The following is a 224180-nucleotide window of genomic DNA, read 5'->3' on the forward strand; positions in this document are numbered from 1 at the left end:
CCCTCGAAGAGCCCGGGATGCTCGTCGGCGAGGAAACCGGAGCCGTCCACGGCGCTGGCCTCCTCGTCTGCGGTGAACGCGACGACGATGTCGCGCCGGGGCCGTACCCCTTCGCGCGCCCAGGACCGGACGATCGCCAGGATCATCGCGTCCATGTTCTTCATGTCGACCGCGCCCCGGCCCCAGACGACCCCGTCACGGATCTCCCCGGAGAACGGATGCACGCTCCAGTCCCGGGCCTCGGCGGGCACCACGTCCAGGTGACCGTGGACGAGCAGCGCGTCCGCTGAGGGGTCGGTGCCCTCGATACGCGCCACGACATTGGTGCGGCCCTTGGTCCGTTCCAGCAGCACCGGCTCCAGGCCTGCCTCGGCCAGCCGCGCGGCCGCGTACTCGGCGGCCGGCCGCTCCTGGCAGTCGCCGCCGCCCCGGTTGGTGGTGTCGATACGGATGAGGTCGGAGGTGAACGTCACGACCTCGTCCATTGCCTGTCCGTCAGCCATACTGCTCCTCCACCGCGGCCGAGACGATCGTGGTGACCGCCTTGAAGGTGCGAATTCCCTCGTACATGGTGGCGCTCGTGTACCCCACCTTCCGCTCACCGATCCGGTCGACACCCGGAACGACGGTCGCGGCCAGGGCGAGGTGCTCGGCGTCGAACTCCACGGCGACGGTGAACGGCCCCGCCTGCACGGGTTGGTGACGCACTGCCAGCGCGGCCGCCTCCTTGGCCGCCGCGCGGATGTCGGCGGCGGTCCTGGCCGGTGTCCTGCACACCGCCGCGTATCGCGACACATGGTCCTTGACCGCGACCTTCAGCGCCTCGGGCGCGTAGCCGAGGGCGTCCTCGCAGGCCACGTCGTCGCCGGTGACGAGGACGACCGGCACGCCGTACTCGGCGACCACGTGCGCGTTGAGCAGGCCCTCGCTCGCGCGTACGTCGTTCAGCCACACCCCGGTGATGGAGTTGGCGAGGTAGGTGTGGGCGAGGACGCCCTCCGCTCCGGCGCCCGCGTGGTAGCCGACGAAGGCGATGCCGTCCACGTCGCCGTGCTGCACGCCCTCCACCATGGACAGGGACTTGTGCCGTCCGGTGAGCATCTCCGCCCGGTCGTCGAGCCGCTCCAGGAGCAGGTTGCGCATGGTCCAGTGCGCCTCGTTGATCAGCACGTCGTCGGCGCCGCCGTCGAAGAAGCCCTGCACCGCCGCGTTCACGTCCGAGGTGAACATCGCGCGGCACCGCTCCCACTGCGGCGTCCCCGGCAGCACGTCGGCCGGCCAGGTGACGCCCGTGGCGCCCTCCATGTCGGCGCTGATGAGGATCTTCATGCCGACTCACGCTACGCGTTCATGCCGTGTCCCGTCAGGCCTGTGGACAACCGTCACCGGCTCGGACCAGTTCGGGGATCCCTCAGGCCGTACGCCCCACCACCAGCCACTTCGACGGCAGCTCGATCCGGGCCCCGTCGGGGGTGTACTCCGTGGTCACCAGTGGCAGTTCGCCGCTCGCCAGGACGGTGAGCCCGGCCGCGCCCAGGTACTGGGGCACCGCGTCGTCGGAGACCTCGCCGGGCGCGATGCCGTGCCGGAAGATCGGCGCCAGCTTGGGCGGCGGGCCGGAGGGCTGCTGGGCCAGGGCCATCAGGATCGGCTTGGCGGCCTCGGACAGCTCGACGAGGAAGCCCCGGCCGTGCTCGCCGAGCAGCGCGGCGAGCCCGTCGACCAGCGGTTGCCGGTCGTCGGGCTCGCACTGGTGGAGCACGCCCCGCATATAGACGTTGGCGTCGCCCAGCTCCGCGTGCAGCGACTCCGCCCCGCCCTTCTCCACGGCGTCCAGCACCCGGTAGGTGGCCTGGCCGGCCGGATCGGCGTCCCGGGCGCGGTCGACGGCGGCCTCGGACAGGTCGACGCCGAGGACGTGCCGGAAGCGGTCGGCGAGGAAACGTGTCTGGGTGCCGTTGCCACAGCCCAGGTCGACCAGTGGCAGGGCGGGGGCGGTCACATGCGGTTCGAACAGGGCGAGGTGGAGGCCGGCCGTCACCGCGGGCTCCGCGTCCCAGAACACCGCCCCCTGTCCGTCGGGAGCCTCGCTCCAGAAGCTCTCCCAGGACCCCCGGTACCGACTGGTCACGCTCATGCCCAACTCCCCAGGACGCGGCAATGGCCCGCCGCAAGTGACGGGCCAGTACGGTCTATCGCGCCCCGGTCACGGCTACAAGCGCGCGGCGCAATCCTTCACGCCGTGTGCGACATGCGTACGCCCTTACGCCCCGTGCGCCCCTGGGGCGCCTCATCGTCGCGGCAACGTCAGTTCGAACCAGACGGTCTTGCCGGCCTTCGTCCGGCTCGTGCCCCACTCCCGGGCCAGGGTGGAGACGATGCGCAGACCGCGCCCGAACTCGTCCTCGGGGCCGACGCTCAGCAGGGTCGGCAGGTCGTGGTCGTCGTCGTCCACCTCGCACAGCAGCGTGTCACCGCGGACGAGGCGCAGCTGGAGGGGACGGCTGCGGGAGTGCCGTACGGCGTTGGTGACGAGCTCGCTGACCAGCAGCTCGGCCGCGTCGGCGAGCCTGGCCAGTCCCCAGTCGTGGAGCTGTTCCCGCACCACGGAGCGCGCCCGGCCGACCTCGGCCGGGTCCGGGGTGAGCCGCCACTCGGCGACGTCGTCCGGCTCGATGCCGTTGAGGCGGCTCATCAGGAGGGCGACGTCGTCCTTGCGGCCGCCGCGGCCGTCTTCCGAAAATGTCGCGGCGAGGGCGCGGATGATGGTGTCGCAGGCGTCGTCCATGGAGGCGGCCGGGTGGGCGGCGGACTCGCACAGGGTCGCGAGGCCCACGCCGATGTCCTCGCCACGCACCTCGACCAGGCCGTCGGTGCACATCACGAGCCGGTCGCCGGGCTGCACGCGCACGCGTACCGACTCGAAGGCCACCCCGCCGACGCCGATGGGCGCCCCCGTGGGCAGGTCGAGGAGTTCACTGCGGCCGTCCTCGGCGTGCACGATCACCGGCGGGATGTGGCCGGCGTTGGCGATGTGCAGCTCGCTCGCGATCGGGTCGTACACGGCGTAGAGACAGGTCGCGAGGTAGGTGTCGCCGAGCCGCTGGGCGAGGTCGTCGAGGTTGCGCAGCAGCTGGGCGGGCGGCAGGTCGAGGGCGGCCATGGTCTGTACGGCCGTACGCAACTGGCCCATCATGGCGGCCGAGTTGAGGCCGTGGCCCATGACGTCGCCGACGACGAGGGCGGTGCGGGCGCCGGGCAGTTTCACCGAGTCGAACCAGTCGCCGCCGACCCGGCCGAGCAGGGTGCCCGGCAGATAGCGGGTGGCGATGTCGCAGCCCGCCATGCGCGGCGGGATGTGCGGCAGCATGCTGTCCTGGAGGGTCTCGGCGACGGACTCCTGGTAGGTGTACATGCGCGCGTTGTCGAGCACGAGGCCCGCGCGGGCGGCGAGTTCGGCGCCGGTGACCCGGTCCATGTCGTTGAACTCGACACGCTCCGGGTGCCGCAGCAGGATCATGAAGCCGAGGACCACATTGCGGGCCTTGAGCGGTACGACCAGCATCGAACGGCCCGTGATCAGCGGCCGGATGTCGCGCTTCTCGAACTGCGAGGCGATGGCGTGACCCATCTGCTCGCTGATGCGCGGCACGAGGACGGGCTCACCGGTGGTCATGCACTGGAAGAACGGGGTGTGGGCCGGGAACGGCATGGCCTCGCCGACCGGCACGACGTCGTCCCAGCGGCCGGGTTCGTCGGTGTGCTCGAGGGCGACCCGGTGCCACATGGTGGTGGTGTCCGGCACCCCCTCGGGGAACCCCTCGCCCGCGACGACCTGTTCCCGCAGATAGGTGCCGGCGACGTCGGTGAAGCGGGGCACGACGGCCCGGCTGACCTCGATGATGGTCTTGGACAGGTCGAGGGAGGTGCCGATACGGCCGCTGACCTCGGTGAGGAACTCGAGGCGCTCGCGTACGGCGGTGTACTCCAGATCCTCGCCCTCGTCGGTGAGTTCCTGCGGGACGGGCAGCCCCTCGGCCACCGCCCGCGCGGCCCGCTCACGGCGCGCCCTGCGTTCGATACGGCGGGGCACGCCCCAGTCGGGGGTGACGGGCACCCGGTCGTTCTGGCTGAACTCCAGGACGGGGTAGCCCAGTTCGAGGATCTGCGCGACGATGCGGGCGCCTTCCTCGACGCTCATGCTGGGCAGGATCTCGGGCAGCCGCCGGGCCAGCTCCTCGGCGCCCGGGAAGTCGGTGTGCAGCGCGAAGGCGGGCGCGATGCGCTCACCGGCGATCTCGTCGTCCGGGTCCTCCGCACGCAGGGCGCCGGCGTCGGCGGCGAGCACCAGCAGCCGCTCCCGTCCGGGGCCCACCAGGGGGTAGGCCCACCACAGGACGTCGAGGCGGTCGGGTTCGGACACCGTGAGGCGGGCGCGTCCCGCGGCCGGGTAGGAGAGCCTGCCGTCGAGGGAGGACTCGAGATCGGGTCCCAGCCCGTCGTAGGCCGCGTACACGCCGTACGGCATGGGGTCGTCCAGGTCGGGCAGGGCGCCGGCGACGGGCAGCAGGTCGGCCGCCGGGCGGCCGAGCGCCTGTTCCTTGGTGGCGCCGAACAGCCGTCGCGCGCCCCTGCTCCAGTGGGACACCAGGCCGTCGCGGTCCACCACGACGACGGCCAGCGGGATACGGCCGGCCGCGGCGTGCTCCACCGCGCCGTCCCCGGCTCCGTGGCCGGGAGCTGCGTCCCTCTCGGTGCCATGGTCCATGGCCCAGGCCCTCTCTCCCCACGGCTCCGCAAGATCTGTGCCGCCTAATCCACCGTACGGCCGTGGACGGTTGTGATGTGGGGCAATGCGGGAATTGGCCGGGGTCGGATCACCCCGGCGTGCGCCCCTGCGCCCCCGGGCCGGGCAGAACCTGCCGGTTGGAGGCGTGTCGGGGTTACTGACGGGTTTTCAGTCCTCGTGCCCGAGTTGGAGATCCCGTTCCGTACGGCCGCCGCCGGCGACCTGGAGGACGGTGGCGACGGGCGGGTAGCCCGCGGCGATGACGGTGTACTCGCCGGAGGACAGGTCGACGAACCGGAAGGTGCCGTCGGCGCCGGTGGTGAGGGTGTCCACGACATTGCCGGCGGCGTCGAGGAGCGTCACGCGCGCGTCCTCGACGAGCCGGCCGCCGCCGGCACGCACGGTGCCGCGCAGCACGGCGCCGCCCGCGAGCTCGACGTCCTGGCGGGTCTCCCGGGAGGCCTGCACGGTGACGGGCAGGGCGGCGGGGCGGTGCGCGGGGGCGCCGGCCGCGAGGGTGTACTCGCCGGCGACGAGTTCGGTGATGACGTAGCCGCCCTCGCGGCCGCTGCGGGTGGTGGCGACGACCTCGCCGTGGACGTTGGTGAGGGTGACGGTCGCGTCGCGCACGGGGGTGCCGTCGGCGGTCAGCACGTTTCCGGCGAGGCGTCCGGCGCCGCCGAGGACGACATCGAGTTCGACGGGCCGCTCGCCGACGGTCACGGAGACCGCCTGTGGCTGGTGTCCTCCGGCCGCGGCGATCAGGACGTACGCCCCCGAGCCGGGCGTCGACAGGGCGTACCGCCCGTCCTCACCGCTCGCCCCGCGCCCGATCTGCTGCCCCACGGCGTCGATCAGCGTGAGCGCCGCGCGCGGCACGACGGTCCCGTCGGGGCGCTGCACCGTGCCGCAGACGGGGATTCCGGCGAGGTGGGGCGCACGGGCCTGCGGGACCGGGGCGTTCACGGGCGCGGGCTCGATGTCGGCGGCGTGGTGGGACACCAGTGGTTTCTCCTTGAGGAAGAAGGCGATGAGCAGACCGAGGACGAGGACCGGCACGAGGTAGAGGAAGATCCGCGGCATGGCGTCGGCGTACGCGCGGATGTACGCGTCCCGCAGCTCGGGCGGCAGCGTGTGGACGAGCTGCGGGGTGATGGACTCGGCGTCGGGAAGCCCTGTCGTCTCGGGCAGGCGCTCGGCCAGGGCGTCGGTGAGCCGGTCGGCGAAGAGGGTGCCGAAGATCGCGGCGCCGACGCTTCCGCCGATCTGCCGGAAGTAGTTGTTCGCGCTGGTGGCGGTGCCCAGGTCGGCGGGGCGCACCGAGTTCTGGACGGCGAGGATGAGGACCGGCATCACCATGCCGATGCCGGCGCCGAGGACGGCCATCCAGAGGCTGTAGTGCAGCCGGGGCGTGTCGGCCTCGAGCCGGGACAGCAGCCACATGCCGAAGACGGACAGGGCGCTGCCCAGGACCGGGTAGATCCGGTAGCGGCCGGTGTGGCTGATGAGCTGTCCGGCGATCACCGAGGCGCCGACGATGCCGCCCATCATGGGCAGCATCAGCAGCCCGGACTCGGTGGCGCTCACGCCGTCCACCATCTGCAGGAAGGTGGGCAGATAGCTCGCGGCGCCGAAGAGCGCCACGCCCACCACGAGGCCCACCAGACCGGTGATGGTGAAGACCGGGTCCCGGAACAGCCGCAGCGGGATGAGGGGTTCGGCCGCGAAGTGCTCGGCGACGAGGAACAGCAGGGCCGACGCCACCGCGCCCGCGCCGAGTCCCAGGATGACGCGCGAGTCCCATGTGTACTCGGTGCCGCCCCAGCTGGTCAGCAGCACCAGGCAGGTGGAGGCGGCGGCGAGCAGCAGCGCGCCGAGGACGTCGAGCCGGGGCTTCGCCGTCGGCTTGGGCAGCTTGAGGACGACGGTGACGACGGCCAGGGTGAGGACACCGAAGGGGACGTTGAAGTAGAAGCACCAGCGCCAGGAGTGGTCGTCGGTGAAGTAGCCGCCCAGCAGGGGTCCGGCGACGGAGGCGAGGCCGAACGCGGCACCGATGAGGCCCATGAAGCGGCCGCGCTCCCGGGCGGGCACGATGTCCGCGATGATCGCCTGTACGCCGATCATGAGGCCGCCCGCCCCGACGCCCTGGACAGCGCGGAAGGCGATCAGCTGGTCCATCGTCTCGGCACGCCCTGCGAGGGCGGAGCCGACGACGAACACGACGATCGCGAACTGGAAGACGCCCTTGCGGCCGAGGAGGTCGCCGAGTTTTCCGTAGATCGGCAGACCGATCGTGGAGGTCAGCAGGTAGGCGGTGATCGTCCAGGACATCCTGTCCAGGCCGTGCAGTTCACCGACGATCTTCGGCAGCGCGGTGGCGACGATCATCTGCTCCAGGGCGGCCAGGAGCAGCGCGAGCATGAGCGCGAAGAAGATCAACCGCACCCGGCGCGGGCCGAGTTCGACGGCCTGGGCAGGTGCCGGGGCGGGGATCGGCGGGGGTTGCTCGACCGGTTCGCCCCGCGGTCCGTCCTGCACCAGAGTGGTCCCGCGCACTGTGCCGCTCCCCTCGTCGCACCCTCACAATTCCCGCGTAAAGCGACAACTGCGAGCAAGCGCGACGAGTTACGGCAGACCGGAGCGGCACACGGAGATCCACTCGATCCGGTGAGGGGCTCAACACCCCTCGAAGACCGGGGACTTGTTTCTACTTCTCGACCTCGGCGGCGAGCTTGGCGAGCACCTCGTCGTAGATCCGGCCGAGCCCCTTGGGGGCGAAGGTCTTCTCGAAGAAGCCGCCGATGCCGCCGGCGCCGTTCCAGACGGTGCTCACGACGACGCGGGACTTGCCCTCGCCGGCCGGGGTGACCCGCCAGGTGGTGACCATGGAGGAGTTGCGGTCCTTCTCGACGAGTTCGCCGTCGGTGGGCTCGCTGACCTCGAGCAGGCAGTCACGGATCCGCTTACTGGTGGCCTGGAGCTTCCAGTGGACGAGGGTGCCCTCGCCGTCGCCCCCCTCGCGCACCTCGTACTCGCTGAAGTGCTCGGGCAGCACCTTCGCGCGCGTGCCGCTGTAGTCGGCGAGGGCGTCGAACACCTTCTCCGCGTCCGCCGCGACGACCCGCTCCGTAGTGGCCTCGACCTGCGCCATTTTTCCTCCAGCACCTGATTTATCGGGGGTTGGGGCAAGCCAACCACCCCGGTCCCCGCCCGCCCAAATCGGGGCCCCGCAATCCCTTCACATCCGCACGCGCACGATCAAGGGAACATGTGTTCTATTCTGTGCGCAGTGCTACCGAGGAGGCGTCATGCGCTGGGAGAACCTCACAGCGGACTCCGGCCACAGCCGGGCCGACGACACCGCGCTGTTCGGCGCGGACGCGGTCGTCACCCGTACCTTCGACACACCGGAGTTCAGCGGGATCACCTTCCACGAGGTCCGGGCCCGGTCGATCATCAACCGGGTGCCGGCGGTCTCCCGGATGTCCTTCCAGTGGACGGTCAACCCGTACCGGGGCTGCTCGCACGCGTGCGTGTACTGCTTCGCACGCAAGACGCACAGCTATCTGGACCTCGACACGGGCCTCGGCTTCGACTCGCAGATCGTCGTCAAGACGAACGCTCCCGAACTGCTGCGCCGCCAGCTCGGCTCGTCCCGCTGGCAGGGCGAGCACATCGCGATGGGCACCAACGTCGACTGCTACCAGCGCGCGGAGGGCCGCTACGGCCTGATGCCGGGCATCATCGGCGCCCTGCGCGACCACGCGAACCCGTTCTCGATCCTGACCAAGGGCACCCTGATCCTGCGCGACCTCGATCTGCTGAAGCAGGCGCACGCGGTGACGGACGTCGGCATCTCCGTCTCGGTCGGTTTCGTCGATGCGGAGCTGTGGCGCACCGTGGAGCCGGGCACGCCGGCCCCTGAGCGCCGCCTCGACGTCGTACGGACCCTGGCCGAGCACGGCATCGGGTGCGGGGTCCTGATGGCGCCGGTGATCCCGTTCCTCGGCGACGCACCGGACCAGCTCCGGGCCACCGTGAGGGCGATCGCCGCCGCCGGGGCCACGTCCGTGACCCCGCTGGTGCTGCATCTGCGGCCCGGGGCGCGGGAGTGGTTCATGGCCTGGCTGGGCCGGCACCATCCGCACCTGGTGCGCCGCTACGAGCGGCTGTACGCGGACGGCTCCTACGCGCCGAAGTGGTACCAGCGCCGGATCACCCGTCAGGTCCACGAGCTGGCCCGGGAGTACGGCATCGGGCCCGCGGACCCGGTCATGCCCCGGCGGATGCCCGAGCCCGAACCGCCCGCGCCCGATCTGACCGAAGGCACCCAACTCACTCTGATCTGACAGCATTCGAGGGCATCCCGCGGCCCAGTAGGGTCAAGTCTTGCCAGAACGCGTTCTTCCGGGCGCGCTTTCCGGAACGATGCGGCGTGGACCGTGACACCCGCGGTCCGAAACCTCCGTCCTGGGAGGACGCCATGAGTAAACGCGCAGCCGTGCTGTGCGGCGTTTCCGTCGTCGTGGCCGGTTCGTTCACCGCCCTGCCCGCCGACGCGAGCACGCCGCGCACCGCGGACGCCACTCAGGCCGCGAAGCTCACCTGGAAGAGCTGCGGCACCACGAACTACCCGACGCTCCAGTGCGCGTCCCTCAAGGTCCCACTCGACCACCACCACCCGCGCGGGCGGCAGATCACCCTCGCGCTGTCCCGTGTCCCGCACACCGCGAAGAAGTCCCAGGGCCCGCTGCTGGTGAACCCCGGCGGTCCCGGCGGCAGCGGTCTGACCCTCGCGGGATTCGTCGCCGGCTCGCTGCCCAAGGCGGTCGCGGCGCAGTACGACGTCATCGGCTTCGACCCGCGCGGTGTGGGCAAGAGCAAGCCGGCGCTGGACTGCAAGCCGGGCTACTTCAACCCGGTCCGCCCTGACTCCGTGCCGAGCACTCCGGCCATCGAGAAGGCCAACCTCCAGCGGGCCAAGTCCTTCGCGCAGGCCTGCGGCAAGAAGTACGCCGATGTGCTGCCGTACATCAACACGGTCCAGGCCGTACGGGACATGGACTCGATCCGTGCCGCCCTGGGCGCGAAGAAGATCAATTACTTCGGCTACTCCTACGGCACCTATCTCGGCGCGGTCTACGCCAAGCTCTTCCCCGAGCGGGTGCGGCGCCTGGTCCTCGACTCGATCGTCGACCCCACCGGTGTCTGGTACGACGACAACCTCGCGCAGGACTACGCCTTCAACGACCGTCACCGCGCGTTCCTCGCGTGGGTCGCCAAGTACGACTCCACGTACAAGCTCGGCACCGATCCGGAGAAGATCGAGGCCAAGTGGTACGCGATGCGGGCGGCCCTCGCCAAGACACCGGCCGGCGGGAAGGTGGGCGCCTCCGAGCTGGAGGACACCTTCATCCCGGGCGGCTACTACAACGGGTACTGGCCGTATCTGGCGGAGGCGTTCTCGGCGTTCGTGAACGACAAGAACTCCGACCCGCTGGTCGAGGCGTACGAGAACTTCGCCGCCGTCGACGCCTCCGGCGACAACGGCTACAGCATCTACACCTCGGTGCAGTGCCGTGACGCCGACTGGCCGCGCGACTGGGGCCAGTGGCGCAACGACAACTGGGCGGTGTACCAGAAGGCGCCGTTCATGACCTGGAACAACGCCTGGTACAACGCGCCGTGCGCGTTCTGGCCGACGAACTCGCTGCGGCCGGTGAACGTGGCCAACGCCCAGCTGCCGCCGGCGCTGCTGTTCCAGGCGACGGACGACGCGGCCACCCCGTACGAGGGCGGCGTGACGGTCCACCGTCTGCTGCGCGGCTCCAGCCTGGTGGTCGAGCAGGGCGGCGGCAACCACGGCATCACGCTGAGCGGGAACGCCTGCCTGGACAAATACCTGGCGGCGTATCTGACCGACGGCACGGTGCCGCGCGGCGGCGGCGAGGCCGACGCGGTGTGCGACACGCTGCCCGACCCGGAGCCGCTGAGCTCGGCGGCGGCCTCCGCGCGGGGCTCGACACTGCACGGCATGCTCGGCTTCCGCGGCTGAGCGGTCCGCCGAGCGGGGTCCGACGGCCCGTCGGGGGTGTTGTCAGTGCCATGGTCCACCATGGACGCATGAGTGAGCTGACCAGGATTCCCGCCCCCGACGGGCTCGCCCCCGCCGCCCAGTACTCCCATGTCGTGCTGGGCACCGGCACGTTCGTCGCGGTCTCCGGCCAGCTCGCCCTGGACGCCGACGGCGAACTCGTCGGCGAGGGCGATCCCACCGCCCAGGCCCGCCAGGTCTTCGAGAACCTGCGCCGCTGCCTGGCCGCCGCGGGCGCGACCTACGACGACGTCGTCAAACTCACCTACTTCGTCACGGACATGGCGCACCTGCCCGCCATCCGCACCGCCCGCGCCGAGCACATACCCGAGGACCGTCTGCCGGCCGCGTCCGCGGTCCAGGTGGCCGCGCTGGTACGGCCCGAGTTCCTGATGGAGGTCGAGGCGTTCGCGGTGGTGGGTTCATGAGCGGTCTGCGGGTACGCGAGATGACGTTCGCGGACTGCGACCGGGTGGCCGAGATCCGTATCCGGGGCTGGCAGAGCGCGTACCGGGGGCTCATGCCGCAGCCGTACCTGGACGCCCTGAGCGTGACCGAGGACGCCGAGCGCCGTCGCGACCGTTTTCGGCAGTCGGACGGCAGCGTGGTGAACCTCGTCGCCGAGCAGGACGGCGAGTTGTTCGGCTGGGCGGCGCACGGCCCCTACCGGGAGGGTGAAGTGCGCACCGCGGACGCCGAGTTGTACGCGATGTACGTCGACCCCGGGCGGTACGGAGCGGGCATCGGCCACACCCTCCTCCAGGAGTCGGTACGCCGCTGCACCGCCGCCGGGCACGACCGCATGTACCTCTGGGTCCTCAAGGGCAACGCCCGCGCCCGCGCCTTCTACGAACGGGCGGGGTTTCGGCCGGACGGCGCCGAGGAGCCCTTCGACGTGGACGGGGCGCCGGTGCCGGAGGTGCGGTACACGCGCGGTCTCTAAGGCCGCCCCGGGAGCCGCGCCAGCGCGTGCACCGCCGCCTCCGCCAGCGCCGGGTGGGCCAGGGCCTCGTTCAGGACGGGTCTGGCGCGGGCGTCGCCCAGGGTGCCGAGGCCCTCGACGCAGGCGAGGGCCACGCGCCGGTAGGGGTCGTGCGGGCGCAGGCGGCGTTCCAGGGTGGTGATGAGGGCCGGTACCGCCTCGGGCGCGCGCAGTTCCGTCAGGAGTCTGACCGGATGCAGGGCGTAGGCCACGCGCAGTTCGTTGGTGGCGAGGGCCGCGGCCGCGCGGGCGGTGCGCGGGTCGCCGAGGCGGGCCAGGGCGTACGCGGCGGAGGCGCAGCGCTGCGGTTCACGGTGGTTGAGCAGCAGGACGAGGGACTCGAAGGCGCGGGAGTCCCCCGCGACCCCCAGCCGGAACGCGGCCAGCTCCCTCGCCCACAGCGGCCGCCCGGCCTCGACCAGCACTCCGGCCAGTTCGTCGAGGTCCTTCGTCTCCGCCAGCCGCCCGAACGAGGCCGACGCCCCCGACTCCTGCCGTAAGCGCTCCGTGAGCGACCGCAACTCTTCGTCCATGACACGCAGCCTAGGGGGGTCGCGAGGGCCTCGGGACGTACATCACAAACACGGGGACTAGCGCGCTCGTTACCCGCCGGTTAAGCTCAGACGAGCGAGTTACCCACTCGTGGAACTCCTCGCGCCGGCCTGGTGACGCAGCCGTCGTGAGCGCAGTCGGTTCGGTACCTCAGGTATCGCAGTACGACGTGGCCCCGGGACAGGGCCGGTCGGTTTCACCGTTCTCCGGGCGTGTGCACGCCTGTGACGACGGCACCGCACCACCGGGCGTGTGCGCTTGCAGCCCGGCAACACCCGCATTCTCCACGCCACCCGGTGCGCCTTCGGGCGTACCGGGTCGCGCTCCCAGTCGTCACCTCATTCCTGGAGTCCCGCGATGGCCGCTCCCCTGTCCGACACCCCTCTGTCCCCGCTGCAGACCATTGCCGTCATCGGCCTCGGCACGATGGGCACCGGCATCGCCGAGGTCCTCGCCAAGGCCGGTCGCGAGGTCGTCGGCATCGACATCAGCGAGGCCGCGGCCGCCCAGGCCGTCACCGCTCTGGAGACCTCGACCGCCCGTGCCGTGGAGCGCGGCCGGCTGACCGGGCAGGAGCGCGCCGACATCCTCGCCCGGGTCCGCACCTCCACCGACCTGCGCACCGCGGCCGACGCCGACCTGGTCATCGAGGTGGCCCCGGAGTCGTACGAGATCAAGCACCAGATCTTCCGTGAACTCGACGGGATCGTGCGCCCCGAGACGATCCTGGCGACCGGCACCAACGCCCTGTCGGTCACCCGGCTCGCCGCCGACTCGGCCCGTCCCGAGCGCGTGCTCGGACTGCACTTCTTCAACCCGGCGCCGGCGATGAAGCTGGTCGAGGTCGTCTCCTCGGTGCTGACCGCGCCGGCCGCCGTCAGCGCGGTCACCGACCTCGCGCTGGCCCTCGGCAAGGAGCCCGTGGCGGTCGGCGACCGGCCCGGATTCGTCGCCGACGGGCTGCTGTTCGGCTACCTCAACCAGGCCGCCGCGATGTACGAGGCGAAGTACGCCTCCCGCGAGGACATCGACGCCGCGATGCGGCTCGGCTGCGGACTGCCCATGGGCCCGCTCGCCCTGCTCGACCTGATCGGCATCGACACCGCGCGCACCGTCCTGGAGGCCATGTACTCCGAGTCCCAGGACCGGCTGCACGCCCCCGCGCCGATCCTCAAGCAGCTCAGCGAGGCGGGCCTGACGGGCCGCAAGTCGGGCCGCGGCTTCTACTCGTACGAGGCCCCGGGCAGCGCGGCGGTCGTCGCGGACACCCTGACGCCGGCCACCGGGGATTCCGGGACCCCCGGCCGTCCGGTCCGTTCCGTCGGTGTCGCGGGCTCCGGCACCATGGCGTCCGGGATCGCCGAGGTCTTCGCCAAGGCCGGCTACGAGGTCGTCCTCGCCGCCCGCAGCGAGGAGAAGGCCGAGACCGCCAAGGCCCGTATCGGCAAGTCCCTCTCGCGCTCCGTCGACAAGGGGCGGATGACCGCCGAGGCCGCCGCGCAGACCCTGGACCGGATCACGGCGGCGGGCTCCTACGACGCCTTCGCCGACGTCGATCTGGCCGTCGAGGCCGTCGCCGAGGACCTGGAGGTCAAGCAGCAGCTCTTCGCGGCGCTGGACAAGGTCTGCAAGCCGGGCGCGGTCCTGGCCACGACCACCTCGTCGCTGCCGGTCGTCGCCTGTGCCCGTGCCACCTCACGCCCCCAGGACGTGATCGGCATGCACTTCTTCAACCCGGCGCCGGCGATGAAGCTGGTCGAGGTCGTCCGCACGGTGCTCACCGCCGACGACGTCCACGCCACCGTCCGCGAGGTCTGCGTGAAGATCAGGAAGCACGCGGTCGACTGCGGCGACCGAGCCGGCTTCATCGTGAACGCCCTGCTCTTCCCGTACCTCAACAACGCCATCAAGATGGTCCAGGAGCACTACGCGTCGCTCGACGACATCGACGCCGCGATGAAGCTGGGCGGCGGCTACCCGATGGGTCCCTTCGAGCTCCTGGACGTCGTCGGGCTCGATGTCTCGCTCGCCATCGAGAAGGTCCTGCACCGCGAGTTCCGGGACCCGGGCCTCGCTCCGGCCCCGCTCCTGGAGCACCTGGTGGCCGCGGGCTGCCTCGGCCGCAAGACCGGCCGTGGCTTCCGCGAATATGCCCGCCGCTGAGCCGTCCGGCGACTGGTTCAAGGACGCCGAGGACTGGGGCGGACTGCTCGACCCCCACGGAACCCCCCTGCCCGCACCGGGCGGGGGGCGCCCGGGACATGAGCGCCAACCTGCGCACATGCAGTACGTTCGGGTCATGCCCCAGCCCGCCAAGTCCTCACGTACACCAGCTACGCCCGACGCGCCGGAAAGTGCCGCAGGCAGCCGCGCTGCCGCCCAGCGGCTCAAGATGCGCCGAGAACTGGCGGCCGCGGCGATGGAGCTGTTCTCGACCAAGGGGTACGAGGCGACGACCGTCGACGAGATCGCGGCGGCGGCCGGGGTCGCCCGCCGCACCTTCTTCCGCCACTTCCGCTCCAAGGAAGAGGCGATCTTCCCCGATCACGACGACACGCTGATCCGCGCCGAGGCGGTCCTCAACGCGGCTCCCCCGCACGAGCACCCGCTCGACACGGTCTGCAACGGCATCAAGGAAGTCATGCGGATGTACGCGGCCCGGCCGGAGATCTCGGTCGCCCGCTACAAGCTCACGCGCGAGGTGCCCACCCTGCGCGAGGCGGAGATCGCGTCGGTGGCCCGCTACGAGCGGCTGTTCACCCGCTACCTCCTCGGCCACTTCGACGAGCACGCGCACGACGACGACGCCAACGACGACCCGCTGCTGGCGGAGGTCGCCGCGTCCGCGGTCGTCACGGCCCACAACCATGTGCTGCGGCGCTGGCTCAGAGCCGGCGGACAGGGCGACGTGGAGTCGCAGCTGGACCACGCCTTCGCAATCGTCCGCAAGACGTTCGGGTCCGGCATCGGGGCCGGGCGCAGCACCACCCCGAAGCCGGCCGCCGCGACGGTCTCGGCCCACGGCGAGGTCCTGGTGACGGTCGCCCGCACCGACGCCCCGCTCGACGAGGTCATGCGGACCATCGAGGAGGCGCTCAAGGAGCGCTGAGCACTATCGCATCGCTGTGACGACGGCCACCCCTCGGGGTGGCCGTTTTCGTGTGCCTCCACCCGATTTCCAGGGGATTTCAAGCCGCGTTCGATCGATCATCGCTCATGTGTTACGTAAAGATTTCATCTGAGAGCAGTTCCTGGCACTCAGTGCCTTGCGGAGTGACACGCGGTGTCATACGTTGAAGGAGTCCGGGCGGCCGGCGTGCAGAGACCTTTCGTACGCCGGCTGTCCCAACAAGTCATCGACTTGCCCGCCCGGACGCCTGCGTCACAGGCAACCTCCCGCGCCACAAAGCGCTGCCGAAGCACCACCTCGCCGAACCGACGGCACTTCGAAAAAACCCTCAGCAGCACCGACGTAACCCTCAGCGTCCCTCCCTCAGGACGCGTATCGCCGGAGGCAACACCGTGACCGTGAAGGACATCCTGGACGCGATCCAGTCGCCGGACTCGACTCCGGCCGACTTCGCCGCTCTGCCGCTCCCCGAGTCGTACCGCGCGATCACCGTGCACAAGGACGAGACGGAGATGTTCGCGGGTCTGCAGACGCGCGACAAGGACCCCCGCAAGTCGATCCACCTGGACGAAGTCCCGGTGCCGGAGCTCGGCCCGGGCGAGGCCCTGGTCGCCGTGATGGCGTCCAGCGTCAACTACAACTCCGTGTGGACCTCGATCTTCGAGCCGCTGTCGACCTTCGGGTTCCTGGAGCGCTACGGCCGCACCAACGACCTGGCCAAGCGGCACGACCTGCCGTACCACATCATCGGCTCCGACCTCGCGGGCGTCGTCCTGCGCACCGGCCCCGGCGTGAACGCCTGGAAGCCCGGTGACGAGGTCGTCGCGCACTGTCTGTCCGTCGAGATGGAGTCCTCCGACGGCCACAACGACACCATGCTCGACCCCGAGCAGCGCATCTGGGGCTTCGAGACCAACTTCGGCGGCCTCGCCGAGATCGCCCTGGTCAAGTCGAACCAGCTGATGCCCAAGCCGGACCACCTGAGCTGGGAGGAGGCCGCCGCACCGGGCCTGGTGAACTCCACCGCCTACCGCCAGCTGGTCTCCCGCAACGGCGCCGGCATGAAGCAGGGCGACAACGTCCTGATCTGGGGCGCCAGCGGCGGACTCGGCTCCTACGCCACCCAGTTCGCCCTGGCCGGCGGCGCCAACCCGATCTGTGTCGTCTCCAGCGACCAGAAGGCGGACATCTGCCGCTCGATGGGCGCCGAGGCGATCATCGACCGCAACGCCGAGGGCTACAAGTTCTGGAAGGACGAGCAGACCCAGGACCCGAAGGAGTGGAAGCGCTTCGGCAAGCGCATCCGCGAGCTGACCGGCGGCGAGGACATCGACATCGTCTTCGAGCACCCGGGCCGCGAGACCTTCGGCGCGAGCGTCTTCGTCACCCGCAAGGGCGGCACCATCACCACCTGCGCCTCGACCTCGGGCTACATGCACGAGTACGACAACCGCTACCTGTGGATGTCGCTGAAGCGGATCATCGGCTCGCACTTCGCCAACTACCGCGAGGCCTGGGAGGCCAACCGGCTCATCGCGAAGGGCAAGATCCACCCGACCCTCTCCAAGGTGTACTCCCTGGAGGAGACCGGCCAGGCCGCCCACGACGTGCACCGCAACGCCCACCAGGGCAAGGTCGGCGTGCTGTGCCTGTCCCCCGAGGAGGGTCTGGGCGTGCGCGACGAGGAGATGCGCGCCAAGCACCTCGACGCCATCAACCGCTTCCGCAACATCTGAGACACCCGGGGTCATAGATGACTGAGCGTCAGCCCGCCGCAGGCAAGCGGGAGAAGGACCGGCCGTGGCTCATGCGCACGTACGCCGGCCACTCCACGGCCGAGGCGTCCAACGAGCTGTACCGGCGCAACCTCGCCAAGGGCCAGACCGGCCTGTCGGTGGCGTTCGACCTGCCGACGCAGACCGGCTACGACTCCGACCACATCCTCGCCCGCGGCGAGGTCGGCCGGGTCGGCGTGCCGATCGCGCACCTCGGCGACATGCGTCGGCTGTTCCAGGACATCCCCCTGGAGCAGATGAACACCTCGATGACGATCAACGCCACCGCCATGTGGCTGCTGGCGCTCTACCAGGTCGTCGCCGAGGAGCAGGGTGCGGACATCACCAAGCTCCAGGGCACGACCCAGAACGACATCGTCAAGGAGTACCTGTCGCGGGGCACGCATGTGTTCCCGCCGGTGCCCTCGCTCCGTCTGACGACGGACATGATCTGCTACACGGTCAACCACATCCCCAAGTGGAACCCGATCAACATCTGCAGCTACCACCTCCAGGAGGCGGGAGCCACCCCCGTCCAGGAGATCGCGTACGCGATGTCGACGGCGATCGCGGTCCTGGACGCCGTCCGGGACTCCGGTCAGGTGCCGGCCGAGAAGTTCGGTGACGTGGTCGCCCGTATCTCCTTCTTCGTGAACGCGGGCGTCCGCTTCATCGAGGAGATGTGCAAGATGCGCGCCTTCGGCCGCATCTGGGACAAGGTCACCCGCGAGCGCTACGGCATCGAGAACGCCAAGCAGCGTCGTTTTCGCTACGGCGTCCAGGTCAACTCCCTCGGGCTGACCGAGGCGCAGCCGGAGAACAACGTCCAGCGGATCGTGCTGGAGATGCTGGCCGTGACCCTCTCCAAGGACGCACGCGCGCGTGCCGTGCAGCTGCCCGCCTGGAACGAGGCCCTCGGTCTTCCCCGGCCGTGGGACCAGCAGTGGTCGCTGCGCATCCAGCAGGTCCTCGCCCATGAGAGCGACCTGCTGGAGTACGAGGACATCTTCGAGGGCTCTCATGTCATCGAGGCGAAGGTCGAGGCGCTCGTCGAGGCGTCCCTCGCGGAGATCGACCGGATCCAGGAGATGGGCGGCGCGATGGCCGCCGTCGAGTCCGGCTACCTCAAGTCGCAGCTCGTCTCCTCGCACGCCGAGCGCCGGGCCCGGATCGAGTCCGGCCAGGAGAAGATCATCGGCGTCAACATCTTCGAGACGACCGAGCCGAACCCGCTGACCGCCGACCTGGACACCGCGATCCAGACGGTGGACCCGGCGGTCGAGGCCCGGGTGATCGCGGGCCTCCAGCACTGGCGCGACACCCGCTACCAGCCGCCCTTCAACCACCCGCGCCCGTGCAAGGCGCTGGAGAAGCTGAAGGAGGCCGCCAAGGGCACCGGCAACCTCATGGAGGCCACCCTGGAGTGCGCCCGCGCCGGCGTCACGACCGGCGAGTGGTCCGGGGCGCTGCGCGAGGTGTTCGGCGAGTTCCGGGCACCGACCGGGGTCTCGTCGGCGCCGGTCGCGGTGCCGGCGGAGGAGGGCTCGGCCATGGCGGACGTGCGCCGCAAGGTCGACCTGACGGCCAAGGACATGGGCGTCGGCAAGCTCCGCTTCCTGGTCGGCAAGCCGGGCCTGGACGGGCACTCCAACGGTGCCGAGCAGATCGCCGTGCGGGCCCGTGACGCCGGGTTCGAGGTGGTCTACCAGGGCATCCGTCTGACGCCCGAGCAGATCGTGGACGCGGCCCTCGCCGAGGACGTGCACGCGGTCGGCCTGTCCATCCTGTCCGGCTCGCACGCCCAGCTGGTGCCGGACGTGCTGGAGCGGCTGCATGTGGCCGGTGCCACAGATATACCGGTGATCGCCGGTGGCATCATCCCGAACGGGGACGCCGCACAGCTCAGGGCAGCCGGAGTGGCCGCGGTGTTCACCCCGAAGGATTTCGACATCACCGGGATCATCGGCCGCATCGTCGACGAGATCCGCAAAGCGAACAAGCTCGACCCCCTGGAGGTCCCCGCATGACCGTCAACCGTCTGCGTCCCCGCCGCTCGTGTCTCGCGGTGCCGGGAAGCAACCCCCGCTTCCTGGAGAAGGCGCAGGGCCTCCCGGCGGACCAGGTCTTCCTCGACCTGGAGGACGCGTGCGCCCCGCTCGCCAAGCCCGAGGCGCGGCACACCATCGTCAAGTTCCTCAACGAGGGCGACTGGACGGGCAAGACGAGGGTCGTGCGCGTCAACGACTGGACGACCGAGTGGACGTACCGCGATGTCGTCACGGTCGTCGAGGGCGCCGGCCAGAACCTCGACTGCATCATGCTGCCGAAGGTCCAGACGGCCCAGCAGGTCGTCGCCCTCGACCTGCTGCTGACGCAGATCGAGAAGACGATGGGCTTCGAGGTCGGCAAGATCGGCATCGAGGCGCAGATCGAGAACGCGCAGGGTCTCAACAACGTCAACGAGATCGCGACGGCCTCCCAGCGCGTCGAGACGATCATCTTCGGCCCGGCCGACTTCATGGCGTCCATCAACATGAAGTCGCTGGTCGTGGGCGAGCAGCCGCCCGGCTACCCGGCGGACGCCTACCACTACATCCTGATGAAGATCCTGATGGCGGCCCGCGCCAACAACCTCCAGGCGATCGACGGCCCCTACCTCCAGATCCGCAACGTCGACGGCTACCGCGAGGTCGCCCAGCGCGCCGCGGCGCTCGGCTTCGACGGCAAGTGGGTGCTGCACCCGGGCCAGGTCGAGGCGTCCAACGAGATCTTCTCGCCGTCCCAGGAGGACTTCGACCACGCCGAGCTGATCCTGGACGCGTACGAGTACTACACGTCCGAGGCGGGCGGCAAGAAGGGCTCCGCGATGATCGGCGACGAGATGATCGACGAGGCCAGCCGCAAGATGGCCCTGGTCATCTCCGGCAAGGGCCGTGCCGCCGGCATGCAGCGCACCAGCAAGTTCGAGATTCCGGAGGCCTGAGGCCATGCAGTTCGGGCGCACCTACGAGGAGTTCGAGGTCGGGGCGGTCTACAAGCACTGGCCCGGGAAGACGGTCACGGAGTACGACGACCACCTGTTCTGCCTCCTCACCATGAACCACCACCCGCTCCACATGGACACCAACTATGCGGAGAAGACGACGGACTTCGGCAAGAACGTCGTCGTCGGCAACTACATCTACTCGCTGCTGCTCGGCATGTCCGTCCCGGACGTCTCTGGCAAGGCGATCGCCAACCTGGAGATCGAGTCGCTGAAGCACGTGGCGCCGACCTTCCACGGCGACACGATCTACGGTGAGACGACCGTGCTCGACAAGTGGCCGTCCAAGTCGAAGAACGACCGCGGCATCGTCCACGTCGAGACCAAGGGCTACAAGCAGGACGGCACGCTCGTCTGTGTGTTCCGCCGCAAGGTCATGGTGCCGACCGAGACCTACATCAAGGAGCGCGGCGGCGAGCAGCCCGGCCGCCCCGAGCTCAAGCAGCAGGAGAAGTAGTCATGGCGCGACTTGCCCAGACCGCCGGTCTGACCGACATCCAGCAGGAAATCCTCTCCACCGTCCGCGACTTCGTGGACAAGGAGATCCTCCCGGTCGCCACCGAGCTGGAGCACCGCGACGAGTATCCGCAGCAGATCGTCGACGGCCTCAAGGAGTTGGGCCTGTTCGGCCTGATGATCCCGGAGGAGTACGGCGGTCTGGGCGAGTCGCTCCTGACGTACGCGCTGTGCGTCGAGGAGATCGCCCGCGGCTGGATGTCGGTGTCCGGCATCATCAACACCCACTTCATCGTGGCGTACATGCTCAAGCAGCACGGCACGCAGGAGCAGAAGGACCACTTCCTGCCGCGCATGGCGGCCGGCGACATCCGCGGCGCGTTCTCGATGTCGGAGCCGGGCCTGGGCTCGGACGTGTCGGCGATCACGTCGAAGGCGGTGAAGGACGGAGAGGAGTACGTCCTGAACGGCCAGAAAATGTGGCTGACGAACGGTGGGACGTCAAGTCTGGTCGCCGTACTCGTCCGAAGTGACGAAGGACTCACTCCCGAAGAGGCGGCCGCCAAGCCCCACAAGTCGATGACGACCTTCCTCGTCGAGAAGGAGCCCGGCTTCGGAGAGGTCCGCCCCGGCCTCACCATCCCCGGGAAGATCGACAAGATGGGCTACAAGGGTGTCGACACCACCGAGCTGATCATGGATGGCCTGCGCATTCCGGCCGATCGGGTGCTCGGCGGGGTCACCGGCCGAGGTTTTTACCAAATGATGGACGGCGTCGAAGTAGGCCGCGTCAACGTGGCGGCGCGTGGCTGCGGCGTCGCTCAGCGTGCTTTCGAGCTGGGCGTCTCGTATGCCCAGCAGCGTCACACTTTCGGCAAGCCGATCGCCCAGCACCAGGCGATCCAGTTCAAGCTCGCCGAGATGGCTACCAAGGTCGAGGCCGCGCATGCGATGATGGTCAACGCGGCACGCAAAAAGGACTCCGGGGAGCGAAACGACCTTGAGGCTGGGATGGCGAAGTACCTCGCCTCCGAGTACTGCAAGGAGGTCGTGGAGGATGCCTTCCGGATCCACGGCGGCTACGGCTTCTCCAAGGAGTACGAGATCGAGCGCCTCTACCGTGAGGCTCCGATGCTGCTGATCGGTGAAGGTACCGCCGAGATCCAGAAAATGATCATCGGTCGCAGGCTGCTCGAAGAGTATCGATTCCAGGGCTGATTGTCCGGATACGGGGTGTTTTCTTGGAGAAGAAGATCACACCCCGTCAACACTCTTCAGCCGCCGACTCGGCTTCCTGGCTTGCCCAGTTGTGGCCCACGACCGGTACGATCCCGGGAAAGCCGCCGTCCCCCGTTACAGCGCGGCGCCATCCGCTACGAAGGTCATCCATGCCCCACAGCCAAACCTCTGCACCACGCGACAGCCAGGTCGGCGGCGTACGCCTCGCGCGCGGAGCATCGCCGTGGCTTCTTCCGACGGTCGCCACCGCAGCCCTCAGCCTGGTGCGCGCGCGCAAGTCCGGCGCCGCCAAGGCCGTCGCCGTGCCCGCCACCGCGCTCGCGGCGGGCATGCTGTGGTTCTTCCGCGACCCCGAGCGCGAGATCACCCAGGGCCGGGTCATCTCGCCCGCCGACGGTGTGGTGCAGAGCATCATGCCGTGGAAGGACGGGCGCACCCGCGTCGCGATCTTCATGAGCCCCCTCAACGTCCACGTCAACCGCGCGCCTCTCTCCGGCACGGTGACGTCGGTCGAGCACATCCCGGGTGGGTTCGTTCCGGCGTTCAACAAGGAGAGCGAGAACAACGAGCGCGTAGTCTGGCACTTCGACACCGAACTCGGTGACATCGAGATGATCCAGATCGCCGGCGCGGTGGCCCGCCGCATCGTTCCCTACGTTCCGCAGGGCACGAAGCTCGAGCAGGGCGACCGCATCGGTCTGATCCGCTTCGGCTCGCGCGTCGACATCTACCTGCCGGAGGGCGTGGACGTCGCGGTGGAGGTCGGTCAGAAGACCGTGGCTGGGGTGACTCGCATTGACCGTGATTGATCCTGAGACCCAAGCGGGCTGGGTGCCCGAGGCCGAAGAGGTCGAGGACGAGGAGGAGATGCCTCTTTCTCTCCGCCTCTCGATAGCGGACACCCTCACCCTCGGCAATGCCACGTGCGGCTTCATGGCGGTGTACTTCACCACCACCGGCATCCTGATCCCGCACCTCACGGACAGCCAGGAGTCCGGCATGGCCCGCAACAGCGCGGCCACGGCGGTCATCCTGATGCTCTGCGCGGCGGTCTTCGACCTGTTCGACGGCCTGGTGGCGCGCAAGCTGCGCTCCTCGCCGATGGGCGCGGAGCTGGACAACCTCTCCGACCTGGTCAGCTTCGGCCTGGCACCGGCGTACTTCGTCCTCGTCTACGGCATGGTCGCCGCCGACGCCTCCCAGCGGGTGGCCGCGGTGGGGGCGATCGTGGTGCTTTTGGCGGTGGTGCTCAGGCTTGCGCGGTTCTCCTGTGTGACGGTGAAGGACGGCACCTTCCAGGGCATGCCGTCACCGTTCGGGGCACTGACCGTGGTCTCGATCGTGCTCCTCGAGCTGCCCTTCGAGGCGACGCTGATGGCGATCCTGGGGACGGCGTGGCTGATGGTGAGCCGGGTGGAGTACCCGAAGCCGCGGGGCATCCTCGCGGTGGCGATGCTCGGCTGGATCGTGTCGGCCATGGGTCTGCTGGCGGCCTGGGCGTTCGACGCCCCGGGCGGACAGCTGCTCCTGCAGACGGGCTGTGCCCTCCAGCTGGTCATGGGTGCGGTGATCCCGCTGTTCGCCACGGCCCGCCGGGTGCACAACTTCCGTGACAACCGGCGCGAGGCACGAGCGACGCAACTGCCGTAGGCGCCTGGTGGAAGACCTGCGAAAGGGCCCGAACCGATCCGGTTCGGGCCCTTTCGCTGTGCGGTCTCAGGCCCCCGGCGTGTACGCCTCGGCCACCTCGGACGCCTCCGCCTCCCGTACGACCTTCATGCCGCCCGTCACGCCCTTGTCCGGCTGCAGGATCACGCTCTGCCGGGAGGACGCGGACTTGGGGTCGGTGAAGTCCTGGGTCGGGCCGAAGCCGAGGTCGAAGGAGTCGATGCCCAGCAGGGCCTTGTCGACGCCCTCCCTGGTGAGGTCCTTGCTCTCGCAGGCCTTCTTCAGCGCCTCGCCGAAGGCCGACACCGCGGTCCAGCCGGCGACGATGCCGTTGTCGAGGGCGTCCTTCGGGTAGGCCGCCTGATAGTCGGCGACGAGCTTCTTCGCCTCCGGGGTGTCCGCGCCGATCGGGAGCGAGGGCGAGGCCACGTAGTAGTTCTTCATCAGGGCCGGTCCCGCCTGCGTGGCCAGGAGCTGGGGCGCGAAGGCGGAGTTGTTGCCGATGATCGGCACGTCGAAGCCGCCGGCCGCCGCGACGCCGACGAGCGAGGCCGCCTGGCGCGGGCCCGCGCTGATGACGATCGCCTTGACGCCGGCCTGCTTCAGAGCGGCGACCTGGGCGGTCATGTCGTTGTCGGTGGGCTTGATCTTCTGCTCGACGACGGTCAGCCCCTTCTCCTTCGCGATGTGCTGGGAGCCGGCCAGGGCGCTCTCGCCGTAGTCGCCCTCGAAGTACACATGGCCGATCTTGTCGCCCTTCTTGACGCCCTTCTCCTGGAGCAGGAAGTCGACGGCGTTGATCGTCTCGATGTCGTAGGTGGAGCCGATGACCCGGATGTACGGGCTGCCGAGCAGCGCCGACGACCACGCCTGCGGCAGCACGAGCCCCTTGTCCTGGCCGTCGACGCGCTGCTTGACCGCGGCGACGAACGGGGAGCCGATGAACTGCGCGAAGCCCAGCACCTTCGGCTCCAGCTCGGTGTAGCCGGAGACGGCCTTCTGCGGGTCGTAGCCGTGGTCGCGGACCGTCAGCCGGACCTTGTAGCCGCAGACACCGCCGTCGGCGTTCAGCTGCTTCACATACAGCTGCTGGGCCTGGGTGACGCTCTTGCCGAGGGTGGCGTAGACGCCGGTCATGTCGGTGAGGGCACCGAGGGTGATCGTCTTGCCGGAGATGCCGTCGCCGGTCTTCACCCCGCCCGCCGACTGTTTGTCACCGTCGTCGTCCTTGGCCTTGGAGCTGCATCCCGCCAGTACGAGCAGTGCGGCGAGCGCGCCCGCGGCGGCCCTGGCCGCGTACGTCCTGTTCATCGTTCCTCCCCTGAATGAGTTGTGACGCGACGCCGGGCGGCCATCCTGACCAGGCCGCCGGGCAGGAACAGCACCACCAGCACGACGGCGGCGCCGTAGAGATACCGGGATGCCTCGCCCGGTGCGATCCCGCCCGTGCCGGGGGCGGAGACCAGGGGCAGGGCATCGCTGTAGCGGGTCAGCAGCTGCGGGAGCAGGGAGACGAAGACCGCCCCCGCGACCGCGCCGGAGACCGAGCCGAGCCCGCCGATGACGATCATGGCGAGGTATTCGAGGGACAGCGTGATGCCGAAGTAGTCGGGCACGGTCCGCTGGAAGACCAGGGCGAGCAGCACGCCCGCCAGCCCGGCGTACATCGACGACAGCACGAAGACGGCGGCCCGGTGCCGGGCCACGGGTACACCGATCACTCCGGCGGCGATGCGGTGGTCGCGGATGGCGTTCATGGCCCGGCCCGGACGGCCGCGCAGCACGCCACGGGCGAACAGCGCGCCGGCCAGCAGGACCGCCAGACCGGCGTACCAGAGTTTCTCCGCCGACCCGAACGGCACGGCGGCCACGAGGAGTTCACGGTCGTCGAAGGTGAGGCCGAAGAGGTTCAGCGGCGGTACGTCACGACCGTTCGCCCCGCCGGTCAGATCGTGGGCGTTGAACATCACGTGCTGTCCGATGAAGACGAGCGCGAGCGTGGCGATGCCGAGGTAGGCGCCGCTGAGCCGCCCGGAGATGGGGCTGAACAGCCCGCCCGCCACCCCCGCGACGAGCACCGCCAGCACGGCCGCCAGCCACGTCGGCAGGCCGAGCCCGGTCAGGCCGTCGCCGCCGTCCGCCGCGAACACGCAGTAGGCGTAGGCGCCGACGGCGAGGAAGAAGGCGTGGCCCATGGAGAGCTGACCGGTGGCGCCGGTGAGGAGGTTGATGCCGATCGCGCCGATGGCCGCGGCCATGGCGAAGAGGCCGGCCTGGAGCCAGAAACGGTCGAGGTAGAAGGGGAGGGCGAGGAGGAGCACCGCTCCGGCGGCCCCGACGTAGGAGCGGGGATTCGTGAGCCAGGCGGGGCGGCGGCGGGTGCCGGGCGGTGCCTCGCGGGCCTTGTCGCGGCCGAGAACCTCAGACACGGGCCAGCTCCTTCGTCCCGAACAGCCCGGCCGGGCGGATGAGCAGGATCACGACCATCACGAGGTACGGCGCCAGGTCTCCGAGCCCACGCCCGAGGAACGTCAGGTCGCTCTGGTAGCCGGTCGCCAGCGACTCCGTGATGCCGACCAGCAGCCCGCCCACCAGCGCGCCCGTCGTGGAGTCCAGCCCGCCGAGGATCGCGGCCGGGAAGGCCTTGAGCGCGGCCAGCGAGGTGGCCCGTTCCAGCCCCGGTGTCGGGAAGACGGTGAGGAACAGCGCGGCCACCGCGGCGAGTCCCCCGGCCACCGCCCACGCTCCCAGCGACACCCGGCCCAGCCGTACGCCCATCAGGGCCGCCGTCTCCGCGCTCTCCGCGGCCGCCCGCATCGCCACGCCCCACGAGGTGTACCGGAAGACCAGCAGGAACGCGGTGATGAGCAGCGCCGCCGCCACGAACGCGGCGATCCGCGTGTGGGCGAGGGAGATCGGCCCGAGCTTGAGCACGCTGTCCCCCCACGGGTCCCCGAGCGGCAGCACGTCGGTGCCCATACGGCGGGTCAGTTCGGTGGTGAGCAGGATGTCGACCCCGATGGTGACGATGGCGAGGACGCTGTGGTCGGAGCCCCGGTAGCGCCGCATCACCAGGAACTCCACCGCCGCGCCGACCACGGCCGCGCCCGCGATCCCGACGAGCAACGCGGGCCAGAAGCCGATGTCGTCGTGGAGGGTCGCGGTGACGTAACCGCCCGCGAGCAGCAGCGAGGCGTGGGCGAAGTTGACGACTTCGGTGGCCCGGAAGATCACCACGAAGCCGAGCGCGATGAGCGCGTACACGGAACCCAGTGAGACGCCGTTGAGGAGGATCTCGGCGAAGGTGCTCATGACGCCTCCCCCAGGTACGCCCGTACGACGGCCGGATCGTTCTGTACGTCGGCGGGGGCGCCGTCGGCGATCCGGCGCCCGAAGTCCAGTACGGTCACGGCGTCCGCGAGCCGCATCACCACCCCCATGTCGTGTTCCACCAGCACGATCGAGATACCGAGCCCGTCGCGCACTCCCGCGATCACGGCGGCCGTCCGGCGCCGCTCATCGGCGGTCATCCCGGCGACGGGCTCGTCGAGAAGCAGCAGGCGCGGCTCCATGCAGAGCGCGCGGGCGAGTTCGGCGAGCTTCTGCTGCCCGTACGGCAGGGAGCCCGCCGGGCGGTCCAGACAGTCCGCGATGCCGACGAACTCGGCGATCTCGCGGACGCGTTCACGGTGCATCCGTTCCTCTCGTGCGGCCGACGGCAGCCTCAGTCCCGCCGCCAGGAAGCCGGTTCGGGTCAGCCGGTGCCTGCCGAGGAGCAGGCTGTCCTCGACCGAGGCGAGGGGCGGTAGGGCGAGGTTCTGGAAGATGCGGGCGACGCCGAGGCCGGCGATGCGGTGCGCGGGCATGCCGGTGAGCTCGTGGTCGCCGAAGCGGACGCTGCCCGCGGTGGCCCGGTAGACGCCGGACAGGACGTTGAAGCAGGTCGACTTTCCGGCGCCGTTGGGGCCGATGAGGGCGTGCACGGTGCCGGGGCGGACGGTGAAGCTGACGTTGTCGAGTGCGGTGAGGCCCGCGAACCGGACGGTCAGGTCGCGTACGGCGAGGGTGTCCACCGGCTCACCCCTTCCAAGGGGTGAGCGTGCGTCCTACGACCTGGTCGGCGTCTGCCGCCGCGTCCTCGTCGACCACGCCGAGGTAGCGGCGGCGGACCTCGTCGGAGGCGGCGAGTTCGGCGGCCGGGCCGGACAGGGTCACCTCGCCGACCTCGAGGACGTACGCGCGCGTGGCGAGCCGTAGGGCGAGGGCGGCGTTCTGTTCGACGAGGAGGACCGACGTGCCCTGTTCGTTGATCTCGCGGACCGTGTCGGCGATCCGCTGCGCCATGAGCGGGGCGAGGCCCAGGGAGGGCTCGTCGAGGAGCAGGACCTTCGGGACGGCCATCAGGGCCCGGGCCACGGCGAGCATCTGCTGCTCGCCGCCGGAGAGCAGGCCCGCGCGCTGGTGTGCGCGCTCCGCGAGGACGGGGAAGAGTTCGTGGACGCGGGCGAGGGCTTCGGGCCGCCCGGTGCGGCTGCCGCCGAGGCCGCCGGCGCGCAGGTTGTCGGCGACCGTCATCCGGGAGAACACCTGCCTGCCTTCCGGCACATGGGACACCCCGGCCGCCACCACCCGGTCCGGCGCGAGCCCGTCCAGGCGGCGGTCGCCCAGACGTACCTCGCCCTCGGTGACCGTGCCGCCATGGAAGGACAGCGTGCGGCTGATCGCCCGCAGCAGCGTCGACTTGCCCGCGCCGTTGGAGCCCAGCACCGTCACCACGCTCCCCTCGGGCACCTCCAGGGACACCCGGCGCAGGGCGCGTACGGGCCCGTATCCCACCGAAAGCTCCCGCACCACGAGTCCGGATCCGCCCATGAACTTCCCCTCTGCCCTCACTCTGTGTGGCGCTCACCCCAGCACCGGTGCGAGCGCGCGTCCACGGCCCGTGGCAATGTCGCTGCGGGTGCCCAGCGGCCCGGTGCCTGCGTTGTGCGCGCGCACAACACCGCGTGTCAGGGGCCTGTGCGCGGGCCTGTCCCGATGGCATCCTCCGGTCATGGGTGGGCGACGGCTGCGGACCGGGCACGACTGGAAACTCCTCGCGGAGTCCTGCACAGCGCTGCTGGAACGGGTGCCCGAGCTCGTCGACGAGCACCTACGGCAACTGGCCGAGCACTCCCCCGTCTACGCGGGAGTGCTCGCCGCCGACCTCCAGTGGCGGGAGGCGGAGGAGGCGATCCGGATCGGCATCGAGACCCTTTCGGCGCCCCGGGAGTCGCCCCGCCGCGACCTGGAGCACGCCGAGGACCTGGGCCGGCACCGGGCACAGCAGGGGCTGCCGCTGGATCTGCTGGTGCACGCCTATCGCAACGCCGGCTATCTGGTGTGGGACGCGCTGGTGGAGGGCGCCGCGGGGCGGGAACCGGAGCGGCTGGCGGCGCTCATGCGGTCGGCGACGGTGGTGTGGTCGGCGGTGGACGCGCAGACCCAGACGGCGTCGGAGGCATACCGGGCGACCGAGGCGGAGCTGCGACGCCGTACCGACGAGCAATTGCAGGCGCTGCTCGACGCGCTGCTCGAGGGGCAGGCCACGCCGGGGCTGGCGGCGCGGGCCGCCGCGGGGCTCGACCTGCCGGAGCACGGCCCCTACGCGGTGGTGGTCCTGCGGGCGGTGCGGCGGGACACACACGGGCAGCCGTTGCGGGGCGCGGGGTTCCGGTTCATCTGGCGGATGCGCGCGGACTGCGAGATCGGGGTCGTCGCGCTGACGCCCGGCCAGGGGCTGGACGGAGTGGCCCAGGCGCTGGACGGGCGGTGCTCGGGGCCCGGCGGGATCAGCCCGGTGGTGCCGGGGCTGGCCGAGCTGGGGCGGGCCCGGCGGCTCGCGGAACTGGCGCTGCGGACGTGTCCGCCGGACGGGACCGAGGTCGTACGGCTGGATCAGCGGATGCCGACGGCGCTGGTGGTGAGCCAGCCGGAGCTGGCCGACCGGCTGGTGTCGGACGTGTTCGGCGAGCTGCTGGCGCTGGAGCCCGCCGACCGGGCCGTGCTGCTGGAGACCCTCGATGTGTGGCTGACGTGCGAGGGCTCCGCGGGGCGGGCCGCGGGACGGCTGTACTGCCATCGCAACACGGTCTTCAACCGGCTACGACGACTGGAACAGCTGACGTCCCGGTCGCTGGCCCGGCCCCGGGATCTGATCGAGATGACGTTGGCGCTGGACGCGTACCGGCTCTCGGGTGCCCGGAGGTGATCAGGTCAGGAAGTCCCGGCCGATCTGCTCCGCCACCCGCTCCAGGATCGGCCCGGCGTCCGCGATGCACTTCGCCACGTCGGGCTCGATCTCGGTGAGCGGGTACGCCCGCCGGATGCCCGCCCGGCCGAGCGCCTCCGGGGGCAGGGCCAGGCGGCCGCAGACCGCGACGACCTCCTTGTCCGCGGCGCGGGCCGCGGCGGCGACGCCCGCGGGGGCCTTGCCGTGGAGGGTCTGCTCGTCGAGGGAGCCCTCGCCGGTGATGACCAGGGTGGCCCGCTCGAGCGCGGGCGCGAAGCCGAGGACGTCGAGCATGACCTCGATACCGGGGCGGAACCGGGCGCCGACCAGCAGCGCGCCGTAGCCGATGCCGCCCGCGGCACCCGCCCCCGGGGAGGCCGCGTGCGCGGCGGCCTTCGCGCCGAGGGCGCTCTCCAGCACGCGCGCGTAGTGGGCGAGGGCCTCGTCGAGGGCCTCCACGTCGTCCGGGGAGGCGCCCTTCTGCGGGCCGTAGACCGCGGGCGCGCCCTTGGGGCCGGTCAGCGGGTTGTCGACGTCGCTGGCGAGGACCAGTTCGACGTCGGCGAGACGCGGGTCCAGTTCGGACAGGTCGGCCGTGGCGAGGTCGGCGAGACCGCCGCCGCCCGGGGCGACCGGCTCGCCGTCCTTGTCGAGGAACCGGGCGCCGAGCGCGGTCAGCATGCCGGCGCCGCCGTCCGTGGTGGCGCTGCCTCCGACGCCGAAGACGATCGTGCGGGCGCCCGCGTCGAGGGCGGCCCGCAGCAGCTCGCCGGAGCCGTACGTGGAGGACGTGAGCGGCGCGAAGACGCCCTTGGGGAGGCGCTGGAGGCCGCTGGCCTCCGCCATCTCCACCACGGCCGTGTCGCCGCGCAGCGCGAAGGCCGCCGTGACCTCCTGGCCGAGGGGGCCGGCGGCCTTGATCTCGTGCCGCTCGAAGCCGGCCGCGACCGCCGCGTCCACGGTCCCGTCACCGCCGTCGGCCACCGGCAGCGCCTCGACCTCGGCGCCCGGCACGGCCCGGCGCAGCCCGGCCGTCACCCGCTCCGCGACCTGCACGGCCGTGAGCGACCCTTTGAACTTGTCCGCGGCGATGAGCACCCTCTGGGCACTGTTGCCTGCAGCGTTCGCCACCTTGCATTCCCCTTGCTCTCCGGGCCTCACGCATGTCAGGCCAGTCGCGCCGCTGCGACCTTAACCGGAGGTGCCCCTCGCCGTCATGCCCCGCCCGGACCTTGAGAAGCCGCTGCGACCCCGCTGTGCGGTGGCCCGGAATCGGGTGCTGCATTTTTCCGGGGGACAACCCCCGGACCCCCGGCAGAAAAACACGTCCCGCGTGACCGGTGTGGACATCGCTAGGCGAACCTGAGTAAACCGGTCCTATGACCCCTGTGGGTAGCGCACCAGAGCTCGCCGACCGCGTCCTCGGGGGCTGGCTGGGCCGGATCGCCGGCAACATGCTGGGCAAGCCGGTCGAGCAGGGCGACCTGTGGACGCGGGACCGGATCGACCACTATCTGCGGCAGGCCGCCGCCCTGCCGCTGACCGACTATCTGCCCGAGCCGCCCAGCGAGAGCGACGGCTTCGAGCTGCGCCCGGAGTGGCGCCAGTGCGTGCGCGGCCGGATCCACGGCAGCTGCCGTGACGACGACGTGGACTACGCCATCCTCGGCCTGGACCTGCTGGAGACGCACGGCTTCGCCTTCAGCACCGAGCAGGTCGGGGAACTGTGGCTGCTCAGGCTGCCGTATCTGCAGACGTTCACGGCGGAACGGGCCGCCTACCGCAACCTCGCCAACGGGCTGAAACCGCCGCTGACGGCGACGTACGACAACCCCTACCAGGAGTGGATCGGCGCCCTGATCCGCGCCGACATCTACGGCTGGACCTGCCCCGGCGTCCCGCGCCGCGCGGCCTCGCTGGCCCGTCGGGACGCCGTGCTGTCGCACACCGGCAACGGTGTGTACGGCGCGATGTGGGCGGCCGCGCTGGTCTCGGCGGCGTTCACGGCGTCGACCGTGCGCCACGCCCTGGACCAGGCGCTGACCGTGATCCCGGGGAGCAGCCGGCTGGCCCGGACCGTGCGCCGGGTGATCTCCCTCCACGACACCCGGATGACGTGGGAGGACACCCTCGGCACGGTGGCCGAGGAGACCTCGCGGATGGGCTGGATCCACACCGTCCCGAACGCCGCGGTGCTCACCGCAGGACTCCTGTACGGCGACGGCGACTTCACCCGCACCGTCACGCTGACGGTCCGCGGCGGTCTGGACACCGACTCCAACGGGGCGACCGCCGGGTCGGTGGCCGGGGTGCTGAGCGGCGCCGAGGCGATTCCGGCGCAGTGGAAGGAGCCGCTGGAGGACACGGTGCGCAGCGCGGTGTTCGGGTTCGACAGGGTCCGGATCAGTGAACTGGCCGAGCGGACACTGCGGTTGGTGGAGGCCGAGTGACGCCGGCGCCGCGGCGCGCGGGAGGCGCGCGACCGTTCTCGCGGGCCTGCGGGAGCCGTTCGGCGCGCTCTTACCGCTCCGGGACGGCCTGGTTACCCTTCGTGGATGACCGCTGCTGACTTCGCCACGTACATCGCGGGCCTCCCCCGTGTCCTCGCCGGTGCCGCCGCCCTCTTCCGGGACGCGGCGGGCCGGGTGCTGCTCGTCGAGCCCAACTACCGTGACGGCTGGGCGCTTCCGGGCGGCACCGTCGAGTCCGACGACGGCGAGACCCCGCGCCAGGGTGCGCGCCGGGAGACCGCGGAGGAGATCGGCCTCGACCGGGAGCTCGGCCGGCTGCTCGCGGTGGACTGGGTGCAGGGGACGGCGTTGCGGCCGCCGCTGGTGGCGTACCTCTACGACGGCGGGGTGCTCGCCGAGGACGACTTCAAGGCGATCCGGTTGCAGGAGGAGGAGCTGCTGTCCTGGCGGCTCGTACCGCGCGAGGAGCTGGCCGAGTATCTGCCGGATGCCCTGGGCCGCCGGGTGCTGGCCGCGCTGGACGTGCTCGCGGGCGGGGCGGGGACGGCCGAGCTGGAGAACGGGCACCGGGCGGTCTGACTCCGCCCGGGAGCGCGGCCCGTCAGTGCCGCAGCCGGGTGTTGAGGCGGGCGGCCTGCCGGGTCAGGTGGTCGCGCTCGGCGAGGTCGGTGGCCTTGCCGGCGGCCTCGGCGTACAGCCGTGCCGCCGCCGTCAGGTCGCCGTCGCGCTCGTGGAGGTACGCCGCCACCGCGGTGTGGCGGGGCAGGGAGTCCTCCAGCGCCGCGAGCGCCGCGAGGCCCGCGCGCGGTCCGTCGGCCTCGCCGACGGCGACCGCGCGGTTGAGCCGGACGACGGGGCTGTCGGTCAGCCGGGCGAGTTCGTCGTACCACTCGACGATCTGTACCCAGTCGGTCTCCTCGGCGGTGGGCGCGTCCGCGTGGAGCGCCGCGACGGCGGCCTGGGCCTGGTACTCGCCCAGCCGGTCGCGGGCCAGAGCGGCCTGGAGGATCTCGACGCCCTCGGCGATCGCCCCGGTGTCCCAGCGGCCGCGGTCCTGCTCGGCGAGCGGCACCAGGCTGCCGTCGGGCGCGGTCCGGGCGGTACGGCGGGCGTGGTGGAGCAGCATGAGGGCGAGCAGCCCGGCCACCTCGGGGTGGTCGATGACGGCCGCGAGCTGCCGGGTCAGCCGGATGGCCTCGGCGGCGAGGTCGACGTCGCCGGAGTAGCCCTCGTTGAAGACCAGGTAGAGGACGCGCAGCACGGTGGCGACGTCACCGTGCCGGTCGAACCGGACGCCGGAGACGGTGCGCTTGGCGCGGCTGATGCGCTGCGCCATGGTCGCCTCGGGCACCAGGTACGCCTGGGCGATCTGCCGGGTGGTGAGGCCGCCGACCGCGCGCAGGGTGAGGGCGACCGCGGACGACGGTGTCAGCGAGGGGTGGGCGCACAGGAAGTACAGCTGGAGCGTGTCGTCCACCGCGGGCGCGGGTCCGGGCGCCGGTTCCTCGTCGAGGCGGTCCTCCCGCCGGCGCCGGGCGGTGTCCGCGCGGGTGGCGTCGAGGAACTTGCGCCAGGCCACGGTGACCAGCCAGCCCTTCGCGTCCCGCGGAGGGTCGGCCGGCCAGACGCGGACCGCCTCCACGAGCGCGTCCTGCACGGCGTCCTCGGCCGCCGCGAAGTCTGCTCCGCGGCGGACGAGGACGGTGAGCACGCTCGGCGTGAGGCGCCTCAGCAGGGCCTCGTCCATCAATGGCACTCCGCGATGGTGGGGGGTGCGGACAGGAACGGGCGCAGTTCGAGCCACTCGTGGATCGGCTTCCCGCCCGCCCCGGGAGCGGCGGACAGTTCCCCGGCCAGCTCGACGGCGCGCTCGTAGGTGTCGACGTCGATCACCATCCAGCCGGCGATGACGTCCTTGGTCTCGGCGAAGGGCCCGTCGGTGACCGGCGGGCGGCCCTCACCGTCGTAGCGGACCCACGCGCCCTCGGGGGCGAGCGCCTGCCCGTCGACGAACTCGCCGCTCTTCTCCAGCCGGTCCGCGAAGTCCCGCATGTACTGCACGTGCGCCGAGATCTCCTCCGGCGTCCACTGGTCCATGGGGACGTCGTTCACCGCGGCCGGGGCTCCCCGGTAGTGCTTCAGCAGCAGGTACTTGGCCATGGTGGTTCTCCTCGGTACTGGTGCGGCCCATTGTGGTCGCGTTCACCCCTGGGACGGAGCGGGTCACGGGTTCTCGACATCACCGTCCAAGATTTTTTCGGAGCCGGGTGCGGCCGTACGTCGACGAGGGACGACGGCCGACATAACCGCTCGCTCCCGACAACCCCGCCGATCTACCCTCGGCCCCATGGACAAGCCTCTCGTCGCCCTGCTCAGTGGCGCAGGTATTTCGACCGATTCCGGGATCCCGGACTATCGCGGCCCCAATGGCCTGTGGCGGCGGGATCCCGAGGCCGAGAAGCTCGTGACGTACGGGTACTACATGGACGATCCGGAGATCCGGCGCCGCTCGTGGCGGATGCGGCGCGAGAACCGGACGCTCCGGGCCGAGCCGAACGCCGCGCACATCGCCGTGGCCGAGCTGGAGCGGTCCGGTGTGCCGGTGCGGGTCATCACGCAGAACGTGGACGGGCTGCACCAGCTCGCCGGGATGCCGACCCGCAAGGTGCTCGAACTGCACGGCTCCGCACGGAGTTTCGTGTGCACGAAGTGTCATGCGCGCGGGCCCATGGAGGACGCCCTCGCGCGGGTCGAGGCCGGCGAGGACGATCCGGCATGCCGGCAGTGCGGCGGGATCCTCAAGTCGGCGACCGTGATGTTCGGCGAACGGCTCGACCCGGTGGTGCTCGGCGAGGCGGTCTCGATCACCAAGGCGTGCCAGGTGTTCATCGCCGTCGGAAGCACCCTCCAGGTCCAGCCCGCCGCAGGGCTCGCCGGTGTCGCCGCCGACCACGGGGCGCGGCTGATCATCGTCAACGCCGAGCCGACGCCGTACGACGAACGCGCCGACGAGGTGGTGCGGGAGCCGATCGGGACGGCGCTGCCGAAGCTGCTGCGGCGGCTTCGGGAGGAGGGCTCTCCTCGTCCGCTGTGACGCGGTGCCGTCCTGGGCGCGTGCCGGGCCGAAGGCGTCAGAACAGTGCCGCTCCGCGCTCGAAGTCGAGCAGCCGCTGCTTGCGTTCCAGGCCGCCGCCGTAGCCGGTCAGGCTGCCGTCGGCGCCGACGACGCGGTGGCAGGGGACGATGATGCCGATCGGGTTCTTGCCGTTGGCGAGGCCGACCGCGCGGGAGGCGCCGGGGTTGCCGAGGGCGTCGGCGAGCTCGCCGTAGGTGCGGGTCTCGCCGTGGGGGATGCGGAGCAGCTGCTGCCACACGCCGCGCTGGAACGGGGTTCCGTCCAGGTGGAGTTCGAGGGTGAACTCCTTCAGCTCCCCGGCGAAGTAGGCCGCCAGCTGGTCGGCAGGCTCCCCGAAGGGGCGGTCGTCGCGTGCGCCGAAGTTCTCCTGGGGCGGGCGGTGGCGCTGGCCGGTCATGTAGAGGCCGCTGAGGGTGCCGTCCGTCGCGACGAGGGTCAGCGGGCCGTACGGGCTGTCGATCGTGGTGTGCTGCTTCGCTGAACTCACGGAACGTCCTTATACCGGGAGGAAGTTGATCGGGTGACTGTCGGTCGCCCACAGGTACTGGACCGCGTACGCCCGCCAGGGCCGCCAGGCCGCCGCCCGCGCGGTCAGCGCGGCCGGGGTCGACGGGAGACCCAGCTCCTGGGCGGCCTTGCGAATGCCGAGGTCGGTGGGGAGGAAGGCGTCGGGGTCCCCGAGCGCGCGCATCGCGATGACGTCGACGGTCCAGGGGCCGAAGCCGGGCAGGGCGAGGAGCCGGGCGCGGGTCTCCGTCCAGTCGCCCTCCACACCCAGGTTGAGCGATCCGTCGGCGAGTTGGGCGACGAGGGTGGTGAAGGTGGCCCGGCGGGTGCGGGGCATCGCCAGCGAGTCCGGGTCGAGGGCGGCGAGCGCCTGCGGGGACGGGAAGAGATGGGTCAGGCCGCCCTCGGGGTCGTCCAGCGGCTCGCCGTGCGCGGTCACCAGACGGGCCGCGTGGGTACGGGCCGCCGCCGTGGACACCTGCTGCCCGAGGACCGCCCGTACGGCGAACTCCGCCTCGTCCACCGTCCGCGGCACCCGCCGCCCCGGAGCCTTGTCGACCAGCGGCGCCAGCACCGGGTCCGCACGCAACTGGTCGTCGATCGCGACCGGATCGGCGTCCAGGTCGAGCATGCGCCGGCAGCGGCTGATGGCGACGGTCAGGTCGCGCAGGTCGCCGAGGGTGAGGCGGCAGGCGATGTGGTCGGGGTTCGGGGTGAGCGTCACGATGCCCTGGCCGTACGGCAGTCGGAGCGTGCGCCGGTACGCGCCGTCCCGCCACTCCTCCACCCCCGGTACGGCGGTCGCCGCGAGGTGGCCGAAGAGGTTGTCGGGGTTGAGGGGGGCGCGGAACGGCAGCCGCAGGGTGAGGGCGCCCGGAGTGCTCGCGGTGGTGCCCTTCTTCGGCGCCCGGGTGCGCAGTTCGCTCGGCGAGAGGGCGAAGACCTCGCGCACGGTGTCGTTGAAGGTGCGGATGGAGGAGAAGCCGGCGGCGAAGGCGATCTCCGCCATCGGCAGCGGGGTCGTCTCGATCAACAGCCTTGCCGTCTGGGCGCGTTGGGCCCTGGCGAGGGCGAGCGGGCCCGCGCCGAGTTCGGCGAGGAGCTGGCGTTCGATCTGCCGGGTGCTGTAGCCGAGCCGGGAGGCGAGTCCGGGCACGCCCTCGCGGTCGACGATGCCGTCGGCGATCAGCCGCATCGCCCGGGCGACCAGGTCCGCGCGCTGGTTCCACTCGGGGGAGCCGGGACTGGTGTCCGGGCGGCAGCGCTTGCACGCCCGGAAGCCGGCCTGCTGACAGGCGGCCGCGCTCGGGTAGAACGTCATGTTCTCCGCCTTGGGCGGCACCACCGGACAGCTGGGCCGGCAGTAGATCCGGGTCGTCAGGACCGCCGTGAAGAACCACCCGTCGAACCGGGCGTCCTTGGACTGGACCGCGCGCACGCAGCGCTCGGTGTCGGTGTGCATCCCCTTCTGCATACGTTCAGCATGGTGCAGTCACCCGGCGCGGGCTGGCGGGAATCCGACATCAACCTCGCGCTTCCTGCGCCGTCCCGGATCGCCACGCGGATTCGCGCGGCAGCCGCAGCGTCGAGGTGGTCGACCTGGCGCGGGGCGACCGCCGCGCTGTCGGTGGGCGTCGGTGGGACGCTGGCGCTGCTGTCGGCGTGCGGGCCCGTGGTGGCCGTGGTGGTGGGGGTACGGCGACGGGTGGGCGCCGGACGCGCCTGACGGCCCGAGCCGGTACGGGCACCCTGTACGCGGCCCGCTCACACCCCCCGCGTCCGGGCCGCCAGCAAGGCGATGTCGTCACGCGCCGACCCTGTCGCGGCGTGCGCCAGGATCCCGTCGAGGATCTCGTCCAGGCCTCCGCCGGGCGGCAGACGCACTTCCGTCAGCCGGTGCAGGGAGACGTCGATGTCCTCGCCCCGGCGTTCCACGAGGCCGTCGGTGTAGAGGAGCAGCACCCCGCCCGGGACGCCCGGGCGGGAGACCGTCTCGTAGACGCCCATACCGGTGCCGAGCGGCGGGCCCGCCGGCAGCGGGACCAGTTCCACACGACCGTCGGGCAGGATCCGCAGCGGTGGCAGGTGGCCGGCGTTCGCGTAGCTGACCGTGTCCGTGGCCGGGTCGCCCAACGCCAGCAGGCAGGTGGCGACGCGCTCGAAGCCGGACCCGGCGACCATGCGATCGGCGGCGGCGAGCATCTCGTGCAGGGGCATCCCGGAGGAGGCGAGGGCGCGCAGCATGGAGCGGTAGTGGCTCATCGCGACCGCGGCCTCGACACCGTGGCCCATGACATCGCCGATGACCAGCAGATTGCGGCCCTGCGGAAGTGCCAGCGAGTCGTACCAGTCCCCGCCCACGACCGCGCTGTCGTCGGCCGGGAGATAGCGGGAGGCGGTCTCCAGGTCCGGGTGCGGCAGCGTCGGCTCGCTGAGCAGGGCCCGCTGGAGCTCCAGGGCCATGGTGTGTTCGCGGGTGTAGCGCTGGGCGCGTTCCATGGCGTGGGAGGCGCGCCCCGCGAGTTCCTGGGCCACCACGGCGTCCTCGGCGGTGAAGGCGGGTGAGGAGCCCGCCCGGACCATGGCGAGGACGCCCACGCTGCGGGAGTCGGTCCGCAGGGGCACGACCAGCGTGGAGTGGATCCCGGCGGCGCGGTAGCGCTCCAGCCGCTCCGCGTAGGGTCCCCTGGGCCGGACCCCGGTCGGCAGGCTCGTCACGAAGGGCCGCCCGCGTTCCAGACAGCGGCGCATGGGGGACGTCGGTCCGTGGTCGTTCACGTCGTCCGGGCCCGCCAGTCCGCCGAGGCGTACCGCGAGCTCCGGCCGGGCGCTCACGGCGGCCCGCCGCATCCGCATCACCCCGGCCGAGGGGGTCCGCGAGGAGCTCACCGGTTCGTTCTCCACGACCAGCTCGACCGAGGCCCCGTCCGCGAGGTCGCGCACGACGAAGTCGACGAGTTCCTGGCAGGTGGTCTCCAGGTCCAGCGTGGTGCCGATGCGCAGGGTGGCGGCGTGCAGCATGGCCATCCGGCCGTGGGCCCGTTCCAGTTCGTTGAGATAGCGGCGCGGTTCGGTGACCTCCACGCCGATGGCCACGAGTCCGACGATCTCGCCGCGCTCGTTCTGGAGCCGGTGGTACGTGCTGTGCCACTCCCGCGGCTCGCGGGAGGTCCCGGCGCCCATGTCCCCGGCGATGAGGACATCGCGCGGCCGTCCGTCCCGCAGTACCGCCCGCGGCACTTCCTCCGGTCTCTCCACCCCCGGTATGACCTCGGCGAGGGTCCGTCCCAGCTGGTCCTCGGCCGGCACGCCGACGATCCGGGCCATGTGGGGGTTGACATACACATAGCGCAGCCGGGTGTCGAGGACCGCCACGGCCGCCGCTCCGCCCTCCACGATCTCCCGCAGCACGCGGTATTCGCGCCCCAGTTCCGCGGTCGCGCCCGCCAGCAGCGTCTCGACGTCCTCGGACAGCAGGGTCCTTGGGAGGGGGAAGTCCGACCCCACAGGAACCTCCCGTTCTCCAGGGCAGTGGGTTCCATGATCCGGCGGCGGCAGCCGAGGTGCACCCGGACACGCTCCGGGCACCGTGCGGGGTGCTGTCGCCGCCGCCGCTCGCGGTGCTCGTGCCGGTGCGGGGCCGCGCCGCACCCCCTGACGGCGGAACGTGGGGCTGACACCCGTAAGGAGCCGCGTTCGGCGGCAAAGACCCTGGTCAGCGTCGCCGATGGGCGGCGTCGCGGCCGGGGCGGGCCGTGTGATCGGTTGCGGGGTGTCGGGGCGGTTCCCACGGTGGGCGCAAGAGCAGCAGCTTTCAGCGCTTCGAAAGGAACTCCATGCGCGCCCTAGTCTCCCGCGGCCTCCTCGTGCCGCCCCTGGTCTGTGCCGCACTGGTCTTCGGGCCGGTCGGCACTGCCGCCGCCGTCGGTGACGCGGGCCGAGCGGTGCCGGGCCTGAGCATCAGCGAGGCCGCCGTGCGCTCCGGCGCCGAGACGGACACGGTCCTCGACCACGACGGCGCACTGACGCCCCTCCTCGACACGGTCGCGGTCCTCGGCGAGACGGACGGCACCCGGCTCGACCCGGAGGCGGCGGCCGCGTACGCGGAGGAGCTGCGGGCCTGGAACGTGACCGTCCAGGAGCGCCTGAAGACCCTGGACCGCCCCGCCGACCGGTCCGTGGCGGCCGATCCCGTGGGGGACCTGCTGGCCTCGCTCACGTCCGCAGTCCAGGGTCTGATCAGCTCGTTGACCTCGCTCGACCTCGGCGGAGTGCTGAGCGCGGTCACCGGCCTGCTGTCGCCGGTGCTGGGGCTGGTCACCGGGCTCCTCGGCGGCGGCCTGCCGGAGGTGCCGGCGCTTCCCGTGGCGTAGTGGCGGCTTCGCCTGCCGGGCCGCGCGGAATCTCCGGGCGGCCCGGTCGCGTGTGTTCGGTCGCGTGCGGTCGCCCGCGTCAGCCGACCTCTGCGGCGAACGCCGCGTACGCGTCCTCGTCGAACAGGACGAACCTGATCTCCTCGACGTCGGTCTCCGCGGCCCGTACCGTCGCCACGGCGATGCGGGCGGCGTCCCGCATCGGCCAGCGGTAGACGCCGGTGGAGATGGCGGGGAACGCGACGGTACGGGCGCCGAGTTCGTCGGCGACGCGCAGGGATTCGCGGTAGCAGGAGGCCAGCAGGCCCGAGCGGTCCTCGGATCGGCTGAACACGGGCCCCACGGTGTGGATCACCCAGCGGGCGTGCAGATGGCCCGCCGTGGTCGCGACCGCGCGGCCCGTCGCCAGGCCCTTGCCGTAGTGGGAGGCCCGCAGCTTGCGGCAGTCCTCCAGGATCGCCGGGCCGCCGCGGCGGTGGATGGCGCCGTCGACGCCTCCGCCGCCGAGCAGCGAGGAGTTCGCCGCGTTGACGATGGCGTCGGCGCTCTCGCCGGTGATGTCGCCCTGGACGAGCGTGAGGGCGGTCATGTCTGTCGCAGCCTTCTCCACGCCGCCTTCGCCGCGTTGTGCCCGGACATCCCGTGCACGCCCGGTCCCGGCGGGGTGGCGGAGGAGCAGATGAAGACGGCCGGGTGCGGGGTGGCGTACGGGAACAGGGACAGCTTGGGGCGCAGCAGGATCTGCAGTCCGGTGACCGCGCCGGAGCCGATGTCGCCGCCGACGTAGTTGGCGTTGCGGGCGGCCAGTTCGGGCGGGCCGGCGGTGGCGCGGGCCAGGACCAGGTCGCGGAACCCCGGGGCGAAACGCTCCAGTTGGCGCTCGATGGCGTCGGTGAGGTCCCCGGTCCAGCCGCTGGGGACATGGCCGTAGGCCCAGAAGACCTGCTTGCCCTCGGGGGCCCGGGTGGGGTCCACCACGCTGGGCTGCACGGTGATCAGGAACGGCCTGTCGGGGGCCCTGCCCTCCCGGGACGCCGCGCGCAGGGCGGTGCCGATCTCGGCGGTGTCCGCGCCGATCTGCACGGTGCCGGCGGTGCGGGGCTCCGGCGCGGTCCAGGGCACCGGGCCGTCGAGGGCGTAGTCGACCTTGAAAACGCCCGGGCCGTACCGGTAGTTGTCGTAGTAGCGGCCGAAGCCGGCGATGCGGGCCAGCGCGGTGGGCGAGGTGTCGAAGATGTAGGCGCGGGCGGGCGGCAGGTCGTCGAGGCGTTTGACCTCGTAGTCGGTGTGGATGGCGCCGCCGAGGTCCTTGAGGTAGGCCGCGAGCGCGTCGGAGATGGACTGGGAGCCGCCTCGGGCGACGGGCCAGCCGCGCGCGTGCGCGGCGAGCGCGAAGACCAGGCCGATGGCGCCGGTGGCGAAGCCGGAGAGGGGGGCCATGACGTGCGCGACGAGACCGGCGAACAGCGTCTTGGCTCGCTCGTCGCGGAAGCGGCGCAGCAGCCAGGTCGACGGGGGCAGTCCGGCGAGGCCGAAGCGGGCGAGGGTCACCGGGTCGCGGGGCAGCGCGGTCAGGGGCAGCGACATGAAGTCCCGGACCAGGGTGTCCCATCGGGGCAGGAACGGCTCGACCAGCCTGCGGTAGGCCCCCGCGTCGCGCGGCCCGAACGAGGCGGCCGTCTCGGCGACCGAACGGGAGAGCACGGCGGCGGTGCCGTCGGTGAAGGGGTGGGCCATGGGGAGGTCGGGGTGCAGCCACTCCAGGCCGTACCGCTCCAGCGGAAGCGCGCGGAACGCGGGCGAGTTGACGCCCAGGGGGTGTGCCGCGGAGCACGGGTCGTGCCGGAAGCCCGGCAAGGTGAGTTCCTCGGTGCGGGCTCCCCCGCCGACGGTGTCGCGCGCCTCGAAGACGGCGACGGAGAAGCCGCGGCGGGCCAGCTCCACGGCAGCGGTCAGTCCGTTCGGTCCCGCACCCACCACGCATGCGTCAAGCATCGACGGCACCTTCGGACTCCTTCGTCAGCCGATGGCCACTGGATCAGGATAGGACGGGGCACCGTCGCTCCCGGGTCGCGGGGGACTCGAGCGCGGACGGTGTCCGGGCGGTCACCTTCGGTGGCGCACCGCGGAACCCGGCCGCACCTGCCCGCCGAGCCGCGCCTCAGACCCCGCCCGCCAGCAGCCCCACGATCCGCCGTGCCGTCGCCGCGTCCCGTGCCGTGGTGAACGGCAGGGTGTTGCCGCCGGTGATGCGGAACGGCTCGCCGGTGACGGTCAGATGGGCGCCGCCCGCCTCCTCGACGAGGAGCAGGCCCGCCGCGTGGTCCCAGGCCGCCTCCCAGGAGAAGGCGGTGGCGTCCAGCCGGCCGCGGGCGATGGCGAGATACTCCAGGCCGGCGGAACCGCAGGCGCGGGGAGCGATGCCGTCCGTCCACAGTCCCAGCAGGGCGCGCTTCTGCTCGTCCGTCGTGTAGTCCGGGTGGGAGGTCGCCACTTCGAGGTCCCGGCCGGGCTCCGGCGGTCCGGCGAACAGCCGCTCGCCGTCGAGGAACGCGCCCTGGCCCCGCATGGCGGTGGCGAGTTGGTCACGAGCCGGCGCGTAGATCCACGAGGCGTGCAGCACGCCGCCCTGGGCGAGTGCGACCAGGGTGCTGAAGCCGTCCTCCCCGCGCACGAACTGCCGTGTCCCGTCGACCGGATCGACGATCCAGACCGGGGCGTCGCCCCGTATCGCCTCGTACGAGGCCGGGTTGGCGTGGACCGCCTCCTCGCCGACCACGACGGAGCCGGGCAGGAGGGCGCCGAGCGCCTCGGTGAGGTGCTGCTCGGCCAGCCGGTCGGCGTCCGTCACCAGGTCGTGCGGCCCGCTCTTCTGGTCGACCTCGTGCGCGGCCAGCTGACGGAAGCGGGGCATGATCTCGGCCGCGGCGGCCTTGCGGACCGCCTCCTCCACGTCGGCCGAGTGGCGGGCGAGAAACTCGTCGATGGTTTCCGTGTCGTCGATCATGACTCCATAAGAGCACGCCCCACTGACAATCCCCACCCGATGGGTGGACTGTGGGTGGAATCACGCTGAATACCGGGATATGGGATCAACGGCGGGAGCGCGCGTGCGGTGGCCTCAGCGGCCCACCGCGTACCCCTGCATCCCGCGCGGATTCGCCGCCGCCGACAGGATCCCGCTCTCCGGGTCCCGGGCGACCGCGCACAGCCGTCCCTCCGACCAGCCGTCGCCCACGGTGACGTCGTGCCCGCGCCGCCGCAGCTCCTCGACGACCCCGGCGTCCGTGCGGGCCTCGACCGTCACGCTGCCGGGCCGCATACCGCGCGGGTAGAAGGACCCCGGGAAGCTGTCGTTGTGCCAGTTGGGCGCGTCGATCGCGCCCTGCAGGTCGAGGCCCCCGCGCACCGCCGGGCGCAGCGCGACTGCGAGGAAGAAGTGCAGCTGCCACTGGTCCTGCTGGTCCCCGCCGGGCGTGCCGAAGGCCATGACGGGCACGCCGTCGCGCAGCGCGATCGAGGGCGTGAGGGTGGTCCGGGGGCGGCGGCCCGGCGTCAGCGAGTTCGGCAGGCCCTCCTCCAGCCAGGTCATCTGGAGCCGGGTACCGAGCGGGAAGCCCAGCTCGGGCACGACGGGGTTGGACTGGAGCCAGCCGCCGCTGGGGGTGGCGGCGACCATGTTGCCCCAGCGGTCGACGACGTCGAGGTGGCAGGTGTCGCCGCGGGTGGTGCCATCGGCGGCGACACCGGGTTCGCCGGGCACCGGGGAGGCCGGGCTCTTGGCGACGGTGGGCTCCCCCGCCCCCATGGGGCTGAAGCCGGGGTCGTCCGTGGCGACCACGTGCGCGTGCGCGCTCAGCCGGGGCGTCCGCCCGCCGGGACTGCCCGGCCGCAGTTCGTACGAGGCCTTGTCACCGACCAGGGCCCGTCGCTCCGCGTTGTACGCGTCCGTGAGCAGCTCGTCGAGCGGCACGTCGGCCGCGTCGCCGTACCAGGCCTCGCGGTCGGCCATGGCGAGCTTGCAGCCCTCGATCAGGAGGTGGACGTAGTCGGCGGACCCGTACGCGGGCAGCTCGGCAGGAAGCAGCGCGAGTTGCTGGAGGAGCGCCGGGCCCTGGCTCCAGGGGCCGGCCTTGCACAGCGTCCACCCGTTCCAGTCGTACGTCGCCGGGGTCTCGTAGGTCGCGGACCACCCGGCGAGGTCGTCGGCCGTCAGCGTGCCCGTGTGCCGCTCCCCGCTGGTGTCCAGGGTGGGCCGCCGCGCCTGCCGTACGAGTGCCTCGCCGATGAACCCGGTCCGCCAGATCTCCCGCGCCGCCTCGATCTGTGCGACCCGGTCGCCCGCCGCGCCGGCCTCGGCGAGCAGCCGCTTCCAGGTGGCGGCCAGCGCGGGGTTGCGGAACCGCTCGCCGGGCCGGGGCGGCCGGCCACCGGGCAGGTAGATCTCCGCGGACGAGGTCCAGTCGGTCTCGAACAGCTCCCGGACGGTCTCGACGGTCGCCCCGACGTTGTCCACGGGCGCATGCCCGTCCTCGGCGTACCCGATGGCGTACTGGAGGACCTCGGCGAGGGGCTTGGTGCCGTGATCGCGGAGCAGGAGCATCCAGGCGTCGAAGGCGCCGGGGACGGCGGCCGCGAGGGGTCCCGTGCCGGGGACCAGGTCCAGCCCGAGCTCCTTGTAGTGCGCGACGGACGCTCCGGCCGGGGCGACGCCCTGTCCGCACAGCACCCGTACCTCGCCGCCCGCCGGGGCGAGCAGGATCGGCACCTCTCCGGCGGGCCCGTTGAGGTGCGGTTCGACCACGTGCAGCACGAACGCCCCCGCCACGGCCGCGTCGTAGGCGTTGCCGCCGGCCTCCAGGACGGCCATCGCCGACTGCGAGGCCAGCCAGTGGGTGGAGGACACCATGCCGAAGGTGCCCTGGAGGGTGGGGCGGGTGGTGAACACGGGCGGACTCCTCACTGCGGGGGCGGCGCTGCACATGATCGTACGAAGGAGGCTATGCGGGCCGTGTGCCCGCCGTGAGGAGATGTCCGCTGATCCCCAGGAGCGTCGGTTCCGACTCGATGCGCCGGCTCGCCGCCAGGACCGCCTCACGGCGTTCCGGGTCGTCCAGCCAGTCCTCGACGCCGCCCATCAGCCAGGCGGCGCCCTCCAGGCCGTACTGGCCGTCGACGGTGAGCCCGGCGTCGGTGAACTCGGCGGGCGCCTCGTCGGGTCGGGCGAAGTAGGCGGTGGTGAACAGGCCACCCTCGGTGCCGTGCCGCCCGTGGTCGCCGACCGCGTCGGTGCGGGCGCGTTGCGCGGGGTCGAAGTAGCGCTCCTCGCGCAGGACGTCGTGAAGTCCCGCGAACCGGTTGATGGTCGCCGCGACCACCGGTCCGCCGGGCCGGACCACCCGGCAGGCCTCCGTCAACGCCCTGACCCGGTCGGCGCGTTCGGGCAGGTGGTACAGCGGGCCGAGCAGCAGTACCACGTCGTGGGCGGCGTCGGCGGCGGGCAGTGCGCGGGCGTCACCGGCGCGCGCGGTGACGCCGGGGATCCGTGCCGCCTGCTCCACGTGGAGCGGTACGGGATCGACGAGGTCGACCTCGTACCCGTCCCGCGCCAACCACTCCGCGTGCACCCCGCTGCCGCCGCCGACGTCCAGCACCCGGGCCGGTGCCGGGGGCAGCAGCCGTCGCAGCACGTCCTGGGTACGCCAGAACTCCAGCCGCCCGGCGGGAGCCCCTCCGTCCCGCAGGCGGGCGTCCTCGTTGCCGCGTGTGTAGTAGGCGAGGATCTCGTCGCGGACGGCGGGCCGCCAGGGCTGTGTCGTCTCTGTCATGGCACCAGGTTGCTGATCGGTGCCCGTGCCACGCAACGGGAATTCACTCGCGCGCCCGCACCAGCCCCGACTCGTAGGCGAACACGACCAGTTGGGCCCGGTCCCGCGCCCCCAGTTTCGTCATCGCGCGGCTGACGTGCGTCTTGACCGTGAACGGGCTGATGACCATGTGCGCGGCGATCTCCTCGTTGGTCAGCCCCCGAGCGGCCAGGGCCGTCACCTCGCGTTCGCGAGGGGTGAGGCACTCCAGGCCGGGGGCCGTGGCGCGGTCCGGGGGTCTGGAGACGAACTCGCCGATCAGGGTGCGGGTGACCGACGGCGACAGCAGCGCCTCGCCGCCCGCCACCACGTCGATCGCCTGCAGCAGGTCCGCCGGGTCCGTGTCCTTCAGCAGGAAGCCGCTGGCGCCGGCGCGCAGCGCCTCGAAGACATAGCTGTCGAGGCCGTAGTTGGTGAGGATCACCACGCGCACCCCGGCCAGTGCGGGGTCCGCGGCGATACGGCGTGTCGTCTCGATGCCCGTCATCACCGGCATCTGCACGTCGACCAGCGCGATGTCGGGCACCTCGGCCCGCACCAGCGCCAGGCCCTGTTCCCCGTCGGCCGCCTCACCGACCACCTCGATGCCCTCCTCGGCCTCCAGCAGAGCCCGGAAACCGGCCCGCATCAGCGCCTGGTCGTCGACGAGCGCCACCCGGATCATCCGGCCTCCCCCACCGGCAGTTCGGCCCGCACCGCGAAGCCGCCCTCCGTGCGCGGGGCGGCGTGCAGGGTCCCGCCGAGCGCCGTCACCCGCTCCCGCATGCCGGTCAGGCCGATGCCCGGCGCGAAGGGCCGGTCCGGGGCGGCGTTCCCGTCGTCCTCCACGGCCACCGTCACCCGGCTCTCCCCGTAGGCGAGCCGCACCCGCACCTTCGCCGGCCCGGCATGCCGGGCCGCGTTCGTCAGCGCCTCCTGGACGGTGCGGTACACCGCCTTCTCGACGGTCGCGCCCAGCTCGCCCTCCTCGCCCGTCACCGTCAGGTCCACCGCGAGCCCCGCGGCCCGCGCCCGCTCCACCAGCAGGGCGGGCGTGCCGACGACCTCGTCGGTGCGCAGGACCTCCAGCGTGGACCGCAGTTCCCGCATGGCCTCGCCGCTCGCCTCCTGGATGGCCAGCAGGGCGGGCGGTATCTCCTCGCCCCGTTTGCGGGCGAGGTGCACCGCCACGCCCGCCTGGAGCTTGACGATCGAGATGCTGTGGGTGAGGGAGTCGTGCAACTCACGGGCGATCCGCAGGCGTTCCTCGCCGGCCCGGCGCAGCGCCGCCTCCTCACGGGTGCGTTCCGCCTCCAGGGCGCGCTGTTCGGTCTGGCGCAGATACGCCTGCCAGTTGCGGTCGGCCAGGCCGGTCACCGCCGCGAACAGGAACCAGCCCGCGAGCAGCGCCGCGTTCTCCACGATGTCCCGGGTGGCCGGGCCCGTCGCCACGTACGCCGCCAGGTACAGCCCGCTCGCCAGCAGGGCCCAGCCCCGGTGCCCCACCCGGGCCGCCGTGTGCACGGCGGCCAGGACGGGCAGGGCGGCCGGCAGTCCGGGCTGCGCGTGCAGGACGTACGCCGCGCCGGACACGGTCGAGACGGCCAGCACCGCCCGTGGGGCCGGCCGGTAGAAGGCCAGCGCGGCCGAACTCACCGCCACCAGGCCGTAGTCCAGCCATCCCCTGTCCCCGTCGAAGGCGACCGTGGTCATCGCCAACGCGCCGACCACGACTGCCAGCGCCGCGTCGGCCAGCCCCTTGTGTGTGACCATGTGCCCGCCCATGTCCGCACACTAGAGGGCCCTGCCGACACCCGCGTCAGCCCTGTGGACAACTCTGCGACTACTCCCGCCGCAGTACACCGCGGGCTCGTCCCGCCCCCCGGACGCAGCGTCAACTCCCTTCGGACGTACGACGACCGAGGGCAACCGGTCGGCGCACGCTGCTCTCCATGTCCACACCCTTCCGCTACACCGAGCCACAGCCGCCCAAGGCGGCCACCGGTCGCGTCGCCGAGGTCTACGAGCAGCTCTCCCGCGAGTTCGGCATCGACGAACCGGTCACCTTCGTGGTCCTCTCCTCCGCCCCCGAACTCCTCGCTCCCGCCTGGGCGCTGATGCGCGAGTCGTTGATCGCGGGCCCCGGCAGCCGCACCGGCAAGGAGCTGGCGGCGCTCGGGGTGTCGCTCGCCAACCGGTGTCCGTTCTGCGTGGACGCGCACACCGTGCTGCTGCACGCCACCGGCGACCACGCCCTGGCCGAACGCCTCGCGCGCGGGGAGCGGCCCGAGAACGAGGAGCACGCGCGCGTGCTGGAGTGGGGGCAGCAGACCCGTGTACCGGGCGGTCTCGGCCCCGAGCCGTATCCGTTCCCGGGCGAGGACGCTCCCGGCTACCTCGGCACCGCGCTCGCCTTCCACTTCATCAACCGGATCGTCTCCGCCCTGGTGACCGAGAACCTGCTGCCCGGCAACGCCCAGCGCTTCCGCGCCGTCCGCAGTCTCGCGGGCCGCACGCTGGCCCGGACCGTACGCCGCCCGGCCCGGCCCGGCGCCGCACTCGCGCTGCTCGACCTCCCCGACCCCGGTGAGTCCCCCGCGTGGGCGGGCGGCACAGCCGTCGGTCCCGCCTACGCGGCGCTGCTCAGGGCGGCCATGGCGGGTGGCGCCCTGCTCGACGCCGACGACCAGGACCTCGTGGAAGAGGTCCTGCTGGGCTGGGACGGAGCGCACCCGTCCCTCGCCCCGGACCCCTTCCCCGACCGGCGCGAGCGGCCCGGGGCCCGGCTCGCACTGCTGGCCGCCCTGGCGCCGTATCGCATCACCGACGAGGACGTCGCCGCCTGGCGCCGCCCCGAACACTCCGACCACTGTCTGGTGCACCTCGTCGCGTACGGGGCGTTCCTGGCGGTCGACCGGATCGAATCGGCGTTCACCCGCAACTCCGTGCGGACATAACGGGACACACAACGCGTCAACTACGGGCCGCTGTCACCGCACATGCACGGAGCGAGTTGGCACTTCCGCCCCACAGGGAGTCGTGTGACACTGTCGTCCGTCCGCAGTGCGGACACCTTCCGCACCGTCCCCCACGGAAAAGTGCGCCTGTGCGTTCCCTTCCTCTGCCGCTCGCCCTGACCGCGCGTCTGTCCCCGGTCGTCGTGCTCGCCGCCGCGGGCTGGTCGCTCTCCTCAGGACCGGCCCCGACCGCCGAGAACGACTCCGCGTCGAAGGGCGGCGGTACGCGATCCGCGTCGGCCCCGGCGACGGCGGCGGCCTCGAAGGCGTACTCCGCGGCACCCTCGCCTTGCGGCAGCGTCTCCACGAAGAACGTCAAGTCCCTGGTCCCGGGCGCCAAGACGGCCGGCAAGGAGATCCCGTCGACGGACACGAAGCTCCGCCGCACCTGCTCCTGGAACGCGCTCAAGGGGTACGACTACCGCTGGCTCGACGTGTCCTTCGAGATCATGGACTCGGACGAAGCGGCGCAGACCTCGTACAAGGAACGCGTCGAGGAGAAGAGCGGCGGCGGGGACGTGCCGGGCCTGGGCGACCAGGGCTACTCGGTCGTGAACCTCACCACCGAGGACAAGCAGCAGACCCGCGAGGGCACGGTCATCGTCCAGGCCTCCAACGCGCTGGTGATCATCACCTACAACGGCAGCGACTTCGAGTCGAAGAAGGCGCCCGACACGGATGTGATCAACAAGGGCGCCATCAAGGCGGCCAAGGACGCCGTGGCGGCACTGGAGGGCGGTCAGTAGCACCGACCGCCCTCTCAGTCGTGGACATCAGACCTCGATGCCCTCCTGCGCCCTGCCCTTCGGCAGCATCAGCGCGACATACAGCACCAGCGAGGCGCCCAGGCCCACGGCCCAGCCGTAGTCGGCCAGCGGCTTGAGGAACGGGATCAGACCGTCGGTCGGGAACGGCCCCGTCTTGACCCCGTCCGCGCCGACGGCCGAGTGCGACCCGCCGACCGCGAGGACGCCGCCGACCAGGAAGGCGGCGATCGCCCGCCAGTTCCAGCCGTTGGAGTACCAGTAGCGCCCGCCCGGCGTGTACAGGTCCGCCAGGTGCAGCACCGTCCTGCGCACGATCCAGTAGTCGGCGATGAGGATGCCCGCGACCGTGCCGAGCAGACCGCCGACCACACCGAGCCAGGTGAAGATGTAGAACTCGGGCGTCGAGATGAGCTTCCACGGGAAGATCAGGATGCCGACGACACCTGTGATCAGCGCGCCCGTACGGAAGTTGATGAGCTTCGGGGCCAGGTTCGCCAGGTCGTACGCGGGTGAGACGACATTCGCCGCGATGTTCACGGAGACGGTCGCGACGAGGACGATGACCAGCGCGAAGAGGAGACCGAAGGCGTTGTCCGCCTTGGCGGCCAGCTCCACCGGGTCCCAGATCGCCGTGCCGTAGACGACCTCGGAACCGGAGGTGACCAGCACGGCGAGGACCGCGAAGAGCGTCATGGTCGTGGGCAGACCGAGGGACTGCCCCCAGGTCTGCGCCTTCTGGCTGGCGCCGAAGCGCGTGAAGTCGGGGATGTTGAGCGACAGCGTCGCCCAGAAGCCGATCATGCCCATGAGCGAGGGGAAGAAGACCGGCCAGAAGTCCGGGCCCCAGCCCAGCTTGGACGGCTGGTCGAGCAGCGCGCCGAAGCCGTCCGCCTTGACCGCGATCCAGATCAGCAGCACGAGCGCGCCGACGATGACGAAGGGCGCGGCCCAGTTCTCGAAGTGCCGCAAAAAGTCCATGCCGCGGTAGATGATGGCGATCTGCAGCGCCCAGAAGAGCAGGAAGCACAGCCACAGCGGCCACGGGTTACCGGCGATCTGCCCCGCGTTCTCCCAGTGCCCGCCGGTGAGCTTGGAGCCCAGCGCGAAGATGCCGCTGCCGCCGATCCAGGTCTGGATGCCGAACCAGCCGCAGGCCACGGCCGCCCGGATCAGCGCCGGGATGTTGGCGCCGCGCAGTCCGAAGGAGGCGCGGGCCAGGACCGGGAAGGGTATGCCGTACTTGGGTCCGGCGTGCCCGGTGGCCAGCATCGGCAGCAGCACGATGATGTTGGCCAGGGCGATGGTGAAGACGGCCTGCTTCCAGTCCATGCCGAGCGCGACCAGGCCGGAGGCCAGGGTCCAGCTGGGGATGCAGTGGGCCATGGAGATCCACAGGGCCGCGAAGTTGTACGTCGTCCACTTGCGCTCGGAGACCGGTACGGGACGCAGGTCCTCGTTGGCGAAGGGACTGTCGGCGGGGTAGGCCCCGGGGCTGAGTTCGATCCGGCCGTCGGGGCCGGCGGACTGGGATATCGGCGACCCCGTGGGGACTGTGTCGGTCATGGGCAGGCCAATCGATGAGAGCGGGACGGGAGAGGCCGTGCGGGGGCCGGCGGGACCGGGGAACGGAGGGTCCCGCCACCCCTCTCCGCCCCGGGACGGCGGGGCGGAGAGGGGGGACAAGGTGTGGGGGGTCGGGGGAACGGGACTGTGGGGGTCAGGCGTTGACGGCGGGAATCACCTTCGAGCCGTAGGCGTCGATGACGGTCTCCTGCGCGTCGTGCATGTCGTAGACGGCGAACTGGTCGACGCCCAGCTCACGCAGGGCGTTGAGCTTCTCGATGTGCTTCTCGACGGGCCCGATGATGCAGAACCGGTCGACGATCTCGTCGGGCACGAAGGCGGTGTCGGGGTTGTCGGAGCGGCCGTGGTGGGAGTAGTCGTACCCCTCGCGGGCCTTGATGTAGTCGGTGAGTTCGTCGGGTACGGCGGCGGAGTGCTCGCCGTACTTGGAGACCAGGTCGGCCACGTGGTTGCCGACCATCCCGCCGAACCAGCGGCACTGATCGCGCGCGTGGGCGAGCGCCTCGGGCGAGTCGTCCTCGGTGACGTAGGCCGGGGCGGCCACACAGATCTTCACCTCGGAGGGGTCGCGCCCGGCGGCGACGGCCGCGTCCTTGACGGCCTTGACCATGTACTCGGTGAGGTAGAGGTCGGCGAGCTGGAGGATGAAGCCGTCGGCCTCCTCGCCGGTCATCTTCAGCGCCTTGGGGCCGTACGCGGCCATCCAGACGGGGAGTTCGGCGTCCTCCTTGATCCAGGGGAACTTGATGACCGTGCCCCCGAGGTCGGCCTCCTGGCCGGAGCCGAGCGCCTTGATGACCTTCATGGCCTCGCTGATGCGGGCGAGGGTGTTCGGGGCACGGCCCGCGACGCGCATCGCGGAGTCGCCGCGTCCGATGCCGCAGACCGTGCGGTTGCCGAACATGTCGTTGAGGGTGGCGAACGTGGAGGCGGTGACCTCCCAGGTGCGGGTGCCCGGGTTGGTGACCATGGGGCCGACGGTCAGCTTGGAGGTGTTGGCGAGGATCTGGCTGTAGATCACGAACGGTTCCTGCCAGAGCACCGCGGAGTCGAAGGTCCAGCCGTAGGTGAAGCCGTTGCGCTCGGCCCGCTTCATCAGGCTGACGACCTTAGAGGCCGGCGGGTCGGTCTGCAGGACGAGTCCGAAGTCCATGTGCGCCACTCCTAGTTGAGGTACTGACAGGTGGAGCGCGGGGTGTACGTACCGTGCCCGGCGTGCCCGGTGTACTCCCGCTCGGTGATGACGAGTTCGCCGCGCGACAGGACCGTCTCGACGCGGCCGGTGAGGCGCTTGCCCTCGTACGCCGAGTAGTCGACGTTCATGTGGTGGGTCTCGGCGGAGATGATCTGCTCGGCGTGCGGGTCGTAGATGACGACGTCGGCGTCGGCGCCCGGGGCGATGGTGCCCTTCTTCGGGTACATGCCGAACATGCGGGCCGGGGTGGCGCAGGCGATCTCGATCCAGCGGCGGCGGCTGATGTGCCCGTCGACGACGGCCTGGTGGAGCAGGTCCATACGGTTCTCGACGCCCGGCAGACCGTTGGGGATCTTCGAGAAGTCGCCGCGGCCGAGCTCCTTCTGACCCACGAAGCAGAAGGGGCAGTGGTCGGTGGAGACGACCTGGAGGTCGTTGGTCCTCAGGCCCTGCCACAGCTTGGCCTGGTGCTCCTTGGGGCGCAGCGGCGTCGAGCACACGTACTTCGAACCCTCGAAGTCGGGTTCGGCGAGGTTGTCCGTCGACAGGAACAGGTACTGCGGGCAGGTCTCGCCGAAGACGTTCAGCCCCTCGTCGCGCGCCCGCGCCAGTTCGGCCACTGCCTCCATGGCCGAGACGTGCACGACGTACAGGGGCGCTCCGGCGACCTGTGCGAGCTTGATGGCGCGGTGGGTGGCCTCGGCCTCCAGGAGCGCCTTGCGCACCTCGCCGTGATAGCGCGGGTCGGTCTCACCGCGGGCCAGCGCCTGCTCCACCAGCACGTCGATCGCGATGCCGTTCTCGGCGTGCATCATGATCAGTCCGCCGTTCTCGGCGGAGCGCTGCATGGCGCGCAGGATCTGGCCGTCGTCGGAGTAGAAGACCCCGGGGTAGGCCATGAACTGCTTGAAGGAGGTGACGCCCTCCTCGACCAGCAGGTCCATCTCCTTGAGCGTGTCCTGGTTCACATCGGAGACGATCATGTGGAAGGCGTAGTCGATCGCGCAGTTGCCCTCCGCCTTGGCGTGCCAGGCGTCGAGGCCCTCGCGCAGGGAGTGGCCGACGCTCTGCACGGCGAAGTCGACGATGGTGGTCGTGCCGCCCCAGGCGGCCGCCCGGGTGCCGGTCTCGAAGGTGTCGGAGGCGAAGGTGCCGCCGAACGGCAGCTCCATGTGGGTGTGGGCGTCGACGCCGCCCGGGATGACGTACTTGCCGGTGGCGTCGATGGTCCGCTCGGCGCTCCAGGCCTCGGCGGCCGGGGTGCCGGAGGCGGCGAGGGCGGCGATGCGGCCGTCCTCGATCAGGACGTCGGCGTGGATCTCGTCGGACGCGGTGATGACGAGGCCACCACGGATGACGGTACGGCTACTCATGTTCCCTCTCCTGGTGTCGTACGAGTCGATCGATGCCGCCGGTCCGGCCCCCGTGCTCGGACCGACGGCGGTCCAGGACGGTTACGGGGCGGTCAGCGGGGCGTACGCGTCGGGACGGCGGTCGCGGTAGAACTGCCAGCGGTCGCGCACTTCGCGGAGCTTGTTGAGGTCGAGGTCGCGGACGACGAGCTCGGTCTCCTTGTCGCTGGCCACCTCGCCCACGAACTGCGCCTCCGGGTCGACGAAGTAGGTCGTCCCGTAGAAGTCGTTGTCGCCGAGCTCCTCGACACCGACCCGGTTGATGGCGCCGACGAAGTACTCGTTGGCGACGGCCGCGGCCGGCTGCTCCAGCTGCCACAGATAGGCGGACAGCCCGCGTGAGGTGGCCGAGGGGTTGAAGACGATCTCGGCGCCCGCGAGGCCCAACGCCCGCCAGCCCTCCGGGAAGTGGCGGTCGTAGCAGATGTAGACGCCGATCCTGCCGACCTTGGTGTCGAAGATCGGCCAGCCGCTGTTGCCCGGGCGGAAGTAGAACTTCTCCCAGAAGCCCGGCACCTGGGGGATGTGGTGCTTGCGGTACTTGCCGAGGTAGGAGCCGTCCGCGTCGATGACGGCGGCGGTGTTGTAGAGGACGCCGGGCTGCTCCTCCTCGTACATCGGCAGGACGAGGACGATGCCCAACTCCTTGGCCAGCGCCTGGAATCGCTTGACGATCGGCCCGTCCGGGATCTGCTCGGCGTACTCGTAGAACGCCTTGTCCTGGACCTGGCAGAAGTACGGCCCGTAGAACAGCTCCTGGAAGCACAGGACCTGAGCACCCTGCGCGGCCGCGTCGCGGGCCGCCTGCTCGTGTACCTGGATCATCGACTCCTTGTCGCCCGTCCACGCGGTCTGGAAAAGGGCGGCGCGAATCACTCTGCTCATCGGGACCTCCGGTCGCTAGGTGTGCGAGAAGGCTAGAAAGTCCCGAAGCCGGCTTTGAGTTGCACGGTGTCACGTCTGCGGGCGCTCGGCGTGCCACGGTGTCACCCTGTCGTGGGCCCATGTTTCACCGCCGTTTTCCCAGGTCGTGGCATGTTTCAGCCCTGTTGCGCGTCGTGCGCGAGGAGTGCGATGTGCACCGAGGCGGCCTGTTCGAAGTCGTCGAGGTCCACCCCGAGCCGGTTCTGTATCGCTTCGAGGCGCCGGTAGAGCGCGGGGCGCGAGACGTGGTGGAGCTGGGCGGTGCGGGACTTGTTCCGGCCGGTGGCCAGATACGTCCGCAGGACGGCGAGCAGGTCCTCGCCCGCCCCGCACAGCAGTCCGTCCAGTTCCCGCTCCGCGAAGGACTGCACCTGCGGGTCGTCGCGCAACAGCCTTATGAGACCGCGCAGATGAACGTCCTTGAGGCGTACGACGGCCGGGAGGTCGAGCACTCCGGTGGCGACTGCGTCCGCGACATGCCGGGCCTCCCGCATTCCGGCGGGGACGTCGTCCCAGTCCGTGCGGGGGTCGGCCGCCGCCACCACCGTCTCCGTCAGCCGGGCCGCGAAGTTCGCCGTGAGGACCGCGGCGTCCTGGTCCCGGGCCAGGCTCAGCAGCACGGCGGTCGCCCCGTCGGCGAGCTCGGCGACGATGCCGGACAGCCCCAACAGCCTGAGCACGCGGTCGAGTTCGGCCGGATCACCGTCCCTGACGACCAGGGGCACGAAGGTCCGCCGGTTGACGGGCAGTCCGGCCGCGCGCGCCCGCGGCAGCAGCTGTCTCGCCGGTACGACCCCGCTGACCAGGTCGGTCAGCAGGCTCTGCGCGGACTGCTCCTCCCAGGTGTGGGCGGAGTTCCCGGCGAGCATGCGGTGCAGGACCAGGGCCTCGGCGGCCCGGTCGGCGAGCAGCCGCCCGGTGGCGGTGTCCCCGCGGTACCCGCACAGCAGGATCTGCCCCCACCGCTCTCCGCGCCCGCCCAGCTCGGCCCGGATCCAGCCGTCGCCCTCGCTGCCGCCGGCCTGGCGGGCGATGCGCTCCCAGTCCCGCAGCACGTCGTCCACGGCCGGCCGCTCCCCCGCCGTGGCGAGGACGCGGTGGGCGAGGTTGGTGACGACGACCGGACAGGCGCTGTGCTGGGCGACGTCGTCGAGGAGCCGTTGCAGCGGGGCTCCGGCGGTGATGAGCCCGGTGAGGCTGGTGCGCACGGCCTCGGAGAGGCTGACGGCGGCGAACTTCCGCCGTACCAGCCGGGACTGCACCTCTTCCGTCAGCTCGGCGAAGGGGAAGGGCCGGTGCAGGACGACCATGGGCAGCCCGCACCGCTCGGCGGCCCGTCGCATCACGTCCGGCGGGGCGGGGAACGCCCGCCCCAGGCCCAGGACGACCGCGGCGGCCTCCGCGCGGTGCAGGGACTGGATGTACTCGGCCTGGGCGCCCTCGTCACCGGCGAGCAGCACCCCGGTGGTGAGGACCATCTCCCCGCCGGTGAGCATGACGCCGACGTCGGGTGCCTCGGCGACATGCACCCAGCGCACGGCCCGGTCGAGCTGGGCCGCGCCGGCCACCACCTCGGGTTCCCCGGCGAGCACCCGTTCCAGGGTGAGGACCTGGCGTACGGACAGGGCCGGTTCCAGGTGGTCCAAGGCGGTGGTCATGGCGGTCGTTCCCTTGCTCTGTCCTGCTGCCCGTACTGCTACTGGATGCTCCTCAGAGCGTTCTCGAGGATCGCGGCGCCCTCCTCGGCCTCCGCGACGGTGAGGGACAGGGGCGGTGCGACGCGCAGGGCGCTGGTGTTGTGGCCGCCGCCCTTGCCGAGCAGCAGCCCGCCCTCGCGGGCTGCCTCCAGTACGGCGGACGCCGCGTCCGGGTCGGCCTGGTCGGTGCCGGGTCGGACGAGCTCGATGCCGATCATCAGACCGCGCCCGCGCACTTCCCGTACGCCGGGAATCTGCGCGGTGACGGCCCGCAGCCGCTCGATGAGCAGCCCGCCGACGCGCCGGGCGTTGCCCTGGAGGTCGTGTTCCAGGAGGTACGACAGGTTGGCGAGGCCGGCCGCCATGGTGACCTGGGTGCCGCCGAAGGTGGAGATGCTGTTGGCGTCCAGGCAGTTCATGATCTCGGCGCGGGCCACGACCCCGCCGATGGACATGCCGTTGCCGATGCCCTTGGCGAAGGTGACGATGTCGGGCGGCCCCGAGGAGGCGTGTGCCTGCCAGCCCCAGAAGTGGTCGCCGGTGCGGCCCCAGCCGGTCTGCACCTCGTCGGCGATCCACAGGATGCCGCGCTCGGCGAGCACCTCGCGGAAGGCGGCGTACAGGCCGTCCGGCGGTGAGGTGAAGCCGCCGACGCCCTGGATGGGCTCGGCGATCAGGGCGGCGGGAGGGCGGGTGTGGCCTAGCAGGTCGGTCAGGTCGTCGACGCAGGCCGCGATGAACTCGTCGTCGCTGAGGGAGGCGTACGGGCCGCGCGTCCGCACGCCTCCGTGGACGTACAGCGTCTGGAGCGGGGAGAGCGAGGTCGGGGACCAGCCGCGGTTGCCGGTGATGCCGACCGCGCTGAAGGAGCGGCCGTGGTAGCTGTTGCGCATCGCCAGGATCGTGTTGCTGCGCCGGTAGGTGGTGGCGAGCATCAGGGCGGTGTCGTTGGCCTCGGTGCCGGAGGTGGTGAAAAAGACCCGGGCGTCCGGGATGCCGGACAACTGGCTGATCCTCTCGGCCAGTTCCACCATGGGCCGGTTGAGGTAGAGCGTGGACGAGTGGATGATCCTCCCGGCCTGTTCGCTCACCGCCTTGGTGACCTCGGGCAGCGCGTGGGCGGTCATCGTGGTCAGGATGCCGCCGAAGAAGTCGAGGTACTTGTTGCCGGCGGCGTCCCAGACGTGGCGGCCCTCGCCGTGGGTGATCTCCAGCGGGTCCCGGTAGTAGAGGGCGAGCCAGTCGGGCAGGACGTTCCGGTGGCGGCCCAGCAGGTCCTTGTCGGTCACGGCTGCACCAGCCCCTCGTAGGCGTCGGGCCGTCGGTCCCGGTAGAAGGCCCACTGCTGCCGTACCTCTTCGATGAGGTCGAAGTCGAGGTCCCGGACGAGAAGTTCCTCCACCTTGTCGCTGGCGGTGTCCCCCACGAACTGGCCGCGCGGATCCACGAAGTACGACGTGCCGTAGAAGTCGTTGTCGCCGTACTCCTCGACGCCGACCCGGTTGATCGCGGCGACGTAGTACTCGTTGGCGACGGCCGCGGCGGGCTGTTCCAGACGCCAGAGGTGGGAGGAGAGCCCGCGGTGGGTGGCCGACGGGTTGTAGACCAACTGGGCGCCGTTGAGACCCAGTTGCCGCCAGCCCTCCGGGAAGTGCCGGTCGTAGCAGATGTAGACGCCGACCTTGCCCACGGCGGTGTCGAAGACGGGCCAGCCGACGTTGCCCGGCTTGAAGTAGTACTTCTCCCAGAAGCCCTTGACCTGGGGGATGTGGTGCTTGCGGTACTTGCCGAGGAAAGTGCCGTCCGCGTCGATCACGGCCGCGGTGTTGTAGTAGAAGCCGGACTGCTCGACCTCGAAGACCGGTACGACGATCACCATGCCGGTCTCGCGCGCGAGCTCCTGCATACGAACGACGGTCGGTCCGTCGGGCACCGGCTCGGCCCAGCGGTAGTGCTCGGGTTCCTGGACCTGACAGAAGTAGGGGGCGTTGAAGACCTCCTGGAACCCGATGATCTTCGCACCCTGCCGGGCCGCCTCCCGGGCGTGCTCCTCGTGTTTCGCCACCATGGACTCGGTGTCGCCGGTCCAGGTGGCCTGGACCAGGGCGGCACGTACGACATTGGCCATGAGCTGCTCCTTCGACGGGACCTCAGAGCCTCTACGCCCGTAGACACAGGCCGTAGAGGGTCGAAAGTAAGCCTCCCCGGCAGCCTTGCCAAGACCATCGTCGTTAACCCGCTGAGTCGATCACGTTTCACACTCTCGTGGGTGATCGGCCCCGCCGGTCAGGCGGTGAAGCCCGCGACCCTCAGGGCGTGGACGAGGTCCCAGTGGCGCTCCTCCGAGACACCCCGGGCGGCCTCCAGCAGCAGCGGAACGAGGGTCGCCGGACCGGGTGCGGCACTGCGGGCCGCTTCCTCGGGGGTACGGACGCGGACGTAGGCGTCGAGCAGCGCCCGCACCTCGCGGCGGCGGCCCTCGGCGGTCAGGCCCAGCACGGCGGCGCCGATCTCCTCGGCGGGCCGGGCCACGCCCTGGCGCAGGATCTGCTCCCCGTCGCCGCCGCGCCCGGCCTCGACCAGCGCGTCCGCCGCGGCGACCAGCCGGTCGGCGGGCAGCGAGGCGGCCTCCCAGAGCAGGCTCGCCCAGTCGTGCCCGAGCCCGGCGCGCTGGAGTTCGCCGGCGAGCCGCGGGAAGCGGGCGGCGGGCCAGTGGGCGGCCTCGACGAGCAGCGCGTGCGCCTCACCGCTGCGCCCCTCCGCACGCAGTCGCACCAGCGTCTCGACCATCTGTACGACCTCCCGCCCGGCCCCCGCGTCCACCGGCTCGCACTGCGGCTCAGGCCGCATCTCGGGCTCGTCCGCGGCCCCGGCGAACCGGGCACCCCGCGGAGTGCGGCGGGCGCGGGCGGCGGGCGCGGGCAGGGCGGGCTCGGCGGCGGGCGGTACGACGACGGGGGCGGCCTCCTCCTCGGCGATCCCGGCGAAGCGGGCGCCGCCACGGCGGCGTTTGCGCTGCTTGGGGGCGGGTTCGGCGGCGAGGGCGGGCGACACGTCGGCGGTGTCCGTGTCCGGCGTCCTGGCCCAGCCGGGTCCGCCGGCGGCTTCGGGGGCGTCGTGGGTGCCGGTCGCGGAACCGGCATCCTGCCCGCCCCACCCGTCACCCCACCCCGTGTGCTCGTACCGGCCGGCCGTCTCCGCGGCCGTTCCCGCGTCCCGCTGTTGCGGCATGTCCGGGGCCCGGCCGTCCTGCGGGTCCGCGTCGTCCGCGTCGTCCGGGCCGTACTCGCTCTCGATACGGAACACGCCGCCGATGCGTCCGCGGCGGATCGCCTGGGCCCGGCCCTCCGCCGAGCGGTGGTCCAACTGCTGTATCCGGGAACGGAGTTCCGCGCAGCGGACGGTCGCCCGCTCGTGGTCGTCGCGGGCCCAGGCGAGGTCGAGGCGGAGGGCGTCGGCCTGTTCCCGCGAGGTGGCGGCGGCCAGCGAATGACCCAATTGTGCCTGGCGTTCCGCGGCGTAGCGCTGTTCGCGGAGCATGACGTCGAGCCGGTCGCCGAGGGAGTCCCGGCCGCCGGGCCGGGCGTCGAACGCGAACAGCGCAGCGGCATGCAGGGCCCTGGCGTGTTCGGCCTCGGCGCTCGCGGCACCCGCGCCGTACTCGGTGGCCAGATCCTGCAGCAGTGCCTCCACCACGTCCCAGGGCGGCACTTCATGCCCCTCGAGACAGGCCCGCATGCCGTCGGGGTCGCGCTGCCAGAACACAGCGCACCAGCCGCCGCCCTGATCAAGGCGCGCCAGCAGACCGTTCAGGTAGTTCGCGAACTCCCGCACCCGACCCGGGAGTTGTTCCACTGCCATCGCACAACTCCCGCCAGACCGGAGTACTCCGGTCCGTAGAAAACACCAGTTGTGTTACGGCGCGGCTACAGCGGCTTTGCGAACCGGGCGCAAAGACCCCCGGCCGGGCGGTCCGACGCCGTGCGCCCCGCCGCCGTCAGGCAGCCACCAGCACACTCCTCACCACGAGGTCGTCCATGGACAGCCCCAGCACTCCCGCGAGGGCGGCGACCGTGAAGAACGCGGGCGTCGGCGCCCGGCCGGTCTCGATCTTCCGGAGGGTCTCCGCGGAGATGCCCGCACGTGCCGCGACATCGGCCATGCTGCGGCCGCCGCGGGCCTCGCGCAGAAACCGGCCGAGCCGCTCGCCGCGTTCACGCTCTGCCTGGGTCAGTGGGGTGCGCACCATGACACCATTCTAATACCGGTATAGTAATTGGCATGGTGGAGCTGAAGACGGACACATCGATCGACGCCATGTACGAGGCCGGCCAGGTCGTGGGGCGTGCCCTCACGGCCGTACGCAAGGCCTCCGACGTGGGCGTCTCCCTGCTGGAGCTGGACGAGGTGGCGCACGACGTGCTGCGGGAGGCGGGCGCGTCCTCGCCCTTCCTCGGCTACCGGCCCTCCTTCGCGCCGACCGCCTTCCCGGCCGTCCTCTGCGCCTCCGTGAACGACGCGATCGTGCACGGCATCCCGACCCGCTACAAGCTGCGCGACGGCGACCTGGTCTCGATGGACTTCGGCGCCGAACTGGGCGGCTGGGTCGGCGACTCGGCGCTCAGTTTCACGGTCGGCACACCGCGCCCGGCCGACGTGCGTCTGATCGAGACGGCGGAGCGGGCCCTCGCCGCCGGTATCGCGGCCGCCGTCGTCGGCAACCGCATCGGCGACATCGCGCACGCGATCGGCACGGTGTGCCGCGAGGGCGGGTACGGCATCCCGGACGGCTTCGGCGGGCACGGCATCGGCCGCCGGATGCACGAGGACCCGGGGGTGCCCAACGAAGGGCGCCCCGGCCGCGGCATGAAGCTGCGCCACGGCATGGTCCTGGCGATCGAGCCGATGCTGATCGGTGGCGGCACGGACGGCTATCACGCGGACGCGGACGGCTGGACCCTGCGCACCAACGACGGCTCACGCGCGGCCCACGCCGAACACACGGTGGCGATCACGGAGACGGGCCCACGGATCCTGACGGCACGCGCGGACTGACGGGCGGCTGGCCTCCGGGGTCCGGGGCCCCCGGATCAGCAGACCCGTCGCACCGCCCGGCAGGGAAACCGCGGGGGGCCGAGGCCCGGCAGTGGGACAGATGGCCTACGACGCAGCGGCCTGCCACGTGGCCGTGACGGCGCCGAGGACGACCGCCCCGGACCACCGCCCCCGTATCCCCACGTCGTACGGGTCACGGTCTCGCCACCCGTACAGCCCCGCGGCGGACGGGAGTTACCCTGCCCCATGCCGATCGCACCGGGGACCGCCGCCGACGCCGACCGTATCGCCGCCCTGCACACGGCCAGCTGGCGCAGTGCGTACGCCGCGCTCCTGCCCGCCTCCTATCTGCACGGCCCGGTCGCCGAGGAGCACCGGGAGCAGTGGCGGGAAAGGACGGCCTCGCTCGGCCCCGACCGGCTGCTTCTCGTCGCGCACGAGGACGGTGAGCTGCACGGTTTCGTCTACCTCCGCACCGTGGCGGACGGTCGTGTCCACGTCGACAACCTGCATGTCCGCCCGGACCGCGTCGGCACCGGTCTCGGCCGGAGCCTGCTGCGTCGCGGCTTCGCCTGGGCGGCCGCCGCGCACCCGGGCCGGGACGTCTTCCTGGAGGTGCTGCGGGGCAACGATCGTGCGATCGTGTTCTACGAGCGCCAAGGCGGCCTGCGCACGGCCGAGCGCCCGCTGCGGCTGGCCCCGGACCTCGTGGTGGACGAGGTGGAGTACACCTGGCCCGCGGCACTGGTGGGTCGTCCGGGCGAGGACGGGCCATAGGTGTAGCCGACTGCCACGTGGGTTACCCGACCCCGGCACGTCGATCGGCGAGGCGTCCCCGGGCCCTGCGGGGAGGCCGGATGGGAACGGCCATGACCAGCGGCTTCAATGGATCGGAAGGCTACGACCCCTTCGGCGAGTTCCTCGCCCGGTTCTTCGGCGGACCCCGGCCCGGACCCCGGCAGATCAACATCGGCCGGCTGCTGAGCCAGCCCGCCCGTGAACTGGTCCGGGGTGCCGCCCAGTACGCCGCCGAGCACGGCAGCCGGGACCTGGACACCCAGCATCTACTGCGGGCGGCACTGTCCGCCGAGCCGACCCGGAGCCTGCTCAGCCGGGCCGGCGCGGATCCCGACGAGCTCGCCGAGGAGATCGACGAGCGGTCCGGCCCGGTGCAGCACCCGCCGGGCGAGGTTCCGCCGCCGACCTCGCTCTCCCTGACCCCGGCCGCCAAGCGCGCCCTGCTGGACGCGCACGACCTGGCCCGGGCCCGCGGCACCGGTTACATCGGCCCCGAGCACGTCCTCAGCGCGCTGGCCGCCAACCCCGACTCCGCGGCCGGGCACATCCTCAACTCCGCCCACTTCGCGCCCGCGCCCCTGCCGCCCGAGACGGCACCGGACGCCGGGCAGCCGCGCACCGAAGCGCCCCGCACCACCGGCACCCCGACCCTCGACAAGTACAGCCGTGACCTCACCGAGCTGGCCCGGCAGGGCCGTATCGACCCGGTGATCGGCCGCGACGAGGAGATCGAGCAGACCATCGAGGTGCTCTCCCGGCGCGGCAAGAACAACCCGGTGCTGATCGGCGAAGCGGGCGTCGGCAAGACCGCCATCGTGGAGGGGCTCGCCCAGCGGATCTCCGAGAGCGACGTGCCGGACGTGCTGACCGGGCGGCGCGTGGTCGCCCTGGACCTGACCGGGGTGGTCGCGGGCACCCGCTACCGGGGCGACTTCGAGGAGCGGCTCACCACCATCGTGGGCGAGATCCGTGCCCACTCCGACGAGTTGATCGTCTTCATCGACGAACTGCACACCGTCGTCGGCGCGGGCGGCGGCGGTGAGGCCGCCTCGATGGACGCCGGCAACATCCTCAAGCCCGCCCTGGCCCGCGGCGAGCTGCACATCGTCGGCGCAACCACGCTGGAGGAGTTCCGGCGGATCGAGAAGGACGCGGCGCTGGCCCGCCGCTTCCAGCCGATCCTGGTGCCGGAGCCGTCCGTCGCGGACGCCCTGGAGATCCTGCGCGGACTGAGCGACCGCTACGAGGCCCACCACCAGGTCCGCTACGCCGACGAGGCGCTGGTGGCCGCCGTGGAGCTGTCCGACCGCTATCTCACCGACCGCCGTCTGCCCGACAAGGCCATCGACCTCATCGACCAGGCCGGCGCCCGGGTCAGGCTGCGGGCCCGCACCAAGGGCACGGACGTACGGGCCCTGGAGCGCGAGGCCGAGCAGCTGGCCCGGGACAAGGACCAGGCGGTCGCCGACGAGAGGTACGAGCAGGCCATGCAACTGCGCGACCGCATCACGCAGTTGAAGCAGCGCATCGACAAGGCCACCGGGCACGACGAGGCCGACGAGGGACAGCACCTGGAGGTGACCGCGGAGGCGATCGCCGAAGTGGTGTCGCGGCAGACGGGCATCCCGGTCGCCAGCCTCACGCAGGAGGAGAAGGAACGGCTGCTCGGCCTGGAGGAGCACCTCCACCAGCGCGTGGTCGGCCAGGAGGAGGCGGTGAGCGTGGTCGCCGAGGCGGTCATGCGCTCCCGCGCCGGGCTCGCCAGCCCCGACCGCCCCATCGGCAGCTTCCTCTTCCTCGGCCCGACCGGCGTCGGCAAGACCGAGCTGGCCCGTGCCCTCGCCGAGGCCCTGTTCGGCAGCGAGGAGCGCATGGTCCGCCTGGACATGAGCGAGTACCAGGAACGCCACACCGTCAGCCGCCTGGTCGGCGCCCCGCCCGGATACGTCGGCCACGAGGAGGCCGGGCAGCTCACCGAGGCCGTCCGCCGGCACCCGTACTCGCTCCTGCTGCTGGACGAGGTCGAGAAGGCGCACCCGGACGTCTTCAACATCCTCCTCCAGGTCCTCGACGACGGCCGCCTCACCGACTCCCAGGGCCGCACGGTCGACTTCACCCACACGGTCGTGGTGATGACCAGCAACCTCGGCTCCGAGGCCATCACCCGCCGCGGCGCCGGCATCGGCTTCGGCCCGGGCGGCGCCGAGGCCGACGAGGAGGCCCGGCGCGAGCAGATCCTGCGGCCGCTGCGCGAGCACTTCCGCCCGGAGTTCCTCAACCGCATCGACGAGATCGTGGTCTTCCGCCAGTTGACGCAGGAGCAGCTCCGCCGGATCACGAACCTGCTCCTGGACCGGACCCGCCGCATGCTCCACGCCCAGGGCATCACGGTCGAGTTCACGGACACGGCCGTCGACTGGCTCGCCCAGCGCGGCTACCAGCCGGAGTACGGCGCCCGTCCGCTGCGCCGCACGATCCAGCGGGAGGTGGACAACGAGCTGTCCCGGCTGCTCCTGGACAGCCGTGTGAAGGAGGGCGGCCGCGTGACGGTGGACGTGGAGGGCGGGCGTCTCGCGTTCCGCACGCAGGACGAGACGCCCGCCCCTGAGCTGTGACTACGGCGCCGGGTGCACCACCTGCGCCGAGCCGCCCCCGCGTCGTACCGTCTCGGCCGCCGCGAGCCACTTCCCGTCGGGCAGCCGCTGCACACCGGTCGCCGCCCCGATCTCGGGGTTCAGCCTGAACGAGTGCCCGATGGCCTCCAGCCGGGACCTGAGGCTCCCGGGACTCGTGTCGTTGAAGAGGGCGGGCTCCAGTTCCGTCTGCGCGGCGTTCCGTTGGCTCGCGCGCGGCGCGGCGATCGCGTCGACGAGCGGTTCGCCCCGGTCCACGAACCGCGTCAGTGTCTGCAGCACGGTGGTGATGATGGTCGCCCCGCCGGGCGAACCGAGCGCCACGACCGGCTTGTCGTGCCGGTCGAGCACGATCGTCGGTGAGATCGAGGAGCGCGGCCGCTTGCCGGGACCCGGGAGATTCGGGTCGTGGACGGCCGGATTGGCCGGGACGAAGGAGAAGTCCGTCAGCTCGTTGTTCAGAATGAACCCGCGCCCCGGCACGGTGATCCCGCTGCCGCCGGTCTGCTCGATGGTCAGCGTGTAGGAGACGACGTTCCCCCACTTGTCGGCCACCGTCAGATGTGTGGTGTTCTCACCTTCGTACGTCGTCGGCGCCGCCGTTCCCCCACTGGCGCAGGCCGCCGGACGGCGCGGGTCTCCCGGCGCGACCGGGCTCGTCAGCACCGCGTCGTCCTTGACGAGGCACGCGCGGGAGTCCGCGTACTTCTGCGACAGCAGTTCCTTCGTCGGTACGTCCTCGAAGGCCGGGTCGCCCACCCAGCGTCCCCGGTCCGCGAACGCGATGCGGCTGGCCTCGATGTACCGGTGCAGGTACTGGACCTCGCTCGCCTTCGAGAGGTCGGTGTTCTCCAGGATGTTCAGGGCTTCACCGACGGTGGTGCCGCCGGAGGACGAGGGCGCGATGGAGTAGACGCCGAGTCTGCGGTAAGAGGTCTTCGTGGGCGCCTGGAGCTTCGCGCGGTAGGCCGCGAGGTCCTTCTCGGACAGGTCGCCCGGGCGGGCGTTCCAGCCGGAGGCCGGGTCCACGGGCGGGTGGTTCACGGTGTCGACGATCTCGTCCCCGAGGGCGCCGCGGTAGAGGGCGTCGACGCCCTTCCTGCCCAACTCCTCGTAGGTGCGGGCGAGATCGGGGTTCTTGAAGGTGGAGCCGACGACCGGGAGCTGCCCGCCGGGCAGGAACAGCTTCGTGGTGTCCGGGAAGTAGCGGAACCGGGTCTCGTTGGCGGCGGTCTGCGTGCGGAAGGTGTCGTCGACGGTGAACCCGTCGCGGGCGATCCGCTCGGCGGGCTTCAGGACCGTGCCGAGTCTCTTGCTGCCCCACTTGCCGAGCGCCGTCGCCCAGGTGGCGGGGGTGCCCGGCGTTCCGACGCTCAGCCCGCTGCTGACGGCGTCCGCGAAGGCGATCGCCTTGCCGTTCTCGACGAACAGGTCGGAGCCGGCCGTCAGCGGAGCCGTCTCCCGGCCGTCGATGGTGTGCACCTTGCGGGACTTGGCGTCGTAGTAGACGAAGTAGCCGCCCCCTCCGATGCCGGAGGAGTAGGGCTCGGTGACGCCGAGCGCGGCGGCCGTGGCGACGGCGGCGTCGACCGCGTTGCCGCCCTTCTTCAGGACCTCGATGCCGGCGGCGGAGGCGTCGAGGTCGACGCTCGCGACGGCACCGCCGTAGCCGACGGCGACGGGCACCTTCTGCGGCGCCGGAGAGGCCGCGGAGCTCCCTGGCGGAGCTGTCGCCCCGACCGACACCACGGCGGCCGAAACCGCCAGGACGAGAAGTTTCCGCGCGACAGGGCGACGCATGCGTACCTCCAGGCCGGGACCGTCCGCGCAGCGTAACCACAACACCAGGGGCCCGACAGCCCCATTCAGGGCACCTGCCACGAGAACGCCACACTTCGAACACGGGTACGTACCAGCCATGTCGGCCCGCTAACATGCGCGCCCATGAATGACGACGTGCGCAACATCGTCCTGGGCGTGGTCGCGGCCGGCATCAGCGCCGCCCTCGGCTGGGTGGCCCGCACCTATCTGTGGAAGCGCAAGCTCCGTAGGAAGCAGGCGTTCTTCGGGCTGCCGGACAACTCCGAGTCCCTCCTCGTCGTCAACCGCGACGCCGGCAGCCCCGATCTCGCCGTGCACCGGTACGACGTCTTCGCGCTTCTGGAGCTCTCCGCGCTCATCAAGGACTGCGGCGCGCACGCCGAGGTGATCACCCAGGACACGGCCCGGCAGGGCTTCGGGGAGCGCACGGAGTTCTGTGTCGGCGGCCCGGGATCCAACCGGCGCATGGCGGCCCATATGCACGCCATGCTGCCCGGGGTGCGAGTGAACACCGACCCGGAACCGGGCCCGGACCGGCTCGCCTTCCAGATCGGCAGCGAGCGTTACCGCATGGAGAAGGGCCTGTCCGAATACGTCCTGCTGGCCCGGCTCACCGCGGGGCAACCCGGCCTGAACCGGCCCGTCTTCCTGTTCAGCGGCCAGACCGCGATCACCAACCAGGCCGCGACCCGCTATCTGGCCCGCAACCACGAGCGGCTGTCCCGCAAGTACGGCAACAACACGTTCGTCCTGCTGCTGAAGGTGGTCAACTCCCAGGCGTACGGCCCGGACGTCGCCGAACTGATCGCGGACGTCACCCGGGCCGCACAGGCACCGCTGCCGGCGCCCGCGGCTCCCCGCAACTCCCACCGCGCCTCCTGAATTCATTCACAGGACACCAATCGTTACTGCCGCGTAACTTACCGACGGGTTACCTACGGTAAGAACCCGCGGTTACCGTCGGGTCACTTTGCATTGACGCGAGTGAGGAGTGACCCGTGGGACACCATCGCAAGGCCCTGCGCACCACCGCCGTGGGCGCCGTCTCCGCGACCCTGATCGCCGGTGGGGTCCTCGGCACGGCCCCCGCCGCACAGGCCGCGACGAACAACGTCCGGTTCGTCGACATCGCCGGCGAGGGCGGCACCGTCCTCAAGGCGAACGTCATCACCCCGACCGGCGCCGACGGCAGCCGCGCCTATCCGCTGCTCGTGCTGCCCACGAGCTGGGGCCTGCCCCAGGTCGAGTACTTCGCGCAGGCACAGAAACTCGCGAACTCCGGCTATGTGGTGCTCAGTTACAACGTGCGCGGCTTCTGGCAGTCCGGCGGGGAGATAGAAGTGGCGGGCCCGCCCGACATAGCCGACGCCCGCAAGGTCATCGACTGGGCCCTCGCCCACACCCCGGCCGACGCCCGGAACGTCGGCATGGCGGGCGTCTCGTACGGCGCCGGCATCAGCCTGCTCACCGCCGCACAGGACAAGCGCGTCAAGGCGGTCGCCGCCCTCAGCGGCTGGGCCGACCTGATCGACTCGATCTACTCGGGGCGCACCCAGCACGTCCAGGCCGCGGCCCTCCTCGACGGCGCGAGCCTGGTCACCGGGCGTCAGAGCGCCGAGATCCGGGAGATCTTCGACAACCTCTACGCCTCCGATCTGTCCAGGGAACAGGACATGATCAATTGGGGGAAGAAACGTTCGGTCGCCACATATGTGGATCAGCTCAACAAGAACGGCGCAGCGGTCATGATGGCCAACGCCTGGGGCGACACGGTCTTCCCGCCCAACCAGTCCGCCGACTTCTACGAGAAGCTCACCGGCCCCAAGAGACTGGAGTTCCGCCCCGGCGACCACGCGACCGCCGAGCTCACCGGTCTGCTGGGGCTGCCCAACGACGTGTGGACCGACACCGAGCGCTGGTTCGACCACTACCTCAAGGGCGAGGCCAACGGCATCGACAAGGAGCTGCCGGTCCGGCTCAAGTCCCGTTCCACGGGCGGTTACGAGGGCTACCCGGACTGGAAGTCGGTCGGCGCGACCCGCAAGAAGCTCGCCCTGTCCGGCACCACCACGATCCACACCAACGTCGACTCGGGCGCCGACGGCGGGGTCGTCCTCCTGTCCAGCATCCTCGACCAGATCGCCAAGCTGCCCCCGGTCGCCTCGATCCCCCTGCTCCCCCGCACCTGGGCGGCCGTATGGCAGTCGGAGAAGTACGCGACGGCCCAACAGGTGCGCGGCACCGCCGAGTTGCACACCACGGTCACTCCCACCAAGGAGAGCGGCACCCTCGTCGCCTATCTGTACGACGTGGGGCCGCTCGGCCTCGGCAAGCTGGTCAGCAACGCGCCGTACACCTTCCACGGGCAGACGCCCGGCACGCCGTTCGGCGTCGACCTGGAGCTGTACTCCACGGCCTACGACGTCCCGGCAGGGCACCGGCTCGCCCTGGTCGTCGACACGGTCGACCCGCTCTACATCGAGCACAACCCGTCCGGCGCGCGGCTGACCTTCTCCTCGCCGTCGAACGACCCGTCGTACGTGTCGATTCCGCTGCGCGAGCAGTGATCTCCGGCCGGCGCCGGTCGGGTATGGCCCTGTGAGCTGCCACCCCCTACGGTCTCGGGGCCATGGGGGGATCCCCACCCGGCAGCGGCGTCCCCGGCGGGATCACCGTCACCACGGGGATGAACGGCACAGCGTAATGGAGGTCCGACGCGAGGAGGTCGCCGGCATGGGGGCCGACCACCGGGTCCTTGCACACACGTGTGGTGCGGAACATGGGTCGCACTCCCGCCGGGTCAATGCGTGAGGATCTTGGAGAGGAAGTCCTTCGCTCGCTCGCTGTTCGGGTTGGTGAAGAACTCCTCGGGGGCGCGGTCCTCGACGATACGGCCGTCGGCCATGAACACGACGCGGTTGGCGGCCGAACGGGCGAAGCCCATCTCGTGGGTGACGACGACCATGGTCATCCCGTCGCGCGCGAGTTGCCGCATGACCTCCAGGACCTCGTTGATCATCTCCGGGTCGAGGGCCGAGGTCGGCTCGTCGAACAGCAGGGCCTTGGGCTCCATGGCGAGGGCGCGGGCGATGGCCACGCGCTGCTGCTGGCCGCCGGAGAGCTGCGCCGGGTACTTGTCCGCCTGGGAGGCGAGACCCACCCGGTCGAGAAGCTGACGGGACCGCTTGTCGGCCTCGCCCTTCCCGCGCTTGCGGACTTTGGTCTGAGCCAGCGAGATGTTCTGGAGGACCGTCTTGTGGGCGAAGAGGTTGAAGGACTGGAAGACCATGCCGACCTCGGCGCGGAGCTTCGCGAGGGCCTTGCCCTCCTCCGGCAGTGGCTGTCCGTCCAGCTGGATCTCACCGGAATGAATGGTCTCCAACCGGTTGATCGCCCTGCACAGGGTCGACTTCCCCGACCCTGACGGGCCGATGACCACGACCACCTCCCCCTTGCCGACAGTGAGGTTGATGTCCTGAAGGACATGCAGTTCCCCGTAGTACTTGTTGACGTCACGCAGCTCGATCAACGGATCGACGGCCATGCCCAGCCCTACCCACTCTCAGCTGTGTCGCGATTGCCGCAAACTATCCAGACAAGACTGGAGTTAATACACGACACGCACTTTTCGGGCATTAGCCGTATTTACTCCGTGCTTATACGTCTGCTCTAGGCCTCCGCCACCTCGGCGTACAACTGGGAGAGTTCGGGCACCCCGCTCGCCGCCCACTCATGACCGTCGGCGACGACATCGAACTCCCGGCCGGAGGCGAGCCGGATCACCGGCTGGCCGTCGGAGCGGATCCCCCAGTGGGCCCCCTCCACGGTCCGTACGATCACCGTCCCGAGATACAGCCCGGCGTCGTTGCCGAGCCACTCCAGGACCTCCGCGTCGTCCCGCCACCGCGGCACCAGCTGGTCGAGCGCCTCCAACGAGGCGACGGTGTCGTCGAGTTGGACACCGCTGCGGTACGCCTGGTGACGCAGCAGCTCACATTCGGAGAGGAGCTCGGCGATGCCCTCGGCGTCGTGCACCTCGGGTTCCTTGCGCCGGTTGCCCAGAAAAGGGATCTTCATACGCCCAGCGTGTCATTGGCACAGGCCCGAGCACCACAGGCGCGCGCCGGCAGTCGATTCGGGGCGACTTCACGCCGAGTTCGCGCATGGCTCGTTGACGCGCCACCGGTGCCTCCTTAACTTCACGGAGCGTCTTTCGTCTCGTCCTGACCGGTGCTGAACGGGGGAACCAGGTGCGCCGAGGTGTACGGATGTCCGCGCTCGCCCTCGCCCTGGGCGCGGTCCTGGTGCCGGCCGGCCCGGTGCGGGCGAGTGCCCCGCGGCAAGCGGAGAGAGCTGAACCGCTGCCGCTGGAGCGGCTCTTCGACAACACGGCGGTCAGCGACGACGCCCGGCCCGGCGCGGCGGACTTCGACGGGTCCGGCGCCTCCCTGTCGGCCCAGGACCTCACAGCGGCGGGCTGGACACCCGGCCGGACGCCCACCGTGCAGGGAGCACGGCTGTCCTGGCCGCGCCGGGAGGCGGGCGCACCGGACAACGTCCGGGCCGCCGGGCAGTCGGTGCGCGTCGGCGGCCGGGGCGACGCGCTCGCCTTCCTGGTGGCGGGCACGGGCGGCGCCGACGTGACGGGCACGGGCCGGGTGTCGTACGCGAACGGCGGCAGCTCCTCCTACCGGCTCACCGCCCCCGACTGGCGCACCGGCCCACTCGCCACGAAGGCGGTCGCGCTGCCGCACGTGAACACGCCCGGCGGCCAACTCGCCGAGAAGGCACGGCTGTACGTCGTGACGGTCCCGCTCGCGCGCGGCCGCCGGGTCGCCTCGGTACGGCTGCCCGACTCGCCCGCCCTGCATGTGTTCGCGGTGTCGGTGCGGGCCACCACCGCGGGCTGGAGCGGGAGTTGGGCGGCCGCGACCGCCGGGTATCCGGCCGTGGGGCCGTGGAGCGAGCGGACGCTGCGGCTGGTGGTGCACTCCTCGGTGGGCGGGCCGCGGGTGCGGCTGCGGTTCGACAACACCTTCGCGGCGGCTCCCGTGCGGATCGGGAGCGCGACGGTGGCGGTCCAGGAGGCAGGTGCGGCGGCGCGGGGCGTGCCGGTGCCGGTCGCCTTCCGGGGAGCGGTGGGCGCCGAGGTGCCCGCGGGAGCGCAGGTGTTCAGCGATCCGCTCGACTTCGAGGTGCCCGCGGACACGAATCTGCTGGTGAGCTTCCATCTGCCGGGAACGGTGACGGCGGCGCCCGTGCACCGGCTCGCGCAGCAGCGGTCGTACGTCAGCGAGTCGGGTGACCACACGGCCAACGACTCGGCGACGGCGTACACCACCGTCCTGACGAGCTGGCCGCTGCTGACCGGGGTGGACGTGGGCGGCGGGCCGGGGTCCGTGGTGCTGCTCGGGGACTCGATCACGGACGGGGACAAGTCGACGGTCGACGCCAACCGGCGCTGGCCCGATGCGCTGGCCGCACGACTGCTGGCGCAGGACGTGGTCCCGCACTACGGGGTGCTCAACCAGGGGATCTCCGCGAACCGTGTGGTCACCGACCGCTATCCCGGTGACGGGGTCTCCACGGACACCGGCGGGGTGAGCGCCCTGCACCGGTTCGACCGGGATGTCCTCGCACAGACGTCGGTACGTACGGCGGTCGTCTTCCAGGGCGTCAACGACCTGCGGTGGGGCGCCACGGCGGACGAGGTGATCGCGGGCCTGCGGGAGATCGCCGACCGGGGCCGGGCACGCGGGCTGCGGATGCTGGCCGCGACGATCCTGCCCTGCCAGGGCGAGGCCCGCTGCACAGCCGCCGTGGACGGCGAGCGGGTCGCGGTGAACGCCTGGATCCGGGACGCCGGTGTGTTCGACGGCGTCCTCGACTTCGACGGCGTGGTGCGCGACCCGGACCACCCGGCACGGATGCTGCCCGCGTACGACAGCGGCGACCATCTGCACCCGGGAGACACGGGTCTCGCGGCGCTCGCCGGGTCCGTGGACCTCGCCCTGCTGCGGTGACTAGACGTCGAGATCCACGACCACCGGCGCATGGTCCGAGGCGCCCTTGCCCTTGCGCTCCTCGCGGTCCACGTAGGCGTCGCTGACGGCCTTCGCGAACGGCTCGTTGCCGTAGACGAGGTCGATGCGCATGCCGCGGTTCTTGGGGAAGCCGAGCTGGCGGTAGTCCCAGTACGTGAAGGGGTGGTCGTACTTGAGGGGGCGCGGGACCACGTCGGACAGGCCCGCCTCGCGCAGGGAGGCGAGGGCGGCGCGCTCGGCCGGGGTGACGTGGGTGAGGCCCTCGAAGGCGGCCACGTCGTAGACGTCGTCGTCGGTCGGCGCCACGTTGTAGTCGCCCAGGACCGCGAAGGGGCGGCTGCCCGCCGCGTCGCCCGCGACGGCCGCCTTGAGGGCCTCGAACCACTGGAGCTTGTAGGCGTAGTGCGGGTGGTCCACCTCGCGGCCGTTCGGCACGTACACCGACCAGACGCGGACCGGGCCGCAGGTCGCGGAGATGGCGCGGGGCTCGGGCGCGCCGTCGTAGCCGGGGTCACCGGGCAGGCCCTTGACGACGTCCTCCAGGCCGACGCGGGAGATCACCGCCACGCCGTTCCACCGGCCCGTGGCGTTGACCGCCGCCTCGTAGCCCGCCTCGCGCAGCTGGTCGAACGGGAACTGCTCCTCGGCCAGCTTGGCCTCCTGGAGGCAGAGCACGTCCGTGCCGCTGCTCTCCAGCCAGGCCAGAAGCCTCGGCAGGCGGGCGGTGATCGAGTTGACGTTCCAGGTCGCGATGCGCATGCCTGACAACCTACCGGGCGCCACTGACACTCACAGCGACGTGCTCTCCCCGGGCGCCAGCCGCAGATGCTCCGAGCCGCCGAGGGCACCGATCTGGTTGTCGTAGATGGGGCGGGCGAGGTCGGTGAGCAGGGCGTCGTGGATGTCGTACGCCCGCTGCGGCTTGACCTCGCGGACGTAGTCGATCACCTCGGAGATCTTGCTCCACGGGGCCATGACTGGGAGCATCAGCGTCTCGACGGTCTGGCCGGGGACGGTCAGGGCGTCGCCGGGGTGGAAGACGCGGCCGCCGTCGACGAGGTAGCCGACGTTGGTGATGCGCGGGATGTCCGGGTGGATGACGGCGTGAAGTTCGCCGTGGACCTGGACGTCGAAGCCGGCCGCCGTGAAGGTGTCGCCGTGACCGACGGTGTGCACCCGGCCCGGGAAGGCACTGGAGATCTTCTCCGCGACGGACCTCAGGGTCCAGATCTCGGCGGCCGGGTTCGCCTCCAGGGCCGCGCGCAGCCGCTCCTCGTCGAAGTGGTCGGGGTGCTCGTGCGTGACGAGGATCGCGTCCGCGCCGAGTGCGGCGTCCGCCTCACTGAACCCGCCCGGGTCGAGGACGAGCGTGCGTCCCTCCTTCTCGAGGCGGACACAGGCGTGCGACATCTTCGTGAGCTTCATGGCTACCATCCTGCCTCCTGGAAGGGGCGCCGGGGCGACTCAGCCTGGTGGTTCCGCTGCCCGGCTGCGGCACTCACTCCTCGGGAGTCGTCTCCTCCCGGATGACCTGCTGGGCCACCTTGAACGCGCTGTTGGCCGCCGGCACCCCGCAGTAGACCGCCGCCTGCAGCAGCACCTCCCTGATCTCGACCGGGGTGAGCCCGTTGCGCAGGGCGGCCCGGACGTGGAAGCCGAGCTCCTCCAGGTGGCCGCCCGCGACGAGGGCGGTGAGCGTGACACAGCTGCGGGAGCGGCGGTCGAGGCCGGGGCGGTCCCAGATCTCGCCCCAGGCGTATCGGGTGACGAACTCCTGGAAGTCGCCGGAGAACTCGTCGGCCTGCGCCAGCGCCCGGTCGACGTGCGCGTCGCCGAGCACCTCGCGGCGCACCTTGATCCCGGCGTCGTACGGGTCGGGCCGTCCCCCGCCCATGAAGGGCGCCGGTACGGCGGGGGCGATCTCGGCGATCGGGGAGACCTGCGGCGGGGCGGCCAGCACCGGCTTGACCGGGGCGGCCGGGATGGCCGTCTGCCCGGTGGCGGAGTCGTAGGCGGGCTGCCAGGCCGTGGAGAAGTGCCGGACCAGGAGGTCGGTGACGGCCGCGGGCTGCTCCACCGGTACGAGGTGGGAGGCGCCCGGCACCACGGCGAGCCGTGCGTCGGGGATGCCGGCGACGAGCGTACGGGCCTCCGCCGGGCCGGTGACCTGGTCGTCGGAGCCGACGAGGACGAGGGTGGGCACGCCGACGTGGGCGAGGTCGGCCCGTATGTCGAAGGCCGCCAGGGCCTCGCAGGCGGCGATGTAGCAGCCCGGGTCGGTGGTGCGGACCATCTGCACGGCCCAGTCGGTGATCGCGGGCTGCGCGGCGGCGAACCCGCCGGTGAACCAGCGGTCGGGGGAGGTACGGGCGATGGGGTCGAGCCCGTTCGTCCGCACGATCACGCCGCGCTGCCGGAACTCGTCCGGCGTGCCGAATCTCGGCGAGGCGGCGATCAGCGCGAGCGAGGCGACCCGCTCCGGGTGGCGCAGGGCCAGCTCCAGGCCGACCGCGCCGCCGAGCGCGCAGCCCGCGTAGCCGAAGCGCTGGATGCCGAGTCGGTCGAGGGTGGCGAGCAGCCGGGCGGTGAGGTCGCCGACCGAGCCCGCCGGGTAGGCGGGGGCGCCACCGTGCCCCGGCAGGTCGAACCGGAAGATCCGCCACTGCTTGGCCAGCTCGGGAACCTGCCGGTCCCACATGTGCCACGTGGTGCCGAGCGAGGGGCCCAGGATGAGGACCGGGGCGTCGTCCGGGCCGTCGAGGCGGTACTGGAGGGCGGGGGTCTGCGTCTCACTCACCGCTCCACGCTAACCGCCGTTCCTTGATCCCCGGCCCCAGGGCCCCCACTCCTCACACCCGGCTCCCGGACATCACCGGCGAATGCTCACACGGCCTTCACCGAAGGACGGGGACGGGGGCCGCGCCGCGGACGGTGACCCCGTACCGGGTCCGCATCCTTCGCATCTCCCACAGCGAGACGGCCGTCACCGACAGCGGGCCGCCCAGCAGCGAGCAGTACTGCACGGCCGGCGGCCCCTGGGGCATGCCGCTGTCGATCGCGTTGAAGACGGCGAGCACCCACACCAGTGCCACGGTCACCACGGGCGGCAGCATCGGATGGACGTGGGCGGTGTTGAACGCGCTGCGCGCGGAGTACAGCGACGCCAGGAGGAAGAAGGGGATGCCCCAGGCCAGCACGGCCAGTCCCGTGAGCCCCACCACGAAGCCCTGCCACCCGCTCAGGTCGTTCTTGGACGCCTGCCCGATTCCCAGGAGGGTCCCCGCGAGGACGCCCACGGTCAGCAGATACCAGCCGACCGCCTTCAACGGGGCGTGGAGCCTGGAGCGCAGATGGGGCCTCAGATGCGAGGGCGCGTAGAAGACGAAGGCGAGGATGACCAGCGGGCCGCCGACGATCAGCAGCACCGGGGCGATGATCATGTTGGCGACGCCACCGGTCGCGGCGTCCTCCCAGCCGTCCTTCTCCGCGCCGTAGGCCATGAACAGGGCGACCGTGGCGACAGCGCCGAGCACCGTGCGGGTCACCTGGACGCGGTCCACGGTGCGGTCCTCGATCCGGCCGTCGCCCTCCTGCACGAACAGGCGGACCGCGACGCGGTGCGCGGAGCGGAGGATCGCGGTGACGAGGTAGGGCGCGGAGAGGAACCACAGCCGGCTGCGGCGGCGCGGCGCGCGACCGGGCACGGGGGCCGGGGGCACATAGGGATACGGGTTCTGAGGCGGGTACGGGTTCTGCGGCGGGTAGGGGTTCTGCGGCGGTACGTAGGTGTTGTTGGCCGGCGCTCCGGGCGGCGGGCCCCAGCCCTGTCCGCCCGGTCCGTTGCCGCCGGGCTGTCCCGTGCCGGGACCCCATCCCCCCGTAGCCATGCCGCTTCCCCCGTTCGCTTTCGGTCAGTTGCTGTGTCGCAGAGCGACATCGCGGCATTTTAGTGGCCCGTGAGTCGCCACTCCCCGCAGCCACTGTGCGAACTGTGTGTGGTGGTTGTGTGAAGCGTGTCAGCCCTCGGGTGAGGCGCCCAGGCCGGTCAGGGCGCCGACCGGGTCGAGGTCGGGGGTGCCGCGGGGCCACCAGTCGTCGGCGCCGGGGTCGGATTCGTAGGCGTACCACAGGCCGTCGCGGCCCAGACGGAGTTGGACATGGCCGCGGGGGTGGGTGAGGCGGTTGCGCCAGGGGCGGAAGGCGGGGAGGTCGGCGGCGAGCAGGAGCGGGCGGGCGCGGTCGAAGCGGCCGGCCGGCGGGTCCCAGGGTTCCTCCAGGACGGCGAGGCCCTCGAACCCGCCCTGCCGCCAGGCGGCGACCGCGCGCGCCAGATCGGCCGGGGTGCGGCCGGCCGCGGCGGCGAGCGAGGCGTAGAGCGAGCGGGTGGCTGCGGTGAGGCCGGAGCCGGGGCGGGCCGCGGCGAGCCGTACCGCGTCCTGCCACAGCGTCAGTTCGGCGACCGGGTCCCGTCCGGTGCCGAGCAGCGCGTGGGCGCGTCCGGCGGCGTCGGTCGCCAACTGGTCCAGCGCGAAGGGGTCCGGGCCGCCCGGGGCCGCCGGGTAGACCGGGGGCTGCTCGGGGTGCGGGGGCACCGGCAGCGGGGCGGGCAGGGGCGGGAGTCGGCGAGGTGCGAGGGCTTCGGTGGCGCGTACGCCGGGCAGGGGTGCCGGGCCCTTGTCCTGGGCGGCGCGGGCCGCGCGGGCGGCGCTCAGCCGGGACAGCGCGTCGAGCAGTTCACGCTCGCCGCGGCCGCGCAGCAGGAGCAGGACGAAGGGATCGGCGTCGAGCAGCCGGGCGGTCTGGTAGCAGAGGGCGGCGGCGTGCTTGCAGGGGTGGCCGCGATCGGGGCAGCTGCACTGCGGTTCGAGGTCGCCGGGCCCGGGGAGCAACCGGACACCGCCCTCGGCGAGGGCGTGGGGCATCTCCTTGTCGAGCAGGGCGGCGATGTGCCCGGTCCGCTCCGCGGCGGCGTCCAGGAACCGGTCCCAGTCGGCGTCGTCGAGCGTCCGCAGCCGCACCTGCACCCGGTAAGGCCGGGGACGGCTGCCCTGCACGTACGCGAGGACGAGCCCCGGCGTCACGGTGATGGCGTCCACGTTCCCCTGCTCCGCGTAACCGCGCCCCCGCGCCAGCCGCTTGGCGTCCAGCGCACCTCTCTCCAGGGCGTCCACCCACGCGTTGCCCCACCAGGTCTCGGCGAATCCACCGTCCTCACCGGAGGCGCGGGCCGTGAACGCCGGGAAGGTACGCCGCAGTTCACCGTCCCGGCCGGGGGCGCCCATGGAGCGGGGGTGGCGGGGTGCGGCGGGCGGGGGCGGGTCCGAGAGGGCGGTGCCGAACGCGGCGCGGGCTTGGAGGAGGGCGGGGCCGGTGCTGTCGCCGTACGGGTCGGGGCCCGTGTCCTGCGAGGCGTCGGCGGGAACGGCGTCCTGGTCCCACTCGGCCGGACTCCCCTGGTCCGCCTCGTCATCGGGCATACGGAAGGCGTCGGCCAGCGACTCCCGCACGGTACGGGCCCGTTCGGCGGCGGTCCGGCCGGCCGCACCGCCTCGGGCGACGGGAGCGGGCGGTGTCGTACGGCGCGGCCGGGCCCCGCCATCGGTGCCTCCGCCCGTGACCTCCGTGCGCAGCCGCCGCTCCTCCGCACGGGCGGCCCGCAAGGCCTCACGCGCCCGGTCCGCGGGGCGCCCCCCTTGCGGGACCCCTCCCCCGTTCACCGCTCCCGGGGCGGGATCCGCCATGTCACCGAGCCGGGCGGTCTCCGCACCGGACCCGCTCGCCGACGCGTCCGACCCGGCAGGCGTGTCCGCCTCGTCCTCAGCCGCCCTGGCCTCCTGCGCCGGTCCCTCGGCTCCGGCGCCCCGCCGATCAGCGGCCGCGCGTCGCAGCGCCGCACGGGCCGCGTCACCCGGCCGGGCCTCACCGGGCTCCGGCTGCCGCGCCGCAGACTCTTCGCCCACGGCTGCGGCGGAAACGGCGGATGGCCCGGGTACCGAACCGTCGCCCGCAGGCTCCCTCGGCTCCGTCCCGCCCTCCGCGGTCCCCTCGGCCTCGCGGCGTTCCCGCGCCTCCCGCAGTGCCCGGCGTACCTCGTCCGCAGGCCGGCCCGTCATGACGTCCTCCGCAGGGAGACCAGGTCGGACAGTTCGCGGTCGGTCAGTTCCGTCAGGGCGGCCTCGCCGGAGCCGAGGATCGCGTCGGCCAGTGCCCGCTTCGCCTCCAGCATCTCGGCGATGCGGTCCTCGACGGTGCCCTCGGTGATGAGGCGGTGGACCTGGACCGGCTGGGTCTGACCGATGCGGTAGGCGCGGTCGGTGGCCTGCTCCTCGACGGCCGGGTTCCACCAGCGGTCGAAGTGGACGACGTGGCCCGCGCGGGTGAGGTTGAGGCCCGTGCCCGCCGCCTTCAGCGACAGGACCAGGACCGGCGTCGCACCGCTCTGGAAGCGGTCCACCATGTGCTCGCGCTCCGGCACCGGTGTGCCGCCGTGCAGCAGCTCCACCGGGACCGCGCGGTCCGTCAGGTGCGCGGTGATGAGGCGGGCCATGCCAACGTACTGCGTGAAGACGAGTGCCGAGCCGTCCTCGGCCAGCAGGGTGTCCAACAGCTCGTCCAGCAGGGCCAGTTTGCCGGAGCGGACGGCCAGCCGGTCGGCGGCTCCGGCCTCCTCCTTCAGATACAGCGCGGGGTGGTCGCAGATCTGCTTCAGCGCGCCCAGGAGCTTCAGCACCAGACCCCGGCGCGCGATGCCCTCCGCCGTCTCGATGGCGAGCAGCGACTCGCGGACCACCGCCTCGTAGAGGGAGGCCTGTTCGCGGGTGAGCGGGACCGGGTGGTCCGTCTCCGTCTTGGGCGGCAGTTCGGGGACGATGCCGGGGTCGGACTTCTTGCGGCGCAGCAGGAAGGGGCGGACCAGCCGTGCCAGCCGCCGCACCGCCTCCTCGTCCTCGCCGTTCTCGACGGCGCGTGCGTGGCGGGCGCGGAAGGACTTCAGGGGGCCGAGCAGTCCGGGGGTCGTCCAGTCGAGCAGGGCCCACAGTTCGGAGAGGTTGTTCTCCACCGGGGTGCCGGACAGCGCCACGCGTGCGGGTGTCGGGATGGTGCGCAGCGCCTTCGCCGTCGCCGAGTACGGGTTCTTCACGTGCTGCGCCTCGTCGGCGACGACCATGCCCCAGCGCTGCTCGGCCAGCCGCGGTGCCGTCGACCGCATGGTGCCGTACGTCGTGAGCACGAAGCCGCCGTCCAGGTCCTCCAGGCTGCGGTCGGGGCCGTGGAAGCGGCGGACGGGGACGCCGGGCGCGAACCGGGTGATCTCCCGCTGCCAGTTGCCGAGCAGCGAGGCCGGACAGATCACCAGGGTCGGCTCGCGGCGGGCGCGCTTCAGGTGCAGGGCGATCACCGTGATCGTCTTGCCGAGGCCCATGTCGTCGGCGAGGCAGCCGCCGAGGCCGAGGGAGGTCATGAGGTCCAGCCAGGCCAGGCCCCGCAGTTGGTAGTCGCGCAGGGTGGCGTGCAGACCCGGCGGCGGCTCGGCGGGCCGCACCCCGGCCGTCAGCCGGTCCCGCAGCACGGCCAGTGCGCCGACCGGTACGGCTTCCACCGCCTCGCCGTCGACCTCCGCGCTGCCGGTGAGTGCGACGGACAGCGCGTCGACCGGGTCGAGCAGGCCCAGTTCGCGTTTGCGGGCCTTGCGGACGAGTGCCGGGTCCACCAGCACCCACTGGTCGCGCAGCCGGACCACGGGCCGGTGGGCCTCGGCGAGCGCGTCCATCTCGGCCTCGCTGAGCGGGTCGCCGCCGAGCGCCAACTGCCAGCGGAACTGGAGCAGTTCCTCACTCTCGAAGAAGCCGGTGCCGTCGGTGGCCGAACCCGGCGCGGACCGCACCACCGCGGCCGCGCTCAGGTCCTGGGCCAGGTCACGGGGCCAGTGCACGGCGACCCCGGCCGCCGCGAGCCGGGTGGCGGCGACACCGAGCAGGTCGCCCAACTCCTCCTCCGACAGGGCCAGTACGTCGGGCACGTCCTGCTCGGCGAGCCGGTCCAGAGGCGCCCAGACCCTGGCGGCGCGCCGCACCGCGAGGGCGGCGTCCACGCGGGCGCGGGGGCCGAACACCGCGTCCGCCTCACCCGACCACAGGGCCGCCGCGTCGGCCACCAGGGTGGGGTCGGCGAGGCTGTGCACCTGGACGATCGCGGCACCGGCGCTGCGGGCCCGGCCGCCCTCGTCGAAGAGGTCGTACGCGGACAGGTCGAGGCGGAGCGAGATCCGCACGCCCGCGTCCATGCCGGCGGCGACCTCGGCGGCCCAGTCCTGCGCGCCGGGCAGACGCTGCGGGCGGCGGTCCGCGAAGGGCCGGCCGGAGGCGAGGGGCGCGGCCGGGGTGCGCGGGAGGGTGTCGGCGACGGCGTCCAGGAAGGAACGCATCAGCGCTTCCGGTTCGGGCAGCCGGAGCGGGCCGGGGCCGGGCAGCGGGACCGCGTGGCCCTCGTGGGGCAGGGCGGCGGCGATCGCGCGCAGATGCGCGATGTCGTCCGGGTCCAGGGGGCCGGCCCGCCAGGCGTCGTGGCCGGTGGCGGTGAGGCCGGGCAGCAGCCGGCCGCGGGCGGTGAGCCGCAGTGCGTGCAGGGCGGCCGCGCCCCAGCAGGCGGTGGCGGGGTGGGCGGCGGGGTCGCGCCGGGCGCGCACGAGGAGGGGCAGGGCCTCGGCCAGGGGCAGTTCGAGCGCGGGGGCGGTCCTGCGGCGCACTCCGGCGCCGTGCCGTCGTACGACGGTGAGATCGGTGTGTCCGTCGGGCAGCGGCCCGTCCTCGGGGTCCCAGAAGGCCATCCGGCCCTGCCGCGGGAGGGGTGCGGGCAGGAAGACGGCGGCGAGTCGCACGGAGACCGGGTCCGTCGCTCGCCCGGCCGTCGCGACCGTGTCACTCATACGTCCTGCCACCTCCCGTCCCGCGTGTCGGATCAGACGTCTTCGACTCTACGGGCGGGGTCTGACAATCGGCTCCGGCGACGGGCCGCCGTGCCGACGGACGGGACGGGGGGCGCCGTCCGGTGGCCTACGGAACGGTGCGGGAGACGACGTACACCATCGGGTTGGCCGGGTCCGCGGTGTTCACCACGATGTCCTGGGTGGGCGCCGGGTTCTTCTGCTTGTGGACGAGGCCCGACCAGGGTCCGGGGCCGGTGAACCGCCAGCCGGTGATCTTCTGGTCGCGGGCGCCGATGGTGATCTCGCCTCCCTTGAGGTCGTCGCGGTTGACGCCGACGCCGGCGAGGAAGGTGTCGAGGCCCGCGTTGCTGGTGCGGAACTGGACGTAGAGGCGGCTGGTCTTCCAGTTGTTGGTCTCGTAGTACGCGATCCGGTCCGCGGGGTGCGGGATCGGCACCTGGTAGAGGCGGCGCTGGACCTTGGACGGCCAGCCGGCGGTGAGGCCGGTCGCCGAGTACTTCGCCTCCTTGTCCTTGCCGCTGTTGCGGCTCTGGTTCGCGGAGATCACCAGATAGCCGGCCGGGACGCCGATGAGCAGCACGATGATGAGCAGGGTGAGCGCCCGGCGGCGGTTGCGGTGGCGGCGGTCCTCGGCCGGCCGCCGCGGTTCCTCCGGGGAGTCGCCCTGGCGGGGCACCGAAGGGGTCACGGACGGGTTCACGCCTGCCCCTGGGTCGTACGGCGGGACTCCGTGTACTTGGCGTAGCGCTCGTAGCGCTCGACCCGACGCCGGTTGGCGCGCCGGAAGCGGCGGGCGACCAGGCGGGCGAGGTCGGCGGCGCCGACCATGCCGGCCTCGGGGCCGAGCTGGGCGCGGACGATGCGCGCCTCGGGGCGGTAACCGCGGCCGGTGAGCTGGCGCTTGAACGCGTCCCGCGCGGGGCCGATCAGCAGCTCGTCGGCGGCCGAGACACCGCCGCCGATCACGAAGCAGGACGGGTCGAGGGCGGCCGCGAGGTTGGCGATGCCGACGCCGAGCCACTGGCCGATGTCCTGGAGCAGCTCGATGCACATGGCGTCGCCGTCACGGGCCAGCTCGGTGATCATCGGGCCGGTGATGTCGCCGATCTGCCCCTTGACGTGCTCGATGATCCCGTAGGCCACCGGGGAGTCGGCCGCGGCCAGTTCCTTGGCCTCGCGGACCAGCGCGTTGCCGGAGCTGTACTGCTCCCAGCAGCCGCGGTTGCCGCACGGGCAGCGGTGGCCGCCGGGCACGACCTGCATATGGCCGAACTCGCCCGCGACTCCGAACTTCCCGCGCTTGACCTGGCCGTCCTCGAGGATCGCGCCGCCGATGCCGGTGCCGAGCGTGATCATGACCAGGTGGTCCTCGTCGCGGCCCGCGCCGAAGCGCCACTCGGCCCAGGCGGCGGCGTTGGCGTCGTTGTCGACCAGGACGGGCACGGCGAGCCTGCCCGCGAGGCGGTCGCGCAGCGGCTCGTTGCGCCAGGACAGGTGCGGGGCGAACAGGATGCGGTTGCGGTCGGCGTCGACCCAGCCGGCCGCGCCGATGCCGACGGCGTGCACGTCGTGGCGGTCGGACAGGTCCAGGACCAGTTCGCAGATGGTGTCCTCGACGACCTTGGGACTCTTGGACTTGTCCGGCGTCTCCGCGCGGAGCTTCTCCAGGATGTTGCCGTCGGCGTCGACGACACCCGCCATCACCTTGGTGCCGCCGATGTCGATCCCGACCGTCGGCACGCGGGGTGCGGTCAGGTGTGAGCGGCGTTCCCTGGTCCCGACCGTGCGGAGGACGGGGGCACGCCGGGAGCCGATCGGGGCCGTGAAATTGCCGTAGGTGCTCATCAGGCCCGATTGTGCCTCACCGTGAGTAAGGGTGCTGTGCGGGGGAGCAAAGGGGCGGTTCCTGTGCATTGCCGGGTGCGGGTGCATTGCGGCTCACCGCGCGCCGGTCGCATTGTCCGGACATTGGAACCAATGCGGCGACACTCAAGCCGATTCCAGGGCCGCCTTCAGGGCCTCACGAGCAGTTGGAACTCGAAGGAGTAGCGGGTGGGCCGGTAGGTGTGGGTGCCGAACTCGACCGCACGGCCGGTGTCGTCGAAGGTGACGCGCTGCATGGTGAGCAGCGGGGCGCCCTCCTCCTCGGCGAGCCGTTCGGCCTCGACGGCGGTGGCGCCGCGCGCGCCGATGGACTGACGGGCGCTGTGCAGGGTGATTCCGGCGGAGCGCATCATCCGGTACAGGCCGGTGGCCTCCAGCTGACCGGTCTCCAGGTCGAGGAGGTCGGTCGGCAGGTAGTTGCAGAGGTACGCCATCGGCTCGCCGTGCGCGAGGCGCAGCCGCTCGATGCGGTGCACGTCGCTGTCCTCGGCCACCCCGAGCGCGGCCGCGACCTCGGCGGAGGCCGGGACGAGGGTGTTGACGATGACCTTGGTGGCGGGGCGCTGACCTGCCGATTCCAGGTCGTCGTAGAGGCTGCTGAGCTCGAGTGGGCGCTTGACCTGGCTGTGCACGACCTGCGTGCCGACGCCGCGGCGGCGTACGAGCAGGCCCTTGTCGACGAGCGACTGGATGGCCTGGCGGACGGTGGGCCGGGACAGGCCGAGGCGCGCGGCGAGCTCGATCTCGTTGCCCAGCAGGCTGCCGGGGGTGAGCGTTCCGTGCTCGATCGCGGCCTCCAGCTGCTGGGACAGCTGGAAGTACAACGGCACCGGGCTGCTCCGGTCCACACTGAGTTCGAGCGACACGGTCGGGTCCCCATCTGGTTTCGGCACGGGCCCGAGCGTAGCTCCGCGCGCTGTTGACGGGAAGTTGTGTAGTTCGATTGTCAGGACATATGCATTGACAGGGTGGGGTCTCCGGCCACATTTTGTTCACATGCGCATCGGCGTCATCGGTACGGGCCGGATCGGCACCATTCACGCGAACACGCTCAGTCGTCATCGCGATGTCGGCTCTCTGATCCTCACGGACGCGGACGGCGCGCGGGCCCAGGAGCTCGCGAACCGGCTGGGGGAGACGGCCGCGCCGGGGGTGGACGAGATCTTCAGATGGGGCGTGGACGCGGTGGTGATCACCACCGCCACCTCTGCGCACGCCGAACTGATCGGCCGCGCGGCGCGCTCGGCGCTGCCGGTGTTCTGCGAGAAACCGATCGCCCTCGACCTGCCGGGCACGCTCCAGGCGATCGGCGAGGTCGAGTCGGCCGGGACCGTTCTTCAGATGGGGTTCCAGCGCCGCTTCGACGCCGGGTACACGGGCGCCCGGGAGGCGGTGCGGTCGGGGCGGCTCGGGCGGCTGCACACGGTGCGGGCGCTGACCTCGGACCAGGCGCCGCCGCCGGCCGCGTGGCTGCCGCTGTCCGGCGGGCTGTACCGGGACACGCTGATCCACGACTTCGACGTCCTGCGCTGGGTGACCGGGCGGGAGGTCGTGGACGTGTACGCGGCCGGCTCCGACGCCGGTCCCGCGATGTTCCGTGACGCGGGCGACATCGACACGGCCGCGGCGGTCCTCACCCTCGACGACGGCACCCTCGCCACGGCGACGGCGACCCGGCTGAACGGCGCGGGCTACGACGTCCGGATGGAGCTGGCCGGGGAGCTGGACCAGATCGTCGTCGGCCTGGACGACCGCACACCGATCGCCTCCACCGAACCGACGGGGCCGCCGGCCGCGACCAAGCCGTGGTCGGGGTTCCTGGAACGGTTCGGGCCGGCCTACGAGGCAGAGCTGAACACGTTCGTCGAGGTGGTCCGGGGCGAGCGGTCCAACCCCTGCGACGGGCGCGAGGCGCTCCAGGCGCTGCGGATCGCGGAGGCGTGCGAGGTGTCGCGGCGGGAGCGGCGGCCGGTGCGGATGGCGGAGCTGCCGGGCTGAGCGGTCCGCCGACCCCGTGACGGCCCTGCCCCGCACCTGGCCCTGTACGGCCTACCAGCGCACCGGCAGGCTCCGCAGCCCCCGTATCAGCATCCCCGGCAGCCACTCCCCCGGCGGTCCGTCCAGGGCCAGGTCCGGGGCGCGGTCCAGCAGGCTCCGGATCGCCGTACGTGCCTCCAGGCGGGCCAGCGGGGCGCCCAGGCAGTAGTGGATGCCGTGGCCGAAGGCGAGGTGGCCCCGGGGGTCGCGGCGGATGTCGAAGGTGTCCGGGGCCGGGTAGCGGGTGCCGTCGCGGTCGGCCGCGGTGAGGCCGACCATGACGTGGTCGCCCTCGGCGACGGCGGTGCCCGCGATCTCCAGGGGTTCGGCGGCGTAGCGGAACGTCGCGTTCTCCACCGGGCCCTCGTAGCGCAGTGTCTCCTCGACCGCGCCGTCGATCAGGCTCATGTCGGCGCGCAGGGCGGCGAGTTGGTCGGGGTGGGTGAGCAGGGCGTGGACGCCGTTGGTGATGAGGTTGACCGTCGTCTCGTGGCCGGCGATCAGCAGGAGGAAGGCCATGCCCAGCAGTTCCTGCGGGGAGAGCCGGTCGCCGTCCTCGGCGGTGGTGCGGATGAGGTCGCTCAGCAGGTCGTCGCCCGGTCCGGCGCACCGCTTGTCCTCGATCAGCTCGCGCAGGTACGCGTCGAGCCGGACGACGGCGTCGTAGGCGTTCTCGGGGCTGGTGGGCGCGACCACCTCCGTCGACACCTTCCGGAACTCCGTGCGGTCCATCTCGGGCACGCCGAGGAGTTCGCAGATCACGGTGATCGGCAGGGGGTAGGCGAGGGACTGCACCAGGTCGCCGCGGCCGTACGGCAGCATCGTGTCGAGGAGGTCGTCGGTGATCTCCTGGATCCTGGGCCGCAGTTCCTCCACGCGGCGCGTCGTGAAGGCGCGGGAGACGAGGCCGCGCAGCCGGGTGTGCTCGGGCTGGTCGGCGCCCAGCAGATGGCGGCCGATCAGCTCCTCCTCGTGGAACGTGACACCGATGCGGCGGCCGTCCTTGGACAGCCGGGGGTCGGCGAGCGCCGCCCGCGCCTCCTCGTGCCCGACGACGAGCCAGGCCCAGTAGCCGGGATCGGAGCCCGGCGGCCGGACCCGGTGCACCGGGCCGCGCTCACGCAGTCGCGCGTACACGGGATGCGGGTCCGTGCGGAAGGCCTCGCCGAACTCGCCCAGGTCGACCACTTCTGCCATGAAGATCCCTTCCCCTCACTCCGAGAACGCACAGCACGACCCGCTAGTGCCCGCCCTCCCCCGATTCCCCGGATTCCGCGGCGTCGGCCCCTTCCTCCAACAGCCCCGCGTCATAAGCGAGCAGCGCGATCTGCACCCGGTTGTTGAGGTCGAGCTTGGCCAGGACGCGTGAGACGTGGGTCTTGACGGTGGCCACGCTCATGAAGAGTTCCGCGGCGATCTCGGCGTTGGACAGGCCCCGGCCGACCGCGACGGCCACTTCGCGCTCACGGTCGTTGACGGCGGCGATCCGCTCACGCGCGCGTGCCCGGCGGGTGTCGGCGGCGGTGCCGGCCGCGTGGTGCATCAACTGCCGGGTGACGGTGGGCGACAGGACGGGGTCGCCGGCCGCGACCCGGCGTACCGCGTCGACGATCTGCGCGGGCGGGGTGTCCTTGAGGACGAACCCGGCGGCGCCCGCGCGCAGGGCGCGCAGGACCTGTTCGTCGGCGTGGAAGGTGGTGAGGACCACGACCTGGGGGGCGTCGGGCCGGGTGCGCAGCCGTTCGGTGGCGGTGATGCCGTCCATGGACGGCATCCGGATGTCCATGAGGACGACGTCCGGGCGGGTGCGGTCGACGAGCGCGTCGACGTCCTTGCCGTCGGCGGCCTCCCCGACGATCTCGATGCCGTCGGCACCGCCGATCATCAGGGACAGGCCGGCCCGAACCAGCGGATCGTCGTCGACGAGGAGCAGTCTGATCGCGGTCATGAGGCTTACGTAATCACGGTTTCGGGGTCCTACCGGCTGTCGTCGGCCACACGGCCGCACTCCGTGCCGGGACCGCCGTCACCGCGCCGAGGCTGCGTCAACGACGCGCGGGCTGCGGAGAGTTGCCTCGGATCCCAGAGTGCGGCGCCCGGTTCACGCCCATGGCAGCCACGCCCGCACCCCGAACCCCCCGCTCGGCTCGGGCCCGTGCTCGAGTCGTCCGCCGGCCAGCGACGCCCGTTCGGTCAGCCCGATGAGTCCCTGTCCGGAGCCCGGTACGGGGGTCACCTCGCCCTCGGGTGCGGGGTTGCGGACGGTCACGGTGAGACCCTCGCCGGGCGCGCCCTCGACCGAGACGGTGACCTCGGCGCCGGGGGCGTGTTTGCGGGCATTGGTCAGGCCCTCCTGGGTGATGCGGTAGGCGGTGCGGCCGATGGAGGCGGGGACGGCGGCGGGGTCGGTGACGCGGGCGTCGAGGAGGACCTTCATGCCGGCCTCACGGGACTCGGCGACCAGCGCGTCCAGCGCGGCGAGGGTCGGCTGGGGGCGGCCCGTGTCGTCCTGCTCCCCGGCCCGCAGGACACCGATGATCTCCCGCAGGTCCTGGAGCGCCTCGTGCGCGCTCTCCCGGATGACGCCGGCCGCGCGGGCGACCTCCTCCCGGGGTGCGTCGGGCCGGAACTCCAGCGCGCCCGCGTGCACGCTGAGCAGGGTCAGCCGGTGGGCGAGGACGTCGTGCATCTCACGGGCGATGGCCTCGCGGGCCAGCCGCTGCGCCTGCTCGGCCCGCAGCCGGGCCTCCGTCGCGGCGCGCCGGGCGCGGTCCTGAAAGCTCAGCACGAGCTGCCGCTTGGACCGTACGACCATGCCCGAGGCGACCACCACCGCGGTCATCAGCACGAAGATGAGGACCGTGACGAGATACGGCAGCTCGGGGTCGGGCCGGATCCAGAAGTAGAGCGGGATCAGTGCGATGTTGGCCCCGCCCACCCACGCGATGTACCGGAACGGCCGGTGCACGGCGAGCGTGAACAGGGCGATGACGCAGGTGCCGCCCGCGGTGTCCGAGACGAGTCCCACGGGGAGCGTGGCGACGGCCAGCCCGACGGGCCAGCGGCGGCGCAGCCACACCGCGGCGCAGGCGACCGCGCCGATCGCCTGGTCGAGGCGGGCTAGGGCGTCCGGGACATGGGGGTTGGAGGTCACCGCGTCCGCGCCGACCAGGCCGATGATCACGGCCACCCCGAAGCAGCTGAAGTCGACGAGCCAGTCGCGCGCGGTGCGCCGGGGCCGCCGTCCGGGGCGCTCGCCGTCCGGGTCGAGTTCCTTCAGGACGGCCGAGGGCATCAGCCAGCGCCGCCCCGCGAACGCCGGGGGCACCACTGCGTGCTCGTCTCCACTCACGGTCGACAAATCTACGCACGGAAGACCCGTGTCACCTCCGCGCGGACGGGATCTCCGACCAAAGTCGGCGGGCCGCCTACTTTCGGCGCGGCCGGACCGCGTGGAGCGGAGACTTCCGTCGCATGCGCCTCGCCCCGCGGCCGATGTTCGTGGGGGGTCCGCGGGGCGAGCGTATGCGCATGAAGCAACTGCTGGAACTGCTCGGATTCCTCGCCCTGGTGCAGGGCGTCGCCGGCCTGGTGCACGAGTTCACCGACTGGCACTGGGGACTCGTGCAGCGGATCGGCTTCCTCGACGGCCACGGGCTCTACGCGAGCGTCGCCCTGCTCGTCCTGGCGATCGCGCTGTTCGCCGCCGCGGAGAGCCGGAAATCGGGCTGAACGCGGACCGGAGCTCCGGCCCGCCGCACCGTTCCCCGACGCCCCGACGACGTCCGACTCGGCTCAGCAGCTGTAGTTGACCAGCTTGAACGTGGCGTAGTGGTCCGCCGTGTAGTAGTCCTCCTGGGTCTTCTGGCCGGTGACGATACGACGGGCTCCGCGCGTGGACGATCCGGGCGTGATGACCGTGTACTCGTGGTAGTAGCTGCTCGACTGGCTGGGCAGGACGCCTTCCCGGTTCTGGAAGACGGTGCCGTCCTGGGAGTACGGGTAGGGGCCACCCTGCTCGATCAGGTCGAGGGTGTCGTGCGCCTGGGAGGGCAGGGCGCCGTAGCAGATACTGCCGACCGCGGCGCCCGCCGGGGAGGCCGTGGCGACGGTGCCGCCGACGAGAAGCGCGGACAGGACGGCGGCCGCGGCGCCGATACGAGTGATTCGTGGGGGGAATCTCATGCCCTCATGATGACGCGCGTAGACAGTGGCATGTCAATGACAACTCCGGAGATTTTCACCGTCAAGTCCGATGAGTTTTCGCGGAGTTAACCTGCCGCCCGGCGTCCCCACGCGGTCCCCACAAGCACCAGCGCGCCACCCGCCAGGCCGAGGACGCCGAGCCGTTCCCCGCCGAGCGCGATGCCGGCCAGGGCGGCCCACAGGGGCTCGGTGCCGAGCAGCAGGCTGACCCGGGACGGGGAGGTGCGGCGGACCGCCCACATCTGCACGAAGAAGGCGAACAACGTGCAGCACACGGACAGGAACAGCAGCCCGGCCCACTCGCGCGGCCCGAAGTCCACGGCCGTCTGCCAGGGCGTGGCGTCGGCACCGGTCGCCAGGAGGGCGAACACCGCCACGGCGGCGCCGAGTTGGACGGTGGTCAGGGAGAGCGCGTCGGCGCCCTGGACGGACTTGACGCGGGACATGGCCAGGACGTGGACCGTGCGGGCCAGGGCCGCGAGCAGCATGAGCAGATCGCCGAGGGAGGGCGAGGTGAAGCCGCCGCCCTGGGTGAGCAGGACGACGCCGAGCACGGAGAGGGCGGCGGCGCCGAGGAAGGCCCGTGAGGGGCGGACGCGGGTGACGGCGGCCTCGGCGAGCGGTGTGAAGATCATGGTGAGGCTGATGATGAGGCCCGCGTTGGTGGCCGAGGTGTGGACGACTCCGTACGTCTCCAGCAGGAAGATCCCGCTGAGGATCAGCCCGAGGAGCCCGGCCCCGCGCCACTGGGCGGCGCTGAGGGCGCGCAGCGAGCGCCGGCCGACGGCCACGAGGGCGGGCAGGACGATCGCGAAGCGCAGCACCAGGACCGCGATCACCGTGCGGGCGGTGGTGATGTCCTTGGCGGCGAGATAGCTCGCGCCCCACACGACCGCCACGAGCAGGACGGGCAGGTCGGTCAGCCAGGTGCGGCGGGGCGCGAGGACGCCCGGTACGGCGATCGAGGACATCTGGGCGGCTCTCCCGGTCTCCATCGGTGATGCGGAGACGTCGGTGGCTCGCACGCGGAGCGATCACCGTACCCGCGCGGCCGGACTTCGCCTAGGGGTTTTCGGGGAGCTCGTACGACCCGTACTCCGGCCGTCCCGCCAGGTCGTACGTCTGGATGGAGGCGCCCGTGGAGGTGATGAGCCCGCTCCGGTGCGTGAAGGCGGTCGGCAGGCCGCCCTCGGTGAAGAGGCGGCGGCCGGCGCCGAGCACGACCGGGAAGGTGATCAGGTGGACGGTGTCGATCAGGTCGAGATTCAGCAGGGACCGCAGGAGCGCTCCGCTGCCGTGGACCTGGATCTCGCCGTCGGTGCGCTCCTTGAGGGTGGTGACCTCCTTGGCGAGGTCACCGCCGATGACGGTGGTGCCGGCCCACTCCGGGTCGGTGAGGGTGGAGGAGGCGACGTACTTCGGCAGGCCATTGAGCTTCGCGGCGACCGGGTTGGCGGGGTCGGTGACCTTCGGCCAGTACCCGGCGAAGATGTCGTACGTACGACGGCCGAGGAGGAACGCGCCGACGTCGGCGAAGACCCGGTCGACGAACCGGCCGAAGTCCTCGTCGGCGTACGGGACGGTCCAGCCGCCCTGCTCGAAGCCGCCCCTGGTGTCCTCCTGGGGGCCGCCGGGGCCCTGGTAGACGCCGTCGAGGGTGAGGAAGATCTGGGAGACGAGCTTGCCCATGACGGGTGCCTTCTCTCGGGTGGGGTCTGTTGTCATCAGCTCAGACCCCACCGGCGCCCGCAACTCATCGGTGGCGCGTCACCCGGCGTTCGTGGAGAACAGACCGCCCGTCGGGCCCTGCTTGTCGCCGCCCTGGGCCTTCCTCAGGGCGTTGGCGAGGCTCTCGATGGTGAGGGACTGGAGGATGACGCGACCGTGGCCCTCCAGGGTGGCCAGGGAGAGGCCCTCACCGCCGAAGACGGCGTTCATCAGGCCCTGGCGGTTGAGGCCTCCGACGCGCTGGACGCCGTAGCGGATGCCCTCCTCGAAGGCGACGACGCAGCCCGTGTCGACCTCGATGCGGCCGCCGAAGTCGGCCGGGTCGAGGTCGATGAAGTTTCCGGCGCCGGCGATGATCACAGTGCCGCGGCCGGTGAACTTCTCCAGGACGAACCCCTCGCCGCCCTTCATGCCGGTCCTGCCGCCCTGGAAGGCGATACCGAAGTCGACGGTGGACTCGGCGGCGACGAAGGCGTCCTTCTCCGCGAACCACGCGCGCGTGCCGTCGAGCTCCAGGGCCCGCATCTCACCGGGCAGGACGCCCGCGAAGCCGACGGTGCCCTCGCCGCCGGTCGAGGTGAAGTACTGGAACGCGAGCGACTCGCCCGCGAGGGCGCGCTGACCGACCTGCATGGCGGTGCCCATGGCCTGGCGGAGCATGCCGCCCCTGCCGCCGGCGCCGCCCTGGGGCTGCTGCTGTCCGCCGGGGTTCGACGGGCCGCCGAGGCGGGTCTCCATGGTGACGTTCGTGGTCTTGAACAGGAACTTTCCGGCCTCGCAGTACACGGTCTGGCCGGGCTGCAGGCTGACGACCGCCATCTGCATGGCGTTGCCGACGATGTCTTGCTGAAGGGTCACGTCAGGAGAACGCGGGAAGCGGAGGAAAGAGTTCCGGCCTTCCGGCCTCGGTGTCCGTTCGCCGCCAGCACAGGCGCCCGCGGACCACTGGGATGGAGCCATGACTACTTCTTCGAACGGCAAGGCGGCTCTCGTCACGGGCGGCAGCCGCGGTATCGGCGCGGCGACGGCGGTACGGCTGGCCCGGGAGGGCGCGGACGTGGCCCTCACGTACGTGAACGGAAAGGAGGCGGCCGAGGACGTCGTACGGGCCGTCGAGGCGGTGGGACGCCGTGCGGTGGCCCTGCGGGCGGACTCCGCGGACGCGGCGGAGGCGGCGGGGGCGGTGGACCGCGCCGCGGAGGCGCTGGGCGGCCTGGACGTGCTGGTGAACAACGTGGGCGTGGGGGTGCTGGGCCCGCTGGAGGACCTGTCACTCGCGGAGGTGGACCGGGTGCTGGCGGTCAATGTGCGCGGGGTGTTCCTGGCCTCGCAGGCGGCGGCCGCACGGATGTCGTCCGGTGGCCGGATCATCACCGTCGGCACCTGTATGACCCAGCGGGTGCCGGGCCCCGGCGGCACCCTCTACGCGACCAGCAAGTCGGCCCTGATCGGCCTCACCAAGGCCCTCGCCAGGGAACTGGGCCCCCGCGGCATCACCGCGAACATCGTCCACCCCGGCCCGACCGACACCGACATGAACCCGGCGGACGGTCCGTACGCCTCCGGCCAGTCGGCGATGACGGCGCTCGGGCGGTTCGGGACGGCCGACGAGGTGGCGTCGATGGTCGCGTACCTGGTGGGGGCGGAGTACGTCACGGGCGCCGAGTTCGCGGTGGACGGAGGCCACGCGGCCTGACACGCGCGTGGGGCGCACCGGGCCCGACGGCCCTGGTGCGCCCCACGCGTGCGTGCGGGTGTCAGCCGCCCAGCTCCTGGTGGCGGGCCGCCAGGGCCGCCGCGCCGGACTCCGTCAGGGAGCCGTGCAGCCGCAGTCGGGAGATGCCGCCGTCCGGGAAGATGTCCACGCGCGCGTGGGTGCCGACCGCCGGGGCCGGGAGGACGAAGCGGTGGTCGGTGTCGGGCTGGAGGCGGGTGCGCGGGAGGATCTCCGTCCACTCGCCGTTCTCGCCGTCCTTGACGGACACCGAGGCCCAGCCGGCGCTGTTGCCCTTCAGATACGCCGTGTCGATCTCGATCGCGCGGATCTGGGACTGGGCCACCAGGCGGTAGCGGATCCAGTCGTTGCCCTGGTCGCGGCGGCGGCGGGTCTCCCAGCCGTCGTCCATCTTGCGGGAGCGGCCCGGCTGGATGGTGTTGGAGGCCGGGGAGTAGAAGAGGTTGGAGGCGTCCTCGGCCTGCCCGCCGTTCTCCAGGGCGACCACGTCGAAGGTGCCGAGGACGTCGAGCCACTTCGGGTCGGGGACGACCTCGCCGTGCACCCGCAGGCGCGCGATGCCTCCGTCGGGGTGCTGGTTGACGCGCAGGTGCGTGAAGCGCTGCTCGACCGCCACCTCGAAGCCGTTCGCCGCGTGGCCGCCGACCGCCGTGCGCGGGACCAGCGTCGTCCACTTCACGTCGTCGCCCAGCAGTTCCTCCGGCGACGGCGAGCCCGCCACCGACGTGCCCTCGACCGACACGGCCTGCGGGTAGTTGCCGCGGAAGTGGGCCGTGTCGACGACGATGCCACGGATCACGCCGGGCGCGCCGAGGCGGACCAGCGCCCAGTCGTGGTCCTCGGCCGTGGGCCACGGGTGCCCGGCGGAGGCACCGCGGCGGCGGCGCGTCTCCCAGCCGTCCATGATCTTGCCCTTGTGCCCGAAGTGCTCGGGGTCGAACTCGGCGCGCTCAGGGATCAGCAGGTTCTCGCGCTGGGCGAAGAACTCGTCGTTGGCGGCGATGACTCCGGCACCGAGCTGCCGGGCGGCGAGGTCGGCGTACTGGGTGAAGGGGAAATCGGCGGTGCGGTAGTCCGCGTACGGGTCACCGCCGCCGTACGGGTTCGCGTCGCCGGTGAAGCTCGGAATCGCCGTCAAAGGTCTGCCTTTCGAGAGTCGGCCGCTGCGGGTGCGGGGGTCTGGTTCAGTGGTCCCGGGCGAGGAGTCGGCCCTTCGGCTCGGTGAACTCGCCGTCCTGGACGATGCGTTCGCCGCGCAGCCAGGTCGACTTCACGACGCCGTACAGGGTCTTGCCCGCGTACGCCGTCACGCGGTTGCGGTGCTGGAGCCGCGCCGGGTCGACGGTGAAGGTCTCGTCGGGCGCGAGGATCGCGAAGTCGGCGTCGCGGCCGGCCTCGATGGCGCCCTTGTGGTCCAGGCCGACCAGTTCGGAGGTCCGGGTGGACATCCAGCGGACGACGTCCTCGAGCGAGTGGTCACGCCTGCGCGCCTCGGTCCACACGGCCGCGAGGCTCAGCTGGAGGCCGGAGATGCCGCCCCACGCCGTCGCGAAGTCGTCCGTCTTCAGGTCGGCCGTCGACGGCGAGTGGTCGGTGACCACGCAGTCGATGGTGCCCTCGGCCAGCGCCTGCCAGAGCAGGTCCTGGTTGGCGGACTCGCGGATCGGCGGGCAGCACTTGAACTCGCTGGCACCGTCGGGGACTTCCTCGGCGGTGAGGGTGAGGTAGTGCGGGCAGGTCTCGACCGTGACGCGGACGCCCTCGGCCTTGGCGGCGGCGATGACCGGGAGCGCGTCGCTCGACGAGAGGTGCAGGACGTGCACCCGGGCGTCCAGCCGCTTCGCCTGGGCGATGAGCTGGGCGATCGCGGTGTCCTCGGCGTCACGGGGACGGGAGGCCAGGAAGTCGGCGTACCTGGGGCCGGCCTGCTGCGGGGCGGCCTCCAGGTGGTGCGGGTCCTCGGCGTGCACGATCAGCAGGCCGCCGAAGGAGGCGATCTCGGCCAGCGACCGGGCGAGCCGGTCCTGGTCGAGGTGCGGGAACTCGTCCACGCCGGACGGGGACAGGAACGCCTTGAAGCCGAAGACACCGGCCTCGTGCAGCGGGCGCAGGTCCTTGACGTTGTCGGGCAGGGCGCCGCCCCAGAAGCCGACGTCGATGTGGGCCTTGTCGGCGGCGACTTCCTGCTTCGTCCGGAGGTTGTCGACCGTCGTCGTCGGCGGCAGGGAGTTGAGGGGCATGTCGACGAGGGTGGTGATGCCGCCGGCCGCCGCCGCGCGTGTGGCGGTCCAGAAGCCCTCCCACTCGGTGCGGCCCGGGTCGTTGACGTGCACATGGGTGTCGACCAGGCCGGGCAGGACGACGTGGTCGCCGGCGTCCTCCAACCGGGCACCCTCCGGGACGGCGGCGTCGTACGGCAGGACGGCCGTGATCTTCCCGGCGGAGACGGCGACCGAAGCGGCACGCGTCCCTTCCGGAGTGATGACGCGCGTCGAGCGCAGCACCAGTTCTACGTCGGACACCCGGACCCCTCTCTGTCGCCGTTGTTACTTCCGGGAAACGGGATTTACTTCCACGTAACGGAATTCAACGTTCTGTTGAAGGAGTCTTCACTCCCGCTTCCGCGCCGTCAAGGGCACACTTCTCCAGAGGGCTTCGATGCGCCACACTCTGGACGTTTCCACAAGGCGGAATTAGAATTCCGACAGGCAGAACGTAGCTACGCACCAACGGGGAGTCAACCGACTGGCGGGTAGGCTTCTGCCCTTTCCCGCCCGCCCCGAAAGGAACGCGCCGTGCCGACGTCCAGCGCCAGCACCACCGACTCCGCCAAGTCCACCACTGGCGGGGTCCAGTCCCTCGAGCGCGCCTTCGATCTGCTGGAGCGGATGGCGGACGCGGGCGGCGAGGTCGGCCTGAGCGAGCTCTCCGCGAGCAGCGGACTGCCGCTACCTACCATCCACCGTCTCATGCGCACGCTCGTGGCCTGCGGTTACGTCCGTCAGCAGCCCAACCGTCGCTATGCGCTGGGCCCGCGTCTGATCCGCCTCGGCGAGTCCGCGGCCCGGCTGCTGGGCACCTGGGCCCGCCCCTACCTGGCCCGGCTGGTCCAGGAGACCGGCGAGACGGCGAACATGGCGCTGCTCGACGGCGACGAGATCGTGTACGTCGCCCAGGTGCCGTCCAAGCACTCGATGCGCATGTTCACCGAGGTCGGCCGGCGCGTCCTGCCGCACTCCACGGGCGTCGGCAAGGCCCTGCTGGCGAACGTCCCGGACGCCGAGGTGCGCGCCCTGCTCGCCCGTACCGGCATGCCGGCCGCGACGGAGAAGACGATCACCACGCCGGAGGGCTTCCTCGCGGCCCTGGCGGACGTACGGCAGCTCGGTTACGCGGTGGACGACAACGAGCAGGAGATCGGCGTCCGCTGCCTCGCGGTGTCGGTCCCGGACTCCCCCACCGCCGCCGCCATCTCGATCTCCGGTCCGGCGGGCCGGGTCACCGAGGCGGCGACGGACAAGATCGTGCCGGTGCTCCAGCAGGTCGCCGGGGAACTGTCCGAGGCACTGGCGACCCAGAGCCCCGCATGACCGGCTTAACGCGCTGGCCGGGCCGGTACACCGACCGGCACGGCACCGAGGAGATCCTCATCGAGTCGGACGGCCGGGAGCTGATCCGCACGACGATCAGGGGCGTCCGCTTCGAGGGCGAGACGATGGACGATCTCGGCGCCCTGGGCGGTGAGCCGCCCGAGCTCCCGTTCTCCTTCTTCGACGGAGGCCTGTGCTCCTGCCTCCTGGAGTGGGAGGTTCCGCTGCCCGTCGACGTGGCGGGGGACGGCGTGCGGCCGGGTGTGCTGCACTGCGCCCTGCGGATGGGGGGCCCAGCGGGTCCGGGGCGCGGCCTGGACGCGGAGACGCTGACCGCCACCCTGCGGCTGGGCGGACACGAGTACCACGTCGTCGACGGCCCGGGCGACCTCGAGCACGCCCTGCACGCCCTCCAGCGCGAGTTGCCGAGAGCGGCCCGGCTCCGGGCCTGCGTCGCGTGCGCCTGGTCCGACTACCACCCGGCCGGCAGCCCGATGATGGCGGGACTGGCCTGCTTCCGTGACGCCAAGGACCTCTACCGCCGGGTGGACGGCAAACACGGGCCGCACGGCATCTTCGCGGTCTGGCACGCACAGACCGAGCTCGTCCAGGAGACCTGGCTGTGCGCGGAGTTCGAGCACCGCACCTCGGACCACGGCTACCGGGGGCCGTTCCCGTACCGCGGGCCGCTCCGAACCTAGCGCCGCGGCTCCCCGAACAGATCCACCGCGTTCCGTACGTCGGTCAGCCCCCGCGACAGCGCGCTCACCGACCCGATCGCCGCCGCGATCAGCAGCAGCGACCTCCGCAGCCGGGGCACCTCCGGTGTCCCGTCGATCGTCATCGCGGCCAGCGCGGCGAGTTCGTCCTCGGCGATGCCCCGGTCGGGGAACTCCGCCGGATGCGCGGCGAGTTCGCGGCGCAGCCGGGACACCGCGGTCCGCAAGCCCGCCACCCTGGGGTCCTCGTCGCTGCCGGTCACTGACGGCCTCTGTCCCAAGCTCCGCAACACAGCTCTCCCCCCTCGCACGCCGTTGTGCGCCCTACGTCGTGATCCCGCCCGAACCGCCCCATGGCGTTGGTCGGGCGCCGGGGACGGGGGTCAGTAAACGCCAGCCGACAGGGGCCGCGCCACTGCGCGGACCGAAATTCAGCCCCCGGAAACCGGCCAGTACGCGGGGCGTCAGGTATGCAGGACGCATGACGGACAACGCGCACCAGGTCGCCGGGCTGCTCCTCGCCGCGGGGGGCGGCCGGCGGCTGGGCGGACGCCCCAAGGCGCTGCTCGGACATCGCGGCAGGCCATTGATCGAACACGCGGTGGGCGTCCTGCGCGCGGCGGGCTGCGCGCGCGTGCACGTGGTGCTGGGCGCGGCCGCCGACGCCGTACGCGAGACCGCGCGGCTCGACGGCTGCGTGCTCGTGGACAACCCCGAGTGGGAGCAGGGCATGGGCTCCTCGCTTCGAGCCGGTCTCGACTCGTTCTCCGGCACGGACGTGCGGGCCGCGCTCGTGTCGCTGGTCGACCAGCCCGGTATCGGACCCGAGGCGTACGCGCGCGTGCTCGGCGCGTACACGTCCCCCGACTCCCTGGTCTCGGCCGCCTACGACGGCGTCCGCGGACATCCCGTGCTCTTCGGGTCCGCCCACTGGGCGGGGATCGCCGCGACTGCCACCGGGGACCGGGGGGCACGCGCCTATCTGAAGGAACGCGCCGGGGAGATCACCCTCGTCGAGTGCGGGGACGTCGCCCGGCCGTACGACATCGACACCGTCGAAGATCTGCAGCACCTTGAGTGAGCGGGGTGGCACTCAGCGCCACGTTCCCTCGACTCGGAGAATCTCGATATCAACAAACCATTGAACTTCCACGATGAGGAAACTAGTATCCACTGATCAGAAGCGCCCTACCCCTCCCAGGGCGTTCCTCGCCGTACCCGGTTCGAGTGGCACCCGGTGCCAACGCTGAAGGAAGTGACAGCTCATGTCCGCACCAGCGCCGTCCCCGCTGGCCATCGTCGACGCCGAGCCCCTGCCCCGGCAGGAGGAGGTGCTCACCGACGCGGCCCTCGCCTTCGTGGCCGAGCTGCACCGCCGGTTCACGCCCCGCCGTGACGAGCTCCTCGCCCGCCGCGCGGAGCGCCGCGCCCAGATCGCCCGCACCTCCACGCTCGACTTCCTCCCGGAGACCGCCGCGATCCGCGCGGACGACTCCTGGAAGGTGGCCCCCTCCCCCGCGGCCCTCAACGACCGCCGCGTCGAGATCACCGGCCCCACCGACCGCAAGATGACCATCAACGCCCTCAACTCGGGTGCGAAGGTCTGGCTCGCGGACTTCGAGGACGCCTCGGCGCCCACCTGGGAGAACGTGATCCTCGGCCAGGTCAACCTCGCCGACGCGTACACCCGGAACATCGACTTCACCGACGAGAGGTCGGGCAAGTCGTACGCGCTGCGCCCGGACGAGGAGCTCGCCACCGTCGTGATGCGGCCGCGCGGCTGGCATCTCCACGAGCGCCACCTCGTCGACGCCGACGGCTCCCAGGTGCCGGGCGCCCTCGTCGACTTCGGCCTGTACTTCTTCCACAACGCCCAGCGTCTGCTCGACCTCGGCAAGGGCCCGTACTTCTATCTCCCCAAGACCGAGTCGCACCTCGAAGCCCGCCTGTGGAACGACGTGTTCGTCTTCGCGCAGGACTACGTCGGCATCCCGCAGGGCACCGTCCGCGCCACCGTCCTGATCGAGACGATCACGGCGGCGTACGAGATGGAGGAGATCCTCTACGAACTCCGCGACCACGCCTCCGGGTTGAACGCGGGCCGCTGGGACTACCTGTTCTCCATCGTCAAGAACTTCCGTGACGGCGGCGCCAAGTTCGTCCTGCCGGACCGCAACCTGGTGACGATGACGGCCCCGTTCATGCGGGCGTACACCGAACTCCTCGTCCGCACCTGCCACAAGCGCGGCGCGCACGCGATCGGCGGCATGGCGGCGTTCATCCCGTCCCGCCGGGACGCCGAGGTCAACAAGGTCGCCTTCGAGAAGGTCCGCGCCGACAAGGACCGCGAGGCCGGCGACGGCTTCGACGGCTCCTGGGTCGCCCACCCCGACCTGGTCCCGATCGCCCTGGAGTCCTTCGACAAGGTGCTCGGCGACCGGCCGAACCAGAAGGACCGCCTCCGCGAGGACGTCCACGTCGAGGCGGCCGACCTGATCGCGATCGACTCGCTGGACGCCAGGCCGACGTACGACGGTCTCGTCAACGCCGTGCAGGTCGGCATCCGTTACATCGAGGCCTGGCTGCGCGGTCTCGGCGCGGTCGCCATCTTCAACCTGATGGAGGACGCGGCCACCGCCGAGATCTCGCGCTCGCAGATCTGGCAGTGGATCAACGCGGGCGTCGAGTTCGAGCACGCGGGAGAGACGGTGAAGGCCACGCCCGAGCTGGCCCGCGAGATCGCCGCCGAGGAGCTGACCCACATCCGCGCGGAGCTCGGCGAGGAGGCGTTCGCCGCCGGCCACTGGCAGCAGGCGCACGACCTGCTCCTGGAGGTCTCCCTCGACGCCGACTACGCGGACTTCCTGACGCTGCCCGCGTACGAGCAGCTCAAGGGCTGACGTCCTCCTGCGCGGCCTTGTCCGAGTGGCCCAGGGACTTTCCCGGGGCCACTCGGTCGCGTACGGCCTGCTTCACGGCGGTGGGCTCCGGGAAGCCCTGCTTCCTGCGGTCCCAGACGACCTCGTCGTCGACCCGGACGACGAAGACGCCACCGGTGCCGGGCTTGAGCGACAGCTCGCCCAGCTCCGTCTCGAAGGTCGTGAGCAGCTCCTGCGCCAGCCAGGCCGCGCGGGGCAGCCAGCGGCACTGGGTGCAGTACTCGATCTGTACGACGGGACTCATCCGAGGTGTACCGACCAATCCTGTTCCGCCGCCGGTTTGCCGTGCAGGTCGGGGACCCGCTTCAGCCAGTCCGGACGGCCCTGCTGTGTCTTCGCCGCGCGGAGGGCCTCCTCCGCGGCGAGTTCCTCCCGGGTGGGGAAGTCGGTGGGCAGCCAGGCCTGGGAGGCCTGTACGCGCGCGTGGAGGTACTCCACGTAGGCCTCCCGCGCCAGGGACGGCGCGTCGAAGTCGGTGAGCCAGGCGTCGGGGACCTCGGCGACGACGGCGCGCAGCAGTTCCTCGGTGACCTTCGGCGCCAGCTCCGCGTCGGCGGCGCGTACGTCGGGGGCGTAGTGGCCGAGGGCGTGGTGGCGGAAGTCGTAGCGCTTGGCGGGGTCCGAGCCGTCCCAGCGGTGGTGGAAGACGAGGGCCGCGCCGTGGTCGATCAGCCACAGGCGCGGGGGCGCGACGCCGAGCGTGGGCCAGACCATGAGGTTGGAGCTGTGGACCGTACGGTCCACGTTCACGGTCAGGGCGTCGAGCCAGACGATCCGGCCCGCCTCCAGGGGATCGACCCGGAACGTCCTGGCGACCTCCGGGGTGAAGTCCGCGGCGCCCGACAGGTAGTCCATGCCGAGGTTGACCCCCGCGCTGGCGCCGTGGAGTTCGCGCACCTCCTGGTGGGGCTCGCTGTCGGCGATCGCCGGGTCGAAGTGCACGAGGACCAGTTCGGGGAAGCGCAGTCCGAGCGCGCGGGCCAGCTCGCCGACGATCACCTCGGCGACCAGGGCCTTGCGGCCCTGTGCGGAGCCGGTGAACTTCACGACGTACGTCCCCAGGTCGTCGGCCTCGACGACTCCGGGCACGGAGCCGCCGGACCGCAGCGGGGTCACGTATCGAACAGCAGTCACATCGCGCAGCACACGGGCCAGGGTAATTCAGATCATGTGGCGGCCAGGGGGTTCGGCAGGGGGAGGTAGCGCGCGTCCGCGCCGTCGGCCCCGGTCCAGCGCAGCAGCAGGTTGGTCTTGCCGGGGAGGGTGGGCGAGGCGAGGAGGGCCCTGGTCTCCGGGAGGTCGTGGCGGGCCAGTTCGCGGCGGGCGGCGGGCCAGGGGTCGAGACCGGGGTGCCGCTCGGCGAGGACGGCCGCGACCTCGCACAGATGGTTCACGACCAGCGTGTACACCAGCCGCTCCCACCCGGCCGCCCGGCCCACGTCCGACAGCAGCTTCACGCCCTCGGCGTCCCGGAACAGCGCCTGCACGGGTGTCCCGTCGGCGTCGACGGCGATCAGCGTGTTCTGCAGATGGGCTTCGAGTACGACGCCGTGGTCGGCGAAAGCCGCGAGGGCGGGCGGTACGACGGCGCGCAGATACGCCTCCCACCAGGCCGCGCCTCCGGACGGGCTGCCGTCGAAGCCCTCCACGAGGCCCGCGGCCAGCAGCGGGGTGGCGCCGGTCCTGAGGTGGCCGTGGAAGCCGTCGCGGACCAGGACCGCCAGTTCCTCGAAGGCGAAGTCGGCGGTGCGGTAGCCGCGGTCCGACAGCCAGGCTCCCGGCCCCCCGGCGAACGCGCGGGCCGCCGCGGTGTCGGTCGTGCGGAGTTTCAGCAGGTCGTGGCGCCACAGGCGGCGGATGTCGTTGGTGATCCGCACGTCGAGGCTGAACTTCAGGAACAGGTCGTGCCCGGGGGCGTACAGGGTGCGGATCGCGGCCGTGGGCCAGGCGTCGAAGCCGGTGGTGCCGAGGCGGATCAGACGGCCGTCGGCGAAGGCGTCCGAGAGGTCGACCAGGTCGAGCTGCCAGGGGTGGGCGGGCAGCAGCCGGTAGCCGGGCGGGGCCGCGCCGAGGGCGTCCAGGGCGGCGGTGTCGCCCTCGTCCACGACCGTGTCCTCGCGTACGCCCAGCAGCGTCAGCGGGAAGCGGGCGTGCGCCTCGGGTGCGTACGGCAGCCAGCCCGCGGCCGGGCCGCCGCCGCGCGCCTTGGGGGCGGGATGGTACGGGTGGCCGGTGAGGAGGGACTGCTCGGAGAGCAGGTACGGGTCCACGGGCGGGGTGGCACGCGCGCGTGCGGCGAGGATCGCGGCCACCGCGTCCCGGCTGTCGATCATCTCGGCGGGCAGTTCGGGGTTGGACAGGCCGGTGTGGCGGGTCAGTTCCTCGACGACGAGCTTCACGAGTTCGGTGTGGCCGACGCGCCGCCAGTGACCGCCGGTGTCCACCTCGGGGTCCGCGGGCCGCCGTCCGCCGCGCACCCGCAGCAGTCGGCCGCTCGGCAACCTGTGCGTGCGCGGTTCGCCGGGGCCCGGGAGCGGCTCGGCGACCTCGCGCAGCAGACAGTTGAGCAACGGCGCCGCGGCATGGGCGTCAGCGGCGGCCGGGGGAATGAGGTCCACGCGGTTCACTCGTTCTCTACGGGCGGGCGGAGACGATCAGTATCTATGTCGTCACCCCCGCCGTGACGCCCTACTCGTACCCGAGGAGCCAGCCCGTGCACCGTCCCCCCACCGCCGAGGCCGAGGTCGCCGAGGAACTGGCCGAAGTGCGCCCCGACCTCGTGTCGCGGTACACGGCCGAGCTCCCCGGCGCCCGCGCGGCCGTGCTGACCCGGCTGTGGCGGGCGCTGGCCCATGAGCCGCTGCCTTGGGTCACCCGTCGCGAACGCACCCGGGACGCTCTCGTCCTGCGCCTTCGTGACGGACGCCGGCTCCAGGGGCCGCCCGCCGACCCGTACGCGACCGCCGCGTACGTCACCGTCGTCCACCTCGACGACCTGGCGTACGACGATCCGGCACGGCTGACGACCGACCTCGGCGTACCGCACGGCCCGGATCTGGCCGCCGAGCTCGGCCACAGCGTCGCCTCCATGGCGCTGTCACGGGCCGGGCAGCAGAACCCGTCGGACGAGTGGCCCGGGACCGACCGGGAGTGGGAGCAGCGGGTGGTCGACGGGCATCCGTACCACCCCAACTGCCGTTCCCGGCCCGGCTTCTCGGTGGCCGAGCAGCTGGCGTACGGGCCCGAGCACCGGCCGCTCGTCGCGTTGCGCCTGCTGCCGGTCAGGGCGGACGAGTGCCTGGTGACCGGCGTATGGCCGGACGGGATGCGGGACGGGGAGCGGCTGTTGATCCCGGCGCATCCCTGGCAGGCGGCCCATGTGCTGAAGCGGGCGGGCGACGAGGGGCCGGTGGCGCATCCGCTGATGTCCCTGCGCACGCTGGCCCTGGCCGACGGCGGTCCGCATGTGAAGACGGCCCTGAGCGCCCGGCTGACGTCCTCGGTGCGGGACATCTCCGTCTACTCGATCGGCCTGTCGGCGACCCTGTCGGCGTTCGCCGAGACGCTCACCGCGCACACGGACGGTCTGCTGCACTTCACCCGCACCCTGGGCGCGGCGACGGCCGACTCCCCCGACCTGGCCGCCGTCCTGCGCGAATCGCCGCAGATGTACGCCGGGAGCGGCGAGCGTGTCGTCCCGGTGGCCGCGCTCGCCACCACCGGGCTGCCCCGATCCCCGGCCTGGCTGGCGGAGTTCGCGCGTCTCGCGCTCACCGTGGGGCTGCGGCTGCTGGAGCTGGGTGTGGCGCTGGAGGCGCACGGCCAGAACCTCCTGGTGGTGCTGTCCTCGACGGGCGCCCCGCTGCGGCTGGTCTATCGCGACCTGGCCGACATCCGGGTCAGTCCGGCGCGGCTGACGCGGCACGGGCTCCCGGTACCGGAGTTGACGGGCCGGATCGTCACGGACGACGAAACCGCCCTGCGGCGCAAGCTGTTCGGGGCGCTGATCGCCGGAGCCCTGGCGGGGACGGCGGGTTCGGGTGCGGCGTTGGGCGCGGCGCTGGAGACCGTCGTAGGAGATCTTCCGCGCACTCCGGATCTGGTGGCGCTTCTCGAGAACCCGCTGCCCGCGAAGGCGTTGACGCTGATGAGGCTGTCACCGGGGACGCCCGGAGACCAGTGGGCGCGGCTGCCGAACCCGGCCCGTTTTGGAGTGCGGCACTCCTGATCAATAGGATCCGCCGATGATCACACGTAAACGGCTGGCGGCAGGAGTGTGCACCCTGCTCGCCGCCCTCACGGCCGGGATCGCCCTCCCGACCGGGGCGGCCGCCGGCGAACCCACGGGCGGGACCGCTCCCCAGGTCGACCTCGTCCTCGACGTGAGCGGCTCCATGCGGACGGCGGACATCGACGGCGGCACCCGGATGGCCGCGGCGAAGCAGGCCTTCAACGAGGTGCTGGACGCGACGCCCGAGGAGGTCCAGCTCGGCATCCGGACCCTCGGCGCCAACTACCCCGGCGACAACCAGAAGACGGGCTGCAAGGACACCGCGCAGCTGTATCCGGTCAGCACGCTGGACCGTACCGAGGCCAAGACGGCGGTGGCGACCCTCTCCCCCACCGGCTGGACGCCGATCGGTCCCGCGCTGCTGAAGGCGGCCGGCGACTTCACCGAGGGCGCCGGTTCCAAGCGGATCGTCCTGATCAGCGACGGCGAGGACACCTGCGCCCCGCTCGACCCGTGCGAGGTGGCCCGCGAGATCGCCGCCAAGGGCATCGGTCTGACCATCGACACGCTCGGCCTGGTCCCGAACACCAAGATGCGGCAGCAGTTGAGCTGCATCGCGGAGGCGACGGGCGGGACGTACACCTCGGTGGAGCACACCGAGGAACTCACCGACAAGGTCAACCAGTTGGTGGACCGGGCGGCCGACCCGGTGGTGACGCCGGTGGCCACCGAGGGCGCCGCCGAGTGCGCGAAGGCGCCCACGCTGAAGTCCGGGCTCTACACGGACCGCGAGGAGTTCGGGCAGGAGCGCTGGTACCGCGTGGAGGTCTTCAACGGACAGGAGCTGCGGGCCTCGGTGAGTGTGGCGGCCGACCGGGCCGTGAACCCCGCCCACGGGGCACTGCTGCGGGCCGTCACCGTGCACGGACGTGAGATCGTGCGCGGCGAGGCCGCGGGCAACGGACGCACGGACGTCATCTCCACCGGGCTGCGCTACCCGAAGCCCGAGCGGGACGACGACGACAGCGACAAGCCGGCACCCGAAGTCGTCTGCCTCCAGGTCACCCACTCCTTCTCGGCCGCCTCCGGTGTGAAGACCACGCCCGGTCTGCCGCTCGAACTGACCGTGGACGTCGTGGACGCGCCCTCGGCCGCCGACGACGTGGCCTCGTTCGGTCTCGGACGTGGCTGGTGGCTGCTCGGCGTACTGATCCTCACCGGCTTCCTCGCCGGTGTGCTCTGGGGCTGGCTGTCGCGCTGGCGGTTCGCGGTCTGGAGGACCAACTGATGAGGATCACACGCGTGCTGGGCGCCGCGGCGCTCATGCTCGGGCTGGCGGTCTCCCCCGCGGCGGCCGACTCGTCGCCCTCCCCCTCGGCCTCCGCCGACGACTCCGCCCCCACCTCGGCCGGTACGTCGTTCCGCACGGCGACCGAGATCGAGCAGGGGCAGCAGGCCACGGCGAGCGGCTCCACCGGTGACTACCAGTACTGGTCGTTCCCCGCGGACGCCGGACAGCGCCCCACCGTGAAGGCGACGGTGAAGCTGCCGAAGACGCATGCCGCGCAGACCTGGCAGGTCGACGTGTACGACGGACTGCGCCGCCGCCAGGCCTGCCAGTACGGCGCGCAGACCCGCACCGCCGCGGCGGACGCGGGCTCCGTGGAGCTGGCCTGTGTGCTGCGCACGGTCCGCGCCTGGTCGGAGCCGTGGGCGAACGACCCGCTGCCGGGCACGTACTACATCCGGCTGACGGCCGTCGGCCTCGCCACGGCCGACCTCGGCCAGCCGGTCGACGCCTCGGTGCAGGCCGACTCCAAGGACATCGGCGGCGCGGCGGCGGTGGACGGCTCACTGGCCGAGCCGCTGGTGCCGGGCATCGCGGTCACGTCCGCGTCCGACGAGGAGACCTCGGAGTCGTCGGCCGTGCTGTCCGCCATCGAGCCCGAGGACGGCTGGTCCTCGGGCTGGTGGTCCGACCGCTGGGTGTGGACCGTGCTGGGCGGTGTGCTGGCCGCGCTCGCGGGGGTCGGCGGATACACCCTGACGCGCGGGGCGGGACGCCCGCGGCAGGTGCCGCCGGGCGCCTGACGGGACATCGAAAGGTTCTGCGAGAAGGCCCGCTGCTCAGTGCGGCGGGCCTTCTCGCATGCCTGTCTCATGCCTCCCGCAGGGCCTTCGCGAGCGCTCCGTCGCCGGTCACTTCGATACGTCCGTCCCGGACCGCGTCGGTCACGCTCACCTCTCCGCGACTGATGGCCGTACAGGTCGCCGTGTCCAGGACGAGCCGCGCGTCGGGCTCCCCGGGCGCGGGCCCGTCGCCGTAGACCGGCCCGTCCTCGGCGCCGACGTTCAGATGGAAGTGCCCTTCCTCCAGCCGGACTTCGACGAGCCCCTCGCCGTCCCCCCGGTCCCGCAGGGCTCGCAGCATCGGCAGCGCGAACCAGTGTGCCCGCACCGCGTCCGTCGGCCGCAGCTCTCCGAGTTCCGCCTCGCCCCACGCGCCCAGCGCCTGGAGCACGGGCAGCAACTCCCGTCCCCGGCTCGTGAGTTCGTAGACGTTCGCCGCACCGGGCGGCGGCAGCCGGCGCCGGGTGGCCAGTCCGTCGCGCTCCATGTCCTTCAGCCGCGAGGCGAGTACGTCCGTGCTGACGCCCGGCAGATCCGCGTGCAGGTCCGAGTAGCGGCGCGGGCCTGCGAGCAGCTCGCGGACGATCAGCAGGGTCCAGCGGTCGCCGACGGTGTCGAGCGCACGCGCGGCGGAGCAGTACTGGTCGTAGCTTCGGCGAGGTGACATGCGACGCAGTCTAGACAAGTCGTTGGACTTTCCAAGCGGCTACTTGGTAAAACCAAGCAACACAAGAAACCGGAAAGGCAGCAGCGCATGGAGTTCCGGCAGTCCAGCAAGCTCAGCGAGGTCTGTTACGAGATCCGCGGCCCGGTGATCGAGCACGCGAACGCGCTGGAGGAGGCAGGGCACAGCGTGCTGCGCCTCAACACCGGCAACCCGGCGCTCTTCGGTTTCGAGGCGCCGGAGGAGATCGTCCAGGACATGATCCGGATGCTCCCCCAGGCGCACGGCTACACGGACTCCAAGGGCGTCCTCTCCGCCCGCCGCGCGGTCGCGCAGCGCTACCAGACCCTGGGCCTGGAGATCGACGTCGACGACGTCTTCCTCGGCAACGGCGTCTCCGAGCTGATCTCGATGGCCGTGCAGGCGCTCATCGAGGACGGCGACCAAGTCCTCATCCCCGCCCCGGACTTCCCGCTCTGGACGGCGGTCACCACCCTCGCCGGCGGCAAGGCGGTCCACTATCTGTGCGACGAACAGGCCGACTGGTACCCGGACCTGGCCGACATGGAGTCGAAGATCACGGACCGCACACGGGCCGTCGTGATCATCAACCCCAACAACCCCACGGGCTCGGTCTATCCGAAGGAGATCGTCGAGGGCATCCTCGACCTCGCCCGCCGGCACGGCCTGATGGTCTTCGCCGACGAGATCTACGACCAGATCCTCTACGACGACGCCGTGCACCACTCGGCCGCGGCCCTCGCCCCCGACCTGGTCGTGCTGACCTTCTGCGGTCTGTCCAAGACGTACCGCGTGGCCGGCTTCCGCTCGGGCTGGCTGGTGATCACGGGCCCCAAGCAGCACGCCAAGGACTATCTGGAGGGCCTGACCATGCTGGCCTCCATGCGGCTGTGCGCCAACGCCCCCGCCCAGTACGCCATCCAGGCCGCGCTCGGCGGCCGCCAGTCCATCCGCGAGCTGACCGTGCCGGGCGGGCGGCTGTACGAACAGCGCAACGTGGCCTGGGAGAAGCTCAACGAGATCCCCGGGGTGTCGTGCGTGAAGCCGCAGGGCTCGCTGTACGCGTTCCCGCGGCTCGACCCCAAGGTGTACAAGATCCACGACGACGAGACGTTCGTCCTGGACCTGCTGCTGCGGGAGAAGATCCAGGTCGTCCAGGGCACCGGCTTCAACTGGCCTACCCCCGACCACTTCCGCATCCTGACGCTCCCTCACGCCGACGACCTGGAGGCGGCGATCGGGCGGATCGGGCGGTTCCTGAGCGGCTACCGGCAGTAGGGAATGCCGGACACCCGCTTCCTGTTGATCGACTCCATACGGGACCGACGACTGGGGGGAAGCGGGATGTCGTACGACGTGCAGGGCACCGTGGCCGACGGCTTCGAGGGCGTGCGCGAGGAGTTCGCCGCCTTCGTCGCCGAGGAGGCGCACGACCCGGGCGCACAGCTGGCGGCGTACGCGGGCGGCCGGCAGGTGGTCGACCTGTGGGCCGGGGAGGACATCAGCGGCTCCTCGCTGACCAGCCTGTATTCCATCACCAAGGGTGCCGCACACCTCGTGGTCGCCCTGCTGGTCCAGGACGGCGTGCTCGACCTGGACCGTGAAGTGGCCGCCTACTGGCCCGAGTTCGGGGCGGAAGGAAAGGAACGGCTCACACTGCGGGAGCTGTTGGAGCACCGTTCGGGTGTCGTCGGCGTGGACGGCGGGTTCACCGCCGAGGAGCTGGCCGACGACCGGCTGAGCGCCGCGCGGCTCGCCGGGCAGAAACCGCTGTGGGAGCCGGGGACGGCCTATGGCTACCACGGCTTCGTGATCGGCGCGCTCACCGGAGAAGTGGTGCGGCGGGTCACCGGGCGGACGGTCCAGGAACTGTACGAGGAGCGGATCCGGGCGCCGTACGGGATCGACTTCCACCTCGGGCTGCCCGAGGAACTGGAGGCGCGGTGGCGGGAGGTGCTGCCGCTTGATCCTACGGAGGAGCAGCTGGAGGCACTCCTGGAGCGGGCTCCGGCGCCCGACAGCATCCGGGGCGTCTCCTTCAACATGAACGCGCCCGAGCCGACCGACCTGGTGGCCTTCGGCAACAGCCGTACCGTGCGCGCCCTCGGGCCCGCCTCCTCGGGCGGGGTGGGCAACGCGCGCGGGGTGGCCCGGATGTACGCCGCCGCGATCGGCACGGTGGACGGGCGGGCGCCGCTGCTCACCCGGGAGACGGTCGCCGCGTTCGGGGGCCGGCGGACACCGGGGACGGATCTGGTCACCGGGCAGTCGGGCCACTTCGGGCTCGGGTTCGAGTATCTGACCAGGCTGTACCCGTTCCTCGACGAGCACACGATCGGGCACAGCGGCGCGACGGGCTCGCTCGGCTTCGCCGACCCGGCGAGCGGGGTGGCGTACGCCTATACGCGGCGCCGTTTCGCGTTCCCGTCCGGCGAGGGCGCCTCCCCCGAGAACGGCCGTCTGGCCGAGTCCGTCGTGCGGGCCGCCCACGCCGCATGACACCGTGCTGACAGGCATGGCAGGAGGACGGCGTGGGTGACCTGTTTCTCGTCCGGCACGGTGAGACCGAGTGGTCGCGGTCCGGACGGCACACCGGATGGACGGACGTACCGCTGACCGAGCGCGGGCGGGCGGAAGCACGCGGCCTGGTGCCGCTGATCCGCTCGCACCGCATCGGCGCGGCCTTCGTCAGCCCCCTGCAGCGGGCCCGCGAGACGGCCGAGCTCATCGGGGTGCCCGACGCCCGGGTCGACGTCGACCTGCGGGAGTGGGACTACGGCGGCTACGAGGGGATCACCACCGTCGAGATCCAGCGCACCCGGCCGGACTGGTTCCTGTTCACGGACGGGGTCGCACCGGGGCCGCCGGACCGTCCCGGGGAGACACCGGAACAGGTCGGCGAGCGGGCCGACCGGGTCCTGGCGAAGGTGGACGCGGCCCTCGCCAACACCGAGGGCGTGGTGCTGCTGGTCGCCCACGGGCACTTCCTGCGGGTGCTCACGGCACGGCGGCTCGGGTTGCCGGCGGCGCAGGGGGCGCTGTTCCAGCTGGCGACGGGGACGGTGTGCCGACTGGGCACGGAGCATGGGCGGCCGGTGGTGGCGGGGTGGAATGTCAGACCCGATGTCAGACCCCCGTCGTAGTCTTCGAGTGGGTTGACCGCCGGACGGTGATCGCCTGTCTGATCGGCCTGCCGACGGGGAGGAGCACGCCGTGACACGACCGCCGACCGCCGCACAGCGGCGTGTCATCGACGGCGCCGATCCCGTCACCGGACGGCTCAGGGGTACGGAGGCCCAGCTCGCGGCCCTGGTGAAGCACGGGCTCGCGTTCCGGCACCCCCGGCCCCCGCACGACCACTTCCTGACGCCGGCCGGGCACCGGATCCGCGAAGCCGAACCGGCGGCGCCCGCACCGGAGCCCGAGGCGCCCTCGGCCGCCGGGGTGTTCGCCGCGCGTATCGGCGGCGAGGAGGACCCGCCGGCCGCCGGTGCGGCACGGGTGCGGGAGGTGCACAGCGCCTGGCAGGGGCTGTTGGAGCTGCGCCGGATGACGAACCCGGACGGGGCCACGGACCGGCCCTGCGGCTGGGAGCGCACGCATCTGGTGCAGGCCGCCGCCCTCGCTCTGGAGGCGGCCGGGCACCGTCCGGCGACCGGAGAGGGCGCCGGGGGATACCGGGTGCGCGTGACGCCGCAGCCCGAGGCGGTCGCCGTGCGCGAGCCGGACGCCGCCGCGCTCAGGGCCTGCGCGGCCACCCTGGAGGGGGCGGGCTGGCAGGTCGGCGAGTACACCGAGCCGCGGACCAGAGCCCGGTACCTGCTGGCCTCCCCGCGCCGGGTGTAGGGCACCGCGAGGAGCGGACACCGCGCGCTCCGGGCGGGCCTGTACCCGGCGATCCGGGCTGCACGGTGTCGCCGACGCAGGCACTCGCCACACCGTAGGAAGGCCTAGGCGTCGACCAGCTCCGGCTGGTGCTCGGTGTCGTAGGCGGCCCTCGACTCGGCGATGTAGACCCTGTTGCGCTCGGCCCAGTCGGTCAGGCGCTGCAGGGTCTCGTGCAACTCCCGGGCCGCCGTCGTGAGTTCGTACTCGACCTTGGGCGGGACCGTCGGGTGCACGGTACGGGTCACGAGCCCGTCGCGCTCCAGGTTGCGCAGCGTCAGGGTCAGCATGCGGCGGCTGATGCCCTCGATGCTGCGCTCCAACTCGGTGAAGCGGATGGGTCCGTGGGCGGCGGCCACCAGGATCTGGACGCTCCATTTGCCGGAGACCCTGTCAAGAACTTCGCGGACGGGGCAGGCGTGCGCGTTCACTGCCTGGACGGTAACACCGGTGTTCCTCTGGGACATCGGACTGCCTCCTTACGGCCGGCCTCCATGGTCACCCACGATGAACCCCGTTACAAGTCGTGCACCAAGGGAAGACCGGAGGCAACGCCGCCATGACGGCCATCATCGAGTCCCGTAGCCGGACACCGCACCGAACACCGCGAACGTACTCCCGCTGGGCCTCCCTTGTCGTCCTGTGCGCGGGGACGCTGATGACGGTCCTGGACGGCAACATCGTCACGGTCGCCATGCCGGCCATCCAGAGCGACCTCGGCTTCTCGGCCTCGGGCCTGGCGTGGGTCGTCAACGCCTATCTCATCGCCTTCGGCGGGCTGTTGCTGCTCGCCGGCCGGCTCGGTGATCTCGTGGGCCGCAAGCGGATGTTCACCGCGGGGCTCGCCGTGTTCACCGCGGCGTCCGTGCTGTGCGGGGTGGCGACCGGCCAGGGTGTGCTGATCGCGGCCCGTGCCCTGCAGGGCGTGGGCGGGGCGATGACCTCGGCCGTGGTCCTCGGCATGCTGGTCGCCCTCTTCCCCGACCCACGCGAACAGGCCCGTGCCATCGCGGTGTTCAGCGCGGTCGGCGCCGGCGGCGCTTCCCTCGGCACGTTCCTGGGCGGGGCGCTGACCGAGGTCCTGAACTGGCACTGGATCTTCCTGATCAACCTTCCCATCGGCATCGTCGCCCTGCTGGCGGCGTCCCGTGTCCTGGCCCCGGACAGCGGGGAGGGGCTCGGCAAGGGCGCCGACTATCCCGGCGCGACGCTGGTCACGGGCGCCCTGATGCTCACGGTCTACGTCATCGTCGGCGCCGGTGACCGCGAACCGACCGTCACGCTCCTGCTGGCCGCCCTCGCCGTCGCGCTCTTCGTGGCGTTCACCGTCCGCCAGGCGCGGACCGCCCGTCCGCTGCTGCGGCTGCGGCTGTTCCGCTCCCGGATGCTGAGCGGTGCGAACGCCGTGCAGATCCTGATGATCGCCACCATGTACGGCTTCCAGTTCATCGCCGCGCTCTACCTCCAACGGGTCCTGGGCTACGGCGAGTTGGCCACCGGCACGGCGTTCCTGCCGGCGCCGATCGTGATCGGGGCGCTGATGCTCGGCCTGTCGGCGCGGACCATCGGACGGTTCGGCGCGTACCGGGTGCTGCTCGCCGGGCTCGTCCTCATCGTCGCCGGCATGGGCCTGCTGAGCCGGGCACCCGTCGACGGCCGTTACGTCACCGACGTACTCCCGTCGCTGCTCCTGCTCGGCGCCGGGTTCGCCGCGGCGATGCCCGCGCTGACCGGGCTGGCCATGTCGGGGGCGCGGGAGGAGGACGCGGGGCTGGCGTCCGGACTGTTCAACACCACGCAGGTGGTGGGTGGTTCGCTGGGGCTGGCGGTGCTGTCGGTACTGGCGGCGAGCCGGACGGAGGGGCTGGTCGACGGCGGTGCGGGGCGCCTCGCGGCGACGGCCGAGGGGTATCAGCTGGCCTTCGGGGTGGGGACGGGGATCGCGGTGGTGGCGCTGGGGCTGGCGGCGGGGGTACTGCGGCCGGGGCGGAAGTGAGCCAACCCGCGGGCCGGTGGGGGCTGATCGCGCAGTTCCCCGCGCCCCTCAGGGGGCGCGGTTCCGCGGCCGGGGTCGGTGGCGGGCCCCGCTGTCCGCCACCGCCCCATCCTGTCACCCTGCTGCGAACGTCTGCCTGTGGTCCTCCGCCCACTCCCTGTACGTACGCGCCGACCGCTCCAGCACCTCCGGCACGTCCTCCGTGACGACCGCGTTGCCGCCCGCGCGCACGAAGGCCGTACCCGCCAGGATGCCCGCGGACTGCGCCTCGTCGAAGCCCCACGCGGTGAGCAGGTGGTCGCGGGTCTCCTCCGGCGAGAGATCCCGGGTCGTGACCGGCCGGCCGAGGACCGAGGCGAGCACCGCGGCCTGCTCGGGGACGCTGATCGCCTCGGGGCCGGTCAGGGTGTACGTCCGCCCCGCGTGCCCGCCGTCGACGAGGATCCGCGCCGCGACCTCGGACACGTCTCGCGGATCGATCACCCCGGACAGTCCGTCACCGGTCATGTTCGGCACCGGCTCGCCCTGCCCGACGGCCTGCGCCCAGCTCAGCGTGTTGGAGGCGAAGGACGAAGGGCGCAGGATCGTCCACTCGGCGCCGCTGTCCCGCACCGCCTGCTCCCCGGGCACATGCCACTCCCCGGACGGACCGACCTCGGGATCGCCCGTCCCGATCGCGGAGAGCTTCACCAGCCGGTGGACGCCCGCCGCGGCCGCGGCCTCCACCAGCACCTGGTCGTGCCGCGAGCCCGGACCGGGGGCGCCCAGCAGGAACGCGGCCGTCACACCCGCCGTCGCGCCCTCCAGGGAGCCGGGGTCGAGGTAGTCCCCGCGTACCACCTCCACCCCCGGCGGCATCTGGGCCTTCGCCGGGTCGCGGGTCAGGGCGCGGACCTTCTCGCCGCGCGCCGCGAGCTGTCGTACGAGTTCACTGCCGATGGTGCCCGTGGCACCGGTAACGAGGATCATGTCCCCACCGTGCGCCGGACGGGGGCTCCGGCTCTTGGAAATTCCGGCACGGTTCGCCCGCCCTCCGCGCCGTGCGCTCGTCTACGGTGAAGGGGTGACGAACTCCCGCACCGAGCAGGCCCTTGCGCTGCCTGAGGCCCTGCGTCCCTGGATCACCGGGATCAGCACCGTGGCCGCCGTCGGCCCGCCCGAGGAGTCGTTCGTCCATCTCCCGGACGTCGGCACGAAGATCGTCGTACGCGTGGGAGTGACCGGGCACCGTGACGTCATCGCCGTCGGTCCCCGGGTCCGGGCTTCGTACCACGACGGCAAGGCCCTGGCCTCCTGTCTGGAGATGCGCCTGGCACCCGGAACGGCCCGTCCCCTGCTGGGAGTTCCGGCGGTCGAACTGGTGGGGAAGGTCGTTCCGCTGGACGAACTGCCGGGCAGTACGGCCCGCGCACTCGGCCGTGACCTGCGATGGCTGGCCCCCGAGCAGACGGCGGCCCATCTGGCGGACGTGCTGCCGGAGCGGCTCACGAGGACGTCCGACCGCGCCGAGCTGGTGCGGGCCGGGGTCGACGCGATGTCGGTGCGGATCGGCCGCGCCCCCGGGCAGGTCAGCCAGGTGGCCCGCGAACTGGCCGTCAGCGAACGCCAGTTGCGCAACCTCTTCGCGGAGGGCGTGGGCCTGTCCCCCAAGCACTACGCCCGCATCAACCGTGTGCACGCGGTTCTCACCCACGCCACGACGGCGCCCTGGGCCGAAGTCGCCACCGCCACGGGCTACTACGACCAGTCGCACATGACGTCCGACTTCCGCGCCCTGATGGGCGTCCCGCCCCGCTCGTACTTCACCGGCCGGCTCCCCGCGGCGACCCCGTGCCAGGCGAACCCGCGCCCCTGAAGCCGTAGGTCGAGACCGCCCGACGGATCTTTCTCCGGAAGGGCGATCTCGACCTGGACACACCGCTCAAGCGGAAGGTGTATGGGGGCAGTTGCGCGATCGGCTAGTGCGCCGCCGCGATCTCCTCGCCGGCTTCCATCGGGTGCGTGACGTCCTGCGCGTCGTGCTGCCTGCCGAGGTGGTTGAAAACCAGGTTGAGCACCACCGCGGCCACGCAGCCCGTCGAGATCCCCGAGTCGAGGACGATCTTCGCCGTCTCGGGGAACGCGTGGTAGAACTCCGGCGCCGTGATCGGGATGATCCCGACGGCCAGCGAGACGGCCACGATCAGGACGTTGTTGTCCTTGTCCAGACCGGCCCGGACCAGGGTCTGGATGCCGCTCGCCGCGACCGATCCGAACAGGACCACGCCCGCGCCGCCGAGCACCGGACGGGGTACGACGGCGATGAGCGAGGCGGCCATCGGGCACAGGCCCATCAGCACCAGGAAGGCGCCGCCGGTGGCGACCACGTACCGGCTGCGGATCTTCGTCATCGCGACGAGGCCGATGTTCTGGGCGAAGGCGCTGCACATGAAGCCGTTGAAGAGCGGGCTGATCGCCGAGCCGAGGGTGTCGGCGCGCAGGCCCGCCGCGATGGTCCTCTCGTCGGCCGGACGGTCGACGATCTCGCCCAGCGCCAGCATGTCGGCGGTCGATTCGGTCATCGAGACCACCATCACCACGATCATCGACACGATCGCGGCGGCCTGGAACTGCGGGGCGCCGAAGTGGAACGGCGTCGGGAAACCGACCACGTCCGCGTCCGCGACCGGGCCGAAGTCGGTGACTCCGAAGGGGATCGCGACCAGGGTGCCGATCACCAGGCCGAGCAGGATAGCGATCTGCTTGACGAACCCGCGGGTGAAGCGGCGCAGGAGGAGCACGATCACCAGCGTCGCGCCCGCCAGGCCCAGATAGGTCGTCGAACCGTAGTCGTCGGCGGCGGGGTTCGGCCCTTGCGCCCAGCCGAAGGCCACCGGCAGCAGGGACACGCCTATGAGTGTGATGACCGTCCCCGTGACGACCGGCGGGAAGAACCGGACCGCCTTGCTGAAGAAGGGGGCTGCCATGAAGCCCAGGACACCGGCGACGATGACCGCGCCGAAGATGACCGGCAGGGCGTCGGACTTGTCGTCGGTGGACGCGACGATCGCGGTCATCGGCGCGACGCCGGCGAAGGTGACGCCGTTGACGAAGGGGAGCCGGGCGCCGATCTTCCATATCCCGAGGGTCTGGAGGAACGTGGCGAGGCCCGCGGTGAACAGGCAGGCGCCGGTCAGGAAGGTGAGTTCGGTGCCGGACAGGCCGATGGCCGCGCCGACGATCAGGGGCGGGGCGACGACTCCCGCGTACATGGCGGCCACGTGTTGGAGGCCGGTGGTGGCCATTTTGAGTGCGGGGAGCTTCTCGTCGACGGGGTGAGCGGTCACTGCGGTTCCTCCGGGTCAGCTAACACGTCGGCTCTGACGTGGGTTTCTTGGAGGTGGTGCGCGGTCGTGCGGGACCGGAGGACGGGGGCGTGCAAGAGTGCGGAGACCGTTCCGGGGCGCGCGCGTGTGGCGCACGCCCCGGACACGGCCGCCATGAACCCCGCTCGGGTTCACGGCTGCCGGCCAGGAGCCGTCCCTCCCGGCCGGAGTCGAGTGCCGTACTTCCGTACGGTGTTCAGTGACCGGCGATCTTCGCCAGGCGCTGTGCCTGCTCCCGCGTGGAGCGCGCGATCGCGTCCTCGTCGACGTGCAGCAGACGGTTGTTCTCGACGATCTGGCGGCCGTTGACGAAGGAGGCCGTGACCGGGGCGGCCGCGCCGAAGACCAGCGCGGTGACCGGGTCGGCGATGGAGGCGTGGGCGAGGGTGTCCAGCTTCCACAGCACCAGGTCGGCGAGCTTGCCCGGCTCCAGCGAGCCGGTCTGGCTCGCCCGGCCCAGGACCTGGGCGCCGCCGAACGTACCCAGGCGCAGGGCCTGTCGGGCGTTCAGGGCGGCCTCGCGGTGGGCTCCGAGGCGGTTGATGAGCAGCGCGTTGCGGAGCTCGGTGTGCAGTTCGCCCGACTCGTTGGAGGCGGTGCCGTCGACACCGAGGCCGACCGGGACGCCGGCCTTCAGCATGTCCGGGACCCGTGCGATACCGGCGGCCAGCCGGGCGTTCGACGAGGGGCAGTGGGCCACTCCCGTCCTGGTCCGGGCGAACGCGGCGATGTCGGAGTCGTTCATGTGGACGCAGTGCGCCATCCACACGTCCTCGCCGAGCCAGCCGGTGGACTCGAAGTAGTCGGTGGGACCCATGCCGAACAGTTCCTTGCAGAACTGCTCCTCCTCGACGGTCTCCGAACCGTGGGTGTGCAGGCGCACCCCGAGGCGGCGGGCCAACTCGGCTCCCTCACGCAGGAGTTCGGTGGAGACGGAGAACGGCGAGCAGGGGGCCACGGCCACCTGGGTCATCGCGTCGAAGGAGGAGTCGTGGTGCTCCTTCACGGTCGCCTCGGTCGCGGCGAGGGCGCCTTCGAGGGTCTCGACGGCGAAGTCCGGGGGCAGGCCGCCGTCCTTCTCGCTGCGGTCCATGGAGCCGCGGGCGAGGGTGAAGCGGACGCCCATCTCGCGCGCCGCGCCGATGATCGCGCCGGACAGGTCGCCGGAGTCCTCGGGGAAGACGTAGTGGTGGTCCATGGCGGTGGTGACGCCGCCGCGGGCCATCATCGCGAGGGAGCCCTGGGCAGCGGCCCGGACCATCGGCTCGTCGATGCGCGCCCAGGTCGGGTACAGCGCGACGAGCCAGTTGAAGAGGTTGTGGTCGGTGGCCAGGCCCCGGGTGATCCACTGGTAGAAGTGGTGGTGGGTGTTGACCAGACCGGGGGTCACCAGGTGGCCGGTGGCGTCGATCCTGCGTACGACGTTCTCCAGGCCCTCGGGTGCCTTGCCCGCGCCGAGCGCCTCGATGCGGTTGCCGGCGATGACGACGTGACCGCTCGCGTATTCCGTGTCGTCGGCGTCGACGGTCGCGATCGAACAGTTCTCGATGACGATGCGCTGGGCTGCTGCCATGGTTCGTCCTTTGCGCTGTGTGGAGTGGGCACGGCAGGACCCCGGGATTTGAGTGCCGCGGCCCGCCCAGGCGGGCCGCGGGTGCCGCAGATGGAGTTGATCAGAGGTTGGTGAGGTCCACCGGGATCTTCGGCTCGCAGCCGTCCCGCAGGATGGTCGCCTCGATCAGGCCGTAGGGCCGGTCGGCGGCGAAGTACACCTCGTTGTCGTTCTTGAGCCCGAACGGCTCCAGGTCCACCAGGAAGTGGTGCTTGTTCGGGAGCGAGAAGCGCACCTCGTCGATCTCGCTGCGGTTGTTGATGATCCGCGAACCCATTTGGTAGAGCGTCTGCTGGAGCGAGAGCGAGTAGGTCTCGGCGAAGGCCTGGAGCATGTGCTTCCGCACCTGCTCGTAGGACTTCTCCCAGTGGGGCATCCGCTGCTCGTCGTCGGTCCAGTTGAAGCGCCAGCGGGCGGAGACCTGGGTGGCCAGGATGCGGTCGTACGCCTCGGGCAGGGTCGTGTACTTGTCCTTGACGTAGCCCCAGAACTCGGAGTTGGTCGAGTTCATCACCACGAGGTCCTTGAGGCCGGAGACGACCTCCCACTTCTCACCGTCGTAGGTGATCTGCGTGACCCGGGTCTCCTGGCCCTTGCGGACGAAGGAGTGCTTGACCTCGTCCGCGCCGATGAACTGCGAGTTGGCGTCGGAGGCGGCGATCCGCTCCCACGCGTACTCCTCGATGCGGATCCGCGCGACCTTGATCGGCTCCTGCGAGGTCACGAAGTGCCGTGCCAGGTGGATGCCGAACTGCTCGGCGGACTCGATGCCGTGCTCCTTGGCGAACGCGTACACCGTGTTCTTGGTGGTGTCGGTCGGCAGGACGTTGGCGTTCGAGCCGGAGTAGTGGACCTCGTCCATGTCGCCGGAGAGCGCGACCGAGACGTTGAGGTCCTTGATGTGGTGGGTGGCGCCGTCCCGCGTGATCTTTACGACTCGGTTCTCGGCCTTGCCGTACTGGTTCTGTCCCAGGATCACAGGGCGGGCAGGGCGGGAATTGAGTGTCATTTAGCTAGCTCCCTCGGTAAACGGAGTAGCCGAACGGGTTGAGCAGCAGCGGTACGTGGTAGTGCTCCCCGGGCTCGACGGCGAAGGTGATCGCCACCTCGGGGAAGAACACGGCACCGCTGTCCCGACTCGCGGGGGCGTCCTGCTGCGCATCGGCTTGCTTCTTTTCGAAGTACGCCTCGACGGCGAAGTCGAGCCGTACGTGGGTGGTCCCCTCCGGCAGGGCCGGGAGGTCCTTGCACCGCCCGTCCGCGTCGGTCGCCGAACCGCCGAGGGTCTGCCACCGGGCGTCCCGGCCCGGGCGGGCCGAGAGCTGGATGGCGACACCCTGCGCGGGGCGGCCGATGCTGGTGTCCAGGATGTGCGTGGACACTGAATTTCTCGGCGAGGCCGCGGTGCTGTTGCTCATGCTGCGTCAGTCCTCTTCGACGAGTCGGGCGAGCCGGATACGGTTGATCTTGCCCAGCTCGGTGCGGACGATCTCCCGCTCCTGCTCCGGCGAGTTCCCGATCCGTTCCCTGACCGCGTCGCGCATCTGCTCGCCGGTCCTGCCGGTGGCGCAGATGAGGAAGACATGGCCGAACCTGTCCTGGTAGGCCAGGTTCAGTTCCAGCATCTCGGTCCGGAGGTCCTCGGAGGCGCCGGCCATGCCGCGCTGCTCCCGCGCCGAGGTCGGGTCGCCCTCCTTGGGGCGGCCGATGGGCGGGTGCCCGGCCATCGCCTCCTCCAGGTCCGCCGTGGTCAGCTCGGCCATGGCGGCGTCACTGGCGGCGTAGAGGGTGTCGACGGTGGGATACGGGCGGGCGGCGAGCAGCCGCCGCGCCCAGGCCGTGGAGGCGCACGCCTCGTGGAGAGCGGCGAACGCCGCGTGCTCCTCGAGAGCGTTGAACCGGGTAAGGCCCGGCGGCGTGGAAGTCGAAGTCACGGGAGCCTCCGTGGCCGCGAACGGCCTTCGTACTGAACGGGCTCCCGTTAGCTAACGCCCTCCGCAACACCACGTCAACACTTTGTTGAAAATTCCGGGTTACGAAGCCCGCGGGGTGCGATTCAGACGCCTTTGTCGCGATTGAGGTAGTTGTACACCGTGAAGCGGCTCACCCCGAGCGCGCTCGCCACGGTCTCCACGCCATGCCGTACGGAGAAGGCGCCACGCGCCTCGAGTATCCGTACGACCTCCTGCTTGGCCTTGCGGTCCAGATCGGCCAGCGGCTTGCCCTGCTTGCGCTCCATGGCGGCGAGGATGTGATCGAGGGAGTCCGCGAGCTGCGGCAGGCGCACGGCGACCACGTCGGAGCCTCCCCAGCTGAGCACGACGTCGTCGGGACCGGCCTCGTCCGGCGGGACCATCTCCCCGCCCATGGCGTCGACCAGCGGCTTCACCGCCGTGATGAAGGGCTCGTCCCCCGTGCCGGTCACTTCTCGCCCTCCCCGATCACATTGACCTGGAGCGAGACCCGGGTGGCACCGGCCGCCAGGGACCTGCGCAGCAGCGCGTCGACAGCGGTCAGCACGGCGTCGGCACCGCCTTCCACCGTGTTGCCGAACGGGCCGACATCCACCGCGTCGAGCTCGGCCGCCTCGACCACCTCGCGGGCCACCAGCGCGTGCGCGGGTGCCTCGTCCAGGTCGAACGGCTCGGTCGTGAACTCCACTCTCAATCGCACGCGCACAACCTAACGCGCGGCACGTACTTCCGCCGACCCCTCTTGACAAGCAGCGACACCCGACGGCAATCTTCCATTAAGCAGAAACAAACTTCCGCAATACGGAATCACTCGACACGGAAGGGAGCGCAGGCCCCATGGGATTCGCAGAGCAGCGCTTCAACGTCAACCTGTCGATCCTCTTCACGGAACTCCCGCTCCTGGAGCGCCCCGCGGCCGCCGCCGCGGCGGGCTTCACCGCGGTCGAGCTGTGGTGGCCCTGGATCGACTCCCCCACCCCCGAGCAGTCCGAGCTCGACGCCCTGAGGAAGGCGATCGAGGACGCGGGTGTCCGGCTCACGGGCCTCAACTTCTACGCCGGCCGGCTGCCGGGCCCGGACCGCGGCGCCCTGTCGCTCCCCGGCGAGGAGTCGGAGAGGTTCCGCGCCAACATCGACGTGGCCGCGGACTTCGCCGAGTCCCTGGGCTGCAAGGCCCTCAACGCCCTGTACGGCAACCGCGTCGAGGGCGTGGACCCGGCCGAGCAGGACGCGCTCGCGCTGGAGAACCTGGTCCTCGCGGCGCGGGCGGCCGACCGGATCGGCGCGATCCTGCTGATCGAGGCGCTGAACAAGCCCGAGTCGCCGCTGTACCCGCTGGTGTCGGCGCCGGCCGCGGCCGGGATCGTCGACAAGGTCAACGAGGCGACGGGGCTGGACAACGCGCGCTTCCTCATGGACCTCTACCACCTGTCCATGAACGGCGAGGACCTGCCGTCGGTGATCGAGCGGTTCGCCTCGATCACCGGCCATGTGCAGATCGCCGACAACCCCGGACGCGGCGCGCCGGGCACGGGGACGCTGCCGCTGGAGGAGCTGCTCGACCAGCTGAGGAAGGCCGGTTACGAGGGCTACGTCGGCCTGGAGTACAAGTCGGGCGACCGGCCCGGCGCGGAGGCCTTCGGCTGGCTGCCCGCCGAGGCACGCGCGGCCCGCTGAGGGCCATCCCACACACGTAGAGAAGTACGCAGAGAGGCACCCCCGTCATGAGCACTCTTCCCAAGATCGCCTGGATCGGCCTCGGCATCATGGGCTCCCCCATGTCCGAGAACCTGGTCAAGGCGGGCTACGACGTCACCGGCTTCACCCTGGAGCAGGACAAGCTGGACCGCCTGGCCGCCGCCGGCGGAAAGGCCGCCGGTTCGATCGCCGAGGCCGTCAAGGACGCCGACGTGGTCATCACGATGGTGCCGGCCTCCCCGCAGGTCGAGGCCATCGCCTACGGCCCCGACGGCATCCTCGAGAACGCCCGGCCGGGCGCCCTGGTGATCGACATGTCCTCGATCACCCCGCAGACCTCGGTCGACCTGGCGAAGGCGGCGAAGGACAAGGGCATCCGTGTCCTGGACGCCCCGGTGTCCGGCGGCGAGGCCGGCGCGATCGAGGCCGTGCTGTCCATCATGGTCGGTGGCGAGCAGGTCGACTTCGACACCGCGAAGCCGATCCTCGAAGCGCTCGGCAGGACCATCGTGCTGTGCGGTCCGCACGGCTCGGGCCAGACCGTGAAGGCCGCCAACCAGCTGATCGTCGCCGTGAACATCCAGGCGTGCGCCGAGGCCGTGGTCTTCCTGGAGAAGTCCGGCGTGGACCTGAAGGCCGCGCTGGACGTCCTGAACGGCGGCCTCGCGGGCTCGACCGTGCTGACCCGCAAGAAGGACAACTTCCTCAACCGCGACTTCAGGCCGGGCTTCCGCATCGACCTGCACCACAAGGACATGGGCATCGTCACCGACGCCGCCCGCAACGTCGGCGCTACCCTGCCCGTCGGCGCGGTCGTCGCCCAGCTGGTCGCCTCGCTGCGTGCGCAGGGCGACGGCGGACTGGACCACTCCGCACTCCTCCGGGCCGTGGAGCGCCTCTCCGGCGCCCAGGTCTGACCGAGACCCCGGGCGGCGCTGCCGCTGACACCTGTCCTGTCGCGCCCAAGCGTCGGCGCCGCCCGGAATCAACTTCAACAAAGTGTTGACGTCCAGATCGCCCCAAACCTAGGCTCCACAAAGCGGAAGTTCTTTTCCGAAACCTCCGCTGACTCTCGTACGGAAGGTCCTTGATGTCGCAGCGCGTGCTCACGACAGAGTCCGGCGCCCCGGTCGCCGACAACCAGAACTCCGCCTCCGCCGGCGCCGGCGGTCCGCTCCTCCTCCAGGACCAGCACCTGCTGGAGAAGCTCGCCCGCTTCAACCGTGAGCGCATCCCGGAGCGCGTGGTGCACGCCCGCGGCTCCGGCGCGTACGGCTACTTCGAGGTGACGGACGACGTCACCGGCTTCACGTACGCCGACTTCCTGAGTTCCGTCGGCAGGCGCACCGAGGTCTTCCTGCGCTTCTCGACCGTGGCCGACTCGCTCGGCGGCGCGGACGCGGTGCGCGACCCGCGCGGCTTCGCGGTCAAGTTCTACACCGAGGAGGGCAATTACGACCTCGTCGGCAACAACACCCCGGTGTTCTTCATCAAGGACCCCATCAAGTTCCCGGACTTCATCCACTCGCAGAAGCGCGACCCGTTCACCGGCAGGCAGGAACCGGACAACGTCTGGGACTTCTGGGCGCACTCCCCCGAGGCCACGCACCAGATCACCTGGCTGATGGGCGACCGCGGCATCCCGGCGTCGTACCGCCACATGAACGGTTACGGCTCGCACACCTACCAGTGGACGAACGCCGAGGGCGAGGCCTTCTTCGTCAAGTACCACTTCAAGACGAACCAGGGCGTCCGGTCGCTGTCGGCCGAGCAGGGTGCCGAGCTCGCGGGCAAGGACCCGGGCTCGCACCAGACGGACCTGCTCCAGGCCATCGAGCGGGGCGTGAACCCGTCCTGGACGCTGTACGTGCAGATCATGCCGGCGGCCGAGGCGGCGGACTACCGCTTCAACCCCTTCGACCTCACCAAGGTGTGGCCGCACCGGGACTACCCGTTGCAGCGGGTGGGCCGCCTGGTCCTCGACCGCAACCCGGACAACGTCTTCGCCGAGGTCGAGCAGGCCGCGTTCTCCCCGAACAACTTCGTGCCGGGCATCGGTCCTTCGCCGGACAAGATGCTCCAGGGCCGGCTGTTCGCCTACGCGGACGCGCACCGCTACCGTCTGGGCGTCAACCACACCCTGCTCGCGGTGAACGCCCCGAAGGCGACGACGGCGCGGAACTACGGCCGTGACGGCCTCATGGCGTCCAACTCCCAGGGCCGCGCGGCGAAGAACTACGAGCCGAACTCGTACGGCGGCCCGGTCGAGACCGGCCGCCCGCTGTCGGCGCCGCTGGCCCTCCACGGCTGGACGGGCACGCACGAGGCCCCGCAGCACACCAAGGACGACGACTTCTTCCAGGCCGGCGAGCTGTACCGCCTGATGTCCGAGGACGAGAAGTCCCGCCTGGTCGCGAACATCGCCGGTGGCCTCTCCCAGGTCTCCCGCGACGACGTGATCGAGAAGAACCTGGCCCACTTCCACGCCGCCGACCCGGAGTACGGCAAGCGCGTGGAGGAGGCGGTCCGCGCCCTGCGCGAGGACTGAGCCTCCCCGGGAGAAGAGCTCCCTGCTCGCGCCCGAACGCCGGGAGACCCGGATGAGGGGTGGTCCTCGGTACGGGGCACGGGCAGGGTGCGGACCGCGGCGGCGTGCGAGCCAGTGCGGTGGTGAAGGACCGGACCCCCTTCTCGACCTGAGGGAAGGGCGCCCCGGCTCCGTCGCTGCCGCCGCGGTCCCAGCAAAGACGAAGAGCGCCTGACACGGACGGTCCCGTGCGGGCGCTCTTCGCTGTCTCCGGGGTGCGCTCCCGGCGTCCGCGCAGGACTCTGGAGGCATGGCACATCCAGCGCACCATCCGCACGTCGTGGTGCATTCGCCGGCCCTGGACGGCTCCCGGCGGGTCACCGCGGACGACCACAACCTCGGCGTCGCCTCCCATCTGGACGACGTCGTGGAGCTGCTGCGCCTCGCCGATCTCGACGTGGTCGAGGTCGAGGTGAGCGACATCGTCGAATGGCAGGGCGGTGGCCCGGACGACTGGCCGGGCCTGTCCGAGCACCACGGGCACTGAGCACCGTACGCACGGAGCCCGCCTACGCCACCGGGCGTACGCGGGCTACGGAACCCTCAAATCAACCTCTGAACCCGCCTCCGGGGGCTTCAACTGCCCCTGGGTCCGGGCACATTCTCCTCTACACGGGGCCCGCCGGCACGGGGGCGGCGGGCCCCGGCGGGGGATCCACACCGGGGGGACGCGCCGAGGGGGCGGCCCAACCCCCCGGTTGGGCCGCCCCCTCGGCGGAGCGGTGGAGCTGTGCGGCCGGTCAGGCCTTGATCGGGATGATCGCGGTGGGCGCGTGGCCCGGTTCGGTCGCGATCTCCTCGAACTCCTTGACCGCGCTGATGTCGGCGGTCGGGCTCATCGCGATGTTGGTCACGCGCTCCAGGATCGCCTCGACGACGACCGGCACCCGGTACCGCGCGGCCAGCTTCTTGGCCTCCTCGAAGGCCGGCAGGAGCTGGTCGGGCTCGGTGACGCGGATGGCCTTGCAGCCCAGCCCTTCGGCGACCTTGACGTGGTCGACGCCGTACACGCCCAGCTCGGGCGAGTTCTGGTTCTCGAACTCCAGGTTGACCTGGAAGTTGATGTCCAGACCGATCTGCGCCTGCCGGATCAGCCCCAGGTAGGCGTTGTTCACGAGGACGTGGACGTACGGGATGCGGTGCTGCGCGCCGACCGCCAGTTCCTCGATCATGAACTGGAAGTCGTAGTCACCGGAGAGCGCGACGACCTGGGCCTCCGGGTCCGCGGTGGCGACACCGAGGGCCGCGGGGATGGTCCAGCCGAGCGGTCCCGCCTGGCCGCAGTTGATCCAGTGGCGCGGCTTGTAGACGTGCAGCATCTGCGCGCCGGCGATCTGGGAGAGGCCGATGGTGGTGACGTAGCGGGTGTCGGGCCCGAACGCCTTGTTCATCTCCTCGTAGACGCGCTGGGGTTTCATCGGCACGTTGTCGAAGTGCGTACGGCGGTGCAGCGAGCCCTTGCGCTCCAGGTGCGAGGCGACCCACGCGGAGCGGTCCGGGAGCCTGCCGGCGGCCTTGAGTTCGCGCGCGACCTCGACGAAGAGTTCGAGGGCGGCCTTGGCGTCGGAGGCGATGCCGTAGTCCGGGGCGAAGATCTTGCCGATCTGGGTCGGCTCGATGTCGACGTGGACGAACGTGCGGCCCTCGCGGTACACGTCCAGCTTGTAGCCGGTGTGCCGGTTGGCCCAGCGGTTGCCGATGCCGAGGACGAAGTCGGACTCCAGGAACGTGGCGTTGCCGTAGCGGTGACCGGTCTGCTGGCCGACCATGCCGGCGTTCAGCTCGTGGTCGTCCGGGATGGTGCCCCAGCCCATCAGGGTGGGCACGACCGGGGTGTTGGTGAGCTCCGCGAACTCGACCAGCAGGTCGGAGGCGTCGGCGTTGATGATGCCTCCGCCGGCGACGATCAGCGGACGCTCGGACTCCAGGAGGAAGGTCAGGGCCTTCTCGATCTGGGCACGGCTCGCGGCCGGCTTGTAGACCGGCAGCGGCTCGTACGTCTCCGGGTCGAACTCGATCTCGGTCAGCTGGACGTCGATCGGCAGGTCGATGAGGACCGGCCCGGGACGCCCGGAGCGCATGAGGTGGAAGGCCTGCTGGAAGACGCCGGGAACCTGCGCGGCCTCGAGCACGGTGACGGCCATCTTCGTGACCGGCCCCGCGATCGAGGCGATGTCGACGGCCTGGAAGTCCTCTTTGTGGAGCAGGGCGGTCGGGGCCTGGCCGGTGATGCACAGGATCGGGATCGAGTCCCCGATCGCGGAGTACAGACCGGTGATCATGTCGGTGCCGGCCGGACCGGAGGTACCGATGCAGACGCCGATGTTCCCCGGGTGCGTGCGGGTGTACCCCTCGGCCATGTGCGAGGCGCCCTCGACATGGCGGGCGAGGGTGTGGTTGATCCCGCCGGAGGCCTTGAGCGCCGCGTAGAAGGGGTTGATCGCCGCGCCCGGCACGCCGAACGCGTTGCTGACGCCTTCGCGCTTGAGGATCTCGACTGCCGCGCGGGCAGCGGTCATACGAGCCATTGAGTACTCCTGCTTCGGCTGTCGGACGTGTACTCCCGTCGCGCCCCGCCGTGAGTACTTCCGTAATGCGGAAAGTAATTTCTACTATCTGGAAGCAATGTAAGTGGGGAGGCGTAGGTCGTCAAGAGACGGACAAGCGGGGGCCTCCTGGAGGACGATGGGCTCCATGTCCGAGAGCGTGGCGGTGCGCTGCCCGGTCTGCCGGCGCGAGCATCTCTTCACGGCGCCGGAGTATCCGTGCGTGTGTGGCGCACCCGTGGTGCCGCCGCTGGATCCGCGTGCCCGGGCCACGGCGGTCTCGCACCGCTCCTGGGAGGACGACTGGGTCACCGTGCTGTGCGCCTCCTGCGGTCGCCGGGGCGAGTGGCCGCATCCGGAGCTGGGCTGCCCGTGCGGGACGGTGCTGCGGATCCCGGTCACGGCGGGCGCCGCCGTCGAGCGGGCCGAGCCGAGCCCGCGGCGGGCCTTCCAGCCCGTGACGATCCGCACCGCGCGCGACGCGGTCACGGCCGCGGCCCTGTATCTGCGCTGGCTCGGCTACCGGGACATCCGCCGCGCCGACCAGCGCCCCCCGAACGGCATCGGCATCGCCGCCCGCGGCCTGCTCGCCCAGGTCGACCCGACCGTCCGCCCGGCCTCCCTGCGCGACGTGGAGTGCCTGTGGCTGACGGCCATGACGGAATCCGCGACCTGCGTCTACTTCTCCCTGTCCGGCTACGCTACCGAGGCCCGCGCCGTCGCCGACACCCTCGGCGTCCCTCTCTTCGTCCTCGACCTGACAGGCACGCCCCAGCCGGTGAACACGCTGGCGGACGACCTGGACTCAACGGGCGCGTAGGGGGCGGGGCAGGGCAGGGCGGGAGGGATGGGCAGATCCGTCCTAGGGGCGGAGGCCGGGACCTGCGGGTTTACGGGCGGGCCTGGGACGGATCTGCCCATCGCCGCCGGAACCCCCGGACCCCGCCGAGGCCCCCCATGCGCCGGGGCTAGTCCGCCGCGTACGTCTCTCGCAGCTCGATCTTCCGGACCTTCCCTGACACCGTCATCGGGAAGGAGTCCAGCACCTGCAACCGGCTCGGCACCTTGTAGTGGGCCAGCCGCCCCTCGCAGAAGGCCTGTACGTCCGCCAGCGTCGGCGGATCCGCCGGGTCGCGCGCGATGACGCAGGCGAGCACCTCCTCGCCGTAGCGCTCGTGCGGGACCCCGACCACCTGGACGTCGGCGATCTTCGGATGGGCGTAGAGGAACTCCTCGATCTCGCGCGGGTAGATGTTCTCGCCACCCCGGATGATCATGTCCTTGATCCGTCCGACGATCTCGACGTACCCGTCCTCCCGCATCACCGCGAGATCCCCCGTGTGCATCCAGCGCCCCGCGTCGACGGCCTCGGCGGTCTTCTCGGGCTCGCTCCAGTAGCCGAGCATCACGCTGTAGCCACGGGTGCACAACTCCCCCGCCACGCCCCGGGGCTGGGTCACCCCTGCCGGGTCGACGACCTTCACCTCGACGTGCGGCAGGACGCGGCCGACCGTCCCCGTGCGGTGTTCCAGGTCGTCGTCGCGCCGGGTCTGCGTGGAGACCGGCGAGGTCTCCGTCATGCCGTAACAGATCGACACCTCGGCCATGTTCATCTCGCCGACCACCCGCTTCATCACCTCCACCGGGCAGGGCGAGCCCGCCATGATCCCGGTGCGGAGCGAGGACAGGTCGTACGTCGCGAAGTCGGGGAGGTTCAACTCCGCGATGAACATGGTCGGGACGCCGTACAGCGAGGTGCAGCGCTCCTGCTGCACGGCCTCCAGGGTGGCCTTCGGGTCGAAGGACGGGGCCGGGATCACGATGCAGGCACCGTGGGACGTGGCCGCCAGGTTGCCCATGACCATGCCGAAGCAGTGGTAGAAGGGCACGGGGACGCAGATCCGGTCCTGCTCGGTGTAGGCGATCATCTCGCCCACGAAGTAGCCGTTGTTGAGGATGTTGTGGTGGGAGAGGGTCGCCCCCTTGGGGAAGCCCGTCGTGCCCGAGGTGTACTGGATGTTGATCGGGTCGTCGCAGGACAGTTCCTCGTACGGCACCGGCGTCCCGCGCGCGATCAGCGCGTCCCAGCCCGGGTCCCCGATGAACACGGTCTCCCTCAACCGCGGACACCTGCCGCGCACTTCCTCCACCATCGCCCGGTAGTCGCTGGTCTTGTGGGCGAGGGAGGCGAAGAGGAGGGAGATCCCGGCCTGGTTGAGGACGTACTCGACCTCATGGGTGCGGTACGCCGGGTTGATGTTCACCATGATCGCGCCGATGCGGGCGGTGGCGTACTGGACCAGCACCCACTCGGGACAGTTGACCGCCCAGATACCCACCCGGTCACCCTTGGCCACACCGCTCGCGAGCAGCGCGAACGCCAACTCATCGATGTCTGCGGCGAACTGGGCGTACGTCCAGCGCCGCCCGGACGGAACGTCGACGAGCGCCTCGCGGTCCGGCCAACGCGCCACCGCCCGGTCCAGGTTGGCGCCGATCGTGTCGCCGAGCAGCGCGGTCCCGCTCGTTCCGTGGCTGTACGACAGGGATGTCACCGGAAGTCCTCCTCGCGGTACTCGGCGTCCGAGCCGGCGGCCGTGGCCTCGCGCAGCTCGATCCGGCGGATCTTGCCGGAGACGGTCTTGGGCAGCGGCGCGAACTCCAGCCGGCGGATGCGCTTGTAGGGGGCGAGGACGTCACGGGAGTGCTCGAAGAGCACCTTCGCGGTGTCGGGCCCGGGCTCCCAGCCCTCGGCGAGGACGACATAGGCCTTGGGCACGGCGAGGCGCAGCTCGTCCGGCGCGGGCACGACGGCCGCCTCGGCGACCGCCTCGTGCTCCAGCAGGGCGCTCTCCAGCTCGAAGGGGCTGATCTTGTAGTCGGAGGCCTTGAAGACGTCGTCGCTGCGGCCGATGTAGGTCAGATAGCCGTCCTCGTCCCGCGCGGCGACATCCCCGGTGCGGTAGTAGCCGCCGGCCATCGCCTCCGCCGTACGGTCGGCGTCGCCGTGGTAGCCGGTCATCAGCCCGACCGGCCGCGCCGAGAGGTCCAGCGCGATCTCGCCCTCGCCGGCGCCGGGCGCGCCGCTCACCGGGTCCAGCAGTTCCACCCGGTAGCCGGGGCTCGGCCGACCCATGGAGCCCGTCTTCAGCGGCTGGCCGGGGCTGTTGGAGACCTGGACGGCCGTCTCGGTCTGCCCGAAGCCGTCCCGGATGGTGACGCCCCATCCCCGGCGCACCTGCTCGATGACCTCGGGGTTGAGCGGCTCCCCCGCGGCCACCACCTCGCGCGGCGGTGTCCGCAGCTGGGTCAGATCGGCCTGGATGAGCATGCGCCAGACGGTCGGCGGGGCGCAGAAGGTCGTGACGCCCGCACGGTCCATCTCCGCCATCAGTCGGGCCGCGTCGAAGCGGGTGTAGTTGTGGATGAAGACGGTCGCCTCCGCGTTCCACGGCGCGAAGAGGTTCGACCAGGCGTGCTTGGCCCAGCCCGGCGAGGAGATGTTCAGGTGCACGTCACCGGGCTGGAGACCGATCCAGTACATGGTGGCCAGGTGCCCGATCGGGTACGAGGTGTGGGTGTGCTCGACCAGCTTGGGGCGGGCGGTGGTGCCCGAGGTGAAGTAGAGCATCAGCGGGTCGTCCGCCCGGGTCTCGCCGTCGGGCGTGAACCGCGGGGAGGCCTCGTAGGCGTCCTCGTACCGGCGCCAGCCCCCGGGAGCGCCGCCGACCGCGATCCGGGTGTAGCCGCCGGGCACGTCGTCGAACTTGTCGGTGTCCTCGGCGCGTACGAGCACATGGCGGACCCGGCCGCGCTCGACCCGGTCGCGCAGATCGGCGGGGCCCAGCAGCGGGGTGGCCGGGATGACGACGGCGCGGAGCTTCATCGCCGCGAGGGCCGTCTCCCACAGCTCGGCCTGGTTGCCGAGCATGACCAGGACGCGGTCCTCGGCGCCCACGCCCTGCGCGCGCAGCCAGTTGGCGGCGCGGTCGGAGCGCTCGGACAGTTCCGCGAAGGAGAGCCGGATCTCGCTGCCGTCCTCCTCGACGATGTGCAGGGCGGTCCGGTCGTTCCCTTCGGCAATGACGTCGAACCAGTCGAGCGCCCAGTTGAAGCGGTCGGGGCGGGGCCAGCCGAAGCCGTCGTAGGCCGTCGCGTAGTCCTCGCGATGCTGCAGCAGGAAGTCCCGCGCGCTGCGGAAGGCGGCCGTCGTCATGTCTTCTCCTCTGTGCCGGACCATTGCCGGGCGGCTCTCTGCCATCGTGTAATCCGTGATGCAGGTCTCACTACCCCCGAACGGGGGTGTGCGCTGCAGCGAAGGGACGAATGCGTGGCGGTGGACACGGCCGGGACGGTGGAGATTCGCGGTGCGCTGGCGCGGCTGCGGCGGACGACGGGGCTGCCCGTCGCCTTCGGTGGGCTGGTGGAGCCGGGGCGGCCGCGGATGCGCATCAGTGAACTGAGCGGCACGGCCACGGCCGCGCTCCGCTCCCTCGCGGTGATCTCCGGCAGCGGCCTCGGTGGCAAGGCGGTCGCCCTGGCCCGCCCCTGCGCGGTGACGGACTACTCCTCCTCACGGCAGATCAGCCACGAGTACGACCTGCCGGTCGCCGCCGAGGGGCTGCGGGCGATCGTGGCGGTGCCCGTGGTCGTACGACGCCGGGTGCGGGGCGTGCTCTACGGTGCGCTGCGCACCGCCCAGCCGCTGGGCGACCGCACGCTGAGCGCGGTGGTGGACGTGGCGCGGGACGTGGAGCAGGCGCTGGTGGTGCGGGACGAGGCGCGGGGGCTGATGGAGGCTTCGCAGGCGGCCCGCACGGTCGACCCGGTGGGCCGGGAACAGGTGCGGGAAGCGCATGCGGCCCTGCGGGCCCTGGCGCCGCGGATCACCGACCCGGCGCTGCGGGCCGAACTGCTGGACGCCTGCGGACTCCTGGCTCCCCGGGCGCCGGCCGAGGAGATCGGTCTCGCACCCCGTGAGCTGGACGTCCTGGCCTGTGTGGCCGCGGGGGCGACGAACGCGGCGACCGCCGAGCGGTTGGGGCTGCGGCCCGAGACGGTCAAGGGCTATCTGCGCTCGGCGATGCGGAAGCTGGGGACGCACACCCGCGGGGAGGCGGTGGTGGCGGCGCGCCGGGCGGGCATGCTGCCGTAACACACCGTTGACAATTCATTCATAGAGCGGCACTTTGAATTTCTCCATGCTGCAAGGTTGTTATTTCCCTCACCGCGTCGTCGGTCCGAATTTCAAAGAGACCTTGCCTAGAATTTGGCCCGGACACGACACACGAGGGGAGCGGTGACCGTGCGACGGGACTTCAAGGAGCCTGCCAGATGCCGCCCTGACCTGGTCATCGGCCGGGACGAGGTGTTCGGCCAGGCCCGTGAGCAGCTCACCCGGGGCGGCAGCGTGCTCCTGCACGGCCCCGCCGGAATAGGAAAGTCGACCGTCCTGCGGGCATTGGCCGCGGAAAACGGCGGCGCGGCCCGCACCGTGCTGCGCTGCTCGGCCACCGAGTCCGAATCCCATCTGCCCTTCCTCGCCCTCGCCGATCTGCTCGGCCTGGTCCTCGACGAGGTGTCCGGCAAGCTGCCCGCGGCCCAGCTCACCGCCCTGGAGTCGGCGCTCACCGGCCGCGGCGAGTCCACCCTGCAACGCGACGGCCTCGCCCTGCGCCTCGCGGTGCTGTCGGCGCTGCGCGCGCTCGCCGCCGAGGGTCCCGTGCTGATCGTCGCCGACGACGTGCAGTGGCTGGACTCGGCCAGCGCCGAGCTCCTCGGCTTCGCCGCCCGCCGGCTCGGTGAGACACCTGTGCGCATGCTGTGCGCGGTACGCACCGAGGGCCAGGAGTACGACCGTCATCTACGCGCGTCCCCGCCGGACACCCTCGCCCTGCGCGTCAACCCGCTCACCCGCACCCAGGTCTCCGAACTGCTCGGCCACCGCGGCTACACCGGCCTGCCCCGCTCCACGGTCCGGGACATCCACCGCACCAGCGGCGGCAACCCGCTCTTCGCCCTGGAACTCGGCCGCGCCCTCAGCGAGAACCCCACCCCGCCCCGCCCGGGCGAGCCGCTGCCCGTGCCCACCTCGCTGCGCACCCTCGTCCTGAACCGTCTGGAGATGCTCTCCGACGAAGCCCGCCGCACCCTCCTCGTCGCCAGCGCCGGCGCCCGCCCCACCCCCGCCCTGCTGCGCGCGGCCGGCCGCGAGAACGCGGAGGCCGAGACCGCCCAGGCGGCGGCGCTCGGACTGCTGGCCACCGAACCCGAGGGGCCCGCCGTACGGTTCGCGCATCCGCTGATCTCGGCCGCGCTGTACGCGGAGGCACCCGCGCACGAACGGCGGGCCGCGCACGCCGCGCTGTCCGAGGCGGCCTCCGACCCGATCGAACGGGCCCGGCATCTCGCCCTGGCCACCACCGGCACCGACCCCAGGACCGCCAACAGCCTCGCCGAGGCCGCCGCCCTCGCCCGGGACCGCGGGGCCCCTTCGGTCGCCGCCTCCCTCGGACTGCTCGCCGCCCGGCACACCCCGGCCGACGGCACCCCGGACCCGGACGCGCGCCGGTTGCAGGCCGCCGAGGACGCGATCACGGCGGGCGAGCTGGACCTCGCCCGGGACATCGCCCGCGACGTGCTCACCCGGGCGACCGTGCCCGCGGACCGGGTACGGGCCTGGATCATCGTGATCGACACGGCGGGCCACGCCATGACGGAGGTCGACTCGGTCTTCCCGCAGGCCCTCGCCGACGCCGGCGAGGACCCCAAGCTGCTCGCCCTGATCCACTATCAGCTGACCTGGCGGGCCCTGCTGGTGGACGGCGACTTCGACCAGGCCCGCGAGGAGGCCGCGCACTCGGCGGCGCTGGCCGCGCGGGCCGACGACCGCTACAACGAGCTGATGGCGCTCGCCTTCCAGGCCCAGATCGAGACCCTGATGGGCCATCCGGACGCCCCCGCGACCATCAAACGCGCGCTGGAGGAACCCCAGGACCCGAGGGTGGCGTGCCATCACAACGGGGCCGGCTACTCGCGGTTCCGCTGGCTGATCATGAGCGACCAGCTGTCCGAGGCGCGCGCGACGGTCACCGGGCTGCTGCGCGAGGTGCAGCGCCGCGGGTCCGTCGAGAGCGAGGTGCACTTCCTGCGCGGGGTCGCCGAGACCGAGCTGCGCTCCGGGCACTGCGGACGCGCCCTCGACCTCGCCCGGGAGAGCCTCATGCTGGCCCGGGACACCGGCATCGGCGAGGTGGCCTCCGCCGTGCTCACCTCGCTCTGCGAGGCCTCCGGCGGCGAGGTGGAGCGGGCTCTGGAGCTGGCCCGGGAGGCGGTCGAGCACGCCGAGCGGGACGGCGACCAGATGTACGTCTCCCGCGGCCTCGCCGCCCTCGGCTACGCCCAGCTGGTGGCCGGGGACGCGGAAGGAACGGTGCGCTCGCTGCGCCGGGTGCGGGAGCTGGAGGACGGTCTCGGCATCACCGACCCGGCGCGCGGCCGCTGGCAGGGCGACCTCGCCGAGGCCCTCGTCCGGATCGGCGAGCTGCGTGAGGCACAGGACGTCGTCGACGTGACCCGCGAGCAGGCACTGCGGCTCGGCCGCGAGAGCGTGCTCGCGGTGGTGGACCGCGCGGAGGCCCTGGTGCGGGCCGCGCGCGGCGAACACGAGGCCGCGCTGGCCCGGTTGACGTCGGTGCAGGACCGGCTGGCCAAGCTGGGCTACGGCCTGGAGGAGGCCCGTACCGCCTTCGCGGTGGTCCAGCTGCGCACCAGGCTGGCCCGACCGACGTCGTACGACGAGGCGGCCCGGCTGTTCCGCCGCTGCCGGGCGCTGCCCTGGCTGCGCCAGGTGGACGCGGCGACCGCCCAGCCGGTGGTCGCGCCGGAGCGGCCCGCCCCCGTACCGACGGCGGACGCGCTGGAGGGTCTCGCCTCGATGGAGCGTCAGGTCGCCGCGCTCGTCATGGAGGGCGCGACCAACCGGGAGATAGCCGCCCGGCTGTTCATCAGCGTCAAGACGGTCGAGGCGACCCTGACCCGGGTCTACCGCAAGCTGGGGATCCGGTCACGGGTGGACATCGTCCGACTGGCGGCGGGGCGCCGTACCGAGTGACGGGCCGCGGGTCCCCGTGGCCCGCGGCGGGTTTGCCGTGCTCCCATCGAGGGTTTTCCCTGTCCAACTCCCCTAGGGGGTTCCCTCATTGGGAAGGGGAACTTTCGAGTTCTAGGTTATGAACGTGCCGCTCGCCCGGGCATACGGGGGTCGGTCCCGCGACCCCCGTGCACCACCCCCCACACCCGCGCGAACCCCACCGGCAACCCCCCACTGAGGAGACTCATGTTCGGGCTCAACCGCGCAAAGAAGACCGCCGCGCTCCTCGCGGCGACCGCTGCCGCCGCCGCGACAGCACTGATCGGCGCCCCCAACGCCGTCGCCGCTCCCCAGCCCATCGTCGGCGGTACGACGACCACGACGACCTCGTACCCCTTCATGATGCAGATCACGGACGCCTCGCAGAACCAGTTCTGCGGCGGCACCCTGGTCTCCTCCACCAAGGTCGTGACCGCGGCCCACTGTATGGTCGGCGAGACCACCAGCAGCGTGAGAGTCGTCGGCGGCCGCACCTACCTCAACGGCACGAACGGCACGGTCAGCCGGGTCAGCAAGATCTGGATCCACCCGTCCTACACGGACGCCACCAACGGTGACGACGTGGCCGTCCTCACCCTCTCGACGGCGATGTCGTACACCCCGGCGTCGTACGTCTCCTCGTCCCAGACCAGCGTGTACGCGGCCGGCACCACGGCCCGCATCCTCGGCTGGGGCACCACGTCGGCGGGCGGCAGCTCGTCCAACCAGCTGCGCACCGCGACGGTGCCGATCGTCTCCAACACCAGCTGCGCGAGCAGCTACGGCTCGGACTTCATCTCGTCCGACATGGTTTGCGCCGGATACACCTCCGGCGGCACAGACACCTGCCAGGGCGACAGCGGCGGTCCCCTGCTCATCGGGGGCGTCCTGGCAGGTATCACTTCATGGGGAGAGGGCTGCGCGGAGGCCGGTTACCCGGGTGTCTACACCCGGCTGACCACCTTCTCGAGCCTGGTGACCACGCAGGTCAACTCATAACCCCGAAGCTCTCCTGAGCACCCCTCAGGTGAAGAACCAGGGGGCGTTGCGGGCCTCCACGAGCGGCCCGCAGCGCCCTCTATCCATGTCTCCGGGTGCCCCTAGGGCACCCGTACGACGGTGCCGAAGCGGATGTCGTACGAGGATCCGGGGTGCATGACGGCCAGCATCCGCACTCCTTCCTCGGTGACCTCGTCCCGCTGCGCCCTGGTGAGCGTGCCGAAGGGCTCGACGACCAGCGCGTCCTCCTCCAGCTTCCAGACCCCGGCGAGGAAGCCGTCGACGAGGAGGGTGCTGTAGGCCATGTTCCCGACCCAGCTGCGCCCCCAGTACTCGGGCGGGATCACGCGGGTGCGGTCGGCGTGGGACAGGAGGAGGTTGTCGAACTCGGGGAGGAACCGGGGCGGGGCCGGGGTGCCGGCGTCGGGACGGGGGGCGTCGGGGAGGTCGAAGAGCTCGACGCCGTGCTCGTCGCGGAAGGTGACCAGCCGCGGGCGCAGGCGCTCGAAGGCCTCACGCAGACGGGTCAGTCCGGCCCAGGTCTGCATGTCCTTGACGGAGGCGGGACCGAACGCGGCGAGGTAGCGCAGCACGGTCGCGTCCGGTGCCGGAGCCGGTTCGGCGGGGCGGCCCAGCCAGTGCTCGGCGGTGGTGAGGGCGACCTGTCCGCTCCTGCCCCACAGTCCGCGCGGGGTGACCTGGACGAGCGGGAGCCGGCAGCGGGCGGCGATCCCGAGGGCCTGCGGGTCGGCGTCCGGCCACTCGGCGAGGAGTTCCTCGCGCAGCTGCTTCATGGTGCGGGGCTCGGCCTCGACGAGGTCGCGGGCGAGGGCGGCGAGACGGTCGAGGTCGACGCCCTGGAGCCCCTTGCGGAACAGCGTGAGTTCACGGTCGCGGGCGGCCTGTACCAGCGGGCGCAGGGTGAGGGTGTCCTCGGCGGTGTGGGTGTGGATGGTGGAGCGCATGGTGACGATGCGGACGACCTCGCGGTCGGCCATCAGGGCGGACAGTTCCTCGGGGGCGAAGCCGTCGAGGCGGGCCGCGAGGGCGTAGTACGGGGGCTTGACGTTCTGGGCCTGGAGGCCGAGCAGATGCTCGACGGCCGCCCTGGCGGACAGGTCCGCGCGGCGCAGCAGCAGCTGCCGGTCGAGGGTCGCGCGGTTGAGGGCGCGGGTGTCGAGCACGGGGGCCGTCGTCTTCGTCATGGGGAACACGTTACGGAGACTTGCGGACACCTTCTGTCCGCAACTCTCACCGTTTCCCGCCTCCCGCGGACACGCCGACGTCGTATGTCCCGTATATCCTGCCCGTGATCACCCAGCCGTCGGCTCGATCCGGGAGGCAGCCGCGATGGCCGAGCGACGCGCCCGTCCGACCTCGAAGAGCCGGGGGAGGTCCGCATGGCGCCGTGCCCTGACCTCACCACCCCCGCCGGAGCAGCCGCCCGCGCGGCGGGCGGAGGCCGTGGAGGCGGAACCCGAGCAGGCGAGCATCGTGCAGGCGGCCCTGTACCGGGACGGTCTCCGGGTCTCCTCCCCCGCCACCCTCGCCGACACCTTCCGTGAGCTGCGCGAGCAACCCTCGGGCATGGCGTGGATCGGCCTGGCCCGCCCCACCGAGGCCGAACTCCTTTCTCTGGCTGCCGAGTTCGACCTGCATCCGCTGGCGGTCGAGGACGCGATGGAGGCCCATCAGCGGCCCAAGCTGGAGCGCTACGGCGCCACGCTCTTCGTCGTCCTGCGGGCGGCCCGCTATCTGGACGCCTCGGAGGAGGTCGACTTCGGCGAGCTGCATGTCTTCGTCGGCCCCGACTTCGTCATCACGGTCCGGCACGGCGCGGCACCCGATCTGTCGGCGGTGCGCCGCCGTATGGAGGAGACGCCGGAGCTGCTGAAGCTGGGTCCCGAGGCGATCCTCTACGCCATCCTGGACGCGGTGGTGGACGGCTATCTGCCGGTCGTGTCGGGGGTCCAGAACGACGTCGACGAGATCGAGACGGAGGTCTTCCGCGGCGACCCGGAAGTCTCCCGCCGCATCTACGAACTCTCCCGCGAAATGGTCGAGTTCCAGCGCGCCACCCGCCCCCTGGTCGGCATGCTGCACGGTCTGATGGCCGGCTTCTCCAAGTACGGCACCGACGACGAGCTCCAGCGCTACCTCCGCGACGTCGCCGACCACGTCACCCACACCAGCGAACGCGTCGACGGCTTCCGCCTGGCCCTCACCGAGATCCTCACGGTGAACGCGACGCTGGTCACCCAGCAGCAGAACGCGGAGATGCGGGCGCTGGCGGAGGCGGGGTTCGAGCAGAACGAGGAGATCAAGAAGATCTCGTCGTGGGCGGCGATTCTGTTTGCTCCCACGTTGGTCGGAACTATTTACGGCATGAACTTCGAGGACATGCCTGAGTTGGGCTGGAGCTTCGGATACCCCTTCGCGATCGGCCTGATGGGGGTGGTTTGCGCAAGTTTGTACGTGATTTTCAAACGGCGGGACTGGCTCTGAACTCGTCGCTCTTTGCCCTCGCGTCATTCACGGTTCGCGCCAGAATCGACCGTGGGGAGTCTCTGGGGAGAAGTGATGCTGGCGATCTCCGAGCCGGCCGGCCCCTGATTCGTCACCAGGCCGCAGCCACTGCTGCGGCACCAGCAGGCCGCCCGTCTACGGGCGGCCGTGACTGAGCTTGTTCCGCTGTGACGGACGCCGTCGGTGTGGTGTTCACGCTGTGAGAGCGGCCTCGTAGTCAACCGTCGGCCTTCGAGTAGGTTGCCAGGATATGGCTGAGGAGAATTCCCGTACGCCGCGCGAGGAGACGACGCTGGAGCGGGCCGATCGTAACTACGGCGAGCTGCTCCAGGAGTTGAGGATCATCCAGACCGGGGTCCAGATCCTTTTCGCGTTCCTGCTGACGCTGGCGTTCACCGCCCGCTTCTCCGCGCTCGACACGGCGCAGCGCACCATATACATCACGACGCTGCTGCTCGCGGTGCTCGCAGCGGCCCTGTTCACCACTCCGGCCGCGCTGCACCGCACGCTGTTCCAGCGCGGGGCCAAGCCTGAGATCGTCATGATCTCCTCACGGCTGGCGGGGGCGGGTATGAGCGTCCTGATGCTGACCCTCACCGGTTCCGTGCTCCTCGTCGTCGACGTGGTGTTCGGCCGGGTCGAGGGTGTGATCGCGGGGAGTGCGACGCTGCTGGTGTGCGGGGGCCTGTGGGTGGTGTTGCCGCAGTTCGTCAGGCGACACGCCGCACGGTTGGAGGCCCGGGCCGTCTCGGAGCCGCCGGACGGATCGGGCTGAGTGCTTCAGCAGCACACAGCCGTCGCGGCTGGCCGGTGTGGTTCACCTACCGGTTTCCTGCGGCGGCTGTGCTTCCTGCCGGGAGGACGGTGTCACCGGTCGGCGGGCGCCGCCATGTGCAGCAGCCGTTCGGTGATCTCCCGGTACTGCCGCAGCGCGACCCGTAGTTCCTCGGTCTGCGCTTCGGTGTCCTGGTCCTGCCAGCCCGATCGCAGGACGCGCCGCTGCTCTGTGAGGGTGTTCGTGAAGTGGGTGGCGACTTCGTCGAAGACGCTGTCGGCTTCCTCCACGGCCTGGCGTGGGCTGTCGACGAAGGTGTTGAGGGCCTGTTGGAGGCGCAGGGTGAGCTTGTCCCGTTCGCCCTGCGGGAGCATCTCCGGCGTCGGCTTGCGATCGGGGCTGGGGCGGCCGGCGTTGGCGGCATTGCTGGCGGGTTCACGCGGGTCGTGAGCAGGATCGGTGACAGGTGCCTGCGGGTTGCGCGGCGCCGAGGGATCCGGGCTTCCGGGCTGGGGTTGCCGTGCGTGTTCGGCGTTCTGTGACATCAGGTGTTGCTTCCCTTCGCGTGGCGTCGGTTCAGTGCCCATGGCGCGTGGCCGTTGCCGTCGCGGGACTGAGGAGTCTGCGAACTGCCCTGGTCCGGGTCGTCCGGTTGTTCGGCGACCAGTGCCTCGAAGAGGCTTCGGGCTTCGACCATGGCCTCCCGCATTTCCTCGGTGCCGCTCTGTCCGCGTGCGGCCGTGTGCATGCTGCGGTAGCCATGGACACGGGCGGGGTGGTGGACGGAGAGGGCGGCGAACTGCTCCTCGAACTGCTCGCCGTCGGGGAAGCCGCGGTCCCTCGCCAGGCCGGCAAGGAGTGCGTCCGCCTCGGTGACGGCCTTCTGCGGTGATTCGACGAACCGCTCCTGGACGTCGGCCCACTGAGCCCTGTACTGCGCACGGGCCTCGGGCGACAGCGGCTGCTCCTCCAGGGAGCCGTGCTGCGTGACGCGCTCGCCGAGTTCCTGCTCGGCCGCCTTGGTGTCGCCGTCGTGGTCGGCGACGGTACGGTCGTACTCGGGTCCGAAGCGGTGTTTGAGCCCGCGTCCTCCGCCGGCCCGGATGCGTCCACGTCCGACGAGGAAGAGGACGACGGCCGCGATGACGATCACGGCGATGATCACGATGGTGAGCATGGCGGCCTTCTCTGGCTCTCGGCTCGTGGAGTGTTCGGCTTCATTGCCGTTCCCGTCATTTCCTGTGGGCTGATTCCGCGTTGGCCTGCCGGGTGGCGGCCACGCGACGTGGGCACCACCCGGGGCGTTTGCGGTCAGTGCTTGAAGGCGTCCTTGGCCTTGTCGCCGGACTGCTTGAGGTTCCCGGAGACCCGGTCGGTCCTGCCTTCGCGCTGCAGTCGCCGGTTGCGGGTGGTCCGGCCGACGCGTTCGGTGACCCGGCCCTTAAATGCCTGGGTCTTGTGCCTGATCGTCTGTCCGAGGCTCATGGCTGTCCTCTGCTCGTTCGCTGAATGGGCTTCCGCGCGTGATCGCCGTACAGGCCACCCTCCCGGAGGGGGAGAGCGCCCGGTGTGTGGGCTATCCGCGACTGCGGCTGTACCGGCGTCCGCCGCCACGGCGTCCACCGCCGCGTCCGCCACTGCCGCGTCCGCGCATGGCGAAGCCGACGATCCAGACGACCAGGAGTACGGCGGCGACCCACCAGAGAGCCTGCATGGTGAAGCCGAACCCGAACACCACCAGGATCAGCAGAAGGAGAAGAATCCAAAGCATTGCCGGGCCTCCAGATCGCGGGAAGTTCCTGAGTTCCGCGGGGTCCGGGCGAAGCGGGAAGGTGGAATGCGCCGACCGAGTGATCCGGAGTGGCATAGCCCTACGCCGTACCGTCAGTCAACGCCCGGCAACCTCCCTTGTCAACATGGTGTCGACACAGGGGGGTTCTGCGAGCGGGGCAGGGGCCGCCGGGACGAACGGAGCCTTTGCGGGAGGGTCGACCGGCTCGGCCGGCGCCGTCGGCAGGATGCGGTCTTCCCACCAGGACAGGCCCATGACGGTGGCGAGCAGGACGAAGGGGACAGAAGCCGGAACGATCAGTACGTACATGCGTACCGCCTGCGGGAGCTGCGTGCGACGCGGCGGGCAGCGGAGAGGGATGCCCGCATGGGGCGCATCGGTGCGGCGCCGGGATCGAGTGGCGACGGCGGGGGCGGCCCGTTGGGGGCGGGGCGGTTCCGGCACTGATGCGCGAGGTGCGCCCTCGAAGGAGCGCGAGAGGTGTTCGACGCTGCCGGGGGCTCGGGCCGTACCGCACACGCTAGCCCTGACCGCACTCCCTGGACAGACGGCAAGTGGCCATCTGTCCAGGGCGGAAGACCGTTACATGGGGCGCTATCCGCAGTCTCTGGGCAGAGCTACGCTGTTCGAACAGGCCCCGGCCCCCGGCAGTGACGCTTTGTTCCGTGCCGGGAGGCCCGCAGTGTTCGTTCTGCTTCTCGTCCTGATCTTGATTCTGTTCGGCAGCGGCTTCCTCAATCCCCTCTGGTGGTGGGCTGCGGCGGTGCTGGTCTTCGGTGCCACGCGGCACCGCCGGGACCGTCAGGACCGTCGCTACAGCCTTCGGTACCTGGCGCGCTGGAGGCGCGAGGACCGCCGGGTCCACGAACTCCGCGGGTGACCGATCAAGTTGCCCGAACATCCAGAGGTTCCGGGACGGCCTCCGTCCAGCCGGACGCGCCGAAATCATCGAGAGGTACCCGCCATGCAGCGCACAACCATGCTTCCGGAGAACTGGTGGGACCTGAGGGCCGAGGCCGTGGCGGGGACTGCGGCGGCTCGGGATGTCGTGGCGCTGCGCGCCGAGATCGAACAACTGCAGCGGGCGCTGGCCGGCCGTATGGTCATCGATCAGGCCTGCGGCATGGTGATGGTCCTGGCTCCCTGCCGCCGCGGGCCGGCCAGGAACCTGCTGATGACCATGGCGCGAGAGTGCAACACCAAGCTCCCGGACGTGGCTGCAGCCGTGGTCGCCGCGTGGGAGGGGGCGCCGCTCTCGCGGCCGATGCAGAGGGCACTGCGCCATGCACTGCGGCGGCTGTACGCAGAAGACCAGGGGGGCGACTCACGACCGGCAGATGAGCCGTCCGGAAGGGCAGGGCCGTGATCGACGCAGCCGATGTCCGTGAGGGGCGCGACTGCGACGTCGTCGACAGGGAAGGTCACAGGGTCGGTGTGCTCGAAACAGCCCATGCCCTGACCGCTCATGGACACGATGACTGACTTCTGAGGACTTCGTTGTGAGGTATGCACCATGCGCCGGCTGACCACACCCCCGCGCGGACCAGCCGTTGTTGACGGCTGTGACGTGGTTGGGGGACGCGGCCCGGGCTGTCGATGTTCTCGAACCCGCGGCATGGTGATGGTCCTGGCGCCGTGTTCCAGTGGGCGAGCCTGGGACCTGCTCGTGGAGGTGTCGCAGCACTGCAAGGTCGAACTCCGCGACCTGGCTGCGGCCCTGGTCGCCACCACGAAGGGCCAGGAACTTCCCGAGGCGACACGGCGCGAGTGGCGTCGCGTGCTGCGGTGCCCTCACGCGCTGGAGCGGCGGTGACGGGGTCATGCGTTCACGGCTGCCGGTGATGGCGCCCCATGTGATGGGCGACGTGGATACCGAAGGAGTCTTCCGGCGCCGGGTGTTCCGTGATTCGCCGGCCGGGCGGGGATGGCGGCGGAGCCGAGAGATCGAACTCGGGCCGAGGGCGCTGGGCTTTGCGGCGCTCGGCTTCCTCACGCTGGTGCCCTTGCTGATCGTCGTCTCCGCAGCCGATCCGGAGCAAGGGCGAGGATTCGCGCAGTGGCTGGGGGACGGGCTCGGCGTGTCGAGTGCCGCCAGGGAGGAGGTCGGGAAGCTGTTCGCGCGGCCGGGCCAGGTGCTGCAGACCACGACTGCTTTCGGCCTTGCCGCTCTCGCTGTCTTCGGTCTGAGTTTCGGGGCGGCGGTGCAGACCGGCTACGAGAAGATCTGGGAGCTGCCTCCGGCCCGCTGGTACGCGAGATGGCGGCACGTGCTGTGGCTCGCCGTGCTCGTCGGGTCCCTCTACCTGACCGCCACCACCACACTGTGGCGCCATTCGGCGGCCGGCACGCTGGCCGCGACGCTGAGCGCCGTCCTCTTCTTCTGGTGGTCGCAGCGGACACTGCTGGGCGGGCGGATCGCCTGGAGCGCCCTGCTGCCGGGCGCGGTGGTATCGGCGCTCGGGCTGCTCGGTCTTCGGGTCTTCTCCCGTCTCGTCTTCTCACCGCTGATCGCGTCCAGTGCCGTCGCCTACGGTCCCTTCGGAACCGTTCTGGTCGTCCAGTCCTGGCTGGTCGGTGTGGGCGTCATCGTCTACGGCGGTGCGCTGGCGGGCCACCTGCTGAACGAGGAACTCCCCCGCGCGGCCCAGGCGGTGAAACAGCGGGCTCGACGGCAACGACCCTGAGGCCACGACAACTCCCCGTGCTTCTCCACGCTCGACAAGTCGGGGGGTACGCCGCACAGTCGGAGGCGGTGCGGCACAGGGCTCGGCCCTCCCGGCCCATGCCGGAAGTGACCCGTGCTACGCCGGTGACGTCCAGGACGACGACCGATGAATCATCCTGTCCCGTCCAGGCTGCGCTCGTCCGCTGCGCACATCAAATGCCCGGCCCGGGGCACTTGGGGGCAGTGGACGCGTATCGCGCGGCCACACCATGGGGAGGACATCGTGACCTCGTCCAACACGCAAGGGCGCGGCCGGGCCGTGAGGTCCGCGGCCCGCACCACCCAGAAGGAGACGCTGACCGCCGCAGGGCGAGCGGGCTTTGTCGCACGGGGTGTGGTGTACGTCCTGATCGGCGCCCTTGCTCTTCAGATCGCCCTCAGCAGCAGCGACGGCGAGTCGGCCGACCGGCAGGGCGCGCTGGCCCAGGTCGCGGAGCAGCCGTTCGGGAAGGTGATGCTGTGGGCGATGGTGGTCGGCTTCGCCTCCATGGCGCTGTGGCGGGGTACCCGCGCAGTCCTCACCAGGGGGCCTCAGCGGAAGGCCGGTTCGCGCGTGCTCGACGGCGGGCGGGCGGTCTTCTACGCCTTCGTCTGCTGGACCACCGCGGTGTACGCCGCCGGCGGCGGCCAGGGCTCCAGCGGAAACGCGCAGTCGAAGGACTGGACCGCATCGGTGCTCAAACTGTCGTACGGCCAAGTGCTGGTGGGAGCCGGGGGCTGCCTCCTGATCGGCATCGGTGCGGTACTAGCCGCCCGGGCGGCCATGCGGAGCTTCCTCAAGCAGCTGGACACCGGCACCATGAGCCACCGTACGAAGCAGGTCGTCACCGCCCTGGGCGTGGGCGGAGGCGTGGCGCGTGGCGTGGTGTTCGCCGCGGCCGGGATCTTCATCCTGGTGGCAGCCGTCCGCTTCGACCCGGACGAGGCCAAGGGCGTGGACGCGACGCTCCGCAGCTTCACGCACACACCGGTGGGGCCGTGGCTCCTGGTCGCCGTCGCGATCGGGCTGATCCTCTTCGGCGCCTTCTCCTTCGCCTCCGCTCGGTGGCGCCGCCTGTAACGGTGATCCAGCCTGATCTGCCGGCTCCTCACCAGGCTCGCCTTTGGGCCGGGCCGTAGCCACGCACTTGGTCGACACAAGAGCAGCGAACCGTACGGCCCCCGTCTTCGAGCCGCATGTGGAGCGGCGGTCCGGCGTCCACCACCACGCGTCAGTGGGCCGGGCGTCGGCGCATGCGCGATACCGAGCGCACGAGCAGGTACAGCACGGCGGCGATGAGGAGCAGCACGCCGGTGGAAACCAGATACAGCAGTCCGTCGACGACAGCACCGATGACGATCAGCGCGACGGCGCAGATGAGCAGAACCAGGAAGAAGACCATGGCGCTACGCCTCCTGAGGTGGTGGCGGAAGGGCGCACCAGAGGCCGTGCACCCAGTAGTTCCGGTGCCCTCCGGTCTCGCACCTACCTCAATTTCAGGGTAGACGCAACCCCTGGCAGTGGCCTGCCGGGCAGAACGGTTCTACCGTGGGGAGAGGAAGCAGATCCCAGGAGCGCGCCATGATCATCCTCGGACTCGTCATCCTCGTCGCCGCGGTGGTCATCGGTGTCGCCGGCGTTCTTTCCAACAGTGGCGGCGCCCACGAGTTCACCGGCGGATTCTCCGTCTTCGGAGTCGATGTCACCGGCTCCACCGGCACCCTCTTCCTCTGCGGCATCGTCGTCGGGGCGGCGGCGTTGCTCGGGTTGAGCCTGATCCTGGCCGGTACACGCCGTACCACCCGTCGCCGCACGGCACATCGCGGGCCCGAACCGTCCCGGCGCGGATCTGTTGCGGCCGAACGGGAACCCGGTGGCCTGACCAGCGAACGCGACACCTCCCGCGGGCAGACGGTGCAGGCGGAGAGGGAGGACGAAGACCGGGCCGAACCGGTCGAACGCCCCCACCACCAGCACTGGTTCCACCGTCGGGCCGCGCCCCGCTGACGATCCCGCAGACAACCTCGACACAGCCCCTGGCCGACCTGCCAGGCACGGTGCCGGCGGGTACGCAGAGAGCGGGTGTTCCTCATGGAATGGCTGAGAAGGCTGCCTGTGATCGGAAAGCTGATGCGTACGCACGCCTGGCGGGCGTACGCACGGCTGGATGCCGTCCACTGGGCCCGGCTCGCCGCCGCCATCACCTTCACCAGTTTCGTCGCGCTCTTTCCACTGATCACCGTGGGCGCGGCGATCGGTGCCAAGCTGCTGAGCGACGACCAGCTCGGGAAGCTCCAGGACAAGATCGCCGACCAGGCGCCGGGCCTCTCCGACCTGCTGGACCTGGACAGTCTCGTCGCGCATGCCGGATCCGTCGGGCTGATCGCGGGCGCACTGCTGCTCGTGATCGGCATCAACTGGGTCGGCGCCCTGCGCGGCAGCCTGCGCGCGGTGTGGGAGAAGGAGCAGGACCCGGGCAATCCGTTCCTGCTCAAGTTCAAGGACTCCATGGTGCTGGTCGGCCTCGGCGCGGTCGGGCTGGTCGCGATCGGCAGTTCGGTGTTCGCCAACAGTGCCGTCGGCTGGGCCGCCGACAAGGCCGGAATCGAGGGTGGGGCGGGACGGGCTCTGCTGTTCTTCGCCGGCCTGGCCATCGCCCTCGTCGTCGATTTCCTGCTGCTGATCTACCTGCTCACCCGGCTTCCGCGGGTGCATCCGGGCCGGCGTGCGGTCGTGGTCGCCGGGCTGATCGGTGCGGTGGGCTTCGAACTGCTCAAGTGGTTGCTGACCGGCTACCTGCAGGGCGTCGCCGGGAAGAGCATGTACGGCGCCTTCGCCGTGCCGGTCGCCGTCGTACTGTGGATCAACCTCATGGCCAGGCTGCTGCTGTACTGCGCCGCATGGACAGCGACAGGGACAGCGGTGCAGTCCGGCGAGACTGCCGAGGGCGAGAGCCCGGAGCCCGGGATCGGCCCCGCGGATGACGCCGCACCACGGAGAGCGTCAGCCGGCAGTCCCGCTCCAGCAGCACCGCGCCTCCAGAAGCACGGCCCGTGATCCGGGCGTGATTCCTCGTGCTCGGGCGGCTGCGTGCGGTCACGGCCTCGGCGACGGTGTCAGGCCACCAGGCCGGGAAGGACTTCCGTACCGTCGATGAAGACGCGGGCCACATCGGACAGGCGCCGGTTGTGGGCGCGGGCGTAGCCGCGCAGCGCGGTGAACGCCTCTTCCATGTCGATGCCCTGGCGTTCGGCGAGTTTCCCCTTGGCCTGCTCGATCAGTACGCGGCTGTTCAATGCCCTCTGGAGTTGTTCGTTGAGGACGGTGCTGCGGTGGGTGGAGCGTTGTTGCAGGAGGCTGATGGTGGCGACGTCGGCCAGGGCCTGGCCGATGAGTGTGCCGGCCGGGTCGAAGGGGCCGGGGGTGGCGTGGAAGAGGTTCAGGGCGCCGACGGTCTCGTCCCGCAGGCGCATCGGCAGGGCCTGGACGGCGCCGAATCCGCTGCGGTGGGCCGCCGTGACGAAGTGCGGCCAGCGGCCGACCTCGCGGGTCAGGTCGGGGACGATCACCGGTTGCCCGGTGCGGTAGCACTCCAGGCAGGGGCCTTCGTCGTTCTGGAGCTGGAAGAGTTCCAGCAGGCGTACCCGTTCGTCGGAGGCGGCCATCACGCGGAGTTTGCCGTCGCGGTCGGCGAGCAGTACCCCGGCTGCGCTCGCGTCGAGCATGCTCACGCAGCGGTCGGTGAGCAGACGCAGGAAGTCGATCAGGTCGAAGTCGGCGACCAGGTTGTCCGCCAGCTCGACGAAGGTCTTGGCCAGGAGCTGCTGATTCATCGTGTCACCCTCGATTGAGACTAGTCCCGCCGGGAGGGGGCGGGAAGCGCAGCATGCCTATCGTCCGGAACCGGTGCGTCAGGCGTCGTCGTCCGTCCGTTTCGGTTCCGTGTCGGGGGAGAAGCGGAGCCGGTGGGCCACCACGTCGGCGGCCACGTCGGCGAGCCGGCGTCCCTGGGTATAGGCGTAGGCGCGCAGCCGGACGAAGGCTTCGTCGATGCCGACTTCGAGCTGGACGGTGAGGATGCCGGTGGCCTGGTCGATCTCCGCCCGGTATCCGCCCAGGTCGTCGAAGCCCCGGTCTGCCAATGCTCCGTCGACCGGCGCGCCCGTCTCATCGATACGCGCGTCGAGCAGGAGCAGCGTCGCGAGGTCGGCGAACGCCAGCGCGTCGGCCAGTTCCTCCGCGTCCAGCACGGTCGGAACGTCGGCGTACAGGTCCAGAACTCCCGGGCTGATCGCCCCGATCTGCAGGGGGAGCGCGAAGACGGCGCGCGCCCCGGCGTCCAGGGCGGCATCGGCGAACACGGTCCAGCGGTCCTGCAGCTCACCGGTGAGCAGATCGGATGTCAAGACCGCGGAACCCTGCGTGAACGCGTCCACGCAGGGTCCCTCACCCAGGGTGAGCTGCAGCTCTTCCAGTTGCTCGCTGATGGTGTCGGTGCTGCACAGCGGATGGCTCGCCGCGGTCCGGGACATCGCCGATACCCCGGCTCCGCCGACCGGGAGCGCGGCCACGGCCGCGGCGCACACGTCCACGACACCGGGCCGGGCGCCGCGTCGGGCCGCCTGCTCGGCGACCAGCGCCTGGATCCGGGCCGACCGGTTGTCGGACCTCATCCCGGCCACCGTGTCCAGGCATCGTGGGCCAGGCCCTCCAGTCGCGCCGTGGTGCGTTCGCCGAGGGGCAGTACCAGCGCGCGGAACATGGTCGGGCCCGGCCGCCACACCTCTCCCAGGTCCAGCCATCCCCAGAAGCGGAGTGAGGCAAGGGTCGGGTGATCGTTCTGATCCACCAAGGTGGCGCCGAGGGATGCCTGGTGGTCGCCCAGCAGCCGCTCCTGCAAACGGCGGGCCATGTCCTGGTCCTGCGGGTGTGGCTGGATCAGGATGCTGGTGATCGCGAAGACGCCGCCGGAGGCGGTGAGTTGCTCGATGTTCTGCGGCAGTGCTCCGTCGAACCCGAGCCACCAGAAGCCGTCGCTGCTCACCGGGAACCCGAAGGCGCATCCCACCAGGTGGTCCGTCTCCGCGATCACCATGGCGAACCCCGGCCGCCGGATGTCACCGGTGAGACGGTTCAGGAAGTCCTGGCGGCTACGGCTGCGGTACGCCTCAGGGACGGACGTCTCTCCGGAGTCGACGTACAGATCCGCCAGCTCCCCGCCCAGGCCCTGCGCCAGCCAGCGGTTCACGCGGCGCAACCGCACCGCGTCCATGGTGGACGGCTCGCCTGCACGGGGCTTGCGCGGCTGCCCCTGCCTGGACTGGGCCATCACCGCACATCGCCCGACAGGACGGCCACCAGCGGACTGCTCCGGTCCGGCAGAGCCGGAGCGACCGGGTCAGGGACGTCCCCGAGAGACGGTGACAGATGCCCGAACGGAAGGCCCAGAAGCAGGAACCCGCAGCCGGTGAGCTCGAGAATCCGCCCCAGTGACGGTGGCGGGTTGTGCAGTCGCAGGATCCCGCCGGCCTCCCTGGTCCGCTGCGCGGCGTAGAGGAAGGCGTTGAGGCCGCTGCAGTCGCAGAAGGTCACGGGGGTGAGGTCGACATCGATGATGCGGATGCCGTCACTCAGGCATCGTGCCAGTGTCGAGCGCAGCAGCGGTGCCGATTCCAGGCCGATCTCACCGGCGAGGGTGATCAGTGTCCGGTGCCTTTGGTCATGACGGTGGATGGTGAGCTGTGGGACGGGCATGACGCCTCGGTTCAAAGACCATCCGGCAGCGAGATGGGGACACCGGGTTTCCCGGCTCCCTTGGCGCGCTGTCGGCAGGGGCGTATGTACGGCGGAGACGGGACGAGGGCCGGTCCGAGGGCCTGTGCAACAGGACAGGGGACCCACCCGGTTCCCTCCAGGGATGCGCCGGGTGACGGACGAAAGGTCCGCTCCCCGCAGCCATCTGTGTCGTGAAACGACAAGCCGCCGGGGTCTGGGACGCCTGTGCAGCAGCATAGCCCTGGCCCAGTGCGACAGACGGTCCGAGGCCGTCCCATCTCAGGATGTGGATGGTGTCCACGTGCGGCGGCGCGCTCATGTCCGTTGCCCCGCAGGGCACTTGGTCCCACAACGTCAAGCCGCGGCCCACGGCCGCTCAGGTGTGACAGACCGCCGACTGTCCGACGGAGCCAGGGAACGGAACCAGAGGCCATCGACAACCGCGAGGCCGGCGGTAACGGAAGGTGAGCGTGCCCATCGCGCCTCGAGCACCGGCACGGCATGGCGTAGAACGGCGCGACGGACTGGGCACGTAGCGAGATCCTCATACGGCGGGCCTCCCGGGGCCGGAGCGGGCCCGGGGCCGCGCCGACCACCCCGTGGACACCGGGAGCGTCGAACGCAGGACCGGAGTGCGGCGGCGGCGACCGGGAATGCGGTTGTTCGGGCTCGCCAGGCAGCCCGTTCCCGCTTCATGACCCGGTCGGAGATTCGGCGTGCCACTCGGCGGCATACCTGCGCCTCCCGCACAGGACACCGTGCCTGACACGGCAGCGCGCAAACAACGTCTGCGCCGTCGCCTGGAGCGGCTTGCCATGGATGACGCAGACGGTCGCACGACCCGATGGTGGGCGGCGCCGTGCCGGACGCCGGTGACCGTCGGTTCCGGCCCTGTTCCCGTCGCTGCCGGTGATTCTCTCGATTCTCGGTCCGGCCATGCCCACCTCCGAGCCGGGGGGCATCGACCGCGTGGTGCAGCCCACTCCGACCGCGTCCCGCGCTCTGCTGCGCAGCACCCTGCGGCAGACGGCCGGGCAGTCGTCGACGGCGTGGACGTTGATCTTCGTCGTTCCCCACCACATGGGACACACTGCGGTGGCCGGTCATCGCCGTGGTCGCCGTCGCCCTGGTACTCGTTCTGTACCGTCGGGCACTTCTGGCCGGCGCCCAGTTCAACGCGGAGCCGGCGAAGTCCGGTGCCGGGGAACGGGCCGGCACCGGATCGCCCTCGCAGCCGGTCAGTGGGAGCTGAGCATGCCTTCGCGCAGACGGGCCAGGAGGCGTGTGATCAGACGGGAGACATGCATCTGTGAGACGCCGAGGCGCTCACCGATCTGGGCCTGGGTGAGTTCGTCGACGAAGCGCCAGTGGATGATCTGCCGGTCCCGTTCATCCAGTTCGGCGATCATCGGCGCCAGGGTGTGGAAGTCCTCGACCAGTGCGAGGGCGGCGTCCTCGTCGCCGATGAAGTCCGCCAGCGCGGCCTCGCCGGCCTCGCTGCCGCTGATCGCCGCGTCCAGGGAGGCCGACCTGTAGCCGTTGGAGGCCAGTTGGGCCTCGACGACCTCCTCCTCCGGAAGGCTCATCAGTTCGGACAGTTCCGCGGTGGTGGGTGTGCGGCCCAGTCGGCTGTGCAGTTCCTCGTTGGCGCGCGCGAGCTGGACGCGGGCTTCCTGCAGCCGCCTGGGCACATGGACGGCCCAGGAGGTGTCGCGGAAGAACCGCTTGATCTCACCGACGATGTAGGGGATCGCGAAGGAGGTGAACTCGACCTCGCGGGTCAGTTCGAACCGGTCGATCGCCTTGATCAGGCCGATCATGCCGACCTGGACGATGTCCTCCATCTCCTCCGGACCGCGGCTGCGGAACCGGCCGGCGGCGTAGCGGACCAGGGACATGTTCATCTCGATCAGCGTGTTGCGCGCGTACTGGTACTCGGGCGTGCCCTCCTCCAGCACCGCCAGCTGGTCGAAGAACAGCCTCGACAACTCCCGCGCGTCCTTCGGCGCGACCTTGGCGGGCTCCGCGATCTCCGGAATGTCCACGGTCTGCTCTGCGCTCTGCACGGTGGTCGTCGCCATGCCGCACCCCTCCCGGCCGATCGGTCTCGTGCTGTCCGGACCCCTGGTCCGGCCAGCACGCGTTTACCCCGGCTGCCGACGCGCACACCGCGAACTCCGAGAAAGTTTCAGTGCCCGCCCGACTCTCCGTGGCTGCGCACGACCTCCTTCATCTTGGCCACCGCGTAACCCCACCCCTGCTCGACCGTCGGCTTGGCGGGAACGGCGATCTCGTCGGGGTTGGTGAGGACGTCGAGAAGGACCGGACCCTCGGTGCGGAACGCACGGCGTACGCTGTCCTCGAGTTCGGCGGGGTCCGTCACGCGGATGCCGGGGATGCCCATGACCTGGGCCACGGCGGCGAAGTCGGGATTGTCGAGCACGGTGCCGAACTCCGGCAGCCCGGCCTGTTCCTGTTCGAGTTTCACCATGCCCAGGCGCCGGTTGTCGAAGACGACGAGCTTGACCGGAAGACGGTACGTCTTCAGGGTCATGAGATCGCCGAGCAGCATGCTCAGCCCACCGTCGCCGCAGAAGGCCACCACCTGGCGGCCCCGGTCCACGCACTGGGCGCCCAGTGCGTGCGGCATGGCGTTGGCCATCGACCCGAGGTTGTAGGAGCCGATGAGCCGCCGCTCGCCGCGCATCTCGACGAAACGCGAGAGCCACACCGTGGCCATGCCGGTGTCGGAGGTGAACACCGCGTCGTCGGCCGCGACACGGTCCACGACAGCGGCCAGAGCCTCGGGGCGGATGTCGTTGCCGCGGTTGTCCAGCGCGGAGCGGACGCGGCCCACGAGCCCCTTGTCGTGATCGGGGTCGGCGAGCCGGGCCTGGCCGTCGCGCCACCGGTCGTAGCGTTCGCGCGCCTTCTCCAGGTGCGAGCGGTCGCGCGCTCCCTCGGTGCCGGGCGGCGTGGCGGCGAGGTGGCCCAGAAGGTCGCGCACCGTGGCGCCGGTGTCGCCCACGAGCCCGACGTCCACCGGGACACGGCGTCCGAGGTGGGTGGCGTCGGTGTCCACCTGGACGACCGTGCGTCCCTCGGGATACCAGTCCCGGTAGGGGAAGTCGGTGCCGAGCAGCAGGAGCGTGTCCGCGTCCTGGAGAGCCGACGCCGCCGCGGGGTTGCCGATCAGCCCCGTCTGCCCGACCTGGAAGGGGTTGGCGTCGCCCTCGAAGCCGGCCTTGGCCTTCAGGGTGAGCACCATCGGCGCGGCCAGCCGGTCGGCGAGGGCGAGGACGTCGTCGCGAGCGGCACGGGCGCCCTCCCCGACGAGCAGGGTGACGCGTTCGGCGCGGTCGAGGAGTTCCACGGCGTGACGGACGGCGGAGTCGTCAGGCCGGCTCACCGCGGCGTTCAGGGAGAACCGGGCCGGCCGGTCGGCGGGCAGCTCCTGGTCGCCCAGGTCGCCCGGCACGGTGAGGACGGCGACGCCCTTGCGGCCCAGTGCGGTGCGGACGGCCGTCTCCAGCATCTGCGGGAGTTGGCCGGGAGAGGTGACGGTCGCGCGGAAGACGGCCACGTCGCTGAAGAGCGCGTCGTTGTCGACCTCCTGGAAGTAGCCGCTGCCGATTTCGGCGAGCGGCACCTGGCCGGCGATCGCCAGCACCGGAGCGTGCGACTTGGCCGCGTCGTAGAGGCCGTTGAGGAGGTGCACGGAACCCGGTCCGACCGTGCCCATGCACACCCCGAGGGTCCCGGTGAGCTGCGACTGGGCGCTCGCGGCGAACGCCGCCGCCTCCTCGTGCCGGCACCCCACCCATTCGAGGCTCTCCGTGGTGCGGATGGCGTCCGTGACGGGGTTGAGGGCGTCTCCCACGACGCCGAAGACCTGGCGTACGCCGAGTTCATCCAAGGCGTCCACGATGACTCGGGCAACGGTACGGGCCACTTTGCTCCTCCAGGTCACACGGTGAAACGGTCGGGGTCGGCGGCGTGCCAGTCGGCCGCCCACGAGGCGGGCGGCTCGGCGAGCAACTGCCCTGGCGCCAGCCACTCGTACAGGTCGGCATAGGAGCGTTCGGTGCAGGGGTCGATGCGCCGGTGCAGCATGTGCGGGCGCAGCTCCGCGGGGTCGGTGACCCCCATGGACGCCATGATCTGCAGCGCGCCGGCCACGGTCGCCTCCTGGAAGCGGCGGACGCGCGGCGTCTTGTCCCCGACGTCGAGGGCGCGGGCCCGGCGCGGGTCCTGGGTGGTGACACCGGTGGGGCAGGTGTTGGTGTGGCACCGCTGGGCCTGGATGCAGCCGACGGCGAACATCATCGCCCGTGCCGCGTTGCCGTAGTCGGCGCCCTGCACCATGCGTTTGACCAGATCCGCGCCGGTGGCGATCTTGCCGCTCGCCCCTATTTTGACCAGCTCGCGCAGACCGGCGCCGACGAGGGCGTTGTGCACGGTGAGCAACCCCTCGGTGAGCGGGGCCCCCACATGGTCGGCGAACTCCAGCGGCGCCGCGCCGGTCCCGCCCTCGGCTCCGTCGACCACGATGAAGTCGGGTGCCGTTCCCTCCTCGATCATGGCCTTGCACACGGCGAGGAACTGCCGGCGCGAGCCCACGCAGAGCTTGAAGCCCGCGGGCTTCCCGCCGGACAGCTCACGCATGCGGGCGATGAAACGGACGAGTTCGCGTGGCGTGGAGAAGACGCGGTGGTACGGCGGTGAGACCACCGTCCGCCCTTCCGGCACGTCTCGCACCCGGGCGATCTCCGGGTTGACCTTGGCTCCCGGCAGCACTCCCCCGATCCCGGGCTTGGCTCCCTGCGAGAGCTTGAGGGACACGCACTTGACGTGCTCGTGCGCGGCCTTGTCCGCGAACTCGGCCGCGTCGAAATCGCCCTTGTCGGTACGGCAGCCGAAGTATCCGGTGCCGATCTCCCAGACGAGGTCGCCCCCGGGACGCAGGTGGTACTCCGACAGGCCGCCCTCGCCGGTGTCATGGGCGAAGCCTCCGGCCGCGGCGCCCCCGTTCAGCGCGAGGATCGCGTTGGCCGACAGCGAGCCGAAGCTCATCGCCGACACGTTCAGCAGCGCCATGTCGTAGGGGCGGGCGCAGTCGGGACCGCCGAGGCGCACCCGCGGCGGCGTCTCCGGTACCGCGCGGGGTGCCATGGAGGGGACGAGGAACTCGTGGCCGGGCCGGTACACGTCCCGCTCGGTGCCGAACGGCTCCTCGGCGTCGGTGCCCTTCGCCCGCTCGTAGACGATGCTGCGCACATCCCGGTCGAAGGGGCGCCCATCGTAGTTCCGCTCGATGAAGTACTGCTGAAGTTCTGGACGAATCCGTTCCAGGAGGTAACGGGCGTGCCCCAGAACCGGATAGTTGCGCAGCACCGAGTGCCGGGGCTGCAGCAGGTCCCAGGAACCCAGCAGTGCCAGGAGCGCGAGCGGGAGGGCGGCGAACAGCCAGTAGGGCGAGACCCCGAACGAAGCCACGGCCGCCGCGACGGCGACCACCCAGGTCAGGACGATGATTCCGACGCGTGTCACTCCTGGCACATTGCCCGGAGACCGCACTCCATGTGCGTCCCCCGTCCCAAGAGACGACAAAGCGCACGGCGGTCCGGGTGGCAGCGGAGTGCGCGAAGGCGCCGCCGTCGGGCGGCGTGCGCTTCCAAGTGCGGTGGATCTTCCACAGCATGCAGATCACCAGCGTGCACACTGGGCTGACCACGACCAGCCCGGCCATTCCCAAGGTGGTGGAGTCGACGCCGACGTCGCGCCGCTGCCGGACGGGGTTGTGCACAGTGGGCCAGGTGCCGAACTCCTGTCCGCACTCGCCGATCCCGAGGTACGACCGGTTGACTTCCGCTCGCCGTCTGCCGCATCGCCCCAGGTCAGCGCCACCAGGCAGACGACTTCAAGAAGATCTCGTCCTGGGCGGCGATCCTGTCGGCCTGCTCACCCGGTTCCACCCGCCGCTGGAACGCTACGGATCCCCGTCCGCCCTGCGAAAGGCCGGATGCCGCAAGCTCGTCGAGGTCATCCGGCCCAAGGCTCCCCGCATGGCGAAACGGTTGATCGACGACGTCTTCGACGCGCTCGGCGAGCAGACCGTGGTCGACGCCGGGCGACAGAGTCCGGATCAGCCGACTGCGCGCGGGACGGCAGAACTCCGGATCGCCGCGTCCGGTCACTGATGGCGCCCAAGGCTGCGGCCCGAGGCCGGTTCCTGCTGGAGGTGCCAGAGTTCCCTTGCCGGCACAGGTACCGGCCCCGGACCTGACCGGACGTGTACCCGTGCCGAGACCGGCGAGACAACCAGCCGTGTGTGCAGAACGTGAGAGATACCCGGACATGGCGGTGGGGGCGCACCGGCGATCGGTGCACCCCCCACTCACATCTGGTGTCCGGTCAGCGCCGCTTACCAGCGATACCAGCGGCCACGCTTTCCGCCTGCTCCGGCGGAGCGGGCAAAGAAGCCGACCAGCCAGATCACCAGGACGATCACGGCGAGCCACCACAGGGCCTTCAGGGCGAACCCGGCGCCGAAGAGGAGCAGGGCGAGCAGCAGAACCACTATCAGGGGAACCATAGTTATCAACCTCCGTCCCGCCGTGTGCCCGGGCTTGATCTCCGCACACGTCGAACATTTATTTGTTTCTTATCCGCCGCTCGGGGCATCCGACCGGGCTTCTCGACTCAACGGCGGGCGATATCGCTGTGGGAGGCGTCGGACAGGGCGATGCGGGCCGTGATGCGCTTACCGACCGGCTCCTGCTCGGTGAACAGGGCTTCGGTGACGGCCTTGACGATCTCCAGGCCGTGCTGGCCGATCCGGTCGGGATCAGCGGCCCGGGCAGCGGGCACAGTGGGGTCGCTGTCCCACACGACGACGTCCACGGTGCGGGCAGTGATGCGCAGTTCCAGCAGGACAGGGCCGGGAGCGTACTTGTGGGCGTTGGTGACCAGCTCGCTGACCACGAGTTGGGTGAGGTCCCTCGCACGAGGGGACACGGGCAGGTGACGGTCGGTCTGGGCCTTCTCGAGGAAGGCGACGGCGTGTTGGCGGGCTTCGGCGATGCAGCCGTCGTACTCGCTCAGGGCGTAACGGGCGCGCATCAGGCATCCGTTGGCGGCCCCACAGCCGTCACCGTCGGCATCGGATCCCACTGGCCTCGCCCTCATTCCCCGTACACGAGTGCGCGAGTACCCACCCTCCCTGCTTACATGGCAGAGACACGTTGTTCGGCAGCCACCCGAATGCATCCAGCCGGAACGGTGGGGCAGAATCATCCGCGCACGCCCTGCCCGGGCCAGCCTAGGCGCAGTCGAGGAGACGGTGAGCGACATCCAGAAGGAAGACCGGCCAGGCCGGTTCTCCGTCAGACCCGAAGTGGTCGACGGCGTCCTCGTCGTGACCGTGCACGGCGAGATCGACCACGACGTCAAGAACACCCTCAGCCAGGCGCTGACCTCCCAGGACGGTATGACGCCGCCCGTGCGGATCGTGGCGGATCTCAGCGGTGTGACCTTCATGGACTCCAGCGGGATCAACGTCCTCATCGCCGCCCACCGGAGAGTGAGCCAGGCTCAGGGGTGGCTGCGCATCGCCGGCGCCCAGGAGTCCGTCCTCCGTCTGCTGCAGATGGTCGGCGTCGACACCGTCATTCCATGCCACCCCACCCTCGAGCAGGCTCTGAAAGCCTGACCGCCCCTGCTCCTGTACGGCGCCGGTCGCCGCATTCCTGTCGGACGGACAAGGGCCCTTCCGGCAAGCGCTCAAGATCACTCTCGACGGCTGTCATCCGACAGCCGTCCTGGGCTCTCGTCGTGGGCGGCGATCCTGTTCGCCCCCACTCTCGTCGGGACGATCTACGGCATGAACTTCGACCACATGCCGGAACCGAGCCGGGGCTTCGGCTACCCCTTCGCGGTCGGCCTGATGGGATCGGCCTGATGGGCGTGGTCCGCGTCAGTCCGTGCGTCATTTTCAAGCGCCGGGACTGGCTCCGGCGGGCGGGTGGGCGGCGTCACAGTGACCGCGAGGGAAACGTCACAGGCTTTCCTCTGCTCCGGCCGGAGCCTGCTGGCCTAGCATCCGACGCATGACGGTCCTGCCTGACGACGGGCTTGAGCTGGCCGGTGAGTTCCCTGACGTTCCCCACGAGCAGTGGCAGCGCCTCGTGGCGGGTGTCCTGCGCAAGGCGGGCAAGGACGTCGAGGACACCGCGGCCGAGGAAGCCCTGTCCACCGCGCTGGAGGACGGGTTGCGCACCCGGCCTCTGTACTCCGCGCTCGACGCCGCGCCCGACCCGGGCCTTCCCGGTTTCGCCCCCTTCGTCCGCGCGGGACGCGCCGAAGGGAACACGGTCGGCGGCTGGGACGTACGGCAGCGGCACACGGCGGCCGACGGCGCCGCGGTCCTGGCCGACCTGGAGAACGGCGTCGGCTCGTTGTGGCTGGGCATCGGCGAGGCCGGCATCCCGGTGGCGTCGCTGGGCCGCGTCCTCGACGGCGTGTACCTCGACCTGGCGCCGGTCGTCCTCGACGCCGGCACCGAAGTCGAGCCCGCCGCACGGGAGTTGCTGCGGCTGTACGAGGAGCGGGGCGTCGCCAGGGAGGCGGCGCGCGGCAACCTCGGCGCCGACCCGCTCGGCCACGAGGCCCGCACCGGGCAGCGTCAGGACTTCACGCCGGTGGCCGCCCTCGCCCGGCAGTGCGCCGAGGAGTACCCGGGGCTGCGGGCGCTGACCGTGGACGCGCTGCCGTACCACGAGGCCGGCGGCTCGGCCGCGCAAGAGCTGGGCACCTCGCTGGCGACCGGTGTCGCGTATCTGCGGCTCCTCACCGAGGCCGGGCTGAGTGTCGAGCAGGCCTGCGGGCAGCTGGAGTTCCGGTACGCGGCGACCGCCGACCAGTTCCTGACGATCGCCAAGCTGCGGGCCGCGCGCCGGCTGTGGGCCCGGGTCGCCGAGGTCTGCGGGTCGCCGGGCGCGGGGGCGCAGCTCCAGCACGCGGTGACCTCGCCGGTGATGATGACGCGCCGCGACCCGTGGGTGAACATGCTGCGCGCGACCATCGCCACGCTGGCCGCCGGTGCGGGCGGCGCCGAGTCCGTCACCGTGCTGCCCTTCGACGACGCGCTCGGGCTGCCGGACGCGTTCGCGCGGCGCATCGCCCGCAACACCTCCACGATCCTCATCGAGGAGTCGCACCTGGCCCGGGTCATCGACCCGGCGGGCGGCTCCTGGTACGTGGAGCGGCTCACCGACGAACTCGCCCACGCGGGCTGGGAGTTCTTCCAGGAGATCGAGCGGCGGGGAGGCCAGTCGGCCACGCTGCGTTCGGGACACCTCGCCCACGTCCTCGCCGACACGTGGGAGGCACGCAGCGCCAAGCTCGCCAAGCGGCGGGAGCCCATCACCGGCGTCAGCGAGTTCCCGAACCTGGGCGAGAAGCCCGTCGTGCGCGAGCCCGCGCCCGAACCGCCGTCCGGCGGTCTGCCCCGGGTCCGGCGCGACGAGGCGTACGAGGCGCTGCGCGCCCGCTCCGACGCCCATCTGGCCGCGACCGGCGCCCGGCCCAGGATCTTCCTGGCGGCGCTGGGTCCGGCCGCCGCCCACACCGCCCGGCTCACCTTCGCGGCCAACCTCTTCCAGGCCGGCGGCATCGAGCCCGTCACCGGGGGCACGTTCGAGGACAGCGGGGCCGGCGAGGTCTGTCTGTGCTCCAGCGACGCCCTCTACGAGGAGCGGGCCGAGAGTGTCGCGGCCGAGCTGAGGGCCGCCGGTGCCTCGCATGTGTCCCTCGCGGGGCGGCCCGGGCAGTACGCCGGTGTCGACTCGTACGTCTTCGCGGGCTGTGACGCGGTCGCCGTCCTGTCCGCCACCCTCGACCGCATGGGAGTGTCCTGATGACCACCCCCTCCGTCCCCGACTTCTCCGGGATCGAACTGGGGGCCCCGGCCCCCGCCGGCGGCACCGACGAGTGGCAGGCGGCGCTCAAGAAGGCGGCCGGCGGCGACGACCTGCTGTGGGAGACCCCGGAGGGCATCCCGGTCAAGCCCCTCTACACCGGGCAGGACCTGGAGGGCCTGGACTTCCTGGCGACCTACCCGGGCGCGGCCCCGTATCTGCGCGGCCCCTACCCGACGATGTACGTCAACCAGCCCTGGACGATCCGCCAGTACGCGGGGTTCTCCACCGCCGAGGAGTCCAACGCCTTCTACCGGCGCAACCTCGCGGCCGGCCAGAAGGGCCTGTCGATTGCCTTCGATTTGCCCACGCACCGCGGTTACGACAGCGACCATCCGCGGGTGACCGGTGACGTCGGCATGGCGGGCGTGGCCATCGACTCCATCTACGACATGCGGCAGCTGTTCGACGGCATCCCGCTGGACAAGATGACGGTGTCGATGACGATGAACGGCGCCGTGCTGCCGGTCCTCGCGCTCTACATCGTCGCGGCGGAGGAACAGGGCGTACCGCCGGAGAAGCTGGCCGGGACCATCCAGAACGACATCCTCAAGGAGTTCATGGTCCGCAACACCTACATCTATCCGCCGACGCCGTCGATGCGGATCATCTCCGACATCTTCGCGTACACCTCGCAGCGGATGCCGCGCTACAACTCCATCTCCATCTCCGGCTACCACATCCAGGAGGCCGGTGCGACGGCCGACCTGGAGCTGGCGTACACCCTCGCCGACGGTGTGGAGTACATCCGGGCGGGCCGTGAAGCGGGCCTGGACGTGGACGCGTTCGCCCCCCGGCTCTCCTTCTTCTGGGCGATCGGCATGAACTTCTTCATGGAGATCGCCAAGCTGCGCGCGGCCCGCCTGCTGTGGGCGAAGCTGGTCAGGCAGTTCGACCCGCAGAACGCCAAGTCGCTGTCCCTGCGCACCCATTCGCAGACCTCGGGCTGGTCACTGACCGCGCAGGACGTGTTCAACAACGTCACGCGCACCTGTGTCGAGGCGATGGCGGCCACCCAGGGCCACACCCAGTCGCTGCACACCAACGCCCTCGACGAGGCGCTCGCGCTGCCCACCGACTTCTCGGCGCGCATCGCCCGCAACACCCAGCTCCTCCTCCAGCAGGAGTCCGGCACGACCCGGGTCATCGACCCGTGGGGCGGCAGCGCGTACGTGGAGAAGCTGACGTACGACCTGGCGCGCCGGGCCTGGCAGCACATCCAGGAGGTCGAGGCGGCCGGCGGCATGGCCAAGGCCATCGACGCGGGCATCCCCAAGCTGCGCATCGAGGAGGCGGCGGCCCGTACCCAGGCCCGTATCGACTCCGGGCGCCAGCCGGTGATCGGTGTCAACAAGTACCGCGTCGAGACCGACGAGAAGATCGACGTCCTCAAGGTCGACAACTCCTCGGTGCGCACCCAGCAGATCGAGAAGCTGCGGCGGCTGCGCGCGGAGCGGGACGAGCAGGCGTGCCAGGACTCGCTGGACGCGCTCACCCGGGCGGCCGGCGGCGAGGGCAACCTGCTGGAGCTGGCGGTGAACGCGGCCCGCGCCAAGGCCACCGTCGGGGAGATCTCCGACGCCCTGGAGAAGGTGTACGGGCGGCACGCGAGCCAGATCCGTACGATCTCCGGCGTGTACCGCAACGAAGCCGGCGAGTCCCCGTCCGTGGACCGCACCCGCGCCCTCGTGTCCGACTTCGCCGAGGAGGAGGGCCGACGGCCGCGCATCCTGGTCGCCAAGATGGGCCAGGACGGCCACGATCGCGGCCAGAAGGTCATCGCCACCGCCTTCGCCGACCTCGGCTTCGACGTCGACGTCGGCCCCCTGTTCCAGACGCCGGCCGAGGTCGCCCGGCAGGCCGTCGAGGCGGACGTGCACATCGTCGGCGTCTCCTCGCTGGCCGCGGGCCACCTCACCCTCGTACCGGCGCTCAAGGAGCAGCTGGCCGAGGAGGGTCGCGAGGACATCATGATCGTGGTCGGCGGGGTGATCCCGCCGCAGGACGTTCCCACGCTCCTGGAGATGGGCGCGGCGGCCGTCTTCCCGCCGGGGACGGTGATCCCGGACGCGGCGTACGACCTGGTCAAGCGACTGTCGGACGACCTCGGGCACGACCTGTGATCGATGTCGACGCGTATGTGAAGGGTGTGCTCGACGGCAAGCGTGCGCTCGTCGCCCGCGCCATCACGCTCGTCGAGTCGACCCGGCCCCGGCACCGGGCGTTGGCACAGGAGTTGCTCACCGAGCTGCTCCCGCACAGCGGCCGGGCCCGGCGGATCGGGATCAGCGGGGTGCCGGGGGTGGGCAAGTCGACGTTCATCGACGCGTTCGGCACCCGGCTCACCGGACTGGGCCATCGGGTCGCCGTCCTCGCCGTCGACCCGTCGTCGAGCCGTACGGGCGGCTCCATCCTGGGCGACAAGACCCGGATGGAACGCCTTGCCGTGGACCCCGCGGCGTTCGTGCGGCCCTCCCCCAGCGCGGGCACGCTCGGCGGCGTCGCCAAGGCGACCCGCGAGTCGATGGTCGTGATGGAGGCGGCAGGCTACGACGTGATCCTGGTCGAGACGGTCGGTGTGGGCCAGTCCGAGACCGCCGTGGCGAACATGGTCGACTCCTTCCTGCTCCTCTCCCTCGCCCGTACCGGCGACCAGCTCCAGGGCATCAAGAAGGGCGTCCTGGAGCTGGCCGACGTGATCGCGGTGAACAAGGCGGACGGCCCGCACCAGCGGGACGCGCAGGCCGCGGCGCGGGAGTTGGCGGGTGCGCTGCGGCTGATGCACGGCAAGGACGCGTTCTGGACGCCGCCGGTGCTGAGTTGCAGCGCGCGTGAGTCGACGGGCCTGGACACCGTGTGGGAGCGGCTCGAGCAGCACCGCACCCTGCTGGACTCCACCGGGCGGCTCGCCGCCAAGCGCCGTGACCAGCAGGTCGACTGGACGTGGAGCATGGTCCGTGACGAGCTCCTCGGACGGCTGCACGCCGATCCCGCGGTACGCGCGCTGGCACCCGGGCTCGAACAGCAGGTCAGGAAGGGCGAGTTGACGGCGACGCTGGCCGCGGAGCGGATTCTCGGGGCGTTCGGGGAGGGCTGACCCCGCCTGCGAGGGCGGGGCCGGGCACCTTATGCGCCTGCCCTGCTGTTCCGTCGCTGCTCGCCCAGGCGGGCGTAGTAGTCGAGGAGTTCGGGGGCGTCCACCGTGGCGGGGTTGACGACCTGTTCCGCCGGGGCGCCCTGGAGCAGCCGCTTCACGGGGACTTCCAGCTTCTTGCCGGTGCGGGTGTGCGGGACGGCCGGGACCTGGAGGATCTCGTCGGGGACGTGGCGGGGTGAGGCGCCGGTGCGGATGGCGTCGCGGATGCGGTCGCGCAGCGCGTCGTCCAGTTCGACGCCGACCGCCGGGACCACGAACAGCGGCATCCAGTAGCCGCCGTCAGGTTCCTCCGCGCCGATGACAAGGGCCTCGGTGATCTCCGGGAGGCGTTCGACGACGTCGTGGATGTCGGCACTGCCGAGCCGTACGCCGTTGCGGTTGAGGGTGGAGTCGGAGCGGCCGTGCACGACGACCGAGCCGTGCGAGGTGAGGGTGATCCAGTCGCCGTGCCGCCACACTCCGGGGTACGCCGCGAAGTAGGCGTCGTGGAGGCGGCCGCCCTCGGGATCGTTCCAGAAGTACAGCGGCATGGACGGCATCGGACGGGTGACGACCAGCTCGCCGACCTCGTCGACGACCGGGCGGCCCTCGGCGTCGTACGCGGCCAGCGCCACACCCAGACAGGGGGCGGACAACTCCCCTGCCCAAACGGGTGTGTTGGGCGCGCTGCCCGCGAAGCCCGAGACGACGTCCGTGCCGCCGCTGACGGAGGCGAGCAGGACCTCGGCGCCCACGCGGTCGCGGACCCAGGGGTGGGCGGAGGCCGGCAGGGTCGAGCCGGTGCAGCCGACGGCGCGGATGGCGGACAGGTCGTGCACGGAAGGGTCGATCCCGAACTTGGCCATGCCCAGCAGGTACTGGGGGCTGGTGCCGAAGAGGGTGACACGGTGCCGGGCGGCCAGCCGCCACAGGATGTCCGGCTCGGTGAGCGGGGCCGGGCTGCCGTCGTAGGTGCAGGTGGCGGCGCCGGTGAGGAGGGTGGAGACGACCAGGTTCCACATCATCCAGTGGGTGGTGGTGTACCAGAGCAGCCGGTCTCCGGGGCCGAGGTCGGAGTGCAGGCCGAGGGTCTTGAGGTGTTCGAGGAGGACGCCGCCGTGGCCGTGGACGATGCCCTTGGGCAGCCCGGTGGTGCCGGAGGAGAAGACGATCCACAGGGGGTGGTCGAACGGCACCGGTACACAGGCGAGTTCCTCGCTGCGGGTGGCCGCGTCCTCCCACGGGAGCAGCAGACAGGGGTGGTTCTCCGGGAGGCCCGGCAGGCCGATGTGGTCCACGAGGACCGTCGCCTTCAACGTGGGCAGTGCGCGGGCGAGTTCGAGGACCGCGGCACGGCGGTCGTGGGTCGTGCCGTTGAACAGGTAGCCGTCGGCGGCGACCAGGACGGTGGGTTCGAGCTGGCCGAAGCGGTCGGCGGCGGCCCGCGGGGCGTAGTCCTGCCCGCACACCGACCACACCGCGCCGAGGCTCGCCGCGGCCAGGAACGCGACGATCGCGTGCGGGGTGTTGGGGAGATAGCCGACGACCCGGTCGCCCGCGCCGACCCCGAGGTCGCGCAGGGTGGCGGCGACGGAGGCGACCTGGGCGCGCAGCCGCCCGCCGGTCAGCTCGTGTGCGGCGCCGGTCTCGTCCAGGGCGACGACGGCCGTCTCCCGGTCGGCGAGGTTGCGCAGGGCGTGGTGGGTGTAGTTGAGGGTGGAGCCGGGGAACCAGCGGGCGCCGGGCATCCTCTCCTCGGCGAGCACGCTCTCGTACGGCGAGGACGCCTCGATGTCGAAGTACTCCCAGATCGCCGCCCAGAACCCTTCGAGGTCGGTGACGGACCAGCGGTGCAGCGCGGCGTAATCGTCGGCGTCGAGTCCGTGCCGTCGGGCGAAGTCCGCGATGCGGCTGCGTGCGACGGACTCCGGGGCGGGGGTCCAGAAGGGCGTGGTCATCGCGTGGTGCTCCTCAACGGGCTGACGGGCAGCGGAGGTTCGAGGTCGTCGGAGGGGCGGCGGCCGGTGCACAGCAGTGGCGCCCAGTCGGCCGTCGCGGTGAAGTCGGCGCCGCCTTGCGGGAGTACGTCCAGGACGACACGGTCGGGCCGCAGCAGGACCGCGTCCGCGCGACCGGACCTCAGCCAGCCGGTGAGGGTGCCGTCGTCGCCGGTGGCCCGTACGTCGACGATCCGTGCGCCGGTCCCTTCGGCGAGGGCGCGTACCGAAGGGGTGAGGGGCACCGCGGTCAGGACGGCGAAGGAGTCGCCGAGGACGTCGTCGAGGCGGGTGCGGGTGCCGTCGGCGGTCACCCAGGGCTGGGGACAGAAGGTGCCGCCGAGACGGCCGCGGCGGCTCAGCGGTCCGGGCCGCAGGGCGCGGCTGAGGTCGCGCCCGGCGACCCCCGTCACGCCGGGGATGCGGCAGGCCGCGCTGACGGCGGTGCGGCGCAGGGCGGCGGCACGGTCCTGGCCGCCGGTCATGGCCCACCCCATGGCGACCGCGAGCCGGATCACATGCCGGGCGTGCGGCTTGCGTTCCTGCTCGTAGGTGTCCAGCAGCCGCTCGTCGGCGCCCTGCCGCAGGACCCGGGCCAGTTTCCAGGTCAGGTTGTGGGCGTCCCGCAGTCCCGCGCACAGTCCCTGTCCGACGAACGGCGGGGTGAGGTGGGCCGCGTCCCCGAGCAGGAACATCCGGTCCCGGCGCCAGCGGTCGGCGATGCGGGCGCGGAAGGTGTACTGCGCCTGCCGGACGACGTGGAAGTCGTCGCCGTGGGAGAAATTCACCCAGGGGGCCACCAGTTCGCGCAGCCGTTCGTGATCGGGCTGCCCGCCGTCCCGCAGCCGGAACTCCCAGCGGTAGCGGTCCTCGCCGATCCGCATGAAGGTGGCCGGCCGGTGCGGATCGCAGACCTGGTCGACCCCCTCCCAGCTCCGCACGGGCAGGCTGGTGCGGACGTCGATGACGGTCCAGTGCTCCTCGAAGCGCAGGTCCTCCCACGCGGCGCCGACGGCGTCGCGGGTGAGGCTGCCGGCGCCGTCGCAGCCGAGGACGGCGTCGGCGCGCAGCAGATGGTCGCCCTCCTCGTCGCGGTACGCCACCCGGACGCCTCCGCCGGCCTCCCGCGTCACGCCGGTGACCTCCGTGCCGCCCCGCAGTTCGCACTCGGGGCGCCGGGCCAGTTCGGTGCGGAGCAGCCGTTCCAGCTCGGGCTGGTCGAACATGCTGGTCTGCGGGAAGCCGTGGTGGCCGTGCGGGGTGCGCCGGAACTCGGCGATCACCCGGTGCCGGGCGTCCAGCAGGCGCAGGCCGCGCGCGGGGCGGGAGATCGCGGTGAACTCCTCGCCGATCCCCGCGGCTTGGAGGATCCGGCAGATCTCGTCGTCCGTGGCGACGGCCCGTGGGAGGGGGTACACGTCCCGGTGCCGTTCCAGGACGACGCTGCGGACGCCGTGCCGGGCCAGCAGCAGGGCGGCGGTCACGCCCACGGGTCCGGCACCGACGATGACCACGGGTATGTCTGCCGGGCTGTGGTGGACGGTCATGTGCGGCTCTTTTCGGGTCTCACGTCGGGTCCGGGTTCGCGTCGGTCAGGTCGCGTCGGCCACGGTGGTGCGCTGCTCGCCGAGGTCGATGCGCCCGTCGCCGGTGGCGATGGTCGCGGTGATCACGTCGCCGTCCTTCAGATAACGGGGGTTCTTCGCCTGGGACTTGAAGAACGCCTTCCACTTGAGCGCGGGCGGCAGCAGCGCGCCGATCTTCTCGACGGCTTTCGGCGGGGCCTTCAGAGCCGTGCCGCCGGGGGTACCGGTGAGCACCAGGTCGCCGGGGTCGAGGGTCTGGAACCGGGCGAGCAGGGTGAGGGCCTGCGCCGGGCGGACGATCATGTCGGCGAGGGTGCGGTCCTGGCGCAGGTCGCCGTTGACGCTCAACTTCAGCCGCAGATCGAGGAGATGGGCGAAGTCCTCCGGTTCCAGGAGCGTCAGGTACGGGCCTGTGGGCGTGAAGGTGGGGTACGACTTGCTCTCGTAGAACTGCGTCTTGGTCAGCTGGATGTCGCGGGCGCTGATGTCGTCGGTGACGGCGAGCCCGGCGACGTACTCGTGCAGGTTCCGCTCGGTGACGACGGTGCCGACGGGCAGCCGGGCGCCCATGACCAGACCCAGTTCGATCTCGTAGTCGAGGAATTTCACGTGCGCGGGCCGGACGACGCTCTCGTGGGGGCCGCTGACCGAACCGGAGGCCTTGCGGAAGAAGGCGGGCGGGATGTCGCCCGTGAACCCCGAATCACGCGCGTGGCTGTGGTAGTTGACCATCTGGCACACCACCCGGCAGGGCGTGGTGACCGGGGAGAGGGCGGCGAGGCCGGCGACGGGTGTGCCCGTCTCGCCCGAGAGGGCCGCCTCGGTGACGGCGTCGCGGTCGTCGAGGAGTTCGCCGGTGGTGCGGGCCTTGGTGTCGACGCGGACGGCGCGGTCGCCGGCCACCGCCCACCAGCCGTCGGCGGTGCGCAGGACGTTGGTGCTCATGTCGGTGCCTTCGTGAGAGGGGAGGAACGTCAGGAGTTGGCGGCCTTCAGCAGGCCGAGGAGGCGTGCGGGGTCCATCTCGTTGTCGCCGCGCAGGGCCTGGACGACATCGCGGAGGCGTTGCGGGGAGGGGCTCGCGCCGAGGAAGTCACGGGTGGCGGGCGGTCCCCACTGGGCCAGGCCGCTGGTCGACATCGGGGCCCAGCCGGGTTCGAGGTCGCAGGAGAACAGGTCGCCGTCGGCGAAGTGCTCCAGCATGAAGCGGTCGGGGTCGCGCCAGTAGTCGAAGAGCTGGCTGCCCTGGATGTGCCGCCCGATCCCCCAGCTCCGCCGGTATCCGCGCTCGCCCAGGTATGCGCCGCCGGCGGCGAGGGAGTCCAGGTCGGTGACCTGGTAGGCGGAGTGGACATAGCCGGTGCCGGGCCCGAGGTGCATGGCCAGGGTGTGGTGGTCGACGGGCAGAGTGCCCTGGTCGCAGCGGATGAACGCCATCGTCGGGCCGCGGCCGCGCTGCCCGTCCAGGAACAGGAAGTCGGACACGATCATCCCGAGGGTGTCCAGGTACCAGTCCAGGGCCCGGGCGAACACGCGGGTCTCCAGCACCACATGGCCGAGGCGCTGGATCCGGGACGGCTCGCGCGGCGGACGCTGGGTGGCGTTCGTACGACGGTGATCCGTGCCGGAGTTCAGCACCAGCGGCCGATGGCCCGGCAGTTCCGGCAGGCGCTCGGCGCAGTGCACCACGCGGACCGGGAAGCCCGAGGGGTCGAGCAGGTCGACCGTGCGGCCGCCGCCGGGGACGTCCGCCTCCCGCACGGACATCCCCGTGGCCCGGGCCAGCCGGCCGAGGTCGGCCCGCTCGGCGGCGCGGAAGGCCGGGCCGATGAATCGGGATGTGCGCCCCTTGCGGATCACCATGCAGGGCGAGCCCGCGAAGGTGCCGCGCAGCCACAGTTCGGTGCCGGTGCGGGCGGCGGTCCGGAAGCCGAAGTCCCGGGCGAAGACCTCCGCACGGTCCAGGTCGGGCTTCTGGAACTCCAGCCAGGCCAGGTCGGCCACTTTGATCACCGGGTTCCGGGAGCGACCGGGGTGTTCGCCCCGCAGGGCGCCCTGCTCACTGTGGAGGTCCTGATGAGCCGTCTTGGACATGACGTCCTCCAAGCAACATTGCCTTAATGAGGAAATCATCAAGTTTGACGTAACCCTCCGTCAAGAGGCTCGGGGGACGAATTGATGGATCCATCAGAATTGCTGACGCCTGCGTCATCGCGGCTAGACTCGGCGCATGTCTTCGTCAGCCCCGCCCCGCAACCGCTTCGAGCGTCGCCGCGCCGAGACCCGCCAGGCCCTGGTCCGCGCGGCCCGGCAGATCCTCGCCGAGACCGGGGACACCAGCGCCAGCATCCAGGCGATCGCCGAGCGGGCGGACGTGGGCTTCGGATCGTTCTACAACCACTTCGCGTCGAAGACGGAGCTCTTCGACGCGGCCGTGGTGGACGCGCTGGAGGAGTTCGGCCAGACCTTCGACGAGCGGCTGACCGGGATCGACGACCCGGCGGAACTGGTCGCGGCGGGCTTCCGGCTCAGCGCCCGGATGGCCGACTCGCATCCGGAGCTGATGCAGGTGCTGCGCCGGCGCGGGCTCGGCCATCTCCACTCGGAGAACGGCCTGACCTCCAGGGCCCTGCGCGATCTCCAGGCCGGCACGGCCTCCGGCCGCTTCAGCGCGGTGGAGCCGGTGGTGGCCCTCTCCGCGCTGGGCGGCACCCTGCTGTCCCTGCTGGAGCTGCGGTTCACCCGCCCCGAGCTGGACGGGGACGACGCCGCCTCGCACCTCGCCGAGATGGTGCTGCGTATGTTGGGCCTCGCCCCGGAGGACGCCCGCGAGGTGTCCCGGCGGCCCCTGCCCGACCTCGACTGAGACCTCAGGCGCCCGGGGGTGCATGCCGGCGCGGCGGACGGGCTGACCGCCCGATTCTCCGGCAGGTCGGCCACCTTCCACCCGGAGAGCGTGAGCGCCTGAGCAACGGGCCGGGGTGCGCGGGCGAGCGCCGGGCGGTCCTCAGCGGGTGACCGTGCGCTCGGGTGTCGCCCGGCCGCGGCTCCCGGCAGACTCGGACCGCACACACGCGCGCTCAACGCCCCAGCTCGGATGTCCAGTTGGCCGCGGCGTGTACGGTCGTGGCATGGCGCGCATCCTGGTCATCGGCGGTGGAACAGGCGGTACGGCGACAGCGCTCGCCCTGCACAAGGCGGGCTTCGACGTCGAAGTGCACGAGGCCCATCCCGACTCGGCGGAGGATCTGGGCGCGTTCCTCACCCTGGCCAGCAACGGCATGCGGGCGCTCGCGCAGATCGACGCCACCGCCGCGGTCACCGCCATCGGCTTCCCGTTGCGCTCGATGCGGCTGCTCGACGCGACGGGCGCCGAGGTGGCCAAGGGCCCGCTCGGCGAGGCCGAAGATCCGCTCCTGCGGTTCCGTTGCCTGCGCCGCGGCGACCTCAACTCGGCGCTCCAGAAGGAGGCTTCCCGCCGGGGCGTCCCCGTCCGGCACGGCGTCCGGCTCGCCTCCGTCGAGGAGGGCCCCGACAGCGTCACCGCCCGCTTCACCGACGGCAGCAGCGCGACGGGCGACCTCCTCATCGGCGCCGACGGCCTCAACTCCACCGTCCGGAAGGCGACAGCGCCCGACGCACGACCCGTCTACGCGGCCCAGCGCGTCTTCTACGGCATCACGCGCGACGCCCGACCGCCGGGCGAGGACGAGCAGTTCACCATGGTGCGGTGCAGCGAGGCCGCCTTCGGGTACACGGTGTCGCCCGACGGGGAGACCTACTGGTTCGCCCGCGTGACCGACGACCCGCTGACCGCCGAGGAGCTGACCCGTGGCGGATGGCGCGACCCGCTGGTGTCGCTGCTGCGCCGGGACACCGGCCCCGCCGCGGACATCGTGGCGGCCACCACAGGACCCGAGGACGTCCTGGTCACCAACGCCACCGAGATACCCCCGGGCACCCCCTGGCGCTCCGCGCGGACCCTGCTCGTCGGCGACGCGGCCCACGCGGCCTCCCCCGCGACCGGGCAGGGCGCCTCGATGGCCCTGGAGGACGCCGTGGTGCTCGCCAAGTCCCTGCGCGACACACCGGACACCGACACGGGGCTGGCCCTGTACGAGGCGCTGCGCCGCCCGCGCGTGGAGCACAACACGGTGGTCAGCGGGGGCCTGTCCCGCGGGGGCCGGGGCGGTACCGTCCCCCGGCCCCGGGAGGAGGACCTCCCCCGGCTCCTCGACTGGGACACGGCCGTCTCCGGGTGACCGTCAGATCCAGCCGTCGAGGGACTTCATGAACCCGTCGAAGTCGTCGCGGTGGATGGTGTGCCCCGCGCCGGTCACCGTACGGACCTCGAAACCGCTCGCCCGCAGCCGCACCACGTCGTCGGCGCCGACCAGGTGACTGGGGTCGGCGAGCTGGACCAGGGAGGGCACGGCCGGGCGGTCGGGGACGAAGCCGGTGAGCGGGCGGCCGTCGAGGAAGTACGAGGTGTCCGCGTCCCAGTCCGCCAGCGTGGCCGCCTCCACGTCGATGTCCTCGGCCGCCCAGTGCGGGTTGAACCGCGCTATGTGCTCGCGGGTGAGGTTCTTGGCGGACGCGAACGCCTCGGGGTCCAGGGGCTGTTCGGGGTTCCGGGTCGACCAGGCCGGGTCCGAGTAGACCGCCCGCAGAGGGCGTAGCCGCTCGACGGCCAGGGAGAGGCTCAGCCCGCCGAGGGAGTGCCCGACGGCGAGGTCGGCTCCCGTCGGCAGCGTGTCGACGAGGTCGTCGGCGAAGTGCCGCGGGCTGTACTCGCCGCGCGGCGAGAGGCCGTGGCCGCGCAGGTCGACCGCGAAGACCCGGTAGCCGTGGTCGGCGAGCGCCGGGCCGACGCGGCGCCAGGTACGGGAGTCGGACATGATGCCGTGCACGAGCAGGGCGGTTCTGTCGCCGGTGCCCCATTCACGGGTGTGGAGTCGCACGTCGGGCCTTTCGTTCCGGTGGGTTCGCCGCGGTCAGTCCGCGGGTTTCTCCCATACGGAAACATGGCCGGCGCTGTCGCTGGTGAAGGGGTCCCTCGTCCATCCTTCCCAGCGTTCGCGCAGCCGCAGTCCGGCGAGCTGTGCCATGAGGTCGAGTTCGGCGGGCCAGACGTAGCGGAAGGGGATCTCGTCGTACGTCCCGCGCCCGTCGACGACGCTGACATGGTGCGAACTCATCCGCTGCGTGGCCACGTCGTAGGTGTCGAACCCCAGTCGCCGCGACCCGACATGGAACGGCACGGTGTTCTGCCCGGGCGGCAGCTTCCGCAGCTCGGGGACCATGACCTCGATGACGAAGGTGCCCCCGGGCGCCAGATGGGCGGCGACATTGCGGAAGCACGCCACCTGCTCCTCCTGTGTCGTCAGGTTCATGATCGTGTTGAAGACCAGGTAGGCGACGGTGAAGACGCCGTCCACCCTCGTCGTCGCGAAGTCCCCGATCGACACACCGATCGCGTCGCCGCCGGGCTTGGCGCGCAGCCGTTCGACCATCGCTCGGGACAGGTCGATGCCGTGCACCGGTACGCCGCGCGCGGCCAGAGGGAGCGCGATACGGCCGGTCCCGACGCCGAGTTCGAGCGCCGGGCCGTCGCCGGCCAGTTCCGCGAGGAAGGTGACCGCCGGGTCGATGGTGTCCGGCTGGAACATGTCCGACGCGGGGTCGTCGTAGGTCGCCGCGATGTGCTCTGCGAAGTAGCCGTCCTCGTGATCCACGGACGGACCGTACGTCGGCGGAGGTCCCTCGCGCATGTCAATTCGGCTCGGCGCCAGGGCAGTTGATGTCGGTGCTGCGCCTCACCGTCGGCTCCTGCTCCTGGTGAGCGCAGCGCAAGGACCAGAAAGGCCGGCTGCGGACGGTCGTCCCGCTGCCGCGGCGGTGGCGCCGGGGCCACGGAACGCACAGGGCCAGGGCGTGGGCGGGGACGGTGTCGGCCGCGAGGACCGCGGCCAGGGCCGTGTACGTGGCGCGTCGGCCGAAGTGCGCGGCGAGGACGGCCCGGCCCGTCAGGGGCGCGAAGGCGGTGGAGGCGAGGGTGACCGACGGCGGACCTGGTCCTCGCCGCACCAGCCGTGACGGCGACGCAGGCGAGCTGTCCGGAGCGGGGCCGGCACGCACCGGTCGCACTGTCGGGGGTCGACCGCCCGGCAGGGGTCAGCGGCGGGCTCGTCGGACTTCGGGGCGGGGCGGTCGTATGAACTGCAGCGTGAGCGTGGCCGGGGGCTGCGCCACGCCCGGGCCGCCTGCCGCGGCCCAGGTCAGGACGTCGTCCGTGCAGTCGTCGTCGCCGGACCAGCCGACCCAGGTGGCGCGGCCGCCGCGGCGGCGCCCCTCTCCCGAAGGCTGGACCACGAGGACGTTCGCCTGGTCGCACGGACCGAGGCAGTCGGTCGTACGGACGGCGAGACGACCGCCGGACTCCGCGGCGGCGGCCTTCAACCGGTCGAGCTGCCACTGATGGTCGACGTCGGGATACTTGCTCGCGCTGCCGCAGCAGCAGCCCCGGCACACGACGAGCGTGCAGGGCCGTGAGGCCGCGGCCCCGAACACGACCGGACTCAACTCTGTCCCCTCCCCCGACGGTGCCCACGCGACACCGTCGGCGATCAAGATGCACACACCGCCGCCTGCCCCGCAACTCCGCCCCGGGCGATCCCGGGGCCACAGCAGGCTCCTGTGACGAAAGCGTTGACGGGGGCATGCCCCACTCCTATCTTCTGACCGACATAACGAACTACGTTCGAAATTACGGACAGGGACGGTCTCGTATGGTTCGGACTCGCCTCGGGAAACGCCGCAGACCTCTGCTGCTCTGTGTGCTGACCCTCCTGCTCGCACTGGTGTCGGCGACCCAGCCGGCGTCGGCGGCGGAGGGTCGCCCGTACAACAATCCGCTGAAGTCGGCCAAGGGTGCCGATCCCTGGCTGGAGTACTACGACGGCAACTACTACCTGGTCACCACGACGTTCACCGGCATCCTCGGCATCCGCAAGTCGCCGACGCTGGCGGGCCTGGCCACCGCGCCCACCGTGCAGGTGTGGTCGGACGCCACGTCGACCCGCAACACCAACATCTGGGCGCCGGAGCTGCATTTCCTCGACGGCCACTGGTACCTGTACTACTCGGCCGGCCAGAGCGGTGTCGCCTGCTGCGACTCGCAGCGCACGCATGTGCTGGAGAGTTCCGGCACCGACCCGATGGGGACGTACACCTACAAGGGGTCGCTGACCGGCTCCAATCTCACGCCGGGCGGCTGGCTGATCGACGCGAGCGTGCTGAAGGCCGACGGCAAGCTGTATCTGGTCGGCAGCGGGTTCATCAACGGCAGTACGCAGAGCCTGGTCATCGCGCCGATGAGCAACCCGTACACCCTCGCGAGCAGCACCTTCACCGTCATCTCCAGCCCGACCCTGGACTGGGAGCGGTCCGGCAGCCCCGTCAACGAGGGGCCCGAACCGCTGTACCGGGGCGGCCGCACCTTCCTGACGTACTCCGCGAGTTCCTGCCAGACCGCCGACTACAAGCTCGGACAGCTGGAGTTGACGGGCTCCGACCCGCTCAGCCCCGCCTCCTGGACCAAGAAGCAGACGCCGGTCTTCCAGCGAAGTGACACAAGCGGTGTGTACGGGCCCGGCCACAACGGCTTCTTCACCTCGCCCGACGGCACCGAGAACTGGATCGTCTACCACGCCAACTCGTCCTCGAGCGGCGGCTGCGGCAACGGACGCACCACCCGCGCCCAGAAGTTCACCTGGAACGCCGACGGCACCCCGAACTTCGGCACCCCGGTCGCCCTCGGCACCACCCTGCCCGGCCCCTCCGGGGAGACGGCGGCCACCCCGACGTCGTACACCCTCGTGAACCGCAACAGCGGCAAGTGCCTGGACGTGAACGGCGGCGCCACCGCCGACGGGACCAACATCCTCCAGTGGACCTGCAACGGCGGGACCAACCAGAAGTGGAAGCTGGAGGACCTGGGCGACGACACCAGCCGGCTGGTCAACGTGGCCACCGGCAAGGTCGCCGATGTCGCCGAGTGCTCGAGCGCGGACGGCGCGGACATCCGGCAGTGGTCGTGGCTGAACAACAAGTGCCAGCGCTTCCGGCTCGTGTTCACCGCCACCGGCGACTACGTCCGGATCGTCAACGAGTCCACCGGCAAGGTCGCCGACGTGGCCGACTGCTCCGCAGCGAACGGCGCCGACGTACGCCAGTGGACCTGGCTGAACAACACCTGCCAGCAGTGGCGCCTCGTCCCCACCACCTGATCCTCGTCATTCCTGGAGAACTCCCTTGAGACGCAACGTCGTTCGCCTGCTGCTGGCGATGCTGGTCGCACTCGCGGCCTGCCTCGTCGGCCCGGGCTCCCCCGCCCAGGCCGCCGTGCCCGACTCCCCCGCCGTGACCTACACCAACCCGATCGCGGAGAAGCGGGCCGACCCGCACATCTTCAAACACACCGACGGCTACTACTACTTCACCGCGACGGTCCCCGAGTACGACCGCATCGTGCTGCGCCGCGCGACCACCATCCAGGGGCTGTCGACGGCCGCCGAGGTCACCATCTGGACCAAGCACACCAGCGGGGTGATGGGCGCGCACATCTGGGCGCCGGAGATCCACTTCATCGACGGCAAGTGGTACGTGTACTTCGCCGCCGGGTCCACCAGTGACGTGTGGGCGATCCGGATGTACGTCCTGGAGGGCACCGGCGCCAATCCGCTCACCGCGACCTGGGCCGAGAAGGGCCAGATCAAGACCACCTGGGAGAGCTTCTCGCTGGACGCGACCACCTTCGTCGTGAACGGTGTGCGCTATCTGGCGTGGGCGCAGCGCAACCCGTCGGAGGACAACAACACCAGCCTGTTCCTGGCGAAGATGTCCAACCCCTGGACGATCAGTGGGACTCCGGCGGAGCTCTCGCAGCCCACGCTGTCGTGGGAGACCGTCGGCTACAAGGTCAACGAGGGCCCGGCGCTCATCCAGCACGGCTCCAAGGTGTTCATGACGTACTCGGCGAGCGCCACCGACGCCAACTACTGCCTGGGGATGCTGACCGCGTCGGCGACCGCCGATCTCACCAACCCGGCCTCCTGGACGAAGAGTTCGACGCCGGTCTTCCAGACGAGCGCGGCGACCTCGCAGTACGGTCCGGGCCACAACTCCTTCACCGTCTCCGAGGACGGCAAGTCGGACATCCTCGTCTACCACGACCGCAGCTACAAGGACATCACCGGTGACCCGCTGAACGACCCCAACCGCCGCACCCGGGTGCAGAAGGTGTACTGGAAGGCCGACGGCACCCCCGACTTCGGCATCCCGGTCGCCGACGGGGTCACCCCGCAGCGCCTGTCGTCGTACAACTTCGCGGACCGCTTCATCCGGCACTGGGAGTACCGGGCCCGTATCGAGGCGAACGTCTCGCCGCTCGCCGACTCGCAGTTCCGGGTCGTCACCGGCCTCGCCGGCAGCGGCACGGTCTCCCTGGAGTCGGCCAACTTCCCCGGGTACTTCCTGCGGCACAAGAACTTCGAGGTGTGGGTGGAGAAGAACGACGGCACCTCGGCCTTCGCCTCGTCCGCCAGCTTCTACCGGCGGGCAGGGCTCGCCGACTCGGCGGGGATCTCCTACGAGTCGTACAACTACGCCGGCCGGTATGTACGGCACTACAACTACCTGCTGTACGTGCAGGCGCTGAGCACCGCCACGGACCGGGCGGACGCCACCTTCTACGCCCAGTAGGCGGTCCCGAAGACATGATCGAATAGACTATACACCGCATGTATAATCGCTGTGTATAGTCCCGGCATGCCTTCTGCGACCAACAAGATGAACAAAACGGGGAACAGGTTCCGAGCGGCGCTGCTGTCGGCGGCAGCGGCCCTGGCACTGTCGCTGACCGGCTGCGGATCGCTCGACACGACCGCGCCCAGCGCCGCCCGGAACCAGGCCGCGGACACCGCAGAGGTGGCCCGGTTCGGGACCGTCGACTGCCGCGAGGCCAAGTGCGTCGCGCTCACCTTCGACGCCGGGCCCAGCGAGCACTCCGCCCGGCTGCTCGACATCCTCAAGGAGAAACAGGTCCCCGCGACCTTCTTCCTCCTCGGCAAACGGCACATCGAGAAGTACCCGGACCTCGTCGGACGCATGGCCGACGAGGGACACGAGGTGGCCAGCCACACCTGGGACCACAAGATCCTGACGAAGCTGAAGCCCGAGGAGATACGCGAGGAACTGGAGCGCCCCAACAAGGAGATAGAGCGGCTCACCGGGCGGAGACCGACGCTCATGCGCCCGCCGCAGGGCCGCACGAACGACACCGTCCACGACATCTGCCGTGAGCTGGGCATGGCGGAGGTGCTGTGGAGCGTGACCGCCAAGGACTACAAGACGAACGACTCCGCGCTGATCCGCAAGCGCGTGCTCGACCAGGTGTCCCGCGACGGGATCATCCTGCTCCACGACCTCTACGACGGCACCGTGCCGGCCGTGCCCGGGATCATCGACGCGCTGAAGGCACGGGGGTACGTCTTCGTGACCGTGCCGCAGTTGCTGGCACCCGGGAAGGCCGAGCCGGGAAAGGTGTACCGCTGAGGCCCTTCGGGGCATGCGCCACGTGAGCCGTACATCCCGTGCAACCCGTCAGAAGACGACGGACCACCCTCCCCGTGCCGCCTGCTCCTCGGTGTACGAAACGCCGTGCGCCTTGAGTCCCTTGGCGTCGAGGAGGGTGATCTCGCCGCCGTGGTTGCCGAGTTGGGCGCCGTTCGCGCCGAGCGGGACGACGAGGCAGATGCCGGGAGCGAGCGGACCGCTCGGCACCGGGGACTTCTGGCCCAGCCGGTCGCCGATGCGCCAGCCGGTGAGGTCGACGGGGTCGGCCGAGGCGTTGAGCAGGGTGACCGTCTCCGCCTCGGGCGCGGGGCCGCGCGGGTTGACGAGCGCCGCGACGATCCGGACGGGCAGGCTGTCCGGCTCGGGCCGGTCGCCCTCGACGTCCTCCAGGGCGTGGCCGGTGCCGTCGTCCGTGTGCCAGGCCTGGCTCTGGAAGGCGAGGAAGATCCCCACCCAGCGGTCCTGGCCGGGGAAGTGGATGAGGATTCCGCCGTCCTGCCAGACACCGTCGTCGCCACGGAACTTCCGGCTGTTGCCCTGGTTCATGTGGATGTCGTGGATGCCGTTGCCGGGCAGGAAGCCGAACACCTTGTCCTTGACCCGGGGTTCGGGACCGAAGCGCTCGCCGAAGACGTACAGCCGGGCGTCCGGGTCCGCGACGGCACGCCGTACGTAGTGATCGAGGATGTCGGCCAGGTCGTCGTCGGCGCCGGGGGCGTCCGGGGGCAGGGTGCGCATCTTCGCCGGGTCGAAGAGGTTGCCCCGCACGAAGTCGAGGTTGGGGCCGCCGGGGCCGGGCGGGAGGCTGTTCCACCCGCTGCCGAGTCCCGCGAGCCGAGCCGTGACCGGGTGCCGGAAGTCCTCGTCGACGAGGTAGAGCAGCTCCGAGGGACGCTCCTGGGACAGCACGTTGACGGCGGCGCGGTAGTGGACGTCCTGATCGTCGGTCAGATGGATCTGGTAGTGCGGGGTGTCGACGGCGCCCTCGCGCCGGGTGTCGACCGCCCGTGTGATCAGTACGCCGTAGGCCTTCAGTGGCATGGTGACCAACTCCCCCTGGGGCGGGCGGAATGCCCACCCATGGTCGGAATCGTAGGGGTTGCGGTCCATGGTGCGGAGCGTGTTCGCCGGGGGTACGCATGTACGACGACCGCCGAGGGGGCCAAGTATGTGAGCCGGGTATGAATACGCTGCTGAGCCGGCCGGGTTCCCTAAGATCGTCGCGTGGTCAACTTCCTCCTCGAACGCACGGCACCGCTTCCGCCCGACGAGGCCTGGCGCCGCCTCACGCTGTGGCCCCGCCATGGCGAAGTGGTCCCGCTGACCCGCGTCACGGTGGAGACCGGGGGGCCGACGAGTGCGGGCACCGTTTTCGTGGCCCGCTCAGGGATCGGTCCGTTCACCTTCGACGACCGCATGGAGGTCACGGTGTGGCGGCCGCCGGTGGCCGGCGCGGGCGGGCTGTGCCGACTGGAGAAACGGGGCCGTGTGGTGACCGGCTGGGCCGAGATCGAGGTCGGTCCCGGGCCGGGCGGGCGCAGTCGGGTGGTGTGGCGGGAGGAGCTGGGGTTCCGGTTTCTGCCCGGGGTGATGGATCCGGTGGTGCGGCGGGTGGCCGGGTATGTGTTCGGGCGGGCGGTGAATCGACTGTTGAGGCGGGGGTGACGGTGGGCACCCGAGGTGGTGTTCGCCCCCGCCGCCCCTACCCGTTCCCATCCTCCAGGGGCTGCCGCCCCTTCGACCCCGCTCCCAGGGGGCTCCGCCCCCTGAACCCCCGCTGGACGAGGCCCCTTCAGGGCCGAAGCGGGGTCTGGGGGCGCAGCCCCCAGGGACGGGACGGGTAGGGGCGGCGGGGGCGAAACCCGCTCGTTCAGGCCACCGACCCGATCCGCCCCACCCCCACCGACGTCGCGTCATGGTGGATCGGCGTATGCGCCCCCGTCAGTGAGACCCCGCTCCCCCCACGCCGGTTGGCGACGATCTCCGCCCCGATCGACAGGGCCGTCTCCTCCGGTGTGCGGGCGCCGAGGTCCAGGCCGATGGGCGACCGCAGTCGGGCCAACTCCATGTCGGTCACGCCGACTTCGCGCAGCCGCTCATTGCGGTCCAGGTGGGTGCGGCGGGAGCCCATCGCGCCGACGTAGGCGACCGGCAGACGGAGCGCCAGTTGCAGCAGGGGTATGTCGAACTTCGCGTCATGGGTGAGGACGCACAGGACCGTGCGGGCGTCGACCTCCGTGCGCTTCAGGTACTTGTGGGGCCACTCGACGACGATCTCGTCCGCGTCCGGGAAGCGGGCCGCCGTCGCGAAGACCGGTCGCGCGTCGCACACCGTGACGTGGTAGCCCAGGAACTTCCCGACCCGCACCAGCGCCGACGCGAAGTCGATCGCACCGAAGACGATCATCCGGGGCGCCGGGACCGAGGACTCGACCAGGACCGTCAGCGGGGCCCCGCAGCGGGAGCCCTGTTCGCCGATCTCCAGGGTGCCCGTGCGGCCGGCGTCCAGGAAGGCGCCGGCCTCGGCCGCCACCGTGCGGTCCAGTTCCGGGTGGCCGCCGTAGCCGCCGTCGTACGAGCCGTCCGGGCGGACCAGCAGCACGCGGCCCATCAGGTCCGACGGGCCCGACACGATCCGGGCCAGCGCGGCCGCCCCGCCCGACGAGGCCGCGGCCAGAGCCGCCGTCACCACCGGACGGACAGGGTCTCCCGCCCGTACCGGCGTGACCAGGATGTCGATGACGCCGCCGCAGGTCAGACCGACCGCGAAGGCGTCGTCGTCGCTGTAGCCGAAGCGCTCCAGGACCGTCTCGCCGTCCTGAAGCGCCTGTTGGCACAGCTCGTACACCGCGCCCTCCACACAACCGCCGGAGACCGAGCCGATCGCCGTGCCGTCGGCGTCGACCGCGAGGGCGGCGCCGGGCTGGCGAGGGGCGCTGCCGCCGACGGCCACCACGGTGGCCACGGCGAAGTCGCGTCCCTGCTCGACCCACCGGTGCAGCTCTTCGGCGATGTCCAGCATCTCTCGGTCTCCTTCACAACAGCGGTCGTATGCGAGAGGGCGGCTAGTGCACGCCCATCCAGCTCTCAATGGGACTGAGGGCGAAATAGACGAAGAAGATCACTGTCAGGACCCACATGAAGGCACCGATCTCCCGCGCCTTGCCCTGGGCGACCTTGATCGCGACGTACGAGATGACGCCCGCGGCGACGCCCGCCGTGATCGAGTACGTGAACGGCATGATGACGACGGTCAGGAAGACCGGGATCGCCGTCGCGCGGTCCGCCCAGTCGACGTGGCGTGCGTTCATCATCATCATCGCGCCGATGACCACCAGGGCCGCCGCCGCGACCTCGCCCGGCACGATCGCCGTCAGCGGGGTGAAGAACAGACAGGCCGCGAAGAACAGACCGGTGACGACCGAGGAGAGGCCCGTACGGGCTCCCTCGCCCACGCCCGTCGCCGACTCCACGAACACCGTCTGGCCCGAGGCACCCGCGACGCCGCCGATCGCGCCGCCGGCACCGTCGATGAAGAGCGCCTTCGACAGACCCGGCATCCGGCCCTGCTCGTCGGCCAGCTCGGCCTCCGTGCCGACGCCGATGATGGTGGCCATCGCGTCGAAGAAGCCGGCCAGGACGAGCGTGAAGACGATCATGCCGACCGTCATCGCGCCGACCTCGCCCCAGCCGCCGAACTCGACGTTGCCGAAGATCGAGAAGTCCGGCATCGAGACCGCGCTGCCGTGGAGTTCGGGAGCACCGCTCGCCCACTGCCCGGGGTCGATGACGTCGAGGGCGTTGAGCACCACGGCCAGGACGGTGCCGCCGACGATGCCGAGCAGGATCGCGCCGGGGACACCGCGCGCCTGGAGCATGAAGATCGCGAGCAGCGTCACCGCGAACAACAGCACCGGCCAGCCAGCGAGTTCACCCGCCGGGCCGAGCGTCACCGGGGTCGCCTCGCCCTGGTGCACGAAGCCGGCCTTGTAGAAGCCGATCAGGGCGACGAAGAGGCCGATGCCCATGGTGATCGCGTGCTTGAGGGCCAGCGGGATCGCGTTCATGATCATCTCGCGGAGGCCGGTGACGACCAGCAGCATGATGACCACGCCGTACATCACGCACATGCCCATGGCCTGCGGCCAGGTCATCGCGGGGGCGACCTGGGAGGCCAGGACGCCGGAGACGGAGAGACCGGCGGCGAGGGCGAGCGGCACCTTGCCGAAGAAGCCCATCAGCAGCGTGGAGAAGGCCGCCGCGAACGCGGTCGCGGTGATGAGGGCCTTCTGGGCGAGCGTGTCCCCGGCCGCGTCCTTTCCGGACAGGATCAGGGGGTTGAGCAGCAGGATGTACGCCATCGCCATGAAGGTGGTCGTACCGCCGCGCACCTCGCGCGCGACCGTGGATCCCCGCCTGGATATGTGAAAGTACCGGTCGAGCCAGGACCGTCCGGCCGGGACGCGGGTGCCTTCTCCCGCGTCGTCGGCGACGGTCTTCGGCTCCAGTGACTGCTGGGTCATGTGGGCCTACTCCCAAGGTTCACAGGGGCACCCGTACCAACCGCTGCTGCGGCTACGGGATTTGGGAAGGTGCTTCGGCCGCACGACCCGGGGGACGGCCCGAGACGAACGATCAGATCTGGTACTGGGACATGCTTCAGGTGCCGCGAGCGGTGCGGGACCTGGTGCTCCGGGCGGCGCGGTGAAGTGTGACGTTCCCGCGCGCCGCCCGGAGAGCTTGGCTACGCCGTTCCCGTGAGGTGTTCGGGACGTACCGGCGTGCGGTCGAGCTCCAGCCCGGTCGCGTTCCGGATCGCCGCGAGGACGGCCGGGGTGGACGACAGGGTGGGGGCCTCGCCGACGCCACGGAGCCCGTAGGGGGCGTGGTCGTCGGCGAGTTCGAGCACGTCGACGGGGATGCTCGGCGTGTCGAGGATGGTGGGGAGGAGGTAGTCCGTGAAGGAGGGGTTCCTGACCTTCGCGGTCTTGGGGTCGACGACGATCTCCTCCATGACGGCGATGCCCATGCCCTGGAGCGTGCCGCCCTGGATCTGGCCGACGACCGACTGCGGGTTGAGCGCCTTGCCGACGTCCTGGGCGCAGGCCAGCTCGATCACCTTGACCAGGCCGAGCTCGGTGTCGACCTCGACAACGGCACGGTGTGCGGCGAAGGAGTACTGGACGTGGCCGAAGCCCTGTCCGGTGCGCAGGTCGAAGGCCTCGGTGGGACGGTGCCGCCACTCCGCCTCGACCTCGACGCTCTCGCCTTCGAGGACGTCGACCAGGTCCGCGAGGACCTCGCCGCCGTCGGTGACGACCTTGCCGCCCTCCAGGAGCAGCTCGGCGGTGGCCCAGGCGGGGTGGTAGGAGCCGAACTTGCGGCGCCCGATCTCCAGGACCTTCTCCCGGACCAGCTCGCAGGAGTTCTTGACGGCGCCGCCGGTGACGTACGTCTGACGCGAGGCGGACGTCGAACCGGCGCTGCCCACCTGGGTGTCGGCCGGGTGGATGGTCACCTGCGTGACCCCCAGCTCGGTGCGGGCGATCTGCGCGTGGACGGTGACACCGCCCTGGCCGACCTCCGCCATCGCGGTGTGCACGGTCGCGACCGGCTCGCCGGCGATGACCTCCATGCGCACCTTGGCGGTGGAGTAGTCGTCGAAGCCCTCGGAGAAGCCGACGTTCTTGATGCCGACCGCGTAGCCGACACCGCGGACGACGCCTTCGCCGTGCGTGGTGTTGGACAGGCCGCCCGGCAGCTGGCGTACGTCGGCGGCCTCGCCGGCCGCGAGCCACTGCTGCTCCGGCGGCATCGGCATCGCCTTGACGCGGCGCAGGAGTTCGGCGACCGGGGCGGGCGAGTCGACCGGCTGGCCGGTCGGCATGATCGTGCCCTGCTCCATCGCGTTGAGCTGACGGAACTCCACCCGGTCCATGCCGACCGCGTCGGCCAGCTTGTCCATCTGCGCCTCGTAGGCGAAGCACGCCTGGACCGCGCCGAAGCCGCGCATGGCGCCGCAGGGCGGGTTGTTGGAGTAGAGGGCGATGGCCTCGATGTCGACGTCGTCGACCACGTACGGGCCGATCGACAGCGAGGAGGCGTTGCCGACGACCGCCGGGGAGGCGGAGGCGTAGGCGCCGCCGTCCAGCACGATGCGGCACTTCACGTGGGTGAGCTTGCCGTCCTTCGTCGCCCCGTGCTCGTAGGTGAGCTTGGCCGGGTGGCGGTGGACGTGGCCGAAGAAGGACTCGAAGCGGTTGTAGACGATCTTGACCGGCTTGCCGGTCCGCATCGCCAGCAGACAGGCGTGGATCTGCATCGAGAGGTCCTCGCGGCCGCCGAAGGCTCCGCCGACGCCGGAGAGCGTCATCCGGACCTTGCTCTCGGGCAGGCCGAGGACCGGGGCGATCTGCTTGAGGTCGCTGTGCAGCCACTGGGTGGCGATGTAGAGGTGGACGCCGCCGTCCTCGTCCGGCACCGCGAGACCCGACTCGGGGCCGAGGAAGGCCTGGTCCTGCATGCCGAAGGTGTACTCGCCCCTGACGACGAAGTCGGCGCGCTCGGCGGCCGCCGCGGCGTCGCCGCGGAGGATCGGCTGGCGGTGCACGATGTTCGGGTGCGGGACATGGCCGATGTGGTGGTCGTCGCGGCCCTCGTGGACGAGGATCGCGTCCGGGGCGGTCGCGGAGGCCTCGTCGGTGATGACGGGCAGTTCGCGGTACTCGACCTTGATCTTGGCGGCCGCGCGGCGCGCGGTCTCCGGGTGGTCGGCGGCGACGATCGCGACCGGCTCGCCGTGGTGGCGGACCTTGCCGTGCGCGAGCACCGGGGTGTCCTGGATCTCCAGGCCGTAGTTGCGCACGTCCGTGGGCAGGTCGTCGTACGTCATGACGGCGTAGACGCCCGCCGTCGCGAGGGCCTCGCTCGTGTCGATCGACACGATCTCGGCGTGCGCGACGGTGGAGCGCAGGATCTGGCCCCAGAGCATGTCCTCGTGCCACATGTCGGACGAGTACGCGAACTCGCCGGTGACCTTGAGGGTGCCGTCCGGGCGGAGCGTGGACTCGCCGATGCCGCCCTTGGTCTGCGAACCCTGGGTGATCTTGGTGGGCGCGCCGCTGGTGGGTTTCACAGGCATGGTCAGACCGCCTCTCCCTGCCGGGCGGCCGCGAGGCGGACCGCGTCCATGATCTTCTCGTAGCCGGTGCAGCGGCACAGGTTGCCCGACAGCGCCTCGCGGATGTCGGCGTCGGTCGGGTTGGGGTTGCGCTCGAGCATCTCGTCGGCGGCGACCAGCAGACCCGGGGTGCAGAAGCCGCACTGGACGGCGCCGGCGTCGATGAACGCCTGCTGGATCGGGGAGAGTTCGGTGCCCTCGCCGGTCTGCGAGTCCTGGCCCTTGGCGGCCCACTGCTGAGCCTCCTGAACGGACGTACCCGACGTACCGCAGGCACCGCTCGCGCAACCGCCGTGCTCGGCGCGCTGCTTGGCGAAGTCCGCCAGGCCCTCGACGGTGACGACCTCGCGGCCCTCGACCTGACCGGCGGCGACCAGACACGAGCACACCGGCACGCCGTCCAGACGGACCGTGCAGGAGCCGCACTCGCCCTGCTCGCAGGCGTTCTTGGAGCCGGGCAGGCCCAGGCGCTCGCGCAGGACGTAGAGCAGGCTCTCGCCCTCCCAGACGTCGTCGGCTTCCTGCGGACGGCCGTTGACCGTGAAATTGACGCGCATTACGCGACTCCCTCCGTGCGGGCGGCGGTGCCGCGGTACGACTCCCAGGCCCAGGTCAGCGTGCGGCGGGCCATGATGCCGACCGCGTGGCGGCGGTAGCTCGCCGTGCCCCGGACGTCGTCGATCGGGTTGCAGGCGCCGGAGCACAGGTCCGCGAACTGCTTGGCGACCGACGGGGTGATGATCTTTCCGTTGTCCCAGAAGCCGCCCTCCGCGAGTGCCGCGTTCAGGAACTCCTCGGCGGCCTTGGCCCGGACGGGGGTGGGCGCCGCCGAGCCGATGCCGGTGCGGACGGTTCGGGTCTCGGGGTGCAGCGCGAGGCCGAAGGCGCACACGGCGATGACCATGGCGTTGCGGGTGCCGACCTTCGAGTACTGCTGCGGGCCGTCGGCCTTCTTGATGTGGACCGCGCGGATCAGCTCGTCGGCGGCGAGCGCGTTGCGCTTCACGCCGGTGTAGAACGCGTCGATCGGGATCAGGCGCGAGCCGCGCACCGACTCGACCTCGACCTCGGCGCCGGCCGCGAGGAGGGCGGGGTGGGCGTCGCCGGCCGGGGAGGCGGTGCCGAGGTTGCCGCCGACGCCGCCGCGGTTGCGGATCTGCGGGGAGGCGACCGTGTGCGAGGCGAGCGCCAGGCCCGGGAGCTCTCCGCGCAGGTTCTCCATGATCGCGGTGTACGGGACGGAGGCACCCAGCCGGACACTCTCCTCGCCGACCTCCCACTCGGTGAGGTCGGTGATCCGGTTCAGGTCGAGCAGGTACTCGGGCCGCCGGTGGTCGAAGTTGATCTCGACCATCACATCGGTGCCGCCCGCAATGGGCACAGCGGTGGGGTGCTCAGCCTTGGCGGCGAGCGCCTCCTCCCAGCTGGCGGGGCGAAGGAAGTCCATGACCGGCTCTCTTCTGCGTCTCGTGGGTCGTACGGATCGAGCCAAACCGTGTGCGGCGGGACCGGCTCGTTCATGTGCTGTTTACGCGGAGTGGGCTCAGTACACAGCGGTGTGCTCCGACGGGGTCAGTCACGGAAACTCTGAAGGAGTTGGCTGGTCGGGGCAGGCATCTTGTAGATTCGTATGAACGGAGGGCCTCAGTAACCTCCATGTTTTCCTGTGGAAACGCGCGACACAGTGGGCGTGACCTGGGACACAGCCCGGAAGGCCGGGAGGCGTGCCCCTCGGCCCACCTGGCGGGCCTTCGTCACCACAAGACCCTCAAAGTTCATCGTAGATTTCGAGACAAAGATCGGCGGCGACGAGAATGCGGCTGCGCGCACTGCTGGACACCGACGCGCTGGGCCTGCGGCTGCTCGGCGGCGAGGACGAGCTGGATCGCACCGTGCGGGGTGTGATGACCACCGACCTCCGTGACCCGAGCCGCTATCTCTCGGGCGGGGAGCTGGTCCTGACGGGCCTGGCCTGGCGCCGGGACGCCGAGGACTCCGAGGCGTTCGTACGGATCCTGGTGCAGGCCGGGGTGGCCGCGCTGGCCGCCGGTGAGGCCGAGCTGGGCGCTGTGCCGGACGACCTCGTGCTGGCCTGTGCCCGCAACCGGCTCCCGCTGTTCGCGGTGCACGAGTCGGTGGCGTTCGCGACGATCACCGAGCATGTCGTACGGCAGGTGTCGGGCGAGCGCGCCGGGGATCTCGCGGCGGTCGTGGACCGGCACCGCCGGATGATGACCTCGGGTCCGGCGGGCGGCGGCCCGGACGTGGTCCTGGACCTGCTGGGCTCGGACCTGGACCTGCGGGCGTGGGTGCTCTCGCCGACCGGGCGGCTGATCGCGGGCTCGAAGACCACGGGCCCGGCGCTGCCCGCCGACATCTGCGCGAAGCTCGCCGCGGAGCACCTGGCGGCCGCCCGCACCGGCCGCCGCGGACCGCACCGGCTGCCGCTCGGCTCGACGACGTACTCGCTCTTCCCGGTCCGCAGCAGCGGCCGTTCCCCGCAGGCCTCGCGGGATGTGCGCGAGACGGTCCTGTCGGACTGGCTGCTGGCCGTCGAGGCGGACGCCGGGGACTGGCCCGAGGAGCGCCTGGACCTGCTCCAGGGCGTCACCCAGCTGATCTCGGTCGAACGGGACCGCAGGGACGCGGCGCGTACGGTCCGCCGCCGGCTGGCCCAGGAGGTCCTGGAGCTGGTCCAGACGGGTGCCGCGCCCGCCGAGATCGCCGCGCGCCTCAGGGTCGCCGCGCCGGTGCTGCTGCCCGGGCTCGGGGCGGCCCCGCACTGGCAGGTCGTCGTGGCCCGCGTCGAGTGGGACGGCGGCGACATCGAGAGCGGCGCGGTCGCCCAGTCGCTGCTCGAGGAGATCCTGGTCGACCCGCTGTCCGCCGGGCCCGAGCACTCCGACCGCATCGCCGTGGCCCACACGGGTGACGAGGCCATCGCGCTCGTCCCGCTGCCGGCCGTGTCGACCGAGCACGACGGCTCGGAGGCGGGGATCCTCGCCGACGTGCTCCTGGAGTCCGTACGGGACCCCCTCGCCGCCGGTCTGGACGACGACGGCCGGGTCACCCTGGGCGTCAGCGCGGCCGTGCACTCGGCGGAGGGGCTGCGGGGCGCGCTGGAGGAGGCGCGGCACGCCCGGCGGGTGGCGGCGGCGCGGCCGGGCCGGGTGTGCGCGGCGGGCCACCAGGAACTGGCCTCGCACGTCCTGCTGCTCCCCTTCGTGCCGGACGACGTCCGCAGAGCCTTCACCGCGCGGCTGCTGGACCCGCTGCGCGACTACGACCGCCGCCACCGCGCGGAACTGATCCCGACCCTCGAGGCCTTCCTCGACTGCGACGGTTCGTGGACGCGTTGCGCGACCCGTCTCCACCTGCACGTCAACACGCTGCGCTACCGGGTGGGGCGAATCGAGCAGTTGACGAGTCGTGACCTGTCGAGGCTGGAGGACAAGCTGGATTTCTTCCTGGCACTGCGGATGAGCTGAAACCTGGCGGGGCCAGGGAACCCACGACTTTGTGAAATCCTTCACCCACCCTCTTGGCCGGGCCACGGAATTCGTGCTGAGATGCGGCCACCACTCAACAGCTCAATGGTGTGCCGGGGAGGGCGAGGTGGCGTATACCGCCATGTCTGGTAACGGAACGACCCCTGACGATCCACTCCAGACCGCGGTATGGCGGCTGCGCTCACGCGCCTGCTGGGTCGACGCGGCCGCGCTGATCCAGCCGGTGGAGGCGGGGTTCGCGCTGCAACGGGCGTCCTTGCTGGTCGAGCGATGTCTCTACACCGAACAGGGGTGGCAGGAGGCCGAGGACGCGCTGCGGATCGCGGAGGCGCTGGCGCACACCGACGAGGAGCGGGGAGCGGCCGCTTGTGAACGCGGGCATCTTGCGTATGCGGCCACGCTGCACGGGGTGCGGGACCGGGCCGACGAGGCGCGGGCGGCGCTGGGGCGGGCGGCGGCGCTGATCCCTCCGGGGGCGGTGGGGCGGGCGTTGCTGGACTTCCGGCGGGGGTTGGTGGCGGAGAACCTGGCGCGGTCGCCGCAGTCGGCGCGGGCCGCGTATCGGCGGGCGCATGCGGGTGCGGTGGCCCATGCCGATCCGCTGCTGCTTTCCTTCACGTGGCGCCATCTCGCCGGACTCGCCCTGCGGGACGGCGAGTTGGCCGAGGCGCGGCACGGCTTCGCCGAATCCCTGCGGATCCGTGAGGAGTTGGGGTACCTCGTCGGTACGGCCCCGGCGCTGGCGTCCCTGGCGGACGCGGAAGTCGAGCCGGAGGCCTCGCGGTTGCGGGAGGAGGCTCGACGGCTGTTCCGCCTGCTGGGCGGTGTACCGACGTGGCTGTCCCAGCAGTTGGCACCCCCACCGGCGGCCACGGCCTGAGGCGTTTCTCGCCCCCGCTCCTCAAACGCCGGACGGGCTGAGAAACCCAGCCCGTCCGGCGTTTGAGGACGAGGCCCGTTCAGGGCCGACAGCGGGGGTCTGGGGGCGCAGCCCCCAGGGATGGGACGGGTAAGGGCGGCGGGGGCGAGGAACCGCCTCAGCTCGCGCCCGTGAAGTGTTCGCGCACCAGCACCCGCACCACGTCCACGTCCCCGGCGATCAACGCGTCCAGCAGCGCGGTGTGTTCCGCCGCGTCCGCCACGAGATCCGCGCGGCCGCGGGAGGCGGGGGCGCCGACGAGCGGCCACTGGGCGCGACGGTGGAGGTCGTCGGCGATCTGGACGAGCTGGTCGTTGCCGGCGAGGGCGAGGACCGCGCGATGGAAGGCGCGGTCGGACTCGGCGTACGCCGCCCGGCTGCCGGTCGACGCGGCCCGCACCGTCGCCTCGGCGAGCGGCCGCAACTCGGCCCACCGCTCGACCGCCACGGTCCGCGCCAGCCGCAGCATCACCGGCACCTCGATCAGCGCACGCACCTCGGCCAGTTCACCGAGCTCCCGCGCCCCCCGCTCCACGACCCGGAACCCGCGGTTGGGCACGACCTCGACGGCACCCTCCAGCGCGAGCTGCTGCATGGCCTCACGGACCGGCGTCGCGGACACGCCGAAGCGGTCACCGAGGACGGGCGCCGAGTAGACCTCACCCGGCCTCAGCTCACCGGAGACCAGCGCGGTCCGCAGGGCGTCGAGGATCTGCCCGCGCACGGAGGCCCGCTGCACGACGTGACGGACGGGCGGCTCGGCGGGGGGCCGGTCGGCACGGACCTGAGGGGCGACGGCGTCGTCGGTGCGCGTGCGCTCGGTACGGGGCTCGGGCACGCAGCCTTCGGGGCGCGGTCGCGCCACAGCGACCGGAGGTACGGCCGGCTCGGGTCGGGGCCGCTCGCCGTGCGTGTGCTCACCCCGCGCCGCCGTGAGCTGCTGCGGTACCCGCACCGCCGGTGGAACTCCCGTCCCGGTGGGGCCCTGCGCGCTCGGCTTCACGGGTCCTCCTCCGGATGTGTCGGTACTTGGGGTCATTACGGCGGGTTGTTACTCGTCCGTCAAGCACCTTAGGCGCAGAAGCCCCTGGTTCAAATCCCGACGATCTTGGGTAAGGTTAGGCTTACCTTCAAAACAGTCGTACAACTGTCTTGGATCGGTGGACCCCGCATGACCGTGCGCACCTCGGCCCTCACTGACGCCTACAACCGTCTGACCGAGGCTTTCCCGGGATTCACCGTCGCGGAGCTGGACCGTGCGGACCAGGCCCCTCGGGGCGGCGGCTGGGTCACGGCCGCCTCGCTCGCGGAGGGCGGGGCCGGCCTCGACGCCTTTCTGGCATGGGACGACGCACAGGTGCTGCGGGACCACGGGCGCAGCGGCCGCCCGGACGTCATAGCGAGCTTCGGGCTGCACCGGTACGCCTGGCCCGCCTGTCTGCTGATCACCGCACCGTGGTTCTTGCAGCGCCGGGTGCCGCGCTTCCCCGTGACGCATGTCTCGTACGACCGGACCGAGGGGCCGATGGCCTTCGCCGTGCGGACCGGCGCCTTCGCCTGCCTGCCCGGCGATCCCGCCGCCGCACTGCCGGGTGCCCGCGTCGTCCCCGACGAGGAGGCGCTGCGGGCCGAGGTGCGGGACGCGATAGCCGAGCACCTGGAACCCGTGCTCGGCGGGTTCGGGCCGCGGATGCGGCGGCGCGGGCGGGCGCTGTGGGGCATGGTGACCGACGAGATCGTCGAGGGGCTCTGGTACGTCGCCCAGCTGCTCGGCGAGAGCGAGCAGGCGCGGGCCCGGCGGGAGCTGGAGCTGCTGCTGCCGGGCTCGACGAAGCCGTACGTCGGCGCGGCGGCCTTCCGGCAGCTGACGGGACCGCGCGGCGAGGCGCTGCCCACCCGGGACCGGGCCAGCTGCTGCATGTACTACACACTGGATCCCGAGGACACCTGCGCCACCTGCCCGCGCACCTGCGACGCCGACCGTGTCGTCAAACTCCTCGCCGAAGCCGCCAGTTGAGGGACCCTCAGGCGCAAGGGGGAGCGGACGTCCCGTAAGATCATCCGCGAACAGGGCTGCCCCTCGGTTACAGGCGATTCACAATTTCCTCACTTGGCGCAGGAACTTTCCGTGGAACCACCCGTACGGGTAGTCTTATTCGAACTCAACTCCCGCCCCTCACGCGGCAGTTCGAGCAGAACGCCGCCCTGGGCATTCCCTTGCACCTCCTTGGCGGCCTCTTGCCCCGAAACCCCCTGAGGGCCAGTGGGATTGGGCCACTATGGCGGGCGTTACACGCCCTATCCCAATGCAAGGGACCCCAGATGAGACTGACCGACATATCGCTGAACTGGTTGCTTCCGGGCGCCGTACTGCTCCTGGGCATGCTGGCAGCGGTAGCGGTGCTGGCGCGCGGCAAACGGTCCGCCGGGGAGCACGCGAAGATCGAGGATTCCTGGGAGCGCAGCGAGGAGCGCCGCAGGCGCAAGGAAGCCATATACGGAACGGCCTCCTATGTACTCCTCTTCTGCTGCGCCGCCGTCGCGGCCGCGCTCTCCTTCAAGGGCCTGGTCGGCTTCGGTGAGCAGAACCTGGGCCTGGACAACGGCTGGCAGTACCTGGTGCCGTTCGGCCTGGACGGCGCGGCGATGTTCTGCTCCGTTCTCGCGGTGCGCGAGGCCAGCCACGGTGACGCGGCCCTCGGCTCCCGGATACTCGTGTGGACGTTCGCGGGTGCCGCGGCCTGGTTCAACTGGGTGCACGCGCCCCGGGGCCTCAGCCACGCGGGTGCCCCGCACTTCTTCGCCGGCATGTCCCTCTCGGCGGCCGTCCTCTTCGACCGGGCGCTGAAGCAGACCCGCCGGGCCGCGCTGCGCGAGCAGGGTCTGGTACCGCGTCCGCTGCCGCAGATCCGCATCGTCCGCTGGCTGCGGGCGCCTCGCGAGACCTACAGGGCCTGGTCGCTGATGCTGCTGGAGAACGTGCGCAGCCTGGACGAGGCGGTCGACGAGGTCCGCGAGGACAAGCGCCAGAAGGAGACCGCCCGACTGCGCCGCCGCGACAAGGAGCGCATGGAGCGCGCCCAGCTCAAGGCCATCAGCCGCGGTCACCGCGGATTCATCGGCCGCGGTGGCGGCCGGCCGGGCGAGGCCCAGGCTCTGGAGCGGGGCTCCGACGTGGTCTCCGCGGAGCCTGCCATATCGTCGCCGGAGCAACTGCCCGTACGCTCACGGCCGTCCCTGCAGCCCGTCCGCAAGGGTACTGACCCCATCACCGTCGACCTCACCGCCGAGGACGACACCATGGCCCTGCCCCGCCTCGACTCCCTGGAGCGCAAGCTCAAGGACCTCGAGCAGCAGTTCGGCTAGGCCTTCGGGCATCACGGGAGGGGGGTACGGCTTCACGGCCGTACCCCCCTCCCGTTCGTCATGGGACACCGGCGTCATGCGGTCCCGGCGTCCAGTTCGAACCACACCGCCTTGCCCACCCCGTGTGCCCGCACGCCCCACGCGTCCGCGAGGGACTGGACGAGGACCAGGCCCCGGCCGTGCGTACCGTCGTCGGCGTTCGGTACGCGCAGGCTGGGCCGGCGGGCCACGAAGTCCCGTACCTCGACCCTGAGTCCACCGGGTGCGACGGTGGCCGTGAGGACCGCGTCGTGATCGGTGTGGATGAGCGCGTTGGTCACGAGCTCACTGGTGAGCAGTTCCGCTATCTCCGATCGCCCCGGCCTCCCCCATTGCCGTAACAACTCCCGGAGTGCTCTGCGGACTTCGGGCACCGCCCGCAGGTCCGCCTTCCCGAGTCTGCGCCTGAGCTGAGACGCCTGCGCCTGAACCCCGGCGCCCGCGGTCACGTCCTCCACTGTCTGTGCCGAGAAGGCCCCGATCGCCATGGGACCGCCTCCTCGCGCCTGCCTTTTCATGACCCCCGCCCGCGTGCCGATGTCGGTTCCCCTCCTGCTCGAACACGTTCACGGGATCCATGCCCCGTCGGGCACGCGCCAGTCATGTCGAATCATCAACGACCAGGTGTTCGGCCATGGTTGAGGCTTACCGGAGCAAGGGTGGACCGTCCGTGCCGGGCGCATCGGAGCCCGGCACGGGGGCGGCCGGCGCCCGGGACGGCTGGGGCCGGGGTGCGCTCTGGGGCAGCTCGTGCGGGACGGTCGGCGGGCGGGCGCGTGCCGCCGGTTTCGGCGGGTGGCATGTGCTGCTCGTACGGCGTCCCGACCGGCCGGCGCCGGAGCGCGGGGAAACCCCTGGTCGATCCGCGGATTCCGGTTGGTGCCCCGGACTGCCGCCACGGCACCCGCCGACCTGGCCTCTCCCCTGTACGGCGTCCCCGGCGTCGCCTTCGACGGCGTGCACCGGCGGAACCGTCCGGTGCCCGGGAGCGGAGGCTCGCCGGTGCATCTGCCCCGCGGTGAGCGGCCGACCCGGTACTCCGGGACGGCTTCGGGCCTACACCCCGGGGCGACACGCTGACCACCGGCATCGGCCGCACCGTCTACCCCGGTCTCCCGATCCGGCCGTACCCGGGGCAGAGATGGGACGGCTGGTCCTGGACGCCAGAACGGGGCGAGCTTCTGCCCGCCGTCGAATCTGGCCTGAATTCACCGCTTCCGTACCGGATTTCACGCAGCTGGAGCCGCCCTCCCGTACCCCCGTCGCAGGAGGGCGGCTCCGCTTCTTCGGTTGGTCTCACATGACGGGCGGGCTCAGTAGAGCTTGTTGACCGCCGTGGTGGTCGTCTTCTTGAACGCCTTCACGGGTGCGTTGTCGAAGTCGCCCATCTGCCCCCACTGCACGACGGTGACGGTCCGCCCGTCCCGGCCGACCGACAGCAGGTGGATGTCGGTGGCGCCCCAGGAGGCCTCGGTGTGCAGACCGTGGACGCGGGCGCCCTCCTCCACCGGCAGCGTGCCGTAGTTCTTGTACGTGGCCTCGATCTCCGGGTCGGCCTGCTCGATGCGCGTGGCGCAGTCGCGCATGTCCTTGTTCAGGCGGTCGGCGAGTGCCTTGGCCTTGGCGGTGGTGCCGACGACGATCGTGAGCTGCTGGGCGTTGGTCTCCAGTTCCGTGGTGAACGAGCGGTACCGGGAGTCGTAGCCGGGCATCGTCTCCCTCAGACAGCTCAGCAGTTCGTCCGGGACGCCGTCGGTGACCTTGCCCGCCTTCCAGGAGGACGAGGGGTGCGGCGGCAGTTCGGCCGCCGACAGGAATTTCGGCGTGGTCTGCGGTGCGGCGTCCGCCGGTGCGGCGAGCGTCGCGCCGAGGGCGAGGCCCGTGACGGCGACGGCGAACAGGGCGCCGGCTCGGGTGCGCTTGGGCATGGGTGGTCCCCCGTGTACGAGTGAGTGCTTGGATGTGGAATGCCGCCGACGGCGGATGGTCGGTCCGGCCCGGTCGGTGCGACACCAAGAGCATCAGCCGTCACAGTCGGCCTGCGCAACAGCCGGCGCCCGATCCACCACGGTGGAACCATCCCAGCCCGTCTGACGTGCAGGTATATGAGGTGCCTGGGATGGGCTCACCGGTCCGGGAGACACAGGGGGAACGTTGTCAGAGCGGGACGGCGTGGACGAGGTCGCGGAATTCGCGGCGCTGCTCACGCGGCTGAAGGAACGTACGGACCGCAGTTACGGCCAGCTGGCCCGGCGTCTGCACATGAACACCTCGACGCTGCACCGCTACTGCGCGGGTGACGCGGTCCCTCTCGACTTCGCGCCCGTGGAGCGCTTCGCCGCGTTGTGCGGGGCGACGCCGGAGGAGCGGCTGGAGCTGCACCGGCTGTGGTTACCGGCGGTGGCGGCACGGCAGCGGCCGCGGACACCGGTGGCGGAGCCCGGGCCCGCTCCTGAAGCCGAGCCCGAGGCCGGGCCCGAGTCGGTGCCGGAAAGGCAGCCGGAAGACGAGCCGGAGCCGGTGCCGGAGGGCGAGACGGTCACGAACCTGGGCGCCCCTCCCGCCCCACTCCCCTGGTACCGCCGTCGTCGGATCCTGGCGACCACGGCGGTCGCCGTCGCGTCCGCCGCCACCCTCGCCGGCCTGTCCGCCCTGTCGAACGAGCGTTCCTCGTCCGCCGACGCCGTACGCCCCTCCGACCCCGCCGTCACCACGTCGGCCGCTCCCAGGTCACCGGATCCCACCGCGTCGAAGAAGTCGGCGAGCCCCTCGCCGTCCCCGCACCGGACCTCCCCGTCCCCCTCCTCCGGCACCGGCGGGCAGACCCCCGCCCCGTCCGGCAAGGGCCCCGGCAGCCCCACCGGCGGTGCCGCCCCGGGCGCCGCCGTGCCCCTCACCTGGACCGTCAACTCCCATGTCTGGAACGCGGGCTGCGGTCATCACTACGTCATCGACAAGCCGACGGCCAAGGTCCCGCCGCCCCCGACCGCGCAGGACGCCCCCGTCTGGGCGTCGACCCTGGGCGCGCTGCACGGCGGCGAGACCATGGTGCAGATCTCCGTGCAGGGGCGCAGCTCCACGGCCGTGGTGCTCGAGGCGCTCCGGGTCCGGGTCGTCGGGCGCGCGGCCCCGGCCGAGGGCAACTCCTATGCCATGGACAACGGCTGCGGCGGCGCCCTCACCCCGCGTCAGTTCTCCGTCGACCTCGACGCGGACCGCCCGGTCGCCCACTCGGAGGCCGGTTCCGACGGCGAGAACGAGATCCCCGCGATCCGGATGCCCTACCGCGTCTCGGCCGAGGATCCGGAGATCCTGCTGGTGACCGCGCGGACGGTGACCTGCGACTGCAGCTGGTACCTGGAACTGGACTGGTCCTCCCAGGGCCGCACCGGCACCGTCCGGATCACCGACAACGGCAGCCCGTTCCGCACGACGGGCGACAAGAGGCTCCCGCAGTACTCGTACGACTGGTCCAACCGCAGGTGGGCGTCGGAGGGTTAGGGCCGCGGCACGTTGCGCAGGTTGGACCGCGCCATCTGCAGCATCCGCCCCACGCCGCCGTCGAGCACGATCTTCGAGGCGGACAGGGCGAACCCGGTCACCATCTCGGTGCTGATCTTCGGCGGGATGGACAGGGCGTTGGGGTCGGTGACGACGTCGACGAGGGCGGGTCCCTTGTGTCTGAAGGCGTCCTTGAGGGCGCCGGCCAGCTGTTTGGGCTTCTCCACCCGGACACCGTGGGCACCGCAGGCGCGGGCCACCGCGGCGAAGTCGGGGTTCTTGTTGGTGGTGCCGTAGGAGGGCAGGCCCGCGACCAGCATCTCCAACTCGACCATGCCCAGCGAGGAGTTGTTGAAGAGGACGACCTTCACGGGCAGGTCGTACTGCACCAGGGTCAGGAAGTCGCCCATCAGCATGCTGAATCCGCCGTCACCGGACATCGAGACGACCTGCCGCCTACGGTCGGTGAACTGGGCGCCGATCGCCATCGGCAGCGCGTTGGCCATCGAGCCGTGGGAGAAGGAGCCGATGACACGGCGGCGGCCGTTGGGTGAGATGTAGCGGGCGGCCCAGACGTTGCACATGCCGGTGTCGACGGTGAACACGGCGTCGTCGTCGGCGAGTTCGTCGAGCACGGAGGCGACGTACTCGGGGTGGATCGGGACGTGCTTGTCGACCTTGCGGGTGTACGCCTTGACGACGCCCTCCAGCGCGTCGGCATGCTTCTTGAGCATCTTGTCGAGGAACTTGCGGTTCTGCTTGGCCCGCACCCGTGGGGTGAGACAGCGCAGGGTCTCCTTCACATCGCCCCACACGGCCAGGTCCAGCTTGGAACGGCGGCCCAAGTGCTCGGGCCGGACGTCGACTTGGGCGATCTTCACGTCGTCGGGGAGGAACGCGTTGTACGGGAAGTCGGTGCCGAGCAGGATCAGCAGATCGCACTCGTGGGTGGCCTCGTAGGCGGCGCCGTAGCCGAGCAGTCCGCTCATCCCGACGTCGTACGGGTTGTCGTACTGGATGTGCTCCTTGCCCCGCAGCGCGTGCCCCACCGGGGACTTGATCTTCTCCGCGAATTCCATGACCTCGGCGTGCGCGCCCGCGGTGCCGCTGCCGCAGAACAGGGTGACCTTGTCGGCCGCGTCGATCATCTCGACGAGCCGGTCGATCTCGGTGTCGCCGGGGCGGACGGTGGGCCGGGAGGTGACGAGGGCGGTCTCCAGCGGCTTGTCCGGGGCGGGGTCGTCGGCGATGTCGCCGGGGAGCGAGACGACACTGACGCCGGAGCGGCCGACCGCGTGCTGGATCGCGGTCTGGAGCAGCCTCGGCATCTGCTTCGGGTGGGAGATGAGTTCGCTGTAGTGGCTGCACTCGCGGAACAGCTGGTCGGGGTGGGTCTCCTGGAAATAGCCGAGCCCGATCTCGCTGGAGGGGATGTGCGAGGCGAGGGCCAGGACCGGGGCCATGGAGCGGTGGGCGTCGTACAGGCCGTTGATGAGGTGCAGGTTGCCGGGACCGCAGGAGCCCGCGCAGGCGGTCAGCTTCCCGGTGATCTGCGCCTCGGCGCCCGCGGCGAACGCGGCGGTCTCCTCGTGCCGGACGTGCACCCAGTCGATGGCGGCGTTGCGGCGCACCGCGTCGACGACCGGGTTGAGACTGTCGCCGACCACGCCGTAGAGGCGCTGCACACCGGCGCGGACGAGGATGTCGACGAACTGTTCGGCGACGTTCTGCTTGGCCATGGGTCCATCAATCCACAACCCCCGCCGTCACGCCTCCCACACGGCGGCGGCCGTACGGTCGTCCGCGTAGCCCTTGACCCGCACCTGGGTGTCCGCGAGGAAGGCGGCCAGGCCCGGTGGGGTGGGGCCCGACCAGCGGCCCGTGAGGTACTCGCACAGCTCCGGTTCGCCGCGCAGGGGCTCCGCGAGGCCGCCGCTGCACATCAGGAGCGTGTCACCCGGGCGGGCTACCGAGGCGCGGAAGCGGAAGGGTTCGCGGGGCGGCTCGGGGGCGGCCTCGTACGGGCTCGGCGGGGTGGGGATGCCGAGGTCCATGGTGAGGCGGTCGCCCTCGGGGGTCTCGGCGGGCAGCGAGCCGAAACCGACCACCGGTTCGCCCGTGACGTCCAGGACGCGCGGCTCGATGTCCTGCCACTCGCCGTCCCGGAGGCGGAACAGTCCGCCCTCGCCGACGCCGAAGAAGACGCGGGTGCGGCAGCCCGTGTCGGCCGGCAGGAGAAGGCAGCGCAGGGTGGCGGAGTACTCCTCCGGGTCGATGCCCTGCTCGGTGGCGCTGGCGCGGAGTTTGCCGAGGCTGCGGTCGGTGAGACGGTGCAGCCCCGACTTCAGGTCGCCGCGGCGGCCGGCGCGGAGGTCCTCGGCGAGGCGTGCGTGGCTGCGGCCGACGGCCCTGCCGATCCAGTGGCAGGCCTCGGCGGCGGCCCGGTGGGCGCCGGGGGTCGCGCGGGCGCCGGTGGCCATCGCGACGAGGACCAGGGCGTGGTCTCCGGTGCCGAAGCGGGCGGTGAGGAGGGAGTCGCGGCGGGGTTCGCCCCGGAAGCGGGCGGAGTCGCCCCGCACGGAGGCGGCGCGCAGGGTGCAGGAGCCGTAGTGGGCGCCGTCGAGGACGGTGTCGGCGACCAGGTCGTCCAGGTCGTCGGGGTCCGCGGGCGGGAGGGCGGTGGGTTCGGCGTCGTAGGTGGGCGGGCCGGAGCCCACGAAGTCCTGGGGGCCGGGAGGGAGCGTGGGGAGGTCGACCCGGGTGGGGGTGTGGGTGGGGGGTGGTTCGGGGGGCGTTTCCGTGGGCGGGGGTGGCGCGTCGGCCGGTGTTTCCGCGGGCGGGTGGGTCTCGCCCGCGCGCGCCTGCGGGGCGCCGCCCGGCCTGGGGCCGGGAGCCGTCGCGGCGGCACGACGGTCCGCGGGCCCGGCGGATGCGGTGTCGGGCGGCTGTGCGGGCGGGCCGCTCGCGGGCCTCGGCGGATCGCCGCCCGTCGCGAAGCCCGGCGGGCCGGTGGGCGCCTGCGTCGGTTCCCAGGGAGCCCGGGACCTCGTCGGCGGGGTGTCCTCCTCGCCCGCCCTGGGCGCCGGAACCCCCGTGCCCGTGTTCACGGTCCCCGCCGCCGAGGCGAACCTGTCGTCCAGCGAGTCGGGCGCGGCGGCCGGGCCCGCGTCCTCGGTGTCGTCGTACAGCTGACCCCACCAGTCGTCCTCGTGACCGGTGGGCCTTCCCCCCTGCTGGCTCATGCCCCTAATTGTCCACCGCGCGGGCCGGATGAAAACGGGGCATCCGGAAAAATCGGCGGCACGCCGCACGGCGGGTGATCCACAGAACGACCGTACGAAAGGAGCCGCCGGGCAGTTCCACCCCCCACGGGAGAACCGCCCGGCGACACCGGGGTGGCCCGGACCTTCGATCCCCTGACGCGCTAGCGCACGTCGTAGGCCCGGGACACGGTCTGGCTGACCGAGTTGCCGTTCGCGTCGGTCATGTCGGCCCTGAGTGTGACCTGCTTTCCTGTCGCTGTGCTGTGGTCGACGTAGGCCTCCCACACGGTGCCCTTCCTCGACGTCCGCGCCTGGGTCCAGGTCTCCCCGTCGTCGTAGGAGTAGGCGAGCTTCACCGAGGTCAAACCTCCGGGCTCATAGCCCGCGTGGCCGCCGGCCGTGAGGGCGATCCGCTGCCCGTCGCGCGCCGGGAGCGTCTTGAGGCCGTCCTCCGGGAGGTCGTAGCGCGGGAAGAGGAGCGGGATGCCCTGGGAGTACGCGTTCTCGTCCAGCGCCGAGCGGAAGGACCAGGTCGTCGAGGTGGCCGTCGAGCGGTTCCACACGCGGGCCGGGGCACCGAACTTCGTGGTGGTCAGGGTGAGTTCGTACGACGACTCCGCGGCCGGGACCTCGAACACACCGAACGGGTAAGGGCTGTCGCCGACGGTCTCGCCGTCCCGCTTCAGCACCATGGAGCCGATGTCGCCGAAGCTGCCCTGCACACCGTGGTGTTGACCGTCGCCCCAGAAGGCGGGCGCGACACCGATCAGGTTGCCCTGGCGTTCGGCGGCGAGGGCCTGGTCGCCGTCGGCGTCGAGGGGGGCGCTCGGCGCGAGGACACCGCCGTACCACTCCTCGGTCCGCCGCTCCCCCTTCTCGTACGTCCGCACGGGGTCGATCATGAACTCGCCCCAGGGGAAGCTGCTGGACACCTCCTGCTCCCAGCCGGTGGTGCCCGGCGTGTGGAACTCGGTGCGTGCGAAGGGCGCGGGGACGGTCTCGATCTCGCCGAAGTAGCCGGTCAGTCCGCTCGGGCGGGTCATCGACCGGAGGTCGATGTGGTCGGTGGCGGTGCCCGCCACCGAGTTGTACGTCGCCGTGGTCGCCGCCAGGTCCCGGTCCCGCACCCGGTAGGTGCGGTCGCTCCGGATCTGGCCGGTCTCCGGGTGGGCGAGGTTGTAGACGTACGGGCTCTTCGCCGTGGCCGTCCAGCGCAGTGTCACCTCGCCCGCGGCGAGCAGGGAGTTCGCCTCGTCCGTCGGGATGCCGAGCACCGGCAGCGCACCGCCGATGAAGCCGGCCGACGGGTACCAGCGGCCCGGTGCCTCGCGGTAGCCGAGCACGGCCACGGCGCCGGCCGTCTTCGCGCGGTCCGCGACCTCGTTCGCGCTGCCGTCGTCGTCCAGCTTCACGAGCGCGATCTTTCCCTCGGCGCCCGAAAGCTCCGCCTCCGTACCGGACTTGGCGTCGAAGAGCGGCGCCCGCCCGGTGCCGTCGAGGTTGACCGAGCTGGTCGACGCGGTGACCGGGTGGAGCTTGCTGCCGCCCACCACGGCGAGTTCGGTGATCTGAGGAGCCGCCGCCCTCCAGAAGCTGTCGAACTCGAAGGTGCCGTCGGTGGCCCTGCCGGTGACGGAGGCGTAGTAGCCGCGCACGGAGCGGCCCGCCGCCGCGGTGCCGCCGTGCAGCCAGGTGTCGTCCCACGAGCGGGCGAAACCGAGCGTGGCGCTGCGGAGTTCGGTCGGCCGGTCCGTCTTCACGCTCAGCCGGTGGGCCTTGCGGGCGTCGAGGACGACGGTGGTGTCGCCGCGGATCTCCAGTTGCGGACGGGCCAGGTAGGAGAGGGAGTTGAGCAGCGTGCCCTCGGTCTCCGGTGTGGTGACGAAGCTGGAGAGGAAGTAGCTGCCGGGGCGGATCTCGTACGTCTGGTCGCTCGCGCCGTCGTTGAAGCGGCGCTCGCCGCTCGCGTCGTCGGTGCCGATCAGGTCGACGGAGGAGGCGCCGGTGGCGGGTTTGCCGAGGCGGTCGATCAGCTTCACGCGGAGGGTGACCGTCTCCGGCTGGACGTAGAGCGCGAAGGGGGTGGAGACGGAGACTCCGTCGGCGGTGGCGAGGACGCGGCCGGTGATGTCGCCGTACTGGGCGCGCTTGAGGGTCGCCGTCGGGTCGATGCGGAGCGGGACCTCGACCGTCTTCCCGGCCGGGACCTTGAGGGACCCTGCCCCGAGGCGGGCGACGGAGGAGCGGACGGCGGAGCCGTCGTTGCCGGTGACTCCCACCACCGACAGCTTCAACTCCACCGTCCTGTCAGTGGTGTTGGTGTAGGGCACCGAGACCGTCGTGCGATCGCTCGTGTCCTGCGGCCAGTTGAAGGTGCCGGCCTGGACGGCGGGCGCACTCAGCACCGTCTGGTCGATCGCCGCCTTCACGTCGAGACGGCCGCCGCCGGTCTCGCGGACGTCGCCGGGGATGTCCGCGTCGGCCGAGGAGACCAGGGCCGTCTTGATCTGCTGGGCGCTCCAGCCGGGGTGACGCTGCTTGACGATGGCCGCCGCGCCCGCGACATGCGGGGTCGCCATCGACGTACCGCTCATGGACTGGTAGGCGTAGACGCCGCGGCCGCCCGCTGCGGCGGCGGAGATGCCGACGCCCGGCGCGGTGATCTCGGGCTTGAGGGTGTGGGAGCCGTAGACAGGGCCGCGGCTGGAGAAGTTCGCGGTGGAGTCGTCACGGTCGACGGCGCCGACGGTGAGGACGCTGGGGGTGCAACCGGGCGAGGAGACCGTGTTGTTGCCGGGTCCCGTGTTGCCGGCCGCAATGACGAACAGGGTGTTCTTGTTGGCCTGGGCGAGTTCCTCCGTCGCCTGGGCCATCGGGTCGGTGCAGTCCGTCCGCGCCGGGTTGCCGAGGCTCATCGAGACGACGTCGGCGCCCTGGTCGACGGCCCACTGCATGCCGGCGATGATCCAGGAGGTCTCGCCGGAGCCGTAGTCGTTCAGGACCTTGCCGTTGAGGAGGTCGGCGCCCGGTGCGACCCCCTTCTTCTTGCCGCCGCTCGCCGCGCCCGTGCCGCCGACGGTCGAGGTGGTGTGGGTGCCGTGGCCCTGGTGGTCGTCGGCGTCGGCGGAGTCGGTGAAGTTCCGCGAGGCGCTGATCCGGCCCTTGAGGTCGGGGTGGTCCGCGTCGACGCCCGTGTCCAGGACGGCGACCTTGGTGCCCTTGCCGTCGTAGCCGGCGGCCCAGGCCTCGGGAGCGTGGACCTGCTTGGTCGAACGGTCGAGGGTGGCCTCCACCTTGGCGTCGAGCCAGAGCTTCTTCACCGGGCCCCGGCTGACGTCGGCCCAGAAGTCGTCGGCCTTCTTCTTGTCCGCGTCGAGGGCGACACCGTCGACCGAGTCGAGGACGAGGTCGCGTTCGGCGCCGCGCGGGGTCCTGGGGACACTGCGGGCGGAGACGGCGCGGTCGTACGTCGCGATCAGCGGCAGCGTGTCGCTGTGCGCGTCGTCGTAGCCCTGCCGGACCAGGCCGGTGACGTTGAAGAGCTCCTCGTCGACGCGGCCCGCGGCCAGCGCCTCGATCGCGTCCTCGGGATAGACGTACAGGTCGTCGCCCGACTGGCGGGTCTGGGTGAAGGGGGTCGTACCGTCCTCGCCGGGCAGGGCGACGGCCCCGCCGCCGGTGACGAGGACCCGGTCGCCGGTGACGAGGGTGACGACGGAGCCGGCGGTGGGGGTGGCCCGGCTGCCGGTCAGTGCTCTCGACGGGCCCGGTCTTTCGGCCGCGTCCGTGGGCGCGGCGGTCGTGACGGCCAGGAGGGCGGCGGTCGCCGCCCCCAGGGCCGTCCGGCGTATCGCTCTCGCCAAGATCGCTTCTCCTGCCGTGTTGCCGTATCCCCGCGAACGCGAAACGCGCAGGCCGAAGGGGCCCGAGGCGGGCATTGCGGACGGTGGTCGATGCTGCGGTGGCGCCACCTTGGCAGAGGGACGGGTGGTGCGGGGATGATGTGCCGAGGCGGGTTTGCGCCGTGGCCGATTCCCGCCACGGCACCACTGGGGAGGGGCTGCCGATGCTGGGCGTGCTGGGGCTGGACGAGCGGCACGAGTCCGCGTACCGGGCGCTGGTCTCCGTGGGCGCGGCCGACGTGCCCGATCTCGCGCGGCGGCTGACGCTCGACGAGCACGACACGGAGCGTGCCCTGCGCCGCCTGGAGCAGCACGGGCTCGCGGCGCAGTCGTCGGCGCGGCCCGGGCGGTGGGTCGCCGCGCCGCCCGGGGTGGCGCTGGGCGCGCTGCTCACCCAGCAGCGGCACGAGCTGGAGAAGGCGGAGCTGGCGGCGGCGCTGCTCGCCGAGGAGTACCGGGCGACCGCCGCCGAACCGGCCGTGCACGACCTGGTCGAGGTGGTCAGCGGCGCGAGCGCGGTCGCGCAGCGCTTCCTGCAACTGCAGCTCGGGGCGAGCCAAGAGGTGTGCGCGCTGGTCACCGGCAGGCCCACGGTCGTCTCCGGCATCGAGAACGACGCCGAGGAGCAGGCGGCCGGGCGCGGGGTGCGCTACCGCGTGGTCGTCGAGCGCTCGGTCCTGGATCTCCCCCACGGCCTCACCGAGCTGTCGGCGGCACTGGGCCGCGACGAGGAGGTGCGGGTGGTGGACAAGGTGCCGACGAAGCTGGTGGTCGCCGACCGGGCGCAGGCCCTCGTACCGCTGACCTCACCCGCCACCGAGCCCGCCGCGCTGGTGGTGCACGCCAGCGGACTGCTGGAGCTCCTGTCGGAGCTGTTCGAGTCGGTGTGGCGGGACGCGCTGCCCCTGCGCCTCGGAGCCTCGGGCGTCGGCGAGGAACCGGCGGACGGCCCCGACGGCACCGATCTGGAGGTGCTGTCCCTGCTGCTCGCCGGGATGACCGACGCGAGCGTCGCCAAACAGCTCGACCTGGGCCTGCGGACCGTGCAGCGCCGGGTGAAGCGGCTGATGGGACTCAGTGGGGTGACGACCCGGTTGCAGCTGGGGTGGCATGCGTACGAGCGGGGCTGGGTGGCCCGGGAGCAATCCGGCGAGGGCCGCGGGTGAACCTGGCTGACCTGCGGGTTCTCCGACCGTCCGGCACCCTGGACGCATGGGAGTGTGGGACCTCCTGCTGGTCGGCCTGGTCCTCTTGCTCGGCCTGTGCGGAGTGCTGGTGCCCGGGGTGCCGGGGTCGTGGCTCGTGTGGGCCGCGGTCTCGTGGTGGGCGCTGAAGGATCCGCGGCCGGTCGCGTGGTGGGTGCTCGTGGGGGCCACCGTCGTGCTGTTCCTGTCCCAGGTGGTGCGCTGGACGCTGCCGCCCCGCCGTCTGCGCACGAGCGGCGCCACCCCCCGGATGGGCGTGTACGCCGGGATCGGCGCGTTCCTCGGCTTCTTCCTGGTCCCCGTGCTGGGCGCGATCCCCGGCTTCGTGGCCGGCATCTACCTGTACGAACGCCTCCGCCTCGGCCGCGACGGCGAGGCGAGGGCGGCGGTGCGCACGGTCATGCGCTCGGGCGGCTCCAGCGTGCTGGCGGAGCTGTTCACCTGCCTGCTGATCATGGGGGCGTGGCTGGGGGCGGTGCTGTGGGGGTGACGTAGGGCCGCGGCCCTAGGCCGAGGAACCGATGTGCCCGCCGGGGCGGGCGTGTTCGGATGGCGGCATGACCGAATTCAGCGAGGCCGAACGCGCGTATCTGAGGTCGCAGCGGCTGGGGCGGCTCGCCACGGTGTCCCCCCAGGGGCAGCCGCAGGCCAACCCGGTCGGGTTCTTCCCCCAGGACGACGGGACGATCCTGGTCGGCGGTTACGAGATGGGGCGCAGCAAGAAGTGGCGCAACCTTCAGAAGAACCCGAAGGTCGCGCTCGTCGTCGACGACATCGTCAGCCTGCGGCCCTGGACCGTCCGTGGCATCGACATCCGCGGCGAGGCGGAGCTGCTGGTGGGGCCGCATGAGCTGGGGGCGCATTTCAGTGAGGAGGTCATCCGGATCCATCCTCGGCGGATTCACAGCTGGGGGCTCGAGGGGGTGGAAGGGTCGTCGTGAAGCTCCTGGAGGACACCCTCCAGGCTCAGCAGGGTCGTCTTGCGTTCCAGGCCGCCCGCGTATCCCGTCAGTGAACCGTTCGCGCCGATCACCCGATGGCACGGCCTGAGGATCAGCAGGGGGTTGGCGCCGATCGCGCCGCCGACCGCTCGTACCGCGGCCCGGGGCGCCCCGATGCGGGTGGCGATCTCGCCGTAGGTCGTCGTGGCGCCGTAGGGGACGTCGTCCAGGGCGGCCCAGACCCGCTCGCGGAATTCCGTGCCCTCGGCCCGCAGTTGCAGCCGGAACTCCTTCAGCTCGCCGGCGAAGTACGCCGTGAGCTGCTCCTCGGCCTCGCGGAAGAGGGCGGGGTCGTGCAGCCAGCCGTCCTGGACCGTGCGCCCGCCCTTCTGGTCCGGTACGGACAGGGAGGTCAGCACGCCGGTCGGGTCGGCGGTGAGCAGGAGCGGGCCGACGGGGCTGTCCGCGGTCGTCCAGTGCGTGGTCATCGGGTCTCCAGCTCCCCTGCGGTGCGCAGGTGTTGTACGGCGTAGGAGCGCCAGGGGCGCCAGGTGTCGGGGGCGTTCAGGTCGGGTGGGGCCACGTCGGGGTCGCCGAGGGCGCGGGTGCGGACGACGGCGACGGTACGGGCGTCCATGCCGGGCAGGGCGAGCAGCGCCGTCTGTGCGTCGTCGCGGTCGGCGCCGGGGTCCAGGTGGACGGCGCCGTCGGCGAGGGCCGCGGTGAGCGCGCCGAGGGGGCCCTCGGGCTCGGCCTCGGCGAGGACCGCCGGTTCGGGGAAGAGGTGGGTGAGGCTGCCGCAGGGCGCGTCGAGCGCCTTGCCGTACCGCTGCACGAGCCGCGCGGCCCGCGCCGGGCCGGCCAGCGTCCGTACCGCCAGTTCCTCCGGGTCGGCCGCGCCCGGCGACCGCAGCCCCGGGCGGGCCGCGACCAGCGGGGCGAGCCGCGGGTCGGCGCCGAGCCGTTCGTCGACGGCGTACGGGTCGGCGTCGAGGTCGAACAGGCGCCGCAGCCGCTGTACGGCGGTCGTCAGGTCCCGCAGGTCGGTGAGGTGGAGCCGGGCGTCGAGCCAGCCGCGCGGCCGTTCCTCGACGGCGGCGATCCCGGTGCCGTACGGCAGCCGCAGCGTGCGCCGGTAGGTGCGCTTCCCCTCCGGTCCGCTCACCTCCTCGACGCCGGGGACGGCCTCGTCGGCCAGGAGGTCGAAGACGGCGTCGGACCGGTACGGGCCCCGGTAGGCGAGCCGCAGCGGCACACCGGCCGCGGGGGTGGCCGTACGACGGGACGCGGGCGCGGCGTCGCGCAGCCGGCTCGGGGTCTGCGCGTACACGGTGCGGATCGTGTCGTTGAACTGCCGCACGCTGGCGAACCCGGAGGCGAACGCGATCTGGGTGACCGGCAGCTGCGTGGTCTGGAGCAGGACCCGTGCGGTGTGCGAGCGCTGGGCGCGGGCGAGGGCGACGGGCCCGGCGCCGAGCTCCGCGGTGAGCTGCCGCTGGACCTGCCGTGCGCTGTAGCCCAGCCGGTCCGCGAGACCCGCGACGCCCTCCCGGTCGACGACGCCGTCGCCGATCAGCCGCATCGCCCGCCCCACGACATCGGCCCGTACGTTCCACTCCGCCGACCCCGGGACGGCGTCCGGACGGCACCGCCGACAGGCCCGGAACCCGGAGCCCTGCGCGGCGGCGGCCGTCGCGAAGAACCGCACATTGCGCCGCTTCGGCGTGACGGCGGGGCAACTGGGCCGGCAGTAGATCCCGGTCGTCTCGACGGCGAAGAAGAACTCCCCGTCGAACCGCCCGTCCCGACTCCGCACCGCCTCGTACCTGCTGTCTTCGTCCATCACACAGTCCAGTGTGCGACCTGGCCAGCAAGAGAGCTGGCGGATTTCAGACACGGCACTGAGGCGCCCCCGAAGGGGCGCGGGGGAACTGCGCGACAAGCCACAGTCCACCCGCACCCGCGAGACGGCACAGCGAGGCACCCCCGTAGGCGCCCTACCGCACCCGCCCCCGCTTGGCCTCCATCGCGGCCTTCCCTTCGGCGCCCCGACGCTTCCAGTCCCGCCGAAGCTCCGCACGGACCCGCGCATCGGTCTTGGCGACGATCCGCTGGTTCTCCCGGATCAGCTTCCGGTAACTCTCCAGGCGCCGCTCACCCAGCTCGCCGGAGGCGACCGCGGCGAGCACCGCGCACCCCGGCTCCGCCTCATGGGCGCAGTCGTGGAAGCGGCACCGCTCGGCCAGTTCCGCGATCTCGGAGAACACCTGCCCGACACCGCTCTCGGCGTCGAAGAGACCGACACCGCGCAGCCCCGGGGTGTCGATCAGCACACCCCCGCCCGGGAGGGCGAGGAGGTTGCGGGTGGTCGTCGTGTGACGCCCCTTGCCGTCGACGTCCCGGGCCGCGCGGACGTCCATGACGTCCTCGCCGACCAGGGCGTTGGCGAGGGTCGACTTGCCCGCTCCGGACTGACCGAGCAGCACGCTCGTACCGCCGGAGACGACCGCGACGAGGACGTCGAGCCCGTCGCCGTCGTGGGCGCTGACCGTCAGCACCGGTACGCCCGGCGCCGTGGTCTCCACGTCCTGGACGAGATGCGCGAGCGTCACCGCGTCCGGCACGAGGTCGGCCTTGGTGAGCACGACCACGGGCTGTGCCCCGCTCTCCCAGGCGAGCGCGAGGAAGCGCTCGATGCGGCCGAGGTCGAGTTCGACGGCGAGGGAGACGGCGACGATGGCGTGGTCGACGTTGGCGGCGAGGATCTGCCCCTCGGACCGCTTGGAGGAGGTGGAGCGCACGAAGGCGGTGCGGCGCGGCAGATACGTGCGGACGTAGCGCGGGTTGCCGCCGGGCTCGACGGCGACCCAGTCCCCGGTGCACACGACCCGCAGCGGGTCGTGGGGGGTGACGAACGCGGTGTCCGCCCGCAGGAGACCGTCCGCGGTGACGACGTCGCACTGCCCGCGGTCGACGCGGACGACCCGCCCGGCCAGCAGTCCTTCGGCGTCGTAGGGGGCGAACTCGTCCGCCCATGCGTCGTCCCAGCCGTAGGGAGCGAGCGCGGTGAAAACAGAGGTGGAAGTCAAGGGTGACCCTTCACAGGGTGGCCCCGGCGAGGAATGAGGTGGTCAGCCGGCGGCCACGGAGGTGGACTTGATGAACTGAATGCGGACAGCGCTCATCGCAGGGACAGTCATCGGTCAACACCTCCTCATGCGTACTCGGTCGTCGCCGGAACGCCCCCACCTTAGACAGGTGCGCTCGCGGACGCCACGGGTTTTTCTCGCCGCGCGACAGGACGTGGGCACGTTCTGTCAGGAAAGCGCCTTCAGTTGGCAATGTCGCACTACAGGCGCCTGACCTGCGTCTCGCTCCTAATGTTCTTGGTAGGGCCGCCGTACCTCCGCCCACCGCGGACCACGGCGCGCACGGGGCGTACCACGTTCGGAGGCGGGTTCCGATTCTGCAAGCATCCGCGACGCGAGCAACGGCCGGTCGGGGTCTGAGGGCGTCGAGCTTCGTCGGCAGGCGGCAGGAGGTCGCGGAGGTCAAGCGGCTGCTGGCCGTCCACCGGCTGGTGAGCCTGACCGGGCCGGGCGGCGTCGGCAAGACCAGGCTGGCCCTGCATGTCCTGCCCGCGCTGGCGAAGCGGTTCGCCGACGGGGTGCACCTGGTCCAGCTGGCCGGTGTGCGGGACGCCTCGCTGGTGCCGCTCGCCCTGGTCGAGGCGCTGAACGTCCGTGACGTGTCGGGGCGTTCGCCCGTCGAGGTGCTCGTCGAGCAGCTCGGGGACCGCGATCTGCTCCTCGTACTGGACAACTGCGAGCACCTGTCCGAGGCCTGCGCGGAGCTCGTCGGCACGTTGCTGGCGCGGACCGCCCGGGTGCGGGTGCTGGCGACCAGCAGGCATCCGCTGGGGCTGGCCGGACAGCACGTGCTGGAGGTGCAGCCGTTGCCCACGCCCGCGCCGGGCGATCCGCTGCCCGCGAAGCCCGCCCTGGAGTATCCGGCGCTGGCCCTGTTCGCCGACCGGGCCGCGGACGTGCTGCCCGGGTTCGCGCTCACCGCGGACAACCAGGAGGCGGTGGCCGCCCTGTGTCACCGCCTGGACGGGCTGCCGCTCGCGATCGAGCTGGCGGCGGTCCGGATGCGCGCGCTGGGTGTGCGGCAGGTGCTCGACCGGCTGGACCGGCGCTATCGGCTGCTGGCCGACGCCGAGGACGCCCCGGCCCGGCACCGCACCCTGCGGGCCACCGTCGACTGGAGCCACGACCTGTGCACCCCCCAGGAGCAGGCGGTGTGGGCGCACGCCTCGGTGTTCGCCGGCAGCTTCGACCTGGACGCGGTGGAGGAGGTCTGCGCCGGCGCGGGCCTCGACCGGGACGCGACGGTGGACGCCGTCGCCGGGCTGGTGGACAAGTCGCTCCTGGTCCGCGACGGCGACACCGTGCACGCCCGGTACCGGATGCTGGAGTCGATCCGGCACTACGGCCTCGACCGGCTGTACGAGAGCGGCGCCGACGCGCGGGAGGCGGCCCGGCGCCGGGTGCGGGACTGGTGCCTGGACTTCGTCGAGGAGTGCGAGCGGCGGTGGTTCGGCCCCGACCAGCCGGAGCTGGTGCGGCGACTGCACGCCGAGTCGGACACCGTCCGTGCGGCGCTGGAGTTCTGTCTGAGCACACCGGGCGAGGTGCGGGCCGGGCTGAGGCTGGCCGGGCATCTGTGGTTCTTCTGGTTCGCGACCGGCGCCCTGACGGAGGGCAGGTTCTGGCTGGAGCGGCTGCTCGCCGCCGATCCGGAGCCGACCCGCGCACGGGCCCGGGCGTTGTGGAGCCTGGCGCTGATGCTGCTCAGCCAGGGCGACGCGGTCCGGGGCGGACCGCTCGCCGAGGAGTCGCACGCACTGGCCCTGCGGCTCGGCGACGAGACCGAGGCCGCCCACAGCTTCTTCGGCCGCGGCGGCGCCCTGCTGATCAGCGGCGCCTACGAGCGGGCCCGGGAGGTGTACGAGGAGGCGCTCTCCCGGCCACCGCTCGAGGGCGAGTCGATGAGCCTGGTCGGCTTCAAGTACGTCGAACTCGCCCATGTCCTCAGCCTCCAGGGCGAACACGGGCGCGCCATGGCCCTGTGCGCGGAGTTCCGCGGGATCTGCCTGGTCCACGGCGAGCAGTGGATCCACTCGTACCTCCTGCGCATCCTCGCCTTCGCCGAGTGGTCCCAGGGGGACCAGGTGTCGGCCAGGACGCACGCCCGGGAGTGTCTGCGGCTCAAGCGGGCGGTCGGCGACGTGTTCGGGATCGGCATGACGCTGGAACTCCTCGCCGCGGTCCACGCCCGCGTCGGCGAGGGCCGGCCCGCCGCGGTCCTGCTGGGCGCGGCCCGGCGGATCTGGCGGGACGCCCATGTCGCCCTGGACCGCACCCCGTCCCACGGCCCCGTCCGCGACGAGGCCGAGGAAGGCGCCCGCGCGCTGCTGGGCGAGGCGTTCGGGCACGCCCACCGCGAGGGCCTGGAGCTCGCCCTGGACGACGCGGTCGGCTACGCGCTGGGTGAGCGGAAGTCACCCGCCCGCACGGTGCCCGACAGTCCGCTCACCCGCCGCGAGGCGGAGGTCGCCGAACTCCTCGGCCAGGGCCTCACCAACCAGCAGATCGCCGACCGGCTGGTCATCGCGGTACGGACGGCGGAGGGCCATGTGGAGCGGATCCTCAGCAAGTTGGGCTTCACCTCCCGCAGCCAGGTCGCCGTCTGGACCGCGTCGCGCGGCATCACGCGCCCCTGACGACGCCCCCCGGCCCGCACCCGACACGAACTCCACGAAAGGGAACCGGACATGACGGATCATCATGATCATCAGCAGCGGACCGCCGCTCCCCCCAAGCATCACGCCGGCATCCACTCCTGCGACGAGGAGTTCCTGACGGTGATGGTGCCCTTCCTCAGGAACGGCATCGCCGCCGAGGACGAGCCCGACCCGGTGGCCATCACCACCCCGCGCAAGCTGGACCTGCTGCGCGAGGCGCTCGGCCCCGACGCCCGGCACGTGGACCTCCGCAACTCCGCGCACTGGTACCGCGGGACACCCGCGAACAGCATGGCCACCGCCCTCGACTACTACGTCACGCACGCGGGCCCGACGGGCCGGCTGCACATGGCGGGCGAACCGGTCTGGAACGGCCGCTCGCCGCGCCAGATCACCGAGTGGAAGCGGTACGAGGCCCTGGCCACCGAGCTGTTCACCGGGGCCCCGCCGGACCTGATGTGTCTGTACGACACCCGCATCGCGCCGCCCGACGTCGTCGAGGCCGCCCGGCACACCCATCCGACCGTCCTGGACCGGCTCGGCATCCGGCCCAGCCCCCTGTTCACCCAACCCGCCGCGTACGCGACCCGGGACCTCGCCCCGCTGCCCGAACCGCCGCCGGAGGCCGTCGGGGTCCCGCTCGCCGGGGACATGGCCGGTGCCCGCCGGTTCGCGGCGGAGCAGGCGAAGGCCCACGGCATGACGGGCGAGCGGGCCGACCGGTTCGGGGTGGCCGTGTCCGGGGCCACCGGCTATGCGGCCGCCCAGGGCCTGGACAGCGCGCAGCTGCTGCTGTGGTCGGCCGGGGAACGGATCGTCTGCGAACTGCGCACCCCGCACGGCCGGATCACCGACCCGTTCCTCGGCTTCCGTCCGCCCGGTCCCGAGACGGGCCCGGAGGACGGGCTGTGGCAGACCCGTCAGTTCTGCGAGTTCGTGGACCTGAGGTCCGGGGCCGCGGCCGGGGACGGGTGGACGATCCGGATGGAGACGGCGCTGGCGTCGTCGGGGTGACGGGTGGGTGACGGCCGGGGGTGACGGACCGGTGCGCTGATGCGCGTAGTTTCCCCCGCGACCCGCGGGGCTCGCCGACGGCATGGTGGAGGCCGAGCCGCAGGGGTGAAGGGAAGCGACCATGCCCGACGTCCGTCCGCCCGGTCTGTCCCTGGGCGGTGGCTGTACGACGATCCTGGGGCCCGGACGGTCCTCGGTCCGCCTCGCCAGGGCCGCCGTGCGGACCTGGCTGGCCGAGTACGGGCTCCAGGACCAGGCGGAGACCGCCGAACTGCTGGTCAGCGAACTCGCCACCAACGCGGTCGTGCACGCCCGGGGCCGCTATCGGCTCACCCTCTCCCTCACGGCCGGCCGGCTGCGCTGCACGGTCGCGGACGAGGGGCCCGGCCTGCCCGGGACACCCGGCGAGGGCTCCGACGCGGACAGCGAGAACGGGCGCGGCCTGCTGCTGGTCGACGCGCTCGCCGACCGGTGGGGCAGCGGGTGCGTCGAGGACGGCGTCGGCACGGAGGTGTGGTTCGAGCTGGAGGCCGCCGGTCCGGACGCGGCGCCCGGCGGGACGGGCCCGGCATCGGCGTCCGGGCCGAGGTGGTGCCTGCCCGACCGGGCCACGGTGCCGATACTGCTGCGTCCGACGGATGCCGTCAGGCCTTCGAGCAGCTGTGCCCGTTCAACGTGAAGGCGTACGCCGGGGAGTTCGTGCCCTGCCAGGACGCGAGGAAGCCGAAGGCGAGGTCGGCGCCCGCGCGCACGGACCTGTTGTAGTCCGCGGCGTCGGCGGTGACTCGGGAGCCGTCCTGGGCGTAGCTCGCGTCCCACATCTGGCCGACCTTCTGGCCGTCCTTGAAGGACCAGGCGACGCGCCAGTCGTCGAGGGCCTCGTCGGTGGTGACGGTGACGGTGGCCTGGAAGCCGTCGGGCCACTGGTTCACCAGCTCGTACCGGACCTCGCAGGTCGCCGACGCGCTCGTGGCGGGGTTCGGCTTCTTGTCGTCGTGGGCGGCGGAGGAGGTGGTGCCCTGGGGTTCGGGGTCGGGGTTCTTCCTCGCGGAGGTGCTGCCGGCCGCGGACGGTGTGGGCGAGGCCACCGGTCCGGAGGTCGCGGACGGCGAGGGCACGGTGACGCCGGGATCGGCCACCGGCTGCCGGTCGGTGGGGACCGCGGCCCCGTCGTCCATGGAGCCGCCCGCCGGCATCATCGAGACGGCGAGGGCCAGCAGTGAGACCAGTACGGCGGTGACGAGCAGTCCGCTGCGCACGACACGCGCCTTGTGGGCGCCGGGGTTCGGCGGACCGGCGTCGGCGGGTTCCGGGCGTCCGGCGCCCAGCCGCACCTCCGCGGCCCGGCGTCTGCGCTCCAGGTACGCGAGGCCGCCCCAGCCGATCACTCCGCCCGCGAGCGCCCCGGGCAGTCCGCCGCCGTGCAGCCGCAGACAGGCGGCGGCCTCGGCGCACTGCACGCAGGTGGCGAGATGCCGGGAGAGGTCCGCCGGGGTGTCGGCGGCGGTCGCGCGGGTGACCGCGTCGAGGAGGCGGGCGTAGCTGCGGCACTGCGGGGCCATCGGGGTGTCGAGGTGGTTGCGGTGACTGCGGTCCCGGAACAGGCCGCGCACCTGCGCGAGTTCCTCCGGCAGATGGGCCGGGTCCAGACCGAGCCTGCGGGCCACCACGGACAGCGGCAGCGCCTCCACCTCGGCCAGCCACAGCAGATCCGCGTCGTGCTCCTGCATGTCGCGCAGACCGCGCAGGGCGAGCGGGCGCTGCAACGGCGGGCCGGTGTAGCGTGCGGCCTTGTCCGAGTTGAGCCACAGGCGCAGGTCGGGATCGAGCCGATGGCCCTGGCCGGCGGTCTCCCACGCGGCGGCGGTCGTGCGTACGGCGGTCAGCAGCAAGGGGATCACGGGCAACCGGGGCGCACGGCGGCCCACGCCCTTGGCGGTGCCGTCGGTGCGGGCCTCGCGCATGCCGAGGGCGAACGCCTCCGTGGCCAGCTGGGTGGCCGCGGTGGATCCGGCCGTGCAGAGGTCGGCGTAGGAGAGCACGGCGTCCCAGCACTCGGTGAACAGCGCGGCCTCGGCGGCGTCCTGGGGGGTCGGCAGGTCGGGCATCGGACTCCTGCATCGAAAGCGAGGTCAACTCACCTTATTGGCAACGGAGTTGTGGGGAACCTCGCGGCAGTGCACGAGCTTTTCACGGCTTCCACACAACTGACAAGCTCACCATTCAAATCCGGTTACCAGGAGTTCGAGCCCGCCCACACCTCGTTGCCGCTGTTGCGCTTGTTACTCCTGAAGACATACGCAGAAAAGGCCCGGACGACTCGATCCGGACCCTGTCTGCTTCATCGGCTCTCGCCGCGACTACACCTCGGCGGGCTCCTGTGCCGGGAGGCTGTCCATGAAGGAGCTCACGGAGAAGACGGCGCGGCCGGGCCCGGGCTCGCCGTATCCGGGGGGCGAGGAGAGACCGAAGTCCTCCATCGTCTGGCGGTAGGCCTGCAGCAGCCGGATGTGGTACTCCAGCGGCGCGCCCTGCGGGTTGGCCTTGCCGAGCGGGGTGGTCGGCTCGGGGCACCAGGTGGTGAAGCGGGGCGTGATGCCCTGCGACATGAAGAAGCGCAGGCCCTCGGTGGTGGACGCGATGGCCTCGTCGACGGTCTTGAAGCCGAAGGGCTCGGCCATCTCCACGCCCGCCACGAAGTTGGGGATCACATTGCGCGCGCCGAAGATCTCCGCCGAGTCGAGGATCCGCTTGTGCCACTCGTCGCGGCCGACGTAGCGCTCCTTGCCGGGGCAGTGGAGCTTGAACAGGTACTCGTCCCACACCTCGTAGTTGGGGTGGTAGATCTGCACGCCGTAGTCCTTGAAGCGCTGCACGTCGTCGCGCGGCAGCGCCTGGGCGACGACCTTGCCGATCCAGCGGCCCGGGAAGCGCTCCTCGATGGCCTTGGCGTAGTGGCCGTAGAAATCGGCCTCGTCGCGTCCGGCGACCGTCTTGGTGATCGCGCCGCCGGTGAGGGTGTAGGCGGTGGAGGTCTTCGCGGTGTCGTACCGGTCGATGATCTCCAGAGCCTCGAGGACCTCCTCGACGTCCTTGACGCCCGTGTACGGGCGGCCGGCGGCCTTGTGCTGGCGCCAGTTGTGGTTGATGTCGCAGTACTGGCACTCCTCCTTGGCGCCGAAGTACTGGCAGACCCGGAAGACGGTCAGGTAGATGAGGTAGCCCCACTGGATGGTGGGGGCGACCTCCATGACGGACTTCCCGTTGGAGAGCTTGTGCTTGTAGTACTCCGGCATCGGCGGCACACCGACGTCGGCGATGCGCTTGCCGTCGAGGTAGAGGCCGAGCACACCCTCCTCGTCGGCGGCGACGCGGTACGGCGACGACGGGTTCACGCGTACGGAGACGACGGTGCGGCGCAGGTCGTACGGACCGCCCGTGAGGATGATCTCCTCCGGCGGCCGCCGCAGCGCGGCCTCACCGAGTTCGGGGAGGGTGCCGTGGTCGAAGGAGAAGATGAAGTACGACTTCGGCTTGACCTCACCACCCTCGTTGTCGCTGAGCGCGGACGGATCGAAGGCCACCCCGCCGCGCAGCAGGTCCTCCTTGAAGACGGCTTCCCGCGGTACGTGCGGGAATCGCTCCATCAGATCTTCGACCAGTGCGGTGCGGCTGCCCATCCGTAATCTCCTCCCGGCTCAGGCGTTCGACTCCTCACGTTATGCCCCCGCCCGCCCGTCACGTGTACCGGGTCCCCTCGCGTCGAGCGATGTGTTCCGGTACGGGCGTTTCATCCGGCAGTTCGGGATCAGCGAGGGGGGTGCCCCACACCGAGGTCAGCGGCAGGGTCCCGGCCCAGAGACCGAGCTCGGCATCGGGTCCGTCGCCGTCGTCCGGCGGGCCGCTGCGGATCTTGACCGAGGCCTCTTCGAGGGAGAGGGCGAGCAGAGTGGTGGCGGCGAGTTCCTTGCGGCTCGGGCTGCGGGCGTACGACCACTGCCCCGGGGTCGCGTGGTCGGTGAGCCGGCGCAGGCCCGCCAGCTTCTCCTCGGGGTCGGTGACCTTGCGGGCCTCGCCATGGATCATCGCGCTGCGGTAGTTCACGCCGTGCTCGAAGACGGACCGGGCGAGGACCAGCCCGTCGACGTGCGTGACCGTGACGCAGACGGGGGTGGCGCCGGAGAGACTGCGGCTCGCCACCGAGCCGTGCAGGTAGAGCTCCCGGTCGTCACGCCCGTAGACGGTCGGGACGACCAGCGGCCGGCCCTCGATCACCACGCCCAGGTGGCAGACGAAGCCCGCGTCGAGGATGGCGTTCAGGTCGGCGCGGTCGAGGCTGCCCTGGTCGCGCAGGCGGCGGTGGCGGGTGAGGTCGGTCTCGGGGAGCGGGTCGAGCGTCATGACGAGGGAAGCTACTGATATCGACGCCTTACCGCCAGACATTTATCGATATCCATAGCGAACGGCTTCCCAAACTGCGAAATCCGCACCTTCTCAGGCGCCGTACTCCAGCGCCGCCAGCTCCACCGGATAGGCCGGTCCGGCACCGGTCGCGAGCCGCTCCGCCTCCTCGGCCACCGCCGTGCCGAGCCGGGCCAGCTCGTTGCCCTGGGAGCCCGCGAGGTGCGGGGTGACGAAGGCGTTGGGGAGGTCGTAGAGGGGCGAGTCGGCGGAGAGCGGTTCGGGGTCGGTCACGTCGAGGACCGCGCTGAGGCGGCCGGTGCGAAGTTCGGCGACCAGGGCGTCGTGGTCGACCAGGCCACCGCGTGCGGTGTTGACGAGGACCGCCCCGTCGGGCATCAGGGACAACTCACGGCTGCCGATCAGGTGACGCGTCTCGGGGGTCTGAGGGGCGTGGATCGTGACGATCTGCGAACCCCGCAGCAGCTCGTCCAGCTCCAGCAGGGGCACGCCGAGTCGGGCCGCCTGCGCCTCGGTGACGTACGGGTCGGTGAGCGCGGGCCGCAGGTCGAAGGGGCGCAGGAGTTCCAGGACGCGGCGGCCGATGCGGGAGGCGCCGATGACGCCGACCCGGCGGCCGTGGTTGCCGATGCCGGGGACGATGCCCCAGCCGGGGTGGGCCCGCGAGGCGCGCAGTCGCTCACGGGCGACGAAGAGGTCCTTCCCGGCGAGGAGGATCATGGCGAGGGTGTACTCGGCGACAGGGACCGCGTTGGCGTCGGCGGCCGAGGAGACCTCGATGCCACGCCGCCAGATCTCCGGCGCGGCGAAGCCCTTGACGGAGCCGGCGGAGTGCAGGATCGCCCGCAGTCCGGGCATGGCGTCGAGGACCGTCGCGTCGATACGGGGGCAGCCCCAGCCCGTCACGAGGATCTCGGTGCGGGCCAGCGCCTCCTTGACGCGCGGGTCGGTGAAGTCCTCGGCCACGAGATCCGGGTCGATGTCCACCGCCTCCCGCAGCCGCTCCAGCACCTCCGACGGGAAGACATGGGGCAGGTTGGCGGCGGTCATGGCGAACAGCGCCTGCGGACGCTCGGGCAAGGTGGTGACCCCCGGTCGAGGAAACGGATAGAAACCGCTCTCTAAATTAGGTGGCGGCGGATGAGAGGGTCAACGCAGAGGCATGCCGGCGAGGGCCGGCGTTCCAGGGAAGGGACGACAGGGATGACGGAGACGGTCACCAACTGGGCGGGCAACATCACGTACGGAGCGAAGGAGCTGCACCGCCCGTACTCGCTCGACACGCTGAGTGCCCTCGTGGCCGGGAGCGCGAAGGTGCGGGTGCTGGGCAGCGGGCACTCCTTCAACGAGATCGCCGAACCGGGCCCCGACGGCGTCCTGCTGTCGATCGCCGGGCTCCCCGCGGTGATCGACGTGGACTCCGCGGCCCGCACGGTGCGGGTCGGGGGCGGCGTCCGGTACGCGGAGCTCGCCCGCGCGGTCCACGCCCAGGGGTTCGCGCTGCCCAACATGGCTTCGCTGCCGCACATCTCGGTGGCGGGGTCGGTCGCGACGGGGACGCACGGCTCGGGTGTGGGCAACGGCCCGCTGGGCTCGGCGGTGCGGGAGGTGGAGCTGGTCGTCGCCGACGGGTCGAGGGTGACGATCGGACGGGACGACGAGCGCTTCGGCGGTGCCGTGACCTCGCTCGGCGCCCTGGGTGTCGTCACCGCGCTCACCCTGGACCTGGAGCCGGCCTTCGATGTCGAGCAGCACGTCTTCACCGAACTGCCGCTGGAGGGGCTGGACTTCGAGACGTTCTCGGCGGTCATGTCGGCCGCGTACAGCGTCAGCCTCTTCACGGACTGGCGGGAGCCGGGCTTCCGTCAGGTGTGGCTGAAGCGGCGGGTGGATCAGCCACTCGACCAGTTCACCTGGGCCGCGCCCGCCACCGAGAAACTGCACCCGGTGCCGGGGATGCCCGCGGTCAACTGCACCGAGCAGTTCGGGGTGCCGGGACCCTGGCATGAGCGGCTGCCGCACTTCCGGGCGGAGTTCACACCGAGCAGCGGGGCGGAGCTGCAGTCGGAGTATCTGCTGCCGCGGCGGTATGCCGTCGAGGCGCTGTATGCCATCGACGGTATTCGGCAGACGGTCGCCGGTGCACTGCAGACCTGCGAGGTGCGTACGGTCGCCGCCGACGAGCAGTGGCTCAGCCCGTCGTACGGACGCGACACGGTGGCGCTGCACTTCACCTGGATCGAGGACACTGCGGCCGTCCTGCCGGTGGTGCGACGGCTGGAGGAGGTGCTCGACGGCTTCGGGCCGCGGCCGCACTGGGGGAAGGTGTTCACCACGCCGGGCGAGGTCCTGCGCGGCCGCTACCCCAGGCTGGACGACTTCCGGACGCTGGCGGGCGGCCTGGACCCTGAGGCAAAATTCGCCAACGCCTTCGTCCGGGACGTGCTCGCCGACTGACTTTATAAAGCCCCTTTCCTAACCCCTTGTCGAAAGTCCCCGGCAGCCCATAGCCTTGCGCCGCGCCGGTGCCGATGCCGTCCCGGCGAGAGCCGAAGGGACGGGGGCAACCCGGTGAAGCGCACCTCACGTGACATCCGCACCGCGAACCGCTACGAGGTGTTGCGCCAGATCATCGCCGCCTCACCCACCTCCCGGCAGGAGCTGGCGGCCGCCACCGGGCTGAGCCTGGCCACGGTCGCCACGCTCGTCGGCGAGCTGCTCGACCTCTCGATGATCACGGAGGTCGGGTTCGAGGACTCGGCGGGAGGCCGCCCCCGGGGACTCGTCGCGGTCAACGCGTCGGGGGGCGCGTTGATCGGCGTCGACATCGCGGAGACCTACGTCCATGTCGAGCTGTTCGACCTCGGACTGAACGTGCTGGCCCGCGCCGAGGAGGACGTCCGCCCGGGTGAGAGCCTGCCCGAGCAGGTCGTCGGCCATGTCGCCGCGGTCGTGGGCCAGGTGGTCGCGCAGGCCGGCATCGAGGGTGCCCGTGTCCTCGGCGTCGGGGTGAGTGTGCCGGGCCAGGTGGACCGGGACACCGGGTTCTGCGAGTACGCGCCCAACTGGGACTGGCACGACGTGCCGCTGCTCGATCTGCTCACCGAGCACATCGCCTACCCGCTGTACCTGGACAATCCGCTGCGCGCCTCCGCGGTGGCCGAGCTGTGGTTCGGGGCCGCGCGCGGACGCGGGAACGCCGTGGTGGTGAACCTCGGCACCGGTGTGGGCGCCGGGCTCGTGCTCGGCGGCGGACTGCACCGGGGGGTCAGCAACAGCGCCGGCGAGTGGGGCCACACCACGATCGTCCTGGACGGCCGGGTGTGCCGCTGCGGCAAGCACGGCTGTGTGGAGGCGTACGTCGGCGCGTCCGGGATCATGCTGAATCTGCGGGAGCTGAGTCCCGGCAGCCCGCTGCTGCACCCGGACGACCAGACGGCCACCATCGCCGCCCTGGCCGAGGGCCTGCGGCAGAACGATCCGGTGGCGGTCGGCACGCTCCGCGACACCGTCCGCTACCTCGGCGCCGGGATCGCCAATCTGGTCAACCTGTTCAACCCCGAGGTGATCGTGCTCAGCAGCTGGGTCGCGGCCGCCCTCGGCGAGCCCTTGGTCGAGGAGGTGCGCGAGGCCGTCGCCCGGCACGCGCTGCCCCGTCCGATGGCCGCCACCGAGATCGTCCTGTCCCCGATCCCCACGGATCCGGTGTGCCTGGGCGCGGCGACGTTCGCGCTCGAGGGCGCCCTCCAGTCGGTCGGCCAGAAGTCGCCGAAACGCAGCACCACGCCCGCGAGGGCCAAGACGCACAACCCGCGTTAGCCAGAGCCTGGTTCCGGCAGTGGGCCGTAGGGCCCGGAAGGCAGTAACCCGCAGTACCCGAAGGGGGGTTGCGGGCCGCTGGTGCGGCGGCCCGCGATCCGTGACGTCCGGAATCCCGAACGCTCCGCAACGCTTCGAACAGACTTCGTCCAACCCCTTGCCGAAGCCTTAGCCGAAGGTTAACGTCCCGCACCGCGACACCAATTGAGCCACCTGGCGCTGAGCCGCTTCAGGCACCGGGCGCAGAGCCGCAGCCGTACTCGAGACAAGGACGTCAGCATGTCGGCAATGAGCAACGTCAACTGGGACCGCCGTACCGTTCTCCGGGCCGCCATGGGTATGGCCGCCGCCGGCGGACTGGCCGCGTGCGGGGGCAACACCGGACGCAGCAGCTCCGGCGAGGGCCTCACGCAGTACTTCCACGCGTACGGCGAGGCGGGCACCGAGCAGGCCATCAAGCGGTACGCGAAGGCCTACAAGGAAGCCAACGTCACCACCCAGTGGATCACCGGCTCCAACTTCGAGAACAAGCTGTTCCCGGCTCTGCTCACCAAGAACGCGCCCGACGTCTTCGAGTTCCACCCGCAGCTCCAGATGGTGACGAGCGGCCAGGTGGCGGACCTGAGCGACATCATCAACCCGGTCAAGGACGACTTCAACCCGGCCGACATCGCCTCGCACACGGTCGACGGGAAGATATACGGCGTCCGGATGATCGACGACCCGCAGTTCTTCTACTACCGGCCCTCGCTCTTCGAGAAGGCCAAGGTCGAGGTCCCCCAGACGCTGGAGGAGCTGATCGAGGTCATCGACAAGCTCACCACGAGCAAGGTCAAGGGCGCCTTCCTCGGCAACGACATCACCCCCGTCCAGTCCCCGCTGATCTGGTCGGCCGGCGCGGACACCCTCAACGACAAGAACGAGATCGCCTACCACACGGACGCCGTGGCGGACGGTCTGAGCCAGCTGCGCAAGCTGTTCACCAGCGGCAACCTGCTCCTGGACGCCCCGGCCGACTGGTGGGACCCCTCGGCCTTCACCCAGGGCCTGACCGCGATCCAGTGGTGTGGCATGTGGGCCATGCCGGTGATCCAGAAGGCGCTCGGCGACGACGTCGGCGTCTTCCCCTTCCCGAAGGTCGGCGACTCCGGCAAGTTCTCGGTCACCAACGGCGGCTGGTCGATGTTCGTCAACGCCAAGAGCAAGAACCTCGACGCGGCCAAGGAATACGTCAAGTGGCTGTGGATCGACCAGAAGGAGTACCAGGAGGACTGGGCGCTGTCCTACGGCTTCCACATCCCGCCGCGCACCTCGATCGCGCAGTCGGCCACCAAGCTCAAGTCGGGTCTGCCGGCCGAGGGCGTCAAGCTCTTCAGCGAGTACGGGCACTTCGACAACATCGCCTGGACGCAGGCGATGATCGCCTCGGTGAACGACGTGATCGCCAACTCCGTGCGCAAGGGCGGCAGTCCGGAGGCCGCGCTCGACGCCTGCGACAAGAAGGTCAACGCAGAGCTCAAGAAGCTCTTCGGATAGGCCGGCGGGCGGACCTCGACATGTCGACCACCACCAAGCTCGACCTCACGGACGCCGCCCCGGCCAAGCCTGAAAAGGCGCGGCCGCGGCGGAGTCTGCGGGCCAACAGCACCCTCAACTTCTGGCTCTTCACCAGCCCCTTCCTGATCGGCCTGGTGATCTTCGTCTTCGTGCCGATGGGCTGGAGCATCTACCTCAGCTTCTTCGAGGCACGCTTCACCGTCTCGCCGAGCGAGTTCATCGGCCTCGACAACTACAAGGCGATCCTGGACAACCCGGACTTCACGGGGTCCCTGGTCACCTTCACCGTCTTCGCCGCGTTCATCGTGCCCACCACGTGGGCGCTCTCGCTGGGCCTGGCGCTGCTGGTGCACCGGCTGACGTTCATGAAGGCGTTCTTCCGGTCGGTGTTCTTCATCCCGACCGCGGTCTCCTACGTGGCCGCGGCGCTGATCTGGAAGATGTCCATCTTCAACGGCGTCCGCTTCGGTCTGGCGAACACCGTCATCGGCTGGTTCGGCGTCGACAACACCGCCTGGCTGGCCAACCCCGACCCGCCCTGGTACTGGCTGGTCATCGTGACGCTGCGGCTCTGGCTCCAGGCCGGCTTCTACATGATCCTGTTCCTGGCCGCGCTCCAGAACATCCCGGCGGAGCTCTACGAGGCCGCCTCGATCGACGGCGCCAAGCCGGGCTGGCAGACCTTCCGGTACATCACCCTGCCCCAGCTGCGGGCCACCTCGACCGCGGTGATCCTGCTGCTGCTGATCGCCGCCTACCAGGCCTTCGACGAGTTCTGGAACCTGCTCGGCAAGGCGACCTGGGGCCAGCCACCCCTCGTGGAGCTGTACAAGACGGCCCTCGGTGAGAGCCAGGACTACGGCCAGGGCAGCGCGGGCGCGGTCATCCTCACCGTCCTCATCCTGATCATCACGCTGTTCCAGGGCAAGATCATGGGCTTTGGAAGGGGTGAGGAGTCCAAGTGACCACCACCGCACCTGACGTCACGAAGACCCCCCGCAAGAAGCGCGGGGGCAAGGTCATCGGCAACACCGGGCTCTACATCGCCACCGGTGTCGCGGCCCTGCTCTTCCTGGTCCCGTTCTATCTGATCGTCCGCAACGCCCTGATGACGGACCCGGAGATCACGGGCGAGAACTGGAAGTGGCTCCCCACCGACATCCAGTGGGGCAACATCACCGAACCGTTCAACGACGAGACCGTCGACTTCGGCCGGGCCCTGTGGAACTCCTGGGTCGTCGCCGTCCTGCACACCAGCGGCATCCTGCTGATCTGCTCGCTCGCCGGCTACGGCCTCGCCCGCATCCCCTACCGGCACGCCAACAAGGTCTTCTACGGCGTCCTGGTCACCCTGATGATCCCGACGGCCGTCACCTTCGTGCCGAGCTTCGTGCTGGTGTCGTCGCTGGGCTGGGTGGACACCTACCGCGGTCTCATCATTCCGGGCCTGTTCAGTGGTTTCACCTGCTTCCTGTTCCGGCAGTACTTCCTGGGGTTCCCCAAGGAGCTGGAGGAGGCGGCGCGGGTGGACGGACTCTCGTACTGGGGGGCGTACTGGCGGGTCGTCGTGCCCAACTCGCTGAACTTCTTCGCGGCGATGGCCACGATCACGTTCATCAGCGGCTGGAACTCCTTCCTGTGGCCCCTGGTCATCGGCCAGGACCCGAGCTCCTGGACCATTCAGGTGGCCCTGTCCTCGTACATGACCAACCAGACCGTCAACTACCACCTGATCTTCATGGCCACGGCCATTTCCATCCTGCCCCTGCTGCTCGTGTTCCTCTTCCTCCAGCGCTGGCTGGTGCAGGGGATCGCGCAGACCGGCATCAAGGGCTGACGTTCTCTTCTCAAGACCTGGAGACCGATGTCTTTCCGCACCACCGCCGTCGACTACGTCGAGGACGTCTCACCCGGTAGCGGGGCCCTGCC

The 224180-nt window shown here is 71.4% G+C and carries 201 protein-coding genes and 3 pseudogenes (2 of these 204 cut by a window edge); 90 read left to right on the plus strand and 114 right to left on the minus strand.

Features of this window, described 5'->3' with window-relative positions:
• The 6 genes from ACIOHP_RS27050 to ACIOHP_RS27075 all read right to left on the minus strand — a co-directional run.
• Positions 1–503, minus strand: the 5' portion of a protein-coding gene (locus ACIOHP_RS27050) for a M20/M25/M40 family metallo-hydrolase (protein ID WP_401891605.1). Its footprint begins 802 nt before the window's first position; the window shows 503 of its 1305 coding nt (coding positions 1–503); it begins with the start codon at positions 501–503; its stop codon lies beyond the left edge, outside the window.
• Entirely contained in the window at positions 496–1329 is an 834-nt protein-coding gene (locus ACIOHP_RS27055; RefSeq protein WP_401891606.1) for a M55 family metallopeptidase, read from the minus strand. Before ACIOHP_RS27055 ends, ACIOHP_RS27050 begins: the two co-directional genes overlap by 8 nt.
• A gap of 82 nt (positions 1330–1411) precedes the next feature.
• A complete protein-coding gene (locus ACIOHP_RS27060) occupies positions 1412–2137 on the minus strand; it encodes a class I SAM-dependent methyltransferase (RefSeq protein ID WP_361541228.1) in 726 nt (241 codons plus the stop codon).
• A gap of 153 nt (positions 2138–2290) precedes the next feature.
• The gene (locus tag ACIOHP_RS27065) at positions 2291–4768 is read right to left on the minus strand and encodes a SpoIIE family protein phosphatase (protein ID WP_401891607.1); all 2478 of its coding nucleotides are present in this window, start codon (positions 4766–4768) and stop codon (positions 2291–2293) included.
• A 189-nt stretch (positions 4769–4957) separates the two neighbouring features.
• On the minus strand, positions 4958–7348 hold the full coding sequence (locus ACIOHP_RS27070; RefSeq protein ID WP_401891608.1) for an MFS transporter: 2391 nt from the start codon (positions 7346–7348) through the stop codon (positions 4958–4960).
• A gap of 151 nt (positions 7349–7499) precedes the next feature.
• The gene (locus ACIOHP_RS27075) at positions 7500–7943 is read right to left on the minus strand and encodes an SRPBCC family protein (protein ID WP_361481699.1); all 444 of its coding nucleotides are present in this window, start codon (positions 7941–7943) and stop codon (positions 7500–7502) included.
• A 157-nt stretch (positions 7944–8100) separates the two neighbouring features.
• On the opposite strand from ACIOHP_RS27075, the gene ACIOHP_RS27080 reads away from it, so the two are divergent.
• The 4 genes from ACIOHP_RS27080 (at position 8101) to ACIOHP_RS27095 (ending at position 11829) form a co-directional block, all read left to right on the plus strand.
• On the plus strand, positions 8101–9141 hold the full coding sequence (locus ACIOHP_RS27080) for an Rv2578c family radical SAM protein (protein ID WP_401891609.1): 1041 nt from the start codon (positions 8101–8103) through the stop codon (positions 9139–9141).
• 134 nt (positions 9142–9275) lie between these two features.
• Positions 9276–10847, plus strand: a complete 1572-nt coding sequence (locus ACIOHP_RS27085) for an alpha/beta hydrolase (protein ID WP_401891610.1) — start codon at positions 9276–9278, stop codon at positions 10845–10847.
• 68 nt (positions 10848–10915) lie between these two features.
• Positions 10916–11314, plus strand: a complete 399-nt coding sequence (locus ACIOHP_RS27090; RefSeq protein ID WP_401891611.1) for a RidA family protein — start codon at positions 10916–10918, stop codon at positions 11312–11314.
• Positions 11311–11829 (plus strand): GNAT family N-acetyltransferase, encoded by a 519-nt coding sequence (locus ACIOHP_RS27095; protein ID WP_401891613.1) that lies wholly within the window; start codon positions 11311–11313, stop codon positions 11827–11829. Before ACIOHP_RS27090 ends, ACIOHP_RS27095 begins: the two co-directional genes overlap by 4 nt.
• Here ACIOHP_RS27095 and ACIOHP_RS27100 read toward each other — a convergent pair.
• Entirely contained in the window at positions 11826–12401 is a 576-nt protein-coding gene (locus ACIOHP_RS27100; RefSeq protein WP_401891614.1) for an adenylosuccinate lyase, read from the minus strand. The two genes, ACIOHP_RS27095 and ACIOHP_RS27100, sit on opposite strands and share 4 nt — an antisense overlap.
• A 376-nt stretch (positions 12402–12777) precedes the next feature.
• Here ACIOHP_RS27100 and ACIOHP_RS27105 point away from each other — a divergent pair, with 376 nt between their 5' ends.
• The 9 genes from ACIOHP_RS27105 to pssA all read left to right on the plus strand — a co-directional run bounded on the left by ACIOHP_RS27105 (position 12778) and on the right by pssA (position 23713).
• The gene (locus ACIOHP_RS27105; protein WP_401891615.1) at positions 12778–14583 is read left to right on the plus strand and encodes a 3-hydroxyacyl-CoA dehydrogenase family protein; all 1806 of its coding nucleotides are present in this window, start codon (positions 12778–12780) and stop codon (positions 14581–14583) included.
• A gap of 136 nt (positions 14584–14719) precedes the next feature.
• Positions 14720–15529: a TetR family transcriptional regulator gene (locus ACIOHP_RS27110; RefSeq protein ID WP_307024006.1), complete on the plus strand. Its 810-nt coding sequence runs from the start codon at positions 14720–14722 to the stop codon at positions 15527–15529.
• Positions 15530–15942: 413 nt separating this feature from the next.
• On the plus strand, positions 15943–17286 hold the full coding sequence (gene ccrA, locus ACIOHP_RS27115) for a crotonyl-CoA carboxylase/reductase (protein ID WP_401891617.1): 1344 nt from the start codon (positions 15943–15945) through the stop codon (positions 17284–17286).
• 17 nt (positions 17287–17303) lie between these two features.
• Complete coding sequence (locus ACIOHP_RS27120) at positions 17304–19352, plus strand: protein meaA (protein ID WP_401891618.1); 2049 nt, start codon at positions 17304–17306, stop codon at positions 19350–19352.
• Entirely contained in the window at positions 19349–20308 is a 960-nt protein-coding gene (locus ACIOHP_RS27125) for a CoA ester lyase (RefSeq protein WP_266820829.1), read from the plus strand. Before ACIOHP_RS27120 ends, ACIOHP_RS27125 begins: the two co-directional genes overlap by 4 nt.
• A gap of 4 nt (positions 20309–20312) precedes the next feature.
• Complete coding sequence (locus ACIOHP_RS27130) at positions 20313–20825, plus strand: MaoC family dehydratase (protein ID WP_361481721.1); 513 nt, start codon at positions 20313–20315, stop codon at positions 20823–20825.
• Positions 20826–20827: 2 nt separating this feature from the next.
• Entirely contained in the window at positions 20828–22042 is a 1215-nt protein-coding gene (locus ACIOHP_RS27135; RefSeq protein ID WP_361541251.1) for an acyl-CoA dehydrogenase family protein, read from the plus strand.
• Between the two features lie 170 nt (positions 22043–22212).
• Positions 22213–22872 carry a phosphatidylserine decarboxylase gene (locus ACIOHP_RS27140; protein ID WP_361483260.1) on the plus strand — a complete coding sequence of 220 codons (660 nt, stop codon included), beginning with the start codon at positions 22213–22215 and terminating at the stop codon, positions 22870–22872.
• Between the two features lie 22 nt (positions 22873–22894).
• Positions 22895–23713: a CDP-diacylglycerol--serine O-phosphatidyltransferase gene (pssA, locus tag ACIOHP_RS27145; protein ID WP_046257944.1), complete on the plus strand. Its 819-nt coding sequence runs from the start codon at positions 22895–22897 to the stop codon at positions 23711–23713.
• 66 nt (positions 23714–23779) lie between these two features.
• Here the strand turns inward: pssA and ACIOHP_RS27150 are convergent, their stop codons facing one another.
• Genes ACIOHP_RS27150 through ACIOHP_RS27170 form a run of 5 tightly spaced genes read right to left on the minus strand, consistent with a single transcriptional unit; the run spans position 23780 to position 28603 of the window.
• On the minus strand, positions 23780–25042 hold the full coding sequence (locus ACIOHP_RS27150; RefSeq protein WP_361541254.1) for an ABC transporter substrate-binding protein: 1263 nt from the start codon (positions 25040–25042) through the stop codon (positions 23780–23782).
• Positions 25039–26160: a branched-chain amino acid ABC transporter permease gene (locus ACIOHP_RS27155; RefSeq protein ID WP_401891620.1), complete on the minus strand. Its 1122-nt coding sequence runs from the start codon at positions 26158–26160 to the stop codon at positions 25039–25041. The genes ACIOHP_RS27150 and ACIOHP_RS27155 overlap by 4 nt, the downstream gene beginning before the upstream one ends.
• A complete protein-coding gene (locus tag ACIOHP_RS27160; RefSeq protein WP_401891621.1) occupies positions 26153–27043 on the minus strand; it encodes a branched-chain amino acid ABC transporter permease in 891 nt (296 codons plus the stop codon). Before ACIOHP_RS27160 ends, ACIOHP_RS27155 begins: the two co-directional genes overlap by 8 nt.
• Complete coding sequence (locus ACIOHP_RS27165) at positions 27040–27804, minus strand: ABC transporter ATP-binding protein (protein ID WP_361481737.1); 765 nt, start codon at positions 27802–27804, stop codon at positions 27040–27042. The genes ACIOHP_RS27160 and ACIOHP_RS27165 overlap by 4 nt, the downstream gene beginning before the upstream one ends.
• Positions 27805–27808: 4 nt before the next feature.
• Positions 27809–28603, minus strand: a complete 795-nt coding sequence (locus ACIOHP_RS27170; RefSeq protein ID WP_361541264.1) for an ABC transporter ATP-binding protein — start codon at positions 28601–28603, stop codon at positions 27809–27811.
• A 181-nt stretch (positions 28604–28784) separates the two neighbouring features.
• On the opposite strand from ACIOHP_RS27170, the gene ACIOHP_RS27175 reads away from it, so the two are divergent.
• On the plus strand, positions 28785–29981 hold the full coding sequence (locus ACIOHP_RS27175; RefSeq protein ID WP_361481743.1) for a helix-turn-helix domain-containing protein: 1197 nt from the start codon (positions 28785–28787) through the stop codon (positions 29979–29981).
• Here ACIOHP_RS27175 and ACIOHP_RS27180 read toward each other — a convergent pair whose 3' ends face one another.
• Positions 29982–31100 carry a glycerate kinase gene (locus tag ACIOHP_RS27180; protein WP_401891878.1) on the minus strand — a complete coding sequence of 373 codons (1119 nt, stop codon included), beginning with the start codon at positions 31098–31100 and terminating at the stop codon, positions 29982–29984.
• A 281-nt stretch (positions 31101–31381) separates the two neighbouring features.
• Here ACIOHP_RS27180 and ACIOHP_RS27185 point away from each other — a divergent pair, with 281 nt between their 5' ends.
• A complete protein-coding gene (locus ACIOHP_RS27185; protein WP_401891623.1) occupies positions 31382–32452 on the plus strand; it encodes an ADP-ribosylglycohydrolase family protein in 1071 nt (356 codons plus the stop codon).
• Between the two features lie 105 nt (positions 32453–32557).
• Positions 32558–33052, plus strand: a complete 495-nt coding sequence (locus tag ACIOHP_RS27190) for an NUDIX hydrolase (protein ID WP_361541270.1) — start codon at positions 32558–32560, stop codon at positions 33050–33052.
• A gap of 22 nt (positions 33053–33074) precedes the next feature.
• Here the strand turns inward: ACIOHP_RS27190 and ACIOHP_RS27195 are convergent, their stop codons facing one another.
• Together ACIOHP_RS27195 and ACIOHP_RS27200 are read right to left on the minus strand one after the other, a co-directional pair.
• A complete protein-coding gene (locus tag ACIOHP_RS27195; protein ID WP_401891880.1) occupies positions 33075–34220 on the minus strand; it encodes an RNA polymerase sigma factor in 1146 nt (381 codons plus the stop codon).
• Positions 34220–34633, minus strand: a complete 414-nt coding sequence (locus tag ACIOHP_RS27200; RefSeq protein WP_361481749.1) for a YciI family protein — start codon at positions 34631–34633, stop codon at positions 34220–34222. Before ACIOHP_RS27200 ends, ACIOHP_RS27195 begins: the two co-directional genes overlap by 1 nt.
• A gap of 187 nt (positions 34634–34820) precedes the next feature.
• On the opposite strand from ACIOHP_RS27200, the gene ACIOHP_RS27205 reads away from it, so the two are divergent.
• A complete protein-coding gene (locus ACIOHP_RS27205; protein WP_401891625.1) occupies positions 34821–35567 on the plus strand; it encodes an SIR2 family NAD-dependent protein deacylase in 747 nt (248 codons plus the stop codon).
• Between the two features lie 37 nt (positions 35568–35604).
• On the opposite strand, the gene ACIOHP_RS27210 is transcribed toward ACIOHP_RS27205, so the two are convergent.
• Both ACIOHP_RS27210 and ACIOHP_RS27215 read right to left on the minus strand, forming a co-directional pair.
• Entirely contained in the window at positions 35605–36096 is a 492-nt protein-coding gene (locus ACIOHP_RS27210; protein WP_361541276.1) for a methylated-DNA--[protein]-cysteine S-methyltransferase, read from the minus strand.
• A gap of 9 nt (positions 36097–36105) precedes the next feature.
• Positions 36106–37590, minus strand: coding sequence for an AlkA N-terminal domain-containing protein (locus ACIOHP_RS27215; protein ID WP_401891627.1), 1485 nt, complete (start codon positions 37588–37590; stop codon positions 36106–36108).
• A gap of 9 nt (positions 37591–37599) precedes the next feature.
• Between ACIOHP_RS27215 and ACIOHP_RS27220 the strand changes: the two genes are divergently transcribed.
• Complete coding sequence (locus tag ACIOHP_RS27220) at positions 37600–37842, plus strand: hypothetical protein (protein ID WP_401891628.1); 243 nt, start codon at positions 37600–37602, stop codon at positions 37840–37842.
• Positions 37843–37880: 38 nt separating this feature from the next.
• Here the strand turns inward: ACIOHP_RS27220 and ACIOHP_RS27225 are convergent, their stop codons facing one another.
• Complete coding sequence (locus ACIOHP_RS27225) at positions 37881–39623, minus strand: SpoIIE family protein phosphatase (RefSeq protein ID WP_361541285.1); 1743 nt, start codon at positions 39621–39623, stop codon at positions 37881–37883.
• Between the two features lie 329 nt (positions 39624–39952).
• On the opposite strand from ACIOHP_RS27225, the gene ACIOHP_RS27230 reads away from it, so the two are divergent.
• Positions 39953–40489 carry a hypothetical protein gene (locus tag ACIOHP_RS27230; RefSeq protein WP_401891629.1) on the plus strand — a complete coding sequence of 179 codons (537 nt, stop codon included), beginning with the start codon at positions 39953–39955 and terminating at the stop codon, positions 40487–40489.
• Positions 40490–40568: 79 nt separating this feature from the next.
• Here ACIOHP_RS27230 and ACIOHP_RS27235 read toward each other — a convergent pair whose 3' ends face one another.
• The 7 genes from ACIOHP_RS27235 to ACIOHP_RS27265 all read right to left on the minus strand — a co-directional run bounded on the left by ACIOHP_RS27235 (position 40569) and on the right by ACIOHP_RS27265 (position 48120).
• A complete protein-coding gene (locus ACIOHP_RS27235; RefSeq protein WP_401891631.1) occupies positions 40569–41078 on the minus strand; it encodes an O-acetyl-ADP-ribose deacetylase in 510 nt (169 codons plus the stop codon).
• Entirely contained in the window at positions 41075–42484 is a 1410-nt protein-coding gene (locus ACIOHP_RS27240) for a phytoene desaturase family protein (protein ID WP_401891632.1), read from the minus strand. The genes ACIOHP_RS27235 and ACIOHP_RS27240 overlap by 4 nt, the downstream gene beginning before the upstream one ends.
• Before the next feature lie 166 nt (positions 42485–42650).
• The gene (locus ACIOHP_RS27245; RefSeq protein WP_361541297.1) at positions 42651–43496 is read right to left on the minus strand and encodes an inositol monophosphatase family protein; all 846 of its coding nucleotides are present in this window, start codon (positions 43494–43496) and stop codon (positions 42651–42653) included.
• A gap of 114 nt (positions 43497–43610) precedes the next feature.
• Positions 43611–45437 carry a gamma-glutamyltransferase family protein gene (locus tag ACIOHP_RS27250; RefSeq protein ID WP_401891633.1) on the minus strand — a complete coding sequence of 609 codons (1827 nt, stop codon included), beginning with the start codon at positions 45435–45437 and terminating at the stop codon, positions 43611–43613.
• 52 nt (positions 45438–45489) lie between these two features.
• Positions 45490–46317 carry a class I SAM-dependent methyltransferase gene (locus ACIOHP_RS27255; protein ID WP_401891634.1) on the minus strand — a complete coding sequence of 276 codons (828 nt, stop codon included), beginning with the start codon at positions 46315–46317 and terminating at the stop codon, positions 45490–45492.
• 43 nt (positions 46318–46360) lie between these two features.
• Positions 46361–47020, minus strand: coding sequence for a response regulator transcription factor (locus tag ACIOHP_RS27260; protein ID WP_361541306.1), 660 nt, complete (start codon positions 47018–47020; stop codon positions 46361–46363).
• Complete coding sequence (locus ACIOHP_RS27265) at positions 47017–48120, minus strand: sensor histidine kinase (protein ID WP_361541309.1); 1104 nt, start codon at positions 48118–48120, stop codon at positions 47017–47019. Before ACIOHP_RS27265 ends, ACIOHP_RS27260 begins: the two co-directional genes overlap by 4 nt.
• A 167-nt stretch (positions 48121–48287) precedes the next feature.
• On the opposite strand from ACIOHP_RS27265, the gene ACIOHP_RS27270 reads away from it, so the two are divergent.
• Together ACIOHP_RS27270 and ACIOHP_RS27275 are read left to right on the plus strand one after the other, a co-directional pair.
• Positions 48288–49292, plus strand: coding sequence for a carboxymuconolactone decarboxylase family protein (locus tag ACIOHP_RS27270; protein ID WP_401891636.1), 1005 nt, complete (start codon positions 48288–48290; stop codon positions 49290–49292).
• 149 nt (positions 49293–49441) lie between these two features.
• Positions 49442–50098 carry a hypothetical protein gene (locus tag ACIOHP_RS27275; RefSeq protein WP_401891638.1) on the plus strand — a complete coding sequence of 219 codons (657 nt, stop codon included), beginning with the start codon at positions 49442–49444 and terminating at the stop codon, positions 50096–50098.
• A 27-nt stretch (positions 50099–50125) separates the two neighbouring features.
• Here the strand turns inward: ACIOHP_RS27275 and ACIOHP_RS27280 are convergent, their stop codons facing one another.
• The 9 genes from ACIOHP_RS27280 to ACIOHP_RS27320 form a co-directional block, all read right to left on the minus strand.
• Positions 50126–51682: an NCS1 family nucleobase:cation symporter-1 gene (locus tag ACIOHP_RS27280; protein ID WP_401891639.1), complete on the minus strand. Its 1557-nt coding sequence runs from the start codon at positions 51680–51682 to the stop codon at positions 50126–50128.
• A 154-nt stretch (positions 51683–51836) separates the two neighbouring features.
• Positions 51837–52856, minus strand: a complete 1020-nt coding sequence (locus tag ACIOHP_RS27285) for a TIGR03842 family LLM class F420-dependent oxidoreductase (protein WP_401891641.1) — start codon at positions 52854–52856, stop codon at positions 51837–51839.
• An 11-nt stretch (positions 52857–52867) separates the two neighbouring features.
• On the minus strand, positions 52868–54271 hold the full coding sequence (gene hydA, locus ACIOHP_RS27290) for a dihydropyrimidinase (RefSeq protein ID WP_361541324.1): 1404 nt from the start codon (positions 54269–54271) through the stop codon (positions 52868–52870).
• An 81-nt stretch (positions 54272–54352) separates the two neighbouring features.
• On the minus strand, positions 54353–55195 hold the full coding sequence (locus ACIOHP_RS27295; RefSeq protein WP_361541327.1) for a nitrilase-related carbon-nitrogen hydrolase: 843 nt from the start codon (positions 55193–55195) through the stop codon (positions 54353–54355).
• Between the two features lie 155 nt (positions 55196–55350).
• Complete coding sequence (locus ACIOHP_RS27300) at positions 55351–56892, minus strand: PucR family transcriptional regulator (protein ID WP_401891643.1); 1542 nt, start codon at positions 56890–56892, stop codon at positions 55351–55353.
• A gap of 38 nt (positions 56893–56930) precedes the next feature.
• Positions 56931–58220, minus strand: coding sequence for an aspartate aminotransferase family protein (locus ACIOHP_RS27305; protein ID WP_401891645.1), 1290 nt, complete (start codon positions 58218–58220; stop codon positions 56931–56933).
• Entirely contained in the window at positions 58217–59059 is an 843-nt protein-coding gene (locus ACIOHP_RS27310) for a nitrilase-related carbon-nitrogen hydrolase (RefSeq protein ID WP_361481810.1), read from the minus strand. Before ACIOHP_RS27310 ends, ACIOHP_RS27305 begins: the two co-directional genes overlap by 4 nt.
• Before the next feature lie 158 nt (positions 59060–59217).
• Positions 59218–60792, minus strand: a complete 1575-nt coding sequence (locus ACIOHP_RS27315) for a hypothetical protein (RefSeq protein WP_401891646.1) — start codon at positions 60790–60792, stop codon at positions 59218–59220.
• A 136-nt stretch (positions 60793–60928) separates the two neighbouring features.
• A complete protein-coding gene (locus ACIOHP_RS27320; RefSeq protein WP_307024075.1) occupies positions 60929–61180 on the minus strand; it encodes a helix-turn-helix domain-containing protein in 252 nt (83 codons plus the stop codon).
• A 32-nt stretch (positions 61181–61212) separates the two neighbouring features.
• Between ACIOHP_RS27320 and map the strand changes: the two genes are divergently transcribed.
• The 3 genes from map to ACIOHP_RS27335 all read left to right on the plus strand — a co-directional run bounded on the left by map (position 61213) and on the right by ACIOHP_RS27335 (position 65399).
• A complete protein-coding gene (map, locus tag ACIOHP_RS27325) occupies positions 61213–61986 on the plus strand; it encodes a type I methionyl aminopeptidase (RefSeq protein ID WP_361541339.1) in 774 nt (257 codons plus the stop codon).
• Between the two features lie 246 nt (positions 61987–62232).
• Positions 62233–62763, plus strand: a complete 531-nt coding sequence (locus ACIOHP_RS27330; RefSeq protein WP_401891649.1) for a GNAT family N-acetyltransferase — start codon at positions 62233–62235, stop codon at positions 62761–62763.
• Positions 62764–62855: 92 nt separating this feature from the next.
• A complete protein-coding gene (locus tag ACIOHP_RS27335; protein ID WP_401891881.1) occupies positions 62856–65399 on the plus strand; it encodes an ATP-dependent Clp protease ATP-binding subunit in 2544 nt (847 codons plus the stop codon).
• Here the strand turns inward: ACIOHP_RS27335 and ggt are convergent, their stop codons facing one another.
• Positions 65400–67217, minus strand: coding sequence for a gamma-glutamyltransferase (gene ggt / locus ACIOHP_RS27340; RefSeq protein WP_401891651.1), 1818 nt, complete (start codon positions 67215–67217; stop codon positions 65400–65402). It lies immediately after the preceding gene.
• A 144-nt stretch (positions 67218–67361) separates the two neighbouring features.
• On the opposite strand from ggt, the gene ACIOHP_RS27345 reads away from it, so the two are divergent.
• Both ACIOHP_RS27345 and ACIOHP_RS27350 read left to right on the plus strand, forming a co-directional pair.
• On the plus strand, positions 67362–68120 hold the full coding sequence (locus ACIOHP_RS27345; RefSeq protein WP_361541348.1) for a hypothetical protein: 759 nt from the start codon (positions 67362–67364) through the stop codon (positions 68118–68120).
• Positions 68121–68236: 116 nt separating this feature from the next.
• Positions 68237–69805: a CocE/NonD family hydrolase gene (locus tag ACIOHP_RS27350; RefSeq protein WP_401891652.1), complete on the plus strand. Its 1569-nt coding sequence runs from the start codon at positions 68237–68239 to the stop codon at positions 69803–69805.
• A 233-nt stretch (positions 69806–70038) separates the two neighbouring features.
• On the opposite strand, the gene ACIOHP_RS27355 is transcribed toward ACIOHP_RS27350, so the two are convergent.
• Positions 70039–70782: an amino acid ABC transporter ATP-binding protein gene (locus tag ACIOHP_RS27355; protein ID WP_361541354.1), complete on the minus strand. Its 744-nt coding sequence runs from the start codon at positions 70780–70782 to the stop codon at positions 70039–70041.
• A 125-nt stretch (positions 70783–70907) separates the two neighbouring features.
• Entirely contained in the window at positions 70908–71315 is a 408-nt protein-coding gene (locus ACIOHP_RS27360) for a DUF6278 family protein (RefSeq protein ID WP_266886190.1), read from the minus strand.
• A gap of 191 nt (positions 71316–71506) precedes the next feature.
• Here ACIOHP_RS27360 and ACIOHP_RS27365 point away from each other — a divergent pair, with 191 nt between their 5' ends.
• Entirely contained in the window at positions 71507–73261 is a 1755-nt protein-coding gene (locus ACIOHP_RS27365; RefSeq protein ID WP_401891654.1) for an SGNH/GDSL hydrolase family protein, read from the plus strand.
• Here the strand turns inward: ACIOHP_RS27365 and ACIOHP_RS27370 are convergent, their stop codons facing one another.
• The 9 genes from ACIOHP_RS27370 to ACIOHP_RS27410 form a co-directional block, all read right to left on the minus strand.
• A complete protein-coding gene (locus ACIOHP_RS27370) occupies positions 73262–74041 on the minus strand; it encodes an exodeoxyribonuclease III (RefSeq protein WP_361541363.1) in 780 nt (259 codons plus the stop codon).
• A gap of 30 nt (positions 74042–74071) precedes the next feature.
• Positions 74072–74707 (minus strand): MBL fold metallo-hydrolase, encoded by a 636-nt coding sequence (locus tag ACIOHP_RS27375; protein WP_401891655.1) that lies wholly within the window; start codon positions 74705–74707, stop codon positions 74072–74074.
• Between the two features lie 73 nt (positions 74708–74780).
• Complete coding sequence (pcaC, locus tag ACIOHP_RS27380; protein ID WP_361541369.1) at positions 74781–76079, minus strand: 4-carboxymuconolactone decarboxylase; 1299 nt, start codon at positions 76077–76079, stop codon at positions 74781–74783.
• Positions 76080–76176: 97 nt separating this feature from the next.
• Entirely contained in the window at positions 76177–77169 is a 993-nt protein-coding gene (locus tag ACIOHP_RS27385) for a hypothetical protein (protein ID WP_401891657.1), read from the minus strand.
• A gap of 129 nt (positions 77170–77298) precedes the next feature.
• Positions 77299–79395: an SWIM zinc finger family protein gene (locus tag ACIOHP_RS27390; protein ID WP_401891659.1), complete on the minus strand. Its 2097-nt coding sequence runs from the start codon at positions 79393–79395 to the stop codon at positions 77299–77301.
• Entirely contained in the window at positions 79392–82208 is a 2817-nt protein-coding gene (locus ACIOHP_RS27395; RefSeq protein ID WP_401891661.1) for an SNF2-related protein, read from the minus strand. Before ACIOHP_RS27395 ends, ACIOHP_RS27390 begins: the two co-directional genes overlap by 4 nt.
• Positions 82209–82335: 127 nt before the next feature.
• Entirely contained in the window at positions 82336–82917 is a 582-nt protein-coding gene (locus tag ACIOHP_RS27400; protein ID WP_361541923.1) for a sugar kinase, read from the minus strand.
• Positions 82918–82925: 8 nt separating this feature from the next.
• Positions 82926–84074: an ROK family glucokinase gene (locus ACIOHP_RS27405; RefSeq protein WP_361541382.1), complete on the minus strand. Its 1149-nt coding sequence runs from the start codon at positions 84072–84074 to the stop codon at positions 82926–82928.
• Positions 84075–84241: 167 nt separating this feature from the next.
• Entirely contained in the window at positions 84242–84979 is a 738-nt protein-coding gene (locus ACIOHP_RS27410) for a GntR family transcriptional regulator (protein WP_361483278.1), read from the minus strand.
• A gap of 130 nt (positions 84980–85109) precedes the next feature.
• On the opposite strand from ACIOHP_RS27410, the gene ACIOHP_RS27415 reads away from it, so the two are divergent.
• Positions 85110–86111: a Gfo/Idh/MocA family oxidoreductase gene (locus tag ACIOHP_RS27415; protein ID WP_361481856.1), complete on the plus strand. Its 1002-nt coding sequence runs from the start codon at positions 85110–85112 to the stop codon at positions 86109–86111.
• Positions 86112–86162: 51 nt separating this feature from the next.
• Here ACIOHP_RS27415 and ACIOHP_RS27420 read toward each other — a convergent pair whose 3' ends face one another.
• The 3 genes from ACIOHP_RS27420 to ACIOHP_RS27430 all read right to left on the minus strand — a co-directional run bounded on the left by ACIOHP_RS27420 (position 86163) and on the right by ACIOHP_RS27430 (position 89511).
• A complete protein-coding gene (locus ACIOHP_RS27420; RefSeq protein WP_401891662.1) occupies positions 86163–87347 on the minus strand; it encodes a cytochrome P450 in 1185 nt (394 codons plus the stop codon).
• 43 nt (positions 87348–87390) lie between these two features.
• Positions 87391–88098, minus strand: a complete 708-nt coding sequence (locus ACIOHP_RS27425) for a response regulator transcription factor (RefSeq protein ID WP_361541388.1) — start codon at positions 88096–88098, stop codon at positions 87391–87393.
• Positions 88099–88251: 153 nt separating this feature from the next.
• Positions 88252–89511, minus strand: coding sequence for a sensor histidine kinase (locus ACIOHP_RS27430; RefSeq protein ID WP_401891664.1), 1260 nt, complete (start codon positions 89509–89511; stop codon positions 88252–88254).
• 170 nt (positions 89512–89681) lie between these two features.
• Between ACIOHP_RS27430 and ACIOHP_RS27435 the strand changes: the two genes are divergently transcribed.
• Entirely contained in the window at positions 89682–89882 is a 201-nt protein-coding gene (locus tag ACIOHP_RS27435; RefSeq protein WP_401891665.1) for a hypothetical protein, read from the plus strand.
• A 63-nt stretch (positions 89883–89945) separates the two neighbouring features.
• Here ACIOHP_RS27435 and ACIOHP_RS27440 read toward each other — a convergent pair whose 3' ends face one another.
• The 4 genes from ACIOHP_RS27440 to ACIOHP_RS27455 all read right to left on the minus strand — a co-directional run bounded on the left by ACIOHP_RS27440 (position 89946) and on the right by ACIOHP_RS27455 (position 92942).
• Entirely contained in the window at positions 89946–90335 is a 390-nt protein-coding gene (locus tag ACIOHP_RS27440) for a ribonuclease domain-containing protein (protein ID WP_401891667.1), read from the minus strand.
• A gap of 86 nt (positions 90336–90421) precedes the next feature.
• Entirely contained in the window at positions 90422–91327 is a 906-nt protein-coding gene (locus tag ACIOHP_RS27445; RefSeq protein WP_361541929.1) for a DMT family transporter, read from the minus strand.
• Between the two features lie 91 nt (positions 91328–91418).
• Positions 91419–92045 (minus strand): dihydrofolate reductase family protein, encoded by a 627-nt coding sequence (locus ACIOHP_RS27450; protein ID WP_401891883.1) that lies wholly within the window; start codon positions 92043–92045, stop codon positions 91419–91421.
• Between the two features lie 78 nt (positions 92046–92123).
• Positions 92124–92942 (minus strand): AIM24 family protein, encoded by an 819-nt coding sequence (locus tag ACIOHP_RS27455; RefSeq protein ID WP_401891668.1) that lies wholly within the window; start codon positions 92940–92942, stop codon positions 92124–92126.
• A 100-nt stretch (positions 92943–93042) separates the two neighbouring features.
• Between ACIOHP_RS27455 and ACIOHP_RS27460 the strand changes: the two genes are divergently transcribed.
• Positions 93043–93780 (plus strand): SDR family oxidoreductase, encoded by a 738-nt coding sequence (locus tag ACIOHP_RS27460; RefSeq protein ID WP_401891670.1) that lies wholly within the window; start codon positions 93043–93045, stop codon positions 93778–93780.
• 61 nt (positions 93781–93841) lie between these two features.
• On the opposite strand, the gene alc is transcribed toward ACIOHP_RS27460, so the two are convergent.
• Positions 93842–94957, minus strand: coding sequence for an allantoicase (gene alc / locus ACIOHP_RS27465; protein ID WP_361541401.1), 1116 nt, complete (start codon positions 94955–94957; stop codon positions 93842–93844).
• 46 nt (positions 94958–95003) lie between these two features.
• Positions 95004–96341, minus strand: coding sequence for an allantoinase AllB (allB, locus tag ACIOHP_RS27470; protein WP_401891671.1), 1338 nt, complete (start codon positions 96339–96341; stop codon positions 95004–95006).
• A gap of 273 nt (positions 96342–96614) precedes the next feature.
• Here allB and ACIOHP_RS27475 point away from each other — a divergent pair, with 273 nt between their 5' ends.
• Together ACIOHP_RS27475 and ACIOHP_RS27480 are read left to right on the plus strand one after the other, a co-directional pair.
• Positions 96615–97409 carry an IclR family transcriptional regulator gene (locus tag ACIOHP_RS27475; RefSeq protein ID WP_307024138.1) on the plus strand — a complete coding sequence of 265 codons (795 nt, stop codon included), beginning with the start codon at positions 96615–96617 and terminating at the stop codon, positions 97407–97409.
• On the plus strand, positions 97406–98110 hold the full coding sequence (locus ACIOHP_RS27480; protein WP_401891673.1) for a DUF6304 family protein: 705 nt from the start codon (positions 97406–97408) through the stop codon (positions 98108–98110). The genes ACIOHP_RS27475 and ACIOHP_RS27480 overlap by 4 nt, the downstream gene beginning before the upstream one ends.
• Here ACIOHP_RS27480 and ACIOHP_RS27485 read toward each other — a convergent pair.
• Positions 98107–98391, minus strand: a complete 285-nt coding sequence (locus ACIOHP_RS27485; RefSeq protein WP_361481887.1) for a DUF5955 family protein — start codon at positions 98389–98391, stop codon at positions 98107–98109. The genes ACIOHP_RS27480 and ACIOHP_RS27485 overlap by 4 nt on opposite strands.
• A gap of 218 nt (positions 98392–98609) precedes the next feature.
• On the opposite strand from ACIOHP_RS27485, the gene ACIOHP_RS27490 reads away from it, so the two are divergent.
• A complete protein-coding gene (locus tag ACIOHP_RS27490) occupies positions 98610–99209 on the plus strand; it encodes an NTP transferase domain-containing protein (protein ID WP_401891675.1) in 600 nt (199 codons plus the stop codon).
• A gap of 184 nt (positions 99210–99393) precedes the next feature.
• On the plus strand, positions 99394–101028 hold the full coding sequence (aceB, locus tag ACIOHP_RS27495) for a malate synthase A (RefSeq protein ID WP_401891677.1): 1635 nt from the start codon (positions 99394–99396) through the stop codon (positions 101026–101028).
• Here the strand turns inward: aceB and ACIOHP_RS27500 are convergent.
• From ACIOHP_RS27500 to ACIOHP_RS27510, 3 genes are read right to left on the minus strand one after another with little or no spacing between them, the layout of a single operon-like run.
• Complete coding sequence (locus ACIOHP_RS27500) at positions 101018–101311, minus strand: SelT/SelW/SelH family protein (RefSeq protein ID WP_361541420.1); 294 nt, start codon at positions 101309–101311, stop codon at positions 101018–101020. The two genes, aceB and ACIOHP_RS27500, sit on opposite strands and share 11 nt — an antisense overlap.
• Positions 101308–102213 carry a HipA family kinase gene (locus ACIOHP_RS27505; protein WP_401891679.1) on the minus strand — a complete coding sequence of 302 codons (906 nt, stop codon included), beginning with the start codon at positions 102211–102213 and terminating at the stop codon, positions 101308–101310. Before ACIOHP_RS27505 ends, ACIOHP_RS27500 begins: the two co-directional genes overlap by 4 nt.
• 20 nt (positions 102214–102233) lie before the next feature.
• Complete coding sequence (locus ACIOHP_RS27510) at positions 102234–103694, minus strand: IucA/IucC family protein (protein ID WP_401891680.1); 1461 nt, start codon at positions 103692–103694, stop codon at positions 102234–102236.
• An 86-nt stretch (positions 103695–103780) separates the two neighbouring features.
• Between ACIOHP_RS27510 and ACIOHP_RS27515 the strand changes: the two genes are divergently transcribed.
• From ACIOHP_RS27515 to ACIOHP_RS27525, 3 genes are read left to right on the plus strand one after another with little or no spacing between them, the layout of a single operon-like run.
• A complete protein-coding gene (locus ACIOHP_RS27515; protein ID WP_401891682.1) occupies positions 103781–105295 on the plus strand; it encodes an IucA/IucC family protein in 1515 nt (504 codons plus the stop codon).
• A 16-nt stretch (positions 105296–105311) separates the two neighbouring features.
• Positions 105312–106586 (plus strand): VWA domain-containing protein, encoded by a 1275-nt coding sequence (locus ACIOHP_RS27520; RefSeq protein WP_401891683.1) that lies wholly within the window; start codon positions 105312–105314, stop codon positions 106584–106586.
• On the plus strand, positions 106586–107389 hold the full coding sequence (locus ACIOHP_RS27525) for a hypothetical protein (RefSeq protein ID WP_401891684.1): 804 nt from the start codon (positions 106586–106588) through the stop codon (positions 107387–107389). The genes ACIOHP_RS27520 and ACIOHP_RS27525 overlap by 1 nt, the downstream gene beginning before the upstream one ends.
• Before the next feature lie 67 nt (positions 107390–107456).
• On the opposite strand, the gene ACIOHP_RS27530 is transcribed toward ACIOHP_RS27525, so the two are convergent.
• A complete protein-coding gene (locus ACIOHP_RS27530; RefSeq protein ID WP_401891686.1) occupies positions 107457–108095 on the minus strand; it encodes a winged helix-turn-helix transcriptional regulator in 639 nt (212 codons plus the stop codon).
• 87 nt (positions 108096–108182) lie between these two features.
• On the opposite strand from ACIOHP_RS27530, the gene ACIOHP_RS27535 reads away from it, so the two are divergent.
• The 4 genes from ACIOHP_RS27535 to ACIOHP_RS27550 all read left to right on the plus strand — a co-directional run bounded on the left by ACIOHP_RS27535 (position 108183) and on the right by ACIOHP_RS27550 (position 111959).
• Positions 108183–109391, plus strand: a complete 1209-nt coding sequence (locus tag ACIOHP_RS27535; RefSeq protein ID WP_401891687.1) for a pyridoxal phosphate-dependent aminotransferase — start codon at positions 108183–108185, stop codon at positions 109389–109391.
• A 66-nt stretch (positions 109392–109457) separates the two neighbouring features.
• Complete coding sequence (locus tag ACIOHP_RS27540) at positions 109458–110612, plus strand: serine hydrolase domain-containing protein (RefSeq protein ID WP_401891688.1); 1155 nt, start codon at positions 109458–109460, stop codon at positions 110610–110612.
• Between the two features lie 32 nt (positions 110613–110644).
• Positions 110645–111256 (plus strand): histidine phosphatase family protein, encoded by a 612-nt coding sequence (locus tag ACIOHP_RS27545; RefSeq protein WP_327720206.1) that lies wholly within the window; start codon positions 110645–110647, stop codon positions 111254–111256.
• 70 nt (positions 111257–111326) lie between these two features.
• Positions 111327–111959 (plus strand): hypothetical protein, encoded by a 633-nt coding sequence (locus tag ACIOHP_RS27550; protein ID WP_401891690.1) that lies wholly within the window; start codon positions 111327–111329, stop codon positions 111957–111959.
• A gap of 104 nt (positions 111960–112063) precedes the next feature.
• Here the strand turns inward: ACIOHP_RS27550 and ACIOHP_RS27555 are convergent, their stop codons facing one another.
• On the minus strand, positions 112064–112465 hold the full coding sequence (locus ACIOHP_RS27555) for a helix-turn-helix domain-containing protein (protein ID WP_361541453.1): 402 nt from the start codon (positions 112463–112465) through the stop codon (positions 112064–112066).
• Between the two features lie 92 nt (positions 112466–112557).
• Here ACIOHP_RS27555 and ACIOHP_RS27560 point away from each other — a divergent pair, with 92 nt between their 5' ends.
• A complete protein-coding gene (locus ACIOHP_RS27560) occupies positions 112558–113994 on the plus strand; it encodes an MFS transporter (RefSeq protein WP_401891693.1) in 1437 nt (478 codons plus the stop codon).
• A 114-nt stretch (positions 113995–114108) separates the two neighbouring features.
• On the opposite strand, the gene ACIOHP_RS27565 is transcribed toward ACIOHP_RS27560, so the two are convergent.
• On the minus strand, positions 114109–114963 hold the full coding sequence (locus ACIOHP_RS27565; RefSeq protein ID WP_401891695.1) for an SDR family oxidoreductase: 855 nt from the start codon (positions 114961–114963) through the stop codon (positions 114109–114111).
• A gap of 94 nt (positions 114964–115057) precedes the next feature.
• Here ACIOHP_RS27565 and ACIOHP_RS27570 point away from each other — a divergent pair, with 94 nt between their 5' ends.
• A complete protein-coding gene (locus ACIOHP_RS27570) occupies positions 115058–115849 on the plus strand; it encodes a helix-turn-helix domain-containing protein (protein WP_401891696.1) in 792 nt (263 codons plus the stop codon).
• 8 nt (positions 115850–115857) lie between these two features.
• Positions 115858–115956, plus strand: a pseudogene (locus ACIOHP_RS27575) (chitosanase); the annotation flags it as partial.
• On the opposite strand, the gene ACIOHP_RS27580 reads toward ACIOHP_RS27575, so the two are convergent.
• The 7 genes from ACIOHP_RS27580 to ACIOHP_RS27610 all read right to left on the minus strand — a co-directional run bounded on the left by ACIOHP_RS27580 (position 115953) and on the right by ACIOHP_RS27610 (position 121644).
• The gene (locus ACIOHP_RS27580; protein ID WP_401891698.1) at positions 115953–117320 is read right to left on the minus strand and encodes a nucleobase:cation symporter-2 family protein; all 1368 of its coding nucleotides are present in this window, start codon (positions 117318–117320) and stop codon (positions 115953–115955) included. The pseudogene ACIOHP_RS27575 and the gene ACIOHP_RS27580 sit on opposite strands and share 4 nt — an antisense overlap.
• 235 nt (positions 117321–117555) lie before the next feature.
• Positions 117556–118932: an 8-oxoguanine deaminase gene (locus ACIOHP_RS27585; protein WP_401891700.1), complete on the minus strand. Its 1377-nt coding sequence runs from the start codon at positions 118930–118932 to the stop codon at positions 117556–117558.
• 100 nt (positions 118933–119032) lie between these two features.
• Positions 119033–119980 carry a factor-independent urate hydroxylase gene (pucL, locus tag ACIOHP_RS27590; protein ID WP_361481943.1) on the minus strand — a complete coding sequence of 316 codons (948 nt, stop codon included), beginning with the start codon at positions 119978–119980 and terminating at the stop codon, positions 119033–119035.
• A 4-nt stretch (positions 119981–119984) separates the two neighbouring features.
• The gene (gene uraH / locus ACIOHP_RS27595) at positions 119985–120389 is read right to left on the minus strand and encodes a hydroxyisourate hydrolase (RefSeq protein WP_401891702.1); all 405 of its coding nucleotides are present in this window, start codon (positions 120387–120389) and stop codon (positions 119985–119987) included.
• A gap of 6 nt (positions 120390–120395) precedes the next feature.
• The gene (gene uraD / locus ACIOHP_RS27600) at positions 120396–120905 is read right to left on the minus strand and encodes a 2-oxo-4-hydroxy-4-carboxy-5-ureidoimidazoline decarboxylase (RefSeq protein ID WP_401891703.1); all 510 of its coding nucleotides are present in this window, start codon (positions 120903–120905) and stop codon (positions 120396–120398) included.
• Between the two features lie 122 nt (positions 120906–121027).
• Complete coding sequence (locus ACIOHP_RS27605) at positions 121028–121396, minus strand: helix-turn-helix domain-containing protein (protein WP_266886361.1); 369 nt, start codon at positions 121394–121396, stop codon at positions 121028–121030.
• Positions 121393–121644 carry a hypothetical protein gene (locus tag ACIOHP_RS27610; RefSeq protein WP_361541480.1) on the minus strand — a complete coding sequence of 84 codons (252 nt, stop codon included), beginning with the start codon at positions 121642–121644 and terminating at the stop codon, positions 121393–121395. Before ACIOHP_RS27610 ends, ACIOHP_RS27605 begins: the two co-directional genes overlap by 4 nt.
• Positions 121645–121781: 137 nt before the next feature.
• Here ACIOHP_RS27610 and ACIOHP_RS27615 point away from each other — a divergent pair, with 137 nt between their 5' ends.
• The 4 genes from ACIOHP_RS27615 (at position 121782) to ACIOHP_RS27630 (ending at position 125716) form a co-directional block, all read left to right on the plus strand.
• Positions 121782–122621, plus strand: a complete 840-nt coding sequence (locus tag ACIOHP_RS27615; protein ID WP_401891706.1) for a TIM barrel protein — start codon at positions 121782–121784, stop codon at positions 122619–122621.
• A 47-nt stretch (positions 122622–122668) separates the two neighbouring features.
• Positions 122669–123559: a 2-hydroxy-3-oxopropionate reductase gene (locus tag ACIOHP_RS27620; protein WP_401891707.1), complete on the plus strand. Its 891-nt coding sequence runs from the start codon at positions 122669–122671 to the stop codon at positions 123557–123559.
• Positions 123560–123732: 173 nt separating this feature from the next.
• Complete coding sequence (locus ACIOHP_RS27625; RefSeq protein ID WP_361541489.1) at positions 123733–125190, plus strand: catalase; 1458 nt, start codon at positions 123733–123735, stop codon at positions 125188–125190.
• Positions 125191–125479: 289 nt separating this feature from the next.
• Positions 125480–125716: a hypothetical protein gene (locus tag ACIOHP_RS27630; RefSeq protein ID WP_361541492.1), complete on the plus strand. Its 237-nt coding sequence runs from the start codon at positions 125480–125482 to the stop codon at positions 125714–125716.
• Positions 125717–125969: 253 nt separating this feature from the next.
• Here the strand turns inward: ACIOHP_RS27630 and gcl are convergent, their stop codons facing one another.
• Entirely contained in the window at positions 125970–127748 is a 1779-nt protein-coding gene (gene gcl, locus ACIOHP_RS27635; RefSeq protein WP_401891709.1) for a glyoxylate carboligase, read from the minus strand.
• A gap of 166 nt (positions 127749–127914) precedes the next feature.
• Here gcl and ACIOHP_RS27640 point away from each other — a divergent pair, with 166 nt between their 5' ends.
• Entirely contained in the window at positions 127915–128595 is a 681-nt protein-coding gene (locus ACIOHP_RS27640; RefSeq protein WP_401891710.1) for a hypothetical protein, read from the plus strand.
• A 148-nt stretch (positions 128596–128743) separates the two neighbouring features.
• Here ACIOHP_RS27640 and ACIOHP_RS27645 read toward each other — a convergent pair whose 3' ends face one another.
• Complete coding sequence (locus ACIOHP_RS27645; RefSeq protein WP_401891711.1) at positions 128744–130330, minus strand: AMP-binding protein; 1587 nt, start codon at positions 130328–130330, stop codon at positions 128744–128746.
• Positions 130327–131991, minus strand: a complete 1665-nt coding sequence (locus ACIOHP_RS27650) for an AMP-binding protein (RefSeq protein ID WP_401891712.1) — start codon at positions 131989–131991, stop codon at positions 130327–130329. The genes ACIOHP_RS27645 and ACIOHP_RS27650 overlap by 4 nt, the downstream gene beginning before the upstream one ends.
• Before the next feature lie 114 nt (positions 131992–132105).
• Here ACIOHP_RS27650 and ACIOHP_RS27655 point away from each other — a divergent pair, with 114 nt between their 5' ends.
• The 3 genes from ACIOHP_RS27655 (at position 132106) to ACIOHP_RS27665 (ending at position 136905) form a co-directional block, all read left to right on the plus strand.
• Positions 132106–132930 (plus strand): response regulator transcription factor, encoded by an 825-nt coding sequence (locus ACIOHP_RS27655; protein ID WP_401891714.1) that lies wholly within the window; start codon positions 132106–132108, stop codon positions 132928–132930.
• Between the two features lie 144 nt (positions 132931–133074).
• Positions 133075–135888, plus strand: a complete 2814-nt coding sequence (locus ACIOHP_RS27660; RefSeq protein WP_401891715.1) for an AAA family ATPase — start codon at positions 133075–133077, stop codon at positions 135886–135888.
• Between the two features lie 225 nt (positions 135889–136113).
• Positions 136114–136905 carry a serine protease gene (locus ACIOHP_RS27665; protein ID WP_361541528.1) on the plus strand — a complete coding sequence of 264 codons (792 nt, stop codon included), beginning with the start codon at positions 136114–136116 and terminating at the stop codon, positions 136903–136905.
• A 101-nt stretch (positions 136906–137006) separates the two neighbouring features.
• On the opposite strand, the gene ACIOHP_RS27670 is transcribed toward ACIOHP_RS27665, so the two are convergent.
• Positions 137007–138110, minus strand: coding sequence for a winged helix DNA-binding domain-containing protein (locus ACIOHP_RS27670; RefSeq protein WP_361541531.1), 1104 nt, complete (start codon positions 138108–138110; stop codon positions 137007–137009).
• Between the two features lie 145 nt (positions 138111–138255).
• Between ACIOHP_RS27670 and ACIOHP_RS27675 the strand changes: the two genes are divergently transcribed.
• Entirely contained in the window at positions 138256–139410 is a 1155-nt protein-coding gene (locus tag ACIOHP_RS27675) for a magnesium and cobalt transport protein CorA (protein WP_401891717.1), read from the plus strand.
• 271 nt (positions 139411–139681) lie between these two features.
• Positions 139682–140206, plus strand: a complete 525-nt coding sequence (locus ACIOHP_RS27680; RefSeq protein ID WP_401891718.1) for a DUF6328 family protein — start codon at positions 139682–139684, stop codon at positions 140204–140206.
• 92 nt (positions 140207–140298) lie between these two features.
• Here the strand turns inward: ACIOHP_RS27680 and ACIOHP_RS27685 are convergent, their stop codons facing one another.
• The 4 genes from ACIOHP_RS27685 to ACIOHP_RS27700 form a co-directional block, all read right to left on the minus strand.
• Complete coding sequence (locus tag ACIOHP_RS27685; protein WP_401891719.1) at positions 140299–140751, minus strand: hypothetical protein; 453 nt, start codon at positions 140749–140751, stop codon at positions 140299–140301.
• Entirely contained in the window at positions 140751–141383 is a 633-nt protein-coding gene (locus ACIOHP_RS27690; RefSeq protein WP_361541542.1) for a hypothetical protein, read from the minus strand. The genes ACIOHP_RS27685 and ACIOHP_RS27690 overlap by 1 nt, the downstream gene beginning before the upstream one ends.
• 134 nt (positions 141384–141517) lie before the next feature.
• Complete coding sequence (locus ACIOHP_RS27695; protein WP_361541545.1) at positions 141518–141691, minus strand: CsbD family protein; 174 nt, start codon at positions 141689–141691, stop codon at positions 141518–141520.
• Between the two features lie 91 nt (positions 141692–141782).
• Positions 141783–141977, minus strand: a complete 195-nt coding sequence (locus tag ACIOHP_RS27700) for a hydrophobic protein (RefSeq protein ID WP_361541548.1) — start codon at positions 141975–141977, stop codon at positions 141783–141785.
• A 703-nt stretch (positions 141978–142680) separates the two neighbouring features.
• Here ACIOHP_RS27700 and ACIOHP_RS27705 point away from each other — a divergent pair.
• The 5 genes from ACIOHP_RS27705 to ACIOHP_RS27725 all read left to right on the plus strand — a co-directional run bounded on the left by ACIOHP_RS27705 (position 142681) and on the right by ACIOHP_RS27725 (position 145783).
• Positions 142681–142878, plus strand: a complete 198-nt coding sequence (locus tag ACIOHP_RS27705) for a hypothetical protein (RefSeq protein ID WP_361541554.1) — start codon at positions 142681–142683, stop codon at positions 142876–142878.
• A gap of 84 nt (positions 142879–142962) precedes the next feature.
• Positions 142963–143364, plus strand: coding sequence for an ANTAR domain-containing protein (locus ACIOHP_RS27710; RefSeq protein ID WP_401891722.1), 402 nt, complete (start codon positions 142963–142965; stop codon positions 143362–143364).
• Between the two features lie 249 nt (positions 143365–143613).
• The gene (locus tag ACIOHP_RS27715; protein WP_401891724.1) at positions 143614–143811 is read left to right on the plus strand and encodes a hypothetical protein; all 198 of its coding nucleotides are present in this window, start codon (positions 143614–143616) and stop codon (positions 143809–143811) included.
• Positions 143812–143854: 43 nt separating this feature from the next.
• Entirely contained in the window at positions 143855–144682 is an 828-nt protein-coding gene (locus ACIOHP_RS27720) for a ribonuclease BN (RefSeq protein WP_401891884.1), read from the plus strand.
• A gap of 264 nt (positions 144683–144946) precedes the next feature.
• Positions 144947–145783, plus strand: coding sequence for a DUF1206 domain-containing protein (locus ACIOHP_RS27725; protein ID WP_401891726.1), 837 nt, complete (start codon positions 144947–144949; stop codon positions 145781–145783).
• A 151-nt stretch (positions 145784–145934) separates the two neighbouring features.
• On the opposite strand, the gene ACIOHP_RS27730 is transcribed toward ACIOHP_RS27725, so the two are convergent.
• Positions 145935–146105, minus strand: a complete 171-nt coding sequence (locus ACIOHP_RS27730; RefSeq protein ID WP_401891728.1) for a hypothetical protein — start codon at positions 146103–146105, stop codon at positions 145935–145937.
• 179 nt (positions 146106–146284) lie between these two features.
• Here ACIOHP_RS27730 and ACIOHP_RS27735 point away from each other — a divergent pair, with 179 nt between their 5' ends.
• Together ACIOHP_RS27735 and ACIOHP_RS27740 are read left to right on the plus strand one after the other, a co-directional pair.
• Positions 146285–146710, plus strand: a complete 426-nt coding sequence (locus ACIOHP_RS27735) for a hypothetical protein (RefSeq protein ID WP_401891729.1) — start codon at positions 146285–146287, stop codon at positions 146708–146710.
• An 84-nt stretch (positions 146711–146794) separates the two neighbouring features.
• Complete coding sequence (locus ACIOHP_RS27740; RefSeq protein WP_401891731.1) at positions 146795–147760, plus strand: YihY/virulence factor BrkB family protein; 966 nt, start codon at positions 146795–146797, stop codon at positions 147758–147760.
• A gap of 59 nt (positions 147761–147819) precedes the next feature.
• Here the strand turns inward: ACIOHP_RS27740 and ACIOHP_RS27745 are convergent, their stop codons facing one another.
• From ACIOHP_RS27745 to ACIOHP_RS27775, 7 genes are all read right to left on the minus strand, one after another.
• Positions 147820–148536, minus strand: a complete 717-nt coding sequence (locus tag ACIOHP_RS27745) for a GAF and ANTAR domain-containing protein (protein WP_401891732.1) — start codon at positions 148534–148536, stop codon at positions 147820–147822.
• 78 nt (positions 148537–148614) lie between these two features.
• Positions 148615–149376 carry an ANTAR domain-containing protein gene (locus ACIOHP_RS27750; protein ID WP_401891734.1) on the minus strand — a complete coding sequence of 254 codons (762 nt, stop codon included), beginning with the start codon at positions 149374–149376 and terminating at the stop codon, positions 148615–148617.
• The gene (locus tag ACIOHP_RS27755; protein WP_401891735.1) at positions 149373–150032 is read right to left on the minus strand and encodes a hypothetical protein; all 660 of its coding nucleotides are present in this window, start codon (positions 150030–150032) and stop codon (positions 149373–149375) included. The genes ACIOHP_RS27750 and ACIOHP_RS27755 overlap by 4 nt, the downstream gene beginning before the upstream one ends.
• Entirely contained in the window at positions 150032–150457 is a 426-nt protein-coding gene (locus ACIOHP_RS27760) for an STAS domain-containing protein (protein WP_401891736.1), read from the minus strand. Before ACIOHP_RS27760 ends, ACIOHP_RS27755 begins: the two co-directional genes overlap by 1 nt.
• Positions 150458–151716: 1259 nt before the next feature.
• Positions 151717–152559 (minus strand): RNA polymerase sigma factor SigF, encoded by an 843-nt coding sequence (locus tag ACIOHP_RS27765; RefSeq protein ID WP_401891737.1) that lies wholly within the window; start codon positions 152557–152559, stop codon positions 151717–151719.
• 107 nt (positions 152560–152666) lie between these two features.
• Positions 152667–154430 carry a thiamine pyrophosphate-dependent enzyme gene (locus ACIOHP_RS27770; protein WP_401891739.1) on the minus strand — a complete coding sequence of 588 codons (1764 nt, stop codon included), beginning with the start codon at positions 154428–154430 and terminating at the stop codon, positions 152667–152669.
• Positions 154431–154444: 14 nt separating this feature from the next.
• Positions 154445–156013: an FMN-binding glutamate synthase family protein gene (locus ACIOHP_RS27775; RefSeq protein ID WP_401891886.1), complete on the minus strand. Its 1569-nt coding sequence runs from the start codon at positions 156011–156013 to the stop codon at positions 154445–154447.
• A 419-nt stretch (positions 156014–156432) separates the two neighbouring features.
• Between ACIOHP_RS27775 and ACIOHP_RS27780 the strand changes: the two are divergent.
• Positions 156433–156624: pseudogene (locus ACIOHP_RS27780) on the plus strand (IS110 family transposase); the annotation flags it as partial.
• A gap of 278 nt (positions 156625–156902) precedes the next feature.
• On the opposite strand, the gene ACIOHP_RS27785 reads toward ACIOHP_RS27780, so the two are convergent.
• Both ACIOHP_RS27785 and ACIOHP_RS27790 read right to left on the minus strand, forming a co-directional pair.
• Positions 156903–157073, minus strand: coding sequence for a hydrophobic protein (locus ACIOHP_RS27785; RefSeq protein ID WP_361541599.1), 171 nt, complete (start codon positions 157071–157073; stop codon positions 156903–156905).
• Positions 157074–157180: 107 nt separating this feature from the next.
• On the minus strand, positions 157181–157651 hold the full coding sequence (locus ACIOHP_RS27790) for an ATP-binding protein (protein WP_401891741.1): 471 nt from the start codon (positions 157649–157651) through the stop codon (positions 157181–157183).
• A 169-nt stretch (positions 157652–157820) separates the two neighbouring features.
• Here ACIOHP_RS27790 and ACIOHP_RS27795 point away from each other — a divergent pair, with 169 nt between their 5' ends.
• The 5 genes and pseudogenes from ACIOHP_RS27795 to meaB all read left to right on the plus strand — a co-directional run bounded on the left by ACIOHP_RS27795 (position 157821) and on the right by meaB (position 163552).
• Positions 157821–158189 carry an STAS domain-containing protein gene (locus ACIOHP_RS27795; protein WP_401891742.1) on the plus strand — a complete coding sequence of 123 codons (369 nt, stop codon included), beginning with the start codon at positions 157821–157823 and terminating at the stop codon, positions 158187–158189.
• 114 nt (positions 158190–158303) lie between these two features.
• A pseudogene (locus ACIOHP_RS27800) lies at positions 158304–158491 on the plus strand (CorA family divalent cation transporter); the annotation flags it as partial.
• Positions 158492–158586: 95 nt separating this feature from the next.
• On the plus strand, positions 158587–160395 hold the full coding sequence (locus tag ACIOHP_RS27805; RefSeq protein ID WP_401891744.1) for a methylmalonyl-CoA mutase family protein: 1809 nt from the start codon (positions 158587–158589) through the stop codon (positions 160393–160395).
• The gene (scpA, locus tag ACIOHP_RS27810) at positions 160395–162578 is read left to right on the plus strand and encodes a methylmalonyl-CoA mutase (RefSeq protein ID WP_361541611.1); all 2184 of its coding nucleotides are present in this window, start codon (positions 160395–160397) and stop codon (positions 162576–162578) included. The genes ACIOHP_RS27805 and scpA overlap by 1 nt, the downstream gene beginning before the upstream one ends.
• Positions 162575–163552, plus strand: a complete 978-nt coding sequence (meaB, locus tag ACIOHP_RS27815) for a methylmalonyl Co-A mutase-associated GTPase MeaB (RefSeq protein WP_401891745.1) — start codon at positions 162575–162577, stop codon at positions 163550–163552. Before scpA ends, meaB begins: the two co-directional genes overlap by 4 nt.
• A gap of 29 nt (positions 163553–163581) precedes the next feature.
• On the opposite strand, the gene ACIOHP_RS27820 is transcribed toward meaB, so the two are convergent.
• The 4 genes from ACIOHP_RS27820 to ACIOHP_RS27835 are packed head-to-tail and all read right to left on the minus strand — an operon-like array spanning position 163582 to position 169267.
• Positions 163582–165549 carry an acetoacetate--CoA ligase gene (locus ACIOHP_RS27820; RefSeq protein WP_401891747.1) on the minus strand — a complete coding sequence of 656 codons (1968 nt, stop codon included), beginning with the start codon at positions 165547–165549 and terminating at the stop codon, positions 163582–163584.
• On the minus strand, positions 165546–167135 hold the full coding sequence (locus ACIOHP_RS27825; RefSeq protein ID WP_401891749.1) for a bifunctional 3-(3-hydroxy-phenyl)propionate/3-hydroxycinnamic acid hydroxylase: 1590 nt from the start codon (positions 167133–167135) through the stop codon (positions 165546–165548). Before ACIOHP_RS27825 ends, ACIOHP_RS27820 begins: the two co-directional genes overlap by 4 nt.
• A 45-nt stretch (positions 167136–167180) precedes the next feature.
• Entirely contained in the window at positions 167181–168119 is a 939-nt protein-coding gene (locus ACIOHP_RS27830; RefSeq protein ID WP_401891751.1) for a fumarylacetoacetate hydrolase family protein, read from the minus strand.
• A gap of 29 nt (positions 168120–168148) precedes the next feature.
• Entirely contained in the window at positions 168149–169267 is a 1119-nt protein-coding gene (locus ACIOHP_RS27835) for a VOC family protein (protein WP_401891753.1), read from the minus strand.
• A 136-nt stretch (positions 169268–169403) separates the two neighbouring features.
• Here ACIOHP_RS27835 and ACIOHP_RS27840 point away from each other — a divergent pair, with 136 nt between their 5' ends.
• Complete coding sequence (locus tag ACIOHP_RS27840) at positions 169404–170039, plus strand: TetR/AcrR family transcriptional regulator (RefSeq protein ID WP_401891754.1); 636 nt, start codon at positions 169404–169406, stop codon at positions 170037–170039.
• Between the two features lie 265 nt (positions 170040–170304).
• On the plus strand, positions 170305–171435 hold the full coding sequence (locus tag ACIOHP_RS27845; RefSeq protein WP_401891755.1) for an FAD-dependent monooxygenase: 1131 nt from the start codon (positions 170305–170307) through the stop codon (positions 171433–171435).
• Between the two features lie 3 nt (positions 171436–171438).
• Here the strand turns inward: ACIOHP_RS27845 and ACIOHP_RS27850 are convergent, their stop codons facing one another.
• From ACIOHP_RS27850 to ACIOHP_RS27865, 4 genes are read right to left on the minus strand one after another with little or no spacing between them, the layout of a single operon-like run.
• Positions 171439–172134: an alpha/beta fold hydrolase gene (locus tag ACIOHP_RS27850; RefSeq protein WP_401891757.1), complete on the minus strand. Its 696-nt coding sequence runs from the start codon at positions 172132–172134 to the stop codon at positions 171439–171441.
• Positions 172135–172167: 33 nt separating this feature from the next.
• On the minus strand, positions 172168–172944 hold the full coding sequence (locus ACIOHP_RS27855; protein ID WP_401891759.1) for a class I SAM-dependent DNA methyltransferase: 777 nt from the start codon (positions 172942–172944) through the stop codon (positions 172168–172170).
• Between the two features lies 1 nt (position 172945).
• Complete coding sequence (locus tag ACIOHP_RS27860; RefSeq protein ID WP_401891760.1) at positions 172946–173311, minus strand: hypothetical protein; 366 nt, start codon at positions 173309–173311, stop codon at positions 172946–172948.
• A gap of 36 nt (positions 173312–173347) precedes the next feature.
• Complete coding sequence (locus ACIOHP_RS27865) at positions 173348–173755, minus strand: (2Fe-2S) ferredoxin domain-containing protein (protein ID WP_361541629.1); 408 nt, start codon at positions 173753–173755, stop codon at positions 173348–173350.
• 206 nt (positions 173756–173961) lie between these two features.
• Here ACIOHP_RS27865 and ACIOHP_RS27870 point away from each other — a divergent pair, with 206 nt between their 5' ends.
• The 3 genes from ACIOHP_RS27870 to ACIOHP_RS27880 all read left to right on the plus strand — a co-directional run bounded on the left by ACIOHP_RS27870 (position 173962) and on the right by ACIOHP_RS27880 (position 177787).
• Positions 173962–175461 (plus strand): family 43 glycosylhydrolase, encoded by a 1500-nt coding sequence (locus ACIOHP_RS27870; protein ID WP_401891762.1) that lies wholly within the window; start codon positions 173962–173964, stop codon positions 175459–175461.
• Positions 175462–175486: 25 nt separating this feature from the next.
• Complete coding sequence (locus ACIOHP_RS27875) at positions 175487–176935, plus strand: family 43 glycosylhydrolase (protein WP_401891763.1); 1449 nt, start codon at positions 175487–175489, stop codon at positions 176933–176935.
• 66 nt (positions 176936–177001) lie between these two features.
• Positions 177002–177787, plus strand: coding sequence for a polysaccharide deacetylase family protein (locus tag ACIOHP_RS27880; protein WP_361541638.1), 786 nt, complete (start codon positions 177002–177004; stop codon positions 177785–177787).
• Between the two features lie 48 nt (positions 177788–177835).
• Here the strand turns inward: ACIOHP_RS27880 and ACIOHP_RS27885 are convergent, their stop codons facing one another.
• Positions 177836–178849, minus strand: coding sequence for a DUF2278 family protein (locus ACIOHP_RS27885; protein ID WP_401891764.1), 1014 nt, complete (start codon positions 178847–178849; stop codon positions 177836–177838).
• Between the two features lie 183 nt (positions 178850–179032).
• Between ACIOHP_RS27885 and ACIOHP_RS27890 the strand changes: the two genes are divergently transcribed.
• On the plus strand, positions 179033–179473 hold the full coding sequence (locus ACIOHP_RS27890) for an SRPBCC family protein (protein ID WP_401891765.1): 441 nt from the start codon (positions 179033–179035) through the stop codon (positions 179471–179473).
• 205 nt (positions 179474–179678) lie between these two features.
• Here the strand turns inward: ACIOHP_RS27890 and ACIOHP_RS27895 are convergent, their stop codons facing one another.
• The 5 genes from ACIOHP_RS27895 to ACIOHP_RS27915 form a co-directional block, all read right to left on the minus strand.
• Entirely contained in the window at positions 179679–180830 is a 1152-nt protein-coding gene (locus ACIOHP_RS27895; protein ID WP_401891766.1) for an XdhC family protein, read from the minus strand.
• Positions 180831–180873: 43 nt separating this feature from the next.
• The gene (locus tag ACIOHP_RS27900) at positions 180874–182331 is read right to left on the minus strand and encodes an NCS2 family permease (protein ID WP_401891767.1); all 1458 of its coding nucleotides are present in this window, start codon (positions 182329–182331) and stop codon (positions 180874–180876) included.
• Positions 182332–182552: 221 nt separating this feature from the next.
• Positions 182553–184949, minus strand: coding sequence for a xanthine dehydrogenase family protein molybdopterin-binding subunit (locus ACIOHP_RS27905; RefSeq protein WP_401891769.1), 2397 nt, complete (start codon positions 184947–184949; stop codon positions 182553–182555).
• A gap of 2 nt (positions 184950–184951) precedes the next feature.
• Entirely contained in the window at positions 184952–185545 is a 594-nt protein-coding gene (locus ACIOHP_RS27910; protein ID WP_361482053.1) for a (2Fe-2S)-binding protein, read from the minus strand.
• On the minus strand, positions 185545–186435 hold the full coding sequence (locus ACIOHP_RS27915) for an FAD binding domain-containing protein (protein ID WP_327720163.1): 891 nt from the start codon (positions 186433–186435) through the stop codon (positions 185545–185547). Before ACIOHP_RS27915 ends, ACIOHP_RS27910 begins: the two co-directional genes overlap by 1 nt.
• A gap of 367 nt (positions 186436–186802) precedes the next feature.
• On the opposite strand from ACIOHP_RS27915, the gene ACIOHP_RS27920 reads away from it, so the two are divergent.
• Positions 186803–188476 carry a PucR family transcriptional regulator gene (locus tag ACIOHP_RS27920; protein WP_401891771.1) on the plus strand — a complete coding sequence of 558 codons (1674 nt, stop codon included), beginning with the start codon at positions 186803–186805 and terminating at the stop codon, positions 188474–188476.
• Positions 188477–188603: 127 nt separating this feature from the next.
• The gene (locus ACIOHP_RS27925; RefSeq protein ID WP_361541662.1) at positions 188604–189377 is read left to right on the plus strand and encodes a hypothetical protein; all 774 of its coding nucleotides are present in this window, start codon (positions 188604–188606) and stop codon (positions 189375–189377) included.
• A 157-nt stretch (positions 189378–189534) separates the two neighbouring features.
• Here ACIOHP_RS27925 and ACIOHP_RS27930 read toward each other — a convergent pair whose 3' ends face one another.
• Positions 189535–190455, minus strand: a complete 921-nt coding sequence (locus tag ACIOHP_RS27930; RefSeq protein ID WP_401891773.1) for an FCD domain-containing protein — start codon at positions 190453–190455, stop codon at positions 189535–189537.
• A 132-nt stretch (positions 190456–190587) separates the two neighbouring features.
• Here ACIOHP_RS27930 and ACIOHP_RS27935 point away from each other — a divergent pair, with 132 nt between their 5' ends.
• Together ACIOHP_RS27935 and ACIOHP_RS27940 are read left to right on the plus strand one after the other, a co-directional pair.
• A complete protein-coding gene (locus ACIOHP_RS27935) occupies positions 190588–191433 on the plus strand; it encodes a (2Fe-2S)-binding protein (protein ID WP_401891775.1) in 846 nt (281 codons plus the stop codon).
• A gap of 305 nt (positions 191434–191738) precedes the next feature.
• Positions 191739–192782, plus strand: a complete 1044-nt coding sequence (locus ACIOHP_RS27940; protein WP_361482069.1) for a DUF2637 domain-containing protein — start codon at positions 191739–191741, stop codon at positions 192780–192782.
• A gap of 74 nt (positions 192783–192856) precedes the next feature.
• On the opposite strand, the gene ACIOHP_RS27945 is transcribed toward ACIOHP_RS27940, so the two are convergent.
• Positions 192857–193309, minus strand: a complete 453-nt coding sequence (locus tag ACIOHP_RS27945) for an ATP-binding protein (RefSeq protein WP_361541671.1) — start codon at positions 193307–193309, stop codon at positions 192857–192859.
• Positions 193310–194134: 825 nt separating this feature from the next.
• Complete coding sequence (locus ACIOHP_RS27950; protein ID WP_361482075.1) at positions 194135–194749, minus strand: hypothetical protein; 615 nt, start codon at positions 194747–194749, stop codon at positions 194135–194137.
• A gap of 226 nt (positions 194750–194975) precedes the next feature.
• Here ACIOHP_RS27950 and ACIOHP_RS27955 point away from each other — a divergent pair, with 226 nt between their 5' ends.
• Positions 194976–196322: a helix-turn-helix domain-containing protein gene (locus ACIOHP_RS27955; RefSeq protein ID WP_401891777.1), complete on the plus strand. Its 1347-nt coding sequence runs from the start codon at positions 194976–194978 to the stop codon at positions 196320–196322.
• On the opposite strand, the gene ACIOHP_RS27960 is transcribed toward ACIOHP_RS27955, so the two are convergent.
• From ACIOHP_RS27960 to ACIOHP_RS27970, 3 genes are all read right to left on the minus strand, one after another.
• Positions 196319–198061, minus strand: coding sequence for a pyruvate dehydrogenase (locus tag ACIOHP_RS27960; protein WP_401891778.1), 1743 nt, complete (start codon positions 198059–198061; stop codon positions 196319–196321). The genes ACIOHP_RS27955 and ACIOHP_RS27960 overlap by 4 nt on opposite strands.
• A gap of 27 nt (positions 198062–198088) precedes the next feature.
• Complete coding sequence (locus ACIOHP_RS27965) at positions 198089–199564, minus strand: protein phosphatase 2C domain-containing protein (RefSeq protein ID WP_361541681.1); 1476 nt, start codon at positions 199562–199564, stop codon at positions 198089–198091.
• A gap of 182 nt (positions 199565–199746) precedes the next feature.
• Entirely contained in the window at positions 199747–203448 is a 3702-nt protein-coding gene (locus ACIOHP_RS27970; RefSeq protein WP_401891780.1) for a S8 family peptidase, read from the minus strand.
• 203 nt (positions 203449–203651) lie between these two features.
• Here ACIOHP_RS27970 and ACIOHP_RS27975 point away from each other — a divergent pair, with 203 nt between their 5' ends.
• The 3 genes from ACIOHP_RS27975 to ACIOHP_RS27985 all read left to right on the plus strand — a co-directional run bounded on the left by ACIOHP_RS27975 (position 203652) and on the right by ACIOHP_RS27985 (position 205633).
• The gene (locus ACIOHP_RS27975) at positions 203652–204653 is read left to right on the plus strand and encodes a helix-turn-helix domain-containing protein (protein WP_361541936.1); all 1002 of its coding nucleotides are present in this window, start codon (positions 203652–203654) and stop codon (positions 204651–204653) included.
• A 46-nt stretch (positions 204654–204699) separates the two neighbouring features.
• Positions 204700–205182, plus strand: coding sequence for a DUF456 domain-containing protein (locus ACIOHP_RS27980; protein ID WP_361541687.1), 483 nt, complete (start codon positions 204700–204702; stop codon positions 205180–205182).
• A 67-nt stretch (positions 205183–205249) separates the two neighbouring features.
• Positions 205250–205633 carry a PPOX class F420-dependent oxidoreductase gene (locus tag ACIOHP_RS27985; protein ID WP_361541690.1) on the plus strand — a complete coding sequence of 128 codons (384 nt, stop codon included), beginning with the start codon at positions 205250–205252 and terminating at the stop codon, positions 205631–205633.
• On the opposite strand, the gene ACIOHP_RS27990 is transcribed toward ACIOHP_RS27985, so the two are convergent.
• The 3 genes from ACIOHP_RS27990 to rsgA all read right to left on the minus strand — a co-directional run bounded on the left by ACIOHP_RS27990 (position 205594) and on the right by rsgA (position 208722).
• Positions 205594–206121 (minus strand): methylated-DNA--[protein]-cysteine S-methyltransferase, encoded by a 528-nt coding sequence (locus tag ACIOHP_RS27990; protein ID WP_401891781.1) that lies wholly within the window; start codon positions 206119–206121, stop codon positions 205594–205596. The two genes, ACIOHP_RS27985 and ACIOHP_RS27990, sit on opposite strands and share 40 nt — an antisense overlap.
• Positions 206118–207476: a DNA-3-methyladenine glycosylase 2 family protein gene (locus ACIOHP_RS27995; RefSeq protein WP_401891888.1), complete on the minus strand. Its 1359-nt coding sequence runs from the start codon at positions 207474–207476 to the stop codon at positions 206118–206120. Before ACIOHP_RS27995 ends, ACIOHP_RS27990 begins: the two co-directional genes overlap by 4 nt.
• Before the next feature lie 154 nt (positions 207477–207630).
• Complete coding sequence (gene rsgA / locus ACIOHP_RS28000; RefSeq protein WP_401891783.1) at positions 207631–208722, minus strand: ribosome small subunit-dependent GTPase A; 1092 nt, start codon at positions 208720–208722, stop codon at positions 207631–207633.
• A 491-nt stretch (positions 208723–209213) separates the two neighbouring features.
• Between rsgA and ACIOHP_RS28005 the strand changes: the two genes are divergently transcribed.
• The 3 genes from ACIOHP_RS28005 (at position 209214) to ACIOHP_RS28015 (ending at position 213132) form a co-directional block, all read left to right on the plus strand.
• Positions 209214–211418 carry an ATP-binding protein gene (locus ACIOHP_RS28005; protein ID WP_401891785.1) on the plus strand — a complete coding sequence of 735 codons (2205 nt, stop codon included), beginning with the start codon at positions 209214–209216 and terminating at the stop codon, positions 211416–211418.
• A gap of 51 nt (positions 211419–211469) precedes the next feature.
• Positions 211470–212453, plus strand: a complete 984-nt coding sequence (locus ACIOHP_RS28010; protein ID WP_401891787.1) for an anti-sigma factor RsbA family regulatory protein — start codon at positions 211470–211472, stop codon at positions 212451–212453.
• 121 nt (positions 212454–212574) lie between these two features.
• Entirely contained in the window at positions 212575–213132 is a 558-nt protein-coding gene (locus ACIOHP_RS28015; protein WP_401891789.1) for an ATP-binding protein, read from the plus strand.
• Here ACIOHP_RS28015 and ACIOHP_RS28020 read toward each other — a convergent pair.
• The 4 genes from ACIOHP_RS28020 to ACIOHP_RS28035 form a co-directional block, all read right to left on the minus strand.
• The gene (locus ACIOHP_RS28020; protein WP_401891790.1) at positions 213098–214561 is read right to left on the minus strand and encodes a cellulose binding domain-containing protein; all 1464 of its coding nucleotides are present in this window, start codon (positions 214559–214561) and stop codon (positions 213098–213100) included. The genes ACIOHP_RS28015 and ACIOHP_RS28020 overlap by 35 nt on opposite strands.
• Before the next feature lie 252 nt (positions 214562–214813).
• On the minus strand, positions 214814–216133 hold the full coding sequence (locus ACIOHP_RS28025; protein WP_266886499.1) for a radical SAM protein: 1320 nt from the start codon (positions 216131–216133) through the stop codon (positions 214814–214816).
• A gap of 58 nt (positions 216134–216191) precedes the next feature.
• Entirely contained in the window at positions 216192–216854 is a 663-nt protein-coding gene (locus ACIOHP_RS28030) for a pyridoxamine 5'-phosphate oxidase family protein (RefSeq protein ID WP_401891792.1), read from the minus strand.
• Between the two features lie 93 nt (positions 216855–216947).
• Complete coding sequence (locus tag ACIOHP_RS28035) at positions 216948–217955, minus strand: hydroxyacid dehydrogenase (protein ID WP_401891794.1); 1008 nt, start codon at positions 217953–217955, stop codon at positions 216948–216950.
• A gap of 123 nt (positions 217956–218078) precedes the next feature.
• On the opposite strand from ACIOHP_RS28035, the gene ACIOHP_RS28040 reads away from it, so the two are divergent.
• The 6 genes from ACIOHP_RS28040 to ACIOHP_RS28065 all read left to right on the plus strand — a co-directional run.
• The gene (locus tag ACIOHP_RS28040) at positions 218079–219332 is read left to right on the plus strand and encodes an FAD-binding protein (RefSeq protein WP_401891795.1); all 1254 of its coding nucleotides are present in this window, start codon (positions 218079–218081) and stop codon (positions 219330–219332) included.
• Between the two features lie 114 nt (positions 219333–219446).
• The gene (locus tag ACIOHP_RS28045) at positions 219447–220694 is read left to right on the plus strand and encodes an ROK family transcriptional regulator (protein WP_401891796.1); all 1248 of its coding nucleotides are present in this window, start codon (positions 219447–219449) and stop codon (positions 220692–220694) included.
• 279 nt (positions 220695–220973) lie between these two features.
• Complete coding sequence (locus ACIOHP_RS28050) at positions 220974–222230, plus strand: extracellular solute-binding protein (RefSeq protein WP_361541722.1); 1257 nt, start codon at positions 220974–220976, stop codon at positions 222228–222230.
• Between the two features lie 20 nt (positions 222231–222250).
• Positions 222251–223216, plus strand: a complete 966-nt coding sequence (locus tag ACIOHP_RS28055; protein WP_361482130.1) for a sugar ABC transporter permease — start codon at positions 222251–222253, stop codon at positions 223214–223216.
• Positions 223213–224088: a carbohydrate ABC transporter permease gene (locus ACIOHP_RS28060; RefSeq protein ID WP_401891798.1), complete on the plus strand. Its 876-nt coding sequence runs from the start codon at positions 223213–223215 to the stop codon at positions 224086–224088. The genes ACIOHP_RS28055 and ACIOHP_RS28060 overlap by 4 nt, the downstream gene beginning before the upstream one ends.
• Positions 224089–224115: 27 nt before the next feature.
• Positions 224116–224180: the 5' end (the start) of a glycoside hydrolase family 2 TIM barrel-domain containing protein gene (locus ACIOHP_RS28065; RefSeq protein WP_401891799.1), read on the plus strand. Its footprint extends 2794 nt past the window's final position; the window shows 65 of its 2859 coding nt (coding positions 1–65); its start codon is at positions 224116–224118; the stop codon falls past the right edge of the window.

The organism is Streptomyces sp. NPDC087859 (genome assembly GCF_044742595.1).
In the GTDB taxonomy this organism is placed as follows: Bacteria; Actinomycetota; Actinomycetes; order Streptomycetales; family Streptomycetaceae; genus Streptomyces; species Streptomyces canus_F.

What these genes read in the sequence shown, in the direction of transcription:
- ACIOHP_RS27055 (WP_401891606.1), bottom strand. Translation starts at nt 1,329, where the DNA reads ATGAAGATCCTCATCAGCGCCGACATGGAGGGCGCCACGGGCGTCACC.
- ACIOHP_RS27060 (WP_361541228.1), bottom strand. Translation starts at nt 2,137, where the DNA reads ATGAGCGTGACCAGTCGGTACCGGGGGTCCTGGGAGAGCTTCTGGAGC.
- ACIOHP_RS27065 (WP_401891607.1), bottom strand. Translation starts at nt 4,768, where the DNA reads ATGGACCATGGCACCGAGAGGGACGCAGCTCCCGGCCACGGAGCCGGG.
- ACIOHP_RS27075 (WP_361481699.1), bottom strand. Translation starts at nt 7,943, where the DNA reads ATGGCGCAGGTCGAGGCCACTACGGAGCGGGTCGTCGCGGCGGACGCG.
- ACIOHP_RS27080 (WP_401891609.1), top strand. Translation starts at nt 8,101, where the DNA reads ATGCGCTGGGAGAACCTCACAGCGGACTCCGGCCACAGCCGGGCCGAC.
- ACIOHP_RS27085 (WP_401891610.1), top strand. Translation starts at nt 9,276, where the DNA reads ATGAGTAAACGCGCAGCCGTGCTGTGCGGCGTTTCCGTCGTCGTGGCC.
- ACIOHP_RS27090 (WP_401891611.1), top strand. Translation starts at nt 10,916, where the DNA reads ATGAGTGAGCTGACCAGGATTCCCGCCCCCGACGGGCTCGCCCCCGCC.
- ACIOHP_RS27095 (WP_401891613.1), top strand. Translation starts at nt 11,311, where the DNA reads ATGAGCGGTCTGCGGGTACGCGAGATGACGTTCGCGGACTGCGACCGG.
- ACIOHP_RS27100 (WP_401891614.1), bottom strand. Translation starts at nt 12,401, where the DNA reads ATGGACGAAGAGTTGCGGTCGCTCACGGAGCGCTTACGGCAGGAGTCG.
- ACIOHP_RS27105 (WP_401891615.1), top strand. Translation starts at nt 12,778, where the DNA reads ATGGCCGCTCCCCTGTCCGACACCCCTCTGTCCCCGCTGCAGACCATT.
- ACIOHP_RS27110 (WP_307024006.1), top strand. Translation starts at nt 14,720, where the DNA reads ATGCCCCAGCCCGCCAAGTCCTCACGTACACCAGCTACGCCCGACGCG.
- ACIOHP_RS27120 (WP_401891618.1), top strand. Translation starts at nt 17,304, where the DNA reads ATGACTGAGCGTCAGCCCGCCGCAGGCAAGCGGGAGAAGGACCGGCCG.
- ACIOHP_RS27125 (WP_266820829.1), top strand. Translation starts at nt 19,349, where the DNA reads ATGACCGTCAACCGTCTGCGTCCCCGCCGCTCGTGTCTCGCGGTGCCG.
- ACIOHP_RS27130 (WP_361481721.1), top strand. Translation starts at nt 20,313, where the DNA reads ATGCAGTTCGGGCGCACCTACGAGGAGTTCGAGGTCGGGGCGGTCTAC.
- ACIOHP_RS27135 (WP_361541251.1), top strand. Translation starts at nt 20,828, where the DNA reads ATGGCGCGACTTGCCCAGACCGCCGGTCTGACCGACATCCAGCAGGAA.
- ACIOHP_RS27140 (WP_361483260.1), top strand. Translation starts at nt 22,213, where the DNA reads ATGCCCCACAGCCAAACCTCTGCACCACGCGACAGCCAGGTCGGCGGC.
- ACIOHP_RS27150 (WP_361541254.1), bottom strand. Translation starts at nt 25,042, where the DNA reads ATGAACAGGACGTACGCGGCCAGGGCCGCCGCGGGCGCGCTCGCCGCA.
- ACIOHP_RS27160 (WP_401891621.1), bottom strand. Translation starts at nt 27,043, where the DNA reads ATGAGCACCTTCGCCGAGATCCTCCTCAACGGCGTCTCACTGGGTTCC.
- ACIOHP_RS27170 (WP_361541264.1), bottom strand. Translation starts at nt 28,603, where the DNA reads ATGGGCGGATCCGGACTCGTGGTGCGGGAGCTTTCGGTGGGATACGGG.
- ACIOHP_RS27175 (WP_361481743.1), top strand. Translation starts at nt 28,785, where the DNA reads ATGGGTGGGCGACGGCTGCGGACCGGGCACGACTGGAAACTCCTCGCG.
- ACIOHP_RS27185 (WP_401891623.1), top strand. Translation starts at nt 31,382, where the DNA reads ATGACCCCTGTGGGTAGCGCACCAGAGCTCGCCGACCGCGTCCTCGGG.
- ACIOHP_RS27190 (WP_361541270.1), top strand. Translation starts at nt 32,558, where the DNA reads ATGACCGCTGCTGACTTCGCCACGTACATCGCGGGCCTCCCCCGTGTC.
- ACIOHP_RS27195 (WP_401891880.1), bottom strand. Translation starts at nt 34,220, where the DNA reads ATGGACGAGGCCCTGCTGAGGCGCCTCACGCCGAGCGTGCTCACCGTC.
- ACIOHP_RS27200 (WP_361481749.1), bottom strand. Translation starts at nt 34,633, where the DNA reads ATGGCCAAGTACCTGCTGCTGAAGCACTACCGGGGAGCCCCGGCCGCG.
- ACIOHP_RS27205 (WP_401891625.1), top strand. Translation starts at nt 34,821, where the DNA reads ATGGACAAGCCTCTCGTCGCCCTGCTCAGTGGCGCAGGTATTTCGACC.
- ACIOHP_RS27215 (WP_401891627.1), bottom strand. Translation starts at nt 37,590, where the DNA reads ATGCAGAAGGGGATGCACACCGACACCGAGCGCTGCGTGCGCGCGGTC.
- ACIOHP_RS27220 (WP_401891628.1), top strand. Translation starts at nt 37,600, where the DNA reads ATGGTGCAGTCACCCGGCGCGGGCTGGCGGGAATCCGACATCAACCTC.
- ACIOHP_RS27230 (WP_401891629.1), top strand. Translation starts at nt 39,953, where the DNA reads ATGCGCGCCCTAGTCTCCCGCGGCCTCCTCGTGCCGCCCCTGGTCTGT.
- ACIOHP_RS27235 (WP_401891631.1), bottom strand. Translation starts at nt 41,078, where the DNA reads ATGACCGCCCTCACGCTCGTCCAGGGCGACATCACCGGCGAGAGCGCC.
- ACIOHP_RS27240 (WP_401891632.1), bottom strand. Translation starts at nt 42,484, where the DNA reads ATGCTTGACGCATGCGTGGTGGGTGCGGGACCGAACGGACTGACCGCT.
- ACIOHP_RS27245 (WP_361541297.1), bottom strand. Translation starts at nt 43,496, where the DNA reads ATGATCGACGACACGGAAACCATCGACGAGTTTCTCGCCCGCCACTCG.
- ACIOHP_RS27255 (WP_401891634.1), bottom strand. Translation starts at nt 46,317, where the DNA reads ATGACAGAGACGACACAGCCCTGGCGGCCCGCCGTCCGCGACGAGATC.
- ACIOHP_RS27260 (WP_361541306.1), bottom strand. Translation starts at nt 47,020, where the DNA reads ATGATCCGGGTGGCGCTCGTCGACGACCAGGCGCTGATGCGGGCCGGT.
- ACIOHP_RS27265 (WP_361541309.1), bottom strand. Translation starts at nt 48,120, where the DNA reads ATGGGCGGGCACATGGTCACACACAAGGGGCTGGCCGACGCGGCGCTG.
- ACIOHP_RS27270 (WP_401891636.1), top strand. Translation starts at nt 48,288, where the DNA reads ATGTCCACACCCTTCCGCTACACCGAGCCACAGCCGCCCAAGGCGGCC.
- ACIOHP_RS27280 (WP_401891639.1), bottom strand. Translation starts at nt 51,682, where the DNA reads ATGACCGACACAGTCCCCACGGGGTCGCCGATATCCCAGTCCGCCGGC.
- ACIOHP_RS27285 (WP_401891641.1), bottom strand. Translation starts at nt 52,856, where the DNA reads ATGGACTTCGGACTCGTCCTGCAGACCGACCCGCCGGCCTCTAAGGTC.
- hydA (WP_361541324.1), bottom strand. Translation starts at nt 54,271, where the DNA reads ATGAGTAGCCGTACCGTCATCCGTGGTGGCCTCGTCATCACCGCGTCC.
- ACIOHP_RS27295 (WP_361541327.1), bottom strand. Translation starts at nt 55,195, where the DNA reads ATGAGCAGAGTGATTCGCGCCGCCCTTTTCCAGACCGCGTGGACGGGC.
- ACIOHP_RS27300 (WP_401891643.1), bottom strand. Translation starts at nt 56,892, where the DNA reads ATGACCACCGCCTTGGACCACCTGGAACCGGCCCTGTCCGTACGCCAG.
- ACIOHP_RS27310 (WP_361481810.1), bottom strand. Translation starts at nt 59,059, where the DNA reads ATGGCCAATGTCGTACGTGCCGCCCTGGTCCAGGCCACCTGGACCGGC.
- ACIOHP_RS27315 (WP_401891646.1), bottom strand. Translation starts at nt 60,792, where the DNA reads ATGGCAGTGGAACAACTCCCGGGTCGGGTGCGGGAGTTCGCGAACTAC.
- ACIOHP_RS27320 (WP_307024075.1), bottom strand. Translation starts at nt 61,180, where the DNA reads ATGGTGCGCACCCCACTGACCCAGGCAGAGCGTGAACGCGGCGAGCGG.
- map (WP_361541339.1), top strand. Translation starts at nt 61,213, where the DNA reads ATGGTGGAGCTGAAGACGGACACATCGATCGACGCCATGTACGAGGCC.
- ACIOHP_RS27330 (WP_401891649.1), top strand. Translation starts at nt 62,233, where the DNA reads ATGCCGATCGCACCGGGGACCGCCGCCGACGCCGACCGTATCGCCGCC.
- ACIOHP_RS27335 (WP_401891881.1), top strand. Translation starts at nt 62,856, where the DNA reads ATGACCAGCGGCTTCAATGGATCGGAAGGCTACGACCCCTTCGGCGAG.
- ggt (WP_401891651.1), bottom strand. Translation starts at nt 67,217, where the DNA reads ATGCGTCGCCCTGTCGCGCGGAAACTTCTCGTCCTGGCGGTTTCGGCC.
- ACIOHP_RS27345 (WP_361541348.1), top strand. Translation starts at nt 67,362, where the DNA reads ATGAATGACGACGTGCGCAACATCGTCCTGGGCGTGGTCGCGGCCGGC.
- ACIOHP_RS27355 (WP_361541354.1), bottom strand. Translation starts at nt 70,782, where the DNA reads ATGGCCGTCGATCCGTTGATCGAGCTGCGTGACGTCAACAAGTACTAC.
- ACIOHP_RS27360 (WP_266886190.1), bottom strand. Translation starts at nt 71,315, where the DNA reads ATGAAGATCCCTTTTCTGGGCAACCGGCGCAAGGAACCCGAGGTGCAC.
- ACIOHP_RS27365 (WP_401891654.1), top strand. Translation starts at nt 71,507, where the DNA reads ATGTCCGCGCTCGCCCTCGCCCTGGGCGCGGTCCTGGTGCCGGCCGGC.
- ACIOHP_RS27370 (WP_361541363.1), bottom strand. Translation starts at nt 74,041, where the DNA reads ATGCGCATCGCGACCTGGAACGTCAACTCGATCACCGCCCGCCTGCCG.
- ACIOHP_RS27375 (WP_401891655.1), bottom strand. Translation starts at nt 74,707, where the DNA reads ATGAAGCTCACGAAGATGTCGCACGCCTGTGTCCGCCTCGAGAAGGAG.
- ACIOHP_RS27385 (WP_401891657.1), bottom strand. Translation starts at nt 77,169, where the DNA reads ATGGCTACGGGGGGATGGGGTCCCGGCACGGGACAGCCCGGCGGCAAC.
- ACIOHP_RS27390 (WP_401891659.1), bottom strand. Translation starts at nt 79,395, where the DNA reads ATGACGGGCCGGCCTGCGGACGAGGTACGCCGGGCACTGCGGGAGGCG.
- ACIOHP_RS27395 (WP_401891661.1), bottom strand. Translation starts at nt 82,208, where the DNA reads ATGAGTGACACGGTCGCGACGGCCGGGCGAGCGACGGACCCGGTCTCC.
- ACIOHP_RS27405 (WP_361541382.1), bottom strand. Translation starts at nt 84,074, where the DNA reads ATGAGCACCTACGGCAATTTCACGGCCCCGATCGGCTCCCGGCGTGCC.
- ACIOHP_RS27415 (WP_361481856.1), top strand. Translation starts at nt 85,110, where the DNA reads ATGCGCATCGGCGTCATCGGTACGGGCCGGATCGGCACCATTCACGCG.
- ACIOHP_RS27420 (WP_401891662.1), bottom strand. Translation starts at nt 87,347, where the DNA reads ATGGCAGAAGTGGTCGACCTGGGCGAGTTCGGCGAGGCCTTCCGCACG.
- ACIOHP_RS27425 (WP_361541388.1), bottom strand. Translation starts at nt 88,098, where the DNA reads ATGACCGCGATCAGACTGCTCCTCGTCGACGACGATCCGCTGGTTCGG.
- ACIOHP_RS27435 (WP_401891665.1), top strand. Translation starts at nt 89,682, where the DNA reads ATGAAGCAACTGCTGGAACTGCTCGGATTCCTCGCCCTGGTGCAGGGC.
- ACIOHP_RS27440 (WP_401891667.1), bottom strand. Translation starts at nt 90,335, where the DNA reads ATGAGATTCCCCCCACGAATCACTCGTATCGGCGCCGCGGCCGCCGTC.
- ACIOHP_RS27445 (WP_361541929.1), bottom strand. Translation starts at nt 91,327, where the DNA reads ATGTCCTCGATCGCCGTACCGGGCGTCCTCGCGCCCCGCCGCACCTGG.
- ACIOHP_RS27450 (WP_401891883.1), bottom strand. Translation starts at nt 92,045, where the DNA reads ATGGGCAAGCTCGTCTCCCAGATCTTCCTCACCCTCGACGGCGTCTAC.
- ACIOHP_RS27460 (WP_401891670.1), top strand. Translation starts at nt 93,043, where the DNA reads ATGACTACTTCTTCGAACGGCAAGGCGGCTCTCGTCACGGGCGGCAGC.
- ACIOHP_RS27480 (WP_401891673.1), top strand. Translation starts at nt 97,406, where the DNA reads ATGACCGGCTTAACGCGCTGGCCGGGCCGGTACACCGACCGGCACGGC.
- ACIOHP_RS27490 (WP_401891675.1), top strand. Translation starts at nt 98,610, where the DNA reads ATGACGGACAACGCGCACCAGGTCGCCGGGCTGCTCCTCGCCGCGGGG.
- aceB (WP_401891677.1), top strand. Translation starts at nt 99,394, where the DNA reads ATGTCCGCACCAGCGCCGTCCCCGCTGGCCATCGTCGACGCCGAGCCC.
- ACIOHP_RS27500 (WP_361541420.1), bottom strand. Translation starts at nt 101,311, where the DNA reads ATGAGTCCCGTCGTACAGATCGAGTACTGCACCCAGTGCCGCTGGCTG.
- ACIOHP_RS27520 (WP_401891683.1), top strand. Translation starts at nt 105,312, where the DNA reads ATGATCACACGTAAACGGCTGGCGGCAGGAGTGTGCACCCTGCTCGCC.
- ACIOHP_RS27525 (WP_401891684.1), top strand. Translation starts at nt 106,586, where the DNA reads ATGAGGATCACACGCGTGCTGGGCGCCGCGGCGCTCATGCTCGGGCTG.
- ACIOHP_RS27530 (WP_401891686.1), bottom strand. Translation starts at nt 108,095, where the DNA reads ATGTCACCTCGCCGAAGCTACGACCAGTACTGCTCCGCCGCGCGTGCG.
- ACIOHP_RS27535 (WP_401891687.1), top strand. Translation starts at nt 108,183, where the DNA reads ATGGAGTTCCGGCAGTCCAGCAAGCTCAGCGAGGTCTGTTACGAGATC.
- ACIOHP_RS27540 (WP_401891688.1), top strand. Translation starts at nt 109,458, where the DNA reads ATGTCGTACGACGTGCAGGGCACCGTGGCCGACGGCTTCGAGGGCGTG.
- ACIOHP_RS27555 (WP_361541453.1), bottom strand. Translation starts at nt 112,465, where the DNA reads ATGTCCCAGAGGAACACCGGTGTTACCGTCCAGGCAGTGAACGCGCAC.
- ACIOHP_RS27560 (WP_401891693.1), top strand. Translation starts at nt 112,558, where the DNA reads ATGACGGCCATCATCGAGTCCCGTAGCCGGACACCGCACCGAACACCG.
- ACIOHP_RS27565 (WP_401891695.1), bottom strand. Translation starts at nt 114,963, where the DNA reads ATGATCCTCGTTACCGGTGCCACGGGCACCATCGGCAGTGAACTCGTA.
- ACIOHP_RS27585 (WP_401891700.1), bottom strand. Translation starts at nt 118,932, where the DNA reads ATGGCAGCAGCCCAGCGCATCGTCATCGAGAACTGTTCGATCGCGACC.
- pucL (WP_361481943.1), bottom strand. Translation starts at nt 119,980, where the DNA reads ATGACACTCAATTCCCGCCCTGCCCGCCCTGTGATCCTGGGACAGAAC.
- uraH (WP_401891702.1), bottom strand. Translation starts at nt 120,389, where the DNA reads ATGAGCAACAGCACCGCGGCCTCGCCGAGAAATTCAGTGTCCACGCAC.
- ACIOHP_RS27615 (WP_401891706.1), top strand. Translation starts at nt 121,782, where the DNA reads ATGGGATTCGCAGAGCAGCGCTTCAACGTCAACCTGTCGATCCTCTTC.
- ACIOHP_RS27620 (WP_401891707.1), top strand. Translation starts at nt 122,669, where the DNA reads ATGAGCACTCTTCCCAAGATCGCCTGGATCGGCCTCGGCATCATGGGC.
- ACIOHP_RS27625 (WP_361541489.1), top strand. Translation starts at nt 123,733, where the DNA reads ATGTCGCAGCGCGTGCTCACGACAGAGTCCGGCGCCCCGGTCGCCGAC.
- ACIOHP_RS27630 (WP_361541492.1), top strand. Translation starts at nt 125,480, where the DNA reads ATGGCACATCCAGCGCACCATCCGCACGTCGTGGTGCATTCGCCGGCC.
- gcl (WP_401891709.1), bottom strand. Translation starts at nt 127,748, where the DNA reads ATGACCGCTGCCCGCGCGGCAGTCGAGATCCTCAAGCGCGAAGGCGTC.
- ACIOHP_RS27640 (WP_401891710.1), top strand. Translation starts at nt 127,915, where the DNA reads ATGGGCTCCATGTCCGAGAGCGTGGCGGTGCGCTGCCCGGTCTGCCGG.
- ACIOHP_RS27650 (WP_401891712.1), bottom strand. Translation starts at nt 131,991, where the DNA reads ATGACGACGGCCGCCTTCCGCAGCGCGCGGGACTTCCTGCTGCAGCAT.
- ACIOHP_RS27665 (WP_361541528.1), top strand. Translation starts at nt 136,114, where the DNA reads ATGTTCGGGCTCAACCGCGCAAAGAAGACCGCCGCGCTCCTCGCGGCG.
- ACIOHP_RS27670 (WP_361541531.1), bottom strand. Translation starts at nt 138,110, where the DNA reads ATGACGAAGACGACGGCCCCCGTGCTCGACACCCGCGCCCTCAACCGC.
- ACIOHP_RS27675 (WP_401891717.1), top strand. Translation starts at nt 138,256, where the DNA reads ATGGCCGAGCGACGCGCCCGTCCGACCTCGAAGAGCCGGGGGAGGTCC.
- ACIOHP_RS27680 (WP_401891718.1), top strand. Translation starts at nt 139,682, where the DNA reads ATGGCTGAGGAGAATTCCCGTACGCCGCGCGAGGAGACGACGCTGGAG.
- ACIOHP_RS27685 (WP_401891719.1), bottom strand. Translation starts at nt 140,751, where the DNA reads ATGTCACAGAACGCCGAACACGCACGGCAACCCCAGCCCGGAAGCCCG.
- ACIOHP_RS27690 (WP_361541542.1), bottom strand. Translation starts at nt 141,383, where the DNA reads ATGCTCACCATCGTGATCATCGCCGTGATCGTCATCGCGGCCGTCGTC.
- ACIOHP_RS27695 (WP_361541545.1), bottom strand. Translation starts at nt 141,691, where the DNA reads ATGAGCCTCGGACAGACGATCAGGCACAAGACCCAGGCATTTAAGGGC.
- ACIOHP_RS27700 (WP_361541548.1), bottom strand. Translation starts at nt 141,977, where the DNA reads ATGCTTTGGATTCTTCTCCTTCTGCTGATCCTGGTGGTGTTCGGGTTC.
- ACIOHP_RS27710 (WP_401891722.1), top strand. Translation starts at nt 142,963, where the DNA reads ATGCAGCGCACAACCATGCTTCCGGAGAACTGGTGGGACCTGAGGGCC.
- ACIOHP_RS27715 (WP_401891724.1), top strand. Translation starts at nt 143,614, where the DNA reads ATGGTGATGGTCCTGGCGCCGTGTTCCAGTGGGCGAGCCTGGGACCTG.
- ACIOHP_RS27720 (WP_401891884.1), top strand. Translation starts at nt 143,855, where the DNA reads ATGGGCGACGTGGATACCGAAGGAGTCTTCCGGCGCCGGGTGTTCCGT.
- ACIOHP_RS27730 (WP_401891728.1), bottom strand. Translation starts at nt 146,105, where the DNA reads ATGGTCTTCTTCCTGGTTCTGCTCATCTGCGCCGTCGCGCTGATCGTC.
- ACIOHP_RS27735 (WP_401891729.1), top strand. Translation starts at nt 146,285, where the DNA reads ATGATCATCCTCGGACTCGTCATCCTCGTCGCCGCGGTGGTCATCGGT.
- ACIOHP_RS27740 (WP_401891731.1), top strand. Translation starts at nt 146,795, where the DNA reads ATGGAATGGCTGAGAAGGCTGCCTGTGATCGGAAAGCTGATGCGTACG.
- ACIOHP_RS27745 (WP_401891732.1), bottom strand. Translation starts at nt 148,536, where the DNA reads ATGAATCAGCAGCTCCTGGCCAAGACCTTCGTCGAGCTGGCGGACAAC.
- ACIOHP_RS27750 (WP_401891734.1), bottom strand. Translation starts at nt 149,376, where the DNA reads ATGAGGTCCGACAACCGGTCGGCCCGGATCCAGGCGCTGGTCGCCGAG.
- ACIOHP_RS27755 (WP_401891735.1), bottom strand. Translation starts at nt 150,032, where the DNA reads ATGGCCCAGTCCAGGCAGGGGCAGCCGCGCAAGCCCCGTGCAGGCGAG.
- ACIOHP_RS27760 (WP_401891736.1), bottom strand. Translation starts at nt 150,457, where the DNA reads ATGCCCGTCCCACAGCTCACCATCCACCGTCATGACCAAAGGCACCGG.
- ACIOHP_RS27765 (WP_401891737.1), bottom strand. Translation starts at nt 152,559, where the DNA reads ATGGCGACGACCACCGTGCAGAGCGCAGAGCAGACCGTGGACATTCCG.
- ACIOHP_RS27785 (WP_361541599.1), bottom strand. Translation starts at nt 157,073, where the DNA reads ATGGTTCCCCTGATAGTGGTTCTGCTGCTCGCCCTGCTCCTCTTCGGC.
- ACIOHP_RS27805 (WP_401891744.1), top strand. Translation starts at nt 158,587, where the DNA reads ATGACGGTCCTGCCTGACGACGGGCTTGAGCTGGCCGGTGAGTTCCCT.
- scpA (WP_361541611.1), top strand. Translation starts at nt 160,395, where the DNA reads ATGACCACCCCCTCCGTCCCCGACTTCTCCGGGATCGAACTGGGGGCC.
- ACIOHP_RS27820 (WP_401891747.1), bottom strand. Translation starts at nt 165,549, where the DNA reads ATGACCACGCCCTTCTGGACCCCCGCCCCGGAGTCCGTCGCACGCAGC.
- ACIOHP_RS27825 (WP_401891749.1), bottom strand. Translation starts at nt 167,135, where the DNA reads ATGACCGTCCACCACAGCCCGGCAGACATACCCGTGGTCATCGTCGGT.
- ACIOHP_RS27830 (WP_401891751.1), bottom strand. Translation starts at nt 168,119, where the DNA reads ATGAGCACCAACGTCCTGCGCACCGCCGACGGCTGGTGGGCGGTGGCC.
- ACIOHP_RS27835 (WP_401891753.1), bottom strand. Translation starts at nt 169,267, where the DNA reads ATGTCCAAGACGGCTCATCAGGACCTCCACAGTGAGCAGGGCGCCCTG.
- ACIOHP_RS27840 (WP_401891754.1), top strand. Translation starts at nt 169,404, where the DNA reads ATGTCTTCGTCAGCCCCGCCCCGCAACCGCTTCGAGCGTCGCCGCGCC.
- ACIOHP_RS27845 (WP_401891755.1), top strand. Translation starts at nt 170,305, where the DNA reads ATGGCGCGCATCCTGGTCATCGGCGGTGGAACAGGCGGTACGGCGACA.
- ACIOHP_RS27855 (WP_401891759.1), bottom strand. Translation starts at nt 172,944, where the DNA reads ATGCGCGAGGGACCTCCGCCGACGTACGGTCCGTCCGTGGATCACGAG.
- ACIOHP_RS27870 (WP_401891762.1), top strand. Translation starts at nt 173,962, where the DNA reads ATGGTTCGGACTCGCCTCGGGAAACGCCGCAGACCTCTGCTGCTCTGT.
- ACIOHP_RS27880 (WP_361541638.1), top strand. Translation starts at nt 177,002, where the DNA reads ATGCCTTCTGCGACCAACAAGATGAACAAAACGGGGAACAGGTTCCGA.
- ACIOHP_RS27885 (WP_401891764.1), bottom strand. Translation starts at nt 178,849, where the DNA reads ATGCCACTGAAGGCCTACGGCGTACTGATCACACGGGCGGTCGACACC.
- ACIOHP_RS27895 (WP_401891766.1), bottom strand. Translation starts at nt 180,830, where the DNA reads ATGCTGGACATCGCCGAAGAGCTGCACCGGTGGGTCGAGCAGGGACGC.
- ACIOHP_RS27900 (WP_401891767.1), bottom strand. Translation starts at nt 182,331, where the DNA reads ATGACCCAGCAGTCACTGGAGCCGAAGACCGTCGCCGACGACGCGGGA.
- ACIOHP_RS27905 (WP_401891769.1), bottom strand. Translation starts at nt 184,949, where the DNA reads ATGCCTGTGAAACCCACCAGCGGCGCGCCCACCAAGATCACCCAGGGT.
- ACIOHP_RS27910 (WP_361482053.1), bottom strand. Translation starts at nt 185,545, where the DNA reads ATGCGCGTCAATTTCACGGTCAACGGCCGTCCGCAGGAAGCCGACGAC.
- ACIOHP_RS27915 (WP_327720163.1), bottom strand. Translation starts at nt 186,435, where the DNA reads ATGGACTTCCTTCGCCCCGCCAGCTGGGAGGAGGCGCTCGCCGCCAAG.
- ACIOHP_RS27920 (WP_401891771.1), top strand. Translation starts at nt 186,803, where the DNA reads ATGCGGCTGCGCGCACTGCTGGACACCGACGCGCTGGGCCTGCGGCTG.
- ACIOHP_RS27930 (WP_401891773.1), bottom strand. Translation starts at nt 190,455, where the DNA reads ATGACCCCAAGTACCGACACATCCGGAGGAGGACCCGTGAAGCCGAGC.
- ACIOHP_RS27935 (WP_401891775.1), top strand. Translation starts at nt 190,588, where the DNA reads ATGACCGTGCGCACCTCGGCCCTCACTGACGCCTACAACCGTCTGACC.
- ACIOHP_RS27940 (WP_361482069.1), top strand. Translation starts at nt 191,739, where the DNA reads ATGAGACTGACCGACATATCGCTGAACTGGTTGCTTCCGGGCGCCGTA.
- ACIOHP_RS27945 (WP_361541671.1), bottom strand. Translation starts at nt 193,309, where the DNA reads ATGGCGATCGGGGCCTTCTCGGCACAGACAGTGGAGGACGTGACCGCG.
- ACIOHP_RS27950 (WP_361482075.1), bottom strand. Translation starts at nt 194,749, where the DNA reads ATGCCCAAGCGCACCCGAGCCGGCGCCCTGTTCGCCGTCGCCGTCACG.
- ACIOHP_RS27960 (WP_401891778.1), bottom strand. Translation starts at nt 198,061, where the DNA reads ATGGCCAAGCAGAACGTCGCCGAACAGTTCGTCGACATCCTCGTCCGC.
- ACIOHP_RS27965 (WP_361541681.1), bottom strand. Translation starts at nt 199,564, where the DNA reads ATGAGCCAGCAGGGGGGAAGGCCCACCGGTCACGAGGACGACTGGTGG.
- ACIOHP_RS27975 (WP_361541936.1), top strand. Translation starts at nt 203,652, where the DNA reads ATGCTGGGCGTGCTGGGGCTGGACGAGCGGCACGAGTCCGCGTACCGG.
- ACIOHP_RS27980 (WP_361541687.1), top strand. Translation starts at nt 204,700, where the DNA reads ATGGGAGTGTGGGACCTCCTGCTGGTCGGCCTGGTCCTCTTGCTCGGC.
- ACIOHP_RS27985 (WP_361541690.1), top strand. Translation starts at nt 205,250, where the DNA reads ATGACCGAATTCAGCGAGGCCGAACGCGCGTATCTGAGGTCGCAGCGG.
- ACIOHP_RS27990 (WP_401891781.1), bottom strand. Translation starts at nt 206,121, where the DNA reads ATGACCACGCACTGGACGACCGCGGACAGCCCCGTCGGCCCGCTCCTG.
- ACIOHP_RS27995 (WP_401891888.1), bottom strand. Translation starts at nt 207,476, where the DNA reads ATGGACGAAGACAGCAGGTACGAGGCGGTGCGGAGTCGGGACGGGCGG.
- ACIOHP_RS28010 (WP_401891787.1), top strand. Translation starts at nt 211,470, where the DNA reads ATGACGGATCATCATGATCATCAGCAGCGGACCGCCGCTCCCCCCAAG.
- ACIOHP_RS28015 (WP_401891789.1), top strand. Translation starts at nt 212,575, where the DNA reads ATGCCCGACGTCCGTCCGCCCGGTCTGTCCCTGGGCGGTGGCTGTACG.
- ACIOHP_RS28020 (WP_401891790.1), bottom strand. Translation starts at nt 214,561, where the DNA reads ATGCCCGACCTGCCGACCCCCCAGGACGCCGCCGAGGCCGCGCTGTTC.
- ACIOHP_RS28025 (WP_266886499.1), bottom strand. Translation starts at nt 216,133, where the DNA reads ATGGGCAGCCGCACCGCACTGGTCGAAGATCTGATGGAGCGATTCCCG.
- ACIOHP_RS28030 (WP_401891792.1), bottom strand. Translation starts at nt 216,854, where the DNA reads ATGACGCTCGACCCGCTCCCCGAGACCGACCTCACCCGCCACCGCCGC.
- ACIOHP_RS28040 (WP_401891795.1), top strand. Translation starts at nt 218,079, where the DNA reads ATGACGGAGACGGTCACCAACTGGGCGGGCAACATCACGTACGGAGCG.
- ACIOHP_RS28050 (WP_361541722.1), top strand. Translation starts at nt 220,974, where the DNA reads ATGTCGGCAATGAGCAACGTCAACTGGGACCGCCGTACCGTTCTCCGG.
- ACIOHP_RS28055 (WP_361482130.1), top strand. Translation starts at nt 222,251, where the DNA reads ATGTCGACCACCACCAAGCTCGACCTCACGGACGCCGCCCCGGCCAAG.